175 protein-coding genes, 1 tRNA gene and 1 pseudogene (1 of these 177 cut by a window edge) are annotated in these 173,786 nt (G+C 66.9%); 108 read left to right on the plus strand and 69 right to left on the minus strand.

What is annotated here, in order from left to right:
- From ACGLHS_RS30240 to ACGLHS_RS30330, 19 genes are all read left to right on the plus strand, one after another.
- On the plus strand, positions 1-240 hold the 3' portion of the coding sequence (locus tag ACGLHS_RS30240) for a D-alanyl-D-alanine carboxypeptidase family protein (RefSeq protein ID WP_394485515.1). Its footprint begins 930 nt before the window's first position; only the last 240 of its 1,170 coding nucleotides appear in the window; the start codon falls outside the window, past its left edge; it ends in the stop codon at positions 238-240.
- A gap of 206 nt (positions 241-446) precedes the next feature.
- A complete protein-coding gene (gene rpsL / locus ACGLHS_RS30245) occupies positions 447-824 on the plus strand; it encodes a 30S ribosomal protein S12 (protein ID WP_013543948.1) in 378 nt (125 codons plus the stop codon).
- Between the two features lie 150 nt (positions 825-974).
- Positions 975-1,448: a 30S ribosomal protein S7 gene (rpsG, locus tag ACGLHS_RS30250; protein WP_007829591.1), complete on the plus strand. Its 474-nt coding sequence runs from the start codon at positions 975-977 to the stop codon at positions 1,446-1,448.
- A gap of 96 nt (positions 1,449-1,544) precedes the next feature.
- Complete coding sequence (gene fusA / locus ACGLHS_RS30255; RefSeq protein ID WP_093243370.1) at positions 1,545-3,644, plus strand: elongation factor G; 2,100 nt, start codon at positions 1,545-1,547, stop codon at positions 3,642-3,644.
- A gap of 143 nt (positions 3,645-3,787) precedes the next feature.
- Positions 3,788-4,981, plus strand: coding sequence for an elongation factor Tu (gene tuf / locus ACGLHS_RS30260; RefSeq protein ID WP_012745744.1), 1,194 nt, complete (start codon positions 3,788-3,790; stop codon positions 4,979-4,981).
- A 21-nt stretch (positions 4,982-5,002) separates the two neighbouring features.
- Positions 5,003-5,317, plus strand: a complete 315-nt coding sequence (rpsJ, locus tag ACGLHS_RS30265) for a 30S ribosomal protein S10 (RefSeq protein ID WP_007838118.1) — start codon at positions 5,003-5,005, stop codon at positions 5,315-5,317.
- A gap of 270 nt (positions 5,318-5,587) precedes the next feature.
- Positions 5,588-7,039: a hypothetical protein gene (locus tag ACGLHS_RS30270; RefSeq protein ID WP_394485516.1), complete on the plus strand. Its 1,452-nt coding sequence runs from the start codon at positions 5,588-5,590 to the stop codon at positions 7,037-7,039.
- 11 nt (positions 7,040-7,050) lie between these two features.
- On the plus strand, positions 7,051-7,593 hold the full coding sequence (locus tag ACGLHS_RS30275) for a hypothetical protein (protein ID WP_394485519.1): 543 nt from the start codon (positions 7,051-7,053) through the stop codon (positions 7,591-7,593).
- A gap of 225 nt (positions 7,594-7,818) precedes the next feature.
- Positions 7,819-8,499 (plus strand): 50S ribosomal protein L3, encoded by a 681-nt coding sequence (gene rplC, locus ACGLHS_RS30280; protein ID WP_007838124.1) that lies wholly within the window; start codon positions 7,819-7,821, stop codon positions 8,497-8,499.
- Complete coding sequence (gene rplD / locus ACGLHS_RS30285; RefSeq protein ID WP_028259871.1) at positions 8,499-9,119, plus strand: 50S ribosomal protein L4; 621 nt, start codon at positions 8,499-8,501, stop codon at positions 9,117-9,119. The genes rplC and rplD overlap by 1 nt, the downstream gene beginning before the upstream one ends.
- Positions 9,116-9,451 carry a 50S ribosomal protein L23 gene (gene rplW, locus ACGLHS_RS30290; RefSeq protein WP_007838129.1) on the plus strand — a complete coding sequence of 112 codons (336 nt, stop codon included), beginning with the start codon at positions 9,116-9,118 and terminating at the stop codon, positions 9,449-9,451. The genes rplD and rplW overlap by 4 nt, the downstream gene beginning before the upstream one ends.
- A 2-nt stretch (positions 9,452-9,453) precedes the next feature.
- Entirely contained in the window at positions 9,454-10,278 is an 825-nt protein-coding gene (gene rplB / locus ACGLHS_RS30295) for a 50S ribosomal protein L2 (RefSeq protein WP_093247294.1), read from the plus strand.
- Between the two features lie 10 nt (positions 10,279-10,288).
- Entirely contained in the window at positions 10,289-10,567 is a 279-nt protein-coding gene (gene rpsS / locus ACGLHS_RS30300; RefSeq protein WP_007838132.1) for a 30S ribosomal protein S19, read from the plus strand.
- Between the two features lie 9 nt (positions 10,568-10,576).
- A complete protein-coding gene (gene rplV, locus ACGLHS_RS30305; RefSeq protein ID WP_007838134.1) occupies positions 10,577-10,909 on the plus strand; it encodes a 50S ribosomal protein L22 in 333 nt (110 codons plus the stop codon).
- Positions 10,910-10,926: 17 nt separating this feature from the next.
- Complete coding sequence (gene rpsC / locus ACGLHS_RS30310) at positions 10,927-11,850, plus strand: 30S ribosomal protein S3 (protein ID WP_093247293.1); 924 nt, start codon at positions 10,927-10,929, stop codon at positions 11,848-11,850.
- A gap of 55 nt (positions 11,851-11,905) precedes the next feature.
- Positions 11,906-12,322 carry a 50S ribosomal protein L16 gene (gene rplP / locus ACGLHS_RS30315; protein WP_021012789.1) on the plus strand — a complete coding sequence of 139 codons (417 nt, stop codon included), beginning with the start codon at positions 11,906-11,908 and terminating at the stop codon, positions 12,320-12,322.
- 55 nt (positions 12,323-12,377) lie between these two features.
- The gene (gene rpmC / locus ACGLHS_RS30320) at positions 12,378-12,587 is read left to right on the plus strand and encodes a 50S ribosomal protein L29 (RefSeq protein WP_093247292.1); all 210 of its coding nucleotides are present in this window, start codon (positions 12,378-12,380) and stop codon (positions 12,585-12,587) included.
- Positions 12,588-12,596: 9 nt separating this feature from the next.
- A complete protein-coding gene (gene rpsQ, locus ACGLHS_RS30325) occupies positions 12,597-12,866 on the plus strand; it encodes a 30S ribosomal protein S17 (RefSeq protein ID WP_015867662.1) in 270 nt (89 codons plus the stop codon).
- Between the two features lie 72 nt (positions 12,867-12,938).
- Positions 12,939-13,445, plus strand: coding sequence for a peroxiredoxin (locus tag ACGLHS_RS30330; protein WP_093247291.1), 507 nt, complete (start codon positions 12,939-12,941; stop codon positions 13,443-13,445).
- 14 nt (positions 13,446-13,459) lie between these two features.
- Here the strand turns inward: ACGLHS_RS30330 and ACGLHS_RS30335 are convergent, their stop codons facing one another.
- Complete coding sequence (locus ACGLHS_RS30335; protein WP_394485520.1) at positions 13,460-14,047, minus strand: GNAT family N-acetyltransferase; 588 nt, start codon at positions 14,045-14,047, stop codon at positions 13,460-13,462.
- Entirely contained in the window at positions 14,044-14,754 is a 711-nt protein-coding gene (locus ACGLHS_RS30340) for a cytochrome b/b6 domain-containing protein (RefSeq protein ID WP_394485521.1), read from the minus strand. The genes ACGLHS_RS30335 and ACGLHS_RS30340 overlap by 4 nt, the downstream gene beginning before the upstream one ends.
- A gap of 171 nt (positions 14,755-14,925) precedes the next feature.
- Between ACGLHS_RS30340 and ACGLHS_RS30345 the strand changes: the two genes are divergently transcribed.
- Complete coding sequence (locus ACGLHS_RS30345; protein ID WP_093247288.1) at positions 14,926-15,372, plus strand: cytochrome c; 447 nt, start codon at positions 14,926-14,928, stop codon at positions 15,370-15,372.
- A 63-nt stretch (positions 15,373-15,435) separates the two neighbouring features.
- Here the strand turns inward: ACGLHS_RS30345 and ACGLHS_RS30350 are convergent, their stop codons facing one another.
- Positions 15,436-15,933, minus strand: coding sequence for a TlpA disulfide reductase family protein (locus tag ACGLHS_RS30350; RefSeq protein ID WP_394485523.1), 498 nt, complete (start codon positions 15,931-15,933; stop codon positions 15,436-15,438).
- A gap of 100 nt (positions 15,934-16,033) precedes the next feature.
- Here ACGLHS_RS30350 and ACGLHS_RS30355 point away from each other — a divergent pair, with 100 nt between their 5' ends.
- From ACGLHS_RS30355 to ACGLHS_RS30430, 16 genes are all read left to right on the plus strand, one after another.
- Entirely contained in the window at positions 16,034-16,570 is a 537-nt protein-coding gene (locus ACGLHS_RS30355) for a hypothetical protein (protein ID WP_394485524.1), read from the plus strand.
- A gap of 277 nt (positions 16,571-16,847) precedes the next feature.
- On the plus strand, positions 16,848-17,303 hold the full coding sequence (locus ACGLHS_RS30360) for a PTS sugar transporter subunit IIA (RefSeq protein WP_394485525.1): 456 nt from the start codon (positions 16,848-16,850) through the stop codon (positions 17,301-17,303).
- The gene (locus ACGLHS_RS30365) at positions 17,272-17,541 is read left to right on the plus strand and encodes an HPr family phosphocarrier protein (RefSeq protein ID WP_093247284.1); all 270 of its coding nucleotides are present in this window, start codon (positions 17,272-17,274) and stop codon (positions 17,539-17,541) included. The genes ACGLHS_RS30360 and ACGLHS_RS30365 overlap by 32 nt, the downstream gene beginning before the upstream one ends.
- Positions 17,542-17,551: 10 nt before the next feature.
- Complete coding sequence (ptsP, locus tag ACGLHS_RS30370; RefSeq protein ID WP_093247283.1) at positions 17,552-19,351, plus strand: phosphoenolpyruvate--protein phosphotransferase; 1,800 nt, start codon at positions 17,552-17,554, stop codon at positions 19,349-19,351.
- A gap of 69 nt (positions 19,352-19,420) precedes the next feature.
- Positions 19,421-20,152, plus strand: coding sequence for a YoaK family protein (locus ACGLHS_RS30375; protein ID WP_394485526.1), 732 nt, complete (start codon positions 19,421-19,423; stop codon positions 20,150-20,152).
- A 103-nt stretch (positions 20,153-20,255) separates the two neighbouring features.
- Positions 20,256-20,630 (plus strand): DUF4148 domain-containing protein, encoded by a 375-nt coding sequence (locus tag ACGLHS_RS30380; RefSeq protein ID WP_093247281.1) that lies wholly within the window; start codon positions 20,256-20,258, stop codon positions 20,628-20,630.
- A gap of 135 nt (positions 20,631-20,765) precedes the next feature.
- On the plus strand, positions 20,766-21,233 hold the full coding sequence (locus ACGLHS_RS30385; protein ID WP_394485527.1) for a Spy/CpxP family protein refolding chaperone: 468 nt from the start codon (positions 20,766-20,768) through the stop codon (positions 21,231-21,233).
- Positions 21,226-21,705 carry a DUF4260 domain-containing protein gene (locus tag ACGLHS_RS30390; RefSeq protein WP_394485528.1) on the plus strand — a complete coding sequence of 160 codons (480 nt, stop codon included), beginning with the start codon at positions 21,226-21,228 and terminating at the stop codon, positions 21,703-21,705. Before ACGLHS_RS30385 ends, ACGLHS_RS30390 begins: the two co-directional genes overlap by 8 nt.
- Before the next feature lie 5 nt (positions 21,706-21,710).
- The gene (locus tag ACGLHS_RS30395) at positions 21,711-22,082 is read left to right on the plus strand and encodes a hypothetical protein (protein WP_394485529.1); all 372 of its coding nucleotides are present in this window, start codon (positions 21,711-21,713) and stop codon (positions 22,080-22,082) included.
- A gap of 50 nt (positions 22,083-22,132) precedes the next feature.
- Positions 22,133-22,825 carry a response regulator transcription factor gene (locus ACGLHS_RS30400; RefSeq protein WP_176801283.1) on the plus strand — a complete coding sequence of 231 codons (693 nt, stop codon included), beginning with the start codon at positions 22,133-22,135 and terminating at the stop codon, positions 22,823-22,825.
- Positions 22,822-24,219, plus strand: a complete 1,398-nt coding sequence (locus ACGLHS_RS30405) for an ATP-binding protein (RefSeq protein WP_394485530.1) — start codon at positions 22,822-22,824, stop codon at positions 24,217-24,219. The genes ACGLHS_RS30400 and ACGLHS_RS30405 overlap by 4 nt, the downstream gene beginning before the upstream one ends.
- 108 nt (positions 24,220-24,327) lie before the next feature.
- Positions 24,328-25,368: an NADP-dependent oxidoreductase gene (locus tag ACGLHS_RS30410; RefSeq protein WP_394485531.1), complete on the plus strand. Its 1,041-nt coding sequence runs from the start codon at positions 24,328-24,330 to the stop codon at positions 25,366-25,368.
- Positions 25,369-25,540: 172 nt separating this feature from the next.
- A complete protein-coding gene (locus ACGLHS_RS30415) occupies positions 25,541-26,113 on the plus strand; it encodes a fimbrial protein (protein WP_093247274.1) in 573 nt (190 codons plus the stop codon).
- A gap of 205 nt (positions 26,114-26,318) precedes the next feature.
- The gene (locus ACGLHS_RS30420) at positions 26,319-27,095 is read left to right on the plus strand and encodes a molecular chaperone (protein ID WP_394485533.1); all 777 of its coding nucleotides are present in this window, start codon (positions 26,319-26,321) and stop codon (positions 27,093-27,095) included.
- 19 nt (positions 27,096-27,114) lie between these two features.
- Positions 27,115-29,796 (plus strand): fimbria/pilus outer membrane usher protein, encoded by a 2,682-nt coding sequence (locus tag ACGLHS_RS30425; protein ID WP_394485534.1) that lies wholly within the window; start codon positions 27,115-27,117, stop codon positions 29,794-29,796.
- A complete protein-coding gene (locus ACGLHS_RS30430; protein WP_394485535.1) occupies positions 29,793-30,809 on the plus strand; it encodes a fimbrial protein in 1,017 nt (338 codons plus the stop codon). The genes ACGLHS_RS30425 and ACGLHS_RS30430 overlap by 4 nt, the downstream gene beginning before the upstream one ends.
- A 30-nt stretch (positions 30,810-30,839) precedes the next feature.
- On the opposite strand, the gene ACGLHS_RS30435 is transcribed toward ACGLHS_RS30430, so the two are convergent.
- The 6 genes from ACGLHS_RS30435 to ACGLHS_RS30460 form a co-directional block, all read right to left on the minus strand.
- Positions 30,840-31,217 (minus strand): hypothetical protein, encoded by a 378-nt coding sequence (locus tag ACGLHS_RS30435; RefSeq protein ID WP_143012609.1) that lies wholly within the window; start codon positions 31,215-31,217, stop codon positions 30,840-30,842.
- A 153-nt stretch (positions 31,218-31,370) separates the two neighbouring features.
- Positions 31,371-31,694: a hypothetical protein gene (locus ACGLHS_RS30440; protein WP_093247269.1), complete on the minus strand. Its 324-nt coding sequence runs from the start codon at positions 31,692-31,694 to the stop codon at positions 31,371-31,373.
- Between the two features lie 75 nt (positions 31,695-31,769).
- Positions 31,770-32,624, minus strand: a complete 855-nt coding sequence (locus ACGLHS_RS30445) for a DMT family transporter (RefSeq protein WP_394485536.1) — start codon at positions 32,622-32,624, stop codon at positions 31,770-31,772.
- 194 nt (positions 32,625-32,818) lie between these two features.
- Positions 32,819-33,511 (minus strand): AraC family transcriptional regulator, encoded by a 693-nt coding sequence (locus tag ACGLHS_RS30450; RefSeq protein WP_394485537.1) that lies wholly within the window; start codon positions 33,509-33,511, stop codon positions 32,819-32,821.
- 56 nt (positions 33,512-33,567) lie between these two features.
- Positions 33,568-34,695: an SLC13 family permease gene (locus tag ACGLHS_RS30455; RefSeq protein ID WP_371126726.1), complete on the minus strand. Its 1,128-nt coding sequence runs from the start codon at positions 34,693-34,695 to the stop codon at positions 33,568-33,570.
- On the minus strand, positions 34,682-36,214 hold the full coding sequence (locus ACGLHS_RS30460) for an AMP-binding protein (RefSeq protein ID WP_394485664.1): 1,533 nt from the start codon (positions 36,212-36,214) through the stop codon (positions 34,682-34,684). Before ACGLHS_RS30460 ends, ACGLHS_RS30455 begins: the two co-directional genes overlap by 14 nt.
- A 218-nt stretch (positions 36,215-36,432) precedes the next feature.
- On the opposite strand from ACGLHS_RS30460, the gene ACGLHS_RS30465 reads away from it, so the two are divergent.
- Positions 36,433-36,675 (plus strand): GlsB/YeaQ/YmgE family stress response membrane protein, encoded by a 243-nt coding sequence (locus ACGLHS_RS30465; RefSeq protein WP_093247264.1) that lies wholly within the window; start codon positions 36,433-36,435, stop codon positions 36,673-36,675.
- A gap of 42 nt (positions 36,676-36,717) precedes the next feature.
- Positions 36,718-37,209: a hypothetical protein gene (locus ACGLHS_RS30470; RefSeq protein WP_093247263.1), complete on the plus strand. Its 492-nt coding sequence runs from the start codon at positions 36,718-36,720 to the stop codon at positions 37,207-37,209.
- Positions 37,210-37,258: 49 nt separating this feature from the next.
- Here the strand turns inward: ACGLHS_RS30470 and ACGLHS_RS30475 are convergent, their stop codons facing one another.
- The 6 genes from ACGLHS_RS30475 to ACGLHS_RS30500 are packed head-to-tail and all read right to left on the minus strand — an operon-like array spanning position 37,259 to position 42,787.
- A complete protein-coding gene (locus ACGLHS_RS30475; protein ID WP_394485539.1) occupies positions 37,259-38,650 on the minus strand; it encodes a hypothetical protein in 1,392 nt (463 codons plus the stop codon).
- A 56-nt stretch (positions 38,651-38,706) separates the two neighbouring features.
- Positions 38,707-39,690 carry a lipoyl synthase gene (gene lipA / locus ACGLHS_RS30480; protein ID WP_093247261.1) on the minus strand — a complete coding sequence of 328 codons (984 nt, stop codon included), beginning with the start codon at positions 39,688-39,690 and terminating at the stop codon, positions 38,707-38,709.
- A gap of 7 nt (positions 39,691-39,697) precedes the next feature.
- Positions 39,698-40,390 (minus strand): lipoyl(octanoyl) transferase LipB, encoded by a 693-nt coding sequence (gene lipB, locus ACGLHS_RS30485; protein ID WP_394485540.1) that lies wholly within the window; start codon positions 40,388-40,390, stop codon positions 39,698-39,700.
- A complete protein-coding gene (locus ACGLHS_RS30490) occupies positions 40,387-41,592 on the minus strand; it encodes an MBL fold metallo-hydrolase (protein WP_394485541.1) in 1,206 nt (401 codons plus the stop codon). The genes lipB and ACGLHS_RS30490 overlap by 4 nt, the downstream gene beginning before the upstream one ends.
- Complete coding sequence (locus ACGLHS_RS30495) at positions 41,589-41,897, minus strand: YbeD family protein (RefSeq protein WP_394485542.1); 309 nt, start codon at positions 41,895-41,897, stop codon at positions 41,589-41,591. Before ACGLHS_RS30495 ends, ACGLHS_RS30490 begins: the two co-directional genes overlap by 4 nt.
- Positions 41,894-42,787 carry a D-amino acid aminotransferase gene (locus ACGLHS_RS30500; protein ID WP_394485543.1) on the minus strand — a complete coding sequence of 298 codons (894 nt, stop codon included), beginning with the start codon at positions 42,785-42,787 and terminating at the stop codon, positions 41,894-41,896. Before ACGLHS_RS30500 ends, ACGLHS_RS30495 begins: the two co-directional genes overlap by 4 nt.
- A gap of 158 nt (positions 42,788-42,945) precedes the next feature.
- Between ACGLHS_RS30500 and ACGLHS_RS30505 the strand changes: the two genes are divergently transcribed.
- The 20 genes from ACGLHS_RS30505 to ACGLHS_RS30600 all read left to right on the plus strand — a co-directional run bounded on the left by ACGLHS_RS30505 (position 42,946) and on the right by ACGLHS_RS30600 (position 61,677).
- Entirely contained in the window at positions 42,946-43,434 is a 489-nt protein-coding gene (locus ACGLHS_RS30505) for an ATP synthase subunit I (protein WP_093247257.1), read from the plus strand.
- Positions 43,435-43,438: 4 nt separating this feature from the next.
- On the plus strand, positions 43,439-44,308 hold the full coding sequence (atpB, locus tag ACGLHS_RS30510) for a F0F1 ATP synthase subunit A (RefSeq protein WP_093247256.1): 870 nt from the start codon (positions 43,439-43,441) through the stop codon (positions 44,306-44,308).
- A gap of 81 nt (positions 44,309-44,389) precedes the next feature.
- On the plus strand, positions 44,390-44,653 hold the full coding sequence (gene atpE / locus ACGLHS_RS30515; protein WP_007830191.1) for a F0F1 ATP synthase subunit C: 264 nt from the start codon (positions 44,390-44,392) through the stop codon (positions 44,651-44,653).
- 77 nt (positions 44,654-44,730) lie between these two features.
- A complete protein-coding gene (locus tag ACGLHS_RS30520; RefSeq protein WP_007830193.1) occupies positions 44,731-45,201 on the plus strand; it encodes a F0F1 ATP synthase subunit B in 471 nt (156 codons plus the stop codon).
- 8 nt (positions 45,202-45,209) lie between these two features.
- Positions 45,210-45,740, plus strand: coding sequence for a F0F1 ATP synthase subunit delta (locus ACGLHS_RS30525; RefSeq protein WP_093247255.1), 531 nt, complete (start codon positions 45,210-45,212; stop codon positions 45,738-45,740).
- A gap of 49 nt (positions 45,741-45,789) precedes the next feature.
- Positions 45,790-47,403, plus strand: coding sequence for a F0F1 ATP synthase subunit alpha (gene atpA, locus ACGLHS_RS30530; RefSeq protein WP_093247254.1), 1,614 nt, complete (start codon positions 45,790-45,792; stop codon positions 47,401-47,403).
- 33 nt (positions 47,404-47,436) lie between these two features.
- Complete coding sequence (gene atpG / locus ACGLHS_RS30535) at positions 47,437-48,312, plus strand: F0F1 ATP synthase subunit gamma (RefSeq protein WP_093247253.1); 876 nt, start codon at positions 47,437-47,439, stop codon at positions 48,310-48,312.
- Between the two features lie 88 nt (positions 48,313-48,400).
- A complete protein-coding gene (locus tag ACGLHS_RS30540) occupies positions 48,401-48,790 on the plus strand; it encodes a hypothetical protein (protein ID WP_093247252.1) in 390 nt (129 codons plus the stop codon).
- Between the two features lie 123 nt (positions 48,791-48,913).
- Positions 48,914-50,314: a F0F1 ATP synthase subunit beta gene (gene atpD, locus ACGLHS_RS30545; RefSeq protein WP_394485544.1), complete on the plus strand. Its 1,401-nt coding sequence runs from the start codon at positions 48,914-48,916 to the stop codon at positions 50,312-50,314.
- Positions 50,315-50,332: 18 nt separating this feature from the next.
- Positions 50,333-50,752, plus strand: a complete 420-nt coding sequence (locus ACGLHS_RS30550) for a F0F1 ATP synthase subunit epsilon (RefSeq protein ID WP_093247250.1) — start codon at positions 50,333-50,335, stop codon at positions 50,750-50,752.
- A gap of 238 nt (positions 50,753-50,990) precedes the next feature.
- Positions 50,991-52,160 carry an ROK family protein gene (locus ACGLHS_RS30555; protein ID WP_394485665.1) on the plus strand — a complete coding sequence of 390 codons (1,170 nt, stop codon included), beginning with the start codon at positions 50,991-50,993 and terminating at the stop codon, positions 52,158-52,160.
- Positions 52,157-53,698, plus strand: coding sequence for a sugar ABC transporter ATP-binding protein (locus ACGLHS_RS30560; RefSeq protein WP_394485545.1), 1,542 nt, complete (start codon positions 52,157-52,159; stop codon positions 53,696-53,698). The genes ACGLHS_RS30555 and ACGLHS_RS30560 overlap by 4 nt, the downstream gene beginning before the upstream one ends.
- Positions 53,661-54,701, plus strand: a complete 1,041-nt coding sequence (locus ACGLHS_RS30565) for an ABC transporter permease (protein ID WP_394485546.1) — start codon at positions 53,661-53,663, stop codon at positions 54,699-54,701. Before ACGLHS_RS30560 ends, ACGLHS_RS30565 begins: the two co-directional genes overlap by 38 nt.
- Before the next feature lie 55 nt (positions 54,702-54,756).
- Positions 54,757-55,719 carry a substrate-binding domain-containing protein gene (locus ACGLHS_RS30570; protein ID WP_394485547.1) on the plus strand — a complete coding sequence of 321 codons (963 nt, stop codon included), beginning with the start codon at positions 54,757-54,759 and terminating at the stop codon, positions 55,717-55,719.
- A 64-nt stretch (positions 55,720-55,783) separates the two neighbouring features.
- Positions 55,784-56,218, plus strand: a complete 435-nt coding sequence (locus tag ACGLHS_RS30575) for a VOC family protein (RefSeq protein ID WP_394485548.1) — start codon at positions 55,784-55,786, stop codon at positions 56,216-56,218.
- A complete protein-coding gene (locus tag ACGLHS_RS30580) occupies positions 56,218-57,381 on the plus strand; it encodes a Gfo/Idh/MocA family protein (RefSeq protein ID WP_394485549.1) in 1,164 nt (387 codons plus the stop codon). The genes ACGLHS_RS30575 and ACGLHS_RS30580 overlap by 1 nt, the downstream gene beginning before the upstream one ends.
- 49 nt (positions 57,382-57,430) lie before the next feature.
- Complete coding sequence (locus ACGLHS_RS30585) at positions 57,431-58,132, plus strand: phosphatase PAP2 family protein (protein ID WP_394485550.1); 702 nt, start codon at positions 57,431-57,433, stop codon at positions 58,130-58,132.
- 79 nt (positions 58,133-58,211) lie between these two features.
- Positions 58,212-58,742, plus strand: coding sequence for a DUF3617 domain-containing protein (locus tag ACGLHS_RS30590; protein ID WP_394485551.1), 531 nt, complete (start codon positions 58,212-58,214; stop codon positions 58,740-58,742).
- A gap of 110 nt (positions 58,743-58,852) precedes the next feature.
- Positions 58,853-59,965, plus strand: a complete 1,113-nt coding sequence (locus tag ACGLHS_RS30595) for a ligase-associated DNA damage response exonuclease (protein WP_394485552.1) — start codon at positions 58,853-58,855, stop codon at positions 59,963-59,965.
- Entirely contained in the window at positions 59,962-61,677 is a 1,716-nt protein-coding gene (locus ACGLHS_RS30600; RefSeq protein WP_394485553.1) for an ATP-dependent DNA ligase, read from the plus strand. Before ACGLHS_RS30595 ends, ACGLHS_RS30600 begins: the two co-directional genes overlap by 4 nt.
- 52 nt (positions 61,678-61,729) lie before the next feature.
- Here ACGLHS_RS30600 and ACGLHS_RS30605 read toward each other — a convergent pair whose 3' ends face one another.
- On the minus strand, positions 61,730-62,893 hold the full coding sequence (locus ACGLHS_RS30605; protein WP_143012608.1) for a DUF4062 domain-containing protein: 1,164 nt from the start codon (positions 62,891-62,893) through the stop codon (positions 61,730-61,732).
- 108 nt (positions 62,894-63,001) lie between these two features.
- Between ACGLHS_RS30605 and ACGLHS_RS30610 the strand changes: the two genes are divergently transcribed.
- The gene (locus ACGLHS_RS30610; RefSeq protein ID WP_394485666.1) at positions 63,002-65,611 is read left to right on the plus strand and encodes a ligase-associated DNA damage response DEXH box helicase; all 2,610 of its coding nucleotides are present in this window, start codon (positions 63,002-63,004) and stop codon (positions 65,609-65,611) included.
- 132 nt (positions 65,612-65,743) lie between these two features.
- On the opposite strand, the gene trxC is transcribed toward ACGLHS_RS30610, so the two are convergent.
- Positions 65,744-66,193 carry a thioredoxin TrxC gene (gene trxC, locus ACGLHS_RS30615; RefSeq protein ID WP_394485554.1) on the minus strand — a complete coding sequence of 150 codons (450 nt, stop codon included), beginning with the start codon at positions 66,191-66,193 and terminating at the stop codon, positions 65,744-65,746.
- 104 nt (positions 66,194-66,297) lie between these two features.
- Between trxC and pdeM the strand changes: the two genes are divergently transcribed.
- Entirely contained in the window at positions 66,298-66,948 is a 651-nt protein-coding gene (pdeM, locus tag ACGLHS_RS30620) for a ligase-associated DNA damage response endonuclease PdeM (protein WP_394485667.1), read from the plus strand.
- A gap of 125 nt (positions 66,949-67,073) precedes the next feature.
- Here the strand turns inward: pdeM and ACGLHS_RS30625 are convergent, their stop codons facing one another.
- The 3 genes from ACGLHS_RS30625 to ACGLHS_RS30635 are packed head-to-tail and all read right to left on the minus strand — an operon-like array spanning position 67,074 to position 69,134.
- Positions 67,074-67,601 carry a TPM domain-containing protein gene (locus ACGLHS_RS30625; RefSeq protein WP_394485555.1) on the minus strand — a complete coding sequence of 176 codons (528 nt, stop codon included), beginning with the start codon at positions 67,599-67,601 and terminating at the stop codon, positions 67,074-67,076.
- A 2-nt stretch (positions 67,602-67,603) separates the two neighbouring features.
- Positions 67,604-68,524 carry a TPM domain-containing protein gene (locus tag ACGLHS_RS30630; protein ID WP_394485557.1) on the minus strand — a complete coding sequence of 307 codons (921 nt, stop codon included), beginning with the start codon at positions 68,522-68,524 and terminating at the stop codon, positions 67,604-67,606.
- Positions 68,525-68,534: 10 nt separating this feature from the next.
- Positions 68,535-69,134 carry a LemA family protein gene (locus ACGLHS_RS30635; RefSeq protein WP_394485558.1) on the minus strand — a complete coding sequence of 200 codons (600 nt, stop codon included), beginning with the start codon at positions 69,132-69,134 and terminating at the stop codon, positions 68,535-68,537.
- Positions 69,135-69,181: 47 nt separating this feature from the next.
- Between ACGLHS_RS30635 and ACGLHS_RS30640 the strand changes: the two genes are divergently transcribed.
- Entirely contained in the window at positions 69,182-69,943 is a 762-nt protein-coding gene (locus ACGLHS_RS30640; RefSeq protein WP_394485560.1) for a hypothetical protein, read from the plus strand.
- A 4-nt stretch (positions 69,944-69,947) separates the two neighbouring features.
- Here the strand turns inward: ACGLHS_RS30640 and ACGLHS_RS30645 are convergent, their stop codons facing one another.
- The 7 genes from ACGLHS_RS30645 to ACGLHS_RS30675 all read right to left on the minus strand — a co-directional run bounded on the left by ACGLHS_RS30645 (position 69,948) and on the right by ACGLHS_RS30675 (position 76,826).
- Positions 69,948-70,622, minus strand: a complete 675-nt coding sequence (locus tag ACGLHS_RS30645; RefSeq protein WP_394485563.1) for a cysteine hydrolase family protein — start codon at positions 70,620-70,622, stop codon at positions 69,948-69,950.
- Positions 70,619-71,551 (minus strand): ABC transporter permease, encoded by a 933-nt coding sequence (locus ACGLHS_RS30650; protein ID WP_394485565.1) that lies wholly within the window; start codon positions 71,549-71,551, stop codon positions 70,619-70,621. Before ACGLHS_RS30650 ends, ACGLHS_RS30645 begins: the two co-directional genes overlap by 4 nt.
- The gene (locus ACGLHS_RS30655) at positions 71,548-72,705 is read right to left on the minus strand and encodes an ABC transporter permease (RefSeq protein WP_394485567.1); all 1,158 of its coding nucleotides are present in this window, start codon (positions 72,703-72,705) and stop codon (positions 71,548-71,550) included. Before ACGLHS_RS30655 ends, ACGLHS_RS30650 begins: the two co-directional genes overlap by 4 nt.
- Positions 72,698-74,224 carry an ABC transporter ATP-binding protein gene (locus tag ACGLHS_RS30660; protein WP_394485569.1) on the minus strand — a complete coding sequence of 509 codons (1,527 nt, stop codon included), beginning with the start codon at positions 74,222-74,224 and terminating at the stop codon, positions 72,698-72,700. Before ACGLHS_RS30660 ends, ACGLHS_RS30655 begins: the two co-directional genes overlap by 8 nt.
- 19 nt (positions 74,225-74,243) lie before the next feature.
- Positions 74,244-75,350 (minus strand): BMP family ABC transporter substrate-binding protein, encoded by a 1,107-nt coding sequence (locus ACGLHS_RS30665; RefSeq protein ID WP_394485571.1) that lies wholly within the window; start codon positions 75,348-75,350, stop codon positions 74,244-74,246.
- A gap of 64 nt (positions 75,351-75,414) precedes the next feature.
- Positions 75,415-75,801 carry a VOC family protein gene (locus ACGLHS_RS30670; RefSeq protein ID WP_394485573.1) on the minus strand — a complete coding sequence of 129 codons (387 nt, stop codon included), beginning with the start codon at positions 75,799-75,801 and terminating at the stop codon, positions 75,415-75,417.
- Positions 75,802-75,824: 23 nt separating this feature from the next.
- Complete coding sequence (locus tag ACGLHS_RS30675; RefSeq protein ID WP_394485575.1) at positions 75,825-76,826, minus strand: isopenicillin N synthase family dioxygenase; 1,002 nt, start codon at positions 76,824-76,826, stop codon at positions 75,825-75,827.
- A 259-nt stretch (positions 76,827-77,085) separates the two neighbouring features.
- Between ACGLHS_RS30675 and rutR the strand changes: the two genes are divergently transcribed.
- Positions 77,086-77,799, plus strand: coding sequence for an HTH-type transcriptional regulator RutR (rutR, locus tag ACGLHS_RS30680; protein WP_394485577.1), 714 nt, complete (start codon positions 77,086-77,088; stop codon positions 77,797-77,799).
- A gap of 146 nt (positions 77,800-77,945) precedes the next feature.
- Here rutR and rutF read toward each other — a convergent pair whose 3' ends face one another.
- From rutF to rutA, 6 genes are read right to left on the minus strand one after another with little or no spacing between them, the layout of a single operon-like run.
- Positions 77,946-78,482 carry an NADH-dependent FMN reductase RutF gene (gene rutF, locus ACGLHS_RS30685; protein ID WP_394485578.1) on the minus strand — a complete coding sequence of 179 codons (537 nt, stop codon included), beginning with the start codon at positions 78,480-78,482 and terminating at the stop codon, positions 77,946-77,948.
- A 24-nt stretch (positions 78,483-78,506) separates the two neighbouring features.
- Entirely contained in the window at positions 78,507-79,103 is a 597-nt protein-coding gene (locus tag ACGLHS_RS30690) for a malonic semialdehyde reductase (RefSeq protein ID WP_394485580.1), read from the minus strand.
- On the minus strand, positions 79,100-79,915 hold the full coding sequence (gene rutD / locus ACGLHS_RS30695; RefSeq protein WP_394485582.1) for a pyrimidine utilization protein D: 816 nt from the start codon (positions 79,913-79,915) through the stop codon (positions 79,100-79,102). The genes ACGLHS_RS30690 and rutD overlap by 4 nt, the downstream gene beginning before the upstream one ends.
- A gap of 5 nt (positions 79,916-79,920) precedes the next feature.
- The gene (rutC, locus tag ACGLHS_RS30700; protein ID WP_394485584.1) at positions 79,921-80,313 is read right to left on the minus strand and encodes a pyrimidine utilization protein C; all 393 of its coding nucleotides are present in this window, start codon (positions 80,311-80,313) and stop codon (positions 79,921-79,923) included.
- Positions 80,314-80,334: 21 nt separating this feature from the next.
- Entirely contained in the window at positions 80,335-81,123 is a 789-nt protein-coding gene (gene rutB, locus ACGLHS_RS30705) for a pyrimidine utilization protein B (protein ID WP_394485586.1), read from the minus strand.
- Positions 81,124-81,136: 13 nt separating this feature from the next.
- On the minus strand, positions 81,137-82,249 hold the full coding sequence (gene rutA, locus ACGLHS_RS30710) for a pyrimidine utilization protein A (RefSeq protein WP_394485587.1): 1,113 nt from the start codon (positions 82,247-82,249) through the stop codon (positions 81,137-81,139).
- 216 nt (positions 82,250-82,465) lie between these two features.
- Here rutA and ACGLHS_RS30715 point away from each other — a divergent pair, with 216 nt between their 5' ends.
- From ACGLHS_RS30715 to ACGLHS_RS30725, 3 genes are read left to right on the plus strand one after another with little or no spacing between them, the layout of a single operon-like run.
- Positions 82,466-82,918 (plus strand): nuclear transport factor 2 family protein, encoded by a 453-nt coding sequence (locus tag ACGLHS_RS30715; RefSeq protein ID WP_081266065.1) that lies wholly within the window; start codon positions 82,466-82,468, stop codon positions 82,916-82,918.
- A 56-nt stretch (positions 82,919-82,974) separates the two neighbouring features.
- Positions 82,975-84,000 (plus strand): YheT family hydrolase, encoded by a 1,026-nt coding sequence (locus tag ACGLHS_RS30720; RefSeq protein WP_394485668.1) that lies wholly within the window; start codon positions 82,975-82,977, stop codon positions 83,998-84,000.
- Positions 84,001-84,004: 4 nt separating this feature from the next.
- On the plus strand, positions 84,005-84,562 hold the full coding sequence (locus tag ACGLHS_RS30725) for a DUF2946 family protein (RefSeq protein ID WP_394485589.1): 558 nt from the start codon (positions 84,005-84,007) through the stop codon (positions 84,560-84,562).
- A 67-nt stretch (positions 84,563-84,629) separates the two neighbouring features.
- On the opposite strand, the gene ACGLHS_RS30730 is transcribed toward ACGLHS_RS30725, so the two are convergent.
- The 4 genes from ACGLHS_RS30730 to ACGLHS_RS30745 form a co-directional block, all read right to left on the minus strand.
- Positions 84,630-85,271 (minus strand): c-type cytochrome, encoded by a 642-nt coding sequence (locus tag ACGLHS_RS30730; protein ID WP_394485591.1) that lies wholly within the window; start codon positions 85,269-85,271, stop codon positions 84,630-84,632.
- Between the two features lie 116 nt (positions 85,272-85,387).
- Complete coding sequence (locus ACGLHS_RS30735; RefSeq protein ID WP_394485593.1) at positions 85,388-86,806, minus strand: efflux transporter outer membrane subunit; 1,419 nt, start codon at positions 86,804-86,806, stop codon at positions 85,388-85,390.
- On the minus strand, positions 86,799-89,963 hold the full coding sequence (locus tag ACGLHS_RS30740) for an efflux RND transporter permease subunit (protein ID WP_394485595.1): 3,165 nt from the start codon (positions 89,961-89,963) through the stop codon (positions 86,799-86,801). The genes ACGLHS_RS30735 and ACGLHS_RS30740 overlap by 8 nt, the downstream gene beginning before the upstream one ends.
- A 16-nt stretch (positions 89,964-89,979) precedes the next feature.
- Positions 89,980-91,284 carry an efflux RND transporter periplasmic adaptor subunit gene (locus ACGLHS_RS30745; protein WP_093247231.1) on the minus strand — a complete coding sequence of 435 codons (1,305 nt, stop codon included), beginning with the start codon at positions 91,282-91,284 and terminating at the stop codon, positions 89,980-89,982.
- Between the two features lie 177 nt (positions 91,285-91,461).
- On the opposite strand from ACGLHS_RS30745, the pseudogene ACGLHS_RS30750 reads away from it, so the two are divergent.
- The 3 genes and pseudogenes from ACGLHS_RS30750 (at position 91,462) to ACGLHS_RS30760 (ending at position 92,541) form a co-directional block, all read left to right on the plus strand.
- Positions 91,462-92,145: pseudogene (locus ACGLHS_RS30750) on the plus strand (TetR family transcriptional regulator).
- A gap of 41 nt (positions 92,146-92,186) precedes the next feature.
- Positions 92,187-92,261: transfer RNA gene (locus ACGLHS_RS30755), tRNA-Arg, on the plus strand.
- A gap of 61 nt (positions 92,262-92,322) precedes the next feature.
- Positions 92,323-92,541 carry a hypothetical protein gene (locus ACGLHS_RS30760; protein ID WP_394485598.1) on the plus strand — a complete coding sequence of 73 codons (219 nt, stop codon included), beginning with the start codon at positions 92,323-92,325 and terminating at the stop codon, positions 92,539-92,541.
- A gap of 43 nt (positions 92,542-92,584) precedes the next feature.
- Here ACGLHS_RS30760 and ACGLHS_RS30765 read toward each other — a convergent pair whose 3' ends face one another.
- Positions 92,585-93,349, minus strand: coding sequence for an AraC family transcriptional regulator (locus tag ACGLHS_RS30765; RefSeq protein ID WP_394485601.1), 765 nt, complete (start codon positions 93,347-93,349; stop codon positions 92,585-92,587).
- 95 nt (positions 93,350-93,444) lie between these two features.
- On the opposite strand from ACGLHS_RS30765, the gene ACGLHS_RS30770 reads away from it, so the two are divergent.
- From ACGLHS_RS30770 to ACGLHS_RS30780, 3 genes are all read left to right on the plus strand, one after another.
- Positions 93,445-94,287, plus strand: a complete 843-nt coding sequence (locus ACGLHS_RS30770) for a sulfite exporter TauE/SafE family protein (RefSeq protein WP_394485602.1) — start codon at positions 93,445-93,447, stop codon at positions 94,285-94,287.
- A 132-nt stretch (positions 94,288-94,419) separates the two neighbouring features.
- Positions 94,420-94,773, plus strand: a complete 354-nt coding sequence (locus ACGLHS_RS30775) for an H-NS family nucleoid-associated regulatory protein (protein ID WP_394485603.1) — start codon at positions 94,420-94,422, stop codon at positions 94,771-94,773.
- 63 nt (positions 94,774-94,836) lie between these two features.
- Complete coding sequence (locus ACGLHS_RS30780; protein ID WP_394485604.1) at positions 94,837-95,565, plus strand: glutathione S-transferase; 729 nt, start codon at positions 94,837-94,839, stop codon at positions 95,563-95,565.
- Positions 95,566-95,582: 17 nt separating this feature from the next.
- Here the strand turns inward: ACGLHS_RS30780 and ACGLHS_RS30785 are convergent, their stop codons facing one another.
- Positions 95,583-96,080: a hypothetical protein gene (locus ACGLHS_RS30785; RefSeq protein WP_093247225.1), complete on the minus strand. Its 498-nt coding sequence runs from the start codon at positions 96,078-96,080 to the stop codon at positions 95,583-95,585.
- Positions 96,081-96,176: 96 nt separating this feature from the next.
- On the opposite strand from ACGLHS_RS30785, the gene ACGLHS_RS30790 reads away from it, so the two are divergent.
- On the plus strand, positions 96,177-97,097 hold the full coding sequence (locus tag ACGLHS_RS30790; protein WP_394485605.1) for a LysR family transcriptional regulator: 921 nt from the start codon (positions 96,177-96,179) through the stop codon (positions 97,095-97,097).
- Positions 97,094-97,645, plus strand: coding sequence for an RNA 2'-phosphotransferase (locus ACGLHS_RS30795; RefSeq protein ID WP_394485607.1), 552 nt, complete (start codon positions 97,094-97,096; stop codon positions 97,643-97,645). The genes ACGLHS_RS30790 and ACGLHS_RS30795 overlap by 4 nt, the downstream gene beginning before the upstream one ends.
- A 6-nt stretch (positions 97,646-97,651) precedes the next feature.
- Here ACGLHS_RS30795 and rsmI read toward each other — a convergent pair whose 3' ends face one another.
- Positions 97,652-98,611, minus strand: a complete 960-nt coding sequence (gene rsmI / locus ACGLHS_RS30800; RefSeq protein ID WP_394485608.1) for a 16S rRNA (cytidine(1402)-2'-O)-methyltransferase — start codon at positions 98,609-98,611, stop codon at positions 97,652-97,654.
- Here rsmI and ACGLHS_RS30805 point away from each other — a divergent pair.
- The 3 genes from ACGLHS_RS30805 to ACGLHS_RS30815 all read left to right on the plus strand — a co-directional run bounded on the left by ACGLHS_RS30805 (position 98,611) and on the right by ACGLHS_RS30815 (position 100,552).
- Positions 98,611-99,027: a YraN family protein gene (locus ACGLHS_RS30805; RefSeq protein WP_394485609.1), complete on the plus strand. Its 417-nt coding sequence runs from the start codon at positions 98,611-98,613 to the stop codon at positions 99,025-99,027. The genes rsmI and ACGLHS_RS30805 overlap by 1 nt on opposite strands.
- 86 nt (positions 99,028-99,113) lie before the next feature.
- Positions 99,114-99,758: an SIS domain-containing protein gene (locus ACGLHS_RS30810; RefSeq protein ID WP_093247220.1), complete on the plus strand. Its 645-nt coding sequence runs from the start codon at positions 99,114-99,116 to the stop codon at positions 99,756-99,758.
- Positions 99,755-100,552 carry a BON domain-containing protein gene (locus ACGLHS_RS30815; RefSeq protein ID WP_093247219.1) on the plus strand — a complete coding sequence of 266 codons (798 nt, stop codon included), beginning with the start codon at positions 99,755-99,757 and terminating at the stop codon, positions 100,550-100,552. Before ACGLHS_RS30810 ends, ACGLHS_RS30815 begins: the two co-directional genes overlap by 4 nt.
- A 140-nt stretch (positions 100,553-100,692) precedes the next feature.
- On the opposite strand, the gene ACGLHS_RS30820 is transcribed toward ACGLHS_RS30815, so the two are convergent.
- Positions 100,693-101,601: an NAD(P)-dependent oxidoreductase gene (locus tag ACGLHS_RS30820; RefSeq protein ID WP_093247218.1), complete on the minus strand. Its 909-nt coding sequence runs from the start codon at positions 101,599-101,601 to the stop codon at positions 100,693-100,695.
- An 87-nt stretch (positions 101,602-101,688) separates the two neighbouring features.
- On the opposite strand from ACGLHS_RS30820, the gene ACGLHS_RS30825 reads away from it, so the two are divergent.
- Positions 101,689-102,171 carry a MerR family transcriptional regulator gene (locus ACGLHS_RS30825; RefSeq protein WP_394485610.1) on the plus strand — a complete coding sequence of 161 codons (483 nt, stop codon included), beginning with the start codon at positions 101,689-101,691 and terminating at the stop codon, positions 102,169-102,171.
- Between the two features lie 58 nt (positions 102,172-102,229).
- Positions 102,230-103,783, plus strand: a complete 1,554-nt coding sequence (locus ACGLHS_RS30830) for an MFS transporter (protein WP_394485611.1) — start codon at positions 102,230-102,232, stop codon at positions 103,781-103,783.
- A gap of 33 nt (positions 103,784-103,816) precedes the next feature.
- Here the strand turns inward: ACGLHS_RS30830 and ACGLHS_RS30835 are convergent, their stop codons facing one another.
- Positions 103,817-104,953, minus strand: a complete 1,137-nt coding sequence (locus ACGLHS_RS30835; protein WP_093247215.1) for a PilT/PilU family type 4a pilus ATPase — start codon at positions 104,951-104,953, stop codon at positions 103,817-103,819.
- 24 nt (positions 104,954-104,977) lie between these two features.
- Positions 104,978-106,021 (minus strand): type IV pilus twitching motility protein PilT, encoded by a 1,044-nt coding sequence (locus tag ACGLHS_RS30840; RefSeq protein ID WP_093247214.1) that lies wholly within the window; start codon positions 106,019-106,021, stop codon positions 104,978-104,980.
- A 51-nt stretch (positions 106,022-106,072) separates the two neighbouring features.
- Between ACGLHS_RS30840 and ACGLHS_RS30845 the strand changes: the two genes are divergently transcribed.
- On the plus strand, positions 106,073-106,774 hold the full coding sequence (locus ACGLHS_RS30845) for a YggS family pyridoxal phosphate-dependent enzyme (RefSeq protein WP_394485613.1): 702 nt from the start codon (positions 106,073-106,075) through the stop codon (positions 106,772-106,774).
- A 37-nt stretch (positions 106,775-106,811) separates the two neighbouring features.
- On the opposite strand, the gene ACGLHS_RS30850 is transcribed toward ACGLHS_RS30845, so the two are convergent.
- The 3 genes from ACGLHS_RS30850 to ACGLHS_RS30860 all read right to left on the minus strand — a co-directional run bounded on the left by ACGLHS_RS30850 (position 106,812) and on the right by ACGLHS_RS30860 (position 108,350).
- Positions 106,812-107,279, minus strand: coding sequence for an Lrp/AsnC ligand binding domain-containing protein (locus tag ACGLHS_RS30850; protein ID WP_019657564.1), 468 nt, complete (start codon positions 107,277-107,279; stop codon positions 106,812-106,814).
- A 139-nt stretch (positions 107,280-107,418) separates the two neighbouring features.
- Positions 107,419-107,874, minus strand: a complete 456-nt coding sequence (locus ACGLHS_RS30855; protein WP_394485614.1) for a hypothetical protein — start codon at positions 107,872-107,874, stop codon at positions 107,419-107,421.
- Between the two features lie 143 nt (positions 107,875-108,017).
- Entirely contained in the window at positions 108,018-108,350 is a 333-nt protein-coding gene (locus tag ACGLHS_RS30860) for a DUF4148 domain-containing protein (RefSeq protein WP_093247210.1), read from the minus strand.
- A gap of 277 nt (positions 108,351-108,627) precedes the next feature.
- Between ACGLHS_RS30860 and ACGLHS_RS30865 the strand changes: the two genes are divergently transcribed.
- From ACGLHS_RS30865 to ACGLHS_RS30890, 6 genes are all read left to right on the plus strand, one after another.
- Complete coding sequence (locus ACGLHS_RS30865; RefSeq protein WP_394485615.1) at positions 108,628-109,902, plus strand: Glu/Leu/Phe/Val dehydrogenase; 1,275 nt, start codon at positions 108,628-108,630, stop codon at positions 109,900-109,902.
- Positions 109,903-109,936: 34 nt separating this feature from the next.
- Positions 109,937-110,458, plus strand: coding sequence for an alpha-ketoglutarate-dependent dioxygenase AlkB family protein (locus ACGLHS_RS30870; protein WP_394485616.1), 522 nt, complete (start codon positions 109,937-109,939; stop codon positions 110,456-110,458).
- 152 nt (positions 110,459-110,610) lie between these two features.
- Positions 110,611-111,264: a nucleoside/nucleotide kinase family protein gene (locus ACGLHS_RS30875; protein ID WP_093247207.1), complete on the plus strand. Its 654-nt coding sequence runs from the start codon at positions 110,611-110,613 to the stop codon at positions 111,262-111,264.
- 105 nt (positions 111,265-111,369) lie between these two features.
- On the plus strand, positions 111,370-112,035 hold the full coding sequence (locus tag ACGLHS_RS30880) for a DUF2242 domain-containing protein (RefSeq protein ID WP_394485617.1): 666 nt from the start codon (positions 111,370-111,372) through the stop codon (positions 112,033-112,035).
- Between the two features lie 43 nt (positions 112,036-112,078).
- Positions 112,079-112,552: a MarR family winged helix-turn-helix transcriptional regulator gene (locus ACGLHS_RS30885; protein WP_394485618.1), complete on the plus strand. Its 474-nt coding sequence runs from the start codon at positions 112,079-112,081 to the stop codon at positions 112,550-112,552.
- Positions 112,549-113,592 carry an aromatic acid exporter family protein gene (locus ACGLHS_RS30890; RefSeq protein ID WP_394485619.1) on the plus strand — a complete coding sequence of 348 codons (1,044 nt, stop codon included), beginning with the start codon at positions 112,549-112,551 and terminating at the stop codon, positions 113,590-113,592. Before ACGLHS_RS30885 ends, ACGLHS_RS30890 begins: the two co-directional genes overlap by 4 nt.
- A 4-nt stretch (positions 113,593-113,596) precedes the next feature.
- Here the strand turns inward: ACGLHS_RS30890 and rocF are convergent, their stop codons facing one another.
- The 4 genes from rocF to ACGLHS_RS30910 are packed head-to-tail and all read right to left on the minus strand — an operon-like array spanning position 113,597 to position 117,560.
- On the minus strand, positions 113,597-114,508 hold the full coding sequence (rocF, locus tag ACGLHS_RS30895; RefSeq protein ID WP_093247203.1) for an arginase: 912 nt from the start codon (positions 114,506-114,508) through the stop codon (positions 113,597-113,599).
- A gap of 10 nt (positions 114,509-114,518) precedes the next feature.
- On the minus strand, positions 114,519-115,502 hold the full coding sequence (locus ACGLHS_RS30900; protein WP_394485620.1) for a sterol desaturase family protein: 984 nt from the start codon (positions 115,500-115,502) through the stop codon (positions 114,519-114,521).
- A 10-nt stretch (positions 115,503-115,512) separates the two neighbouring features.
- Positions 115,513-116,889, minus strand: coding sequence for a sensor histidine kinase (locus tag ACGLHS_RS30905; RefSeq protein WP_394485622.1), 1,377 nt, complete (start codon positions 116,887-116,889; stop codon positions 115,513-115,515).
- Positions 116,886-117,560 (minus strand): response regulator transcription factor, encoded by a 675-nt coding sequence (locus ACGLHS_RS30910; protein ID WP_394485623.1) that lies wholly within the window; start codon positions 117,558-117,560, stop codon positions 116,886-116,888. The genes ACGLHS_RS30905 and ACGLHS_RS30910 overlap by 4 nt, the downstream gene beginning before the upstream one ends.
- A gap of 199 nt (positions 117,561-117,759) precedes the next feature.
- Between ACGLHS_RS30910 and ACGLHS_RS30915 the strand changes: the two genes are divergently transcribed.
- A complete protein-coding gene (locus tag ACGLHS_RS30915) occupies positions 117,760-118,167 on the plus strand; it encodes a hypothetical protein (protein ID WP_394485625.1) in 408 nt (135 codons plus the stop codon).
- 35 nt (positions 118,168-118,202) lie between these two features.
- Here the strand turns inward: ACGLHS_RS30915 and ACGLHS_RS30920 are convergent, their stop codons facing one another.
- Positions 118,203-120,275, minus strand: coding sequence for a prolyl oligopeptidase family protein (locus ACGLHS_RS30920; RefSeq protein WP_394485626.1), 2,073 nt, complete (start codon positions 120,273-120,275; stop codon positions 118,203-118,205).
- Positions 120,276-120,525: 250 nt separating this feature from the next.
- Between ACGLHS_RS30920 and ACGLHS_RS30925 the strand changes: the two genes are divergently transcribed.
- The 5 genes from ACGLHS_RS30925 (at position 120,526) to ACGLHS_RS30945 (ending at position 125,031) form a co-directional block, all read left to right on the plus strand.
- On the plus strand, positions 120,526-122,253 hold the full coding sequence (locus tag ACGLHS_RS30925) for a wax ester/triacylglycerol synthase family O-acyltransferase (protein WP_394485628.1): 1,728 nt from the start codon (positions 120,526-120,528) through the stop codon (positions 122,251-122,253).
- Between the two features lie 142 nt (positions 122,254-122,395).
- Positions 122,396-122,950 (plus strand): hypothetical protein, encoded by a 555-nt coding sequence (locus ACGLHS_RS30930; RefSeq protein WP_093247301.1) that lies wholly within the window; start codon positions 122,396-122,398, stop codon positions 122,948-122,950.
- A 54-nt stretch (positions 122,951-123,004) separates the two neighbouring features.
- A complete protein-coding gene (locus ACGLHS_RS30935) occupies positions 123,005-123,508 on the plus strand; it encodes a phasin family protein (protein ID WP_394485629.1) in 504 nt (167 codons plus the stop codon).
- 27 nt (positions 123,509-123,535) lie between these two features.
- Positions 123,536-124,171, plus strand: a complete 636-nt coding sequence (locus ACGLHS_RS30940) for a TetR/AcrR family transcriptional regulator (protein ID WP_093247195.1) — start codon at positions 123,536-123,538, stop codon at positions 124,169-124,171.
- Positions 124,172-124,257: 86 nt separating this feature from the next.
- Positions 124,258-125,031 carry a triacylglycerol lipase gene (locus tag ACGLHS_RS30945; RefSeq protein WP_093247194.1) on the plus strand — a complete coding sequence of 258 codons (774 nt, stop codon included), beginning with the start codon at positions 124,258-124,260 and terminating at the stop codon, positions 125,029-125,031.
- Between the two features lie 57 nt (positions 125,032-125,088).
- Here ACGLHS_RS30945 and ACGLHS_RS30950 read toward each other — a convergent pair whose 3' ends face one another.
- From ACGLHS_RS30950 to ACGLHS_RS30975, 6 genes are all read right to left on the minus strand, one after another.
- Positions 125,089-125,331, minus strand: coding sequence for a hypothetical protein (locus ACGLHS_RS30950; RefSeq protein ID WP_394485630.1), 243 nt, complete (start codon positions 125,329-125,331; stop codon positions 125,089-125,091).
- Positions 125,328-126,494 (minus strand): colicin D domain-containing protein, encoded by a 1,167-nt coding sequence (locus ACGLHS_RS30955; protein WP_394485631.1) that lies wholly within the window; start codon positions 126,492-126,494, stop codon positions 125,328-125,330. Before ACGLHS_RS30955 ends, ACGLHS_RS30950 begins: the two co-directional genes overlap by 4 nt.
- Positions 126,494-126,841 carry a PAAR-like domain-containing protein gene (locus ACGLHS_RS30960; RefSeq protein ID WP_394485632.1) on the minus strand — a complete coding sequence of 116 codons (348 nt, stop codon included), beginning with the start codon at positions 126,839-126,841 and terminating at the stop codon, positions 126,494-126,496. The genes ACGLHS_RS30955 and ACGLHS_RS30960 overlap by 1 nt, the downstream gene beginning before the upstream one ends.
- Positions 126,838-128,004, minus strand: a complete 1,167-nt coding sequence (locus ACGLHS_RS30965) for a DUF2169 domain-containing protein (RefSeq protein ID WP_394485633.1) — start codon at positions 128,002-128,004, stop codon at positions 126,838-126,840. The genes ACGLHS_RS30960 and ACGLHS_RS30965 overlap by 4 nt, the downstream gene beginning before the upstream one ends.
- Entirely contained in the window at positions 127,997-130,279 is a 2,283-nt protein-coding gene (locus ACGLHS_RS30970) for a type VI secretion system Vgr family protein (RefSeq protein ID WP_394485634.1), read from the minus strand. The genes ACGLHS_RS30965 and ACGLHS_RS30970 overlap by 8 nt, the downstream gene beginning before the upstream one ends.
- Before the next feature lie 241 nt (positions 130,280-130,520).
- Positions 130,521-133,745, minus strand: a complete 3,225-nt coding sequence (locus tag ACGLHS_RS30975; protein WP_394485635.1) for a bifunctional cytochrome P450/NADPH--P450 reductase — start codon at positions 133,743-133,745, stop codon at positions 130,521-130,523.
- Positions 133,746-133,945: 200 nt separating this feature from the next.
- Between ACGLHS_RS30975 and ACGLHS_RS30980 the strand changes: the two genes are divergently transcribed.
- Entirely contained in the window at positions 133,946-135,499 is a 1,554-nt protein-coding gene (locus tag ACGLHS_RS30980) for a class I adenylate-forming enzyme family protein (protein ID WP_394485636.1), read from the plus strand.
- A gap of 33 nt (positions 135,500-135,532) precedes the next feature.
- On the opposite strand, the gene ACGLHS_RS30985 is transcribed toward ACGLHS_RS30980, so the two are convergent.
- Both ACGLHS_RS30985 and ACGLHS_RS30990 read right to left on the minus strand, forming a co-directional pair.
- Entirely contained in the window at positions 135,533-136,792 is a 1,260-nt protein-coding gene (locus tag ACGLHS_RS30985; protein ID WP_093247190.1) for a branched-chain amino acid ABC transporter substrate-binding protein, read from the minus strand.
- Between the two features lie 26 nt (positions 136,793-136,818).
- Entirely contained in the window at positions 136,819-137,505 is a 687-nt protein-coding gene (locus ACGLHS_RS30990) for a TetR/AcrR family transcriptional regulator (protein ID WP_093247189.1), read from the minus strand.
- 85 nt (positions 137,506-137,590) lie between these two features.
- Between ACGLHS_RS30990 and ACGLHS_RS30995 the strand changes: the two genes are divergently transcribed.
- From ACGLHS_RS30995 to ACGLHS_RS31010, 4 genes are all read left to right on the plus strand, one after another.
- Positions 137,591-139,204: an AMP-binding protein gene (locus ACGLHS_RS30995; RefSeq protein ID WP_394485637.1), complete on the plus strand. Its 1,614-nt coding sequence runs from the start codon at positions 137,591-137,593 to the stop codon at positions 139,202-139,204.
- Positions 139,205-139,217: 13 nt separating this feature from the next.
- A complete protein-coding gene (locus ACGLHS_RS31000; protein ID WP_394485669.1) occupies positions 139,218-142,517 on the plus strand; it encodes a carboxyl transferase domain-containing protein in 3,300 nt (1,099 codons plus the stop codon).
- A 113-nt stretch (positions 142,518-142,630) separates the two neighbouring features.
- A complete protein-coding gene (locus ACGLHS_RS31005; RefSeq protein WP_394485638.1) occupies positions 142,631-143,935 on the plus strand; it encodes a GDSL-type esterase/lipase family protein in 1,305 nt (434 codons plus the stop codon).
- Between the two features lie 152 nt (positions 143,936-144,087).
- The gene (locus ACGLHS_RS31010) at positions 144,088-144,462 is read left to right on the plus strand and encodes a YXWGXW repeat-containing protein (protein WP_093247186.1); all 375 of its coding nucleotides are present in this window, start codon (positions 144,088-144,090) and stop codon (positions 144,460-144,462) included.
- Between the two features lie 6 nt (positions 144,463-144,468).
- On the opposite strand, the gene purU is transcribed toward ACGLHS_RS31010, so the two are convergent.
- Positions 144,469-145,326 (minus strand): formyltetrahydrofolate deformylase, encoded by an 858-nt coding sequence (gene purU / locus ACGLHS_RS31015; RefSeq protein WP_394485639.1) that lies wholly within the window; start codon positions 145,324-145,326, stop codon positions 144,469-144,471.
- 224 nt (positions 145,327-145,550) lie between these two features.
- Here purU and ACGLHS_RS31020 point away from each other — a divergent pair, with 224 nt between their 5' ends.
- The 4 genes from ACGLHS_RS31020 (at position 145,551) to ACGLHS_RS31035 (ending at position 154,544) form a co-directional block, all read left to right on the plus strand.
- Positions 145,551-146,885: an aminotransferase class III-fold pyridoxal phosphate-dependent enzyme gene (locus tag ACGLHS_RS31020; RefSeq protein ID WP_394485640.1), complete on the plus strand. Its 1,335-nt coding sequence runs from the start codon at positions 145,551-145,553 to the stop codon at positions 146,883-146,885.
- A gap of 240 nt (positions 146,886-147,125) precedes the next feature.
- Positions 147,126-147,704 (plus strand): hypothetical protein, encoded by a 579-nt coding sequence (locus ACGLHS_RS31025; protein ID WP_394485642.1) that lies wholly within the window; start codon positions 147,126-147,128, stop codon positions 147,702-147,704.
- A gap of 14 nt (positions 147,705-147,718) precedes the next feature.
- Positions 147,719-149,110, plus strand: coding sequence for a CsgG/HfaB family protein (locus ACGLHS_RS31030; protein WP_394485643.1), 1,392 nt, complete (start codon positions 147,719-147,721; stop codon positions 149,108-149,110).
- Between the two features lie 82 nt (positions 149,111-149,192).
- Positions 149,193-154,544 (plus strand): beta strand repeat-containing protein, encoded by a 5,352-nt coding sequence (locus ACGLHS_RS31035; protein WP_394485645.1) that lies wholly within the window; start codon positions 149,193-149,195, stop codon positions 154,542-154,544.
- Between the two features lie 96 nt (positions 154,545-154,640).
- Here ACGLHS_RS31035 and ACGLHS_RS31040 read toward each other — a convergent pair whose 3' ends face one another.
- The 3 genes from ACGLHS_RS31040 to ACGLHS_RS31050 all read right to left on the minus strand — a co-directional run bounded on the left by ACGLHS_RS31040 (position 154,641) and on the right by ACGLHS_RS31050 (position 157,253).
- Positions 154,641-155,456 carry a ChaN family lipoprotein gene (locus tag ACGLHS_RS31040; protein WP_394485646.1) on the minus strand — a complete coding sequence of 272 codons (816 nt, stop codon included), beginning with the start codon at positions 155,454-155,456 and terminating at the stop codon, positions 154,641-154,643.
- Positions 155,457-155,653: 197 nt separating this feature from the next.
- A complete protein-coding gene (locus ACGLHS_RS31045) occupies positions 155,654-155,932 on the minus strand; it encodes a DUF3567 domain-containing protein (protein WP_176801284.1) in 279 nt (92 codons plus the stop codon).
- Between the two features lie 118 nt (positions 155,933-156,050).
- Positions 156,051-157,253 carry a DUF3108 domain-containing protein gene (locus ACGLHS_RS31050; protein WP_394485647.1) on the minus strand — a complete coding sequence of 401 codons (1,203 nt, stop codon included), beginning with the start codon at positions 157,251-157,253 and terminating at the stop codon, positions 156,051-156,053.
- A gap of 145 nt (positions 157,254-157,398) precedes the next feature.
- Here ACGLHS_RS31050 and ACGLHS_RS31055 point away from each other — a divergent pair, with 145 nt between their 5' ends.
- Positions 157,399-158,478 carry a fumarylacetoacetate hydrolase family protein gene (locus ACGLHS_RS31055; protein ID WP_394485648.1) on the plus strand — a complete coding sequence of 360 codons (1,080 nt, stop codon included), beginning with the start codon at positions 157,399-157,401 and terminating at the stop codon, positions 158,476-158,478.
- 10 nt (positions 158,479-158,488) lie between these two features.
- Here ACGLHS_RS31055 and ACGLHS_RS31060 read toward each other — a convergent pair whose 3' ends face one another.
- The gene (locus tag ACGLHS_RS31060; RefSeq protein WP_394485649.1) at positions 158,489-159,271 is read right to left on the minus strand and encodes a LuxR C-terminal-related transcriptional regulator; all 783 of its coding nucleotides are present in this window, start codon (positions 159,269-159,271) and stop codon (positions 158,489-158,491) included.
- An 86-nt stretch (positions 159,272-159,357) separates the two neighbouring features.
- Here ACGLHS_RS31060 and ACGLHS_RS31065 point away from each other — a divergent pair, with 86 nt between their 5' ends.
- The 3 genes from ACGLHS_RS31065 to ACGLHS_RS31075 are packed head-to-tail and all read left to right on the plus strand — an operon-like array spanning position 159,358 to position 162,335.
- Positions 159,358-161,115 (plus strand): FAD-dependent monooxygenase, encoded by a 1,758-nt coding sequence (locus ACGLHS_RS31065; protein WP_394485650.1) that lies wholly within the window; start codon positions 159,358-159,360, stop codon positions 161,113-161,115.
- Positions 161,112-161,327: a hypothetical protein gene (locus ACGLHS_RS31070; protein ID WP_394485651.1), complete on the plus strand. Its 216-nt coding sequence runs from the start codon at positions 161,112-161,114 to the stop codon at positions 161,325-161,327. The genes ACGLHS_RS31065 and ACGLHS_RS31070 overlap by 4 nt, the downstream gene beginning before the upstream one ends.
- A gap of 33 nt (positions 161,328-161,360) precedes the next feature.
- On the plus strand, positions 161,361-162,335 hold the full coding sequence (locus tag ACGLHS_RS31075) for a Bug family tripartite tricarboxylate transporter substrate binding protein (RefSeq protein ID WP_394485652.1): 975 nt from the start codon (positions 161,361-161,363) through the stop codon (positions 162,333-162,335).
- 30 nt (positions 162,336-162,365) lie between these two features.
- On the opposite strand, the gene ACGLHS_RS31080 is transcribed toward ACGLHS_RS31075, so the two are convergent.
- From ACGLHS_RS31080 to ACGLHS_RS31090, 3 genes are all read right to left on the minus strand, one after another.
- Positions 162,366-163,544 carry a toxin-antitoxin system YwqK family antitoxin gene (locus tag ACGLHS_RS31080; protein ID WP_394485653.1) on the minus strand — a complete coding sequence of 393 codons (1,179 nt, stop codon included), beginning with the start codon at positions 163,542-163,544 and terminating at the stop codon, positions 162,366-162,368.
- 8 nt (positions 163,545-163,552) lie between these two features.
- Complete coding sequence (locus ACGLHS_RS31085; protein ID WP_394485654.1) at positions 163,553-164,158, minus strand: MarC family protein; 606 nt, start codon at positions 164,156-164,158, stop codon at positions 163,553-163,555.
- Positions 164,159-164,240: 82 nt separating this feature from the next.
- The gene (locus tag ACGLHS_RS31090) at positions 164,241-164,654 is read right to left on the minus strand and encodes a VOC family protein (RefSeq protein WP_093247172.1); all 414 of its coding nucleotides are present in this window, start codon (positions 164,652-164,654) and stop codon (positions 164,241-164,243) included.
- Between the two features lie 64 nt (positions 164,655-164,718).
- On the opposite strand from ACGLHS_RS31090, the gene ACGLHS_RS31095 reads away from it, so the two are divergent.
- The 4 genes from ACGLHS_RS31095 to ACGLHS_RS31110 all read left to right on the plus strand — a co-directional run bounded on the left by ACGLHS_RS31095 (position 164,719) and on the right by ACGLHS_RS31110 (position 169,802).
- Complete coding sequence (locus ACGLHS_RS31095; RefSeq protein ID WP_394485655.1) at positions 164,719-166,035, plus strand: TraB/GumN family protein; 1,317 nt, start codon at positions 164,719-164,721, stop codon at positions 166,033-166,035.
- An 11-nt stretch (positions 166,036-166,046) separates the two neighbouring features.
- The gene (locus tag ACGLHS_RS31100) at positions 166,047-166,418 is read left to right on the plus strand and encodes a DUF2946 family protein (RefSeq protein WP_093247170.1); all 372 of its coding nucleotides are present in this window, start codon (positions 166,047-166,049) and stop codon (positions 166,416-166,418) included.
- A 114-nt stretch (positions 166,419-166,532) separates the two neighbouring features.
- Entirely contained in the window at positions 166,533-168,824 is a 2,292-nt protein-coding gene (locus tag ACGLHS_RS31105; protein ID WP_394485656.1) for a TonB-dependent receptor, read from the plus strand.
- Positions 168,825-168,893: 69 nt separating this feature from the next.
- Positions 168,894-169,802 carry a copper chaperone PCu(A)C gene (locus ACGLHS_RS31110; protein WP_394485657.1) on the plus strand — a complete coding sequence of 303 codons (909 nt, stop codon included), beginning with the start codon at positions 168,894-168,896 and terminating at the stop codon, positions 169,800-169,802.
- Positions 169,803-169,808: 6 nt separating this feature from the next.
- On the opposite strand, the gene ACGLHS_RS31115 is transcribed toward ACGLHS_RS31110, so the two are convergent.
- Together ACGLHS_RS31115 and ACGLHS_RS31120 are read right to left on the minus strand one after the other, a co-directional pair.
- The gene (locus ACGLHS_RS31115) at positions 169,809-171,557 is read right to left on the minus strand and encodes a phospholipase D family protein (protein ID WP_394485659.1); all 1,749 of its coding nucleotides are present in this window, start codon (positions 171,555-171,557) and stop codon (positions 169,809-169,811) included.
- Positions 171,558-171,648: 91 nt separating this feature from the next.
- On the minus strand, positions 171,649-173,550 hold the full coding sequence (locus tag ACGLHS_RS31120; RefSeq protein WP_394485660.1) for an ATP-binding cassette domain-containing protein: 1,902 nt from the start codon (positions 173,548-173,550) through the stop codon (positions 171,649-171,651).
- Positions 173,551-173,786: the final 236 nt, after the last annotated feature.

Consider the following 173,786-nt stretch of genomic DNA (forward strand, 5'->3'; position numbering starts at 1 on the left):
GGCCGCCCCGAAGCGATCGTGGTGGCCGTGCCTGCCGGCAGCGGCAGCAAGATCAAGACGCAGGTGTCGCGCCCCGATCCGCTGGTGGCGCCGTTCACCAAGTACCAGCCCGTGGGCTCGCTCAAGGTCACCCTGGACGACCAGCCGGTGGCGGATGTGCCCTTGGTTGCGCTGGAAGCGGTCGAGCAGGCCGGCGTTCTGGGTCGCGCCTGGGACGCCGTCCGGCTCTGGATCAAATAACGCAGGCAGCGCGACAGGGCCCTCGAACCGGCCTTCGGCCCCTGCCGAAGGCCGCCGACTTTGCCATTTCAGGCTCGTTTGCTATACTCGTGGGCTTTTCGGAAATTTCCGAAGGGTTTCACGTTTTCGTCATCTCCCGGTTGCTCCTGCGTCACGACAGGGGCGGTTAATAGCCAAAGCCGGGCTGTTTTGGGACTTATTCATTCATGCCAACCATCAATCAACTGGTGCGTCAGGGTCGAACGGTCGAAAAGATCAATTCGAAGAGCCCTGCCATGCAGAACTCGCCGCAACGTCGCGGTGTCTGCACCCGCGTCTACACCACGACGCCCAAGAAGCCCAACTCGGCGCTTCGTAAAGTTGCCAAGGTCCGTCTGACCAATGGCTTCGAAGTCATTTCCTACATCGGCGGCGAAGGCCACAACCTGCAAGAACACAGCGTCGTGCTGGTTCGCGGCGGTCGTGTCAAGGACTTGCCCGGTGTTCGCTACCACATCGTGCGCGGTTCGCTCGACCTGCAAGGCGTGAAAGACCGCAAGCAGTCGCGTTCCAAGTACGGCGCGAAGCGTCCCAAGAAGGCTTAAGCCTTCCTGTCGTCAAGAAACAAACGGTGTTCGATGGCCTTGGCGGGCTTGTCGAACGAAGTGACCCAATATCGGGTCGAGTAAGTGAGAGTTCCAGCTGGCTCTCGCGGTACCGGAAACGGTGCCAACTGAAGCAAAGAGGTTAAAAAAATGCCACGTCGTCGCGAAGTCCCCAAACGTGAAATCCTGCCGGATCCCAAGTACGGCAATGTCGAGCTGTCGAAGTTCATGAACGTGATCATGGAAGGCGGCAAGAAGGCTGTTGCCGAGCGCATCATTTACGGTGCTCTCGACTTCATCGAAAAGAAGAACCCGGACAAGGACCCCCTCGAAGCGTTCACCGTTGCCATCAACAACGTGAAGCCGATGGTCGAAGTGAAGTCGCGCCGCGTTGGCGGTGCGAACTATCAAGTGCCGGTCGAAGTCCGTCCCGTCCGCCGCCTCGCCCTGTCGATGCGCTGGATCAAGGAAGCTGCCCGCAAGCGCGGTGAAAAGTCGATGGCCCTGCGTCTGGCCAACGAACTGATGGAAGCCACGGAAGGCCGTGGCGGTGCCATGAAGAAGCGCGACGAAGTGCACCGCATGGCAGAAGCCAACCGGGCGTTCAGCCACTTCCGCTTCTAAAAATCAAACTTCGCTTGGGCGTTGGGTGTCGAGTGTCGGGCGTTGTGCCCGTGCTCGGGGCCCAGCGCTCAACGCATTTCAACCCGAAAGTAAATCATGTCCCGCAAGACCCCCATCGAGCGCTACCGCAACATCGGCATCTCCGCGCACATCGACGCTGGTAAGACCACGACGACCGAACGTATCCTGTTCTACACCGGTGTGAACCACAAGATCGGTGAAGTGCACGACGGCGCCGCCACGATGGACTGGATGGAGCAAGAGCAAGAGCGCGGTATCACGATCACCTCCGCCGCCACGACCTGCTTCTGGAAGGGCATGGCCGGCAAGTTCGACGAACACCGCATCAACATCATCGACACCCCCGGCCACGTGGACTTCACCATTGAAGTCGAGCGCTCGATGCGCGTGCTGGACGGCGCCGTCATGGTGTACGACGCCGTCGGCGGCGTGCAGCCCCAGTCGGAAACCGTCTGGCGCCAGGCCAACAAGTACAAGGTGCCCCGCCTCGCGTTCGTCAACAAGATGGACCGTACCGGCGCTGACTTCCTGCGCGTGCGCCAGATGATGGTGGACCGCCTGAAGGCCAACCCCGTCGTGATCCAGATCCCGATCGGTGCCGAAGAGCACTTCCAGGGCATCGTCGACCTCGTGAAGATGAAGGCGATCATCTGGGACGAAGACAAGGGCGTCACCTTCCAGTACGGCGAGATCCCCGCCAACCTGACCGCCGTCTGCAACGAATACCGCGAAAAGCTCGTGGAAGCCGCTGCCGAAGCGAGCGAAGAGCTGATGAACAAGTACCTCGAAGGCGGCGAGCTGTCCGAGGAAGAAATCAAGAAGGCCATCCGCCAGCGCACCATCGCCGGCGAAATCCAGCCGATGCTGTGCGGCTCGGCCTTCAAGAACAAGGGCGTGCAGGCCATGCTCGACGCCGTCGTCGAATACATGCCGTCGCCGCTGGACATTCCTCCGGTTGCCGGCCTGGACGAAGACGAAGCGCCTGTCGTGCGCAAGGCTGACGACAACGAGAAGTTCTCGGCCCTGGCATTCAAGCTGATGACCGACCCGTTCGTGGGCCAGTTGACTTTCGTGCGCGTCTATTCGGGCGTGCTGACGAAGGGCGACAGCGTCTACAACCCGGTGCGCGGCAAGAAAGAGCGTATCGGCCGTATCGTGCAGATGCACGCCAACAACCGCGAAGAAGTGAACGAAATCCGCGCCGGCGACATCGCCGCCTGCGTGGGCCTGAAGGAAGTGACCACGGGCGAAACCCTGTGCGATCCGACGGCCATCGTGACGCTCGAGCGCATGGTGTTCCCGGAATCGGTGATCTCGCAGGCCGTCGAGCCCAAGACCAAGGCCGACCAGGAAAAGATGGGCATCGCCCTGCAACGCCTGGCTCAGGAAGATCCTTCGTTCCGCGTGAAGACCGACGAAGAATCGGGTCAGACCATCATCGCCGGCATGGGCGAGCTCCACCTTGAAATCATCGTGGACCGCATGAAGCGCGAATTCGGCGTGGAAGCGAACGTGGGCAAGCCGCAAGTGGCTTACCGCGAAACGATCCGCAAGACCGTCGAAGAGGCCGAAGGCAAGTTCGTTCGCCAGTCGGGCGGCAAGGGCCAGTACGGTCACGTCATCCTGAAGCTCGAGCCGCAGGAAGCCGGCAAGGGCTTCGAGTTCGTCGACGCCATCAAGGGCGGTGTGGTTCCTCGCGAATACATCCCCGCGGTGGAAAAGGGCGTTGTGGAAGCGCTGACGCAAGGCGTGCTGGCGGGCTACCCCGTCGTGGACGTCAAGGTCACGCTGCACTTCGGTTCGTATCACGACGTGGACTCGAACGAAATGGCGTTCAAGATGGCCGCGATCTTCGGCTTCAAGGAAGGTGCCCGCAAGGCCAACCCCGTGATCCTCGAGCCGATGATGGCCGTGGAAGTCGAAACGCCTGAAGACTACGCCGGCAACGTGATGGGCGACCTGTCCTCACGCCGTGGCATGGTGCAAGGCATGGACGACATGGTCGGTGGCGGCAAGGCCATCAAGGCCGAAGTGCCGCTGTCGGAAATGTTCGGCTACTCGACCACGCTGCGCTCGATGTCGCAAGGCCGCGCCACGTACACGATGGAGTTCAAGCACTACGCTGAAGCTCCGCGCAACGTTGCTGAAGCCATCGTGGCTGCTCGCGCCAAGTAAGTTTTTGAAGAATGCAGGGCCACGCGGTGCGTGGCCCTCGTTGTCTGCGATTCGGTGCCGCCACGTTCCCGTGCGAGGCGAACCAGCAATCGGGTGCAGACATAAAACCAATACACGGGACATGCTCTTTCAAGGATTGAAAAATGGCAAAAGGTAAATTCACCCGCACCAAGCCGCACGTGAACGTGGGCACGATCGGTCACGTTGACCACGGCAAGACGACGCTGACGGCTGCGATCGCAACCGTTCTGTCGGCCAAGTTCGGCGGCGAAGCCAAGGCTTACGACCAGATCGACGCAGCGCCCGAAGAAAAGGCTCGCGGCATCACGATCAACACCGCACACGTCGAGTACGAAACGGCCAACCGCCACTACGCTCACGTGGACTGCCCTGGCCACGCCGACTATGTGAAAAACATGATCACCGGCGCCGCCCAGATGGACGGCGCGATCCTGGTGTGCTCGGCTGCTGACGGCCCAATGCCCCAGACCCGTGAACACATCCTGCTGGCTCGCCAGGTGGGCGTGGGCTACATCATCGTTTTCCTGAACAAGTGCGACATGGTCGACGACGCCGAGCTGCTCGAGCTGGTCGAAATGGAAGTGCGCGAGCTGCTCGACAAGTACGAGTTCCCTGGCGACGACACCCCCATCATCCACGGCTCGGCCAAGCTCGCCCTGGAAGGCGACAAGGGCAAGCTGGGCGAAGAAGCCATCATGAAGCTGGCCGAAGCGCTGGACACGTACATCCCGACGCCTGAGCGCGCCGTGGACGGCACGTTCCTGATGCCCGTCGAAGACGTGTTCTCGATCTCGGGTCGCGGTACTGTGGTGACTGGCGCCGTCGAGCGTGGCGTGATCAAGGTCGGTGAAGAAATCGAGATCGTCGGCATCCGCCCGACCGTCAAGACCACCTGCACCGGCGTGGAAATGTTCCGCAAGCTGCTGGACCAAGGTCAGGCTGGCGACAACGTCGGCGTGCTGCTGCGCGGCACCAAGCGCGAAGAAGTCGAGCGCGGCCAAGTGCTGTGCAAGCCCGGCTCGATCAAGCCGCACACGCACTTCACCGCCGAGGTGTACGTGCTGTCCAAGGACGAAGGTGGCCGTCACACGCCGTTCTTCAACAACTACCGTCCGCAGTTCTACTTCCGCACGACGGACGTGACCGGCGCGATCGAGCTGCCCAAGGACAAGGAAATGGTCATGCCTGGCGACAACGTCAGCATCACCGTGAAGCTGATCAACCCGATCGCGATGGAAGAAGGCCTGCGCTTCGCCATCCGTGAAGGCGGCCGTACCGTGGGTTCGGGCGTCGTGGCCAAGATCCTCGACATCTAAGCCGGACGCAAAGGAATCACCATGGCAACCAAGCAAAAAATCCGCATCCGCCTGAAGGCCTTCGACTACAAGCTGATCGACCAGTCGGCAGCCGAAATCGTTGACACCGCCAAGCGTACCGGCGCGATCGTCAAGGGCCCCGTGCCCCTGCCGACCCGCATGAAGCGTTTCGACATCCTGCGTTCGCCGCACGTCAACAAGACGTCGCGCGACCAGCTGGAAATCCGCACGCACCAGCGCCTGATGGACATCGTCGACCCGACCGACAAGACCGTGGACGCGCTGATGAAGCTCGACCTGCCGGCTGGCGTGGACGTCGAGATCAAGCTGCAGTAATTCAGCTTCGCGTCGCGTTTTGACAAAGCCCGCCTGCAGAAATGCAGGCGGGCTTTGTTCTTTTGGGGGCGGCTGTGGCATCCTCGCGCACCGGCCTTTTTCAGCATCTCGGCCGGGGCTGAAACGAGGGCAGCACACACTATGAGTCACAAGTTTTCTTTTGCATTCGGAGTCGCATGTCTTGCGACGGCACTGCTTGCTGGCTGTGGTGGTGGAGGCGGGGGAGGCGGTGGCGGGTTTCCCATTCTTCCGCCCGTGGCGGCGGCTTCGGTGACCCTGAGCGGCACCGCCACCTATGAGTCCGTCCCGAATCCGAACGGGGCTCTGGTGTACGCCAACATTTCGGCCAAGCCGGTGCGTGGCGCGATGGTCGAAGCGGTCGATGCCACTTCTTCCGCGCAACTGGCCACGGCGACCACCGACGACAGCGGCGCCTACACCCTGACGGTGCCGGCGAACACAACCCTTTTCGTGCGCGTACGGGCTCAACTGACCCGTGCCGCCCCGGGGCCGAGCTGGGATGTGAGCGTGCGAGACAACACCCAGGCAAACGGCCTTTATTCCATGCAATCGTCGGCGTTCTCGTCGGGTGCGGTCGCCTTGACGCGCGATCTTCGCGCCAGCACCGGCTGGGATGGCTCGAAGTACGCAACACAGCGGGTGGCAGCGCCGTTCGCCATTCTCGACACGGTCTACACCGCCATGCAGAAGGTGCTGTCTGTCGCGCCGGCTTCGGCATTTCCGCCGCTGCGCGTGTTCTGGAGCCCCAACAATGCGCCGGCGGGCGGCAGCGTGGCGGCAGGCCAGATCGGTACCACTTTCTTTATCAATCGAAGCACCGGGCGCGAGATCTACGTGCTGGGCAAGGAAGACGTCGATACCGATGAATTCGATGCGCCGGTGATCGCACACGAATGGGGCCACTACTACCAGTCCTCCTTCAGCCGCGATGACTCGCCGGGCGGCGATCACTCGGGGGACGATCGTGTCGACCGGCGCCTGGCGTTTTCCGAGGGCTGGGGCAATGCCTGGTCGGGTATTGCGCTCAATCGGCGCAACTATGTGGATTCAAAGGGCCCCAAGCAGGCCAATGGCGGCAGCATGGATCTCACGACCGGACCTTCGAGCAATCCGGGCTGGTATCGGGAGGCCTCGATCCAGTCGATTTTCTGGAACCTCAACCAGCAGGTTGGTTTTGGGCCGATCCACAACACCATGACGAGCTTGCCCTTCCGAAGCGGGGCCGCCGTCACGTCGATTCACCCGTTCACTTCGGCATTCAGCGTCGTGGCGTCGGACAGCAGGTCGGCGCTGGCTGGTCTGCTGACGGCCCAGAGCATCAGTGCCGCAGCCAACGATCCTTACGGCGACCAGGAAGCGAACGCCGGTGGGCAACCGACAGTCCCGGGCGTGCTGCCGATGTACGGGGCGGCAATGACCGTGCCGGTGGTGACGAAGGCCTGCGTCTCGAACGTGGCGGGTACCGACAACAAGCTGGGAAGTTTTGCGTACCTTCGATTCACGGCGCCAGCGAATCGTGACTACCAGTTCGCTGTCGGCGGTGGGCCGACTGGCGCCGTCCCTCAGTTCGACATTTACCGCGGCGGATTGGTCCCCCGATCGGGCAGCAAGGTCAGCCTCGGGGTCGGTGATTACGTTCTGGCGGTGTCCGACTCCGCCAACTCGGGGCCTTCGGTGTGTTTCAACGTCACCATTCAATAAGGAAGGGTGCCATGACCATCCGCTCAAACTCGATACTCACTGTGGCGTGCCTGTCCCTGGGTGCGCTGTGCCTGCCCGCCCTGGCCGACGGCGTGCCGCCACCGGTCTCGCGTAGCGCCAAGCAGTCCGTGGCGGCGCATCGCGCAGCGCCCATGACGGTCGCAGCCCGCAAGCCCAATGACTCCGGTGTCACATTGCGATATCAGGTCGAAGGCACACCGCAGGTCGGCAAGGCGACATCTGTCGTTCTGCAGTTCGACGGCGTGAGCAACCCCGACGGTGCGACGGTTCGTCTTGCCGCCGACGCTGGTCTCACGCTCTCGGGCGCCAGCACCTTGACGCTGCCCGCGGGCAAGCGCACGAGTGCAACCGTCTCGGTGGTGAGCCAGGGTAACGGCCTTGCTTACCTGAATGTATTCATTCAGCAGGGCGACGCTACAAGCGCCATTTCCATCCCCATTCAGACCGGCGGTGTGACACCCGCCTTGAAGTCGAGCGGCGACCTCAAGTCGACACCGGACGGGGACAACATCATCTCGATGCCCGCCAAATAAGGGAAAAACCGGGTCCGGAAGCCCCGGAAATCTGGCCTGAGCACGCCCCTTGCGCCTTGCCCGCATGCCGGGCTATAATCTTTGGCTCTGCCCTTGTTGCGTCCGCATGGGTGTTGTTCGGGCAGAGATTTATCAACCTTCTTTCGCAGGCTGGGAAGCCAGCCAAACGCTGTCGCCAATTGAAGTGGCAGCGGCGAAGGGAGTTTCCATTTTTGGAGAAAACAAATGAGTCTGAGCAACTCCCTCGGGTTGCTGGGCCGCAAGGTGGGGATGATGCGTCTCTTCACCGATGACGGGGACGCAGTTCCTGTCACGGTGGTGGATGTGTCCAACAACCGTGTGACCCAGATCAAGTCCCAAGAGACCGATGGCTACGTCGCCCTGCAGGTGACGTTCGGTTCGCGCAAAGCATCGCGCGTGACCAAGCCCGAAGCCGGCCACCTTGCCAAGGCAGGTGTCGAAGCTGGCGAAATCATCCAGGAATTCCGCGTTACCGCAGAAACCGCAGGTCAGCACAAGGCTGGCGGCGTGATTGCTGCTGCGAGCGTGTTTTCCGTGGGCCAGAAGGTGGACGTGCAAGGCACTTCCATCGGTAAGGGCTACGCTGGCACGATCAAGCGTCACAACATGAGCTCGCAACGCGCGTCGCACGGTAACAGCCGTTCGCACAACGTTCCCGGCTCGATCGGTATGGCACAAGACCCCGGTCGCGTGTTCCCCGGCAAGCGCATGACGGGCCACCTCGGCGACGTCACCCGCACGACGCAAAACCTCGACGTCTTCCGCATCGACGAAGCACGTCAACTGTTGCTCATCAAGGGCGCGATCCCGGGTTCGAAGGGTGGCTTCGTCACCGTGCGTCCCGCCATCAAGGCCAAGCCGCAAGCGGCTGAAGGAGCGAAGTAATGCAACTCGAACTCCTGAACGAACAAGGCCAGGCCGCGTCGAAGTACGACGCCCCCGAGACCGTGTTCGGCCGTGACTACAACGAAGACCTGGTTCACCAGATCGTCGTTGCATTCCAGGCCAACGCCCGCCAAGGCACGCGCGCCCAGAAGGACCGCGAGCAGGTCAAGCACTCGACCAAGAAGCCTTTCAAGCAAAAGGGAACGGGCCGCGCCCGTGCCGGTATGACCTCGTCGCCGCTGTGGCGCGGGGGTGGCCGCATCTTCCCGAACATGCCTGACGAAAACTTCTCGCAGAAGATCAACAAGAAGATGTACCGCGCCGGCATGGCCGCCATCTTCTCGCAGCTCGCTCGCGAAGGCCGTCTGGCCGTGGTGGATTCGCTGACCGTGGATTCGCCCAAGACGAAGCCGCTGGCAGCCCGTTTCAAGGCAATGAATCTCGAGTCCGTGCTCGTGATCGCCGAAGAAGTCGACGAAAACCTGTACCTTGCCTCGCGCAATCTGGTGAACGTTCTCGTGGTCGAACCCCGTTACGCCGATCCGGTGTCGCTGGTTCACTACAAGAAGGTGCTGGTCACCAAGGGTGCCGTCGACAAGCTCAAGGAGATGTTCGCATGAGCCGCGTGAACCCTACCGCCGCTGAACGTACGTTCGAAGAAGGCCGCCTGATGGCGGTGCTGGTCGCCCCGATCGTGTCCGAAAAGGCCACGATGGTCGGCGAGAAGTCGAACGCTGTCACTTTCAAGGTGCTGCAAGACGCCACCAAGCCCGAGATCAAGGCCGCTGTCGAACTGATGTTCAAGGTCGAAGTCCAGGGCGTGTCGGTGCTCAACACCAAGGGCAAGACCAAGCGCTTTGGCAAGTCCATCGGCCGCCGCGACAACGTTCGCAAGGCCTATGTGACGCTCAAGCCCGGTCAAGAGCTCAACCTCGTCGGGGAAGGCGCTTAATCATGGCCGTCATCAAGATGAAACCCACTTCGCCGGGCCAACGCGGCGCGGTGAAGATTTCGCGTGACCACCTGCACAAGGGTGCTCCTCACGCAGCCCTGCTGGAACCCCAGTTCCAGAAGGCCGGCCGTAACAACAACGGTCACATCACGATCCGTCATCGTGGCGGTGGTTCTAAGCACCACTACCGCGTTGTCGACTTCGTGCGCAACAAGGACGGCATCCCGGCCAAGGTCGAGCGTATCGAATACGACCCGAACCGTACCGCCCACATCGCTCTGGTCTGCTACGCCGACGGCGAGCGCCGCTACATCATCGCCCCGCGCGGTCTTGAAGCTGGTGCAACGCTGCTGTCGGGCGCCGAAGCCCCGATCCGCGCCGGCAACACCCTGCCGATCCGCAACATCCCGGTCGGCTCGACGATCCACTGCATCGAACTGCAGCCCGGCAAGGGCGCGCAGATCGCACGTTCGGCCGGTACGTCGGCCACGCTGCTGGCTCGCGAAGGCGTCTACGCCCAGGTTCGCATGCGTTCGGGTGAGGTGCGTCGCATCCACATCGAATGCCGCGCAACCATCGGCGAAGTGGCCAACGAAGAGCACAGCCTGCGCCAACTCGGCAAGGCAGGCGCCAAGCGCTGGAAGGGCATCCGCCCGACCGTCCGCGGCGTTGTGATGAACCCGGTCGACCACCCGCACGGTGGCGGCGAAGGCAAGACTGGCGAAGGCCGCCATCCTGTCGACCCATGGGGCAATCTGACCAAGGGCTATCGCACCCGTAACAACAAGCGCACGCAGGTCTTCATCGTGTCGCGTCGCAAGAAGTAAGGGATAGCCAATGACTCGCTCTCTCAAAAAGGGTCCTTTCGTCGACCACCACCTCGTGGCCAAGGCCGACAAGGCCGTGACGACCAAGGACAAGAAGCCGATCAAGACCTGGTCGCGCCGCTCGATGGTTCTGCCCGAGTTCATCGGTCTGACCATCGCTGTGCACAACGGCAAGCAACACGTGCCTGTGTACATCACCGACCAGATGGTCGGCCACAAGCTCGGCGAATTTGCGCTCACGCGCACGTTCAAGGGGCACCCCGCGGACAAAAAAGTCCAGAAGAAGTAAGGAACGACCATGTCTGAAACACGTGCAGTCCTCCGCGGTGTCCGCCTGTCGGTCGACAAGGGCCGTCTGGTCGCGGACCTGATCCGCGGCAAGAAGGTCGATCAAGCGCTCAACGTTCTGCAGTTCACGCAGAAAAAGGCCGCTGTGATCATCAAGAAGGTGCTGGAGTCGGCAATCGCCAACGCCGAGCACAACGACGGTGCCGACATCGACGAGCTGAAGGTCAAGACCATCTACGTCGAGCAAGGTGCAACGCTCAAGCGCTTCACCGCGCGGGCCAAGGGTCGCGGCAATCGCATCAGCAAGCCCACGTGCCATGTGTACGTGACGGTTGGCAACTAAGAAGGCCTGGAAGAAATATGGGACAGAAAATCCACCCAACCGGGTTCCGCCTTGCGGTCACCCGTAACTGGTCCAGCCGTTGGTACGCAAGCGACCGCGATTTCGCGGGCATGCTGGCCGAAGACATCAAGGTTCGCGAATACCTGAAGAAGAAGCTGAAGAACGCTTCGGTGTCGCGCGTCATGATCGAGCGTCCCGCCAAGAACGCACGCATCACGATCTACTCGGCACGTCCGGGCGTCGTGATCGGCAAGAAGGGCGAAGACATCGAGAACCTCAAGCGCGAACTGGGCAAGCAGCTCGGCGTGCCGGTCGCTGTCAACATCGAAGAAGTGCGCAAGCCCGAAATCGATGCCCAGCTGATCGCCGACAGCATCACGCAGCAGCTCGAAAAGCGGATCATGTTCCGCCGCGCCATGAAGCGCGCGATGCAGAACGCCATGCGTCTGGGTGCCCTGGGCATCAAGATCATGTCGTCGGGCCGCCTGAACGGCATTGAAATCGCTCGTTGCGAGTGGTACCGCGAAGGTCGCGTGCCGCTTCACACCCTGCGCGCCGACATCGACTACGGCACCTCGGAAGCCAAGACTACGTACGGCGTCATCGGCGTCAAGGTCTGGGTCTACAAGGGCGACACGCTGGGTCGTAACGACCTGCCGGCCGTCGAAACGCCGCGTCCGGACGAAGAGCGCCGCCCGCGTGGTCCCCGCCGTGATGGTCGCCCTGGCGACCGTCCGGGTGGCGACCGTCGCGGTCCTGGCCCCCGTGCCGGTGGCCGTGGCCCGATCGGTGGCAACACCGCGCCGGCCGATGGCAGCGACAAGCCCGCAGAAGCCACTGGCGCAGCTCCCGCTGCACCGGGTGCAGACTCGAAACCCGCCGTTAAGCGCGTCCGCAAAGCCGCGCCAGCTGCAGCAGCTGACGGTGCCAAGACCGAGTAATCGGTCTTTCCCGGGCGCGCAAGCGCCTGGGGCAGTCCTCACGGAGTAACAAAACATGCTGCAACCTGCACGCAGAAAGTTCCGCAAGGAACAAAAGGGCCGCAACACCGGCATCGCAACCCGGGGTAACTCGGTTGCCTTCGGTGACTTCGGTCTCAAATGCACCGACCGCGGTCGCCTCACGGCGCGCCAGATCGAAGCCGCTCGTCGCGCAATTTCACGTCACGTGAAGCGCGGTGGCCGTATCTGGATCCGCGTGTTCCCGGACAAGCCAATCTCTACCAAGCCCGCTGAAGTGCGGATGGGTAACGGTAAGGGCAACCCCGAGTACTACGTCGCTGAAATCCAGCCTGGCAAGATCGTGTTCGAGATCGTCGGCGTGCCCGAAGAACTCGCCCGCGAAGCGTTCCGCCTGGCCGCCGCCAAGCTTCCGCTGCGCACGACGTTCGTCGCTCGCCAGCTCGGCGCCTGAGAGGAGAACATCCATGGCAACACGTAAGAAAAAAGAAACCGCGGCTCCGGCCAAGGTGACCAAGGCCGCAACCCTGCGCACGAAGGACGTCGCAGGCCTGCAAGCCGAAGTCAAGGAACTGCAGAAGGCCCATTTCGGTCTGCGCATGCAGAAAGCCACGCAACAGCTGTCGAACACCTCGACGCTGCGCGTGACGCGTCGCGACATCGCGCGCGCCAAGACCATTCTTGCTCAGAAGCAGCAAGAAACCCAAGCCGCCAAGTAAGGAGTGAACATGACGGAAGCTAAAAAATCCCTCAAGCGCACCTTGATCGGCAAGGTGGTCAGCGACAAGCGTGCCAAGACCGTGACCGTGCTGGTCGAGCGCCGTGTGAAGCACGAGCTCTACGGCAAGATCGTGGCCAAGACGAGCAAGTACCACGCCCATGACGAAAAGGGCGAGTACAAGCTGGGCGACACCATCGAGATCACGGAAAGCCGTCCGATCTCGAAGACCAAGAACTGGGTTGTGACCCGCTTGGTCGAGAAGGCCGTGCTGGTCTGATCTTCGAGTCACACGACTCAACCGGAAACGGCCCACAATGTGGGCCGTTTTTCTTTTTCTGGAGCTTATTCAATGATCAAAGTCGGCGACACCCTTCCTTCGGCCACGCTGCAGGAATATTCAGAAGTCGAGGGCGAAGGCTGTAGCATTGGCCCGAACGCCGTGGACGTGACCAAGGCTTCGGCCGGCAAGACGATCGCGCTGTTCGCACTGCCGGGCGCCTTCACCCCCACCTGCTCGGCCAAGCACGTGCCGGGCTATGTGCAGCACTTCGATGACTTCAAGGCTGCCGGCGTGGACGAGATCTGGTGCGTGAGCGTGAACGACGCCTTCGTGATGGGCGCCTGGGCACGTGACCAGAAGACCGGCGCCAAGGTCCGCATGCTGGCAGACGGCAGTGCCGATTTCGCCAAGGCCACGGGCCTCACGCTGGACCTGACGGGCCGCGGCATGGGCCTTCGCAGCAACCGCTATTCGATGCTCGTGAAGGACGGCAAGGTCGCGACGCTCAACGTCGAGGCGCCGGGCAAGTTCGAAGTCAGCGACGCCGACACGCTGCTGGCGCAAGCCCGCGGCTGAGCGGCGGCAATCACTCAAAGATCCACTTTGAGGTAGTGGGCCCCGGCAACGGGGTTGTGATAGTAGGGCGGCACTTCCGCGAAGCCCAGGTCTTCGTAGAGTGCCCGCGCCGATTCCATGTCGTCGAGCGTGTCGAGCAGCACACAGGCGTAGCCCGCACTGCGCGCGGCATCGAGCGTGGCCTCGGCCAATTGGCGGCCCAGGCCCAGTCCGCGAAAGCCGGGGCGCACGTACAGGCGCTTCATCTCGGCTGCGTTCGCGTAGTCCACGTTGTCGAGGGGGCGCAGCGCGCAGCAGCCGGCGATGTGGGCCAGCGTGCCGTTGGCGCGCTGCAGCGTCGGAGCCTGGCGCCCGGCGTCTTCCTTGACGTTGGCCGGATCGACGAGCGCCAGCAGAAGATTTCCGCGGGGTTCGGCATATTCGCCAGGCAGCTCGGCGAGCTCGCCGTCGAAATCCTGGAAGTCGAGGTCGATGTTCAACGATGCCGCGTAGTCGCGAAAGATGGCGCGCACGGCGTCGATCTCGTTCGCCGCTTCGGGTACGAGCAGGACGACGGCCGGCATGTCCGCCAGCGGCAAGGGGCGTGAAACAGAAGAGCTCATACGCGCAACGACGCCACCCAGAATGCCACGCCCGCACACAGCGCGAACAGCACCAGCGCCAGGCAACGCGATGCCGCATCGTCGCGACTGGCCGCGACGTTGCCGTTCGCGGCGGAAACCTGCTTGTCGCCCGTCACCATCGGCCGCACCAGCCGATGCCGCTTGAACAGCACATAGAACAGCACGGCCAGCACATGCAGGCTGACGAGCGCAATCACGATCCACTTGCCCTGCGCCTTGTGCCAGCTCGTCGCCAGGCTCACCACGCCGCCCGATACGAAGCGCGTGAGCGGGCCCGAAGCTGAAATCTCATCATCGGCCATCAGCCCGGTCGCGACCTGCAGCATGAGGATGGCCAGCACGGCGAACACCGAAAGCGCCCCCAGCGGCGTGTGCCCGATCAGGTGGTCCGGATGCGCCCGCCCGCGCAGGTAGGCGACGACGGACCCCGGCCCGTAGAAGAACGAGGCAAAGCGCGACCAGCGCCCGCCCACGAAGCCCCAGAGCAGGCGGAACAACAGCAGGGCAAGCACCGTGTAGCCTAGGCGGAAGTGCCATTCCATGACGCCGCTCAGCCCCGTGCCGATCAGGCCGATCACGGCCACGGCCAGTGCCCAGTGAAACAGGCGCGTGGGCAAGTCCCAGACACGTGTGCGGGCTTCGCTGGGGGCGCGCGCGTGGAGGGCGGCCACGGAAGAATCGGTCATCGAAAAAGGCGCGGGGCGCGATGCTGCGGAAGGCGCAGATTAGCAAAGTCCGGGCCCCGCTTCGCTTCGGGTTGTTGCTATGCGTGCGACATGGGCTGCCTCTACACTCCGCAGCAGCGCCGCGTTCGACGGCGTTTCCCCCACACACATATGAATGAGGAAGGCTCCACGATGAATCGATTCGCTTCGCTTGCCCTGGCCGCTGCCTGCGCTGCGACGGCTCTGCCCGCCGCGGCACAGTTCGCCAAACCCGAGGACGCCATCAAGTACCGCCAGAGCGCGCTGTTCGTGATGAGCCAGCACTTCGGTCGCCTGGGCGCCATGGCCAACGGCCGCGTGCCTTATGACGCCGCGGCTGCCGCCGCCAATGCCGAGGTGGTGGCCGACATGGCCAAGTTGCCTTGGGCAGGTTTCGGCCCCGGTACCGAGGGCGGCAAGGCCAAGCCCGAAGTCTGGAAGGAAGACGCGAAGTTCAAGGAACGCCAGCAGAAGCTGATCGAGGAAACCGGCAAGCTGGTGGTTGCCGCCAAGGCCGGCAACATCGACGCGCTCAAGGCCCAGTTCGGTCCGACCGGCGCAAGCTGCAAGGCATGCCACGACAGCTTCCGCAACCAGTAAGGCACTGCGGCAGAAAAGCAAAAGGCGCTCCCTGGAGCGCCTTTTTGTTGGGGAACGAAGCGATCAGGCTTCGGCCAGCAATTTCTCGATCAGCTTGTGCAGCTCGACAAAGTCGGGCTCGCCCACATAGCGCTTCACGATCTCGCCGCGCTTGTTGACCAGGTAAGTGGTGGGCGTGAGCTTCACGTCGCCCCAGGCCTGGGCCACGCTGCCGGTGTTGTCGATGGCCACCTTGAACGGCAGCTTGCGCGTTTCGGCGAAGTTGACGACATAGCTCGGCGGGTCGTAGCTCATGGCCACCGCCAGCGTGTCGTAGCCCTGCGACTTGTACTTGTCGTAGGTGGCAATGACCTTCGGCATCTCGCCGACACAGGTCACGCAGCTGGTGGCCCAGAAGTTAACCAGCGTGACCTTGCCCTTCAGGTCGGCGGTGCTCTTCTGGGTGCCGTCGAGCAGCACGAAGGTCGAGGCCGGGGCCGCCGTGCTGCCGGAGCCCAGGTACACGCCCACGCCGACGGCCAATGCAAGAGCGACGGCGGCAGCAGCAATGTATTTTTTCATGGCAGCGAAGAGAGAAGGGCGGCGCGATTTTAGTTCCGCTCGCCGGATCGTGCTGGCGGGCGCCCCGGCGGCCCCCGGGCGGCTCGATAATCGCTGCCCCATGCCCTCGCCCGTTCTTCCTTCCTGGCTTGCGCTGAGCGCAGCGGCCCTGCTTGCCGCCTGCAGCCCGACCTTCAACTGGCGCGAGGTGCCGGTCGCCGAATCCGGCCTCGTCGCGCTGCTGCCCTGCAAGGCCGATCGCGCGAACCGCGCCCTGCCGCTGGGCGCCGAATCCGTGCAGGTCGACATGACTGGTTGCGAAGCCGGCGGCGTGACCTTCGCCATCGCCCATGCGGCCGCCAACAGCCCCGTGCAGGCCGAGGCCTGGCTCAACGCCTGGCGCACCGCGACGCGCAGCCAGTTGGCCGAAGCGCAGGTGGCCGAGGCGCCTGCGACCGTGCAGCGCGCGACGGCCGTGCCCGCGCCACTGCGCCTTGACGCCCAACCGTCGCAGCAAGGGGCCGCGCCGGTCCAGGTGCTCTGGTTCGCCCAGTCGCAGAAAGACGGCACCGTGGCGCTCTACCAGGCCACCGTGCTGGGCAAGCCGTCTTCGCCGGAAACGGCCAAGACCTTCTTCGAGGGCCTGCACCTCCCATGAGCGTTGGCCTGCTTGCCGGCCAGCGAAAGAGGCGCCGACTACAAGTGGCGGGTATCGGCTCGCTTGCGTACCGGGGTGGTCGGTCTTGCTTTGATTTTGATAGCAAGTCCCGCGGCAGGGGCGTGCACCCGCAGACCGGTCTTTTCAGCGGCTCCCGACCCCTCACCGCAGCCACGTTTCGTGCCGCAGTGTCCATTTTTCGGGGCTGCTGCGTTGTGTCCTGTATCTACTTCCATGGGGCGCCCCCGCATAATCGACGCGTCGTCCCTCGCTCCGCATGAACAGCATCCTCATCATCGCCCACTCACCGTTCGCGCAGGCGCTGCGGCAGTGCGCGCTGCATGTGTTTCCCGACTGCGAGCAGGCCGTCATCGCGCTCGACGTGCTGCCCAACGTGTCGCCCGAAGAAACCCTGGCCGCCGCGCGCATCACGCTCGCGCAGCAACTGCATGCGCCGCGCTCGCAGGTGCTGGTGCTGGCCGACGTGTTCGGTGCCACGCCTTGCAACGTCGCGCAGAAACTGGTGGACGGCGTGCGTTCGCGGCTGGTGGCGGGTGTCAACCTGCCGATGCTGCTGCGCGCCGTCACCTACCGGCACGAGCCGCTCGACACGCTCGTGCAGCGCGCCATCGCCGGCGGCACCGCGGGTGTCATGCAGGTCGCCGTGGCGGCTCCCCAGAACCAGGCAAAAAGAAAGCACTGTGATCAAGAAATCCGTGACCATCAGCAATAAGCTGGGCCTGCACGCACGCGCATCGGCCAAGCTGACCAAGCTCGCAGGCAGCTTTCCCTGCGAGGTGTGGCTCTCTCGCGGTGACCGCCGCATCAACGCCAAGAGCATCATGGGCGTCATGATGCTGGCCGCCGGGCTCGGCTCCACCGTCGAGCTCGAGACCAATGGCCCGCAGGAAGAAGAAGCGATGAGCGCCATCGTCCAGCTCATGGACGACAAGTTCGGCGAAGGCGAATAAGGGCCACCCCATGACATTCGCAGTCCACGGCCTCCCTGTTGCCCGTGGCATTGCCATCGGGCGTGCGGTGCTGGTGGTGTCCAGCCGCATCGATGTGGCGCACTACTTCATCAAGCCCGAAGAGATCGACACCGAAATCGACCGTGTGCGCACCGCGCGCAACGCCGTCGCCGACGAGCTCATCAAGCTGCAGAGCAGCGTCGCGCAGATGGGCCCGAACGACGCGCCGCACGAGCTGGCCGCCTTGCTCGAAGTGCACCAGATGCTGCTGCAGGACGAGGCCCTGAGCGGCGGCGTCAAGCACTGGATCAGCGAGCGGCTCTACAACGCCGAATGGGCGCTGACCACGCAGCTCGAGATCATCGCGCGGCAGTTCGATGAGATGGAAGACGCGTACCTGCGCGAGCGCAAGGCCGACCTCGAACAGGTGGTCGAGCGCATCCTGCACCGCATGAAGGGCACGGCCGCCGTGCTCGCGCCGAGCCCGCCGCGCCGCAAGCGCGCCGCCGCCACCGACGAAGACGACGACCCCACCGCGGGCGACGGCATCGACGTGCCGCTGGTGCTGATCGCGCATGACCTGTCGCCGGCCGACATGCTGCAGTTCAAGAAGAGCGTGTTCGCTGGTTTCGTGACCGACGTGGGCGGGCGCACCTCGCACACCGCCATCGTGGCGCGCAGCATGGACATCCCGGCCATCGTCGGCGCGCGCACCGCGAGCCAGTTGGTACGCCAGGACGACTGGGTCATCATCGACGGCGACGCCGGCGTGATGATCATCGACCCCTCGCCGATCATCCTCGCCGAGTACGGTTTCAAGCAGCGCCAGGGCGACCTCGAACGCGGCCGCCTCGCGCGCCTGCGCCACAAGCCGGCTGTCACGCTCGACGGCCAGCGTGTCGAGCTGCTCGCCAACATCGAGATGCCCGAAGACACCGTGGGCGCCGTCAAGGCCGGCGCGGTGGGCGTGGGCCTGTTCCGCAGCGAATTCCTTTTCATGGGCCGCGAGTCGTCGGCGCGCCAGACCCGCCTGCCCGACGAAGAAGAGCAGTACCAGGCCTACAAGCGCGCGGTCGAGGGCATGCAGGGCATGCCCGTCACCATCCGCACCATCGACGTGGGTGCCGACAAGCCGCTGGACAGCAAGTCGGCCAACAAGCAGGAACACCTGAACCCCGCGCTCGGCCTGCGCGCCATCCGCTGGAGTCTGGCCGACCCCGCCATGTTCCTCACGCAGTTGCGCGCCATCCTGCGTGCGGCGGCGCACGGCGAGATCCACCTGCTGATCCCGATGCTCGCGCACGCGAGCGAGATCCGCCAGACCCTCTCGCTGATCGACTTCGCGCGTGCCGAACTCGACAACCGCGGCGCGGTGTACGGCCACGTGAAGCTCGGCGCCATGATCGAGATTCCGGCCGCCGCGCTCACGCTGCGCATCTTCCTCAAGCACTTCGACTTTCTTTCCATCGGCACCAACGACCTGATCCAGTACACGCTGGCGATCGACCGGGCCGACGAGTCGGTGGCGCACCTGTACGACCCTGCGCACCCCGCCGTGCTGAAGCTGGTGGCCGACACCATTGCCGAGTGCCGGCGCCAGGGCAAGGGCGTGTCGGTGTGCGGCGAGATGGCGGGCGACGTGGCCTTCACGCGCCTGCTGCTGGGCCTGGGGCTGCGCAGCTTCTCGATGCACCCCTCGCGCATCCTCGCGGTCAAGCAGGAGGTGCTGCGGGCCGATACCGGCAAGCTCGAAGCCTGGGCGAAGAGCGTGCTCGACTCCGACGACCCCGGCGTCGCGCTCGCGGGCTGACCGGGTCGGCGGCGCGCCATCGGCAACGCGGCTGCACCGGCCGACACACTGCAGAAGGACACCGCGCCAATGACCCAGGCCACACCTGCCGCTACTACCGCTACCAGCACCGCAGCACCCGCCGCCGGCACCGCGCCCGAGAGCGCATGGCACGGCATGCTGCTGGCGTTCACCGCCGGCTTTGTCGACACGCTCGGCTTCGTCGCATTGTTCGGGCTGTTCACCGCGCACGTCACGGGCAACTTCGTCTTGATTGGTGCAGCCATGGCCGGCAGCGGGCATTCGGGCGTGGTCGGCAAGTTGCTGGCGTTGCCGGCCTTCGTGCTGGGCGTGGCGGCCACGCGGCTGTTCCAGCTGTCGCGCGAACGGCGAGGGCTCGACACCACAGTGCCGCTGCTGGGCACGCAGTTGATCTGCCTGCTGGCCTTCATGGGCGCTGGTGTGTGGGCCGGCCCCTTCGTCAGCGGCAACGGCGTGCCGGCCATCGCGGTCGGGCTGATGGGTGTGCTGGCGATGTCGATCCAGAACACCGCCGCGCGCAGCGTGTTCTCGAAGCTGACGCCCAGCACCGTGATGACGGGCAACGTCACGCAACTCGTGATGGACCTCGTCGACATCGCGACGCGTGCACCTGGCATGGCCGGCGCATCGGCGCGCGTGCACAAGGCATGGCCACCGGTGGCTGCCTTCGCGGTGGGTTCGCTCGGCGGCGGACTGGGCTATGCGCATGCCGGCTTCTGGGCATTGCTCGTGCCCTGCGTGGCGCTGGCCGCGTTGCTGCAACTACTGCGAAAGCAATAGCGCTGCAATAAAACGAAACACGCCGAAACTGCGACGAAAGGACTTGCGGTGGCCCCGCAAGCACGATCAGGCCTTCCTCTTCAACCCCTGAAAGGCCTGTGTCATGAAATCTCTTTCCTTCACCCAGATCGTTGCCGTCGGCTCGTTCGCCATGCTCGCCGCTGCCGGCGCCAAGGCCGAGAACTACGAGGGCGTGCAGCCGCTCGTGTCGGCCAAGAGCCGTGTCGAAGTCAGCGCCGAAGCCGTGCGCACTGCCTCGGCACCGGACCAGAACGTCGTGCGCGGCTCGCGCGGCGCTGAAACCATGGCCGTGTCGACCGACCGCGCACGCGTCGTCGCCGAAGCCGTGCGCACCGCCGCCGCGCCCGACCAGAACGTGTCGGCCAGTTCGCGCGTGAACAGCCAGGTCATCTCGACCATGCAGAACCCCGTCGACGCACGCGCGGCAGCCGCCAACGCCAAGAGCAGCCGCATGTAAGCGGCACCGGCTTGTTGCTCGCACCGCATCCGTCGCAATCAAACGAAACACGCCGATACGCCGGCGAGAGGACTTGGCCCGGTGCCCAAAGCACTATCGAGCTTCCTCCTCACAAGACAACACCAAGGACTTGATATGAAGCACTGGATCAAACGCACTCTCTTCGGTTTCGCCGGCGCCGCGATGGTGGCTGGCAGCATCGCCGGCTGTGCCGGCCAACGCCACGGTTGGGGCGGCGGCGACAGCGCCGACTTCCGCGCGAAGATGGTCGAACGCGTGGGCAGCAAGCTCGAACTCGATGCGTCGCAAAAGCAGAAGCTCACCGTGCTGGCCGAGAAGCTGCAGGCGCAGCGCGAGGCTCTGCGCGGCGCGGGCGGCTCGGGCGACCCGCGTTCGCAGTTCAAGGCGCTGTTCGCCGGCAACAAGCTCGACCAGGCCGGCGCCTCGCGGCTCATCGACGAGAAGACCGCCGTCGTGCGCACGGGCAGTCCCGAGGTCATTGCCGCCGCCGCCGACTTCTTCGACAACCTGAACGCCGCGCAACAACAGAAGGTGCGCGACTTCATGGAGCGCGGCGGCCGACGCTGGAGCCGTCATGGCTGAGGCCATGTCGGCCTTCGGGCTCGCGGTACGGCGCGCTGCCGCATCGCCGGCGCCCTGGGTGTCCCACGCCGCGGCGTCCAATGACGCGGCGGGTGTGACGGCCGGCGGCGTTCGCACGCTGTTGCGGCTCGAAGGGGCCGTCGTGCTGGGCGTGGCGCTGGCCGCCTATGCGCAGTTCGGCGCGGGCTGGGGTGCGTTCGCGCTCTGGCTGTTCGTGCCCGACCTGTCGATGCTGGGCTATCTCGCGGGGCCGCGCGTGGGCGCGGCGCTCTACAACGCCGCGCACTCATACGTCGGCCCGGTGCTTCTGCTGGCGCTCGGCGTGCTCGCGGCGATGCCGTGGGCCGTGGCCGGCGGACTGATCTGGTGCGCCCACATCGGGCTCGACCGCACGCTCGGCTACGGGCTCAAGTACGCCGCGGGCTTCAACCTCACGCACCTCGGCCGCATCGGCCGGGCCGATCCATGGTGAGCGGCGTGGCACACGCCATGCGCCCGTCGGTCGCGCGCGCATGGATGCTGACCGAGGCGCTCACGCTCGGCATTGCATCGACGGTGCACGCCGGCCGGCTCGTGCCGGGCTTTGCGCACGCGCACGCCCGCACGGCCGAGGCGGTGATCGCGGTCGTGCTGGTGCTCGCCTCGGTCGAGACCTGGCTGCGCCCCTCGCACGCGCGCCCGGCCGCGATCATCGGCCAGGGCTTTGCATTGCTGGGCACACTCGTCGGCCTGGTCACCATCGTCGTGGGCATCGGTCCGCGCACGGTGCCCGATGTGATCTATCACGCGCTGTTGCTCGCGCTGCTGGCGACGGGCCTGACCCTGGCGGTGCGATGCCGGCAGGTCTGATGGTCAGCGAAGTCATCCGCCAATTCTTGGCCAGAAGGCACAATCCCGCCATGCCGCGCATCCTGCTGATCGACGACGACGAACACCTCGCCGCGCCGCTGACCACCTACTTCGCACGCTTCGGCTGCACGCTCGAAAGCGCAGTGCGGCCCAGCGATGGCCTTGCCAAGCTGCGCGCGGGCCACTACGACGCCGCGATCCTCGACGTGATGCTGCCCGAGATGGACGGCTTCGAGCTGTGCCGCGAGATCCGCAAGGAAAGCGACATTCCCATCGTGATGCTCACCGCGCGCGGCGAAGTGATGGACCGCGTGGTCGGCCTCGAGCTCGGTGCCGACGACTACGTGCCCAAGCCCTTCGAGCCGCGCGAACTGGTGGCGCGCGTGCAGACCATCCTGCGGCGGCAACGCAGCACGCCGCCTGCGGCCAACGGCACGCAGCACCGTGTGTTCGACGGCCTGTCGATCGACCTCGACCGGCGCCAGGTGCTGCGCCACGGCGAGCGCGTCGAGCTCACCGGCACCGAGTTCGAGCTGCTCGCGCTGCTGGCGGCCGAGCCCGGCAAGGTGTTCAGCCGCGACGACATCCTGAACCGCCTGCGCGGCCACGAGGCCGAGCTGTACACGCGCGCGGTCGACATCGTGGTGAGCCGCCTGCGCAAGAAGCTGGAGCCGCTGGATTGCATCAAGACGCTGCGCAATGCCGGCTATGCGCTGGCCGTGGCACGCAGCGAACCCGCATGAACTTTCGTCGCCGGGACCACCGCCAGGCATGGCGCGAGCTGGCATGCCGCCGCGAAGAGATGCGCAAGCAATGGCACGCGCAGTGGCACGAGAAGGTGCAGGGCAAGCGCCGCTGGCGCCGCTCGCTGCGCATGCGGCTGGTGATGATGTTCGTGATGCTGGCGCTGGTGATGGCGGCGGTGTTCGTGGGGGGCATGAAGAAGTCTTTCTCCACCGGTTGGGCCGAGGCCGCGCAGCCGATGCTGGTGGACTACACCGACCGACTCGTCGCCGAGCTCGGCACGCCGCCCGACGTGGCGCGCGCGCAGGCGCTGGTGAACCGGTTGCCGATCACCATCCGCATCGTCGGCCCCGTGGTCAACTGGGACTCGAACCCGGAAGGGCTGCACAGCCCCGGTGGCTGGATGCGCGACCCCGACGAGGACACGAGAAGCGACAAGTGGTTCATCCGCCCCACGGCCGATGGCCATCGCGTCATCTTCGGCTGGGCGCCGAGGCTCTGGCAATTCGCGCCGCGCACCGCGGGCTGGGCCACGCTCTGCGTGCTGTTGCTGCTGGTGGTGTTGGCCTATGCCTTCGTGAGCCGCCTGCTGCGGCCGCTGATCGACATCCGCGAAGGCGCGCAGCGCTTCGGCCGCGGCGAGTTCACGCAGCCCATTCCGATCCGCCGCAACGACGACCTTGGCGATCTTGCGCAGCGCATCAACACCATGGCCGATGACATCCAGGCCATGCTCGATGCCAAGCGCGGGTTGCTGCTGGCGCTGAGCCACGAGCTGCGCTCGCCGCTCACGCGCGCCCGGCTCAACGCCGAGCTGCTGCCCGCCACGCCCGAAGGCGAGGCCGAGCGCGAGGCGCTGCTGCGCGACCTGAACGAGATGCGCGACCTGATCAGCGACCTGCTCGAGAGCGAGCGCCTCGCGAGCCCGCACGTGGCGTTGCAGCGCGAGCCGGTCGACCTGGCGGTGCTGATTCGCGAAGCGGTGGCCGAGATGCCGGATGCACAGGACGTGCACCTCGACCTGGCCGAAGGCCTGCCGCCGCACGCCGTCGACCGCATGCGCGTGCGGCTGCTGGTGCGCAACCTGCTGGACAACGCCCTGCGCTACAGCGCCGGCGCGCCCCGGCCGCCCTGCGTGTCGCTGCGCGCCGTGGTCGATGGCAACAAGCAGGGCGTCGAGATCGAGGTGCGCGACCACGGCCCCGGCGTCGACGAGGCGCAGCTCGAACGCCTGACCGAGCCCTTCTACCGGACCGACGGCGCCCGTGCGCGCGCCACCGGTGGCGTCGGCCTCGGCATGTACCTGTGCCGGCTGATCGCCGAAGCGCATGGCGGCGAGCTGACGGTGCGCAATGCGCATCCAGGGCTGCAGATCACCATCCGGTTGCCTTAGGTCGGGCGAGGGGTTGCCCGGTTGGGCGCGCTGTCGCCTGCGCTACCAGCCGGCGTGGAGCGCACGGCTACGATGCGCCTCCGTGCCAGCGTCAACCAAGGAGACACCATGAGCAGCCCCCTCACCAACCATCAGGTCCGCCTCGCCAAACGCCCCGAGGGCACTGCCACGCGCGAGCACTGGCGCTTCACCACCGAGCCCGTCGGCCAGCCGGACGAGGGCGGCGTGCTGGTCCAGACGCTGTCGCTGTCGCTCGACCCCGCCATGCGTGGTTGGCTCAACGACGCCAAGAGCTACATCCCGCCCGTGGGCATCGACGAAGTGATGCGCGCCGGCGGCATCGGCCGCGTCATCGCGTCGAAGAACCCGCAGTTCGCGGTTGGCGACACGGTCTACGGCACGCTCGGCGTGCAGGAATACGTTCTCATCCCGCAGGACCAGGTCAAGCGCAACGGGCTGGTGAAGGTCGACCTGACCGTCGGCACCATCGGCCAGTGGCTCAACGTGCTGGGCATGCCGGGCATGACCGGCTACTTCGGCCTGATGGACGTGGGCCAGCCCAAGCCGGGTGAAACGGTGGTGGTGTCGGGCGCGGCCGGCGCGGTCGGCCAGACGGTGGGCCAGCTTGCCAAGATCAAGGGCTGCCGCGTGATCGGCATCGCGGGCGGCGCGGCCAAGTGCGAATGGGTGGTCAAGGAGCTGGGCTTCGACGCCTGCATCGACTACAAGGCCGGCGAAGGCGCGGTGCGCGCGGGCCTGAAGGAACATTGCCCCAAGGGCGTGGACATCTATTTCGACAACGTCGGCGGCGAGATCCTCGACCACGTGCTGGCCAAGCTGGCGCGCAAGGCCCGCATCATCATCTGCGGCGCCATCAGCCAGTACAACAACGCCAACAGCATGCCGGCCGCCGGTCCGCGCAACTACCTGAGCCTCTTGGTGAACCGTGCGCGCATGGAAGGCATCGTGGTGTTCGACTACGCCGACCGCTACCCCGTGGCCATCGCCGAGCTGGCCGGCTACCTGAAAGATGGGCGCATGAAGAGCAAGGAAGACGTCGTTCAGGGCCTGGAGACCTTCCCCGAATCGCTCAACAAGCTGTTTGCCGGGCAGAACTTCGGAAAGCTGGTGTTGCAGGTCGCAGACTAATGGTGTCAGTTTGTTAGTAGGCGTGCCTATTTCACAAACAATGTGATTGCAATGTTAACCATGGTGAACTGACGCCAACTGCACTTCTTCTCCCGTCTTTAGATAACTAGACTGCGGCCTGCCTTGCATAAGCGGGTAGCAATTTGGTTATATCAATCATCAGGGAATGTAAATGCAGAAAGCAGTTTTCTTCAAGCTGGCCGCGGTGGTCGCGGCCGGTGTCCTGTCGCAAGGCGCCTTCGCCGCCGACGGCACGATCAACTTCACCGGTGAGATCGTCGATGCGCCTTGCTCGATCTCGCCCAACAGCCAGAACATGACCGTGCCGCTCGGCAAGGTTTCGCGCAACGTCTTCGGCACCCTCAGCACCGCCACGCCGCCCGTGTTCACCGGAACCGTCGGCAAGAAGGCCACGCCCGCCAAGTTCACCATCGACCTGCTGGGCTGCGGCGCCACCGCCAAGGGCGCGACCGTGACCTTCTCGGGCACGGCCGATGGCGACGACGCCACGGTCCTGCGCGTGGCCAATGCCGGCCAGGTCGGTGTGGGCGCGGCTTCGGGCGTGGGCATCGAACTCGGCGACTCCGCCGGCACCAAGATTCCGCTGGGTTCGGAGTCGAGCCAGTACGTTCTGGGTCTGGGCGACAACTCGCTGAAGTTCCAGGCGACGTACGTGTCGACCAAGACCGCCGTCACGGTCGGTCCGGCCAACGCGGTCGCGCAGTTCACGGTCGCCTACAAGTAAGCGGCGCCCGAGGTCTGCACGGTCCGCCGAAGCGCCCGCCGCTTCGGGGCGGACCGTGAGGCCATTCCCGGCGCTCGCCCGGACCTCGGGTCCCGGCCGGCGCCGGCTCTTCTTTTTTCGCCTCTTTTTTCGACGATGCCTCGACAGGCGTCGCCGTGCCGGCCCGCGCTTCATGCGCCGTGCCGGCCCCAAGGACTTCCTTTCCATGTGCAGCAACCATCGCTTCCGCTGGGCCTTCGCCATCCTGCTGATGCTGGGCCTCCAGTGGCCGGCCGGCGCGGGCGTGATGCTCGGCGGCACCCGCGTGATCCTCGGCGAGAAGGACCGCGAAGCTTCCATTCCGGTGAAGAACACCGGCACCTCGCCCTACGTGGTCCAGACCTGGATCGACGCGGGCGAAGGCAAGAACAAGACCCCGTTGCTCGTCACGCCGCCGCTGTCGCGGCTCGACCCCGGCATGGAGAACATCCTGCGCATCATGCGCGTGGCCGGCGAGCTGCCGGCCGACCGCGAGTCGGTGTTCTGGCTCAACGTCAAGGAGATTCCCGAGAAGTCGAACGAAGAGAACGTGCTGCAGATCGCGGTGCGCAGCCGCATCAAGCTGTTCTACCGGCCTTCGAAACTCGTGGGCAAGTCCGACGAATCGCGCGCGCAGCTCAAGTGGGCGGTGAGCGCCGGTGCCGACGGGCTGGGTGTCGTGCTCAGGGTCGCCAATCCCACGGCCTACCACGTGACCTTCACGGCCCTGAACATCAACGGCGGCCAGCAACTGATCAATGCCGACATGGTGCCGCCGCTCGGCGAGACGACCTATCCGTTGAGCGCGGTGAAGACGCCGCAGGCGATCCAGGTCAACTTCACGACCCTCAATGACTACGGCGGCGAGACGCCCGAAGAGCGCGTGCAGGTGCCGGCGGGTGCCGAGCCCGTGGCCGTGAAGCCCGAGCTGGTCCCGGCGCCCGCGGATGCGGCAAAGCGCTGAGGCGCAATCGGCGGACTCCATGCACAGCAGTCGTTCACCTGTCCTGCGCGCGCCGTTCCGGTTGACGCTGGGCGCGGCGCTGCTGTGCGCACTCGGCGCGCCCGGCCATGCGCAGCCGCAGCCGCAACCGCAGCAGAAGCAGCAGGTGGCCGGCTCCAGCTTCAACGAGGAATTCCTCAACATCGGCGGCGACCAGCCGCTGGCGGATCTTTCGCTTTTTGCCTTCGGCAACCGCGTGCTCGCGGGCCAGTACACGGTGGACGTTTCGCTCAACGAGCGCGGCGCGGGGCAGGCGCAGATCCGCTTCGTCGAGAAGGACGGCAAGAACGATGCGCAGCCATGCCTCACGCGCGGCATGCTCGACGACTGGGGCGTCAACGTGGCGGTGTTTCCCGCGCTGGCGAGTGCCGCAGACGATGCCTGCATCGATCTGGGTGCGACCATCCCCGAGGCCACCTACAGCTACGACGCCGGCAAGCAGCGCCTGTTCGTCAGCATCCCGCAGGCCGCGCTCAAGCGCTCGGCGCGCGGCGCCGTGGGGCCCGAGAAATGGGACCGGGGCATCACCGCCGGCATGCTCGACTACCAGCTCAACTTCGCGCGCTACAGCGGCGACAAGTACCGCAACGACGTGAATCCCTTCGCGCCGCCGCAGAACGTGTTCGACGGCAACCCCTTCGCCGATCGCAGCAAGACGCCGCAGCGCAACACCTTGTTCGCCGGCCTGCGCGCGGGCTTCAACTACGGCGATTGGCGCTTTCGCCATTTCTCGACCTACAACCGCGGCATCGACGGAGAGAGCCGCTGGCAGGCCGTCAACAGCTATGCGCAGCGCGACATCGCCTCAATCAATGGCCAATTGCTGATCGGCGACGGCAGCACGCCGGGCAACTTCTTCGACAGCGTGCCCTTCCGCGGCGTGCAGCTGTCGTCCGACGATGCGATGCTGCCCGACAGCCAGCAGGGCTACGCGCCCACGATCCGCGGCATCGCGCGGACCAACGCGCGCGTCACGGTGCGCCAGAACGGCTACGTGATCTACAGCACCTTCGTGGCACCGGGCGCGTTCGTGCTCGACGACCTCTATCCCACCGCGTCGAGCGGCGATATCGAGGTCACCATCACCGAGGCCGACGGCCGCGAGACCAAATACACGCAGGCCTTCTCGGCCGTGCCCACGCTGCTGCGCGAAGGCACCTGGCGCTATTCGGCCACCGCGGGCAAGTACCGCAACAACTACCTCGACGTCGCCACGACTGGCGAATGGCGCCGGCAGTCCCAGCCCGCCTTCCTGCAGGCGACCCTGGCGCGTGGCCTGGGCGGCGAGATCTCGGCCTATGGCGGCCTGCTGCTGTCGAGCATCTACCAGTCGATGCTGATCGGCGTGGGCAAGAACATGAAGGACTTCGGCGCGGTGTCGATCGACCTGTCGACCGCGCGCACCACCGACCGCACCCCGCTGCAGGGCGCGAAGACCTACGACGGCCAGTCGGTGCGCTTTCTCTACTCGAAGGCCTTCATGGACTCGGGCACCAACTTCCGTGTGGCCGGCTACCGCTATTCGACCAGCGGCTACCGCACCTTCGCGGAAGCGGTGCAGATGCAGGACCTGCAGCCCTTCGAGTCTTTCAACAGCCGCCGCAACGAAGTGCGCTTCGAGCTGTCGCAGCAGATCAAGGACTGGGGCAGCGTGTTCGCGTCGGCGCGCCAGCAGAGCTATTGGGGCACGAGCGCCAAGGACCGGCTGGTGCAGGTGGGCTATTCGGGCAACTACAAGCAGTTCGGCTACAGCATCAACTACAACTACACCACCAGCCTGAACCGGCCGCCGGTGCGCCAGCTCATGTTCACGTTGAGCATCCCGCTGGGCGACACACGCGCGAGCGCGCAATACGCGCTCAATCGCGACAGCACCGGCCGCATGAGCCAGCAGGCCAGCGTTTACGGTTCGGCCCTCGAGGACAGCCGCCTGACCTACAACGTGACGGCCAGCGACACCAACCAGGGCGGCGGCAGCAGCGGCAGCGCGAGCGCCAGCTACCTGGGGTCGGTGGGCCGCCTGGATCTGGGGCATTCGCAGGGCCGCGGCTATGGCCAGAGCACTGTGGGCATGGCCGGTGGCCTGTTGTTCCATGGCGGCGGCATCACGATGTCGCAGCCGCTCGGCGAGACCCTGACGCTGGTGCAGGCGCCGAAGGCCCAGGGCGTGGGCATCGAGTCGCGGCCCGGCGTGGCGACCGACGCGGCGGGCAACGCGGTCATTCCCAGCATGACGCCCTACCGGCTGAACCGCGTCGCGATCCGCACCGGCGATCTCGGCGACACCGTGGAAGTGAAGAACGCGGCCCTGGACGTGGTGCCCACGCGCGGCGCCGTGGTGGTCGCGAAGTTCGAGACCTCGGTCGGTTTCCGACTGCTGATGGCGTTGACCGACGCGAAGGGCCGGGCGCTGCCGCTGGGTTCGAAGATCGAGAACGAGGCGGGCCAGGAGGTCGGCATCGTCGGTCCCGATGGACAGGCCTTCGTCACCGGCGCGGCCAGCAGCGGCCGCCTGACCGTGCGATGGGGCCGGGGCGCGGCCGACCAGTGCGTCGTGCCCTACAGCCTGCCCGACGAAAAGAACCCGCCGCCGATCCGCGAGTTGTCCGGGCAGTGCGCCTCGGATGTCGTGGTCGGCTTGAAATCCAAAGGATCCGAATGAAGCAGAGCAACGCGTCGGCGGGCAGGAGGCTCGCGCGCTTCGCGGTCCCGGCCGCCGTGCTGTGGTTTGGGGCACAGGGTGCCTGGGCGGCGGATACCGGCTGCAAGATGAACCCGAACTACAAGGAGAAGGTCATCGACATGGTCATGGGGACGATCCTCGTGCCCAATGACGCCGTCGTGGGCCAGAAACTCGGCGAGAGGGATTTCCCGCTCACCAACAGCGGCGGAAGCAACCAGCCGTGGATCTGCGCGACTTCGGACACGGTGCATGGCGTCATGCTGCAAGGGCAGGACATGAACTTCCCTGGCCTGCCAAAGATGTACTCCACCAATGTTCAAGGAATCGGCATCCGGCTCTTGCGCACCATTTCCTCGACCAGCAAGAACTACTACCCGCACGATCTGACGGGGAGCTTCGGTCCATTCGATCCGGCCGCGGCCTTCAGGGTCGAGGTGTACAAGACCGCGGCTACCACTGGCAGCGGACCGCTGGCCCAAGGCACTTACACGCAGTACTACAGCAACAGCGATCCGAGGTCGGTGCTGACCACGTTCCTGAGCGCCAATGCGATCACCATCATCACGCCATCCTGCACGGTGGATGTGGGCTCGCGCAACATCTCCGTGCAGTTCGGCAAGGTTCCGCAAAGCGCCTTCAAGGGCAAGGGCAGCACGGCGGCCGAGCGCAACTTCAATATCAAGCTCAACTGCAAGGCGGGCGTGGGCATGGCGAATCAGGTGTATCTGCGCATGGATGCGACCAAGGATCCGGGCGGCGACGATGGTGTCCTGCGCCTCACGCAGGACGGTCAGGGTGTCGCCACCGGTGTGGGCATCCAGGTGATCGACGACAAGAAGGTGCCGGTCAAGTATGGCGAGGCCGCGTTCGTGGGGCCGTCGAAGGACGGCGACTACGTGCTGCCGTTCACCGCGCGTTATTTCCAGACCGGCAATGCCGTGACGCCGGGGCGCGCCAACGGCACTGCGAACTTCACGATCGACTACAAGTAGCAGTCGCTGCCCGGCGCAATGGCCGTGGGGTCAAGGTGTCGACCAGCGATAGCAGATCGGGACGGTCGCGCTGGCCTTCGGGTATTCGGAGTTGTCCGTCGGACCGAGCACGCGCACCGTCAAGGAGCCTCCCTTGAAGCCGTCCATCTTGCTGATCTTTTCATCGCCGAAGCACGCGACCTTGACGCGTCCTCCGACCAGCGGTGTCATGGCGATGTTCCTGCCTTCCCATTCGAAACGCGCGTCGCGCCCGAAGTTGTAGGCGGTCGTGTCGTAGGCGAAGCTGGCATAGCACTCGCCGCCCTGGTCGGACGCGCAGACGATCTGCAGCGAGTTGGCGGCCCAGGCCCCCGGAATCATGCAAAGGCTGGAACCAATGGCCAAGGCCATGGCTTTCAATGTACGCATTGGATTTTCTCCCTGTGATGTGAACGAGAACGCAGGCCCTGGCGGCGTGCCGTGGCCCGCGTTGGTGTTGTACATCCCGAGGGAAAAACGACAGCGTGCGGTTCTTGGCGTGGCGCTGTTTTTTTGAGGCGCCACGCCGGCTGGAGGGCGTGCTCAGCCTAGGTCCGGCCGCATCGGAATGTCGCCCATGGCCTCGTCTTCACGCAGGCCCCGGGCCGCCTTCAGCAGTTCGATCGACAGGCCGTCGCTCTGGCCGGCGAAGCCCTTGGCGACGCCTTCCAGCACCGTCGACAGGCCGGCTTCGCCGTCGGCGCGCGCGTCCATGCTGATGTTGAGCACCCGGGCGGCCATCTGGCGGTAGGTGATGGCGCCAGCGCCCTCGAGTGCGGCCACCAGGTCGAGATACAGCGCCAGGTTCAGGTCGAACACCAGCTTGGGCGTGATCTCGAAGTCATCGTTCTTGTTCTTGTGATCCATGGGTGGAGGCTCCTTTTTTTCCTGAGCCTCCACTCTAGCCACAAAAACGGGCGCAGCCCGTCGGACACGGGCGATTCAGCGGGCGCGCGTGCCCATGACCGCGGCCGAGATGATGAGCGCCGCGGCCAGCACGATGGTCCCCGTCAGCGGGCGCCCGGTCACTGTGAGCAGCAGCGCGGTCGAGGCCAGCGGCGTGATGTAGCTCAGGATGCCGATCTGCCGCGCGTCGCCGCGCTTGAGCGCCATGTCCCAGACGAAGAAGGCTGCGCCCAGCGGGCCGAGGCCGCACAGTGCGATCAGCAGCCAGTCTTTCGCGGACAGCGCGATGGACTGTTCGAGCAGTGCGTGGCAGCCCAGCGACAGCGCGCCCGAGACCAGCCCGAAGAGCCCGATGGCCGAGGTCGGGAACGCCGGCACGCGCTGTGTCCACAGCGAATAGCTGGCCCAGATGAAGGCCGAGCCCAGCGCCGGCAGGAAGCCCCAGTACCCGGCGGCTGTATCCGACAGCGCCGAGGCCGCGCCGCCGCGCGCACCCAGGATCGCGATGGCCGCGCCCGCGAACCCCAGCAGCGCTGCCACCACATGCAGCGGCCGCAGCGACACGCCTGGCAGCAGCACGGGCGCCAGCACCACCATGAGCAGCGGCCACAGGTAGTTGACGAGATTGGCCTCGACCGGCGGCGCGTGCCGCAGTGCGATGAACAGCAGGAAGTGAAAGCCGAAGAGCCCGTAGATGCCCAGCGCCAGCGTGCGTGGCGGCACCTTCCACGCGGCGCGGTCGCGCAGCGCCAGCGGCCAGCTCGGCACGCTGCCGATGATCAGGGCGAGCCCGGTCAGCAGAAACGGCGGCAGGTGCGAGAGCGCGGTGCCGAGCGAGGCGAGCGTGGCCCAGAGCGCGATGGCGAGCAGGGCGTAGAGCGTGGACGACATGACGGGCGAGGCTACGCCGAGCGGTCGTCGCGCAACGCCGGTTCGTCGTCGCGCATCGATGGTCTTGCTCCTTCCCCTTCCGGGGGAAGGCTGGGATGGGGGCAGGCCTTCGATCAGGCGCCGCGTTTCAGTGGACGCCGCCGTGCCCCCACCCCGGCCCTCCCCGGAAGGGGAGGGAGAAACACGGGGGATCTTCAGCGGCGCAATGCGGCGGTGAGCGCCGAAGGCGAGCGATAACCCGTACGGCGCGCCGTCTCGGCCACGCCCATGCCTTCCAGCCGAAGCTCGCGCGCATGCGCCAGCCGCAGCGTGCGCAACCAATGCATCGCGCTCATACCCTGCTCGTCGCGGCAGCGCTGTGCGAACTGGCTGGGGCTCAGGCAGGCCACATCGGCCAGGTCGGCAACGGTCAGCGGTTCATGCCATCGCACACGGGCCCATGCCGCAAGCGCGGGCCAGTCGATGCGACGGCGGCGTGTGTCCGAGGGCGGTGGCGCAGGCCCCCAGGCCTCGAGCAACAGCGCGGGGCCGTGCTGCAGCGCCAGGGCGGCGTGCGCTGGCTGTTTCATGCAATGCGCAAGGTAGCGAGCAAGCGCGTGCAACTGAGGGGCATGGTCGGGCGCCCGCTCGACACACCGGGCCCACAGCGGATGCGGCGTGTCGAGCACGAGGCACACGCTGCCGTGGCCGCGCGCCTCGAAGTCGTGCCGGTCGCCGGGGGCGACCACCTGCGCTTCGCCGGCACCGATACCGGCCCCGCGGCCTTCGACCTCGATCTCCAGCACGCCGTCGATGCCGATCAGCACCTGGAAGTGATCGTGCGCGTGGCTGCCGCGCGAACTGCCGTAGTCGCGCAGCGCAAGGGTGTGGGTGGCGGGCGTGTGCATGGAGGCAAGCAAGGCGCGTGGGCAGGAGCGATTGTCTTCCCGCGCACCCCGGCTTGTCATCCGAGCCGCAACAGGAGTGCCGAGGCCGCGCACACGATCAGAAAAGGAATGCTGATGCGGTGGAATTCGCGCAGGCCGTTCGGCAGCTTCGCGAGCCGCAGGGCGATCAGGTTGGCCAGCGAGCCCAGCACGCAGCCGAAGCCCCCCACGCTCACGCCCGCCGCGAGCGCGGGCAAATCGTGCACATAGCGGTCCAGCAGGATCGCCGCCGGCACGTTGCTGATGAACTGCGAGGTGACGATGGCCGCCAGGTAGGCACGCCAGCCTTCGGCAATGGGCCACTGGCCCAGCAGCGCGGCAATGGCGGGCAGCTCGGCCAGCTGCCGCAGGTCGACGAACATCAGCGCGATGATCGCGAGCAGCGCCCAGTCGATGCCGCGCAGCACGCGCGGGTACGACACCAGGAACACGCCGAACACCACGCCCAGGCCGGCCAGCAGCCAATGCCTGTCGAGCGCGATCACGAAGCCGATGAACAGCACGCCCGCCAGCGCCAGCATGCGCGGCTGCACCGGCGCGGCTTCGGTCTCGGGCTTAAGCGCGATCGGCGTGCGCGGCACCAGCAGCCATGTCGCGACGAACAGCCAGAACAGCATGACGGCCACGGTCGGCCCCATCATGCCCATGAAGGCGAAGAAGCCTTCGCCCGAGCGGTGCCACAGGTAAAGGTTTTGCGGATTGCCGATGGGCGTGAGCGCCGACCCCGCATTGACGGCCAGCGCCTCCAGCACCACGAGCCGCGCGAGCGGCAGGTGCGCCTGGCTGGCGAGCACGCGCGTGAGCGGCACCAGCAGGAACAGGCTCACGTCGTTGGTCACCAGCGCGGAGAGCAGCGCCGCGCTGGCGGTTAGAAGCAGCGCCAGGCTGCGCTGGTTGGTGGTGCGTGCCAGCAGGCGCTGCGCGGTGGCCTGCAGCATGCCGCTCTTTTCCACGCCCTGCGTGATGGCGAGCAGCCCTGCGAGCGCGCCCACGGTCTGCCAGTCGACCAGCTTGAGCCAGTCCATCGGCGCACGCGGGCGCAGGAAGGCGAACAGCACGGCGACCGCGACCAGCACCCACAGCAGGCCGTTGCCGCCACCGCCCTGTTCGGAGGGCGGCGATGCCGACGTCTCAGCGGCCGACAAGGTCACGCAGCTCGCGCTTGAGCACCTTGCCGATCGCGCTGCGCGGCAGCTCGTCGATGAAGTGCAGGCGCGCCAGCCGCTGCGTCTTGCCGAGCTGGGCGTTGGTCCATTGCAGCAGGGCGTCTTCGGTGGTGGCGTCACCGGCGCGGCGCACCACGAAGGCCATCGGCGTCTCGCCCCATTGCTCGGACGGCACGCCGACCACGGCCACGTCGGCCACGGCCGCATGGCCGCGCAGCACGGCTTCGAGGTCGCTCGGGTAGATATTGAAGCCGCCGCTGATGATCATGTCCTTCTTGCGGTCGAACAGCGTGAGGAAGCCGTCGGCATCGAAGCGGCCCACGTCGCCGGTGCGGATGAAGCGCTTGCCGGTGGCGTCGAACCATTCGGCCTCGCGCGTCTTTTCGGGCTGGCGGTGGTAGCCGGTCATCATGCCGGCCGAATGGCCCACGACCTCGCCGGCCGCTTCGGTGTTGTTGCGGGGGAGCTCGTTGCCTTCTTCGTCGATCAGGCGGATGTCGCTGCCCTCGGCCGCCTGGCCCACGGTGTGCAGCTTGGTCGGGTGCAGGTGCGCCTCGAGGATGCAGGTGCCGCCGCCTTCGGTCATGCCGTAGAACTCGATCAGCCCGCCGGGCCAGCGCTTGAGCACGTCGGCCTTGAGCGCGGCGTTGAAGGGCGCGCTGGTGCTGAACTTGTAGCGGTACGACGAGAGATCGTGCGCGTCGAAGTCAGGGTGCGCCATCAGGCGCTGGTACTGCACCGGCACGAGCATGGTGTGCGTCACGCGGCGCTGCTCGGCCAGCTTGAGGTAACCAAGTGCGTCGAACTTGGACATCAGCAGCACGCAGCCGCCGAAGGCAATGGTCGGGAAGAACACCACCAGCGTGGTGTTGGAGTACAGCGGCGTCGACAGCAGCGTGACGGTGTCGGGGCTGTATTCGTACTTCGCGCCGCGCTGGACGTGGGCCCAGCGCATGCCGTGGCCCTGCACGATGCCCTTGGGCTCGCCGGTGGTGCCCGACGAATAGATGATGTTGAAGGCCCACGAGGGTTGCACCTCGACCGCTGCCGGCTGCGCGCCGGCCGGTGCGAGCCAGGCATCGAGGCCGCGCCCCGCGGCGGAATTGTCGAGCGCCACGCGCGGAATGCCGCCTTCCTTCGCGGGGCCGACCACGTCGGCCGCCGATGCGTCGGTGAAGAGGATGCGCGCGTCGGCATCCTCGATCATGCGGGCCAGGCTCGAAGGCGTGGAGCCGGGGGCCAGCGGTGCCACCGCGACGCCCGCGCGCAGTGCGCCCAGGAACACGGCCGCGTAGTTCACGGACGAGGCCGCGCAGATCGCGATGGCGTCGCCGGCCTTGAGCCCGTCGCGCTGCAGGCTGGCGGCAACGCGGTCCATCAGGGCGTCGAGCGCGCGGTAGTCCAGGGTGTGGGCCGTGTCCGCGAGCGCGGGGCGGTCGGGGGTTTGCTGGGCGTGGAGGCGAACCAGGTCGGCGATGGCGCCGAACGGGCGCTCCATCGCCGCTTGAATGGCGGGGTGCGTTTGCAAAATCAATCCTTCCGTTTGACCAGCCGGCAGGATAGCGAACAACCCGCCGGCTGCCAGCACTTTGGCGACGGGGACAGGCAGGGCGCCGTCAGTTGGCGCTCAGGATGGCAGGTCCACGATCGCGACGCGCCGGGATATGGCGTGGCGCCGGAGAGCCCTTCGGTGCCGAACAAACGGGGAGTTTTTCTGTGCACATCATCTGGACGATTCTGATCGGCTTCATTGCGGGGCTGCTGGCCCGCGCCATCCTGCCGGGCAACAACTCGATGGGCTTCATCCTGACCGTGGTGCTCGGCATTGCCGGCTCGCTGGTTGCAACCTATGCTGGACAGGCGCTGGGGCTTTATGCCGCCGGCGGGGGCGCCGGCTTCATTGCCTCTGTGATCGGCGCCGCCGTGCTGCTCGGGGTCTGGCACCTGGTGACCAAGTAAATCCGGGCCGGGCCACTTCGACACTCACGCAAGGAGCTTCACATGGGTCTACTCGACATCCTCCAGCAGGCCATCGGCGGCAACAACGCCGATGCGCACATCGACCAGGTCACGCAACACGCATCCACCGACGAGATCGGTGCGGGGCTCGCCGCGGCCATGCGGTCCGACCAGACGCCGCCGTTCGGTGACATGGTCGGCAAGCTCTTCGGCCAGTCTTCGCCCACGCAACAAGCGGGCGTGCTCAACCAGATCCTGGCCACGCTCGGGCCAGCCGCTGCATCGGGGCTGGCGGGCGGCGTGCTCGGACGCATGCTGCAGCCGGGGCAGACGCAGATCACGCCCGACCAGGCATCGCAGCTGTCGCCCGCGCAAGTGACCGAAATCGCCGCGCATGCCGAAGAGCAGCACGCGGGCGTGATCGACGGAGTCAGCCAGTTCTATGCGCAGCACTCGGGGCTGATCAAGACGCTGGGCGGTGCGGCCATCGCCATCGCGCTGGCGAAGATGAAAGAGAACGCCACCCGCGGGTGAGCGACGAGGCGCGCACGGCAGCCGCCTGCCGTGGGCGGGGCTTGCTTCGTCAGGGCGCGGCGTCCTGACGGGCGTCGCGTTCCAGGCTCTGCTGGTTCCAGAAATGCATCGACGCCGCGCGCTGCGCCGTCTGTTGCGTGGGGAAATGCACGAAATGGCTGTGGTCGGCGCTCGCGTAGATCGCGGGCGCGTCCAGCGACAGCGTGTCCACCACCTGGGCCTCGGTGATCAGGCCCCGGGCCCTGAATACATTCGCGAAGTAGGTCTGGTCGCCGCCATTGACGTGGACCGACGAGCGATCGGGCGCGGCCTCGATCTGCTGGCAGACCTCTTCCACCAGCGCATGCCCCTCGGCGGTGTTGCGCACGCCGACAACGCTCGAATTCATGTTCCATGCCGTGTGGTCGTTGGCCACCAGCGCCTGGCGGTCCGCGACCAGCGGCTCCATCGGGCGGGACGGGTCGAACACCAGGATGTCGGCATCGACCCAGAGCAGGAACTCATGCGCCGCGAGGTGGCGGCGCATCAGGTGCGGCTTGGCCCATGAGCCGGTCAGCTCGCCGGCGAAATCGGGCACCTTGCGGTAGAGGTGATAACCGTAGCCATGCCGCAGGCAATAGCGCACAAAGCTCTCTTCGTGGATGCGGCCGTAGCTTGCGATGTTCGCGGTGTAGATGCTGACGAAGGCGATGCGCGCATCGGGGTTCAGGTGCAGTTCGTCTTGGGGTGGAAGAGCGGTTTCGGACAGTGCAAGAAAAGGCGGGCGCTCGCCGCGCGCCAGTGCAGCGGCTTCCTCGACCAGGTTCTGCACACCCCTGAAGTCGTAGTCGGCCGGAGGCATCCAGCGGCCTTCGACGCGCCGCCACGCGGGGGCGTCGTTGGCCACCAGCGGCCGTACCGTGTGGATCGATTCGTAGTAGCTGCCCCCGGGCCAGTTGGCCTGCACGTTCGGGTAGAGCCCGTTGGGCAGGGGAATGCTGCAGGGGCGGGGCGCGAAAAGAGGCACGACCAGCGCGTTCTCGGGCTGTTCGCTGTCTTCCAGGATGTGCATCGTCCAATGGGAGAAGCGATCGACAAGCTGGCGCATCTGCTCGCGCATCGCCGGCGTGTTGCGCAGCAGCAGCATGCTCGTGTTGCAGAGCGTGTCGTCGCCAGCCTGCGCGCAGGCCAGCACGTCCGTGCCGTCGAAGTTGGGCTCCAGCAGATGCGGCCAATAGACGACCGCGAACTGGTCGAGCACCAGCAGCAGGCCGCCTTCTTCGGTCTGCGCGAGGTGTTGGTAGATGGCGTGATAGCGGTGAAAGACCGGTTGGCGCGGGCCCCACACGTGGGTGCTGTCGACCACGTGGTGTGCGTAGCCATGCTGGCGAGCATAGGCCGCGTGGTTCTCGACCAGGCCCTTCACGGGCCTTGTTGCGAGCGTCGTCAGGACGGTGGGCATCTGTTTCTTCCCCCGGATGAAAAAAAGGCCCTCGACGGGGCCTTTCTTCGATGCGGTCAGACGCCGGCGGCGTGTGCCTGCTGGTCGGCGTGGTAGCTCGAACGCACCATCGCGCCCACGGCCGCGTGGCTGAAGCCCATCTTGTAGGCCTCTTCCTCGAACATCTTGAAGGTGTCGGGATGCACGTAGCGGCGCACCGGCAGGTGCGAGCCCGACGGCGACAGGTACTGGCCGATGGTCAGCATGTCGATGTCGTGGGCGCGCATGTCGCGCATGACCTGCAGGATCTCTTCGTCGGTTTCGCCCAGGCCGACCATGATGCCGCTCTTGGTCGGCACGTTCGGGTGCAGCGCCTTGAACTTCTTGAGCAGGTTCAGGCTGAACTGGTAGTCGCTGCCGGGGCGCGCTTCTTTGTAAAGACGTGGCGCGGTTTCCAGGTTGTGGTTCATCACGTCCGGCGGCGCAGCCTTCAGGATTTCCAGCGCGCGGTCGTCGCGGCCGCGGAAGTCGGGCACGAGGATCTCGATCTGCGTCATCGGCGACAGCTCGCGGATGTTGGCAATGCAATCGACGAAATGCTGGCTGCCGCCATCGCGCAGGTCGTCGCGGTCGACGCTGGTGATCACCACGTACTTCAGGCGCAGCTTGGCGATGGTCTTGGCAAGATTCAGCGGCTCGTCCTTGTCGAGCGGGTCGGGGCGGCCGTGGCCCACGTCGCAGAACGGGCAGCGGCGCGTGCACTTGTCGCCCATGATCATGAAGGTGGCCGTGCCGTTGCCGAAGCATTCACCGATGTTCGGGCACGAGGCTTCTTCGCAAACCGTGTGCAGGTTGCTTTCGCGCAGGATCTGCTTGATCTCGTAGAAGCGCGTGGTGGGGCTGCCGGCCTTCACGCGGATCCAGTCGGGCTTCTTGAGTACTTCGCCGGTCTGGACCACCTTGACGGGGATGCGCGAAAGCTTGGCCGCCGCTTTTTGCTTGGCCAGGGGGTTGTAGGTTTCGGCGCTCTGGGCGTCGCGGACGACTTCGGTGGTGCTCATTGGAGTGTCAGGGCGCCAGGTAGGTGGTGAGCTTCTGGCTCAGGACCCGGGCGGCTTCTTCCCATGTGGTTTGGATGCCGATTGTAGAAAGGTCGACCGTCTGCAGCCCCGCATAGCCGCAAGGGTTGATGCGCGAGAAGGGTTCGAGGTCCATGCCGACATTGAGCGCCACGCCGTGGTAGGTGGCATGGCGGCTCACCTTGATGCCCAGTGCGGCGATCTTGCCGAGGCCGCGAAACGGGTCGCCCGCAGGCAGCGGGCCGGTGAGGGCGGCGTGCGAGAACGGGTCGTCGAGCCGTACGTAGATGCCCGGCGCGCTCGCCACGCGGTGGCCGGTCACGCCGAAGTGGGCCAGCGTGCGCAGCACCGATTCTTCGATGCGAAAGACGTATTCCTTGACGTAGTAGCCCGCGCGCCGCAGGTCGATCAGCGGGTAGGCCACCACTTGGCCGGGGCCATGGAAGGTGACCTGGCCGCCGCGGTCGGTCTGCACCACGGGGATGTCGCCGGGGTTCAGGATGTGGTCCTGCTTGCCTGCAATACCTTGCGTGAATACGGGTGCATGCTCGCAAATCCATAGCGCATCGGGGGTGTCGGGCGTGCGCTCCAGCGTGAATTGCTTCATCGCTGCGAAGGTCTCGGCGTAGTCGACGCGACCGCTCCAGCGGACCTCGATGTCGACGGCGGTGGTGCTGTTCATGGCGTGGCCTGCCGCGCGGGCAGTTGGCGTGTCTCGCCGATGGCGAGGGTGAAGAAGGCATCGTCCGCCACGCCTTGTGCCTTGCGCGCGATAGCGAGGTCTTTGGGCGGCTGGTCGAGCGCCTCGTCGGTCAGCGAAAAGGTGGCCCAGTGCACGCCGAGGCTGCGCTTGGCCTGCAGGTCGCGGTGGATGCGCACGCTTTCCTCGGGGTTGACGTGCTGGTCCTTCATGAACCAGCGCGGCTCATAAGCACCGACGGGCAGCAGCGCAAGGTCGAAGCCGCCGCCTTGTGCGGGCCCCTGGCGCGGCGCAAGGCGGGCCTGGATGTCGGCGAAATCCTTGGAGTAGCCGGTGTCGCCGGAGAAGAAGACGTGCATCTTCGGCGACAGCAGCGCAAAGCCGCCCCACAGCGTCTTCATCCGGTCGCCGAGGCCGCGTGCGCTCCAGTGCTGCGCCGGCGTGAGAAACACCTGCACCGCATCGGGCGTGTCGGTCGCGATGCCCGCGCCGTTGCGCTGGACGCGCACCTGCGCGGCTTGCGGCGAGGGCGCGGCCGGCAGCGTGATGCTGTCCCACCAATCGAGCTCGACCGCGTTGGAAATGCCGCGCTCCGCGAGCCAAGGCGCGATGCCCAGCGGCACCACGAAGAGCGGCAGCCCGCCAGCCTGCGCGTTGAGCGCCCTCACGCTACCTTCGTCGAGGTGGTCGTAGTGGTTGTGGCTGATCAGCACGACGTCGATGCGGGGCAGGTCTTTCAAGGCCACCCCGGGCGGCTGGAAGCGCTTCGGGCCGGCGAAGGACACGGGAGAGGCGCGCTCGCCGAACACCGGGTCGGTCAGAACGTTGAGGCCACCTGTTGCCGTCGGCACCTGAATCAGCACGGTGGCGTGGCCGATGAAGGTGGCGGCGGGGCGGGTCTGCGCGCCGGTGTTGGCCTGCAGGAAGGCGAGGTCGGGTGCCACCACCGGCGGCGGTGCGCTGGGTGCGGGCGGCAGGCCCTTGAACCACGACGGCAATTGCCAGCCCAGCAACACGTCGGTGAAGAAATTCTTCGGCTGGAATTCGATGTAGTTGTCCTGGAAGCCATCGGGCCGATGGTGCTTGCGGCTCGCGTCGTAGTAGGGGTTCGACGCGGTCGAGCAGGCGGCCACGAAGCTGCTGGCGCACAGCGCCGTCGCCACGCGTCGCCAGCGCAGGGTCAAAGCACGACCTTGACCGCGGGGTGCGACGACAGTGCGCGATACAGGTCGTCGAGCTGCTCGCGGCTGGTGGCCGTCACGGTGATGGTCACGCCGAGGTAGTTGCCCGCCTTGCTGTCGCGCAACTCGACCGTGGTGGCGTCGAAGGTCGGGTCGAAGCGCTCGGCGATCTGCGTGATCGCGTGCACAAGGCCGTCGGTCTTGGCGCCCATGACCTTGATCGGGAACTGCGACGGGTACTCGATCAGCGACTCCTTGCGCGGGTCGGGGATCGAGGTGGTCTCGGTGGTGGTCGTGCTGTCGGTCATGCCGGGGCTCCTTGCTTCTGTGCGTTGCGCTGCTTGGCCTGTTGATAGGCCGCATACAAGCTGTCATAGATAGGGCCGGGATGGCCATTGCCAATAGCCTTGCCGTCGAGCGTCACGACGGGCAAGACCTCTTTGGTGGCCGAGGAGATCAGCAGCTCGTCGGCCGCGAACACTTCCTCGCGCGAGACGCGCCGCAACGTGAAGGGAATGCCGTGCTCCTGGCACAGGCGCTCGAGCAGGCCGTAGCGGATGCCGGTCAGCACGAGGTTGTCTTTCGGCGGGCCGATGAGGATGCCGTCCTTCACGATCCAGACATTGCTCGACGAGGCCTCGCTGAGCCATTCGTCGCGGAACATGATGGTCTCGGTCGCGCCGGCTTCGACGCTGATCTGCCGCGCAAGCACGGCGCCCAGCAGGCTGGTGCTCTTGATGTGGGCCTTCTGCCAGCGGAAGTCGTCGGCGGTGACGCAGGCCACGCCCTTGGCGCGCACCGCATCGGAGATGGGCGGCAGCGGGTTGACCATCACGAACACGGTCGGGCGCAGGCCGCGAACCATCGAATGATCGCGCGGTGCAACACCTCGGGTAATCTGAAAGTACACGGACTGCGGCGCGTCGCCGCCCGGTGCGGTCAGGCGCATCGCGATCTCGCGCCATTGCTCGAGCGAGAGCGGGTTGGTGATCTGAAGCTCGGCCAGCGAGCGATCGAGACGGGCCATGTGCTCCTCGAAGCAGAAGGGCTGGCCGCCGTAGACGGGGACCACTTCGTAGACGCCATCGCCGAAAATGAAGCCTCGGTCGAGCACGCTGATCTTTGCGTCGCGCAGGGCGGTGTATTTGCCATCGAGGTAACAAAGCGTGGCGGGCAGGGCGTCGGTGATAGGGTGCATGGCGGAATTATGGTTGTGCGCGTCGGGTCGGGCTCGCGTCAGGGAATGCGGCGACTGATTTGCATGCGCGCCACGTCAGGTGTCGGGATGGGTTGGGTTTTTACTTATAATCAATGGCTTTGTAGAAATTCTGGGTCGTCATCCGGGCTTCATTCGAAATGAAAACAATCGCCCGACAAGAAGACACGGGGGTCGCTGAAGACCTCGACGCAGAATTCAAGCCGTTGACCGCCGATGAGGCGCGTGAACTGCGAGCGAAGAATCCTTCGATCTCCCCGTGGCGGGTGGTCGCGGGTCAGTTGGTTGTCGGTCTGGTGGTGGCTTTGGCTATCTGGGGGCTGACGGGGAGGCAAAATCTGGGTTGGTCCGCCGCTTACGGTGCGATCGCGGTGGTCATTCCATCGGCGGTATTCGCGCGCGGTCTGACCGGTCGGTTTTCTTCCCTGAATCCGGGCACTGCGGTGTTTGGCTTCTTCCTCTGGGAAATGGTCAAGATGGCCTTGTCCGTGGCGATGCTCATCGCTGCGCCAAGGCTGATAACGGCGCTGAGCTGGCCTGCAATGCTGGTCGGCTTGGTGGTGACAATGAAGGCGGCTTGGTTGGCGGTGATGCTCACGCCCAAGCGCCGGAAACATAGAGACGAGTAACGGAATGGCTGCTGAAAACGCTGCGGAACAAGGTCAGACCGCTGGTGAATACATCGTTCACCACTTGACGCATCTGCAAAGCTCCAAGCCTGCAGGTGTGGCCGATCTTTCGGTCTTCAACTTCGATTCGCTGTTTTTCTCCATCTCCCTGGGCATCCTGGGTTGCTGGCTCCTCTGGCTTGCTGCGCGCAAGGCCACGTCGGGCGTTCCAGGTCGCTTCCAGGCCGCCGTCGAGCTGCTGGTTGAAATGGTCGACCAGCAAGCCAAGGGCATCGTCCACAACGCCACAAGCCGCAAGTTTGTCGCTCCGTTGGCACTCACCATCTTCGTCTGGATCTTCCTGCTGAACGCAATGGACCTGTTTCCGGTCGATTTGTTCCCGGCGATCTGGGCCAAGATCTTCCACATCGCAGGCGAAGACCCGCACCACGCCTATCTGCGTGTCGTGCCTACCGCCGACCTCTCGGTGACGATGGGCATGTCGGTGGCCGTGCTGCTGATCTGCATCTACTACAACATCAAGATCAAGGGCGCTGGCGGCTGGATCCACGAGCTGTTCACCGCACCCTTCGGCAACCACTGGGCGCTGTACCCGTTCAACTTCGCCATGCAGATGATCGAATTCATCGCAAAGACCGTTTCGCACGGCATGCGGTTGTTCGGCAACATGTACGCTGGCGAACTGATCTTCCTGCTGATCGCCTTGATGGGCGGTGCCTGGTCCATGTCGGCCACCGGCATCGGCCTGGCCATCGGCCACATCATCGCGGGCACGGCCTGGGCCATCTTCCACATCCTGATCATCACGCTGCAAGCCTTCGTGTTCATGATGCTGACGCTGGTCTACATCGGCCAGGCTCACGATCACCACTGATCGCGCTGATCGATCGATCACCCACCCAGTTTCGTTTTTGTTTCTCGTTTTCTCTTCAACCAAAGTCCTCTAGGAGTCATCATGGAAGTTATTAGCTTTGTTGCACTGGCCGCCGGCCTGATCATCGGTCTGGGCGCTGTGGGCGCATGTATCGGCATCGGCATCATGGGCAGCAAGTACCTCGAGTCGGCCGCACGTCAGCCTGAACTCATGGGCGAACTCCAAACCAAGATGTTCCTGCTGGCTGGTCTGATCGACGCCGCTTTCATTATCGGCACCGGTATCGCACTGTGGTTCGCAACGGCCAACCCGTTCCTGGCTCAAATCGCCAACCTGCCGAAGTAAGTCTTTCTCGTCGGACCCGTGTCGTCGTTCCCTTCTGCGGAATGGCTTCGCATTCAATCCCAAAGAGAGGGTGAAAAGTGAGCATTACCGGTACCCTGATCGTTCAGATGATCGTGTTCCTGATCCTGGTCGGGTTCACGATGAAGTTCGTGTGGCCGCCGATCGCGAAGGCGCTGGACGACCGCGCTGCGAAGATCGCCGAAGGCCTCGCTGCCGCCGACAAGGCCAAGTCCGAGCTGTCCGCCGCCAACAAGCGCGTGGAAGCCGAACTCGGCCAGGCACGCAACGAGTCCGCACAACGTCTTGCCGACGCCGAACGTCGCGCCCAGGCCATCGTTGAAGAGGCCAAGGCCCGCGCGACCGAAGAAGGCAACAAGATCGTTGCAGCTGCCCGCGTCGAAGCCGACCAGCAGGCACTGAAGGCCCGTGAAGCCCTGCGCGAGCAGGTTGCCGCACTGGCCGTCAAGGGCGCAGAGCAGATTCTGCGCAAGGAAGTGAATGCAGGCGTCCACGCCGATTTGCTCGCCCGTCTGCAGACCGAACTCTGATCGAAGCCATGGCAGAACTCGCCACCATTGCACGCCCCTACGCCGAGGCGCTTTTCAAGGCTTCGTCGTCTGACGTCGCCGGTACCAGCGCCTGGCTCGAAAAGGTTGCCGCCATCGCGGCCAATCCAGAGCTCCAGCAGTTCGCCGACAACCCCAAGGCCACGGCCGAACAGGTTCTCGGCGTGGTCGCCGGTGCATTCGGTGCGCCGCTGGCTGCTCCCGCTCAGAACTTCCTGAGTGCGCTGCTCGAAAACGGGCGTTTTTCGGTGCTGCCGGAAATTGCGAAGCAGTTCCGGGCACTGGCCAACGCGAAGAGCGGCTCGTCCGACGCCGTGGTCTACAGCGCCTTCCCGATCGACGCCGCAGCCCTGGCCAACGTGGCCGCTGCGCTCGAAAAGCGTTTCGGTCGCAAGCTCCAGGTCACGGTCCAGCAAGAGCCGGAACTGATCGGTGGCATCCGCGTGGTGGTCGGCGACGAGGTGCTCGACACCTCCGTCAAAGCGCGCCTTGAACAAATGAAAGTTGCGCTGGCGGCCTGATCGGTTTCCAGCCCTCTACTTGTAGCCTCAAAGAAAGAAGGAAAGAGTCATGCAACTCAATCCCGCAGAAATTTCCGAACTGATCAAGAGCCGCATCGAGGGCCTTGGGGTCAGCGCCAACATCCGCAACGAGGGCACCGTGGTCTCGGTGACCGACGGCATCGTGCGCGTGCACGGCCTGTCCGACGCGATGCAGGGCGAAATGCTCGAGTTCCCGCCGAGCGCTGACGGCACGCCGTCGTTCGGCCTGGCGCTGAACCTCGAGCGCGACTCGGTCGGCGCCGTGATTCTGGGCGAGTACGAGCACATCTCCGAAGGCGACACCGTCAAGTGCACGGGCCGCATTCTGGAAGTGCCGGTCGGCCCCGAACTCATCGGCCGCGTGGTGAATGCGCTGGGCCAGCCGATCGACGGCAAGGGTCCGATCAACGCCAAGATGACCGACGTGATCGAAAAGGTCGCTCCGGGCGTGATTGCACGGAAGTCCGTTGACCAGCCGATGCAGACCGGCCTGAAGTCCGTCGACTCGATGGTGCCCGTCGGCCGTGGCCAGCGCGAGCTGATCATCGGCGACCGCCAGACCGGCAAGACGGCAGTGGCGATCGACGCGATCATCAACCAGAAGGGTCAGAACATGACCTGCGTCTACGTTGCGATCGGCCAGAAGGCTTCGTCGATCAAGAACGTGGTGCGCGCTCTCGAACAAGCCGGCGCGATGGACTACACCATCGTGGTGGCAGCATCGGCCTCCGAATCGGCGGCCATGCAGTACGTGTCGGCCTACTCGGGGTGCACGATGGGCGAATACTTCCGCGATCGCGGCCAGGACGCGCTGATCGTCTATGACGACCTGTCCAAGCAAGCCGTGGCTTACCGCCAGGTCTCGCTGCTGCTGCGTCGCCCGCCAGGCCGCGAAGCCTACCCCGGCGACGTGTTCTATCTCCACAGCCGCCTGCTCGAACGCGCAGCCCGCGTGAACGCCGACTACGTCGAAGCCTTCACCAAGGGTGAAGTCAAGGGCAAGACCGGTTCGCTGACCGCGCTGCCGATCATCGAAACGCAAGCCGGCGACGTGTCCGCCTTCGTTCCGACCAACGTGATCTCGATCACCGACGGCCAGATCTTCCTGGAAACCAACCTGTTCAACGCCGGTATCCGTCCCGCCATCAACGCCGGTATCTCGGTGTCGCGAGTGGGTTCGTCGGCCCAGACCAACCTGGTGAAGAACCAGTCGGGCGGTATCCGTACCGACCTGGCCCAGTACCGCGAACTCGCGGCCTTCGCCCAGTTCGCCTCGGACCTCGACGAAGCCACCCGCAAGCAGCTCGACCGCGGTGCCCGCGTGACCGAACTGCTCAAGCAGACCCAGTACAGCCCGCTGCCCATCTCGCTGATGAGCGCCACGCTGTTCGCGGTGAACAAGGGCTTCATGGACGACATCGACGTCAAGAAGGTTCTCTCGTTCGAACACGGCTTCCACCAGTTCCTCAAGTCGAGCCACGCACCTCTGCTGGCCACGATGGAAAAGAACGGCGCCAAGTGGGACGTCAAGCCTGCCAAGGCCGACGACAGCGACGAGAAGAAGGCTTTCAAGAAGGTCTGCCAGGACGCGGAAGCCGAACTGCTGGCCGCCGCCACTTCGTTCAAGAAGTCGTTCGCCTGATCGACGCCTTGATCGACGCAAGAAGGAGCTCTCATGGCAGCTGGTAAGGAAATCCGCGGCAAGATCAAATCGGTGGAAAACACCAAGAAGATCACCAAGGCCATGGAAATGGTCTCGGTTTCCAAGATGCGCAAGGCGCAGGAACGCATGCGCGCCGCTCGCCCCTACAGCGAAAAGATCCGCAACATCGCGGCGAATCTCGGCAAGGCGAATCCGGAGTACACCCACGCGTTCATGAAGACGACCGATGCCAAGGGCGTCGGTTTCATCATCGTGACCAGCGACAAGGGCCTGTGCGGCGGCTTGAACACCAACCTGCTGCGTGCCGTCACCGGCAAGCTGCGCGAAGCGCAGGCAGCGGGCAATGTGGTCGAGTCGGTGGCCATCGGCAGCAAGGGCCTGGGTTTCCTGAACCGCATCGGCGCCCGCGTGGTGGCCCATGTGACGCACCTGGGCGACACGCCGCATCTCGACAAGCTCATCGGGCCCGTCAAGACGCTGCTCGACGCTTATGCCGAGGGCAAGCTGTCGGCGGTGTACCTGTGCTACACGAAGTTCATCAACACCATCAAGCAAGAGCCGATGGTGGAACAACTGTTGCCGCTGAAGGCCGAGACGCTGCAGGTCGAGTCGGGTCATCACTCGTGGGACTACATCTACGAGCCCGACGCGCAAAGCGTGATCGACGAACTGCTGGTGCGCTACGTGGAATCGCTGGTGTACCAGGCCGTGGCCGAGAACATGGCTTCCGAGCATTCCGCGCGCATGGTGGCCATGAAGGCCGCCACCGACAACGCGGGCAACGTGATCGACGAACTGAAGCTGGTCTACAACAAGACCCGCCAGGCCGGCATCACGAAGGAACTGTCCGAAATCGTGTCCGGCGCGGCTGCGGCTGCCGGCGTCTGATTGAGGCAATGCAACGGGCCACATTGCTGATCGGGCACGCTCTGCGTGCCTGGTAATCCAAGGCCTTCTTTTAGGGGACTCTGCGCAAATGAAGAAAATTCTTGCTCTGGTGGCCATTGCCGCCGCTCTGACTGCCTGCTCCAAAAAGGAAGACGCGCCAGCGCCTGCTCCAGCTCCCGCCGCAGCACCTGCGCCGGCTCCTGCACCCGCAGCACCGGAACCCGCAGCGGCAGCACCCGCAGCAGCAGCCCCGACGGCATCGGCCGCCGACCTGCCGCAAGAGTGCAACGACTACCTGGCGAAGGTCACGGCCTGCGTGGCTGCGCAAAGCGGTGCAGCCGCCGACGCGATGAAGTCGAGCCTCGATCAGACCAAGGCCAGCTGGGCTGCAATGGGCACCAACAAGGATGCCCTGGGCCAAGCCTGCAAGGCCGCCTCGGACGCCTTCGCCGCGCAAGCCACGGCAATGAAGTGCTGATCTGAACCATTCCAAGGGTGCCGGCCCGTCCGGCATTCTTGCAAAAGCGGCCCGTACTGGCACCAGGACGCTTCTGCAAGAACCTGTCGCAATTATTTAGAGATCCATCCAGAAGGAAACGTCATGGCTGAAGGAAAAATTGTCCAATGTATCGGCGCCGTGGTCGACGTGGAGTTCCCGCGTGACCAGATGCCGAAGGTTTACGACGCACTGAAGTTCGAAGGCAGCGCGCTGACCCTCGAAGTCCAGCAGCAGCTCGGCGACGGCGTGGTGCGCACGATTGCACTCGGCTCGTCCGACGGCCTGCGCCGCGGCATCATCGTCAAGAACACCGGCGCCCCCATCACCGTGCCGGTCGGCAAGGCCACGCTGGGCCGCATCATGGACGTGCTGGGTTCGCCCATCGACGAACGCGGCCCCGTCGGCCAGGAAGTCACCGCTTCGATCCACCGCAAGGCGCCCGCCTACGACGAACTGTCGCCGTCGCAAGACCTGCTCGAAACCGGCATCAAGGTGATCGACCTGGTGTGCCCGTTCGCCAAGGGCGGCAAGGTGGGCCTGTTCGGTGGCGCCGGCGTGGGCAAGACCGTGAACATGATGGAACTCATCAACAACATCGCCAAGGCTCACTCGGGTCTGTCGGTGTTCGCCGGTGTGGGTGAACGTACCCGCGAAGGCAACGACTTCTATCACGAGATGGCCGACTCCGGCGTCGTGAACCTCGAGAAGCTCGAGGACTCGAAGGTCGCCATGGTCTACGGCCAGATGAACGAACCCCCGGGCAACCGTCTGCGCGTGGCGCTGACCGGCCTGACCATCGCCGAGTCGTTCCGCGACGAAGGCCGTGACGTTCTGTTCTTCGTGGACAACATCTACCGCTACACGCTGGCCGGTACCGAAGTGTCGGCTCTGCTGGGCCGTATGCCTTCCGCCGTGGGCTACCAGCCGACGCTGGCCGAAGAAATGGGCCGTCTGCAAGAGCGGATCACGTCGACCAAGGTCGGCTCGATCACCTCGATCCAGGCCGTGTACGTCCCTGCCGACGACTTGACCGACCCGTCGCCCGCAACCACCTTCGCCCACTTGGACTCGACCGTGGTGCTGTCGCGTGACATCGCTTCGCTCGGTATCTACCCCGCCGTGGACCCGCTGGACTCGACCTCGCGCCAGCTCGACCCGAACGTGGTCGGCGAAGAGCACTACAACGTGGCCCGCGCCGTGCAAGGCACGCTGCAGCGCTACAAGGAACTGCGCGACATCATCGCGATTCTGGGCATGGACGAACTGGCTCCCGACGACAAGCTCGCCGTGGCCCGCGCCCGCAAGATCCAGCGTTTCCTGTCGCAGCCGTTCCACGTGGCTGAAGTGTTCACGGGCTCGCCCGGCAAGTACGTGCCGCTGGCCGAAACCATCCGTGGTTTCAAGATGATCGTGAACGGCGAAGCCGACCACCTGCCGGAACAAGCGTTCTACATGGTGGGCACCATCGACGAAGCGTTCGAAAAAGCCAAGAAGGTCGCTTAAGGCGGCATGGGAACTCAGATGGCAAACACCATTCACGTCGACGTGGTCAGCGCGGAAGAGTCGATCTTCTCGGGCGAGGCCAAGTTCGTCGCGCTGCCCGGTGAAGCTGGTGAGCTCGGCATCTATCCGCGCCACACCCCGCTGATCACGCGCATCCGCCCGGGTGCCGTGCGCATCGAAACGGCCGACGGCGGCGAAGAATTCGTCTTCGTGGCCGGTGGCATTCTCGAAGTGCAGCCCAACGCCGTCACCGTGCTGTCCGACACCGCGATCCGTGGCAAGGACCTCGACGACGAAAAGGCCAACCAGGCCAAGGCTGCCGCCGAGGAAGCGCTGAAGAACGCGAAAAGCGACATCGACATCGCGATGGCGCAATCGGAACTGGCCGTGATGGCCGCCCAGATCGCGGCACTGCGCAAGTACCGCCAGAAGAAGTAAGAGCTCATCGGCTCTTGCTATCAAAAAGCCGCCTCCGGGCGGCTTTTTTGCGTCTGCCTTCAGGCCACATCGAGTACGCCATCTTCGATCTGAATTTGGTCGAAGTTCAGCCTTGCCCGGCTGAAGCCCGGCCCCTAGTATTCGCCTTCGCCCAAGGCCGCAGGCCGAGGCGGCAAAAGAAGGCAAGAACACCGGAGACAAACGCGTGGCACCCTGGAGCGGCATCACGACCGACGAAATGCGGTTGCTGGAAACGACCTTCTGGTCGGCCGGCGGTTCGCGCCATGCCATGGCCGAGCAGCTCGGCTTTTCCAAGAGCAAGGCCAACGGGCTGATCGCCGGGCTCGTCGAGCAGGGCCTGCTGGCTGAAGCGGGCCTGCAACGTTCCTCCGGCGGGCGCCGCCCCGAAAACCTGCAGCTCCACGCCGGCCTTGGCGTGCTCGTCGGCATCGACATCGGTGCCACCAGCCTCGACGTGGCCGTGCTGCGCCCCGACCTCACCGTGCTCGCGCAACACGACGAACCCGCCGACGTGCGCGAAGGCCCGACCGTCGTGCTGGCGCGCGTGCGCGTCCTCATGCGCGAACTGCTGGCCCGCTGCGGCTGCAGTGCCAAGAACGTTCTGGGCATCGGCATCGGCGTGCCCGGCCCGGTCAACTTCGAGATCGGCCAGCTCGTGAACCCGCCGCTGATGCCGGCCTGGGATGGCTTCTCGATCCGCGACTACCTGCGCGAAGACTATGCGGCGCCGGTCTTCGTCGACAACGACGTGAACCTCATGGCGCTGGGCGAGCTCTGGCGCCTCAAGCGCTCGCTCAACAACTTCCTCGTCATCAAGATCGGCACTGGCATCGGCTGCGGCATCGTCTGCCACGGCGAGGTGTACCGCGGTGCCGCCGGCTCGGCCGGCGACGTCGGTCACATCTGTGTCGACCAGGAAGGCCCGCGCTGTCATTGCGGCAACCTCGGTTGTGTCGAGGCGATGGCGGCCGGCCCCGCGATCACGCGCATGGCCGTGCAGGCTGCCGAGGCCGGCGAAAGCGCGACGCTGGCCGAATGCTTGCGCGTGCACGGGCGCATCGACGCGATCGACGTGGGCCAGGCCAGCCGTGGCGGCGACACGGCCGCCAACGGCATCATCCAGCACGCCGGCAGCCTCATCGGCCAGATGCTCGCGTCGGTGGTGAACTTCTTCAATCCGTCGCATGTGTTCATCGGCGGCGGCATCACGCGCATCGGGCCGCTGTTTCTCGCGGCGGTGCGCCAGAGCGTGTACCAGCGCTCGCTTGCGCTGTCGACGCGGCACCTCGAGATCCAGTACACGCCGCTGGGCATGCAGGGCGGATTCGTCGGCGCCGGCGTGCTCGCGATGCACGAAACCCTCAAGGTGCGCGGAGTGGCGCCATGAGTGTGGATAACAACAACACCAAGGGCAGCGTCGCCGTCGAGTTCGACGCGGTGGTGAAGGCCTTCGGCCCGGTGCAGGTGCTGCACGGCGTGAGCTTTGCACTCGCGCCCGGCCGTGTGTACGGCCTGCTCGGCGAGAACGGCGCGGGCAAGTCCACGCTGATGAAGATCCTCGCGGGCTACGAACAACTGACCGGCGGCACGCTGCGCATCAACGGCCAGCCCCAGCGGTTCACGAGTTCGCGCGATGCGGAGGCGCTGGGCATCGTGTTGATCCACCAGGAGTTCAACCTCGCCGAAGACCTGAGCGTGGCGCAGAACATCTTTCTCGGCCACGAAAAGAAGAAGGGCTGGCTGCTCGACGACGCCTCGATGGAGCGCGACGCCGCCACGGCCCTTGCCGCCGTCGGCCTGCAGGTCGACCCGCGCACCAAGGTGCGCAAGCTCATCGTCGCGGAGAAGCAGCTCGTCGAGATCGCGAAGGCCATCGCACGTCGTGCGCGTTTGCTCATCATGGACGAGCCCACCGCGACGCTCACGCCCGGCGAGACCGAACGCCTGTTCAAGCTCATCGCCCAGTTGCGCGCCGATGGCGTGACCATCGTCTACATCTCGCACAAGCTCGACGAAGTGGAGCAGGTGACCGACGAAGTGATCGTGATGCGCGACGGCCGCTTCGTCGCGCGCGCGCCCACGCCCGACGTCACGCGCCAGCAGATGGCGAACCTCATGGTGGGCCGTGAATTGGCCGACCTTTATCCGCCGCGCGATGTAGTGATCGCGGCCGATGCACCCGCAATGCGCGTGCGCAATTTCAACGTGCCCGGCTGGGCACAGGACACGAGCTTCGAGGTGCGCCCCGGCGAAATCCTCGGCTTCGCGGGCCTTGTCGGCGCGGGCCGCACCGAACTCTTCGAAGGCCTGCTCGGCCTGCGTCCCGCGAGCGGCAGCGTCGAAATGCTCGGCCAGCCCGTGCCGAACGGCAAAGGCTGGCGCAACCCGCGCGATGCAGCGAAACATGGCCTTACCTACCTCAGCGAAGACCGCAAGGGCAAGGGCCTGCACGTCAACTTCGGCTTGCGCCAGAACCTCACGCTGATGGCGCTCGAACGCTACGCGCAGCCCTGGCTGAAGCCCGATGCCGAGCGCGGCGCGCTGGCCGAGGCGGTGAAGGACTACGGCATCCGCACCGGCTCGCTCGACGTCAGGGCTTCGTCGCTCTCGGGTGGCAACCAGCAGAAGCTCGCACTCGCCAAGGTGCTGCAGCCACGGCCGAAGGTGGTGGTGCTCGACGAGCCCACGCGCGGTGTCGACGTGGGCGCCAAGCGCGACATCTATTTCCTGATCCAGCGACTGGCCCGCGAAGGGCTCGCGGTGATCGTCGTCTCGTCCGAGCTGATGGAACTGATCGGCCTGTGCCACCGCGTCGCGGTGATGCGCGCCGGCAAGCTCGTCGCCACGCTCGATGCGGACCATCTCACAGAAGAGGAGCTCATCGCTCATGCCACCGGAACAGCAGACACCCACGCCGCCGCCTGAAGCCGCGCAGCAGCAACAGCAGCAGCACCGCAGCGAGGCCGGGCCGCGCTGGACCGAGCGCCTGCATGGCCTCGGCCCGGTCATCGGCCTCGTGCTGCTGTGCATCGCGGGCACGCTGCTCAACAGCGACTTCGCCACGCTCGACAACGCGATGAACGTGCTCACGCGCACCGCCTTCATCGGCATCATCGCGGTGGGCATGTGCTTCGTGATCATCTCGGGCGGCATCGACCTGTCGGTGGGCTCGATGGCTGCGCTCATCGCGGGCAGCGTCATCATGTTCATCAACTGGGCCGGCCCGGCTTCGGGCTCGCCGCTGCTGGCGGTGGTGATGGGCGCGGTGCTGGCCATCGTGCTCGGCGCGGTGTTCGGGCTGGCGCACGGCCTGCTCATTACCAAGGGCCGCATCGAGCCTTTCATCGTGACGCTGGGCACGCTCGGCATCTTTCGCGCGTACCTCACGTACTTCGCCGATGGTGGCGCGCTCACGCTCGACAACGACCTGTCGGACCTCTATGCCCCGGTGTACTACGCAAGCCTTGCGGGCATTCCGGTGCCGGTGTGGGTGTTCGTGATCGTCGCGATCATCGGCGGCGTCATCTTGAACCGCACGGCCTACGGGCGCTATGTACAGGCCATCGGCTCGAACGAGCAGGTGGCGCGCTATGCGGCGGTGGACGTCGACCGCGTGAAGATCATGACCTACGTGCTGCTCGGCGTGTGCGTGGGCATCGCGACGCTGCTGTACGTGCCGCGCCTGGGCTCCGCATCGCCGACCACCGGCCTGCTGTGGGAGCTGGAAGCCATCGCGGCGGTGATCGTCGGCGGCACCGCACTCAAGGGCGGCGCGGGCAGCATCACCGGCACGGTGGTGGGGGCGATCCTGCTTTCGGTCATCAGCAACATCCTGAACCTCACCAGCATCATCAGCGTGTACCTGAACGCCGCGGTGCAGGGCTTCGTGATCATCATCGTCGCGTTCCTCCAGCGTGGACGCCGATAGAGTTTTTCCCGCTCGTACGTTCGTTCGTTCCATCAACCACAAGGAGACATCCAGCATGACAAGCTTCACACGTTGTATCGCACTCACGGCCGTTGCCGCCGCAGCGTTCGCCAGCCTGCCGGCGCTTGCCGCGGACAAGGTCAACCTCGGCGTTTCGATTCCCGCGGCCACGCACAGCTTCATGGGCGGCATCAACTACTGGGCCAACCAGGCGAAGAAGGACCTGGAGAAAGAACACAAGGACCTGAAGATCACGATCAAGACCGCAGCCAATGCGCCCGAGCAGGCCAACCAGCTGCAAGACCTGTCGACGGTCACCAAGATCAACGCACTGGTCGTGTTCCCGTTTGAATCCGCCGCGCTGACCAAGCCGGTCGCGCAGGTCAAGGCCAAGGGCGCGTACGTCACCGTGGTCGACCGGGGCCTGACCGACACCAGCGCACAAGATGCGTACGTGGCCGGCGACAACACCGCCTTCGGCAAGATCCCCGCCGAGTACATCGTGAAGACGCTGGGCGGCAAGGGCAACGTGGTGGCGCTGCGCGGCATTGCGACCACGCTGGACAACGAACGCATGGACGCCTTCAACGCCGTGCTCAAGGGCAGCCCCGACATCAAGCTGCTCGATGCCAAGTACGCCAACTGGAACCGCGACGACGCCTTCAAGGTCACGCAGGACTACCTCACGCGCTTCAAGCAGATCGATGCCATCTGGGCCGCCGACGACGACATGGCCGTGGGCGTGCTCAAGGCCATCGCGCAGGCCAAGCGCGACGACATCAAGATCGTGTTCGGCGGCGCCGGCGCGAAGGACATGGTCAAGACCATCATGGACGGCAAGGACCCGCGCATCGGCGCCGACGTGAGCTACTCGCCCAAGTTCATCTACGACGCGATCAAGCTCACGGCTGAAGCGCGCCTGAAGGGCGAGAAGCTGCCGGCGACGACGATCATTCCCTCGGTGCTCATCACCAAGGAAAACGCGAAAGACTTCTACCACCCCAACTCGCCGTTCTGAGGGCGTGTTGCTTCCTCTCCCCCGGGAGAGGGAGCAGTTACCAGGAACACCCGAGGAGATTGAAATGCCTGTGCACCACGCGTTGATTCCCTGCCTGCGCTACAAGAATGCGCCGGCCGCCATCGAATTCCTCTGCAAGGCCTTCGGCTTCGAGCGCAAGGCTGTGTACGCCGACGAGAGCGATCCCTCGGTCATTCACCACGCGGAACTGGTGATGAACGGCCAGATGGTCATGCTCGGCTCCGACCGCCCTGGCCCTGTGACGGACAAGTACCGCTGGAAGACGGCCGCCGATGCGGGCTGCATCACCATGTGCGTCTGCGCCGTCATCGACGACCCCGACGCGCACTGCGCGCAGGCCCGTGCGGCAGGCGCGGAAATACTCACCGACCCCAAGGACAACGATGGCTACCCGGGCCGTGGCTACGATGCCCGCGACCCCGAGGGCAACGTCTGGAGCTTCGGCAGCTACGACCCGTTCGCAGCGGCCGCACATTGATGACCGACACACCTCTTCGCAAGCTGCGCTACGCCATGGTCGGCGGTGGCCGCGATGCCTTCATCGGCGCCGTGCACCGCAAGGCCATGGCACTCGACGGCCAGATCGAACTCGTGGCCGGCGCGCTGTCGTCGAGCCCCGACAAGGCGCGCGCCTCGGGCCGCGACCTGGGCCTGGCCGACGACCGCAACCATGCAGACTGGCCTTCGCTGCTGGCCGACGAACTCAAGCGCCCCGCCAGCGAACGCATCGACTTCGTCTCGATCGTCACGCCCAACCACGTGCACTTTCCGGTGGCGCAGGCCTTTGCCGAAGCCGGCTTCCACGTGGTGTGCGACAAGCCGCTGGTGCACACGCGCGAGCAGGCCGATGCGCTGGTCGCCACCGTGGCGAAGCAGGGCACGGTGTTCGGCGTCACCTACAACTACACCGGCTACCCGATGGTGCGGCAGGCGCGCGAGATGGTGCGCTCGGGCCAGATCGGCGAGGTCCGCAAGGTCGTCGTCGAATACAACCAGGGGTGGCTCGCCAGCCATGTCGAAGGCGGCACCAACAAGCAGGCCGACTGGCGCACCGACCCCGCGCGCAGCGGCGCGGCCGGCGCCATCGGCGACATCGGCTCGCATGCCGAGAACCTCGTGGCCAGCGTCACCGGCCTGCAGATCGAAAGCCTGTGCGCCGACCTCAGCTCGCTCGTGCCCGGCCGCATGCTCGACGACGACGGCAGCCTGCTGCTGCGCTTCAAGGGCGGCGCACGCGGTGTGCTGGTCGCCTCGCAGATCAGCACCGGCCTGGAGAACGACCTGCGCCTGCGCGTCTCGGGCACGCTGGGCACGCTCGAATGGCACCAGGAGCAGCCGAGCCAGCTGGTGCACCTGCCGCACGATGGGCCCAAGCGCATCCTGACGCGCGGCGCGCCCTGGCTGTGCGAAGCCGCGCAGCGCGCCAGCCGCCTGCCCGCCGGCCACCCCGAGGGTTTCATCGAGGCTTTTGCGAATGTCTATGCGGGCGTGGCGGCCGACATTCGCGCGCGGCTTGCGGGCCATGCGGCCGATCCGCTGGCGGCGGACTATCCGCGCGTGGAAGACGGCGCGCGCGGCGTGCGCTTCATCGAGCGCACGGTGGCCTCGTCGAAAAGCGAATTAAAGTGGACGCCCTGGTAGCGTGCCGGCCTCGCACCCGCGAGGCCGCTTCGCATGACCGCAGGCATCCATGACCCTTCCTTCTTCCAGCGGGCCTTTTTCTTCCCCTTCCTCGGCGCGATGGCTGCGGGCCCTGTGGCTGCGCTGCATCACGCTGTTTCCGCTGAAGCTGGTCGGCTATACCGTCTCCACGCTCGGTTTCTTCCCGCTGTACTTCTGGATCATGAAGAACGCGGGCCAGGCCTGGGTGTTGCCGCTCACGGGCTTCGACCGGCTGATCGCATTCTGGCCGGCGGCATTGCCGGTTTACCTCTCGCTCTGGGGCTACATCGCATTGCCCGTGCTGCTGGCAAAGAACATGCGCGAGCTGCTGGGCTTTTCGTTCGGCTGCGCGGCGATGACGGTCTTTGCGCTGGCCGTGTTCTGGTTCATGCCCACGGCGATCCCGAACTTCACCATCGACGCTACGCCGGGCAGCTCGCTGCACTTCCTCAAGACCGTCGACGCGGCTGGCAATGCCTTTCCGTCGCTGCACGTGTCGTTCGCGGTGTTCACCTGCATCGCGCTGGCGCGGCAGCTGCGCGATGCCGGCGCGCCGGCATGGCTGCACCTGTTCAATGCTGCGTGGGCCGTGGGTATCGTGTATTCGACGATGGCCGTTCGCCAGCACGTGCTGATCGACGTGCTCGGTGGACTGGCGCTGGGTGTGGCACTCGGTATTACATCGCGGCAGGGCGCGGCCACGCGCTCGCATGCGGGCCAGGCGGCGTAGGCCGATCGCGATATTCCGCCGCTGCGGCAAGCCCTGTACAAAGCCGGCTTCGCAGCCATCCCGATGGGGAGAGTCCACCATGAAGATTCGTTTGCCTGCCCTCGCGTTGTGCGCCGCCATCGGTGGTGCCCTTGCAGGCCCCGCGTTCGCGCTCGACATGCCCGCCCGCAAGCCCGGCCTGTGGGAGATCCATTCGGGCGATGCCAGCGGCAAGACCCTTGCCGCCACCATGCAGCAGTGCATCGATGCGGCCAGCGACAAGGCCATGCAGGAGCGCGGCCAGGGCATGGCGCAGGCGCTCGGCAAGGACGCCTGCTCGCAAGACGTGCGCGCCCAGAGCGGCAACCAGATCACCATCGATTCGGTCTGCAAGATCGGCGCCACCACCGCCACCACGCACACCGTGATCAGCGGCGACTTCAATTCCGCCTACCGCATGGACCGCAAGGCCAGCTACAACCCGCCGCTGATGGGCCGCTCGGAAAGCAGCACCACCATGGAAGCGAAATGGATCGGCCCCTGCAAGGCCGACCAGCGGCCCGGCGACATGGTGATGCCCAATGGCACCAAGATGAACATGCTCGACGCCATGGCGGCCCGCAAGAAGTAAGCGAGCCCGCACAGGCCGTTGCGGTTAGGCACAGGTAGGCGCTGGCCCACAGCGCTTTGCGGCCGGCGTTCGGCGGCGAGAAAAGACGGCACCGCCTACGATGGCGTGCCATGTCCGCCAAGGAAGACCTCGTCATTGCACGGCCCGAGGGCCTGTACTGCCCGCCCGGCGATTTCTATATCGACCCGTGGCGGCCGGTGGCGCGCGCCGTCATCACGCATGCGCATTCCGACCACGCCCGCGCCGGCCACACGCACTACCTGGCCCATACCGACAGCGCCGGCACCTTGCGCACGCGGCTCGGTGCCGACATCAACCTGCAGACGCTGCCTTACGGCGAAACCATCGAGCACCACGGCGTGCGCGTGTCGCTGCATCCGGCCGGCCATGTGCTGGGCTCGGCGCAGGTGCGGCTCGAGCACGGCGGCCGCGTGTGGGTGGCCTCGGGCGACTACAAGACCGAGCCCGACGGCACCTGCACGCCCTTCGAGCCCGTGCCTTGCGACACCTTCATCACCGAGTCGACCTTCGGCCTGCCGATCTACCGCTGGCCCACGCAGGCCGTGCTGTTCGCCGAGATCGATGGCTGGTGGCGCGCGAATGCCGAGGCGGGCCGTGCGTCGGTGCTGTTCTGCTATGCCTTCGGCAAGGCGCAGCGCATCCTGCATGGCGTGGACGCCAGCATCGGGCCCATCGTCGTGCATGGTGCTGTGGAGCCGCTCAATGCGGTCTACCGCGCGGCCGGCGTGGCATTGCCCGGGACCTTGCGCGTGACCGATCCGGGTGTCGATGCGGCGCGGCTCAAGCGCGCGCTGGTGCTCGCACCGCCTTCCGCGCAAGGCACGCCGTGGATGAAGCGCTTCGGCAACTACGCCGATGCCTTCGCGAGCGGCTGGATGCAGCTGCGCGGCACGCGCCGCCGACGCGGCGTGGACCGCGGCTTCGTGATGTCCGACCATGCCGACTGGCCCGGCCTTCAGCAAGCCATTGCAGGCACTGGTGCCGAGCGCGTGTTCGTCACGCATGGCAGCGTGCAGGTGATGGTGCGATGGCTCACTGAGAACGGGCTCGATGCACAGGGCTTCAAGACCGAGTACGGCGATGAAGACGACCAGGAAACTCCCGCCCCCGGAGGGTTGGGGAGGGGGCCGGCGGCGCTCGATGGAGATGCCGAGAGCCCCCATCCCAGCCTTCCCCCGGAGGGGGAAGGAGCGAAGCCATGAAGGACTTCGCCGCGCTTTATCGCGATCTCGACGCGAGCACGTCGAGCCTTGCCAAGCAGGCGGCGCTGCAGCGCTACCTGCGCGATGCCACGCCGGCCGATGCCGCGTGGGCCGTCTATTTCCTGGCCGGCGGCAAGCCGCGCCAGCTCGTGCCCACCAAGCTGCTGCGCCTGCTCGCGCAGGAGGCGGCTGGCCTGCCCGAATGGCTGTTCGACGAAAGCTACGACGCCGTCGGCGACCTTGCCGAGACCATCGCATTGCTGTTGCCGCCACCGAGTGAAACGCACGATCTCGGGCTTGCCGGTTGGGTCGAGCAGCACTTGCTGCCCCTGCGCGATGCCGCGAAGACATCGCCCGACCTGCTTGCCGAACGGCTGCGCGTGCAGTGGCAACAGCTCGCGGCCGAAGAGCGGCTGGTGTACTTCAAGCTCATCACCGGCGCTTTTCGCGTGGGCGTGTCGAAGCTGCAGGTGACGCAGGCGCTCGCGGCCATCGGCGGCGTTGACGCCAAGCGTGTCGCGCAACGGCTCATGGGCTACACGCACATCGGTGCGCGGCCGCGGCCCGATGACTACAGCGCGCTCATCGCGCCGGAGTCGGGCGCCGAGCAGGTGCAGAAGACCAGCGGGCAGCCCTATCCGTTCTTTCTCGCGCACCCCTTCAACATTCCGCTCGAACAGTTCGATGCGGTGCTGGGGTCGTCGGCCGACTGGATCGTCGAGTGGAAGTGGGACGGCATCCGCGCGCAACTGGTCAAGCGCGCAGGTGTCGTGTGGGTGTGGTCGCGTGGCGAAGAGCTGGTGACCGAGCGCTTCCCCGAACTCGCCGTGCTCGGCGAGGCGCTGCCCGACGGCACGGTGCTCGACGGCGAGATCGTCGTGTGGCGCAGCGACGAGAACTCGCCGGAGGACGCAAGCGAAGGCAAGGTGCAGCCCTTCGCCGAGCTGCAGAAGCGCATCGGCCGCAAGACGCTCGGCGCCAAGTTGCTGCGCGACATCCCGGTGGTGCTGCTGGCCTACGACATCCTCGAATGGGAAGGGCGCGACCTGCGCGCGCAGCCGCAGTCGCAGCGGCGCGTGCTGCTCGATGAACTGGTCACGCGCATGCGGCACCCTTCGTTGTTGCCGAGCCCGATGCTCACCGGCACCGGCTGGGCAGACCTCGCACATCAGCGCGAAGCCGCGCGCACGATGGGCGTCGAAGGGATGATGCTCAAGCGCCGCGACGCGCAGTACGGCGTGGGCCGCACCAAGGACGTGGGCGTGTGGTGGAAGTGGAAGATCGATCCGCTGAGCATCGACGCGGTGCTGATCTACGCCCAGCGCGGCCATGGCCGCAGGGCGAGCCTTTTCAGCGACTACACCTTCGCTGTGTGGGACGGCCCGCCCGGGCAGGAAGATCGCAAGCTCGTTCCCTTCGCCAAGGCCTACTCGGGCCTGACCGATTCCGAGATGGCACGCGTGGACGCGATCATCCGCAAGACCACCATCGAGAGCTTCGGGCCGGTGAAAAGCGTGAAACCGACGCTGGTGTTCGAGCTGGGTTTCGAAGGCATCGCGCGCAGCACGCGGCACAAGAGCGGCATCGCGGTGCGCTTTCCGCGCATGCTGCGGTGGCGGGAGGACAAGCCGGTGGATGAGGCGGATGCCTTGGAGACATTGGTCGCGCTATTGCCTGCAGAGCCTTTCACTGACCGGACGCAGTTGAGTTAATTTATAACTGCTTTGAAAAGAATTTGATTTTTATAACCAAAGGATGAGCGCCCTATTCTTTTGCTCCAGTGCCTAAAATTCGATCAATCGCATCCACGATGTTGATGACGGTGGACTGTATGCTTTCTATTTCAAGCATAAATAAATCCAACTTTGAGACCATGGAACGCTTTGCTAGATTTATATCTTTGCTAATGCGCGGGAGGGCGTCTGCGGATTCTCTCATGCCTCGCATACCTGATTTTGCAAAATTTGAAGTCTCAACTAAAGATTGCAATGTTTGCCTTAACGCCGAAAGATCATTGACGTCGGACTCGGATTTTTCGAAGTCAGCCCTTAAGGCAAGTGCGTTGGTTAATGCGTCAAACGCAATTTTGCGCGACGCTGAAATTACACTAATTCGACTGTTGAGTGTGTCGGCATAACTACTCATGTCATCTGCCGATCGCTTAATAAAGCGCCGAGCAGATCCGGCATTTACGATCTGCGTTTTTAATTCGTCAGTCCGTTGGCTTAGTTGTTCTCCTACACGCTCTGTTGCTTCATTTATCGTGTCGAGCGCTTGGGTCATTTCCGATAGTTTGCTATCGTAAATCTCCAAATAGTCAATGTATCCAAAGTCATCTTCGGGAAGAAGGCTCGAAATGGGCAATGATGAATCGATTGAAAGTGAATTGCTTAATTGCGTTTGCGTCGAAAATTTCTGAGCAATCGCTGAAAGATGGCCTCTCAAGGAAGATTCGAAACCAGCCTCATCCTCGAATTCGAAGTACAGACCACCTTTATCAGAGAGCGATTTCTTGAACTGCTGAACTCGCAGAAGTTGTTGCGTGTCAATTTTCGAAGGTGCTATTGGCGCATCTTTGAAATAGAGCATGATTTCTGGTGATTTTGTTTGCTTCCATCGCGCGTATGCTTGATCGAACTCTTCGATGGTCCCGGAGTCTGCCCGCGGGGTTGGCGTACCTAAGCGTCCCCAGAAAATTCCAATGAAGACATCATAAGCGCCAATTTGTTCATTTATGGCGGCTTGTGGGTCGCTTGAAAACGAGGGGTGAACATTGGTTTCCCATTTGACGAGTTCAAATGTGATTCCGAGACTTTGACTCCAAATTAAATTTAATTGAGTAATAACGGATTCAAGAATATCTCGCTCATTAGCCACGTCGCCCGGTGAAGCTACAAATATTTGAATGGCGGTGGTTTGACGTGGCATTTGCTTTCCTTGAGTGTGGTGATTTAACTCTTTGGCCGTGCGAAAAATCAAGCGGCCGTGAAGTGAATTGCGCTGAGTAGTAAACAGCAAACTTTACAGTGCTTGACCATGCCGTTCTCAGTTTCTGCTTGGTTTCGATCGCGACACTGGAAGCCCTTTCACTTTCAACGTGAAGTATGGAAGGCCATCGGTGAAGGTAAATCTGGCCTACTGCATGCCACCACCGGCGCGGGCAAAACCTATGCGGTGTGGTTGGGCGCATTGCTGACTTTCTCCAGAGCCCGCAAGCCGAGTGCTCCCAGCCTGACACCGATGCCGCTCACAGTGCTCTGGCTCACGCCCATGCGCGCCCTGGCTGCCGACACCTTGCGCGCACTGCAGCAGCCACTCGAAGCCCTCGGCGCCGACGTGCACCCGTGGAGCGCCGGCGCCCGCAGCGGCGACACCTCATCAGCCGAACGCAGCGCACAGAACACGCGGCTGCCCACAGTGCTCGTCACCACCCCCGAAAGCCTCTCGCTGCTGCTCGCCCGCGCCGATGCACGCGAGGTGCTCGGCCATGTGCAGATGGCCGTAGTCGATGAATGGCATGAGCTGCTCGGCAACAAGCGCGGCGTGCAGGTGCAGCTCGCGCTGGCGCGGCTCAAGCGCTGGAATGCCGATCTCGCGATCTGGGGCATGTCGGCCACGCTCGGCAACCTGCAGGAGGCGATGCACGCACTGCTGGGCCATGAAGATGGCGTGCTCGTGCAGGGCCAGGTGCCCAAGAAACTGGTCATCGATTCGTTGCTCCCGGGCCTTGCCGAGCGCTTTCCGTGGGGCGGCCACTTGGGTCTCACGATGCTGCCGCAGGTGCTCGGGGAGATCGCCGCGAGCAAGACCACGCTGGTCTTCACCAACACGCGCTCGCAAGCCGAGATCTGGTATCAGGCCATGCTGGAGGCGCGGCCCGAGTGGGCGGGCCTTATCGCGCTGCACCATGGCTCGCTCGACCGCGAGGTGCGCGAATGGGTCGAGCTGGGTCTGAAGAGTGGCGAACTCAAGGCAGTGGTCTGCACATCGAGCCTGGACCTCGGCGTCGACTTTTTGCCGGTCGAGCGCGTGCTGCAGATCGGCTCGCCCAAGGGCGTGGCGCGGCTGCTGCAGCGCGCGGGCCGTTCGGGCCATGCGCCGGGGCGGCCGTCGCGCATCACGCTCGTGCCCACGCACAGCATCGAGATGGTCGAAGGCTCGGCCGCGCGCACGGCCATCGCGGCGGGCCACATCGAGGCGCGCCATTCGCCTGATCAGCCGCTCGACGTGCTGGTGCAGCACCTCGTGACGGTGGCGCTTGGCGGCGGTTTCGTGCCCGACGCGCTGTACGACGAAGTGCGCGGCACGGCGGCCTATGAAGGCCTTTCGCGCGAGAGCTGGCAGTGGTGCCTCGACTTCGTGTCGCAGGGCGGCCCGTCGCTTGCGGCCTACCCCGACTACAAGCGCGCCGTGCCCGACGCGGACGGCGCGTGGCGCGTGCCCGATGCGCGGCTCGCGCGGCGGCATCGCATGAACATCGGCACCATCGTGAGCGATGCCAGCATGTCGGTGCAGTACCTCGGCGGCTCGAAGATCGGCAATGTCGAAGAGAGCTTTGTCGCGCGCATGAAGCCCGGCGACTGCTTTCTGTTCGGCGGCCGGCTGCTCGAACTCGTGCGCATCCACGACATGACGGCCTGGGTGCGGCGCACCTCCGGCAAGCGGCCGGCGGTGCCGCGCTGGGGCGGCGGGCGCATGCCGCTGTCGAACACGCTGGCCGATGCGGTGGTGCAGCAGCTCGCGCTGGCCGGCGAAGGCCGGTACGACTCGCCCGAGCTGCAATGCGTGCGGCCGTTGCTTGAAATCCAGCAGCAGTGGTCGGCGCTGCCGACGCCGCAGACGCTACTGGCCGAAACGCTGAGCACGCGCGAGGGCTCGCACCTGTTCCTGTATCCGTTCGCGGGTCGGCATGTGCATCTGGGTCTGGCGAGCTTGCTGGCCTGGCGCATCGCGCAGCACGAGGCGCGCACCTTCTCGATCGCGGTCAATGACTATGGCTTCGAGCTGCTGAGCGCGACCGAGGTCGACTGGCCCACGCTGCTGCCGCAGGTGCTGCGTTTGCCAGAAGGCGAGGGCGACGAAGCCCATGCGGTGTTGCTGCACGAAGTGCTGGCCTCGCTCAATGCGGGCGAACTCGCGCAGCGGCGCTTTCGCGAGATCGCCCGCGTGTCGGGGCTGATCTTCCAGGGCTATCCGGGCGAGAAGCGAAGCAGCAAGCAGCTGCAGGCGTCGTCTTCGCTGTTCTGGGAGGTGTTTCGCAAGTACGACCCGGACAACAGGCTGCTGCAGCAGGCCGAGCAGGAGCTGCTGGCGCAGGAGCTGGAGATCGGGCGCCTGCGCGCGAGCCTTTCGCGCATGGCCACGCAGCAACTGGTGCTGAAGCCGCTCGCGCGGCCGACGCCGTTTTCGTTTCCGCTGATGGTCGAGCTGTTCCGCGAGAAGCTGTCGAACGAGAACGTGGCCGACCGCATCGCGCGCATGGTCGAGCAACTGGAGAAGGCGGCGGGCGGCGTGGTCACTGCCGGAGGGGTGGAGCGCGTGAAAGGCACGCTGGCCTTCGGGCAGGAAGGGCCGGGAAAGCCGGCGAAGTCATCGGGCACCCGGCGCGAGCGGCGGCGGCCTTCGAGGCCGCTGCCGCCGCTATGAAGCGTGGCCGACAAGGCGTGAAGAAACCGTAGCGAGCGCGCCGAGCTTGCATCGAGGACCGGAGCCGTACTTCTGTACGGTGAGGACCGCAGGTGCGAGATCGGGGCGCGCAGCAGGTTGATTCGCGCCTTGTCAGCCGGCGCCGTGCGCCTTCACCCACCGCACGATGTCCGCCGCGCCCATCGCGCCGGCTTGCCGTGCCACCTCGCGGCCACCACGGAACAGCGCCAGCGTCGGGATGCTGCGGATGTCGAAGCGCGCGCCGAGCGCCGGCACGGCCTCGGTGTCGACCTTGGCCAGCCGCACATGCGGTTCGAGCTGGGCCGCGGCCTGTTCGTAGCCCGACGCCATCTGGCGGCAGGGGCCGCACCAGGGTGCCCAGAAATCGACCAGCACCGGGATCTCGTTGCGCGCGATGTGGCGGTCGAAGGTGGCTTCGTCCGGCAGCGCGGTCGAGTGGCCGACGAACAGCGGGCGGTGGCAACTGCCGCAGTCGGGCGCGCTGCCCAGTTGCGCCGCGCGCACGCGGTTGGTCGTGTGGCAGTGCGGGCAGACGATGTGCAGCGGGGGCGATTCGGTCATGCGCAAGAACTGGGGGCCACCGGGGCCAATTGCAAGCCGGTCGCCAGCACCTGCGCCTTTTGCGACACTGCCAGCCCGTGACTTCCCCGCAATCTTCCGCGTCGCTGCTCCCGGTCCATTGGGCTGGCGAGCTGCTGCAGCTGCTGCCCGAGCGCGCGCTCTGGTGGCCCGGCGCGCGCGTGCTGTTCGTGGCCGACCTGCATCTGGGCAAGGCAGCCACCTACCGGGCGCTGGGCCAGCCGGTGCCGGGCGGCACCACGCTGGAGAACCTGTCTCGGCTCGACGCGCTGATCGCGCGGCATGTGCCGCAGCGCCTCGTGTTCCTGGGCGACTTCCTGCACGCGGCGCAGGCGCGCACCGTGCTCGCCACCGTGGAAGACTGGCGCGCGCGGCATGCGGGCATCGCGATGACGCTGGTGCGCGGCAACCACGACAGCCGCGCGGGCGATCCGCCGGAGACGCTGGACATCAACGTGGTCGACGAGCCTTTTCTGCTGGGGCCCTTTGCCTGTTGCCACCATCCGCAATCGCATGCGACGCATTTCGTGCTCGCGGGGCATCTGCATCCGGCTTGCAAGCTCTACGGGCGCGGGCATGACAGCATGCGCCTGCCTTGCTTCGTGAGCGATGCGCGGCAGGCCGTGCTGCCGGCCTTTGGCGAATTCACGGGGGGATTGGTGATGGCGTCGGCGCCGGGACGGCGTTTCTATGCGGTGGGTGGTTCGACCGTGTGGGCGCTGCCGGTGGCCGATTGACTCTTGCCCCTTCCCCCTCTGGGGGAAGGCTGGGATGGGGGCAGGCAGAACGCCCGATGGCTACGCCGCTTGCCCCCACCCCGACCCTCCCCCGGAAGGGGAGGGAGAAAGACACAAGACAAGGCTCAGAGCACCACGGGCTCGTCGGGCAATTCGTTCACGTTGACGTCGTTCTCGCCCAGCGGAAAGTGCTCGACCAGCAGGGCTGAAATCTCTTCCAGCGCCTGCGTGAGCCCATCCTCGAAGCGCCCCTCGCGAAACGCCGCGCCCATGCGCTGCGTCATCGCGGCCCATTCGGCCTCACCCACGCGCGCGTGGATGCCACGGTCCGCCACGATCTCGATCGCGTGTTCGGCCAGCAGCAGGTAGATCAGCACGCCGTTGTTGTGTGCCGTGTCCCACACGCGCAGCTTGCCGAACAGCATCACGGCGCGTTCCCGCGCGGGTGCATGGCGCCACAGGTACGACATCGGCAGGCCGGCTTCGATGCACAGGCGGATCTCGCCGCTGTGCCGGCGCTCGCTCGCGGCCACGCGGCCCCCGAGGCGTTGCAGCGCATCGGCCGGCAGCGCATGGCGAACGGCGGCCTCGTCGATCCAGCGATGGCGCCAGATGCGGCCGAGCTTTGAAAACAGCGTTGCGTCGCTTGCCATGTTCACCAACCTCCGGAGGCACCGCCGCCGCCGAAATTGCCACCGCCGCCGGAGCTGAAACCGCCCCCGCCGCCACCTCGGCCGCCGCCCCAACCTCCGCCGCCGCCACCGCCCCAGCCACCACCACCGCCACCAAGCCTGCCGGTGCCGACGACGAAAGAGGCCACCAGCGCGATCAGCCCGGCAATCGCCGCGATGACCAGGCTGGTCGTGAGAAAGAAGGCCACCACGCCGATGCCGCCGCCCATGACGAGCGCGCCCAGTTTCTGGCCCAGCACCGCGCGCACGATGGGCGCGCCGACGAAGACGCCGACGAACAGGAAGATGGCGAGGTTTTCCCAGTCGAAGCCGCCGTTGCCGCTGCCGGCATTGCCCGTGTCGCGCGAAGGCTCTGGCAGCGGCTCGCCATCGACGAGTCCGATGAGCCGGTCCACCGCCGCATTCAGCCCGCCCGCAAAGTCGTTGTTGCGAAAGCGCGGCTTCATCTCTTCATCGATGATGCGCACCGCCGCCAGGTCGGGCACCGCGCCTTCGAGGGTCTTGGCGGTTGCGATGCGCATCTGGCGGTCGTTCTTCGCCACCACCACCAGCAGGCCGTCGCCCACGCCCTTGCGGCCGATCTTCCAGGCGTCGCCCACGCGCTGGGTGAAGCTGGCGATGTCTTCGGGCTGCGTCGTCGGCACCATCAGCACCACGATCTGCGAACCCTTGCGCTGCTCGAACGCGGCGAGCTTGGTTTCGAGGCCGTTGCGCTGTGCGCCGTCGAGCGTGCCGGTCTGGTCGATCACCCGCGCCGTGAGCGCGGGCACCGGCACCAGGCCCTGTTGTTGCGCCAGCGCCGGCAGGCTGGCCCAGGCGATGACTGTCAGGAAGACCGCGGCCAGCGCGCGACGGAGCATCAGCAGTGCAGCAGCCATGGCCATCGGGCGCGGCTTACTTCTTCGGTGCGCTGAAATCGACCGTGGGCGGCGTGGAAATCTGCGCCTCGTTCTGCACCGAGAAGTTGGGCTTCGGTGCGTAGCTGAAGATCTTGGCCGTGATGTTGGTCGGGAAGCTGCGCGCGAGCACGTTGTACTCCTGCACGCTTTCGATGTAGCGGTTGCGCGCCACGGTGATGCGGTTCTCGGTGCCTTCGAGCGTCACGCGCAGATCGCGGAAGGCCTGGTTGGCCTTCAGGTCGGGGTAGCGTTCCGACACCGCCATCAGCCGCGACAGTGCCGACGAGAGCTCGCCCTGCGCCTGCTGGAATTTCTGAAAAGCCTCGGGGTTGTTGAGCGTCTCGGGCGTCACCTGGATCGAGGTGGCCTTGGCACGCGCCTCGATCACCTTGGTGAGCGTGTCCTGCTCGAAGCTGGCCTCGCCCTTCACGGTGGCGACGATGTTGGGCACGAGGTCGGCGCGCCGCTGGTACTGGTTGAGCACCTCGCTCCAGGCCGATTTGCTGGCCTCGTCAAGTGCCTGGAACTGGTTGTAGCCGCAGCCGCTCAGGGACACGACCGCCACGAGAATCAAGAGCCAGCGCTTCATCATCATTTGCATTACCTCCGCTAGAAGAGCCGGAAGTTAGCATAGATGGCTCTATGTCCCTCGATCCTCTACAGGCCCTGCAGGCAGCGAACCGCGCGCCGCCGCCCGTCGCCGCAACCACCGACGGCACGCTGCTCATTGCCGGTGCGACCGGCGCCCTGGGCCAGGAGTTGCTGCGCCGGCTGGCGGGCAGCCACCGCTTCGCCCATGCCCGCGTGCTGGCACGCGAGCCGATCCGCGACGGGCTGCGTGGCGTCGAGACCTACCTGAGCCCCGGCCTGCCGATCGCGCAATGGCCGCTGACCTCGGCCGACACGGCGGTCATCGCCTTCGACCCGCCGCGCATGTACCACGAGCGCGAGCGCGCGCTGTGGGTGCCCGCGCCGTCCGACCTGCCGGAACTCTCGCGCTGGCTGCGTGCCTGCGGCGTGCGCACGCTGGCCATCGTGCAGCCGCACGACCAGGGCCGGCTGCCCGAGGCGCTCAAGCGCGGGCTCGCGAGCCTGGACGAACAGGCGGTGGTGGCGAACGGCTTCGAACGCGTGATCCTCGTGCGCTCGGCGCGCAAGCCGGCGAATGCGAAGTTCGCGAACCCGGCCGAGCGGCTGGCCGCGTGGATGCTGTCCGTCGTGCGCTTCATGGTGCCGAGCAGCGAGCAGCCGGTGCGCGCGTCGAAGGTGGCCGAGCTGCTCGACTTGGCCTTGCGCATCGCGCCCGAAGGCGTGCACGTGGCGGCGCCCGAACTGGTGTGGCAGGCCTCGCAGGGCGGCGAGATGCAAGCGGTCGCGCAGCGCTGGCTGGGTTTGCCGGGTTAGTTTCTCAGCCGCGCCACTGGCGCAGCAACTCCGCCGAATCGAGCACCAGCCCGAGGTGCAGCGACACCATCGCCAGCGCCGCGCCTTCCAGATGCGCATCGGTGCCGCGCACCAGGTCGCGCAACACGATCACGCGGTAGTTGTGGTTGTTGGCATCGAAGGCGGTGTTGAGCACGCAGCAGTCGGTAAAGCCGCCATCGAGCACCACGGTCTGGATGCGCTGGTTGCGCAGCAGAAAGTCGAGGTCGGTCGGGTAGAAGGCCGACAGCCGGCGCTTGTTTTCCACGCGCATGTCGCCGGGCTCCACGCGCGTGACCCATTCGGTCCAGCGCGAGCCTTCGAGGGCGTGCGCATCGGCGTTCGGGATCGCGCCCACATGCAGCGGGAAGGTGCGGCGCCAGGCGGCCGGAATGCCTTGGGTGTCGTCCACGCCACCGGGCCGCAGCACCGACTTGATGTGCACGATGCGCACGCCCAGTGCGCGTGCTTCGTCATGGAAGCTGTCGATGGGCGCCACCACGTCCCGTGCGCGCGGCGCGGGGCAGGGGCAATCGGGGTCGTCGTCCAGATGGCCGCGATGCATGTCGATCGACAGCACTGCGGTGGTGGCCGGATCGAGGTAGTCGGCAAACTGCGCGTCGTCGAGCGCGCGTTCTTCGCCATAGACCCAGGCCTTCATCGCCGCTCCTCCCGCACATAAGGTTGGCCCAGCGCGCCGGGCTCTTCGTCGGCACCGCGCCGCGAGAGCGCGACCCAGACCATCACGCCCAGCGTCACAACGTAGGGCGTCATCATCACGAAGTACTGCGGCAACTGCACGCCGGCCGCCGCCAGTTGCGGAATGAGCGCCTCGATGCAACCGAACAGCAATGCACCGACCAGTGCTTTCCACGGCGACCAGCGCGCGAAGATCACGAGGCCCACCGCGATCCAGCCGCGCCCGCCGGTCATGCCTGCGATCCACAGCTTGGTGCTGACCACCGAGATGTACGCACCCGCCAGCCCCACCAATGCCGAGCCCGCGAGCACGGCCGCAAAACGCCATGCCGCGACGCGGATGCCGGCCGCGTCGGCCGCCTGCGGGTTCTCGCCCACGGCGCGCAGCCGCAGGCCGGTGGAGGTGCGCGTGAAGAACCACGCCACCGCGCCGAAGATCGGCAGCGTGAGCCACACCATCGCGTTCTGCTCGAACAACCTGCCCACGCCCGGCAGCAGCGACAACGGCCACAGCGCCATCGTGCCGATGCCTTCGGTGGTGTGGTTGGTCCAGTCGGCCATCGAGCCGACCAGCGCAGTGAGCCCCTGGCAGAAGAACACCAGCGCGAGCCCGGCGATCACCTGGTTCACGCGCAGCCAGATCACCATGATCGCGAACAGCACCGAGACGAGGCTGGCCGCGAGCATCGCCAGCACCAGCGACACCGCCGGCTGGCCGAGCGCCAGTTGCGCGCCGATGCCGGCCAGTGCGCCGACCAGCATCAACCCTTCGGCGCCGAGCGAGAGCACGCCCGCGCGCTCGCAGATGATGAGACCGAGCGCCGCCAGTGCATAAGGCACCGCGAAGTCGGGCGTGCTCGCGAGCCAGTTGAGGATGACACCGCCGCTCATGCCGCTGCCTCCCCGCCCACGCGGCGCAGCCGGTGGCGCATGAAGAAGTCGCTCGATGCCACGCACACCACGATCACGGCCTGTATCAGCTGCACCATCGAGAACGGCACCTGGTAGAACACCTGCAGGCTGCGCCCGGTGACGAACAGCGCCGCCACCAGCAGTGCCACCACGGTGGCCGCCAATGGGTTGTTGCGCGCAAGGAAGGCAATGAGGATGCCCGAGAAGCCATAGCCCTGGTAGAAGGCCTGCGTGAGCCGCCCTTCCTGCCCCGCCGCCACCGCGAAGCCCGCGAGACCAGCCATTGCACCCGACAGCAGCACCGCGCCATAGATGGTGCGGCGCACTGGCACGCCGTTGGCATGCGCCACGCGCGGGTTGGCATCGACAAAGCGCAGGTACAGCCCCGCGCGGCTCACGCCCACCAGCCACCACGCCAGCAGCGCCACGATGCCCGCGAGCAGGATCGCGCTGCCCACGCCGGCGCCCAGTTCGGGCAGCCGCTCGAAGGCGCGGAACTGCGGCGAGTACGGAAAGTTGTCCTTCGGGTCCTTCCAGCTGCCATAGACCAGATGCAGCAGGAAGTTGGCCGCCATGTAGTTGAGCATCAGCGTCGAGATGATCTCGTTCACGCCCAGCTTCAGCTTGAGCCACGCGGGCCCCAGCACCCAAAGCAGGCCGCAGCCCACGGCCGCCACGAACATCAGCGGAAGGCGCAGGTTCTCGGGGCCGATCTGCCACATCGAGATGGCGGTCGCGCCGATGGCGCCCCAGACCATCTGGCCTTCCAGGCCCAGGTTCCAGAAGCGCGCGCGGAACGCGATGGAGCCCGCCAAGCCGACCAGGATCATCGGCGCGGCCTGGAACAGCACGGCGCGAAAGTTCTGGCCGTCGAGAAAGGTCTGCACCACGAACTCGTTGGCGAGTTCATCGGCCGGCACACCGGCGGCCACGAGGATCGCGGCGGAGATCACGAAGCCGACTCCCAGCGCCGCCGCGAGGATCAGCGCCTGCCAGCGCCATGCCATGTGCTGGCGGATTTCCAGCGCGTAGCGGCGGCCGGCGAGCGGTTGTGCCGTTCGTGCGCCTTGATGCGTTGCCGGCTTTGATGGGGAAGGGTGTGCCATGTCGGCGGCCAGCGATGCGTCAGCCATGGTCCACCATCGCCTGTCCGATGGCCTGGCGGTCGGCCGGTTGCGCGAACTCGCCTGCGATGCGGCCACGCGTCATCACGCCCACGCGATCGGCCAGCTGCAGCACTTCGTCGAGGTCTTCGCTGATGAGCAGCACCGCAGCGCCACCGTCGCGCGCGGCGCGCAGCCGCGCATGCACCTCGGCGCTCGCGCGCACGTCGAGCCCGCGGCTGGGGCTGTGCGCCAGTACCAGCGTCGGCGACTTGCCGAACTCGCGCGCCAGCACCAGCTTCTGCGCATTGCCACCCGACAGCAGCGCGGCCTTCTGCGCCACCGAGCGCACGCCTTGCACGTCGAAGGCGCGCACGGCCTCTTGCGTGTCGCTCTGGATGCGGCCACGGCGCAGATGCCACACCGGGCCATAGCGCCCGCTGTGCACGCGGCCGATAGCGTAGTTCTCGGCCACCGAGAGGCCGCCCGCGAGCGCGAGCCCGTAGCGGTCGGCCGGAATCGCGGCAATGCCGAGCCCGCGCCGCGCTGATGCGGGCATCGCCTTGAGATCGCCATGCCCTTCGAGCCGGATCTCCCCCTCGGTCGCTTCGCTCGGCAGTCCCATGATGGCGCCGGCCAGTTCGCCCTGGCCATTGCCGCCCACACCGGCAAGGCCATAGATTTCGCCCGCGTGCAGTTCGAGGTCGACACCGTCGAGCACGCGCCGTCCTTGCGGCGAAGCGGGCGAGCGCAGCCCGCGCACCGTGAGGCGCACCGGGCCGCGTGCCACCTTCGCGGGCTGATAGCCCGATGCCGAAATGGACTCGCCCACGGTCAGCTTCACGAGTTCGGTCACTGACGTCGCACCCGGCTCCAGCGTGGCCACCGTGCGTCCACCGCGCATCACCGTCACGCGGTCGGCATAGGTCTTCACGTCGGCCATCTTGTGCGTGACCAGGACCACGGCAGCACCCGCGCGCGCCAGCCCCTGCACGGTCTGCAGCAGGCGCGCGGCTTCCTGGTCGGTCAGCACGGCCGTGGGCTCGTCGAGGATCAGGATGCGCGCGCCCGCCAGCAGCACCTTGAGGATTTCCACGCGCTGCTGTTCGGCGATGGAGAGGGCGTCGATGCGCTTGGCCGGATCGATCTCGAAGCCCAGCTCCGAGGCCTTGTTGCGGATGTCGCGTTCGATCTCGCGCAGCCGCTCGCCGTGGCTCTGGAACTCGGCCGGCGGCGGCGCGGTGAGCAGGATGTTCTGCGCCACCGTGAACGGCCGAACCAGCTTGAAATGCTGGTGGACCATGCCGATGCGATGCCGCGCCGCATCGCGCGGCCCGGTGAAGCGCACCGCGTTGTCGTCCACCAGCAGTTGCCCCGCCTCCGGCGCATAGAGCCCGGCCGCGATGTTCATCAGCGACGACTTGCCCGCGCCGTTCTCGCCGAGCAGGGCGTGCACCTCGCCCCAGCGCGCGGCGAAGTGGGCGTCGGTCAATGCCGCGAAGCCGTCGAAGGACTTGCGGATGCCGGTGAGTTCGAGCGCGTTGGGCATGGTGCTTTCGGCTGGCTGCTTACTTCTGCGTGACCACGCCCTTGACGAACCAGTCCATCTTCCAGAGGTCGGCGTCCGACAGCACCGCGCCCTTGGCCACGCGCTCCTTGCCGTCGCGGTCGGCCAGCGGGCCGGCGTAGATCTGCTTGCCCTTGAGGATCGCCTCGCGCTCCGCCGTGATCTGTGCGGCCTTGTCCTTGGGCACGGCGGGGCCGAAGCCCGCGATGTCGGTGCCGCCGTCCTTCATCTCGATGAAGGCGCCGTAGGGGGCGGGCTTCCAGTTGCCGGCCATGACCTTCTTCAGTTCGGGCGTGAGAAAGCGGTCCCACACCCACACCGACGAGCACAGCGTGGCCTTGGGCGCGAACTGGCGCAGGTCGCGGTGGTGGCCGGTGCCGTACACGCCGCGCTCCTGCGCCACGATCTGCGGCGTCGGGCTGTCGACGTGCTGGCCGATCACGTCGGCGCCCTGGTCGATCAGCGCGGCGGCTGCTGCGCGTTCCTTGATGGGGTCGTTCCACGCGCCGGTGTAGATCACGTTGACGGTGGCGTTGGGGTTCATCTTCTGCGCACCGAGCGCGAAGGCATTGATGGTCCAGTTCACCACGCCGAAGGGGTTGGCCGCGACGAAGCCGAGCTTGCCCGTCTTCGATGCCGCGCCGGCCGCCATGCCGCACAGGTACTGGCTCTCGTAGGTGCGGCCGTAGAACGATTCGAGGTTGCTGCCGTTGGTGGTGCCCGAGCCGTTGAGGAAGGCCACGTCGGGGTACTTGGCGGCCAGGTCCTTGAAGCTGTCGGAATAACCGAAGGCCGTGCCGATCACGATGTTGGCGCCGCGCTGGATGAACTTCTCGGCCGCTGGCTTGATAGCCGATGCGTCTTCGGGCACGTTCTCGACGAACTGGATCTTCTGGCCGATTTCCTTTTCGATCTTCACGCGGGCTTCGTCGAAAGCCTGCGTCCAGCCGCCGTCGTTCTTCGGGCCGAAATAGAGCATCGCGATCTTGGGCTTGTCCTTGAGGGTGAAGCCGTCGGCCGCCATCGCGGGCGGCGTGATGAAGCACGCGCCGCCGGCTGCGAGCGTCAGTGCAAGGCCAAGAAAGCCGGTGGGGTGTGTGCGCAGCATGGAGCAACCTTTCATGGGAAGCAGGGGAAGGACAGACGAAGAGAAGTGGGAGTCGCCGCGCGCGTCACATCATGAAGTTGATGCGGAACACATTGCCTTCGGGGTCGAGCAGCACGGACTGGTACCAGTTGTAGTAAGTGACGTAAGGCGGCTTGATGAGCGTGGCGCCTGCTTCGAGCGCAACGGGGACCATGCGGTCGACGTGGGCCTGGCTGTCGACGTCGATGTTCAGAAGGAACTTCACGCCGCGTGTGTCGGAGAACTCGGAAAGGTGCAGCAGCTCGTAGGCGTCGAGTGCGTTGAAGCCCAGGCTCGACTTGCCGGTGTCGAGCCCTCGAAAGATGGGCGAGCGGATCGCCTCGATCTCGGGGAAGCCGAAGACGCGCTGGTAGAAGCCGCTGAGCGCGACCACGTCTTTGGCGAAGACGTTGACGTAGGAGAGGTGGGCCATGCCGGTCTTGACAGTCCTGAGGGCTAAGCCGCGACCTTGGTGCCGCCGAAGGTCGTCTGCTTGACGAACTTCGAGGTGAGGTGATCGCCGGAAGAAATGGGCGCGTACTTGGGCTGCTCGCCGGGTGCGAGACAACTTGGAAGGCACTCGACCATCGCGTCGTAGTTGGGCTGGTGAAAGAACACCAGCGACTGCCTGCGGTTGGTGCTCGCCACCTCGAACGGCGGGTTGATCACGCGGTGCAGCGTCGACACCCACTGGTCGTTGGTCCACTGCATCATCAGGTCGGCGATGTTGACGACCAGGCCGCCTTCGACCTGCGGCACATCGACCCATTGGCCGGCCTTGTTGAACACCTGCAGGCCCTTGTCGTCGGGCAGCACGATGGTGAGGCTGCCGTAGTCGCTGTGCGCGCCTGCGCGCAGCTGGCCGGGCAGCGGTTGCTCGCGCTGCGGCGGATAGCTCAGCACGCGGAACATGCTGATGTGCCTGTCGATCTTGTCGTCGAAGAAGGTCTCGGGCAGCGAAAGGCCGAGCGCGAAGATGCGCATCAGCGAGCGCGAGAGATCGCTCATGGCCTCGAAGTAGCCTTCGTAGGCTTCGCGGAACCCGTCGATGGGCGGCCAGCTGTTGGGCTCGAAGTGCGGACCCGCTGCAGGGCCGCGGTGGTAGTCGTCGTCGGGCACGTTCGACGGGCCGACGGAGAACGACTCTTTCAGGTCGCCCGGTGCGGCTTCTTCGAGGCTGTACGACAGGCCCTCTTCGCCGACCGCGCTGTAGCCGCGCACCGCGTCTTCGCGCGGACGATCGACCTTGCGCTTCTCGCCCAGCGGCATGTCGAAGAACCGGCGCGACAGTGTCGACACGCGCGAGATCAGCTCCGTGGAAATGCCGTGATTGGTGATGACCAGGAAGCCGATGCTGCGGCAGGCTTCGTCGACCTTTCTCGCAACCTCCGACTTGCCTTCGGGGCTGCCGGAGAAGTAGGGCGCGAGATCGATGATGGGGACAGACAGAAGGGTCATGGGACGTTCCTTGTGCGTGGCGTGTGTACCCGTGCTCCATGCAACGTCTGTGCCAGTTGGACCAAATGGACAAATCGCTTTTGCCGCGTCAGCATGGTGCGCGGCGCAAGGCCTGCAGGCCGTTGCGGCGCAGGGCGATGCACCGTGGCCTTACAGTGGTGCGCCGTCGCGATGGGGGCTTGCAGGTATGGCCCGTGCAAGCCCGCTCTTCGCAGGCGAGTGAACGAACGAATCCGGAATCCAGAAGAAGCGAGGGAAGATGCCGAAGACCAAGGCGCTGGCCGCAGCCAGCAGCAAGACCACCACCGACAAGCCGGCGCGCAAGCGTGCGAAGCCCGCCGTGCGCAGCGCGTCGGCCGTGAACCGGCGGCTGCGCCAGATCGAGGACAAGCGCAGTGCGATCCTCGGTGCTGCGCTGGGGCTGTTCTCGCGCTTCGGATTGCATGGCACCTCGATCGACCAGGTGGCGGCGCGCGCCGACGTGTCGAAGAGCAACCTGCTTTATTACTTCGCGAACAAGGAAGAGCTGTACGTCAACGTGCTGCGCGATCTGCTCGCGCTGTGGCTCGAACCGCTGCGTGGCTTCAGCGCGGAGCAAGACCCGGCCGAGGCCATCGGCGACTACATCCGGCGCAAGCTGGTGGTATCGCGCGACCGGCCGGATGCGTCACGCTTGTTCTGTCTTGAAATGATCCAGGGTGCGCCGCTGTTGCGGGATGAACTCGATCGCGAACTGCACACGCTGGTCGAGCGAAAGTCGGAAGTCATCAAGGCGTGGATCGAAGCCGGCAAGCTGGCGCCGGTCGATCCGCATCACCTGATCTTCGCGCTGTGGGCGGTCACGCAGCACTACGCGGATTTCGGTGTGCAGGTTCAGGCGCTGACGGGGCACACGCTGGACGATGCGGCGTTCTTCGAGCAGACGGTAGAGAACGTTCAGCGCATCGTTCTTCAGGGCATCGCGCCACGCTAGGTCTTGCTCCCTCCCCTTCCGGGGGAGGGTTGGGGTGAGGGCAAGCGGCGTACCTATTGGGCGCTCTGCCTGCCCCCATCCCAGCCTTCCCCCAGAGGGGGAAGGAGCAATGCAAAAGACATCGCTTGCGGATGACCCAGGAAGGATCAGTGCTGCGGCGGCACCGCGATCTCGTGATAGCGGCGATCGAAATAGATCAACCCCTGCGCTGCCCCACCGATGGCAATGGCCACCGCTTCGCAGAACAGCACATCGTGCGTGCCCGCATGCGTGGCATGCAGCACGCGGCAGTCGAAGGACACGGCCGCATCGTCGAGCATCGGCGAGCCGGTGGTCTTGCTGCTCCAGTTGCCGGCCGCGAAGCGTTCGTCCATCGGCGTCTTGCCGCCGAACAGCGCTGACAGCGTCTGGTGCCCGGCGGACAGCACGTTCACGCACAGCACGCCATTGGCCTTGAAGGCGGGGTACACCGAGGCCGAGCGGTTCAGGCACACCAGCAGCATCGGCGGCTCGTCGGTCACGCTGCACACGGCCGAGGCCGTGAAGCCGGCGCGGCCCGCGGGGCCGTCGGTGGTGATGATGTTGACCGCCGCGCCCAGCCGCGCCATCGCATTGCGGTAGTCGGCCTTGGGCAAGCCGGGCGGCAGTCCGGTCAGGTTCGATGCGGGGGAGTGGGAGGCCATCGCGTTGAGCATGGGGTGACTTTTTCAGGCCAGCAGGCAGGCTTCGTCGAAGGGCAGCCGCGGCAGGCGGCCGAACACCTTCGACACGTCGCCGTGGCCGAGGTTGATGAGGAAGTTGGCGCTCCAGTCGGTGCCCTCGAAGAAGGCGGCATCGACCTTCGCCTTGTCGAAGCCCGACATCGGGCCGGCGTCGAGGCCCACGGCGCGCGCTGCGAGCAGCAGGTAGCCGGCCTGCAGGCTGGCATTGCGAAAGGCCGTCTCGTGCGCGGCCTCGGGGCTGCCGGTGAACCAGCTGCGCGCGTCGGCATGCGGGAACAGCGTGGGCAGCTTGTCGTAGAACTTGCGGTCCCATGCGGCGATCACCGTGACCGGCGCGTTCATGGTCTTGTCGAGGTTGCCCTTCGACAGCGCGGGCGCCAGGCGCTGCTTGCCTTCGGGCGTTCGCACGAAGACGAAGCGCGCGGGCGAGCAGTTGGCCGAGGTCGGGCCGAGGCTGGCGAGTGCGTAGACCTGCTGCAGTTGTGCGTCGGACACCGGTTCATCGGTCCAGCCGTTGTGGCTGCGCGCGCCGGTGAAAAGAAGCGACAGGGCCGCGTCGTCGAGTGTGGATGTGGTGGTCATGCGGGGACTGTGGATTGAGTGGGTGCGCTCACCCGCGAGAGAAAGTCGAGCAGGCTGCGGTTGAAGGCATCGGCCTCGGTCACGCTGTGCGCATGGCCGCCGTGTGGCATGAAGTCGAGCGTCACGTCGCGCAGGCCATCGGCCAGGCGCTGCGAGCAGGTCCAGGGCACGAGCACGTCGTCCTTGGCGGCGGCGACCAGCGTGGGGGCGGCGATGTCGGCAAGGCGTGCGTCGATGTCGAAGGCGCGCAATGCGGCGATGCGCGCGCGCATGTTGGCCTCGCCGGGGAAATGCGCGAAGGCGTGATCGACTTCATCGGCCACGCGCTGTGCATGCTCGGCGCACCATGCGGCGGGGTAGAGAAAGATCGGCTGCGCTTCCACGTAGGCACGCGGGCCGCTGGTACCCAGCAGCGTGAGCCGCGCATCGAAGCAGCGCGCCGAATGCGGGTTGGGCTTCGACCATGCGTTGATGAGCACCAGGCTGGCAATGCGCTCGGGCGCGTCGAGCGCAAGCTGCAGGCCGACGAGTCCACCGAGCGCATGGCCGGCGAAGTGGCACTGCGCGGTGTTCGTGGCGTCGAGCATGTCGATCACGTCGCGCGCCATGTCGGCAATCGCATAGGCCTCGGGCAATGCGGCGGGGCTGCGGCCCGTGCCGCGCTGGTCGTACGCAACCACGCGGTAGCCCGCGTCGACCAGCGCTCCGAGCTGCGGCTGCCAGAACCCGGCCGAGCCGCCGAGGCCGGACGACAGCAGCACGGTGGCCGCCGCATCGGACGGCCCGTGCACCTCGCAGTGCAGCGCGCTCATCGCGTTCAGGCCTTGTTTCCGATGTGGGCGATCGAGGCGATCTCGATCAGCGCATCGGGCTTCACGAGGCCGCACTGGATGCAGTAGCGCGCGGGCTTGGTGCCGGAAAAGAAGTCGGCGTACACCGCATTGATCTTCGCGTAGTCGGCCCAGTCCTTGAGCATGATCTGGTTGAAGGTCACGTCGTCCATGGTGCCGCCGGCGGCTTCGACCACGCCCTGGATGGTGGTGAGCACGTGGCGCGCCTGCGCGGCGGCATCGCCGACATGGACCACGTTGTTGTCCTTGTCGAAGGGCAGGGTGCCCGATACATAGAGCACGCCGTCGGCGAGCGTGCCGGGGACGTAAGGGGCGAGCGGCACGCCGGTGCCGGGCGGGATGATGGCTTGCTTGGGCATTCGGAAACTCCTTGAAGTGAATCAGGCGATGGCCGCTTCGGCCGCTGCGGGTTGGGGTACGGCTTCGGGCGCGAAAGTGGCGCAGAACTGGTCCACCGTGGAGACCCATCCGAAAAAGGTCTCGACGTTGTAGACCGAGGCCTTCTGGATCGCGGGGCCGCCGAGTTCGTGCGTCGCGTCTTCGAGCATCACGGCGAAATATTCGAGGTGAAAGGCATCGCGCAATGTGGATTCGACGCACACGTTGGTCGCGATGCCGGTGAACACGAGGTGGCGGATGCCGCGCGCGCGCAGCGTGCTGTCGAGCGTGCTGTTGAAGAAGCCGCTGTAGCGCGTCTTGGGCACGACGATGTCGCCGGGCTGCGGCTTCATCGGGTCGATGAGTTCGTAGTCCCAGCCGCCCTTGGCGAGGAACTTGCCCTGCAACTCGGGCTTGGCGCGCATGGTCTTGAGCGCGTTCGACTTGTGCCAGTTGGGCGAGCCGGGGCCGCCCGCTTCGACATACGCCGCGTCCCAGCCGTTCTGCAGGAACACGATGAGCATGCCGGCCGCGCGTGCCGCCGCGATGCTGCGCGCGATGTTGGCGATGGTGCCTTGCGCACCCGAGATGTCGAAGCCGGCCGAATCGACATAGCCGCCGATCGATGCGTAGGCGTTCTGCATGTCGACCACGATGAGCGCGGAATCGGTGGCGTGCAGCGCGAGCGGCTCGGGCCGCGCGGGCAGCACCAGCGGGGCGGGGGCGCCGGGCACGCGCGGTGCGCCGACGGGCGTGGTCGAGGTGAGGGTGGTGTTCTTGGGCGTGGTCATGCGCGTCTCCTCTTCAGGCTGCAAGGCGCTCGGGCTCGGCCTGCGACGGCACGGGGCTTTGCACGTGTGCACGGCTCTTCATCAGCGGCTGGATGCGCTCGCCGAAGGCTTCGACGCCTTGCACGAAGTCGTCGAAGGTCAGCAACACGCCTTCGGTGCCGGGCACCTCGGCCACTTCGTCGAGCAGGCGCGCAACGGTTTCATAGGAGCCGACGAGCGTGCCCATGTTGATGTTCACGGCCGAGGTCGGGTCGGCCATCTGGCGCACGTTGGTGTCCGCACCCGACTTGGTGTCGGCCGCGCCTTGCTGGCCCAGCCATGCGATGGCCTCGTGGTCGGCGCCGGCCTTGTAGTGCTCCCACTTGGCGCGCGCGGCCTCGTCGGTTTCGTCGGCGATCACCATCATCAGCACGTAGGTCGTGACGTGGCGACCGGTCTTGCGCGTGGCTTCGATGAGCTTTTCGGCGGCGGGCGCAAAGGCCTTCGGCGTGTTCACGCCCTTGCCGAAGCAGAAGTTGTAGTCGGCGTACTTCGCGGAGAAGTCCATGCCCGCGTCGCTTTGGCCGGCGCAGATCACCTTCATGTCGGCCTGTGGCTGCGGGCTCAGGCGGCAGTCGTCCATCTGGAAGTGCTCGCCCTTGAAGTCCGACTGGCCGGTGCCCCAGAGGTCGCGCAGCACCTGGATGTATTCGGACAGGTACTGGTAGCGCGTGCTGAAGAACTGGTCGCCGGGCCACATGCCCATCTGCGAGTACTCGGGCCGCTGCCAGCCGGTGACGAGGTTCAGGCCGAAGCGGCCGTTGGAGATCGAGTCGATGGTCGAGCCCATGCGCGCGACGATGGCCGGCGGCATCACCAGCGAGGCGGCCGTGGCGAAGAGCTTGATCCTGCTGGTGACGGCGGCCAGGCCGGCCATGAGCGTGAAGGACTCGAGGTTGTGGTCCCAGAACTCTGTTTTTCCGCCGAAGCCGCGCAGCTTGATCATCGACAGCGCGAAGTCGACGCCGTAGCGCTCGGCCTTCAGCGTGATCTCTTTGTTGAGCTCGAAACTGGGCTTGTACTGCGGTGCGTTTTCGGAAAGCAGCCAGCCGTTGTTGCCGATGGGAATGAAGATGCCGACGTTCATGAAAGGGCTCCTGTTGCGGGTTGCGAAGCTCCTTGCATGTGCCGTGCCAATTCAATAAGTCATTTCAAATCAATGGGTTAACTCGATTTCTCCATTTTGTTTTGACCAAATGGTCCAAAACGGAGCGAGCGAATCGAAAGCGCTGCGACGGCGCGGTGCGGACCGGACCAAAGCGGTGCAGTGCCGGCGTCACGGACGGCGCGGCAAAATCACGCCATGCCCAAGACACCACTCCGCGCCGCCGCGGCCATCGGCGGCACTGCCGATGACGTCGAAGCCGCCTTCTACGAAGCGCTGCAACGCGGCGACATCGATGCGTTGATGGCCTGCTGGGCCGACGAAGACGAGGTGTTCTGCGTGCACCCCGGCGGTCCGCGCCTCGTGGGGGCCGTGGCGATCCGCGCGGCCTTCGAGCAGATGTTCGGCAATGGCGCGATCCACGCCACGCCGGCGCGGGTGCGCAAGATCGAGTCTTTGGCGAGCGCGGTGCACAACGTGCTGGAGCGCATCGAGGTGCTCACGGCCGAAGGCCCGCGCCACGCCTTCGTGCTGGCCACCAACGTCTATCACAAGACCGCGCAGGGCTGGCGGCTGGTGGCGCACCATGCAAGCCCCGGCAGCGCGCGCGAGCCCGACGACGCGAACGATCCGCCCCAGACCCTGCATTGATGTCTTCCGCCGTTCTTTCTTCTTCCCCCTCCACTTCCTCGTCGCCCCAGTCGGCGATGGATTACATGGCGCCGCGCTGGCTGCCCGGCGGCAACCTGCAGACCATCTGGCCGGCGCTGTATGCAAGGCGCTTCGACGGGCCGGCGCCGGTCTATCGCCGCGAGCGCTGGACCGCGCCCGATGGCGATTTCGTCGACGTCGATTTCGTCGATGCGCCCGCATCGGCATCGAAGGCGCCGCTGCTGGTGCTGTTCCATGGCCTCGAAGGTTCTTCGCGCAGCCACTACGCCGAGGCTTTTGCAGACTTCGCCGCGTCGCGCGGCATGGCATTCGCGGTGCCGCACTTCCGCGGCTGCAGCGGCGAGATGAACCTGGCACCGCGCGCTTACCACTCGGGTGATTTCGAAGAAATCGGCTGGATCCTGGCGCGCATGCGCGAACGGCACGCGCAGCGCGGCGGCGGCCCGGTGCTGGCGGCGGGCGTGTCGCTCGGCGGCAATGCGCTGATGCGCTGGGCCTGCGAAGCCGGCGACACGGCGGCCGGCGTGGTGAGCGCGGTGGCCTCGGTGTGCGCGCCGCTCGACCTCGCGGCGGGTGGCGATGCCATCGGGCGGGGTTTCAACCGGCTGGTCTACACGCGGATGTTCCTTGCGACGATGAAGCCCAAGGCGCTGGCCAAGCTGGCGCAGTTTCCGGGGCTGTTCGATCGCGACCGGCTGCTCGCCGCACGCGACCTCTACGCCTTCGACGATGTCTTCACCGCGCCGTTGCATGGCTTTCGCGATGCCGACGACTACTGGGCCCGGGGCTCGGCCAAGCCGCACCTGAATCGCATCCGCGTGCCCGCGCTGGTGGTGAACGCCCGCAACGATCCGTTCATTCCCGCAAGCAGCCTGCCGCGCCCCGGCGAGGTCGGTGCGCATGTCACGCTGTGGCAGCCCGCGCATGGCGGGCACGTGGGCTTTCCGATGGGGCTGCCGCCAGGACATGTGCGCGGCATGCCGGAGCGGGTCGGTTCCTGGCTGCAGGTGCATGGCGGCGCATTGGCTGACGGCCCGAGCGCGCAACCGGCGGGAGAATGACGCCATGGACGACATCGTCAAACAAGCACTCGCCAAATGGCCCAACGTGCCCGACTGCTACGGCTGGCTCGGCCTCGATGCGCGCGGCAACTGGTACATGCGCGACGACCGCACCCAGGCCCAGGGCCCGTTCCGCGTGGCCAAGGGCTCGATGCTGCGGCACGACAAGCTGATCGACTTCATTCACCGCAACTACGAGCACGACGACGAAGGGCAGTGGTTCTTCCAGAACGGGCCGCAGCGTGTCTATGTGGAGTTGGAGGCCGCACCGCTGGTGTGGCGCGTGGCCGAGGAGGGCGGTGGCTTCACGGTCACGGCCCATTCGGGCCAGGTGGCCGAGGTGTCCGCCTGCCTGCTCGACGAGGAAGGCCTGCTCTATCTGGTTGCGCCGATCGGTCTCGGGCTGGTTCACACGCAGGACGTGGGCATCGCGGCCGAAGCCATCGAGCGGGGCCTCTGGACGCCGGAAGCGGTGCAGGCCAGCGAACTGCCCGGCCGCTTCGGGCATGTGCTGAGTCCGGCGGCGCATCATGCTGCCGCCGTGTCGCTATCAAAACAATAGCTCGCGGTTCGACGTGACCAATAAAAAAGCCGGCGCTGGGCCGGCTTTTTGATTGGAGCGATCGCGCTCAGTTGGCTGCGGGCGCGCTGGCGGCAGGCGCCGCTGCGGCGGTCGGGGTCGCGGGCGCTGCATCCGACGCACCTTCGGCGGGTGTCGCGGCAGCCGGGCGATCCGGCACCGGGAACTTGGCGCCGCCGGCGTTCGCCATGTAGACCACGGCACGGCCCACTTCGAGGTCTTCGAAGTCGCCGCCGCCCTGGGCGGGCATGGCGCCCTTGCCCTTCAGGGCGTGTTCGAGGAGGGTGGCGTAGCCCTGGCCGATGCGTGGGCCCCAGGCCGCGGCATCGCTCAGGTGCGGTGCGCCGGGAATGCCGGGCGCGCCGTGGCAGGTGACGCACTGGGCCTTGAAGACGGCCTCGCCGGTCGCGAGCGGGCGGTTGGCGTCGCGGATCTCGATGGCGCCGACCTTCTTGAGGCGCTCGGCCACTTCGCGGTCGCGTGCTTCCTTGGTCACCCCGTAGAGCGCCATGTTGTCACCTTCCGCGGTGCCGGCGGGCTTGGTGCCCGAGACCACGTAGGAGACAAGACCCACGATGATCAGGATCGGGGCAATGAAGGAGAAAAATACCGCCAGCAGCAGCTGCTTCGGGTTCTTGATCGGCCCGGTATGGGCTTCTTCTGTGGCCTGGTTATGCGGGTCTGCGCTCATGGCGTCCTCAAAATCGGGGGCTCGTCGGGGGGCTTGTCTCTAACCAACCGGCGATTATAGAGAGGCCCCTTGCCCCAGCGGGCAATTGGCCTCCCGATATCGGATGCCGAGGCGTCTCAACCCTTGTCGCGTGTGGCCCAGCCGCCACCCAGCGTCTTGTACAGCGTGACCTGGTTCTGCAGCTGCAGCAGGCGCACGTTGACCGCCGATTGCTGCGCCGTGAACAGCGAGCGCTGTGCGTCGAGCAGGTCGAGCGCGCTGGCGATGCCGTTGCGATAGCGCAGGTCGGAGAGCTTGAAGCGCACGGCTTCGGCATCGGCCTGCGCACGCTGCGCGCGCACCTGCTCGCCCAGCGTGGCGCGGCCCGCGAGCGCATCGGCCACTTCACGGAAGGCGGTCTGTACCGACTTCTCGTACTGCGCCACGGCGATCTCGCGTCCGGCCTTCGCCGAGTTGAGCGTGGCGAAGTTGCGGCCCGCATCGAAGATCGGCAGCGTGACCGTCGGCGCGAAGGACCAGGCCTTGGAGCCACGGTCGAACAGGCCCGAGAACTCGGTGCTGGCGGTGCCGATGCCGCTGGTCAGCGAGACGCGCGGGAAGAAGTTCGCGCGCGCCGCGCCAATGTTGGCGTTGGCCGCAATCAGCTGCTGCTCTGCCGCGCGGATGTCCGGCCGCTCGGCCAGCAGGTCCGAAGGCAGGCCGGCGGGCACGTCGGGCATCGGCTTGATGCCGTCCAGGCCCTTGGCGCCGCCTGCCGTGGCTTCGGGCGGCACCGGTGCGCCCAGCAGCAGTGCCAGCGCGTTCTCGTCCTGCAGGCGGGCGCGCTGTTGCTGCGCATAGGCTGCGCGTGCCGTTTCAGCGAGCGAGTTCGCGGCCTGGAAGTCGAGTTCCGACGACACGCCGTTGTCGAAGCGCATCTTGGTCAGGCGCACCGACTCGTCGCGCGTGACCATCGTCTGGCGCGTGAGCTCGAGCAACTCGTCGTCGGCCAGCAGCGTGAGCCAGCCATTGGCGACCGATGCGATCAGGCTGATCTGCACGGCCTTGCGCGTTTCTTCGGTGGCCAGGTATTGCGACAGCGCCTGGTCTTTCAGCGCGCGGATGCGGCCGAAGAAGTCCAGCTCCCAGGCCGTGAAGCCGAAGTTGACGCTGTACTGCGATGCCACGCTGCCCATGCCGTCGACGCCTTGCAGCGAGTTGGGGCTCGACCGCGAGCCGTTGCCCGTCAGGCCCAGGGCCGGGAAGAGGTTGGAGCGCTCGATCTGGAACTGCGCGCGCGCCTGCTCGATGTTGAGCACCGACACGCGCAGGTCGCGGTTGTTGGCGAGCGCGGTCTGGATCAGGCCCGCCAGCCGCGGGTCGGCAAAGAAGTCCTGCCAGGGCAGCGAGGCCGAAGCCTGGCCGGCCGGTTGCGCCGGGTCACCCGGGTAGGTGGTCGGCACCGGCGCGGCGGGGCGCTCGTAGGTCGGAATCAGCGAGCAGCCGGCCAGCAGCATCGCGGCGGCCAGGGCTGTGGGAATCAGTTTCTTAGTCATGTGCTTTCTCTTCCGTGATGCCGGCGGCTTCCGCATGCCGCTTGTCGGCTTCGTGCTGGCGCGCGCTGCCCTTGAACAAGGTACGCACGACCACGAAGAACACCGGCACGAAGATCACCGCGAGCGCCGTGCCCGTCACCATGCCGCCCAACACGCCGGTGCCGATGGCACGCTGGCTGGCCGAGCCGGCACCCGAGGCGATCACCAGCGGCACCACGCCCAGGCCGAAGGCCAGCGAGGTCATGATGATCGGGCGGAAACGCAGGTGGGCGGCGGCCAGGGCCGATTCGATGATGCCCTTGCCTTGCGCCTGCAGGTCCTTCGCGAACTCGATGATCAGAATCGCGTTCTTCGCGGAGAGGCCGATGATGGTGATCAGCCCCACCTGGAAGTACACGTCGTTCGAATAGGCGCGCAGCATCGTCGCCACCAGCACGCCCAGCACGCCGAGCGGCACCACCAGAATCACCGACAGCGGGATCGACCAGCTCTCGTACAGCGCGGCCAGGCAGAGGAACACCGCCAGGATCGCGAAGCCGTACAGCACGATGGCCTGCGAGCCCGCGAGCTTTTCTTCACGCGACTGGCCGGTCCACTCGAAGCCGAAGCCTTGCGGCAGCTGCGCGGCGAGCTTTTCCATCTCGGCCATCGCGGCACCCGTGCTGAAGCCCGGGGCTGCGTCGCCGCTGATGCGGATCGCGGGGTAGCCGTTGTAGCGCACGGTCTGCGTCGCGCCCGTCACCCACTTGGTGGTGGCAAAGGCCGACAGCGGCACCGGCTGGCCCTGCGTGTTGCTGGCGTTCAGCTTGAGCAGGTCGTCGGGCTGCATGCGGGCCGGCGCATCGGCCTGCACCACCACGCGCTGCAGGCGGCCGCGGTTCGGGAAGTCGTTGATGTAGCTCGAACCCAGGCCGGTCGACAGCGTGGCATTGATCGCGTCGAAGCTCACGCCCAGGGCGTTGGCCTTGTCGCGGTCGATGTCGATCTGCAGCTGCGGCGCGTCTTCCAGGCCGTCGGGGCGAACCTGCGCGAGCACCTTGCTCTGCGAAGCCATGCCCAGCAGCTGGTTGCGTGCGTTGATCAGTGCCTCGTGGCCCGCGCCCGAGCGGTCTTGCAGGCGGAAGCTGAAGCCGCTGGCATTGCCCAGTTCAGGAATGGGCGGCGGGCTCAGCGGGTAGATGAAGGCGTCGCGGATGCCCGAGAGCGCACCGAAGGCACGGCCGGCGAGCGCGCTGGCCGAGTGGGCCGGGTCCTTGCGCTCCGACCAGTCCTTCAGCGTCACGAAGGCGAGGCCGGCGTTCTGGCCCTGGCCCGAGAAGCTGAAGCCCATCACGCCCACGATGCTCTGCACTTCAGGCTGCTTCATGATGAAGCCTTCGACCTGCTGCATGACCGACAGCGCGCGCTCTTGCGTCGCACCCGGCGGCAACTGCACGTTGACGATGATGTTGCCCTGGTCTTCTTCCGGCAGGAACGAACTCGGCAGGCGGGTGTAGGTGAACACCACCGCGCCGATGATCGCGACGTAGATCACCAGGTAGCGTGCGGCGCGGCGCAGGATGCGCGCGACCATGCCTTCATAGCCCTTGGCCGTGCGCGCGAAACCGCGGTTGAACCAGCCGAAGAAGCCGGTCTTCTCGTGGTGGTGGCCGGCTTCAACGGGCTTGAGCAGCGTGGCGCACAGCGCCGGCGTGAGCGACAGCGCCATGAAGGCCGAGAAGGCGATCGAGGCCACCATCACCGCCGAGAACTGGCGGTAGATGTTGCCGGTCGAACCCGCGAAGAACGCGAGCGGCACGAACACCGAGATCAGCACCACCGTCACGCCGATGATGGCGCCGGAAATCTGCCGCATGGCCTTGCGCGTGGCTTCGAGCGGCGACAGCCCCTCTTCGCTCATGATGCGCTCGACGTTCTCGACCACCACGATGGCATCGTCCACCACGATACCGATCACCAGCACCATGCCGAACATGGTCAGCACGTTGATCGAGAAGCCCAATGCAAGCAGGGTGGCAAAGGTACCGAGCAGCGCGATCGGCACCACGATGGTCGGGATGATCGTGTAGCGCCAGTTCTGCAGGAACAGGAACATCACCACGAACACCAGCGCCACGGCTTCCAGCAGCGTCTTGACCACTTCGGAGATCGAGATCTGCACGAAGCGCGAGCTGTCGTACGGAATGGCCCATTTCACGCCTTGCGGGAAGTAGCGCTCGAGTTCGGCCATCTTGGCGCGGATCGCCTTGGCCGACTGCAGCGCGTTGCCGTTGGGCGTGGGCTGGATACCGACACCGACCGCCGGCACGCCGTTCAGGCGCGCCGAGGTGGCATACGACTGGCCGCCGAGTTCGACGCGCGCGACGTCTTTCAGCCGCACGGTCGAGCCGTCGGTGTTGGCGCGCAGGACGATGTCCTTGAACTGGTCGACGTTGGCGAGCTGGCCGTTCACGACCACGGTGGCCGCGATGGCCTGGCCGGGAATGTTCGGCAGGTCGCCGATGGTGCCGGACGACACCTGCGCGTTCTGGGCGCGGATCGCGTTGTTGACGTCGGTCGGCGACAGGTTGAAGCCCTGCAGCTTGGCCGGGTCGATCCAGATGCGCATCGCGTTTTCGGAGCCGAACAGCTGGGCCTGGCCCACGCCGACGACGCGCTGCAACTCGGGCACGACGTTGCGTGCCGCGTAGTCGCCGAGCGCCACCGGGTCGAAATTCGGGTTGTCCGAAGACAGCATCACGAACATCAGGAAGTTGTTGCGCGACTTGTCCACGCGCACACCCTGCTGCGTCACGGCGGCCGGCAGGCGCGGCGTTGCGCGCGACAGCCGGTTCTGCACGTCCACCTGTGCGAGGTCGTCGTTGGTGCCGGCCTCGAAGCTGATCGTGATGGAGCCGGTGCCGTCGGCCTGGGCCACCGATTCCATGTAGATCAGGCCCGGCGAGCCGTTCATTTCACGCTCGATGACGGACAGCACGCTGTCCTCGAGCGTCTGGGCCGAGGCGCCGGGGTAGGCGACGTTGATCACGATGGCGGGCGGTGCCACCGGCGGGTACTGCGAGATCGGCAGCTGGGTGATTGCCACACCGCCCATCACCAGGATGAACAGTGCGATCACCCACGCAAAGATCGGGCGGTCGATAAAAAATTTGGCCATGCGGGCGCGCTCCTGATTACTTCTTCTCGGCCGTGGCCGGTGCCGGCTCAGCAGCCGGCTTCGCGGCGGCGGCTGCCGCCGGGGCTGCCGGAGCAGCCGATGTCGTGGGTTGGGCCGCGGCAGCCGGGTTCGGCTTGGTCCACGGCACGGCCTTCACGGGCGTTCCGGGCGGCATCATCTGCAGCTTCTGGAAGCCGTCGACCATCACCTGTTCGCCGGCCTTCAGGCCATCGAGCACCACCCACTGGTTGTCCTTGGCGGCGCTGATCTTCACGGTGCGCTTGCTGATCTTGCCGTCCTTGTCGACCACCGACACGGTGTCGCCCTGCTGGGTGCGCGTGACGGCTTGCTGCGGCAGCGTGATCGCATTGGTGGCCTGCGCCTGTTCGAGCTTCACGCGAACGTAGAGGCCCGGCAGCAGCTCGCCCTTGGGGTTGGGCACTTCGGCGCGCAGCGTGACCTGGCCAGTGGTGGAGTCGACCGTGAGGTCGGAGAACAGCAGCTTGCCTTCGAGCGGGTAGTCGGTGCCGTCTTCCAGCACCACGCGGATGGTGGCGGCCTCTTCGCCGCTCGCGCGCTTGTACTGGCCGGCGGCCACTGCGCGGCGCAGCTTCATGGCGTCGGAGGCCGACTGCGTGAAGTTCACGTACAGCGGGTTGATCTGCTGCACCACGGCCAGCTCGGTGGCGTCGCTCTGGCCGACCAGCGCGCCTTCGGTCACGAGGGCGCGGCCGATGCGGCCCGCGATGGGCGAGGTCACGTCGGCGTAGCCGAGGTTGATCTTGGCGGTCTGCACGGCAGCGCGGCCGGCGGCCACGTCGGCTTCGGCCGTCTTGTAGGAAGCCACGGCGGTGGCGTATTCCTGCTTGCTCACGGCATTGGCTTCGACCAGCGGCTTGTAGCGATCGGCCAGGGCCTTGGCCTGCACGGCGTTGGCTTCGGCGCGGGCCAGCGTGGCCTGGGCGTTCTGCGAAGCGGCCACCAGCGGTGCCGGGTCGATGCGGAACAGCAGCTGGCCGGCCTTCACGTCGCTGCCTTCGCGGAATTCGCGCTTGAGCAGGATGCCCGAGGCGCGGGCGCGAACCTGGGCGATGCGCGAAGCCTCGAGGCGGCCCGGCAGTTCGGTCACGAGGCCGACATCGGTCGGCGCAGCCACCACCACGCCCACCTCGGGCGCTGGATGAGCGCCACCGCCACCACCGCCGGGGCCGGCTGGCGCGTCGCTCTTGCCGCAGCCCGCGAGGACCAGCAGAACGACGGCGGCCACGGTCGCGAGACGCGGCGAAAAGGACGATTGACGCGAAACATGCAGGAGAGGCATGCGATTCCTTTGAAGCGAAGACGGGAGATGGCGCGTTCGCGGTGCGAACGGGAAGCCAGCATAAGTAGCCGGGCCATCGGGGAAGCCCGGTAGTCTACATACATTCATGGATGTATAGTGACAACGCTCAATGGCCCCACGATGCGGAAGGGGCGTTGTCTTTACAAAACAGGAGACTTGGTGGCACGTCGTACGAAGGAAGAAGCATTGGCCACGCGGCATCGATTGCTCGATGCCGCGGAGCTGCTGTTTCAGGCGCAAGGTGTTTCGCAGACCTCGCTGCAGCAGATCGCGCAGCAGGCGGGCGCGACGCGTGGTGCCATTTACTGGCACTTCAAGGACAAGGCCGACCTGTTCAACGCGATGATGGAGCGGGTCATCCTGCCGCTCGAAGCAGGGCCGAAGGCCATCTGCGCATCCACCGCGGCCGCCACCGCCGACGACCCGCTGGCCGAGATCGAGGAGGGCATGATCCACGCCCTGACCCTCATGACCACCGACCCGCAGGTGCGCCGCGTGTTCGACGTGGCGACCCACAAGGTCGAGTACACGCACGACATGGCCTCGGTGCAGCAGCGCCATCTCGATGCGCGCAATGCCTGCGTGGCCGACTTCGAAAAAGCCCTGTAGCTGGCCGCGCGCCGCAATCGCATCCGCCTGCCCGTGCCCAGCTATGCGGCCGCGCAGGGCCTGCATGCACTCATCAGCGGGCTCATCCAGAACTGGCTGCTCGACCCCGAGGCCTTCGACCTCGTGCCGATGGGAAGGCACTCGCTGCGCGTCTATTTCGAAGGGTTGGGCTTCGTCCGGACGTCGCTCCACATCGCGGTCGCGGACGACGCCGAAACGACCGTCGCCTGATAGGCGATAATGCGTGGCTCCGGTGCTTGCCGGACCCCTCTCTCGCTGTATTTCAACGGATAGAATTCGGCCCTCCGAAGGCTGAGATCCAGGTTCGATTCCTGGCGGCGGGACCACATACCAAACCGGAAGCTCTCAAAGGCTTCCGGTTTTTTTCTTTCCCCACCCATGACGGAGTTGACTGATCTGGACGAGGCCAGCCTCGCAGCGCATGCCGCCGAATGGCGTCGCCGGGCCTTGCGCGGCGAGAAGCAGGCGCGCGGCATTGCACATGCCTTTGAAACCGAATTGCGGCGGCGCACGGGGGACTCGATCATCCCCACCCAGGCCGCCGACCTCGACACCCGCCCGCTCGCGTTGCGCGAGGCCAAGCGCGCCTGGTGGAAATTCTGGTGAGCGGGCCCGCCGGCTCGCCGCGCTCTTGCTTTCCTCAAGCGTCTCAGGACATGACGAAGTGCGAGGGTGACCGGCCCAGCGTCTTGCGAAACATCGTCGAGAACGCACCCGGACTGTCGTAGCCCAGGTCCAGCGCGACCACGGTCACCGCCTGTCCTTCGGCAAGCCGCGATAGCGCGACCAGCACGCAGGCGCGCTGGCGCCACTTGCCGAAGGCCATGCCGGTCTCAAGGCTGAAGCGGCGGCTGAAGGTGCGTTCGCTCACGTTCAACTGCCCGGCCCACATCGCCGGCGTGGCGTGGATGTCGGGCTGGTGAAGAAACGCAACGCAGAGCCTGGCCAGGGCCGGGTCGCGGGGCAGCGGCACATGCAACGGCAGGGCTTGCGCGCGCGCCACCTCGTGCAGCACGAGCCGCATCAAGGTGCCGTCGCGCCCCTGTCGCTCGTAGGCGGCCGGCAGTTCGATCGCCTCCATCAGCAACTGCCGCAGCAGGGGCGACACGCTCAGCACCTCGCACTGGTCGCCCTTGCGCGGCACCGCGCGCGGTTCGATGTAGAGGCTGCGCGTGCTCACGCCCATCATGCGCACACGGTGCGGCTTGCCGGCCGGAATCCACACGCCCCGCTGCGGCGGCACGACCCACGCACCGTCGTCGGTGCCGACTTCCATCACGCCCGTCGCGCCATACAGGAACTGCGCGCGCCGGTGGCTGTGCGTGTGCAGCAGCGTGTTCGGCGGGTAGTCGGTGCCGATGGCCAGCACCGGCCGGTCGATGGCGTCCACGGAGTCGAGCGGAATGTTGCGCATGGCGGGCAGGAATCGGTTGGCCGAAATGAAAACATTATTGGCCCAGCTGCGCAAGCAAGCCACGCGGTACGAATCTATCGTAAAGGCCTTCTTCAATGTCTGTCTTCAGGAGGCGCTTCGTGCTGATCTATCTCGTGCTCGCCGGCTTTGGTTGCCTGGCGGGCGTCACCACCGTGCTGTTCGGTTTCGGTGGCGGCTTCGTGGTGGTTCCCTTGCTTTATCGGGCACTGATCGCGGCCCATGGCGCGGACAGCGACATTGGCCGGTCGGCCATGCACATCGCGGTCGCGACCTCGACCTGCGTGATGATCGTTGGCGCGCTGCTCGCGACCCGGCGGCACCAGCGTGCCGGCACGCTCGACTGGACGCAGGTCCGGCCGCTGCTGGGCTTCATCGGCCTCGGCGCCGTCGTGGGGGCAGCGGCTGCTGTCTCGGCCGATGGCGAGTTCGTGCGCTGGGCGTTCGTCGCCTACCTGGGCGCGACGATCCTCGACTGCCTGCTGCGCCCCGGCTTTCTCACGCGCGCCGCGCCGGATGCGATACGTCCGCCGTCGCGCGCCGGTACCGCGTTCGGCAGCGTCGTCATCGGCCTCATCGCCGCGTTCCTCGGGGTGGGCGGCAGCGTCATGACCGTGCCGCTGATGCGCCGGCGCGGTATCGACATGACGCGCGCGACAGCCATGGCGAACCCGCTGTCGCTGCCGATCGCGCTGGCCGGCACCGCGACCTACATGGCGTTGGCATGGCGCTCGACTTCATCGCTGCAAGGGTGGCATGTCGGCTATGTGGACGTGCCCGCGTTCGGCGCCCTGGTCGTGGGCTCGCTGGTGGGCATTCGCGTCGCCGCGCCGCTGATCGGTCGTATTCCGGACCGCGTGCACACATGGGTCTATCTGGCGTTGCTGCTCGCGGTGTTGGCCGGCATGGCGCTGCGTTGAAGGGTTGCTGGGCGCCGCTTGCCGCCGCATCGTCAGGTTGGTAACAATGTGAACACGATTGCCAAAGATGACCGGCTGTGTGTCCGATCTGTGTATAAGCACCGCTGGCTTCCCCCAACAACGACGCAAGCAATGACCAAGACCTATCTTCAGGTGCAAAAGCAGATCGCCCAACTCCAAAAAGAAGCAGACACGCTGAGAAAGAAAGAAGCAGCCGGTGTGCTGGCCCGCATCAAGGAAGCCATCGCGGTGTACGGCTTCACGGCCGAAGAGCTGGGCGTGAGCACGCGCAAGGCCCGGGCCTCCAAGGCATCGGCCGCGCCCGTGGCCAGGCGCAAGGGTGCGAAGAAGGCTGCCGCAAAATCCGCCGCCGCGCCCCGCTTCAAGGATGACCAGGGCAACGTCTGGGGCGGCCGTGGCCCGCGTCCCGCATGGTTCAAGGCGGCGCTCGAAAGCGGCAAGACGCCTGCGGATCTCGCCGCGTAGTCGAAAGTCGACGCTGCGGCCAGACGGGTTGCGGGGGCTTGCCGACCCTGACACCATGGCCGCATGCCATACCAACTCCATTACTGGCCCACCATCCAGGGCCGCGGTGAATTCGTGCGTCTCGCGCTCGAAGCGGCCGGTGCCGACTATGTCGATGTCGCGCGCCTGCCCGCGTCCGGCGGCGGAGGCGAATCGGCATTGGGCCGCCGTCTCGGCGATCCCAACAACGCGCGTCCCGCTTTCGCGCCGCCGTTCCTCGTCGATGGCGACATCGTGGTGGGACAGACCGCCGCGATCCTGCTGTACCTCGGGCCGCGGCTCGGCCTGTCGGGCGTCGGCGAGTCCGACGGGCTGTGGACCCATCAACTGCAGCTCACCATCGCCGATGCTGTGGCCGAGGCGCACGATACGCACCACCCCATCTCGACCGGTGCCTATTACGAAGACCAGCGCGATGCCGCCGTGCAGCGCGCGCGGGCCTTTCGCGAAGAGCGCATTCCAAAGTTCCTGAACTGGTTCGAGCAGGTGCTGCAGCGCAATCCCGCGGGCGACCTGCATCTGGTCGGCGACACGCTGACCTATGCCGATCTTTCGCTGTTCCAACTGGTGGACGGGCTGCACTACGCATTTCCGAAGGCCACGGCAAGGGCGTTGATCGCGACGCCGACGGTCGAAAAATTGCACGCCAACATCAAGCGCCGCCAGCGGGTACACGACTATCTGCAAAGCCCGCGCCGCATCGCGTTCAATGAAGACGGGATCTTCAGGCGGTATGCGGAGCTGGATGGCTAGCACCACGGCCTCGGCCCTCAGTTGACGAGTGCCGCCGCGTCCTTCCAGGCCGGCAGCAGCACGAGGTTCGTGTCCATCACCGGCTTGCGTTGCGGGCCGAACAGATAGCGGTTCGGCACGATGCCCTTCAGGTGATGCAGCACGTCGGCGCGGTCGTCGATGAAATGCGTGATGCCCAGCTCGCGGCAATGGTCGGCCTTCTGGGGCCGTTGGAGGCAGAAGCGCAGGTTGCCCGGTGCCATGCCCGTCCGCTCGAAGAAGCGATGGTGCAGCAGCCACGCACGGCTCTTGGCCTGCACGCTCGGTCCGCATTTCGAGACCAGCCAGACGCGGCCTTCGAACTTCTTCACCAGCGGGGCCACGGCGTCGAACATGCCTTCGTAGGGTGGCGTATTCAGTGCGTCGTTCAGCGAGCCTCCGATGAAAGCGGTGTCCGCGCCGTTGGCACCTTCGGCGGCGATCAGCACACGGCCGATGTCGATGCCGAGGCGGGGAATGTGTGGGGTGTTCTTCATTTCTTGTTCCTTGTGTGTTTGAGCAGGCGGATCGTAGAAATGAAGCCCATCACCAGGAACTACTGATATTGGAAGTGCTATCCATAAAATGGATAGATGGACATCCCCCGCACCAACCTCGATGCGCTGCAGTCGTTTGCCGTGTTTGCCGACACGCTGAACTTCAGCGAGTCGGCGCGCCTGCTGCACATCAGCCAGCCTGCGCTGCATGCCAAGGTGCGCAAGCTCTCGGAGCAGCTCGATGCCCGGCTTTACCTGCGGGTGGGCAGTGCGCTCGAACTCACGCCCACGGGCGAGCAGGTTGCCCGGCACGCGCGGGAGCTGCTCGCGCTGAACCGCAGCTTCGTCAAGGGAATCGCCGCGGGCAGCGACAGCCCGGCCGTCACGCTGGCGGCGGGCGAGGGCGCCTACCTCTACCTGCTGGGCAAGGCGCTGTCGCAGTTCTCGGGCCCCGGTGCATCGCCGCACCTGCAACTGCTCACGCGCAACCGGGACGAGTCGATCCAGGCGGTGCGCGCCGGTCAGGCGCAACTGGGCATCGCGCCGCTCGGCACGGTGCCTGCCGATCTGCATGCCGTGCGGTTGACGGTCGTGGGGCAGGTGCTGGTCGTGCCGCGTGCGCATGCACTGGCTTCGCGCAAGTCGGTGCGCCTGCGGGATCTGAAAGGGGCGCAACTGATCGTGCCGCCGGCCGGCAAGCCGCACCGCGAGCTGCTCGGACGGCTGCTGCAGGCCGAGTCGGTGCCCTGGCAGCCTTCGCTCGAGGCCAACGGCTGGGAGCTGATGCTGCGCTTCGCCCAACTGGGCTTCGGTCTGACGGTGGTCAACGCATGTTGCCGCATGCCCAAGGGGCTGGTGGCAATTCCGTTGCATGGCTATCCGCCGCTTGAGTACCACGTGTTCCACGCGGCCGACAGGGCGCCGACACCGCATGTGCAACGGCTCATGGACGCCCTGATCGCGGAAGGCGACCATTGGCAGGCCGCTCTTCGACCGGCCGGAAGAAAAGCGCCATGACCCCCGAGGACGCCAGCAAGTTCATCGCCTATGTGCTGCGGCATGCACCCGAATCCATCGGCCTGCGGCTCGATGCGGAAGGCTGGGCCGACATCGATGCGCTGGTTGCGGGCGCCGTCGCCAACGGGCGCGGCCTGACGCGGCCGGCGGTTGCGCTTGCGGCAATCTCAGGCGCGAAGAAGCGCTACGAGCTGTCGGCGGATGGGCTGCGCATTCGCGCCCTGCAAGGCCATTCCACGCCGCAGGTCAGGCGCGGCTTCGAGTCGGTGGCGCCTCCGGCATGGCTCTTTCATGGCACGGCGACGCGCTTTCTCGCGTCCATCCGCGCACACGGTTTGCTGCCGGGCACGCGCCAGCACGTGCACCTGTCGGCCGACGAGGCCACCGCCGTGCAGGTGGGGCAGCGCCATGGCAAGGCGCATGTGCTGCGGGTCGACGCGGGCCGCATGCATGCGCTGGGCCATGCGTTTCATTGTGCGGAGAACGGGGTGTGGCTGACGGAGTCCGTGCCGCCGGGGTTCCTGTCGGAATCCGATGGAACGTCGTAGCGCGGGTTATTCACCGTCCGCGTCCTGCGCATCGTTGCGGATGCGCAGTGCGGTTTCGTAGAGCGCATTGCGCGGCGATCCGCTGATCTCCGCTGCGAGCCGCACCGCGGTCTTCACAGGCAGCTCGGCCAGCAACAGACGCAGCACGCGTTCGCCCTCCGCACCGCCATCGCCCGACACCGCCACCGGATGCAGCACCAGCGCGAATTCGCCGCGCGTGCGGTCGCGGTCGGCCGCGAACCAGTCGGGCAGGGCGCTGGCCGCCACGGTCGCGATCTCCTCGAACTGCTTGGTGAGTTCGCGGCCCACGGTGATGCGGCGCTCGCCCAGCGTGGCGAGCGCGCGTGCCAGGCTTTCGATGCGGTGCGGGGCTTCCAGCAACACGACGGCGCGCGGTTCCTGCGACAGCGACTGCATGGCCGTGTCGCGTTCGCCTGCCTTGCTCGGCAGGAAGCCGGCGAAGACGAAGGCGCTGCTTGCGTTGCCGCCGTCGCCGCCATCGGCCACGAGACCGGCGGCGCTGATCAGCGTGGTGACGCTGCTCGCGCCCGGCAGCGGCAGCACGCGCTGCCCCGCCGCGCGCACGGCAGCAGCCAGCCGGGCGCCGGGGTCGCTCACGCCGGGTGTGCCGGCGTCGCTGACGTAGGCGATGCGCTCGCCCTGCGCGAGCCGCGCGACCACGGTCTGCGCCGCCTCGGCCTCGTTGTGCTGGTGCACGGCCAGCAGCCGGGCGCCCGGCCGGTCGATGCCGTAGGCGCGCAGCAGGCTCTGCGTGTGGCGCGTGTCCTCGCAGGCGATCACGTCCACCAGTTGCAGCACATGCAGCGCGCGCAGCGTGATGTCGGCCAGGTTGCCGATGGGCGTGGCGACCACGTAGAGCGTGGCCTGCGGATAATGCTGCGCACCCGCGGCGTCATGCGCGGCCGCGAGGGCGGCGCCGAAAGAGGCGGGTGCGAGTGAAGCCAATGGGTTTCTCCGGAAATACAAACAAGAAGACGGCAGGGAGCATGAAGACCATCACAACGAAGCATCGCGGCGATGCGGCGGAAGACGCTGCGCTCGACCATCTGAACAACGCCGGCCTGGTGCTGGTTGCGCGCAATTATCGAACGCCCGGACGAGGCGGCGGCGAGATCGACCTGATCATGCGCGATCCGCGTGGCCCCAGTGGTGGCACGCTGGTGTTCGTCGAGGTCCGCCAGCGCAGCACGGGCGCGCATGGCGGCGCGGGCGGCAGCATCACCGGGCTGAAGCAGCGGCGCATCGTGTTCGCCGCGCGGCACTACCTGAACCAGTTGCGCACGGTGCCACCGTGCCGTTTCGACGTGGTGCTGGTCGAGGAGAAAATCATCTGGTTGCAGGCCGCGTTCGACGCCGGCTGACCCGCATCGCGCGGGAACTGAAGCCTTGCTGAAGGCTCCACAACTCACACGTCTTGTTTCACAACCCCCAGTTATCATCCCGCCACATGCTCGAGCAACGTATTCAGCAGCACTTCATCGACAGTGCCGACCTCAAATACCAGACCGGACCGGTCCTCAGCAAACCCATCTCCCAGGCCATGCAGGCCATCCTGGCCTGCGTGACCAGCGGTGGCAAGGTGCTGGCCTGCGGTGCGGGTGTGTCGGGTCTGCTGGCGGCGCAGTTCGCCGCGCAGTTCGTCGGTCGCTTCGAACGCGAGCGCCCCGAGCTGGGCGCCATCGCGCTGCCCGGCGACACGACCGACCCCAATGCCGACAGCGCCAATGCCATCGATGCCGACCGCTTCGCCCGCCAGGTGCGCGCGCTCGGCCAGGCCGGCGACGTGCTGCTGGCACTGAGCGCGAGCGGCCAATCCGCCGCGGTGCTCGCCGCCGTGATGGCCGCGCACGAACGCGACATGACCGTGGTCGCCCTGCTGGGCAACGCGGTCTCGGGCCCACCTTCGGCACCGGGCGCGGGCAGCAGCGGCACCGGCGGCGTCATCGGCCGCGCGCTGCGCGAAACCGATGTCCAGATCAGCGTCCCGCACGAGCGTGCGGCGCGCATCCACGAAGTCCACCTGCTCGCGCTGCATTGCCTGTGCGACGGTGTGGACGCCCAGTTACTCGGAGAACAGGAAATTTCCTCATGACCATGACGACGACACCGATCCAGCGTTTCGCCATTGCACTCACCATGGGTGCCGCACTGGTCGCCGGTCTTTCCGCCTGCGTTCCGCTCGTGGTGGGCGGTGCCGCGGTGGGCGTGGGCCTGCTGGCGACCGATCGCCGCAGCTCGGGTGCCCAGCTCGACGACCAGGGCATCGAGCTGCGCGCCGCTGCCCGCGTGCGCGACATGGCCAACGACCAGATGTACGTGAGCGTCACCAGCTACAACCGCCAGGTGCTGCTGACCGGCGCGGTGGGCAATGACGCCGACCGGCGCAAGGTCGAAGAGGCGGTGCTGCGCGTGGACAACGTGCGCTCGGTGGTCAACGAACTCACCATCGGCACCCCGAGCACCTTCCAGGACCGCTCGAACGACCTCTACGTCACCGGCAAGGTCAAGGCCTCGCTGCTCGATGCCAAGGACATCTTCGCCAACTCGTTCAAGGTCGTGACCGAACGCGGCGTGGTCTACCTGATGGGCATCGCCACCCGCCGCGAGACCGATCGCGCGACCGAAATCACGCGTGGCGTGGCCGGTGTCGTGAAGGTGGTGCGCGTCGTCGAGATCGTGAGCGAGGCAGACCTTGCCAGCCAGTCCCAGGCAGGTGGCACCGGCGCACCGGTGACATCGTCGGTCCCGGCCACGCCCGCGCCGCCGCAGACCATTCCGGCCTCGTCGTCATCGTCGCGCGTTCCGCTCCCGCCGATGGCGCCGCTGCCGTCGGGCGGAACTTCGACGCAGCCCGCAGGCGGTGCGACAACCACGCCCGTGCGCTGATCCAGCAGCAATGAAGCAACGGCCGGCGCAGCCCGGCCCCTTCGTGAGACACCGAGGAACCGGCTTCGCCGGGCCTCAGGTGTTGCCCCCGGCAGGAGGAAGGCTCAGCGACACGAAGTGCGCGAAGCCTGGGAACGAGCCTATTTCAATCGGGTGATGAGGCTGGAGGTGTCCCAGCGCTGGCCGCCGGCCTGCTGCACGTCGGCATAGAACTGGTCGACCAGCGCCGTCACCGGCACGCGCGCACCGTTGCGCTTGGCTTCGTCCAGCACCAGGCCCAGGTCCTTGCGCATCCAGTCGACCGCAAAGCCATAGTCGAACTTGCCTTCGATCATCGTCTTGCCGCGGTTTTCCATCTGCCAGCTCTGTGCGGCGCCCTTGCTGATGACGCCCAGCACCGCTTCCATGTCGAGCCCGGCGCGCTGGCCGAAGGCGATGGCTTCCGACAGGCCCTGCACCAGCCCCGCGATGGCGATCTGGTTCACCATCTTTGCGAGCTGGCCGGCGCCGCTCTCGCCCAGCAGCGTGACCGCGCGCGAGAACGCCATGGCCACTGGCTTGATGCGCTCGAACACGGCGGCTTCACCGCCGCACATCACGGTCAGTGCGCCGTTCTGCGCACCGGCCTGTCCGCCCGACACTGGCGCATCGATGAAGTGCAGGCCCAGCGCCTGCGCTGCCTTCGACAGTTCGCGCGCCACGTCGGCCGATGCCGTCGTGTGGTCGACGAACACCGCGCCCTTCGCCATGCCGGCGAAGGCGCCGTCGTCGCCCAGCACCACCGAGCGCAGGTCGTCGTCGTTGCCGACGCAGCAGAACACGATGCTGGCGCCGGCGGCCGCTTCGCGCGGCGTCGGGGCATGGCGGCCGGGCGCACCGAATTCGGCAGCCCAGGCCTGCGCCTTGGCGGGCGTGCGGTTGTAGACCGTCACGCTGTGGCCGGCCTTGGCCAGGTGGCCGGCCATGGGCCCGCCCATGACGCCGAGGCCGAGAAAGGCCACTGTCTGCGCGGGGATGGATTCGTAGGTTCGGGTGTTGATGCTGCTCATGGGGCAGGAGCTTAAAGCCATTCCGCGAGCGATGGGATGCGCCAAACATGTACGTGAACGTGCAGGTTTGGGTAGAATCACCCCGTCATGACCGAGCCGAACCCCGCCAAGACCATCACCGTGCGCGATGCCGCCGCGCGGCTCGACGTCACGCCGCGCACGCTCAAGTACTACGAAGAACTGGGCATCGTGGTGCCGGTGCGCAGCGAGGGCGGTTACCGCCTGTACGAGCAGGCCGATCTCGACAAGCTGGCGCGCGTGCTGCGCATGCGTTCGCTGGGTTTCTCGCTCACCGCCATCACCGCGATGCTGCAGCAGCCGATGGAGGCGCCGGCCGAGGGCGGCCGGCCACGGTTGTCCAACGCTTCGCTCAAGACACTGCGCGAAACGCTGACCGGGCAACTGGAAACGCTCGACGCGCGCGTGGCCCAGGTGCGCCGCGAGCTCAAGGAGGCGGGCGCGCTGCAGGCGCAGTTGCGGCGCGACCTCGACTACGTCGAGCGCCGCCTGGCCGGCGAGCCGGTCGAAGAGGCGCTCGAAAGCCGGCGCCAGGAGCGGCCGGCGCCATGAGCACCGCAAGGCCGCCCGAAAACGATCGTGCCGCCGTACAGGGCGCGAAGGCTTTCGAATGACCTCCCCGGCCCTGGCATGGCCTTCGCGCGGCAGCGGCGTCGCGATCGCGCTGCTGCCCTGGGCCATCGGCCTCGTCACGGCCATCGACTATTTCGACAACGCCCTGTTCGCCTTCTTCGCGAGCTACATCGCCGGCGGCGTCAACGCCTCGCCCGACGAACTGGTGTGGGCCTCGAGCGCGTACGCGCTGGGCGCCGTGCTCGGCATCCTGCACCAGCATGCGTGGGTCGAGCGGCTGGGCTACCGGCGCTACCTGGCGATCTGCATGTTCGCCTTTGCGGCCGGTGGCGTGGGTGCGGCGCTGTGCGACAGCTCCACGCAGCTGACCTTGGCGCGCGCGGTGCAGGGCTACTTCGTCGGGCCGATGCTGGGTGCCTGCCGCATCCTGATCCAGATCGGCATTCCACCGGCGCGCCGTGCCAAGGCGCTGAAGGCCTTCATGGTGCTGATCGTCTTCGGCGGTGCGCTGGCGCCGATCGTGGGCGCCTTTCTCGTGACCAACTTCGACTGGCGCTGGCTGTTCGCGAGCACCGCGCCGGCCGCGGCGCTGATCGGCCTGCTGGTGCTCTGGACGCTGCCCGACATCGGCGACGTCGAGCCGCACGAGCGCACCGAGCCGCACTACGTCGCCTACCTCGTGTTCGCGCTCGCGCAGGCCGCGCTGCAAGTGGTGCTGACGCGCTCGCACTTCGAGCTTTTCACCGGCTCGCCCGCGCTGATCGGCCTGACGATCGTGGGCGTGGTGGGGCTCGCGTGGTTCGGCTACCAGCAGTGGCAGCACCCGGCGCCGCTGGTGCGGCTGCATGCGTTGCGCAACGCGTCCTTCCGGGTCGGGCTGGCGCTGTACGTCGTCTACTACTACCTGTCGACGGGCTTCAGCTACCTGCTGCCCCGGCTGATGGAAGGCGGCCTTGGTTTCACCGTCGGCAACACCGGCTACTTCACGGGCGCGGCATCGCTGGCGACGGGGCTGCTGGTGTTCGTCTACCTGCGCTATTCGGCGCTGCTCACGCGCAAGAAGTGGCTCATCGTCACGGGCTTCGGCATTGCGGCGCTGGCGGCGTGGTGGCTGTCGCGGGTCACGCCGCAGGTGGGCCGTGAAGCCTTGCTGGGGCCGCTGCTGCTGCGCGGGCTGCTGATGCTGTTCGTCGTGCTGCCGGTGGCCAACCTCACGTTTCGCCCCTTCGCGGCCGAAGAGTTCGCGCACGGCTACCGGCTCAAGAATCTGGTGCGGCAGCTCGCGATTTCATTCGCGACATCGAGCGTGATCGCATTGCAGCAGCACCGGTTGGCGTTGCACGAGGTGCGGCTGAGCGAATCGGCCAACCCTGCGAATGCCAGCTTCATGCAGGCGCTGGAATCGCTCACCCATGGCTTTGCGGCAGCGGGGCATTCGGCGGGCGAGGCGCATGCGATGGCGCTGGGCACGCTGTGGCGCACGCTCGAACAGCAGGCCACCTTCATGGCCTCGCTCGACGGGTTCACCGCGATGGCGGTGATTGCGCTGGTGGCCGGCGTCTTCGCCGCGTGGCAGCGGCAGATCGACTAGCGCGGCGCAATCAACCGCGCCGGCCCGGTCCGGTCAGACGATCGCGAAGTGCTCCGTGCCCGCCGCCAGGTCGGTGCTGCGCGCGCGCTGGCTGTTGAGCTTGATCTGCAGCCGCAGGTCGTTGGCCGAGTCGGCATTGCGCAGCGCGTCCTCGAAGGTGATCGAGTGGCTCTCGAACAGGTCGAACAGCGCCTGGTCGAAGGTCTGCATGCCCAGGTTGCGGCTCTTCTTCATGATCTCCTTGATCTCGCCCACTTCGCCCTTGAAGATCAGGTCCGAGATCAGCGGCGTGTTCAGCAGCACCTCGACCGCCGCCACGCGGCCCTGGCCGTCTTCGGTGGGCACCAGCCGTTGCGAGATCAGCGAGCGCAGGTTCAGCGACAGGTCCATCAGCAGCTGTGCGCGGCGCTCTTCGGGGAAGAAGTTGATGATCCGGTCGAGTGCCTGGTTGGCGCTGTTGGCGTGCAGCGTGGCCATGCACAGGTGGCCGGTTTCGGCAAAGGCCACCGCGTGCTCCATCGTTTCGCGGTCGCGGATTTCGCCCATCAGGATCACGTCGGGCGCCTGGCGCAGCGTGTTCTTGAGCGCCGCCTCCCAGCTGTCGGTGTCGATGCCCACTTCGCGCTGCGTCACCACGCAGTTCTTGTGCGGGTGCACGAACTCGACCGGGTCTTCCACCGTGACGATGTGGCCGAAGGAGTTTTCGTTGCGCCAGTCGATCATCGCGGCCAGCGTGGTCGACTTGCCCGAGCCCGTGGCACCCACCAGGATGCACAGGCCGCGCTTGGTCATCGACACGTCTTTCAGCACCTGCGGCATGCCCAGGCCGTCGATGGTCGGCAGCTTCGCGGGAATGGTCCGCAGCACCATGCCGACCTTGCCTTGCTGCACGAACGCATTCACGCGGAAGCGGCCGATGCCGGTCGGCGAGATCGCGAAGTTGCACTCCTTGGTGCGCTCGAACTCGGCCGTCTGGCGATCGTTCATGACCGAGCGCGTCAGCGCCAGCGTGTGCTGCGAGCCCAGTGCCTGCTGCGACACCTTGGTGACCTTTCCGTCGACCTTGATGGCCGGCGGGAAGTCGGCGGTGATGAACAGGTCGCTGCCATTGCGGCTCACCATGAGCTTGAGCAGGTCGTTGATGAACTGGCTGGCTTGATCGCGTTCCATGATGTCGTGCTCCGGGTGGCTGGATCAGCCGGGGAAATTCTCGGGGATCTTGGCCTTGCCGCGTGCTTCGGCGGCAGAGATCGTATTGCGGCGCACCAGGTCCGTCAGGTTCTGGTCGAGCGTCTGCATGCCCGAGCCCTGGCCGGTCTGGATGGTGGAGTACATCTGCGCCACCTTGGCCTCGCGGATCAAATTGCGGATGGCCGGCGTGCCCAGCATGATCTCGTGCGCCGCCACGCGACCCTGGCCGTCCTTGGTCTTGCACAGCGTCTGCGAGATCACCGCCTGCAGCGACTCGGAAAGCATCGCGCGGATCATTTCCTTTTCTTCACCGGGGAACACGTCGATGATCCGGTCGATGGTCTTGGCAGCAGACGAGGTGTGCAGCGTGCCGAACACCAGGTGGCCCGTTTCGGCCGCGGTCATCGCGAGGCGAATGGTTTCGAGGTCGCGCAGCTCGCCCACAAGAATGGCGTCGGGGTCTTCGCGCAGGGCAGAGCGCAGCGCGTTCGAGAACGACAGCGTCATCGGGCCCACTTCGCGCTGGTTGATCAGGCACTTCTTCGACTCGTGCACGAACTCGATCGGGTCTTCCACCGTGAGGATGTGGCCGTACTCGTTTTCGTTGAGGTAGTTGACCATCGCCGCCAGCGTGGTCGACTTGCCCGAACCCGTGGGGCCCGTCACCAGCACCAGGCCGCGCGGCTTGAGCGCCAGTTCGCCGAAAATCTTCGGCGCGTTCAGCTGCTCGAGCGTGAGGATCTTCGAAGGAATGGTCCGGAACACCGCGGCCGCACCGCGCGCCTGGTTGAAGGCGTTCACGCGGAAGCGTGCGAGGCCGTCGATCTCGAACGAGAAGTCGACCTCCAGGAACTCTTCGTAGTGCTTGCGGTGCGTGTCGCTCATGATGTCGTACACCATCGCGTGCACGCCCTTGTGGTCGAGCGCATCGACGTTGATGCGGCGCACGTCGCCGTTGACGCGGATCATGGGGGGCAAGCCGGCCGACAGGTGGAGGTCGGAGGCTTTGTTCTTGACGCTGAACGCCAGCAATTGGGTAATGTCCACGGGGTTCCTCGGCTCGGATCTGGTGACGTTTTGATACGATTTTGGACGATTATGACGATGATTGGCGACGACCTCCAGCAAGTAAAGAACCGGATCACGCAGGCGTGCAACACCGTTGGCCGCGACCCGGCCGGGGTCCGGCTGCTGGCGGTGTCCAAGACCTTCGGGCCGGACGCGGTGCGCGAAGCCCACGCGGCGGGCCAGTCGGCCTTCGGCGAGAACTATGTACAGGAAGGGCTCGACAAGATCGAGGCCCTCGCCGATCTGCGCGCCTCCCTCGAGTGGCACTGCATCGGCCCTCTGCAAAGCAACAAGACGCGGCCCGTGGCGGAGCACTTCGACTGGGTGCACAGCATCGATCGGCTCAAGATTGCCGAGCGTTTGTCGGCGCAGCGGCCGGCGCATCTGCCGCCGCTCAATGTATGCCTTCAGGTTAATGTGGACGGCGGTGCCAACAAGTCCGGCGTGACGCCCGACGAGGCATTGGCGCTTGCACGCGCTGTGGCTGCTTTGCCACAGCTGCGGCTGCGCGGGCTCATGGCGATCCCCGAACCGGCCGACGGCTTCGAAGCACAGCGCGCGTTGTGCCTGCGCGCGCATGCGGTGTACCAGTCGATCCGCGACGCGGGCATCGAACTCGACACACTTTCTCTTGGCATGAGCGCCGACCTCGAAGCCGCGATCAGCGCGGGCAGCACGATGGTGCGCGTGGGCACCGCGATCTTCGGGGGCAGGGCGCGCAAGCCTGCCTAGGTTGCCCGGGCCGCTCGGGTTTTGCGCGCGGTCGCGCTCACACGCCCAGCGGCAGGCGCGCGCTGTTCTTCACTTCTTCCATCACCGCATAGGTCCGCGTCTCGCGCACACCGGGCAGTTGCCACAGCACCGTGCCCGCGAACTCGCGGTAGGCGGCCATGTCGGCCATGCGGGTCTTGAGCAGGTAGTCGAAGCCGCCGGCAACCATGTGGCATTCCATGATCTCGTCGCGCACCTGCACCGCGGCCTTGAACTGGTCGAACACATTGGGCGTGGTGCGGTCGAGCAGCACCTCGACGAACACGGTGAAGCCGCGGCCCAGCTTGTGCGGATCGAGGCGTGCCTCGTAGCCCTGGATGAACCCGTCGCGCGTCAGCCGCTGCACGCGCGCCAGCACGGCGGTGGGCGAAAGCGCCACCGCTTCGGCCAGCTTCAGGTTGGTGATGCGGCCATCCTCCTGAAGAATCTTCAGCAGGCGGAGATCGATGCGGTCCAGGTCGAGCATCGGAGGATTATCCGGCTCGCGCATCGATTCATTGCAGAAGATGCGGCCTATGGGCTCAAGCCATAGGAGATAGAACCAAGGAAATGCCGTCGGCCTACCCTTTGCCGGCTGGCCGGCGCATTTCCTTCGCGTGGCGCACTCAGCGAACCGTGTTCTGCGCGGCGGCCGCTGCCTGCTGGTTCTTCAACTGGTCGACCAGCGCGCCGTAGGCCGGGCTGGCACGCAGGCGCGCGTACTCGGCGGCGGCCTGGCGGTAGCCCGGCCGCGATGCATCGGTGCCCGATTCGGTGTTCTGCTTGGCCGCAAGGCCCGACTGCATCCACAGGCGCGTGTCGGCCGCCACGGCGGCGCGGGTGTTGGCCGACACCACAGCGGCTTGCTGCGAGATGCCGTCGGTGTAGCCCTGCGTGGGCGCGGTCTTCAGCCACTGTTGTGCGTCGGATGCCACGGCGGCGCGCGTCGTCGATGAGTTCATCGACACGGGACGCGGATCGCCTTCGGCGTAGTTGCCTGCAAAGCTCGGTGCCGCCATCAGGCCCAGCAGGGCTGCGACGGTGGCGGTGCTCAGGAGGCGGGTGGTGGACAGCTGCTTCATTCCTAGATCCTTGGTAGTGGTGGTTGGTGAGACCAACTCTAAAAAACGCATCCACCCGATCGATAACCCGTTGATGACAGTTTCGTCATCTGCGCATGTCCGGCGCGTGCCCGGAAAACAGGGCCCGCCGGACATGCCCTTGCCTACCGTTCGCCCGATGGGATCGTTCCCGCGCGCATGGCCTTGAGGGTCTCCGCCTCCACGGCCTCGCGCGTGGCGGGCTGGCCGGTGCGCGGCGTGGGCCAGGGCGCGCCGCGGCTCACGATGTTCCAGGCGGGTTGCTTCTGTGCCGTCTCCAGCTCGGCAACCACCTTGTCGCGCGACGGCTCCTGGCGCAGATGGTCGGGGTGGCGCGTCACGCCGGCCTCGGTCGGGGCGAAGTGGTATTCGCCGGCCGCCGAAGCGGCCAGGGGCGCCAGCGCGGCAGCGGAAGCCGCCACGGCGGCGAGCGATGCAAAAAGTTTGCGTTGCAGCATGTCGAAGATCTCCTTGGGTTGGTTGCCCGCGCCCGATGGCGCCGGCCATGCCGGCTCGGGCCGTCATGCCGGACCAATCTAGGAAGCCAGGGCGTCAACAGCCGAACGGCGCGATTACATCGGCGCAATGCTGGCGTCATGAAGGCGTGCTGCACCGCCGCATCCGTGCCCGTCCAACCTCTCTTGCATAACCGTCAGCGCGACGCGCATAAGCCATGGCGCGACGGGCGCGAGAGGTCTATCGTTGCGGCCACCTTTCCAAACCAAGGGATCTCTCATGAGTGAAAAACTCTCCTTCGTCTCCCCCACCGCCAACAGCCCGTGGGGAACGTACCTCTCCCAGGTCGACCGTGTCGTGCCGTACCTCGGCCCGCTGGCCCGCTGGGTCGAAACCCTGAAGCGCCCCAAGCGCGCACTGATCGTCGACGTGCCCATCGAAATGGACGACGGCACCATCGCCCACTTCGAGGGCTACCGCGTGCAGCACAACATGAGCCGCGGCCCGGGCAAGGGCGGCGTGCGCTTCCACCCCGACGTCACGCTCGAAGAAGTGATGGCCCTGTCGGCCTGGATGACCATCAAGACCGCCGCCGTCAACCTGCCCTACGGTGGCGCCAAGGGCGGCATCCGCGTCGACCCCAAGAAGCTCTCGCTGCAGGAGCTTGAAAAGATCACCCGCCGCTACACCAGCGAGATCGGCATCATCATCGGCCCGCACACCGACATCCCCGCGCCCGACGTCAACACCAACGGCCAGATCATGGCGTGGATGATGGACACCTACTCGATGAACGTCGGCGGCACCGCCACCGGCGTCGTCACCGGCAAGCCGCTGCACCTGGGTGGCTCGCTGGGCCGCGTCAAGGCCACCGGCCGCGGCGTGTTCGTCACCGGCCGCGAAGCCGCGCGTCGCCTGGGCATGGACCTGCGCGGTGCGCGCATCGCCGTGCAGGGCTTCGGCAACGTGGGCTCGGTCGCGGCCGAACTGTTCGCCGAGGCGGGCGCCAAGATCGTCGCCGTGCAAGACCACACCGGCACCATCGTCAACACCAACGGCCTCGACCTGGCCAAGCTGATCCCGGTGGCCAACAAGGAAGGCGTGGTCGCCTTCAAGTCCGGCGGCGACATCGTGCCGAACGAAGACTTCTGGAACGTCGCCTGCGACATCCTGATCCCGGCCGCCCTCGAAGGCCAGATCACCGCCGAGCGCGCGCAAAAAACCACCGCCAAGCTGGTGCTCGAAGGTGCCAACGGCCCCACCGTGCCGCAGGCCGACGACATCCTCGCCGAGCGCGGCGTGCTGGTCGTGCCCGACGTGATCTGCAACGCCGGCGGCGTGACGGTGAGCTACTTCGAATGGGTCCAGGACTTCTCGTCCTTCTTCTGGGACGAGGACGAGATCAACGTGCGCCTGGACCGCATCATGATGAACGCGCTCAACCAGATCTGGGACACGGCGGACAAGCACAAGATCACGCTGCGCACGGCGACGTATGCGGTGGCTTGCGAGCGCATCCTGATGGCGCGCCAGGAACGCGGCCTGTACCCCTGATCGCAAGGCGCCGGTCCTTGTATCCTGCGGGCCCATGAGTGGCCCGCCGATTCACCTCGATCCCGCGTTCGTCGCGTCGCCCGATGCCCTTCTCGAATGGCTCGGCGCCGCGGTGACGTGGGACGAGCGCATGCGTGCACGCAAGACCGCCAGCTTCGGCGTGCCCTACGACTATTCGCAGATTGCCTACAAAGCAGTGCCGATGCCGGCCGAGCTGGAAATCCTGTGCGTCAGGATCGAAGCCGAGCTTGGTTTTCGTCCGGACAATTGCCTTCTGAATCTCTATCCCGACGGGGCATCGTCGATGGGTTTCCACTCCGACGACATCGCGGCACTGGTGCCCGGCACCGGTGTCGCCATCGTGTCGGTCGGAGCCACGCGGTCCATTGCGTATCGCCGCAAGACCGACAGCAGCCTGCGCTTCGAATACCCGCTGCCCCATGGTTCGTTGCTCTACATGTCGGACGCTGTCCAGCAGGACTGGTTGCACGCAATTCCCAAGGCTGAAGGCGTGGGGGAACGCATCAGCCTGACGTTCCGCGCGATCCGGAAATAGCGGCGAAGCCCCGGCCGCCGCACGCGTTGACGATGCTCGGCGGATTCCTCGTCGACGATGCCTTTGGCCAATGTTCCAGTCGCCTTTCTGGCTCGGCAAGGAGTCGGACGGGCTGATGTTTTTTTGACGCGCGGGGACGCTACGCTCGAGGGATGAGTTCCATCCCCTTGCAGAAGCTTCCTCCCGTTCCTGCCGACGGCCTTGCCCGTCTGCAGGCCCTCATGGCCAGCGGGCAGCGCAAGCTGCTGGGGCTGGTCGGTGCGCCGGGCGCCGGCAAGTCCACGCTGGCGCTTGCGCTGCTGCATGCAGTGGGCGCCGACCGCGCGCAGGTCGTGCCCATGGACGGCTTCCACCTGGCCAATGTCGAGCTGCAACGGCTCGGCCGCGCCGACCGCAAGGGCGCTCCCGACACTTTCGACAGTGCCGGCTACGTGGCGCTGCTGCAGCGTCTGCGCGAGCAGCGCCCCGACGGCGACATCGTCTACGCCCCCGAATTCCGCCGCGAGATCGAGGAGCCGATTGCCGGCGCCATCGCCGTGCTGCCGTCGACCCAGCTCGTCATCACCGAAGGCAACTACCTGCTGCACGACGTCGGCCCGTGGGCCGGCGCGGCGGCGATGCTCGACGAGGTCTGGTACGTGGACATCGACGACGCCGTGCGCGAGCAGCGCCTGGTGCAGCGCCACCAGCAGTTCGGCCGCAGCGCCGAGGCCGCGCGCGACTGGGTCGCCAGCACCGACGCGCCCAATGCGCGGCTGATCGCGGCGACCCGGGCACGGGCCCATCACGTGCTGCTCTGGTCCTGAGAATTTCGGGCGGCAGGGAACGCCGGCATCTGGCCGCGCTCGAAGCCTGTGCCGGCACAGGCGCCGGTTAGCATTCGCCGCCGCTCCATGCCGACCATGCAACCCATGACTTTTTCTTCCCTTCGCGCCCCGGCACTCCTGCTGGGGCTGGTGTCCGCCCTCGTGCTTGCCGGTTGCGGCAGCAGTTCGCGCCGCGTGAACTACGAGCCGGAGGAGTTCGGCTCCACCACCACCCACACGCGCAACTACGAAGCGACCGAGGCCCAGACCTGCGAGGCCGCGCGCCGCGCGTTGCTGAGCCAGGGCTACATGATCACGGCTGCCAACGCCGACCTCGTGACCGGGCGCAAGAGCTTCCAGCCGGCGGCCGAGGTGCATGTCGAGGTCGAGTTCCGCGTGGTCTGCGCGCGCGAAGGCGGCAAGGCCAGCAAGCAGCAAAGCACCGTGGCCTTCGCGACCGCGCTGCAAGACCGCTACGGCATCAAGAAGGTCAACAACTCGGCGAGCCTGGGCGTCGGCGCCATCGGATCGCTCTCGCTGCCGTTCTCGGGCAGCGACGACGCGATGGTGAAGGTGGCCAGCGAAACCCTGACCGACGAGCGCTTCTACGACCGCTTCTTCGCGCTGCTCGACCGGTTCCTCGAAGGCCCGGAGGGCGAGGCCGAAGCGCCCGTCGAAGCGGAAACGCCGGCCGCGTCATCGCCGGCCACCGCGCCCGCCGCGGCACCCGCCACCACCTTCCCCGTGAACTCATCGCCGAACCGCGGCTGAAAATCCGGTCACCAGATACCAAGACACGTCTTATGATCTGGGCGTGGCTTCAACATCACCCAACCCGGCGCAATGCGCCTCGCGCCTTCGCAATTCGGTCGCGGAACTGGCGCGCCAGCTGCGCAGTGGCAGCGCCACGCCCGAGGGCCCGAGCATTGCCAAGCTCAGCGTGCTCGGCCAGTTGTACCGGCGCGGGCCTTGCTCGCCCACCACGCTGGCGGCGCATGAGCGGGTCAAGCTCCAGTCGCTGACACGCCTGCTGGCCGAGCTGGAGACCGAGGGCTGGATCGAACGCGCGCCGCATCCCACCGACGGGCGCCAATGGATGCTGTCGCTCACGGCCGACGGCACGCGGCGGCTCAAGGCGTTGATGCGTTCGCGCGAGGCGGCCTTGGCCGATGCGATCGGCGCCACGCTGGACGCCGACCAGCGCGCCTTGCTGCTGCAAGCTTGCGAACTGCTCGACGGCCTTACCGCCGCGCTCGGCGACCGAGCGTCCACCGCTTCGTCCTCATGAGCACCACCGGCACCACCGCACCCGCTCTGCAACGCATGACCGGTTTCTGGCGCCATGGCCGATGGCGCCCCGGCGTGCAGCTGGCCATCGCCGTGGCTGTCGCATGGCTGGTGTCCATGGCCCTGCATCTGCCCGAAAGCTTCTGGGCGGTGATGAGCGTGCTGATCGTCATGCGCCCCAGCGCCGGCTCGACGCTGGACGCCGGCTGGGACCGCGTGCGCGGCACCGCCATCGGCGCACTGTGCGGCATCGCGGGCGTTTATCTGCAGCACCACGGTGCGCCGGTGCTGCCGACCACGCTGGGCGTCGTCATTCTTCTGGCTTTCGCCAGTGCCGCCGCGCCGGGCTTGCGCAGCGCGCCCGTGGCGGCGTTGATCATCCTGTCGGCCGGCGGCATTCCGGGCCATTCGGCATTGCAGGTGGCGTTGCTGCGCATGGTGCAGATCGGCATTGGCGTCGGTGTGGCGCTGGCGATCTCGACCGTGGCGTCCGAGTACCACGCGGGCCCGCGCTTCGACGAAGGCTGCGCGGCGTTGCTGCATGGCATTGCACGGCGCACCGCCGCGCTGGCAGGTGCGGCCCGGCCCGCCGAAGCCGAGACCGAGCGCGCCAACGCCGCCATCCGTGCGGCACTGGTGCGGCTGACGATCCTGGCCGGCAGCGCGGACCTGGAGGCGCGATGGTGGCGACGCGCTGCCACGGCCGGCGAATCGCGTGCCTACCGCAACAAGGCGCGGCTCGCGGCGCGGATCTTCCAGGATGCGGTCGTGCTGGACCGTCTGTTCCGCCGCGTGCCGGACCCAGGCGCCGATCCGGTCTGGCACGAAGCCTCGGAGGCCGCGAGCGCCGCGGTGGCCAGCATGGCGAATGCCTTGCAGGGCAAGGGCACGGCAGACCTCTCGGTACTCGACCGCGTGGCCACGCGGCACCAGGGCCATCTGCAACGGGCGGGCGCCACCGCCTCGAATGCACTGCTGGCCGCGCCCCTGTGCCTCCTGCACGACGACCTGCAGCGCATGCAACGCTGCATCGCTGCCTGAGCCTTCAGCGCACCAGCGTCGATTTGCCGAACAGGCTTTCGATCAGCTCGACCGCCACTTCGGCCGTCTGGTTGCGCACATCCAGCGCCGGGTTGAGCTCGACCACGTCGAGCGAGCAGAGCCGCCCGGTGTCGGAAATCATCTCCATGCACAGCTGCATCTCGCGATAGGTCGGGCCGCCGCGCACGCCGGTGCCCACGCCGGGCGCGATGCCGGGGTCGAGGCAATCCAGGTCGAAGCTCACGTGCAGGTGCGTGTCTTCGTCCACGTCCTGCAGCGCCTCGATCATGGTGGTGCGCATGCCGTGCTCGTCGATGTGGCGCATGTCGAACACGCTCAGGCCCAGCGTGCGAATGGCTTCCTTCTCGTCGCTGTCCACGCTGCGGATGCCGATGAAGCGGATGGCATCGTGCTCCAGCGCCGCGCGCTCGCCGCTCCAGCCCGTGAGCACGGCGGGCCCGTGGCCCAGCAGGCACGACACCGGCATGCCGTGCAGGTTGCCGCTGGGGCTGGTGGTTTCGGTGTTGACATCGGAGTGCGCATCGAGCCACAGCACGCGCAGCTTCTTGCCGCGCTTGCGTGCGTGCCATGCCACCGCGCTGATGGAGCCGATGGCCAGGCAGTGGTCGCCGCCCATCATCAGCGGCACGTTGCCGGCGCCCAGCGCCGCATCGACCGCCGCATAGACCGAGCGGTTCCAGGCGATCACTTCGTCGAGGTGGCGCAGCCCGTTCGCCGGCGGGGCCCACGGCGTGGCCGGGCCCGCGAGGTTGCCGCGGTCGATGATCTCGAAGCCCTGCCGGGCCAACGCTTCCGGCAGGCCCGCCACGCGCAGGGCGTCGGGCCCCATGCCGGCGCCGCGCACGCTGGCGCCGATGTCGGTCGGCGCGCCAATCAGTTCGAGGGTGGTGTTCATGGGCGGGCTCTCAGGTGCTGCCGGTGGAGTCCCCCGCCTGCGGGGAACGGGATGGCCGATTGTGCCGATGAACCGGCGGCATGCCCATGATCTGCCGCACGCCCGTGGCCGTCAGCGGCTGCAGCAGCTGCGCCCAAAAGCGCGTCGCGACATGGCCGTCGATGCCGATGTCCGCCGGCGGCCGGCGCTCGGGCCGCAGGTAGGTGCCGAACAGCAGGTCCCACAGCACGATGTTCTCGCCGTAGTTGCGGTTGCCTTCCGCCAGCACCTTCGAGTGGTGCCAGCGATGCAGCGCGGGCGTGCTGAAGACGCGGTCGAGCCAGCCGGTGCGCAGCTCGATGTTGCAATGGGTCAACAGGCCGGTCACGGCGGTCACCGCGCCGACCCACGCGAACACCGTGAATGGCGCGCCGAGCAGGTACAGCGGTATCTGGCCGAGCGCGGCCTTGAAGGCGCTGTCGATCACGTGAAAGCGCCCGGTGTTCAGCACCCACAGCCGTCGCACGCTGTGATGCAGCGCATGAAAGCGCCACAGCAGCGGCAACTCGTGTGCCGACCGGTGCGCCACATAGAGGCCAAGCTCGGCGATCACCAGCGCCAGCACCACCTGCGCCACCAGCGGCCAGTGCGTGGGCCACACACCGAGCGAGACGCGCAGCGCGGGCTGCGCGACCGCCGCCACGGCCATCGGAAAGCTCGCCGCCAGCGCCGCCGCGATCTGTGCCGAGCCCTTGGTGAGCAGGGTGTGGGCCAGGTTGCAGGGCGTCTCACCGTCGTCCGCGAGCCAGCGCGGCTCGTGCGGCATCCAGCGCTCGAACACCGCGATCACCAGCGCCAGCGACAGGTACACGAGGTTGAACCACAGCAGCGGCGCATGGCTTGCGAAGGCCATCCCCGCGCCGAACAGGCCCAGCCCGTACAGGGCGGGCCACAGCATCCATGACAGCGCGGCGCGCAGCCGCGGCCGCCGGTCGTTGCCAGCCGGTGTTTTCATTCGGGTGCTCTCAGGGGTGAAGAGAAGTGGGGCGGCCTGCACCAGCCAGCGGCAGGCGCATGCGGAACAGTGCACCGCCCTGGGGGCCGTCGTGCAGAGAGACATCGCCGCCGTGCTGGCGCACGATCTCCCGCACCAGGCTCAGCCCGAGTCCGGCACCGGGCCCGGTGGCATGCGCACGGTAGAAGGGCTTGAAGACATCCGCGCGCTGCGCCTGCGGAATGCCCGGCCCGTCGTCGATCACGTCGACATGGCCTGCGGCATCGACCCGCACCACCACGCTGCCATGGCCGCCCGCGTGGTCGATGGCGTTTTGCACGAGGTTGGTCAGCGCGCGCGCCAGCGCATCGCGGTCGCCTTCCGCTTCGACGGATGCCGCCTGTGCTTCAAGCGAAATCTCGTAGCCCGCGGCCAGCGCCAGCGGCGCCATCTCGGCAACCACGTCGCGTGCCATCTCCACCAGGTCGATGCGCTGCAGCCGGCCGGCATGGCCCTTCATGCGCTGCAGGTCCAGCAGTTGGCCCGCGAGCACCGACAGGCGCGCGGCATCGGCCAGCAGGCGGTGCTTCTCGGCGCTGTCCGGCAGGTTCTCGAGCCGGGTGTTCAGGATGGCCAGCGGCGTGCGCAGCTCGTGCGCGGCGTCGGCCAGAAAACGCTCGTGGCGTGCGTGCCCGTCGTCGAGCCGCTGCAGCGCATCGTTGAAGGCGCCCACCAGCGTGGCCACCTCGCCCGGCACATCGGACAGCGGCAGGCGCACGCCGCGCTGGTCGGCGTCGATCTGGCCCGCGCGTGCCGCTGCCGCGTTCAGCCCGGTCAAGGTCCGCTTCACCACGAAGTGCGTGGCCAGCAGCGTTGCCGTGACGGTGATCGCCATGATCGGCAACACCAGCTCGACCACCAGCAGCAACAGCGCAAGGCCCAGGTTGCGCCAGGTGACGGGGCTGTCCGGCCCGGTCAGGATCTGAACGTCGCCCGCCGCGGAGTCGACCCAGCGCATGCGCGCGGCCTGCCGTGGCGGGTCGCCCGCGTTCCAGCCCAGCCGTGCCTGGCGCACCGCGTCCAGCGTGTCGCCGATGCGCGCGAACTCGGGCGGTATCTGGCCTTCCACCACCTGGCGGCCCTGGTGGTCGCGGATCGAGAACCAGAGATGCGGCACGGTCTTGCGCAGCGCAATCAGGCGTTGCGTCGGCCGCATGGAAAGCGTGCCGCCCGCATCGCGCGCCACGGCCTCCTGCAGGATCTCGATGGTGTTCTCGGGCGAGCTGAAGTTGACCAGATGCCCCGATGCCACCAGCGCGCCGATCACCACCAATTGAATGGCCACCTGCAGGAGCACCAGCTGGCGGATCAGCCGGCGCTTGAGCGTGGGCGGTGCCGGTGGCGTCATGGCAGCGGCCGCAACAGGTAGCCGACGCCGCGGATGCTGCAGATCTCGATGCCGGCGCTGCTGTCCGCGAGCTTCTTGCGCAGGCGCGACACGTGCGTTTCGAGGGCGTTCGACTGGATCTCCGCGTCGAAGCCGAACACCGCGCGCTCCAGTGCAGCGCGCAGCACGGTGCGGCCGGCGCGCCGCACCAGCGCTTCGAGCGCCAGCAGTTCGCGGCGCGGCAGTTCCATCCGCTGCCCGGCGACGCTGGCTTCGCAATGCGTGAAGTCGAAAGACAACGCCGCGATCTGCAGCGCGTCAGCCTGCGTGGCGGCCGGCCTTCGGAGCAGGGCGCGGATGCGGGCCAGCAGCTCTTCGACCGCGAAGGGCTTGCCGAGGTAGTCGTCGGCGCCCGCATCGAGCCCGGCCACGCGGTCGTCCAGCGCATCGCGGGCCGTGAGCATGAGCACCGGCACGGGGTTGCCCGCGGCGCGCAGCTCCGACACCAGTGCCAGGCCGTCGCCGTCGGGCAGCCGGCGGTCGAGCACCAGCGCGTTGTAGGGCGTGGCGTCGACATGGCGCGCGCCGCTGGCCAGCGTGTCGGCATGGTCCACGAGGATGCCGCGCTTGTGCAGCGCAATGCGCAGCACCGACGCCATTTCGGGTTCGTCTTCCACCAGCAGGATGCGCACCGTGCATGTCCTTCCAAACAAAAGAGCTGCGTCGCCGGAGCCCCGGCGTGCCGCACTTTAGGCAGGCCGCATTGCATCAGTATTGCGTCCATCGACCCCTGCCGACCGGATGCCGACGTCATGTTCACACCATGTTCGTGGAACAAGATCCGCCGCATTGCCAACGAACGACGCCCGCCGGGCGCGGAGAACAGACAGCATGCGCAGCTTCTATACGGTCGAGCTTCTGGAGGTCATCGTCCTGGCGGCGGCGTTGTGGTTCGCCTCCGCGGCGATGGCCGAAGTGGTGTCGGTCTTCGACCGCGAGCCCCCCACCTACGACCCTTGCCGCGATGGCCGCTACAGCCAGGGCCGGCCCATGGATTGCGCCGAAGTCCTTCGGCAGCTGGACCGCGACGAAGCGTGGGCGCGCCGCCATCGCTTCGACGACCCCGGGCGCCGGCCCGTCGACCCCTGCCAGGACGGCCGCTACAGCACCGGCCGCCCCATGACCTGCGGGGAGCTGCGCGAGCGGCTGGACCGGCAGGAGCGCCGCCGCTACCAGCGCTATGAAGACGACGACGGCTACGGCAGCGGGCAGGTCGTGGAGCCGGTCTTCATGAAGTAGGCCGGGCCACTCTATCGCTTTGCCGCCTTAAGGGTCTACCGGATGTGATGCCACAGGTACGCGTAGCCCAGCGCATCCATGAAGGCCGACTCCTTGTTGTCCGCCGCCGCGCTGTGGCCGCCTTCCATGTTTTCGTAGAAGCTGCTGTCGTGGCCGAGCCCGACCATCTTCGCGTGCATCTTGCGCGCGTGCACCGGGCCCACGCGGTCGTCGCGCGTCGAGGTGGTGAAGAGGGCGGGCGGATACGCCTGGCCCGGCTTCGCGTTCTCGTAGGGCGAGAAGGCCTTGATCCAGGCCCACTCTTCGGGCTGGTCCGGGTCGCCGTACTCGGCGATCCATGAAGCGCCGGCCGACAGGTGCGTGTAGCGCTTCATGTCGAGCAGCGCCACCTCGCTCACGATGGCGCCGTAGAGCTGCGGGTACAGCGTGAGCATGTTGCCCATCAGCAGGCCGCCGTTGCTGCCGCCCATCGCGCCCAGGTGCGCAGGCGAGGTGATGTGGCGCGCGAACAGGTCTTCGGACACGGCCGCGAAGTCTTCGCAGGTGCGCAGCCGGTTCTCTTGCAGTGCCGCCTGGTGCCAGCGCGGGCCGTATTCGCCGCCGCCACGGATGTTGGCGATGACGTACACGCCGCCCTGGTCGAGCCATGCGCGGCCGATGCTGCCGCTGTAGCTGGGTTGCAGCGAAATCTCGAAGCCGCCGTAGGCGTATTGCAGCGTCGGGTTCTTGCCGTTGGCGACCAGGTCTTTGGCGGCGATCTCGAAGTAGGGCACGCGCGTGCCGTCTTTCGAGGCCGTGAAATGCTGGCTCACCCGGTAGCGCGAGGCATCGAAGAAGGCGGGGCTGTCTTTCAGCACCTGGGGCTCGCCCTGGCCGATGGTGCCGATGTAGAGCGTGGTCGGCTGCAGGAAGCCGCTCACCGTCAGGAAGTAGTCGTCGTTCTCGTCCTCGTCGATGCCGCCGGCGTCGATGGTCGAGAGCGCGGGCGCGCCGCCCAGGCTTTCGCGCGTCCACGCGCCGGTGCCGCCGGCGGGGGGCGTGAGCACTTCGAGGCGGTTCACCACGTCGTGCATCACGTTCAGGATCAGGTGGTGGCGCGTCCACGAATGGCCGTCGAGCGCGGTGGTGTCGTCGGGCTCGAACAGCACCGTGATCTCGCGCTTGCCCGCCATGAAGTCGTCGAACTTCGTGGCCAGCAGCGAGCCCGAGACGTAGGTCGTGCCGCCCACGGCCCAGTCTTCGCGCGGCTCGATCAGCATCCACTCGCGCGTGACCTCCATGTTGGAGTCGTCGGGCACGTCGATCTTGACGAGTTGCCCGTCGGCGTGGCGCAGCCAGGTCTCGCTTTCATAGAAGTCGATCTGGCGCGACACGAAGTCGCGCTCGAAGCCGGGCGTGTTGTCGCGGTAGGCACTGACCGACATGTCCTCGTGCGCGCCTTCGTACACCGTGACGGCGCTGGCCAGCGGCGTGCCGCGCTTCCATTCCTTCACGATGCGCGGGTAGCTGGAGCTGGTCATCGAGCCGGGGCCGAAGTCGGTGGCCACGTAGAGGTGGTCGATGTCTTTCCAGCCCACGTGGTTCTTGGCCTCGGGCAGCGTGAAGCCGCCTTCGACGAACTGCTTGGCCTCAAGATCGAACTCGCGCACCACGTCGGCATCGGCGCCGCCGCGCGACAGCGAGATCAGGCAGCGCTTGTAGTCGGGGTCGAGGCAGTCGGCGCCGTGCCACACCCAGTTCTCGCCGTCGGCCGCGGCCAGCGCGTCGAGGTCGAGCACGGTCTCCCATGCGGGCTGCGGCTTGCGGTACTCGGCCAGCGTGGTGCGGCGCCAGAGGCCCTTCGGATGGGCCTTGTCGCGCCAGAAGTTGTAGTAGCCCGGGCCGATCTTGCGGACCATGGGAATGCGCTCGTCGGAGTCGAGCACCTCGAGGATGCCCTGCTCGAGCGCCTTGAACGCGGGCGACTGCGCGTGGGCCTGCACGGTCTTCGCGTTCTCCTGCCGGGCCCAGGCCAGTTGCGCATCGCCGTCGATGTCTTCGAGCCAGAGGTGTGCGTCGTCTTGCGGCTGTGGTTGCGGTTGCTGCTGCGGAGGAAGGCTTTGTGTCATGGGGCCAGTGTACGAAGCCCCCGTGAAAGAAAGGTCTGTGAGCCTTTGTTCGGGCCCATGCCGCAGACCGGTTTGTTGGCACCCTTTGTTTGTGCCAACGCACCACGGGCACTTTGGCATTACTTGGGGCAAACCCCTGTCCCGCCGGTGCCTTCCCCCCGGTGGAAACACTGAAGAAGGCGAGGCCCCTAAACGCGATGTGCACGGTATCCTGCCAATCGGCGCATGCCCCACCAAGGAGACACAACACATGAAACACCTGAGCGGTCTTGATGCCACCTTCCTGCACCTGGAGACCCCCGAGATGCCGATGCACGTGGGCTCGCTCAACGTGCTGGACTTGCCCAAGGGCTACAAGGGCGACTTCTACGAAGACGCCAAGAAGTTCATGGCCAGCCGCATCCACCTGGCCGACGTGTTCACGCGCAAGCTCGCGCTGATGCCCTTCGACATGACCAACCCGGTGTGGGTGGAGGACGACGACATCGACCTCGACTACCACGTGCGCCACATCACGCTGCCCAAGCCCGGAACCAACCGGCAGTTGCAGCAGTACGTGGCGCGGCTGCATTCCACGCTCATCGACCGCAGCCGGCCGATGTGGGAGTTCTTCATCATCGATGGCCTGAAGAGCGGGCAGGTGGCGCTCTATACCAAGGTGCACCACGCGGGCATCGACGGGCAGGCCGGCGTGGAAGTCGGCAAGGCCATCTTCGACCTGGAGCCCACGGGCCGCGTGGTGAAGCCGCCGCGCTCGCGCCCACGTGCGAGCGGCTACCAGCTGGGCATGGCCGAGCTTGCCACCGCCGCGCTGCGCAACACCGCGCAGCAGTACGTGAAGCTCTTCAAGATGGCGCCCGCCATTGCGCGCGCGCTCGGCGGCCTGGCCAGGCCCGACGAGAAGGCGGCCGAGAAAGACGCCGCCGCCGCGCCGAAGAAGTTCAACCTCTTCGCGCCGCGCACCTCGCTCAATGTGTCGATCACCAACCAGCGCACCTTTGCCGGCCGCACCATCTCGCTGGCCGAGACCAAGTACATCGCCAAGCATTTCGGCGTGTCGCTCAACGACGTGGTCATGGCCACCGTGGCCGGTGCGCTGCGCCACTACCTGGCCGACAACAACGAGCTGCCTGCCAAGCCGCTGGTGGCCGGCGTGCCGGTGAGCCTGCGCGAAGCGGGCGACCAGACGGCCAACAACCAGGCCAGCATGATCCTCGTGAGCCTGGCGACCGACATCACCGACCCGATCCAGCGGCTGAAGGCCATCAACGCCTCGTCGACCAGTTCGAAGTCGACGATGAACCGCTTCAAGGCCGTGATCCTCGACGACTTCCCGACCTTCGCCGCGCCCTGGCTGGTGTCGGGCATCGCCTCGATGGTGGGGCGCTCGGGCATCGTCAACCTGCTGCCGCCGGCGGCCAACGTGGCCATCTCCAACGTGGCGGGCGCGCCGTTTCCGATGTACTTCGCGGGGGCGCTGGTCACCTGCTACTACCCGGTGTCGATCGCCAGCCACGGCACGGCCCTGAACGTGACGGTGCAGAGCTACAACGGCCGCATGGACTACGGCCTGATCGCCTGCCGCCGCGCCGTGCCCGACATCACCGAGATCGGCGACTACATGCTGGCCGAGCACAAGCTGCTGATGGACCTCACGCACAAGCATCCGGCCGCCGCGGGGGCCACTGCCGCGCCAGCGAAGGCGGCAGCCCTAGCGCCCGCCGACGAACCCGCGCCAGCCGCAGCTGCCAAGGCCGCGCCCGCTGCAAAGAAGCCCGCCGCGCGCAAGAAGGCTCCCGTGAGCGCCAGCCGCAAGGCCGCCGCGCCGGTCAAGGCCGTGGCCCGGAAGGCGCCCGCAAAGACCGCGGCCAAGACAGCCATCAAGACCGTGGCGAAGAAGGCCGCGCCCAAGCCCGTGGCCCGCAAGGCTGCCGCACCGGCCAAGCGCGCCGGGGCGCCCAGGGCTGCTGCGGCATGATCGGCTGGCCCGGCCTGGCAAAAATTGGGGCAGTTGGACTAGATTTCCAACCGTTCTAGTTTTCCAGGCCTAGGCCCCGCGGAAGAAGATGGGCCCATCGCGATTCACCGCGAACGAGCCCATCAACTTCAAGGAAATCACCATGTCCACGCAAACCACCATCGCTTCCGCAGCCATCCACGTCGTCGGCCAGTACAACGACGCGGGCAAGACCCTCGTCGGCGCCTACCGCACCGGCGTGCATCGCCTGCTCGGCGGCGCCGCTTCGCGCTACAGCAACTTCCTGGGCAACCGCCAGATTCCGCTGGTGAGCGAGCAGGTCAAGGCCAACCTGATCGGCGCGCAGGAAAAGATCAATGGTTTCCTGGCCAACCGCCTGGACATCGACACCAGCCGCATCGTGAACGTGATGGACCGCGTTGCCGCCGGCACCACCAGCGGCATCGAAACCGTGGCCGGCCGCGTGGCCCGCGTCGAATCGCCGGTGGCCACCTCGGTCATCAACACCCTGAGCGCCATTCACCAGCCGATCGCCACCGTCTCGGTGCAGATCGCCGACCGCATCGTCGCCGGCACCAAGCAGATCGAAGCCCGCGTGAGCGGCACCGAAGAAGCCAAGCCGGTGCGCACCGTCAAGGCCAAGGCCGCCGTGGCCAAGAAGCCGGTTCGCCGCGCTGCTGCCCGCAAGGCAGCCTGACCCCGGGGCGCCTGATGGCGCCCTTTTCCTTTTTTCCGGTATCTGGAGCACTGCATGGCGACCCTTCCTGACGAAACTGCAAAGTTGAAGAAGAAGGCGGCGCCTGCCAGGAAGACCCCTGCCGCGAAGAAGAAAGCAGCGCCCCGCAAGGCGGCGCCCGCTGCCAAAAAAGCCGAAGCGCCCGGCAAGGCCGAAGGCCTGCTGCGGGCCGGCCTCAAGGCACTGGACAACGTGCGCAACGACGTCGCCAAGCGACAGGCCAACGTGATCGAAGGCCTGCTCGGCATCGGGCATGGCAAGGTCGACGCCACCCTCGGCGCCGGCGCCAAGGCGGCGCTCACGCGGGGCTTTCCCGGTCTCGACAGTTTCGGCATCCGCAAGTTCGAGGACGTGTTCGACCAGCGCGTCGCCACCGCCATGCAGCGCCTGGGCATGCCCAGCGTGCAGGAGGTGCAAGCGCTGCGCGACGAGGTCGCGCAACTGCGCGAACGCCTCGCAAAGCTGGAGAAGCCCGCCGCCGGCCCGCGTGGCCGCAGCAGCAACAGCGGCAAGCGCTGAACCGCCCGCAGCACAAGCCCGCCGGTTGTGGCCAGTTCCAACACCACGCGCGATCGCATCCTGCAGACCAGCCTTGCGCTGTTCAATGCGGAAGGCCTCGCCGCCGTGTCGACCCACAAGATCGCAGCCGAGCTCGGCATGAGCCCGGGCAATCTGCACTACCACTTCAAGGCCAAGCAGCTCATCGTCGAATGGCTGTTCCGGCGCTTCGAGCAGCGCATGGAAGCGCTCAATGGCTCGTCGGCCTCCATCGCCGCCATCGACGACCTCTGGCTCGCGCTGCATCTGCGCTTCGAGGCCATCGACGAATACCGCTTCATCTACCGCGACATGGCCTTCCTGGCCAGCGAATACCCGGCGCTCGGGCAGCGCGCGCAGGCGCTCACCGCGCAAAACCTGCTCGCGGCCCAGGCGCTGTGCGAAGGGCTGGTGGCCTCGGGCGTGATCGAGACCAGCGCCGAGCAGGCCCGCATCCTGGCGCTGCAGATGGTCTTCACCACCACCTGCTGGCTGTCGTTCGAGCGGCTCGTGCCGGGGCGCGATGCGCTGGCGCAGGCCGACCCCGGATTGGCGGCTTTCTACACACTCACGCTGGTTTCTCCGTATGTTTCGAGCGAATCGAGGGCTTACCTTGATTACCTGAGGGGCAAATACCTCGGATAAATGTCGCTGTTGTCCGACGGGGCATTGGCTCCAGCAGCCTCAAGTTCGTCTTGAAGAAGATAAAAACCAAAAAGGAAACATCCATCATGACCACCGCCACCCACGACCACATCGCGCCGCCCTCGCGCCTGCTCCTGCTGGCCGAGGCCCGCGCCCTCTGGGAAACCGGCGCCGGCATCGCCATGTGGCCGCTGCTGCAGCTCACGCCGCGCGGCGACGGACACCCCGTGCTCGTGCTGCCCGGCCTGGTGGCCGGCGATGGATCGACCCTGCTGCTGCGCCGCTACCTGAGCAGCCGTGGCTACGACGCGCACGGCTGGGGCCAGGGCCGCAACTTCGGCCCGCGCGAGGGCGTCGAGGACGGCATGGTCGAGCTGCTGAAGACCTTGTACGAGCAGAGCGGCCAGAAGGTCAGCGTGATCGGCTGGAGCCTGGGCGGTGTCTATGCGCGGCTGCTGGCGTCGTCCTATGCGCCGATGATCCGCAACGTCATCACGCTGGGCAGCCCGTTCTCGGGCAGCCCGCGCGCCACCAATGCCTGGCGCGTGTACGAAGGCGTGAGCGGCCAGAGCTCGCACGACCCGCGCCGCATGAAGTTCGTGCAGCCCACGCCGCCGGTGCCGACCACGTCGATCTTCAGCCGCACCGATGGCGTTGTCGCCTGGCGCTGCAGCATCGAGAAGACCGGGCCGCAGTCGGAGAACATCGAAGTGCTGGCCAGCCACCTGGGGCTGGGTGGGCATCCTGCCGTGCTGTATGCGGTGGCCGATCGGCTGGCACAGCCCGAAGGGCAGTGGAAGCCCTTCAATCGCGGGTTGCTGGGGCCGCTGGTCTATCCGGACCCGGATCGCGAGGGCTGAAGAAGGTTGCCTCTCGGTCCTCGTCAGATCTGGAAGGCGCAACCGAGTGACTATGCCCTAAAGGTCAAGCTCGGCTCTGAGCTTCCTCCTGATGCTCTCCATCATCGATTTGTAGTCCGGGTCGAAGATGAAATCGATTTCTGACTCGGCTGCGGATTCGATCTCTCTCAAGACATGCTCTTCTTCCGGGGCGAGGCCAAACTGGGCAATCTTTGTACAAATTTCCATCAGGATGGCCATCTTGGCTTGAGACAGAGTGATGTTCACTTCCTTGTCGAAGTCGTACTTGTCGTTCGTCACAGGCTGCCTCGTGTTTGGACGTTGTTGATCTGGGCCGGGTTGAGCCGCCACCCGGAAAGAAAGTTGTGAGAAGTATCCGTCATGACATTCAAGCCCGTGGAGGGATTGAGGTAGTGGATGACAGTGTCGCCACGATACGTTCCGTTGATCATCTGTGTTCCCGGATCCTGCACGTGCGCTTCCAAGGCTGACTGATAGTTTGCGGCTGCATTCTTGCCCCAAGGATCGTTCACGCCGAAGTCTTTGGCATGTTTGTATTTGGCCTGTAGTTGCTTCTTGTCGTACTGAATCGCAGGCTTTGGCGGTGGTGGAGGGGGCGGCGGGAGGCGTCGAACTACAGTGCCCTGTGCCGGGGGCTCCGGTGGCGGATTCTGTGTCGAAGACTTTCCTCCAACGGGCCGGCCGACCGGTTCGAGAGGGGCGCCGCGAGCGTTCTCCACGGGTCTTGGCAGAGGCTCGGGGGCACTCTTCTTTCCACCGAGAGCCATGTGCGCAGTGAACATGTCGAATGCGGTTGCACCGACTTGATTGGCCATTGCCACGTGCTCCTCGCTTCCTCCGAGTACACGCGTCGCTGCGCCAGGGGCACCGAAGATCGGACCCAGCAAGGCGATACCCAGCGAGTTGCCGAAGCGCAGATTCTGGGCGCTCAACCAGGCACTTTCGCTGCCGGAGAGCCCGCTCTCCCAGCGTGGCCCCGGTGTATAGACGTCCTGCAGGAAGGAAACCCTTCTCTTGAGTTCCAGGGATTGTTCGGGCGGTAAGGGGTTCTTGCCGGTGTCGTGGTCGTTCAGTTGCTGGAGCTTGTCGTCCAGCGCCGACTTGGGTATTTCATCCGGCATCTTTTCGCATGCCTGCTGAAATGTCTTCGCAGCCTGCAGTGCATCCGTAGGCTCCAGACGCACGTCGCGATCGGTGCCGATCCACATCCGCTCGTACCACGGTATCTTTTCGAAGTCGGCCTTTTCCCGCTCGTACCGCTCGCTGCAGATGCCGGGCCGACGCCGCACCATCGGTCCCTTGGGCACCTCGAAGGTCAGCACCCTGCCGAGCGTGCCGTTGCTGTTGAAGGAAGACGGCGAGAAGGAGAAAGAGGGCGACGACGAGGAAGATGTGGACAGCGCTTGTCCCAGCGTTTTTTTGTCGTCGGGGGTCGAGCTCATCAAGCCGCTCCGTTCATCTCGCACAAGTCGCCATGGCGGGCCACGGCGCGGCTCTCGACGAAGACCGTCTGCGAGCCAGAGATGATCTTCACGTTGCCCGCGCCGAGCGAGACCCCCGAGCGCACACCGCTGCCCGCGTTGCCCGCCACGCCCTGAACGATGCTGTCGACCATCAGCACCTTCTCGCTGCGCGCGAACACCGTGTGCGAGTAGGCCGCCTTCTCGGGCGGAAGGATCGACACGATGTCGAAGGGAACGATCTGGTTGCCGACAATGCAGAAGTCCGGCGCCACGTTGACCACCATGAAGCGGGACTCCGCGTCCGCGATGTGTTTCTCGGCGCTCATGCAGGCACTCCCTGGGGTATGCGACTCCCTGCGGGAGCCTCTGCAATCGGACGGTCGAAAAGGTCCACCGCTATTGTGTCCAGCGCCTGGTCGAGTGTGAGCCGCCAGGTCAGGTGCACCAGCATCTCGTCGAGGTCGATGTGCACGGTGTCAAGCTTCATGGCTTCGCTGCGCTCGGCTCCGTCGCCGTTCCTACACAGCGCCTCGATCCACAAGTTCGGAAGCTGAACCTCGATGTGCGGCGCCGAAGCGAAGAAGCCGCTCATGCGCAGGGATTCGTCTCCCCGCAGGCCACCGGCCACGACTTGGTCAGCGGGGGCGTACTGGAAGAAACGCTCGTCGAAATCGTCGGCGTAGTCCATGTAGGGCTGTCCTGCGTAGCGTTCGCGCCAGGCGTCGTCGTAAGTTCCCGCCAGCGCGACGCGCGGCTGCCAGAAGCGCGCGACGGGCCCGAAGCCAGCTGGCTGCGCGTCCTCGTGGTTTGCGTGCTGCAGCGGTGCGTCGGCGCGTTCGATCTGCGGCCCGGAAAACGGCTGTCCGGCCGCATGGCGTGCTCCGGGATGATCCTCGCGGGCTGCACTGCCGAACCATCCAGTTCCACAGGGGTTGGCCGGATGGGTGCGAGGGGGGGCCGACGGGGCGTCACCCCGGTCGAATCCCCACCCGCCGTAGGCGAGCTCGTAGCGCAGCGGCACAGCAAGCGTGGGCTCTGGATCGGACAGGCTGCGCTGTGCCGCAGCCGGTTGCCAGTCCCAGTGGCGCGGCCCGGTCAGGCGCAGCACCTTGTGCAGCAGCGGCGCGTGCTGCCGGTGCACCTGCAGTTCCGCGTGCCATTCGCGCAGCGGTGTCCAGTCGAGGGCGTGTGCGGTGCCCGTCACATAGACATCGGTGCCGGGCTTGAGCAGCAGCACGTCGGTTGCCATGCGCAAGCTCGACAGCGCGGCGCGCGCGGCGTCCCAGGGCTCGTCGGCGAAGACCGGACCACGGTGAAGCACCGCCGGTTCGAGCCCGCCGGGCGCGAGCACGAAGCTCGCGCACACCACCACGACGTCGTGGAAGCGCCGCCCTTTACCCATCTTGTCGAACTGGAAGTGTGGAAAGGGGGTGTCGTTGCGCAGTTGCCCAAGGCGCGGTGCGGGGATCGGCGGCGCGGGCTCAGCCATGGGCGTTGCCCTTGTCCGCTGCCAGCATCCCGACTCCGGCGGAGACTGCGGCTGAGACAGTGCCGAGGACTTGTGTCGCATGGCCTGCAGCTTCGCCTACCCCGGTCACCTGCTGCGCGATCGAGGCGAGCTGTCCCGCCTTGCCAAGCAGGTCGGCGGGGTTGCCATCCATCAGTGCACCCAGGCTCGCCAGCGGACTGCCCGGCGGTTCAGCCGGCGGTGGGGTCGGAACCGCGTTGGGTTGCAGAGCGGCGCCACCGCCCTTGGGGTTGAGCCAGATGTGCTCGCCGTTGACGGTCACGTCGTCGCCCTGGGCCGTGATGTTGATCTTCTTGCCTGTGACAGCGATCGAGCCGTCGGCCTTGAGCTGCACCACCGATGCGCCCACCCGCAAAGAGATGGTCTTGCCGTCCATCTCGATGTGGCTGCCCTTGTCTCCGCCCACGGACAGCAGGTACTTCTCGCCGACCTTGGTGGTCTGGGTCTTGCCGACCATGGTGTTGTCCATCATTCCGACGACGGTGTTGCGCAGCATGCCGACGTTGAAGGAGTAGGCCAGCCCGATGTTCACCATCTTGGCCAGGCCCACGTTGTGCATGTAGGTCATGCCGATCGTGGCTATCTGGTTGCGGCCCACCTTCTTGTTGCGGTCGCGGCCCACCGAATGGGTCTCGTCATGCTCGACCTCTATGTCCTGGTTTCGCTCGGCATGCAGCCATATCTGTTCCTGGCCCTTCCTGTCCTCAAAGCGCAAGGCGTTGGCGTTGGTGTCGTTGCCTCCTTCGGAGCTACGGGTAAGCAGGCCGCTTTGCGTTGCGTTGGTCGGCAACGTCCATGGGGGCATGTTGTCGGCGTTGTAGACCCGGCCAGTCACGATAGGACGATCGGGGTCGCCGTTCTCGAAGTCGACGATCACCTCCTGGCCGATGCGCGGAATCTGGATGCCGCCGAAATTGGTGCCAGCCCAAGGCGAAGAAACGCGAATCCAGCACGAGCTGTTTTCGTCCTTGGTGCAATAGCGGTTCCAATGAAAGCTGAGTTTCACACGGCCGTATTCGTCGGTCCAGATCTCGCGGCCCGCCGGGCCGGTGACGATGGCAGTTTGAGGCCCTGTGGTGCGCGGTCTGGGCACCGGTGGCACTGGCGCACGAAAAACCTTGCTCGTCGGGATGACCTCGAAGTCCACCCGGCATTCGAACTCCTGCTGCGAGCTCGCATCGCCCACGTCCTGCAGTCGCAGGTGCGTGTGCGTCACGAGGTACTGCCGATTCGCTTCGTTCTGGGGATGGCGCTCCAGCGTGAGCAGACAGCCAGGAACCACTGCACGCAGGTTGCCGGAGCCGACGGCGCGTTCGCCCTGGCTGCCGGTCTCTTCCATGCGCGTGCGCACCAATTGCTCGCCTTCGGATTCGACGATGTAGTCGCCTGGCCACCTGTAGTGTTCCCACGTGTTTTGCGCGGTCTTGCGCGGCATGGCACTGACCTGCTGCAACTCGGCCTTCGGACGCTTGAAGTCGAAGTCGTCGGTGACCCAGCGGCCGCTTTGCAATTCCTCATGCGCATTGAAGCGGTCACAGCGTTCCTCGCGCACGGTTGCGTCGGCGGCATGGAAAGGAATGGTTTGATAGCCCGCATGCGCGAAGGGCTCGTGAGAAGCCATATCGTCCACGATGACCAGCTTGTGGCTGCTCTCTTCGTGCACGAAGTAGTAGTACAGGCCCCACTCGTGCAGCAGCCGCGCAATGAAGTCGTAATCGGTCTCCCCGTACTGGACCTGGAACTCACGGGCCGGATAGTTCCGTGTGGCCCGGATCTCGTAGGGCAACCCGTATTTGCCGAGAACCGTCTTGGTAATGCCCAACACGTCCTCGTTCTGGAAGATGCGGTAGTCGCTCGTGCGTGTTGCCAGGGTGAGCCAAGGCTCGACGACAGCTTCGTACAACGCGCGGCGATTTTCCAAGCGCAGGAAGCGCACGCGTGTGACCAGCCCCGAGATGTGGCGCTGCTGTGGGCCTTCGCCGGGCCTGCCATCGAGAACAACGTGCGTGGTGAGAGCCTCGCCGATCAACTGCTTGACGGCGACATTGGCCGCCTGACGCTCGTTGTAGCCCTGCTGCTCGGGGGTGGCGAGGGTCAGGGTATAGCGAAAAAGGCTGCTCAGGCTTTCATCGCCTTCAATCGCGATGGGCTCCAGTGCCGGTTCGTTGCCGAACACAGGCATCGCAGACGAGGAAGCGGTGAGAACACGCGCAAGCTGCGTGGTGCCTATTGGCATGAGATCTCCCAGATGTTCTGACTGACGAAGCAAATCGTAGCAATCCGAGCCTGAAACGCCAGTAACACGATAGGTTGCTGTCGCTCAAATCATCCGATGGGACCGCGTGACTATGAGTTACATCACTTGTGGCGTAGTGGGCTCATTGCAACCGCGAGGCGCAGATGCCCGTGGTCGACTCCTTGGCGCCCTCGAGGGTCATATGTCAGCACTGGAGGCCTGAGGCCCCACGGGCTTCCTGTCAGCTTCCGGCCCACACGTCCAGCACATAGCGCTGGTCCGCAATCATCTTGTCCATCCATGCCGTGCTGTCGTGCCCGTGCTCGCGCGCCAGGTCGCTCAGCGTGCGCCGCACGTCGGGTTCCATGCGCGAACCGTCGCCGCACACGTAGACCACGGCACCCGCTTCGAGCAGCTTCCAGACATGCGCCGCTTGCTCGCGGATCAGGTCCTGCACGTAGACCTTGCGCTCGCCCGAACGCGAGAACGCGGTGTGCAGCTTCATCACGCCGCGATGGGCCCAGGCCTTCAGCTCTTCGGCGTAGATGAAGTCCTGCGCCGGATGCCTGCAGCCAAAGAAGAGCAGGGCATCGCCCAGCGCTTCGCCCGCCTCGACCTGCGCGGCCCGCTCCTGCAGGAAGCCGCGAAACGGCGCGAGGCCCGTGCCGGGCCCGACCATGATGAGCGGGCGGCCCTTGTCCTCCGGCAGCCGGAAGCCTTCGGCCGTGGTCTCGCGGATCACGCCGTGCACCGTGTCTCCCGCCTCGGCGCGCGCCAGGTAGTTGGAACACACGCCCTCGAAGGTGCCGTTGCCCGACAGCGCCGGCGCGCTCACCACGCCCACCGTGACGCTGCAGCGGCCGGGCGTCATCGTCGGCGACGACGAGATCGAGTAGTAGCGCGGCGAGAGCGGCGACAGCATTTCGAGGAACACCGCGAACGGCACCTGGCAGGCGCGGTGTTCTTCCAGCAGTTCGAGCAGCGACTTGCGCTTGTGCAGCACCTCGGCCTTGTACGCGGCCTGCGAGGCTTCGTCGCTGCCCGACAGCGCCACCAGCTTCGGCTTGGTGAAGGGGCACTCGGTGTAGGCCGCGAGCGTGGCGATCTGCTTGCGCGTGGCCACGTCCTGCAGCTCGACGTAGTCGCCCAGCAGGCGGTCGACGGCAATCACCTGGTCCACCGGCAGCGCCGCCTTGCGCCCCGCACCGGCATGCAGCCGCACATGGGCCGAGCGGTCGAAACCAAAGCGCGCCATCGCGCGTTCGACCTGCGCGGGGCTGTTGCGCGGCACCACGCTCAGGTGGTCGCCGGCGCGGTAGATCACGCCTTCGGGCAACGTCAGCTCGACGTGGCGCGTGGAGCGCCCGGCCTCGCCGTTGCCACCGCCGCCGCTTTGCAGCTCGCGGTTCTCGATGACGCGCAACGCCACCGCGCCGAGCGCATCGACCAGCGCGTTCTTCTGCGGTGGCGGCAGTTCTTCGAGCGTGTAGAGCGGCTCGCTCTGCACGGGTGTGTCGGCACCGGTCTTGATGCCGAAGGCCTTCACCAGCTCGGGCCAGAGCGCGTCGCTCCAGTCTTGAAAAGCGCCGTCCATGTCCTCGCGCGCATCGCCTTCGCCGCGTGGATGCACGCGGTCGGCGCCCAATGCCTCGAGCCGTTCGTCGATGCGGCGCGGCACGGCCTGGTAGGTGGCGACCCAGTCGGTGTTGCCGCAGCCGAAGACGCTGAAGCGCACGCCGTTGAGCGAATCGTCGGCCTTGTCGAGCCAGCGGTGGAACTCGGCCGCGTTGTCGGGCGCCACGCCGTTGTACGAGGCGCAGACGATCGCCACCGCGCCGTTGGCCGGCAGGCGCTCGGCGTAGTCGTCGAGCGATGCCAATTGGGTCGAGAAGCCGCGCATCTCGCCGGCCTCGGCCAGTTGCCGCGCCAGGTCTTCGGCCGTGCCGAGATTGGAGCCCTGCAGCACCAGCAGCGAGGTGCCGTGGCGTGCCGCCTGCGGCTTGCGCGCGGCCGGCTGCGTGGGCTGGGCGGGCGCGGCCACCGCATCGGCCATGTGGCCGCGCGGGCGCGTGGCCGGGTCGCGCAGCAGCGCCTTGATCTTGAAGCCCTCGGGCTTGATCGTCAGCGCTTCCTTGATCTTCAGCTTGTAGTTCGTGTGGTCCACGAGGTTGAAGCGCTGCAGGATCATGCCCAGCGTGAGCACTGCCTCCTGCAGTGCGAACTGCCGCCCGATGCACGCGCGCTGCCCGTTGCCGAAGGGCTTGAAGGCATTCACCGGCCGCTCGCGCTCGGCCTCGCGGCTGAAGTGGTCGGGGTTGAATTCGTCGGCGTCCTCGCCCCAGATGCCCTTGTCACGGTGCAGCGCCAGCGCATGCATGATGACCATGTTCTTCTTCTTGATCGTGTACTGGCCACCGATGGTCGTGTCTTCCTTCGCGCGCATCGCAATGGCCGGCGCCGTCGGGTACAGGCGCAGCGCCTCCTTCAGCACCTGCATCACGTACTGCAGTCGATTGACCTGCGCATAGGTGGGCTTCTGCGTGGTGTCGGGGCCGAACACGCTGTCGACCTCGGCCTGCGCCTTGGCCAGCGCCTCGGGGTTCTTCAGCAGGAAGTAGGTGGCAAAGGACAGCAGGCCGCTGGTGGTCTCGTGCCCCGCGATGAGGAATTCGATGCACTCGTCGCGGATCATCTTGTCGTCGAGCTTCTCGCCGCTCTTCTTGTCCACGCCCGCGATCATGTAGCTCAGCAGGTCGGGCTTGGTGGCGATGTCGGCGCCGCTGGCACGCCGCTCCTCGATGATGTCTTCCACCATCTTGTGCATGAAGCGGATGTCCTTGCGCTGCTGCGCCAGCTCCTTCTTCAGCATCAGCTCTTCGAGCGGCAGGCCACGCCGGTTCTGCACCGTCTCCAGCGTGCGCACCATCGCATCGACAAAAGGATGGAAGCCCTCGCGGTAGAACGAGTTGAAGCGGTAGCCGAAGCCGCACAGGCCGATGGTGTCGAGCGTGAGCGCGGTCATGTCGCGCACCACGTCCACCTCTTCGTCGAAGTTCAGGCGCTCCCACTTGGTGACCAGCTGGCTCGCGATGTCCAGCATCATCGGGTGGTAGGCCTGCATCGCACGCTGGCTGAAGTTGGCCAGCAGGATGTTGTGCGGCTTCGACCAGGTCTCTTCATGCGTGTCTGAAGTGAAGAGCCCGTGCGACGCGGCACGCAGCCGCCGCAATGCACCGCGTGTACTTTTGTCGAAGCGTGCTTCTTCGCAGAGTTCGTCGACCAGCGCGGGCGACGACACCACGATCACCGGCATGCCCGGCATGTCGAGCCAGTAGATGCCACCGAGGTCTTGCGCGATCTTCCACATGTCGAGCACGGGAGAGTCGGAGCCGATCGACAGCAGGTTCCCGACGAAGGGTTTCTTCGCCGGATGCGGGATCGGGTGGAGCGAGTTTTTGCCTGCCATGGGTTGTTGTGCCTTTGGAATGGACCCGCTTCGGATGTCCGTGGTGTAACAACCGGAGTATCCCGATGGCACGGGGGGCGGGCAGGGCGGGGATTCCCTTAGCTCCTGCGGTCCTTCGGCACCGCCAGCCTGTTGACGCAAGCCAACGCCGGGGCCACGGCCTACGCTGCGCCCACCCCTTGCTTTCATCCCGCCACGCCATGTCTTTTGCCGGACCCGAGAACGACCTGAAACTCTTCGAAGCGCTGGATCGCGCCGCGCGGCGGCATCCCCAGGTCACGGCCTACATCGACGGCGAACGCGGGTTCAGCTTCGGCCAGGCCGCGCAGGCCAGCGAACACCTCGCCGTTGCCCTGCTGGACATGGGCCTGCGCCGGGGCGGGCGCATCGCGCTGCTGTCGCCGAACCGGATCGAATGGCTGCAGCTGTTCTTTGCGGCGGCACGCATCGGCGTGGCCGTGGTGGCGCTGAGCCCACGCTACCGCGACAGCGAACTCGCGTTCATGCTGGCCGACAGTGCCTGCCAGGCGGTGTTCACGGTCGAGCAGGTGGACGACTTCGATTGCGCGGCGATGTTCGAACGCCTGGCGCCGCAATTGCCGGCGCTGCGCCAGGTGGTGACATTCGATGGCGCGCGCTTCGCCGAAATGGCGGCCATGCCGGTGCAGCGTCCGCTGCTCGACGATGCGTCCGCCCAGGTGCAGGCGGACGACCTCGCGATGGTGATCTACACCTCCGGCACCACGGGTCGGCCCAAGGGCTGCGCGCTCACGCACGCCAGCATGCTGGCCTCGGCATGGGGACAGTCGCAGCACACGGGCGTGCGGCCCGGCGAGCTGCTGCAGCTGGGCAATCCGCTCAACCATGTGGGCGGCATCACCTGCGGCGTGCTGGCGCAGCTGCTGGCCGGGGGCAGTTGCGAACTGGTCGGCACCTTCAAGGCGCAGACCGTGCTCGACATGATCCGGCGCCATCCGCCCGCCTTGCTGGTGGGCGTGCCGACCATGCTGACGCTGCTGCTGATGCATCCGTCGTCGGCATCGGTCGACCTGGACAGCGTGCGGCTCATCGTCACCGGCGGCTCGAACGCCGACGCCACCTTGCTCGGGCAACTGAAGGCGCGCATGCCGGCGGCGACGGTCATGAACCTCTACGGGCTGTCCGAGTCGTCGGGCGCGCTGGTGATGTCGCCCGCGGACTGCGCCGACGACGACCTCATGCAGGCCATCGGCCAGCCCTTGCAGGGCGTGGAGGTAAAGGTGCTTGCCCCCGGCGGTGCCGTGCTGCCGCATGGCGAGATCGGCGAGCTGTGCTTTCGCGGCCTGGGCGTGGTGCGCGGCTACATCGGCGCGGCCGAGGCGAGCGGTGCCTTCGCCGACGGATGGCTGCACACGGGCGATCTCGGGATGGTGGACGCCCGGGGCTTCATCACGCTCAAGGGCCGCATGAAGGACATGTACATCCAGGGCGGCTTCAACGTCTACCCGGCCGAGGTCGAGGCATTGATCGCGAGCCATCCGGGCGTTCTGATGGTGGCCGGCATCGGCGTGCCCGACCCGGTGCTGGGCGAGGTCGGCCGCTACTTCGTCGTGCCCAGGGAGGGCATCAGCCTCTCGGTGGACGCGCTGCTCGCGCATTGCGACGGGCGCATCGCCGACTACAAGATGCCCCGGCAGATCGTGCTGCGCGAGCAATTGCCGCTGACGCCGGCCGGCAAGATCCATAAGGCGAAGCTGCGCGACGAGGCCGTGTGACTTGTCACGCCCGCCCCGTGCGGTCGCCTGGCCTCAGGGCCGGACCATCTTGCAGTCGGTGCCCTGTGCCAGTTCGTTGCCCGTGTAGACCGCATCGGTGCGAAAGCCGTAGTTCGTGCCTTCCCAGCCCGTCTTCACCGTCTTGCCGTCCACCGGCGCGATGGTGTTGACCACCTGCGGCAACAGCAGTTGATGGTCTTCGGCGCGCATGCGCACCGGCCCGACCACCGAGTCGAAGCTCAGGTCTTCGAGCGCGTGCGCCACCTTCACCGTATCGGTCGAACCCGCCTTGTTGATGGCAGCGGCCAGCAGGCGCGGCGTCATGTCGATGCGCGGTGCCAGGAAGTCCTTGCCGGTCTTGGCCTTGTAGGCCTTGGCCAGCGCGTCCACCTTCGGTGTGTCGGCCTCGCCCGGGTGCCATTCGGCCACCCACGTGAGCTGCCCCGTCTTCGCCTGCGACACCGCCGTGACCGTGCCCGGCACCGAGCCCGCGCTGTGGTTGAAGTAGCGCAGGTTGTAGCCCGCGTCGCCTGCGGCCTTCAGCAGCAGCGTCATGTCCTGCCCCCAGTTGCCGGTGATGACCGAGTCGGCCCCGCTCTGGCGGATGTTCGCCACGTAGGGCGCGAAGTCTTTCACGCGGCCGATGGGGTGCAGCGCCTCGCCAACGAACTGGATGTCGGGCCGCGCCAGGCCCACCAGCTGCTTGCCGTAGCTGGCCCACTGCTTGCCGTGTGCGTAGTCCTGGTTGAGCAGGTAGACCTTCTTCACGTCCGGCGTCTTCTTGATGTAGTTGGCCAGCGCCTTCATCTTCATCGCCGTGTTGGCCTCGGTCTGGAAGTGCCAGAAGCTGCAGGCCTTGCCGGTCATCTCGGGGTCGATGGAGGAGTGGTTCAGCACGATCAGCTCCTTGCCCGGGTTGCGCTGGTTCCAGCGCGCGACCGATTGCACCAGTGCCGTGACCACCGACGAGCCCGAGCCGCCCGTCACGATGGCCTTGGCGCCCTGGTCGATGGCCGCCTGCAATGCGCTCTGGCTTTCCTGCGCCGAGAGCTTGCTGTCGAACTGCAGCAGCTGCAGCTTGGTGCCGCCGAGCACGCCGCCCTTGGCGTTGATGTCGTCGACGGCGTACTGCGTGTGCATCAGCATCAGCTCGCCGACGTTGGCAAAGGGGCCGGAGAGCGGATCGATGTAGGCGATCTTGTAGGTCTGTTGCTGCTGCGCGTGGGCGGCGCCGGCGGTGGCCAGCAGGCAGGCAAGGGCGATCCGCGCCAAGGGCGCACGGTTGAACTTCATGGTTTGTCTCCGGGGATGGTTGTCGGTCAGTTCTTCGCTTGCAGCCCGATCACGCGGCCGGCCAGCTTCGTGAGTTCGGCCACCACCTCGTCGATCGAGAGGCGCCCGCCCGGGCGATACCAGCTGTACAGGAAGCCCGGCAGGCTGCAGGCCGCAAGTGCGGTGATCTTGGTTTCGGCAAAGTCGAGGTCGCCATCGCGCCGTGCTTCTTCGAGCAGCGGGCACAGCAGGTCGTAGAAGTGATGCGCGAGCTTCTTTTGCGCCGCAATGTATTCGGGGCGGTACACCTGCGGCTCGCGGTACGGAAAGAAGGCCACCGGGTGGTGCGTGATGGTCGCGCGGATCAGCCGCTCGATGCCGTCGATCACCTTCTCGCTGGCGCGGCGCGGATCGGTGGCCGCGAAGTCGAGCGCGGTGAAGCAGTCGACCGCGGGGCGCCAGGAGAGCGTCTCGAAGATCTCCTGCTTGTCGCGGAAGTAGTAGTACACGAAGGGCTTGGTCACGCCCAGCGCGCGCACGATCTGCGCCATCGTGGTGTTGGCGTAGCCCTGCGCCGCGAAGAGCTGCGCTGCCGCCTGCAGGATGCGCTCGCGCTGCAGGTCGGTGCCCTGCGTGGCCGCGCGCTGGCGCCCCGTGCCCTGGGGCAGGTGCGGCTGCGTCGTGGTTTCGTCGTCCCCAGAGGGTTTGTGCCGTGTCGCGGAAGTTATACCCATGGGTAGGATTGTTCGTGCACCATGCGGCATTGGCAAGCGCCCGCCATGCGCAGGCGGCTATCGATAACCCTGAGAAAGTGACGCCATGGAGACATTGCCCGACCGCCCCCAGCAGCCCCTGCACGAGTACCTGCGCACCCATGCGCGCGAGCGTGGCGACAGCCCCACCTGCATCTGGTACGGCCATGCGATGAGCTGGGCCGAACTCGACCGCGCCAGCGACGCCTTCGCGGCCCGCCTGCAGGTCATCGGCGTGAAGAAGGGCGAGCCGGTGGTGCTCTTTCTCAACAACTGCCCGCAGTACCTGGTCGCGCACTTCGGCATCCAGAAGATCGGCGCGATCGTGTGCCCGAGCGGTCCGCTCAACAAGGAGCACGAGCTCTCGTACCAGGTCAACGACCTGAAGGCGCGCGTGATCGTCGCGGCCGCACCGCTGCTGCCGGTGGTGCGCAAGGTGCAGGCCGAAAGCGCCCTGGCGCATGTGTTCGTGGTGCACTACGCCGACCTGTTGCCCACGCCAGCCTCGCTCGACCTGCCGGCCGAACTGGCCGCCGAGCAGAAAGCCACGCGCAGCGTGCCTGAAGGCTGCGAAGACTTCCTGGCCGTCATGCGCACCGACGCCAAGCCGCAGCCCGTGGCCATCGACCTGGACGACGTGGCGCTCATGACCTACACCTCGGGCACCACCGGCCTGCCCAAGGGCGCGATGCTGAGCTATGGCAACGCGCTCTTCAAGACGCGCGCCGCCGCCGACTGCAACGGCGTGGGGCCGGGCGACGTGCTGCTGTCCATCGCGCCGCTGTATCACATCGCCGGCATGCTGATGGGCGTCAACGTGCCGGTGCTCAGCGGCGCCGCCTCGGTGCTGCTGCACCGCTTCGATCCGCGCGCCGTGCTGCAGGCCATCGCGGCCTACAAGGTGAGCTGGTGGTACAGCATCGCGCCGATGAACGTCGCGTGCATGCAGGTGCCCGACATCGCAAGCTTCGACCTGGACAGCCTGAAGATGAACCCGGTGACCAGCTTCGGCATCACCTTCACCGAGCCGCTGGCCGCGCAATGGCGTTCGCACGCGCGCAACTGCACGTCCTTCGAGGCCGCCTACGGCCTGAGCGAAACCCACACCTGCGACACCTACACGCCGCACCACGCGCCGCGCTGGGGCACGCAGGGCATTCCGGTGCCGGGCGTGACGATCCGCATCGTCGATGCCGACACGGGCGCAGACATGCCCACCGGCGAAGTCGGCGAGATCGTGCTCACCAGCCCCGGCACCTTCAAGGGCTACTGGAACAAGCCCGAAGCCACGGCCGCCACGTTGCGCAATGGCTGGGTGCACACCGGCGACATGGGCAAGATCGATGCCGACGGGTATCTCACCTTCATCGGCCGCTTCAAGGAAATGATCAAGGTCTCGGGCTACAGCGTGTTCCCTGAAGAGGTCGAGACCATCCTCATCAAGCACCCCGCCGTGGCGCAGGCGGCGGTGATCGCGCAGCCCGATGCGGAAAAAGGCGAGGTCGTGAAGGCCTTCATCGTGCGCAAGCCCGGCGCCGCGCTCGACGCCGATGCGCTCGTGGCCTGGGCCCGCGACAACATGGCCAGCTACAAGGCGCCGCGCGCCGTGAGTTTCATCGATGCATTGCCGACCACCGGCGCCGGCAAGGTGCTGCGTCGCCTGCTCAAAGACCCCACCTGAGAGGTTTCGTTTGCTGTTCTCCAAAGTTCTGATTGCCAACCGCGGCGAGATCGCGGTCCGGCTGGTGCGCGCACTGCGCGACCTCGGCATCGCCAGCGTGGCGGTGCATGCGCGCGACGATGCGGCGGCACTGCATGTGCAACTGGCCGACGTGGCCGTGGCGCTCGATGCGACCGGGCCTTCGGCCTACCTCGACATCGCCGCGCTGATCGCCGTGGCACGCGCGCAGGGTTGCGATGCGGTGCACCCCGGCTACGGCTTCCTGAGCGAGCGCGCCGATTTCGCACAGGCCTGCGCCGATGCGGGGCTGGTCTTCATCGGCCCGACGCCTGAGCAACTCGGCCTGTTCGGCGACAAGGCGCGTGCACGCGCACTGGCCACGCAATGCGACGTGCCGGTGATGCCCGGCAGCACCGGCGCGGTCACGCTCGCGCAGGCGCAGGCCTTCTTTACCGAACAGCATGCGCAGGGCGCGGGCGTGATGGTGAAGGCCATCGGCGGCGGCGGCGGGCGCGGCATGCGCGCGGTGCTCAAGGCCGAGGAGTTGCCCGAAGCGCATGCACGCTGCATGTCCGAAGCCAAGGCCGCCTTCGGCATCGACGGCGTGTATGTCGAGCGCCTGATGCGCAACGCGCGGCACATCGAGGTGCAGGTGCTGGGCGACGGCCAGTCCGTGGCCAGCCTCGGCGAGCGCGAATGCACCCTGCAGCGGCGCTTTCAGAAGCTGGTGGAAATCGCACCGAGCCCGTCGCTGCCCGAGGCCTTGCGCGCGCAGGTGACGCAGGCCGCGCTGCGCATGGCAAAAACGGTGGGCTATCGCGGCCTGGGCACGTTTGAATTTCTGGTCGATGCGGAATCTTCGAGCTTGCCCTTTGTCTTCATCGAGGCCAATCCGCGCCTGCAGGTGGAGCACACGGTGACCGAGGCCGTCACGGGGCTGGACCTGGTGCAACTGCAGATCGCGGTGGCGGCGGGCGAGCGTTTGGGCGCATTGGGTGTGGAAGCCGATCGCACGGCACCGCAACGCGGCTTTGCGATCCAGTGGCGCATCAACGCCGAGACGCTCGACGCGCAGGGCAATGCGCGGCCTTCGAGTGGCACGCTTGCGCGCTTCGACCTGCCTGCGGGCCCCGGCGTGCGCGTCGATACGCACGGCTATGCGGGCCTGGCGCCTTCGCCGCACTACGACACGCTGCTGGCCAAGCTCATCGTGCAATCGCCTTCGCCGCGTTTCGCGGATGCGCTGCGGCGCTCGTTGCGCGCGCTGGACGAATGCCACATCGGCGGCATCGCCACCAACCTGTCGCTGCTGCGTGCGATTGCGGCGCGGCCCGAGTTCGCCACGCAGGCGGTGCACACGCGCTTCGTGGAGGCGCACCTGGGCGATCTGCTCGCGGCTGCGGCTTCGCTGGAAAAGCATGCGAAGAAGGGCGTGCCCGTGGTTGCTGCGGAAGGCGCTTCGGCCGTCGTGGACGACGACGCCGACGAGCTCACGGTCAAGGCCCCGATGCCTGCGAAGCTCGTGCAGTTCGAAGTCGCCGTGGGCGACGTGCTGCCCGCCGGTGCGCAGCTCGGCGTGCTCGAAGCCATGAAGATGGAACACCTGCTGCACGCACCGGTGGCCGGCCGCGTGGTCGCGCTGCTGGCCGCGCCCGGCGACTACCTCGTCGAAGGCCAGTCGCTGGTGCGGCTGGAGGCCGTCGATGCGCAGGCCGTCGAGGCCGAGGCGCGCGCCGAGCACGATCTCGATGCGGTTCGCCCCGACCTGCAGAAGGTGATCGACCGCCACGCGCCCACGCTCGACATCAACCGCAAGGCGGCCGTCGACAAGCGCCATGCGCAGGGCGGCCGCACCGCGCGCGAGAACATCGCCGACCTGTGCGACACCGACGGCGACCCCGGCAACTTCATCGAATACGGCGCGCTCGCCATTGCCGCGCAGACACGCCGCCGCACGCTCGAAGACCTGATCGCCAACACGCCGGCCGACGGCATGGTCACGGGCCTGGGCAGCGTCAACGCAAAACAGTTCGGCCCCGAGGCATCGCGCTGCGCCGTGCTGGCCTACGACTACACCGTGCTGGCCGGCACGCAGGGCATGCGCAACCACCACAAGACCGATCGCCTGCTGGCGGTGGCGCATCAACTGAAGCTGCCGGTGGTGCTGTTCGCCGAAGGCGGCGGCGGCCGGCCGGGCGACACCGACATGCCGATCGTGGCGGGCCTGAACAACCACACCTTCAGCCAGTTCGCGGCGCTGTCGGGCAAGGTGCCGGTGGTCGGCATCGTGCATGGCCGCTGCTTCGCGGGCAATGCGGCGCTGCTGGGCTGCGCCGACGTGATCATCGCGACCAAGGGCAGCAACATCGGCATGAGCGGCCCCGCGATGATCGAAGGCGGTGGCCTGGGCACCTTCGCGCCCGAGCAGATCGGGCCGAGCAGCGTGCAGTCGCGCAATGGCGTGATCGACATCCTGGTGGACGACGAGGCCGCGGCCGTTGCGGCCGCCAAGCAGTATCTGTCGTACTTCCAGGGCGCGACCACCGACTGGCAATGCGCCGACCAGCGCACGTTGCGCCACGTGGTGCCCGAGAACCGCCTGCGCGTGTACGACGTGCGCGCGGCCATGCGCGGCGTGGTCGATACCGGCTCGCTGCTCGAGTTGCGCGCGGGCTTCGGCGCCGGCATCGTTACCGCGCTCGCGCGCATCGAGGGCAAGCCGGTCGGCCTGATGGCGAACAACCCGCACCACCTGGGCGGTGCGATCGACGTGGAGGCGGCCGACAAGTCCGCGCGCTTCATGCAGCTGTGCAACGCGCACGGGCTGCCGCTGGTGTCGCTGTGCGACACGCCGGGCTTCATGGTCGGCCCCGAGGTCGAGGCACAGGCGCAGGTGCGCCACGTGTGCCGCATGTTCATGGTGGCGTCGCACCTGCGCGTGCCTTTCTTCGCGGTGGTGCTGCGCAAGGGCTACGGCCTGGGCGCGCAGGCGATGACGGCGGGCGGCTTCGACGCGCCGGTGTTCACGGTGGCATGGCCCACCGGCGAGTTCGGTGCGATGGGCCTCGAAGGCGCGGTGCGGCTGGGCTTTCGCAAGGAGCTGGCGGCGGTGCCCGAAGGCGCCGAGCGCGATGCGCTGTTCAAGAAGCTCGTGGCGCAGCAGTACGCCAACGGCGAGGCGATCCACATGGCGCAGACGCTGGAGATCGACGCGGTGATCGACCCCGCCGAGACGCGCGCGTGGCTGGTGCGCGGGCTGAATTCGGCCACGCGCGTGGCGCAGCCCGTCTCGCCCTACGTGGACACCTGGTAACCCTGCGCTAGACCTCGTAACCCACGGGGGCAAGGGGGCTCCTTAAACTGGACCGCTTTGCGCGCATGGAACAGATTTCACGCTGGCTGGCTCGCGTTCGCGGGATGACCGCGATGCAAGGGGTACTCGGGATTCTTCTCGTGGCGTTCGTGGTGGGTGCGCAAGCGCAGGCACAGGTGCAGCCGGTTGCCGGCAAGCCGCGTCCACCCGCTGAAGCCCAGGCCCGGACCCAGGCCCACTGGGTGGGGAGCTGGGCGGTGGCGCCCTACGACTTCCAGGAAGTGGCGGTCAACGCTGCCGCCGCCGCGTCGCTCGGCGTGGCCGGCATGCAGGCCTTTCGCGGCCAGACACTGCGCCAGCTGGTGCGGCCCACGCTGGATGGCGAGCGCGTGCGCATCCGCTTTTCGAACGTCTTCGGCAAGGCGCCGATGCACATCGCGGCCGCGAGCGTGGGGCTCGGCACCGGTGCGAGTTCGGCTTCGCCGGCCTCGTTGCGCGAGCTGCGCTTCAGCGGCCGTGTCGACGTCACCGTGCCACCCGGTGCCGAGGCCTGGAGCGATGGCATCGATCTGAAGGTCGAGGCCGGGCAGGACGTGGTGGTGAGCACCTTCCTGGACCAGCTCACGCCCTTCGCGACCATCAGCGTGCAAGACCTGCGGACGAGCTGGGTGGTGGCGGGCAACAGCGTGCTGAAGCCCAAGCTGGAAGCCGCGACACCGATGGCGATCAATCACATCGTGACGGGCCTGGACGTGTGGAGCCGCGAGCCGGCGCTGACCGTGGTCGCCTTCGGCGACTCGATCACGGCCGGCGGTGGCGAGGCCGGCGAGGGCGCCTACCCCGACCTGCTGGCCACGCGGCTGCGCGACAGCCCCCGGGCGCCCAAGGCGGTGTCGGTGCTCAACGCGGGCATCGGCGGCAACCGGTTGCTGCTCGATGGCTCGGGGCCCAGCGGCCTGTCGCGCTTTGCGCGCGACGCGTTGGGGCAAAGTGGCGTGACGCACGTGATCGTGCTGCTCGGCACCAACGACATCGGCCGCAAGGCGCTCATCAGCAAGGCCGGCCTCGTCATGCCGCCCGGCGAGATGCCGACGGCCCAGCGCATCACCGCCGGGCTCGCGCAGCTCATCGCGCAGGCCCGCGCCAAGGGCGTGAAGGTGCTGATCGGCACCGTGCCGCCCTTCAAGAACGGCGTGTACTGGGCCAAGGACACCGAGGCCATGCGCGACGAGGTCAACCGCTGGATTCGCGGGCGGCTGGATGTGGATGGCGTGGTCGATTTCGATGCCGCCCTGCGCAGCCCCACGGACCCGCAAGCCATGGACCCGAAGTACGACAGCGGCGACCATCTGCATCCGGGCAAGGCCGGCCGCGCCGCGATGGCTGCGGCGATCGATGTGCAAAGGTTGGGTGAGTGAGCGCTTGCCGAAGCGGCAGGTCGCGCGATTTGGTGCGATCCGACGGTTGAGGCGCGACACAGCTCTACACAAGATTTCGCGCGCCGCTTACAGCCGCTTCACACGGCCCCGTCAGCATGAAGGCTCCTCCAACAGCTCATGGGGCGTACTTCATGAAAAAACTCGCATTGGCTCTTTCCGTCGGCGCTGCCTCGCTGCTGTCCGTGGGCGCATTGACCGTTCCCACGGCCGCGCAGGCGCAGCCCATCATCAACATCCAGGTGGCGCCGCCACCGCCGCGCTTCGAGCGCGTGCCGCCGCCGCGGCGCGGCTTCGTGTGGGCGCCGGGCCACTACGAGTGGCGCGGTGGGCGCCATGTGTGGGTCGGCGGTGTCTGGGTGCGTGCGCGTCCGGGCTATGCCTACCGTCCGCCGGTGTGGCGCCAGGATGGCGGCCGCTGGGTGTACAGCGCGGGCCGTTGGGACCGTGACGGCGACGGCGTGCCCGACCGCTACGACCGCCGCCCCAACAACCCCTATCGGAACTGAGCAGGATTAACGGAAGACGACGGTGCGGTGGCCGTTCAGCAGCACGCGGTGCTCGCTGTGCCACTTCACCGCGCGGGCCAGCACCTGGCTCTCGGTGTCGCGGCCGCGGGCCGTGAGGTCTTCGACGGTGTCGGTGTGGTCGGCGCGGGCCACGTCCTGCTCGATGATCGGGCCTTCGTCGAGGTCGGCCGTCACGTAGTGGGCGGTGGCGCCGATCAGCTTCACGCCGCGGTCATGCGCCTGGTAGTAGGGCTTGGCGCCCTTGAAGCTGGGCAGGAACGAGTGGTGGATGTTGATCGCGCGGCCGGCCAGGTTGCGGCACAGGTCGTTGCTCAGGATCTGCATGTAGCGCGCGAGCACCACCAGCTCGGCGCCTTCGGCCTCGATGATTTCCAGCTGCCTGGCCTCGACCTGCGGCTTGGTCGCGGCGGTCATCGGCAGGTGGTGGAAGGGCACGTTGTAGCTCGCCGCCAGCTGGTAGAAGTCGCGGTGGTTCGAGATGATGGCGCGCACGTCGATCGACAGCAGGCCGCTCTTCCAGCGGAACAGCAGGTCGTTCAGGCAGTGGCCTTCCTTGCTGACCAGGATCACCGTCTTCATCGGCTCGGCAGCGGCGTGCAGCTGCAGGTTCATGCCGAACCCGGCGGCAAAGCCCTTCAGTTCCTCGCGCAGCGCGGTCTCGCTGTGGTCGCCGCAGGCAAAGCGCACCCGCATGAAGAAAAGACCCGTGTCGTGGTCGTTGTACTGGGCCGCCTCCTCGATGTTGGCGCCCCGCTCGAGCAGGAAGCCCGAGACGGCGTGCACGATGCCCGTACGGTCGGGGCAGGAGAGGTTCAGGATGTAGGCCGGCGTGTTTGTCGTCATATCAGTTCAGTTACTCGGTCACTCGACAGGCGGCAATGCCGCATGTCTTTTCCAGGGATACCGCGGAACCGGCTTTGCCGGGCCGCTGGTATCGCCCCCGGCGAGGGGGTGGGAGGCCACACGCAGTGGGCAAGCCTGGGGGTGATCCATGTCCAGGGGCGTAATTGTGGCAGGGGTGCCAGAATCGCGATTTTCCCTCGTTGATATAACCGCAGGAGACGCACATGGCCTTCCAGGACTTCAACATGGACAACCAGTGGTTGCCCTTCACCCCCAACCGCCATTTCAGGAAAGACCCGCGCGTCTTCGTGGCGGCCGACGGCATGGAGTTCACCACCCATGACGGCAAGAAGGTGATCGACGGCATCTCGTCGCTGTGGTGCGTCGGCGCGGGCCACAACCGCAAGCCCATCAACGAGGCGATCAAGAAGCAGCTCGACACGCTCGACTACGCCACCGCCTTCCAGGTCAGCAACGACCGCGCCTTCAAGGCGGCCGAGATGATCGCCTCGCTCGCGCCCGGCGACCTCAACAAGGTGCTGTTCTGCAACTCCGGCAGCGAGGCCGCCGACACCTCGATGAAGGTGGCGCTGGCCTACCACCGCGCGCGCGGCGAAGGCCATCGCAATGTGTTCATCGGCCGCGAGAAGGGCTACCACGGCGTGGGCTTCGGCGGCATGTCGGTGGGCGGCATTCCGGGCAACCGCAAGGTGTTCGGCTCGGCCTTCCTGCCGCGCGTGGACCACATGCGCTTCATCCACGATCCGGTGAACCATGCCTACATCCACAACGAGGAACCGGTGTGGGCCGAAGACCCGCTGGTCGAGCTCGAAACGCGCATCCTGCCGCTGCACGATCCGAGCAACGTGGCCGCGATCATCGTGGAGCCGGTGGCCGGTTCGGCCGGCTGGTACCTGCCGCCCAAGGGCTACCTCAAGCGCTTGCGCGAAATTTGCGACAAGCACGGCATCCTCTTGATCTTCGACGAGGTCATCACCGGCTTCGGCCGCATGGGCACCAACTTCGCGTCGGACTATTTCGGCGTGGTGCCCGACATGCTGAACTTCGCCAAGTGCGTGACCAACGGCGTGATTCCGCTGGGCGGCGTGATCTGCCGCGACAAGCTCTATGACGCGATGATGAAGACCGACGCGCCCGAGCACGTGGTCGAGTTCTTCCACGGCTACACCTACTCGGGCCATCCGGTGGCCTGCGCGGCGGCCATCGCCACGCTCGACCTCTTCAAGCAAGAGAACCTGTTCACCCGCGCGGGCGAAATGGGCAAGGTGCTCGGCGATGCCTTCCACAGCACCTTCAAGGGCCTGCCCAACGTGGTCAGCATCCGCAGCCTCGGCCTGGCCGCGGCGGTCGAGCTGGCACCCATCGCCGGCACGCCGGGCAAGCGCGCCTACGACATCTTCCTGGACTGCTTCCACAAGGGCGCGCTGGTGCGGCCCGCGGGTGACGTGCTGGTGATCGCACCGCCGTACATCGTGGAGAAGTCGCACATCGACACGCTGGTCAACACGCTGGCGGATTCGATCAAGAAGCACGCCTGAGCCAGGCGAGCGACATGCGCGGCGGCTGAAACGCCGCTGCGCACAAGTCGCTCGCGACCCGTGCCTCCTTCATCTGCGTGGACCGCGCATCGCCGGTCCGCGCACCGCATCGCGCTCCTTCAGGCACCGGAAATTTCTACCGGTTCTCGGGATACCTGCGCATGCATGCAATGCCTAGCATCGCCTCGCGAAACGTAGCACTCATGAATTCTGCGAGTGCGCTTTCCGAGAGGAGCTGTCATGCAACGCGTACTTCATCCCACCGGCACCGGCGTGCCCGGTCGCCTCCGCCTGCGCCATGCGCGGCCGATGGTCTTCCTGTTGCTGGCGGCCGCATGCGCCGCGCCGCCGGCGCTGGCCAACAACGTCGGCGAAAACGCCGCATGGCAGTTCCAGTCGAGCACCGACAAGGTCAACCAGGCGGCCATTCAGGACATGATCCGCAAGCAGAAGAGCGGCTACTACGCGGCGCCGGTCTACAACACGACCATCGGCCGCCAGTACAACTGCAGCGTCTCGGCCAGCTCCACCGGCAATGACGGCAACAACAGCACGGTCGCCAATTCGCCATCGAATGCCGGTGCCCGTTCGGATGCCTCGGGCAACGACAGCCGCACGGCGGTGGGCACGCTCGGCGGCGCCACGGTGGGCACGTCGCAGGCCAACGCCGGCGCGGTGGGCTCGGCCATCGTGGGCGGCACCAGCACGCAGGTGCAGGGCGCGGCCACGCAGGCACTGAACTCGAACCAGGGCAACACCGGCGCGCAGACCGCCAGTGTGGGCGGCAGCTCGGCGTGCGCATTCGGCGTGCTCAATTGAACGGGGCACGCGCCATGCACATCACACAAACCCTCTCGCTCGTTGCCGCTGCAACGCTCGCGCTGGCCGGTTGCGTTTCGGCGCCGCAGCAGCGCTTTGCACCCAGCGAGGCACCGGTCGTGCTCGGCCCCTCGGTGCGCGACAACGTGACGCCGATGGAGGCGGTGCTCGCCTGCTACGCCGACCACATCGCGGCCACGCGGCGCCCGCCCATCGTCATCGGCGTGGGCGACGTGAAGGACTACACCGGCAAGTACAGCATCAACGAAGGTAACGCCATCACGCAGGGCGGCGCGCTGATGGTCTATTCGGCGCTCGGCAAGCTGGGCGGCGCGGTGAGCATTGCCGAACGCTTCGACCCGGTGATCGCCGAGCGCGAGCTGGCCTATGCCGACCGCCGCCAGCTCGGCGACGGCCGCACGCACCAGCTCGGTGGCCCCAACGGCGGACAGACCGTGCCGTGGATGCCGTACTTCGGCGGCACCATCAACAAGTCCGACTACTTCATCGTCGGCGGCATCACCGAGCTGAACTACAACATCAACTCCGGCGGCGCCGAGTTCGCGGTGAACCAGGTCGGTGTGAAGGCGCGCACCTTCAGCCAGTCGGTGAGCGTGGACCTGCGCATCGTCGACACCAAGTCGCTGATGGTGGTGCGCACGGTGAGCCTGACCAAGCAGTTCAACGGCTACGAGGTCGGGCTGAACGTGTTCCGCTTCTTCGGCAGCAAGCTGTACGACGTGGACATCGGCGCGAAGGGCCAGGAGCCGGTGCAGATGGGCGTGCGCGCCGCGCTCGAAGAAGGCGTGGTGCGGCTCATGGCCGCCGTCACGCAGGTCGACCACCGGCCTTGCATGACGATGCGCCCCGGCGGCGGCGAGCAGATCCCGCTGGTGCCCGCCGCCGACCTGCGCAAGGTCGACAACCCGGGCGGTGCCGCGGTGGGCGGCGGGGCCGTCGCCTCGCCGGTGGTGCAGGGCGGCGTGGCCGTCAACGCCGCGGGCCCCGGCGGTGCGCGCCTGACCGGCACGGCCACGCAGGTGCCTTTCGACTTCGGCGCGACCACGCTCGGCGGCAGCACGCTCGCGCTGATCGACCAGATCGCGGGCGCCGCGAAGAAGGGCGCGACCGACATCGTGCTGGTGGCGCGCGACACCGAGAACTGGGACGCCCGCAAGCGCGACGAACTGACCGACCAGCGCATCGCTGCCGTCACCTCGGCACTGGCCAACCGCGGCGTGGCTCCGGGCGCCATCAGCCTCACGTGGCGGCCCGATGCGGCCGACACGTCGATCCATCGCGACGGCCCCGGCCTGCAGGAGATCGCCAAGCTGCGCATCGGCAGCCCGGTGGTCAGCGGGGCCGCGCCGGCCTCTTCTTCCGACAGCGCCGTGAAGGGCGACTGAGCCCCCTGTTCCGCGCACATCGCGCATTCGTTTTCCGACCCAGACCCGACCCGACCGTTTCCAACATCCGAGGAGTCACGCCATGAAAGCACGCAAGATCCAAAGCCGGGCCGCAAGCGCGCCCATGTTCAGCCTCAGCAGCATCGGCGCGGCCGTGGCGATGGCATTGATCGCCACCGGTGGGGCGCACGCGGCCGAGACCTCGGTCACGGCGGTCGGCCCGGCCTACAACGGCACGGCCAACGGCGCCGCGGTGCAGAACACGGGCCAGCCGAATTCCGGCAACGTCACCGCGACGATCAACAACGTCACCGGCGGCACCACGGCCACCGGTACGCCGATCAATCCGAACCCGGTGAGCGTCGGCACCACCGGCAACCTGATCGGGGCCTCCGCCACCGGCGACGCCTTCTCGAACACCATCGGCACGCTGCCGGCCACGCCCGTGAGCGACGCGGCCTCGCTCGGCGTGTCGACCAACACCGGCGTGATCTCCAGCACGGTCTCCAACAGCAAGCTGGTGCTCGAATCCAGCACTTTGCAGACCGGCAGCGTGGTCAATGCGGACAACACGATCTCGGCCGCGACCACGCTCAACAGCGGCAGCTCGAAGGTGTCGGGCACGGCCTCGGCCAGCGCGGCACCGGTCACCGGCACCTCGGTGCTGACCTACCCGGCGGGCGCACCGCTGTTCGACGCGAAGGGCAACCTGGTGGTGACGACGCTGCAGTCGGCCACCGGCAAGAGTTCGAGCGCGCTGGTGCAGGGCAACATGATCGACCTGCAGCTGACGACGAACACGGGCATCGCGCTGACCACGGCGGCAGCCCTGGAGCGCAACTCGATCTCCGCGGTGCTGAAGGGAAACAGCGCATCGAACGCGGCCGAGATCCTGGCGGGCGGCGCGCCGTCGTTCGCGGGCTCGGCGGTGGTGTCGAACCTGCAGGTGAACGGCAACGGCATTCTTGCGGCGACGCACAGCGCGACCAACACCGGCTCGACGATCTCGGGCGTCGTCAGCGCCGCGCCGGGCGGCTCCAACGTGCTGCGGGGCTCGCTGTCGGTGCAGGGCAATTCGATCGCCAGCGCGGCCACCGGCAACGAGGCGCTCGGCGCCGCGGCCGGCACGGCGGGCAACCGCATCGCGATCGACGGCGTGAGCGTGGCCGGCAACGGCACCCCCGCGACGGCCGCCAACAACAGCACCCACGCCGGCGGCGGCGTGACCAGCAACGTCAACGCCGACCTGGTCATCACCAACAGCCAGGGCAACCTGGGCGTCGATACCCTCAGCGAGACGACGGGTGCGCAGATCCGGGCGGGCGTGCAGTCGATCAACGGCGGCAGCGTCACGCTCGCGGGCAACAGCATCACGGCGGCGGCCACGGGCAACACGGCGTCGAGCGCCATCGCCAGCAGTCAGAACGCGGCGTCGTTCAGCGGCACCAGCGCGGTGGCCAACCAGCAGGCGAACGTGGGGGCGAACGCCACGGCCTTCCTGAATCCGTCCGTCATCGCGGCGCAGACCGGCGAGGCGCTGCCGGGCGCGGGCCAGACCAACGGCAGTTCGGTCTCGGTCTCGAACAACCGTGCGGCCGCCACCGCGCAGGGCAACCAGATCAGCCAGAGCCTGTTGCTCGATGCGAACACGCTGGCACTGGGCAACGCGGGCGTCGTGCTGACCGGCGGCACCAGTTCCGACGGGCGTGTCTCGGCCGCCGGCGGGGCCACGCTGACCAACCTGCAGGGCAACTACGGCGGCTCGGTCGGCGCCATCAACGGCACCTTCGGCCTCACGCCCGGCTCGCAGATCCTGCTGACGGCCAACGGTGGCGGCGCGCCCGTTGCCAACAGCACCCTGGCGCTGGCCAGCAACCGGCAGGAGGCCGTGGCACTCGGCAACGGCGCCACCAACACGCTCACGCTGAACGGCAACTCGGTGGGCACCGGCGCGGGCATCGCGAGCGTGCAGATGGGCGACAACGCCTCCTTCGTGGGCGCGGGCCTGTTCAATCCGGAAGCGCGGGTCACGGTGAACGGCGACGTGTCGGGCGGCTCGGTGGCGCTCACCGACAACCTGCAGCGCGCCATCGGCTACGGCAACTCGGCCTCGAACACGCTGGGCGTGAACGCCGGCAACCTGGCCGCGGCACCCGGCGCTGGCGCCGCCTCGACCGTCACGGTGAATGTCGCGAGCGGCCTGCCGTTCGACAACGCGGCGGCAACGCAGCCGACCGTGCGCGCGGCCTACGGCATCCTGAACGACCAGTCGGTGCAGGCCGGCGTCAATGCCTCCGCGACCGGCCCCAACACGCTGTCGGTCAACGTCAACGGTGGCCTCACGTCGGGCAGCGTGGCGAACGACCGCAACGCCTTCGTTGCGGCCGCCTACGGCAACGACGCGGCCAGCGGCCTGGCGCTGGCCGTGAACAACGTGAACGGTGCGGGCGCCTCGGTGGCCAACGTCACCAGCACGCAGGCCGTGGCGGGCAAGAACACGGTCATCTCGGCGATTGCCGCCGGCGGCACGGCGGTGCGGACCGCGATCACGGGGGTGGTGGACAAGGCCTCGGTGTCGAGTTCGGACAACACGGCGGAAGCGCTCGCGTACGGCAGCCGCGCCACCGGCAACACGGTGAAGGTGACGGGCAACAACATCGACACCGCCGGCCCCACGATTGCCGGCGCGACGCTGGTGGGCGGGGTGCTGAGCACCAATGCCGCATTCAGCGTGCAGAACGCGCAGTCGGGCCAGGGCACGGTGTCGGCGCAGCGCAGTGGCGGGGCCACGGTGCGCACCAGCATCGACGGCGCCGTCAGCGGCTCCAAGGTGGTGGCCAGCGACAACACGAGCATGGCCGGCGCGACCAGCAACAGCGCGGTCAACGGCGTGAGCATCGACGCGGTCGGCGTCTCGACCACGACCGCGGTGCAGAACCTGCAGCTTTCCAGTGCGTCGGTCACTTCGCTGACCGGACAGGAAGGCCCGTCGCTCGGCCTCAAGGACGGCGTGCAGGTGGTGCTGGGCGGCAACGTCACGAACTCGCAGGTTGCCGTCGACGGCAACGCGGTGGGTGGCTCGGCCACGGGCAACGCGGCCACCAACGGCATTGCCGTCAAGGGCAACGTCATCGCGGTGGGCGACGGCCTGCCGGTGGGCGGCGCGGGCAGCGTCCCGGGCACGGCCCTCACGGTGGCCGACCATGCGCTGTCAAACATCCAGCTGGTGACGGGCACGGCGCCGATCTCTTCCAAGGTGGCGGCGGCCTTCGGCGTGGACACGGCGCCCGGCGCGGTGATCTCGGGCGCGACGCTGAGCGTGTCGGGCAACACGCAGAGCGCCAAGGCGGTGGCCAACACGGCCACCAACAGCATCGCGCTGACGGCCACCGATGTGTCGGCGCGCTCCGCGCTGCAGTCGGGGCAGGCGAGCCTTGCGGCGGTGGAGTCGCGCTCGTTCACGCAGGCCTTTGCGCCCGCGTCGGTGTCGGATTCGTCGGTGCGCATCGCCAACAACAGCAACTCGGCGCTGAGCGTCGTCAACGACGTGGCCAACAAGGTCGCCGTGGTCGGCGGCACGAGCGGGGGCTCGGCGATTCCGGCGGTTGCGGTGCAGGGGCTGGTGCCCGGCCTTTCCGGCGCCGTGGGCGACCAGGTGATCGTGAATCGCCAGTCGGCCACGACCTCGGCCACCAGCACCGCCGACACCGCGCTCTACAACGAAGACCGCGCGGTGGCGCCGGTCAACAGCACGGGCGTGGTCAACAGCGCGTTCGCGATCACGGGCAATACCACCGCCGCCGAAGCGACGGCCAACCGCGCGACCAATGCGGTGTCGCTGTCGGGCGGTGCCACGCAGGCGGCCAAGACGGCGGTGCTGAACGCACAGGACAGCAGCGCAGCGGTGACCGGCAATGCCAAGAGCGTGGCCGAGCTCACGCTGACGGGCAGCACCGCGCTGAAGAACAGCAGCGTCACGCTGGACAACAACAGCGTCGGCGGCGCGGCCACCGGCAACGCGGCAACGAACAGCATCGACGTCAAGGGCAGCACGGCCAGCAGCGGCATCCCCGCACCGGCGACGGTGGCCACCGGACCGGCCTCGGCCGTGCTCGTGACGGCCGACCATGCGCTGGCGAACGTGCAGACGGGCACCGGCGCGGTGTCGTCCACCGTGACGGGCAGCGTGGGCATCCACACGGCAGCGCTGTCGACCATCGAGAACGCGACCCTGAGCGTCTCGAACAACAGCCAGAGCGCACGGGCCGTGGGCAACACCGCGCTCAACAGCGTGAGCGTGGCGGGCGCCAATGTGCCGGCACGCACGGCGCTGCAATCGACGCAGTCGGGCACGGCCGCGGTGACGGCCTCGTCGGCATCGACGCTGTTCGCGCCGGTGGCCTCCAGCGGATCGTCGATCCGGCTCTCGGGCAACAGCAACACGGCGCTCGGCGTGATGAACGACGTGACCAACACGCTGGCCGTCGGCGCGACCAACACCACGCCGCCGGGTGCGACGGGCGCGGTCTCGCTGAGCGAAACCGGCAGTGCCGACAACGTGGTGGCCACCGGCGACCACCTGCTGTCGAACCGCCAGAGCGCCGCGTCGACGGTCAGCAGCACGGCCAGCACCTCGCTGTCCAATGACGACCGCCTCGTGCCGGGCACCGCGGGCCTGGCCAGCGGCGCGCTCACGATCTCGGGCAACAGCACCGTGGCCGAGGCTGCGGCCAACCGCGCCACCAACACGGCGTCGGTGGCCAGCGATGCGGTGCAGGGCGCCAGCGTGGGCATCGTCAACACGCAGGGCAGCACGGCCGGCGTGACGGCAACGGCCAGCACGGTCGCGACCGTGGGGCTGTCGGGCGCGGCGCCGCTCAACGGCAGCAGCGTGAGCCTGGACGGCAACACCACCTCCGCGCTGGCACGCGGCAATGCGGCCACCAACGTGCTGACGTCGAGCGCCGGCAGTGGCTACGGCCCGGCCGCCGCCACCGGCTCGGCCAGCCTGGTCGCATCGCCGCTGGCGCTCAACGCGGGGGCCAGCGCCGCCATCCTGAACAGCCAGAACAACGCGGGCGCGGTGACGGCTTCGAGCGTCGGCACGAGCTACCAGGTGGCGCTGAACGCGACCAGCCTGCCGGGCACCACCGGCAGCACGGTCGGGGTGACGGGCAACACGCTGGCCGCGCAGGCCTACGGCAACAGCGCGACCAACCGCGTGACCCAGACGGCGCTGAACACCGGTGCGCCGAGCGCGGCGGTCGGCAACTACCAGGTCAACACCGGCGCGGTCACCGCGAGCGTGACCAACGTGACCTTCGGCGTGGGTGTGTCGGGTGGCGTGGGCAACAGCACGCTGCGCACGACGGGCAACCAGATCACCGCGTCGGCGACGGGCAACTCGGCGGTCTCGTCGATCGCCAGCCGCTGAGGAAAGAAAGCGCAAGGGCCGGCTGCCGGGCGTGGGCCCGCAGCCGGCTTGTTTTTTTCTTGTGTTCCTGTCTGCTTGCTTCTCTGCTGCGCCAGCTCAGCTCGGTCGATTCGGCCGCTTGAGCTCGGCGCAGTAGTCTTTTTCAGGCAGCGGCGGCGTCTGCCAGATGCTGTCGTATTCGCCCGCCACCACGTTGGCAAGGGAAGGCGCGGCCAGCATGCGCACCGTGACGGTCTTGACGTCGTCCGGCAGGTGCTGCGGCACGCCGAGCGTGCGCACCACGTGGCCGGCACCGGCGATCAGCAGCACCGTCTTGCCCGGCTGCCGGGCCTTGACGATGGCCTGCGCCATCGCGCGGTCGCGGCCGACCTGGATGCGCGTCATCGGGACGATCTGCGATTCGGGGAGCATCTTGCAGTGGCCCTCGCGCACGGCGCTCTGCTGGGCGGCGTAGGCCTCGCGGCTGAGTTGCGCATCGAGCGACACGTCGGCCATCGCGTCCTTCATGTGCGCGCGCTGCAGGTTGGCGCCGATCACGGGCACGCCGGCGCGCACGGCGGCCATCACGGCGGGGCCGTAGCTGGCCCAGGGCCAGGCCTTGTCGTTCCAGTCGAGGGCGGCCTGCACCTGGGCCTCGCTCGCGCTGGCGGCCACGTGGGCGGTGCCGCGACCTTCCTCGGCCATCTCCAGCGCCAGCGCGGCGAGCTGGCCGCGCTCGGCCAGCGCCTGCACGGCTTCGCGTTCCATCGCATGGTGCTCTGGGGCATCGTGCTGCTCGCCCAGCAGGAGGGCGTCGGCCGGCAGCAGGGCGGCGATGCGGCGCGCGACGGGTGCATCGGCGCCGGGTGTGGGTGTCGCGGTCGAGCCGCTGGAAAGCGCCGCGCAACCCGTGAAGGCGGTGGCGGCAAGCATCGGGAACAGGAGTCGGGAGGCCCGCGCGGGCCAGTGTCGAAGGAAAGGCATCGCGCCATCCTATGCCCTCGGCGCCTGCTCGTCGTGCCATCCAATCGCGCTTTTCGGTGTCCGTGCCCTGGCGTTTTCCGGCGCCCAAAGAAAAAGCGCCCCGTGGGGCGCTTTGCTGCTTGCCTGATCGAGCGGCCGGGGCCGGCTCAGTGCACCAGCACCGGCGTGTGGGCCAGCTCGGCATAGCCTTCGAGCGTGTCCTCGACTTCTTCCTGCGTGGGCGTGTTGAGCTGCCAGGCGGCGATCTGCTGCTGGAACAGTTCGGCCCAGGAGCCGTCGAGGTAGACCTCTTTGCCCGAGCGCTTGTCCACGATCTCGAAGCCGTGGCGCTCCAAGGCCGGCACATTGGGCTTCGCGGGCTCGTCGCCTTCATTTGGCTGCACGTGCACGACGACGAAGGACTCCGAGTCGTAAAGCATGTTCATGGCGGGCCCTGTGAGGATGTCGATGGCGTTCATGAGGGTTAGATAGCAATCAACGCGCCAGTTTCAAGAACAGTTGTCGTAAGGCCTCTTCCGGGAACTGGTTTATGAGCTTTTTGCCTCAATTCGCCAGCCCTTCGGGTAGGGATTTGCGCAATTGGGCGTCAGCGAAGTTGCCGTTGGGCTCGGTCTGCTTGATCCGCACCGGCAGGTAGCCGTACCCCGGGGCCAGCCAAAGCTCCAGCTTGCTGTCGAATTCCTGCCGGGGGCTGCGGGTGAGCTTGCGGGCCGTGTATTCGCCGGCCGGCAGGCTGAGCTTTTCTTCTTCGCCGACCACGAAGACCCACACGCCGGCATCGCGCGGCCCCACCGTCTGGACCGAAATCTTGCTGCCCGCCGGGTAGCGGCCCGGGTCGCCGGCCAGCAGGCCGCCCAGCTGCATCATCACGCTGAGCCGGTCTTGCGCGCCCGCCAGCAGCGGCACGGGGGGCGCGTTGTTGCTGAAGATCACCTGCCCCTGGTCGCGCACGAAATGCGAGGCCACCTCGGCCTTGCGGCTCTCGGAGTAGCGCTCCGGCTCGATGCCCGAGGGGCCGATCCGGCCGGTGCTGTGCTGGCTACGGATGGTGCTGAACAGCAGCTTGAGCGTCAGCCGCGCGTCGTAGCGGCTGCCGTCCTGCAGCCAGACCAACTCGCCGAACACGCCTTGCATCGGCGAGGCGCCGTCCTGCCCGGTGGCCGTGAAATCGAGCGTGACCGAACCCGGTATGCGCAGCGACTGGGTGCCGACGATGTTGCCGGACGCAGGGTTGGCGGCACCGGCCGTGGCGCCCGGGGGACTGTCCCCGGTGCCGCCCGCAGCCGCTGCTGCTGCACCAGCGGGGGCGCTGGCGGCGGCTTCCGGCGGTTTTGCTCCTGAATCGGTAGCGGCTTGTGCAGTCAGGTCGGGCGTTTCCGGGGGCGGAGTCGTCGGAATGTCCGGTTCCGACGTGGTCGCCTCGGGCGGCGGCACCGGCTTCGGCCGGGGCACCGACGGCGCGCGGGGCCGCCTCGGCTTCACTGCCGCCGGCGGCTTGGCTTCGACCGGCGCGGTGGCGGCCGGCGCCGCGGGCTTGTCCGAGGCCGGCGGCGCAATCACGATGGTGCGGGTGATGAACTTGTTCGCCAGCGGCGACGGCTCCGGACCCATGGCCGTCGTCGGCGCCAGCCCGAGCACCAGCACGTGGACCAGCGCCACCGCCAGCGTCAGCCCGGCCAGCACCCGCCAGGACGGACGACCAGGCAGGCCAGGAGGCAGCGAAGTGGGGGCGACGAGCGTCGACATCAGTGTGTGGAGTGGGGGCCGGGTGCCGAGGTTCACGAAGACCATCTCGGTACACTGCCGCCCGTTCAACCAGTTTAAGTGGGAGCGGCATCGCGATCTGCCTTCGCGCCGCTTCCGCGCCACGCACCGCTTCACGCTCCGCATCATGAAACTCGCCACCCTGAAGGACGGCTCGCGCGACGGCCAGCTCGTCGTTGTCTCGCGCGACCTCACGCTCGCCCACTACGCCACCGGCATCGCGAGCCGCATGCAGCAGGTGCTGGACGACTGGGGCTTCATGAGCCCGCAGCTGCAGGACCTGTACGACGCCGTCAACACCGGCCGCGCGCGCCACGCCTTCCCCTTCGACCCTTCGCTGTGCATGGCCCCGCTGCCGCGCGCCTACCAGTGGGCCGATGGATCGGCCTACATCAACCACGTCGAGCTGGTGCGCAAGGCGCGCAACGCCGAAGTGCCCGAGAGCTTCTACACCGACCCGCTGATGTACCAGGGCGGCAGCGACGACTTCCTCGGCCCGACCGACGACGTGATCGTGCCCAGCGAAGCCATGGGCATCGACTTCGAGGCCGAGATCGCCGTCATCACCGGCGACGTGAAGATGGGCGCCACGCCCGACCAGGCGCTGGACGGCATCCGCCTCGTGATGCTGGCCAACGACGTGAGCCTGCGCAACCTGATCCCGGCCGAGCTGGCCAAGGGCTTCGGCTTCTTCCAGAGCAAGCCCGCCACCGCCTTCAGCCCCGTGGCCGTCACGCTCGACGAGATCGGCGAGGCCTGGCAGGACGGCCGCGTGCACCTGGCGCTGCAAAGCAGCTGGAACGGCCGCAAGGTCGGCCTGTGCGACGCCGGCCCCGAAATGACCTTCCACTTCGGCCAGCTCATCGCCCACATCGCCAAGACGCGCAACGTGCGCGCCGGCAGCATCGTCGGCAGCGGTACCGTGAGCAACAAGGGCGTCGAGAAGAAAGACGGCCAGATGGACTGGCCCAAGGGCTACTCGTGCATTGCCGAAAAGCGCTGCATCGAGACCATCCAGACCGGCCAGCCCTACACCGACTTCATGAAGTTCGGCGACACCATCCGCATCGAGATGAAGGGCCTGGACGGCCGCTCGCTGTTCGGTGCAATCGACCAGGAGATCGTGTCCACCGGCGGCCGCCCGAAAGAGGCGCCCGTGTCGCTGGTCAAGCCGGCCGCCGAGGCGGAGGAAGCCGCCGAAGACTGAGCCCGGCGTTTCAGCCCGGCTGGGCGCCGCGCAGCAGCTCTTTCTGCGTGCGTATGCCGAGCCGCCTGAACGCGCGGTACTGGTGGGTGCGCACGGTGGTCAGCTCGACGCCGATCTCGCGCGCCGCTTCTTTCGCCGTCTTGCCGGCCATCAGGTGGCCGATGACTTCGCGTTCGCGCAGGCTCAGCGTCAAAAGGCGCGAGGCCAGGGCCGGCGCTTTCGCTTCCCGCGCGACGACCGCGCTGCGGCCGTGGGCCATCGTGGCGTCGGCCAGCAGCGTGGCGTGCGCCTCGATCAGCGTGAAGTCGCTCTCGCCGAACTCGGGCTGCGCCAGGCTGCGGTAGAAGCTCACCGCCACGCGCTGGCCGGTGGGCGTGAGCAGCAGCACCGAGGCACGTTCGCGGATGCCGACGTCGCCATAGCAGGCGGCGCGGTAGGCCGGGTCGGCCACCTCGTCGGCGCGCTGGTGGCCCAGCCACAGCTGCGCGCGCCGGGGCAGCTTGCGGGCCGCCAGCCAGATCATGTTGGGGTCGAGCAGGTCGAAGCGCTGCGCCACGTAGCGCTCGGTGGTGCGCTCGGCCGTGCTGCCGTAGCTGCTGGCGGCCGACACCGCCTCGATGCGGCCGGTGGCGTCGACCACGAACACGGTGCAGAACGTTGCGGCCATCACGCGGTGCATGGCCGCCAGGTAGCTCGTGGCCAGGTGCGGCGTGCCGATGCCGGCCAGCACATCGCCGACCACGGCAGCGGCCAGCGCGGCGTCGGTGGTGGGGTGGATGCGCCAGCGTCTCATGCGTCAAGAAAGCGAAGGGTCAGGGTAAGTACCTCGTACGAAGTTATGACGATGAAGACCGTGGCGCATCGGGACAATCCCGTTGCATGACGAACCCCACCGTTGCCGCTGTCGCCGATGCCGCGAGCGGCCCCGTGCCACCGCCAGCGCACACCACCGAACTGCCGCCCTCGGTCGGCGCCTTCCACTACACGCGCTACAAGCCCTGGACACCGCCGCTCGAAGAAGGCGGCATCGAGCCCGGCCGCCATCCGGTCGTGATCGCCGGCGGCGGGCCGGTCGGCATGGCGCTCGCGCTGGGGCTGGCCAACCACGGCGTGCGCTGCGTGATCCTCGAGGCCGACGATACGGTGTGCGTGGGCAGCCGCGCGGCCTGCATCTCGCGGCGCAGCCTTGAAATCATGTCGCGGCTCGGCGTGCTGCCGGCCTTCATGGCCAAGGGCCTGCCGTGGACCGGCGGGCGCAGCTTCTACAAGACGGCCGAGGTGTTCCGCTTCGAGATGCCGCACGACGCGCAGCAAAAACTGCCGCCGATGATCAACCTGGAGCAGTACTACGCCGAGCACTACCTGCTCGAAGAAATCTTTCGCCGCAACGAGGCGACGCCGGGCCTCATCGATATCCGCTGGGGCACCGAGCTCACCGGCCTGGCGCAAGGCGACGACGGCGTGACGCTCGACGTGCGCAATGCCGAAGGCAGCTACCGCCTGCACGGCCAATGGCTCGCGGCCTGCGACGGCGGCCAGAGCTTCGTGCGCAAGGCGCTGGGGCTCGCGCTCGAAGGCACGGGCTACGAAGGCCGCTACGTGATCATCGACATCGAGCTGCACAGCGACCATCCGACCGAGCGCCGCGCGTGGTTCGACCCGCCGTGGAACCCCGGCTCCACCGTGCTGATGCACCGCCAGCCCGACGACATCTGGCGCATCGACTACCAGCTGCGCCCCGGCCAGAGCACCGAAGAGGCGCTGCAGCCGCCGGCCGTGGCCGAGTTCGTGCAACGCCACCTCGACGCCATCGGCGAAGGCCATCTGCCGTGGAAGACGGTGTGGACCTCGGTCTACCGCGCCGGCGCGATGACGCTCGACAGCTACCGCCACGGCCGTGTCGTGTTCGCGGGCAATGCGGCGCATGCGATGCCGATCTTCGGCGTGCGCGGGCTCAACTCGGGCTTCGACGATGCGGACAACCTCGCATGGAAGCTGGCGCTGGTGGCGCGCGGCGTGTCGGATGCGGCACTGCTCGATTCGTACTCGCAGGAGCGCATCGCGGCCTTCCATGTGAACGCCGAGAACGCGATGCGCAGCACCGAGTTCATGTCGCCGCCGTCGCGCGGCTTCGACCTGCTGCGCGAGGCGGCGCTGTCGTTGTCCGAAGCGCACCGCGGCATTGCGCAACTGATCAACCCGCGCCAGACGCAGGCGGTGCGCTATGCGGAGTCCGCCCTGTCGAGCGAAGGCGACGCGTTGCCGGCCGGCCCGCTGCCGGGCGAGGTGATGGCGGAGCAGCAGCTTGCGCAAGGCCATCTCACCGACTGGATCGCGCCGGTCTTCACGCTGCTGGTGCTGCGGCCCGAGCTGGCCTCGCCGCCCGCCGCCGACATCACGCGGGCGAAGCAGGGCGCGTTGCCCTTCGCGGTTCGCACCATCGCGGGCCTGGGCGTCGATGGCGCCGATGCGCAGGCGTCGCCCGCCGTCTTCGATGCGCTGGGCGCGGGCGATGGCGCGGTGTACCTGCTGCGCCCCGATGGCCACGTGGCCGCGCGCTGGCACCGCCTGCCGGCCGGAGCCTTGCAACCTGCGCTGGCACGCGCCGCCACCGCTTCACAGGAGCTTTCCGCATGACGACCCCCACATCGCTCAATCCCGACGCCCGCGACCGGCTGTACGCCGAATGCGCACGCGCCATCAGCGAGGCGGGTGCCGAGCGCGAATCGCTCTTTCTTGCGCGGCTCGCGCTGCTGCTGTTCGAGCAGGTCGGCGACGAGGCGCGCTGCCGCGATGCGCTGGCCGACGCACTGCGCGCACTGCCCGTACCATCGCTGTCCGCTTTCTGATTTTCCGAACTACAAACGACTGGAGACTGATCCATGGATCGCCGTACCCTTCTCGCCACGCTCGCATCCGGCGCCGCCGTGGCCGCCACGCCCTTCGCCCAGGCACAGGACTACCCCGCGCAGCTCATCCGCTGGGTCGTGCCGTACCCCGCGGGCGGCGGCACCGACGTGATCGCGCGCGTGCTGGCCGAATCCATGCGCCAGACGCTGGGCCAGCAGATCGTGGTCGACAACCGCCCCGGCGCCTCGACCAACATCGGCGCCGACATCGTGGCCAAGAGCAAGCCCGACGGCTACACGATTCTTTCGGCCGACAACGCGGTGCTGGCCTTCAACGAGTACCTGTTCAGCAAGCTGCCCTTCAACCCCGAAAAGGACTTCACCTACATCGGCACCATCGGCAAGTTCCCGCTCGCGCTGGTGGTGCATCCGGAGTTTCCGGCGAAGAACTTCAAGGAGTTCCTGGCCTACGTGAAGGCCAATCCGGGCAAGGTCAACTACGCCTCGCCGGGCAACGGTTCGCCGCATCACCTGGCGATGGAAATGTTCAAGGTCCGCACCGGCACCTTCATCACCCACATTCCGTACCGTGGCGCGGCGCCCGCCATGGCCGACGTGATGGGCGGCCAGGTGCCCTGCATGTTCCTGGACCTGGCTTCGGGCCTGTCGATCATGCAGAGCAACAAGGTGCGCGTGCTGGCCATCGGCTCGGGCGCGCGCAGCAAGCTGCTGCCCAACGTGCCGACGCTGGCCGAAGTGGGCGTGCCCAACACCGAGGTGTTCGCGTTCCAGGGGCTGCTGGGCCCGGCCGGCCTGTCGCCCGCCGTGGTCAACAAGCTCAACGGCGACCTGAACAAGGCCTTCGGCACGCCGACCGTGCAAAAGCGCTTCGAAGACTTCGGCATGGAAGCGATGCCCGGCACGCCGGCGCAGTTCGCCGCGCTGTCGCGCGCCGAGTCGAAGCGCTGGGGCCCGATCATCAAGCAGGCCGGCATCAAGCTGGACTGATGCGCCCGGCGGCCCGGCGTGGCGTTCACCCTACCGGGTGAACGCTTTTCGGGAGCCGTCCTCGAAGACTTCGTCGTCGCGCTGCAGGTCGCCGTTGTCGTCCCAGGCGCGCTCGCGCGTCACGCGGCCCTTGGCGTCGAAGCTCGACTCGGCCAGCAGCGTGCCCTTTTCGCTGAAGCGCTGGTGGGTGCCGATAGGGATCTGCCGGCCGCGGCTGGTGACCTGGTAGCTGCCCTGCGCGGCGCGCTGGCCGTTGTCGTGGAACTCCGTGACCTCGACCGTGCGCGTGTCGCCGTTGCCGCTGTACACCGCCTTGCTGCTCGGCTGGCCGTTCAGGTAGTAGCTGTCGTCGGCCATCGGCTCGCCCGAGGTGTTCCAGCGCTGGTCGCGCATCAGCGTGCCTCTTTCGGAGAAGGCCTGTTCGCGCTGGCGGATCGTGGCGCGCTCGACCAGCAGGTACACCGTCTCGCGGCGCTTGATGCCTTCGGACGAGAAGTTCTGTTCGGTGCGCTGGCTGCCGGTGGTTTCGTCGAGCAGCGCGGTCTTGCCGTTGTCGTAGAGGTTCTGCGTGCGCACCCGCTTGCCCGCCAGGAACGACAGCCGCGAGCGCAGCGTGCCGCGCGTGTCGAACAACTCGACCTGCGACGGGGTGCCCATGAAGCCGCACAGCTTGGCGTCGTCGGCCACGGGTGCCAGCGTTGGCGCGTCGGCGCAGCGCAGGGCCGACATCTGGCCGCGCTCGGTGAACTCGACCGAGGCGCGCTCGCTGCCGGTGTCCGGGTAGAAGATCGCGCGCCGCAACTGGCCGGTGGGGTAGTAGCTGCGCACCAGCCCGCGCTCCTGGCCGTCGTCGTAGGTGGCGTCGCGCAGCACGCGGCCGGTGGGCGAGAACTCGCGGGCGCGGCCCTGCATGTTGCCCTTGGCGTTGAGCGTGTGCTCCTTCGCAAGCCGGCCCTTTTCGTAGATGCGCACGAGGCCCATGGTCACGCCGTTCTGCACCTGCGCTTCGCGCTGCAGTTCGCCGCTTGCGCGGTCCTTGCAGCGCAGCAGGCCGGTCTTGCCCGCGAGGCTGGCGCCGTTGTCGGGGTTGACGCTGCGGCCGTTGAACTCGCAGTCCTGCTGCGCATGGACCGCCGTGGCGCAGAGCAGGGGGACGAGTGCGGCAAGGCCGATCCGGAGCAGGCGCGGAAAAGCAGCAAGGACGGGCATGGCGCGAACTACCTTCCCATTTCGGCGGCCAGCAGCTTGACGCCGCGGATCATCATCTCGACCGACACGGCCACCAGGATCAGGCCCATGAGCCGCTCGAAGGCCTGCACCAGCCGTTCGCCGACCAGCCGCTGGATGCGTTCGGCCAGCACCAGCACCACGGCGCACACCGCCATGGTGACGCTGAGCGCGGCGATCCATTCGAGCCGCCGCTCGGGCGCCTGCGACACCAGCAGCATCACGGTGGCCAGCGCCGAGGGGCCGGCCAGCGCGGGCACGGCGAGCGGCACGATCAGCGGTTCTTCGGCCGGCGTGGCGGAAGGCGCGGCGCCGTGCTCGGGCGGAAAGATCATGCGCAACGCGATCAGGAACATCACCACGCCGCCGGCGATCTGCAGCGACAGGCCCGACAGCCCCATCACCCGCAGGAAGCCGTCGCCCACGAACATGAAGCCCAGCAGCAGCGCGAAGGCGATCAGCACTTCGCGCACGATCACGCGGGTGCGGCGCTCGGGCGCCACGCCTTTCAGGGCATTGGCAAAGATGGGGATGTTGCCCAGCGGATCGGTGATGAGCAGCAGCAAGACCGTGGCCGATGCGAAGGTGTAGCTCATGCGCGCCTCCATGCCCGGCATGTCGGGCCATCGCGGCGCCTCGAGGGGGCCGCGAGCCTGATTGGGGCGGCCCGGCGCTGGCTCACTTATCGTAGAGCGTGTCGAGCGACCGGAAGCCCTTGACCTCGATCGGATTGCCGAAGGGGTCGCAGAAGAACATCGTCCACTGCTCACCGGGCTGGCCTTCGAAGCGCACCTGGGGCTTCAGCACGAAGTCGGTGTGGGCGGCTTCGAGGCGTCCGGCCAGCGCCTGCCAGTCGGGCAGGGCCAGCGCGAGGCCGAAGTGCGGCATCGGCACCATCACGTCGCCGACGCGGCCGGTGCGCGCGGTGGCGAAGGGCTCGCCGAGGTGAAGGGAGATCTGGTGGCCGAAAAAGTCGAAATCGACCCAGGTGTCGGTGCTGCGGCCCTCGGCGCAACCGAGGACGCCGCCATAGAACCGGCGGGCGCCGTCCAGATCGCGAACGTGGAAGGCAAGATGGAAGATGCTCTGCATGGTTTCGGATTATGGGCAGCGGTGCTGTGAGAATGCCGGACTTTCTTTCATCTTGGAGCAAGCCTTGCGGATACTCCGAAGCCTCGCCGCGCGGATGCGCGGCATCGACATGCAGGCGTGGTTGCGCGGCCTTGATTTCACGGCGCCGACGCGCCTCGTGCAGAACGCGCCGCGCCTGTCCCGCCTGCCACGCCAGTTGCTGGCCGGCGCCTGCTGCGTCTTTACATTCGCGGCCCACGCCGCCTGCCCGCCCTCGGCCATCGCCAGCCTCGAAAAGCCCGGCATGGGCCTGCGCAACGGCATCGACCGCGGCATGCTGTGGCGCATCGAAAAAGACGGCCGCATCTCCTGGCTGTACGGAACCATCCATATCGGCCGTGGCGACTGGGTGCGCCCCGGCCCGACCATCCAGAAGGCGCTGGCGCAGAGCGACACGCTCGCGCTGGAGCTGGACTCGCGCGACGAGGCCACGGCAAAGACCATGTCGCAGCCGGCCGACCCCGACCTGCTCGCGCGCGTGCTCAGCGGCGAGCGCGCACGCCGGCTGGAGCGCCAGACGAGCGAGGCCTGCGTGCCACCGGGCACGTTGTCGAAGTTGCCGCCGATCCTGCAGGTGACGGCGCTGGCCGGGCTGGTGGCGCGCGCCGACGGGCTGTATCCGGAGTTCGGCGTCGACGAGACGCTGGCGGTTTCCGCGCGCAACAGCAACAAGCCCATCGTCGCGCTCGAAAGTGCGGCGGAGCAGTTGAAGGTGCTGACCGGCGGGACCGAAGCAGAAGAGGCCGAGCAGGTCGATGCGGCGCTCGACGAGCTCGAATCGGGCAAGCTGCGCGGGCAGATGAAGGAGCTGGCCGACGTCTGGGCGCGCAGCGACGCGGCCAGGCTCACCCGCTACGCCGAGTGGTGCGACTGCCTGAACACGCCGGCCGAGCAGCGCCTCATGAAGCGCCTGCTGGACGACCGCAACCCCGGCCTGGCCGACGGCATCGAGCGGCTGCATGCGGGTGGCAAGAGCGTGTTCGCCGCCGTCGGTGCGCTGCACATGATCGGCCCGCAGGGCCTGCCCACGCTGATGGCCGCGCGCGGCTTCACCGTGACGCCGGTGCTGACCGACGCGCAGGCGCAGACGGCGCAGCCGATGCCGGCGCTGGCGGCGCCGTCGCCGGGCCCGAGGTCCGCGCGCGGCGGCAAGGCCGTCAAGGGCCAGCGGGGCCAGAAGGGTGCAGCCGTTGCCAAGGGCGGCAAGGGCGCCAAGTCGACGAAGGCCGCCCCGGCCCAGAAGGGCGGGGCCAAAGCACCGGCCAAGGCCGCGCCACGCGGTGCGGCCAGCGCCCGCCCGGCCGCGCACACAACGGCCGCCAAGGTCAAAGTGCGCAGATAATCGCGACCGCCATGCACGCGCTGCGCCACCCCACCCGCCTCCTCGGCCAGATCGGCCGCTGGGTGCTGTTGTGGTTCGTGCTGTCGCTGGGCGTGGCGGTGGCGTCTCCGTTGGTGCACCCGCAGGCCATGGAGCTGGTGTGCGCCGGCGCAGGCTCCATCAAGGTGGTGGTGCATACCGACGACGGCGCGCGCGAGATGGGCGCCTCGCACATGGACTGCCCGTTGTGCGCGTTGACCGGCGCACCGCCGCCGGTCGTGGCGGTCGCTTCTTTCGATCTTCCCTTGCCGCTGGGCCGCGTGGTCCAGCCGATTCCCGCCGCGCGCCTTGCCGCGGCCACTGCCGCACCGCTGCCGGCGCGCGGGCCCCCGACCTTCTCCTGACTTTCAAAACCATCGCTGCATGCGGTCGGCCAACGGTCGCTTGCGGCCCGTTTGGCTTGAAGTTCGTGGAGCAGGTTTCCAGTGAAAAAACATTCCCGCGCCCTGGCGATCGCCTTGGCATTTCCCCTGGGCGCGCCCGCGTTGGCACAGCAGCAGCAGGCGGCCGACCCGCCTGAAGCCGGCGGCAGCGGCCGCGCCCTGAGCACCGTGACCGTGAGCGGCGGCCGTCCGACCTCGCTGCCGGCGCAGATACCGACCACCATCGAAGGCGTGACGCACGACCAGATCGTGGAAACCGTCAACGCCACCGACAGCGAAGACGCGCTCAAGTACCTGCCGAGCCTGGTCGTGCGCAAGCGCTACATCGGCGACTTCAACCATGCGGTGCTCGCCACCCGCGCCTCGGGCACGGGCAATAGCGCGCGCTCGATGGTCTATGCCGACGGCATCATGCTGTCGAACCCGCTGGGCAACGGTGCCACCTACGCGCCGCGCTGGGGCATGGTGTCGCCGGAAGAAATCGAACGGGTCGACGTGCTCTACGGGCCGTTCTCGGCCGCGTACCCGGGCAACTCGGTGGGCGCGGTGGTCGACTACGTGACGCGCATGCCCACGCAGTTCGAGGCGCACGTCAAGCTCAGCGGCTTTGCGTCGAACTTCGACCTGTACAACAGCCATTCGTCGCCCGCCGGCCAGCAGCTCGACCTGTCGCTGGGCAGCCGCAGCGGCGACTGGTCGTGGTGGCTCAGTGCCTCGCGCACCCAGAGCAAGGGGCAGGCGCTGGTGTTCGGCAACCGCCTCGTGAGCGCCGGCACGGTTGGCAGTGCCGGCACGCCGGTGACAGGCGCGGTGCTCGGGCTGAATCCGTCGAACCAGCCGTGGTGGCTGGTGGGCGGCGCCACTATCTACGACACCACGCAGGAGCAGGCCAAGCTCAAGGTGGCGTACGACTTCTCGCCGACCGTGCGCGCCACCTACACGCTGGGCGCCTGGAACAACACCACGCACGGCAGCGTCGACACCTACCTGCGCAACGCCCTCGGGCAGCCGGTGTACGGCGGGTTGGTGAACATCGGCGGGCGCAGCTACAACCTCGACACGCCGAGCGCCGCGCTGGCGCCGACCGAGACCGCGCTCACGCACTACATGCATGGCCTCTCGGTGAAGAGCCACACGGGCGGCGTGTTCGACTGGGAAGTGGCCGCGAGCCTGTTCGACTACTCGAGCGACACCTCGCGCACGCCGACCACGCCGCTGCCCGGCGCCTTCAACGGCGGTCCGGGCCGCACCACCGACATGGGCGGCTCAGGCTGGAACACCTTCAAGGCGGCCGGCACCTGGCGGCCCACCGGTTCGGCCGAAGGCGTGGGCGCGCACGTGGTCGACTTCGGCTTCCAGCAGGACACGGCGCGGTTGCGCACCAGCGTCGGCAACACGCTCGACTGGATCGGCGGCCCGATGGTGTCGCCGTTCTCGGCGTTCAACGGCAACACGCGGCTGCAGTCGCTCTATGTGCAGGACACCTGGCGCTTCGCCCCCGACTGGAAGACCACGCTGGGCCTGCGCCACGAGCGCTGGGAGGCCTACGGCGGCCAGCTCGGCAATGCGACATCGCTGCTGAACTTCACGCCGCGCAAGAACAGCTACGACTCGCCCAAGGCCGCCATCGCGTGGCAGGCCACGCCGGCCTGGCTCTTCAAGGCATCGACCGGCCGCGCGGTGCGCATGCCGACGGTGAGCGAGCTGTACCAGGGCTCGATCAGCGGCAACCAGATCGTCAACACCAACCCGAACCTGCGCCCCGAGCGCTCGTGGACCACCGAGCTGAGCGCCGAGCGCGACCTCAAGGGCTGGGGGCTCGACGGCGTGCTGCGCACCACGCTGTTCTTCGAAAACACGAAGGACGCGCTCTACACCCAGGCGCTGACCAACCTGGTGAGCACGGTGCAGAACGTCGACGCCATCCGCACGCGCGGGCTCGAGGTGGCGCTGAACGCGGTCGATGTCGGCATCCAGGGGCTCGACCTGAGCGGCAGCCTCACGCTGGCCAACTCGAAGATCACCGCCAACAGCGGCTTTCCGGCCAGCGTCGGCCAGCAGCAGCCGCGCGTGCCCAAGGTGCGCGCCGCGCTGCTCGCCACCTACCGGCCCGACGCCAACTGGAGCTACACCGTCGGCGCGCGCTACAGCGGCAAGCAGTACGGCACGCTCGACAACAGCGACCCCAATGGCGCCGCGTACATGGGCTTCTCGAAGTTCTTCGTGGTCGACGCGCGCATACGCTACCGGATCGACCGGCAGTGGAGCGCGGCCGTGGGCATCGACAACCTGAACAACAACAAGTACTGGGCCTTCCACCCGTACCCGCAGCGCACCTACGTGGCCGAACTCAAGTTCGACCTTTGAGCTTTTCTCGTCTTCCTGCTTTTCCTGTTTTTTTCTTCTTCACTCACCCGATTCTTCAAGGAGCTTTCCATGATCCATCCGCGCATCGCTCTCAGAACCGCCGCGGCATACGCCATGCTGGCAGGCGTCACGGCCGCATCCGCTCACGTCACCTTGCCGCCGGGCGGTGCCACGGTCGGCAGCGACTACAACGCGGCCTTCCGCGTCGGCCACGCCTGCGAAGGCGCCAAGGCCACCACCGGGCTGGCCGTGCGCCTGCCCAAGGGCTTCGTGCTGAGCGACGCCCAGGAACGCAAGGGCTGGAAGCTCGACGTGCAAAAAGGCAAGGGCGACGGCGAGGTGCGCTGGACTGCCGAGACGGCGCAGAACGCGCTGCCCGGCAGCGAGCGCGCCGAGTTCGTGCTGCGCGGCAAGGTGCCAGGCACGCCGGGCCCGCTGTGGTTCAAGGTGCTGCAGACCTGCGACGTGGGCAGCGTCGACTGGGCCGAGGTGCCCGCATCGGGCAACTCGACCGCCGGCTTGAAGAGCCCGGCCGCCAAGGTCGAGGTGGTGGCGCAGGGCGTGGCCACGGTCGACGTGCGCGACGGCTGGGTGCGCCAGTCGGTGCCGGGCCAGAGCGGCACCGGCGCCTTCATGAAGCTGACCGCGCCCACCGGCACGAAGCTGGTGAGCATTTCCACCCCGGCCGCCGGCATCGCCGAAGTGCACGAGATGAAGATGGAAGGCGACACCATGAAGATGCGCGAGCTGACCGGCGGCCTCGACCTGCCCGCGGGCCAGACCGTCGAGCTCAAGCCGGGTGGCTATCACGTGATGATGATGGACCTGAAGGGCGCGCTGGCGAAGGGCGCGACCGTGCCGATGACGCTCAAATTCGAAGACGCCAAGGGCGTGAAGACCGCGCTCGACGTGACGCTGCCGGTGGGTGCGCCCGAAGGCGCCGATGCGGCCGGCTCAATGCATCAGCACAAGCACTGAGCACGGTCAAAGCAACTGGTCTGGTGCCAGCGGCCCGAAGAGCTTGAGCATCAGCCGCAGCCCGGCGCCGGTGTCGGGCTCGGTGGTCGTGTCCTTCAGGCCGCTGCCTTGGGGCGCGCGCCAGATCAGCGAGCCGTTCACCAGCTCGACGTGCCAGGTCCGCTCGCGCAGGCCGCGTTCGATCTGCGCCGAGGCCAGTTGCGAGAGTTCGTCGCTGCGGATGAGCAGCGCGATCTCGGTGTTCTGCAGTTGCGAGCGCAGATCGAGGTTCATCGAGCCGACCACCAGCAACCGGTTGTCGAGCACGAGCACCTTGGAGTGCAGCATCGCGCGCGATTCGCCCGTGGCGTTGCTGCCGCCACCGCTCGATCCGCCGAAGACGGTGCCGAAGCTGGCCTGCTCGCTGCGCAGTTCGTAGAGTTCGAGGCCCATCTTCAGCAGTTCCTCGCGGTGGCGCGCGTAGCCGACGTGGGCGGCCGGCGCGTCGTTCGAGGCCAGCGAGTTGGTCAGCACCCGGATGCGCACGCCCTTGGCGCGGGCGGCGGCGAAGGCCTGCGTCATGTCCCGGCCCGGCACGAAGTAGGGCGAGATGATCAAGAGGTCGGAGCGCGCCTGGCCGATGAGCTGCAGCAGGCCTTCGACCACGGTGTCGCCGTTGGCCGCGAGGGTCGATGCCGCCGTGAGCGCCGCAGCCCCGCGTGAGGCGGCGGCCTTGTCGTCCGGGCGGCTGACCACGAGGCCGGGGGCCTTTGCTGCCTCGGGGCCCGAGTCGGCCGCGATCTTGCCGGGCTTGTCGGCCAGCATCACGGCGGGCGCCCAGACGAACTGGGCGGTGCGCAGGTCGAGCGCCTTTTCGTCCCAGGCGCGCGAGCGCTGCGCCGCGGTGGGCGGCACGTCGGGCGGAGGCTCGCCGCCGGGCTGCGCGGGCGTTCCTTCCGAGGCTTGCAGCCGGGCGGCTTCGTCGGCCAGTTCCTGGTCGGCCTTCTTCGCGTCTTCGCGAATTTCTTGCAGCTCCTCGCGCGTGACCAGCGACTGCACGGGGTAGGCGCGTTCGTTGTTCCAGTAGCTGTCGAAGCTGCGCGAGAGGTCCTGCACGATCGGGCCGGCCGCCAGCACGTCCACGTCGATGAAGTTGCCGGTGGTCGCGTTGCCGAAGTAGGCGTCGCCCAGGTTGCGGCCGCCGGCGACGCCGAGCACGTTGTCGGCCAGGAACAGCTTGTTGTGCATGCGCTGCTGGATGCGCGAGGCGTCGCCGATCGAATTGAAGAGGCGGCTGAAGGTGGAGTCGCGCGAACCCGCCAGCGGATTGAACAGCCGCATCTCGATGTTCGGGATGAAGGCCAGGCCGAGCACCAGCGCGTCGCGGCCGGTGCTGTGGAAGTCGTCGAGCAGCACACGCACGCGCACGCCGCGCTCGGCGGCGGTCCGCAGGCTGCGCACCAGCCGGCCGGTGCTGGCGTCGGCGTGGATGGCGTAGTACTGCAGGTCGAGCGTTTTCTGCGCGTTCTCGATCAGTGCGAGCCGGCTGCCGTAGGCGGCTTGCGGTCCGCCGAGCAGCAGGAAGCCGGATTCGTAGCGCGCCTTGTCGGCCTGCCGGCGCTCCTGGACCAGCGTGGCCAGGGCGGTGCCGTCGGGCGAGGCCAGCGCGGTGGAAACCGGGCGGTCGACGTTCTGCGGCAGTTGCGCGCAGGCGCCCAGGATCGCGATCGCGAGAAGGGCGGCGGTGCGGCGAAAGAACGCGTGGAATGAGGGCATGCAGCTTTCCCGGAGCTTGGAGGGATGAGCCGCATGTATAGCCTAGTCGGCGCCCGCCGCGCGTCGGACGGGCGGACGACCGGGGCGGGCGTTAACGCGCGGTGCTCAGTTCTTCCTGCCGTTCGAGGGCGGCGAGCAGTTCGTCGTCGATCTTGGCGTGGCGCTCGGCCAGCTCGGTGGCGCGCGAGGCGTCGCTGGCGTAGATGGCGCCGCCGTCGAGTTCGAGCATCTCGGTGATGCGCTTCTGCTCGGTTTCGAGGGCTTCGATCTGGGCGGGGAGGCCGTCCAGTTCGCGCTGCTCTTTATATGAGAGCTTCTTGCGGGGCGCGTTTGCGCGGGCGGCGGGTTCGGCGCTGGGCGCTGCAGGCGCGGGGGCTGGTGCTGCGGCGGGCGCGGCGGCCTGGCGCTGCTCGGCGATCTCGCGGGCCCGCTTGGACTGGGTCAGCCAGTCCTGCACGCTGCCTTCGTACTCGCGCCAGTGGCCGTTGCCCTCGAAGGCGATGGTGCTGGTGACCACGTTGTCGAGGAAAGTCCGGTCGTGGCTCACGAGGAACACGGTGCCGTCGTAGTCCTGCAGCAGGTTTTCGAGCAGTTCCAGGGTGTCGATATCCAGGTCGTTGGTCGGCTCGTCGAGCACCAGCACGTTGGCGGGGCGGGCGAACAGGCGGGCGAGCAGCAGGCGGTTGCGCTCGCCGCCGCTGAGCGAGCGCACGGGGGAGTTGGCGCGCGCGGGGGAGAACAGGAAGTCGGACAGGTAGCTCTTGACGTGCTTGCGCTGGCTGCCGATCTCGATCCACTCGCTGCCGGGGCTGATGAAGTCTTCGAGCGTGGCGTCGAGGTCGAGCTTGTCGCGCATCTGGTCGAAATACGCCACCTGCAGGTTGGTGCCGCGGCGGATCTTGCCGCTGTCGGGTTCGAGCTCGCCCAGGATCAGCTTGAGCAGGGTGGTCTTGCCAGCGCCGTTGGGGCCGAGCAGGCCGACCTTGTCGCCGCGCAGGATGGTGCCGGTGAAGTTGCGGATGACGGTCTTCTCGCCGAAGGACTTGGTGGCCTCGGTGAGTTCAGCCACGATCTTGCCGCTGGACTGGCCGGAGGCCACGTCCATATTGACGCTGCCTTGCACTTCCCGACGGGAGGCGCGGCTGGCGCGCAGTTCCTGCAGGCGGGTGATGCGGCTCTGGCTGCGGGTGCGGCGGGCCTCGACGCCCTTGCGGATCCAGATTTCTTCCTGGGCCAGCAGCTTGTCGGCCTTGGCACTGATCACGGCTTCCTGGGCGAGCTGCTCTTCCTTCTGTACAAGGTACTGCTCGAAATTGCCGGGGTAGGAACTCAGCTTGCCCCGGTCCAGCTCCACGATGCGGGTGGCGACGCGGTTCAGGAAGCTGCGGTCATGGGTGATGGTGACGACGCTGCCCTTGAAGTCGATCAGCAGTTGTTCGAGCCACTCGATGGAGTCCAGGTCCAGGTGGTTGGTGGGCTCGTCCAATAGAAGGACGTCCGGGGCGGCCACCAGGGCTTGGGCCAGGGCGACACGCTTGCGGGTACCGCCAGAGAGGGAGCCGACGCGGGCGTTGCGGTCGAGGTGGAGGCGATGCAGCGTTTCTTCGACGCGCTGCTCCCAGTTCCAGGCGTCGAAGGCTTCGATCTGGGACTGGAGGGCGTCGAGGTCCAGGCCATCCGCACCAGACAGATAGAGATCGCGAATGGCAATGACGGGCCCCAGGCCCTGGCTGGCTGCTGTGAAGACGTCCGCATCCATATCCAGTGCCGGCTCCTGGGCCACGTAGGCCACCCGGAGGTTCTGCTGGAGCTGAAGGGTGCCATCGTCCGTCTTTTCAAGACCGCCCAGGATCTTGAGCATGGACGACTTGCCAGCGCCGTTGCGGCCGATCAGGCCGATGCGTTCCGATTCGAGAAGAGAGAAGTCCGCATGATCGAGCAGCGGGACGTGACCGAACGCGAGTTGTGCGTCGAGGAGTGTGATGAGTGCCATGTGGCACGGATTATCGGAGGGGGCACAAGACAGGGATAAGCAAGGGCTAGGCGCGCGCTTCTATATAAGGAGGCCTTGAAGACGATTCTGTTGAGAGAAGTCTTGCGCGGCCCGAAAAGTGGCATATACTCGTGGGCTCGACAGATATTGCAGCGATGTGATGTGCAGGTGGTGAGGTCCTTAGGGATTGATCTGCATGCGGGTTGAGAAAAAAGTCCTCGAAAGTTGACGGTGCT

This window comes from Variovorax sp. VaC1 (assembly GCF_043658315.1).
Taxonomy (GTDB): domain Bacteria; phylum Pseudomonadota; class Gammaproteobacteria; order Burkholderiales; family Burkholderiaceae_C; genus Variovorax.

Coding starts and splice junctions, on each gene's coding strand:
- ACGLHS_RS30640 (WP_394485560.1), top strand. CDS start 69,182: ATGTCCCTCGATCCTCTACAGGCCCTGCAGGCAGCGAACCGCGCGCCG.
- ACGLHS_RS31040 (WP_394485646.1), bottom strand. CDS start 155,456: ATGCTTGCCGCCACCGCCTTCACGGGTTGCGCGGCGCTTTCCAGCGGC.
- ACGLHS_RS30985 (WP_093247190.1), bottom strand. CDS start 136,792: ATGAAGTTCAACCGTGCGCCCTTGGCGCGGATCGCCCTTGCCTGCCTG.
- ACGLHS_RS30600 (WP_394485553.1), top strand. CDS start 59,962: ATGAAGGACTTCGCCGCGCTTTATCGCGATCTCGACGCGAGCACGTCG.
- ACGLHS_RS30935 (WP_394485629.1), top strand. CDS start 123,005: ATGGCGACCCTTCCTGACGAAACTGCAAAGTTGAAGAAGAAGGCGGCG.
- ACGLHS_RS30610 (WP_394485666.1), top strand. CDS start 63,002: ATGCCGTTCTCAGTTTCTGCTTGGTTTCGATCGCGACACTGGAAGCCC.
- ACGLHS_RS31075 (WP_394485652.1), top strand. CDS start 161,361: ATGGATCGCCGTACCCTTCTCGCCACGCTCGCATCCGGCGCCGCCGTG.
- ACGLHS_RS30355 (WP_394485524.1), top strand. CDS start 16,034: ATGCCCTCGCCCGTTCTTCCTTCCTGGCTTGCGCTGAGCGCAGCGGCC.
- rpsJ (WP_007838118.1), top strand. CDS start 5,003: ATGGCAACCAAGCAAAAAATCCGCATCCGCCTGAAGGCCTTCGACTAC.
- ACGLHS_RS30930 (WP_093247301.1), top strand. CDS start 122,396: ATGTCCACGCAAACCACCATCGCTTCCGCAGCCATCCACGTCGTCGGC.
- rplP (WP_021012789.1), top strand. CDS start 11,906: ATGCTGCAACCTGCACGCAGAAAGTTCCGCAAGGAACAAAAGGGCCGC.
- ACGLHS_RS30635 (WP_394485558.1), bottom strand. CDS start 69,134: ATGATGATGAAGCGCTGGCTCTTGATTCTCGTGGCGGTCGTGTCCCTG.
- atpG (WP_093247253.1), top strand. CDS start 47,437: ATGGCAGCTGGTAAGGAAATCCGCGGCAAGATCAAATCGGTGGAAAAC.
- ACGLHS_RS31085 (WP_394485654.1), bottom strand. CDS start 164,158: ATGAGCTACACCTTCGCATCGGCCACGGTCTTGCTGCTGCTCATCACC.
- ACGLHS_RS30775 (WP_394485603.1), top strand. CDS start 94,420: ATGACCAAGACCTATCTTCAGGTGCAAAAGCAGATCGCCCAACTCCAA.
- rpsS (WP_007838132.1), top strand. CDS start 10,289: ATGACTCGCTCTCTCAAAAAGGGTCCTTTCGTCGACCACCACCTCGTG.
- ACGLHS_RS30350 (WP_394485523.1), bottom strand. CDS start 15,933: ATGAAAAAATACATTGCTGCTGCCGCCGTCGCTCTTGCATTGGCCGTC.
- ACGLHS_RS30655 (WP_394485567.1), bottom strand. CDS start 72,705: ATGGCTGACGCATCGCTGGCCGCCGACATGGCACACCCTTCCCCATCA.
- ACGLHS_RS30375 (WP_394485526.1), top strand. CDS start 19,421: ATGACCCAGGCCACACCTGCCGCTACTACCGCTACCAGCACCGCAGCA.
- ACGLHS_RS31080 (WP_394485653.1), bottom strand. CDS start 163,544: ATGCCCGTCCTTGCTGCTTTTCCGCGCCTGCTCCGGATCGGCCTTGCC.
- rplC (WP_007838124.1), top strand. CDS start 7,819: ATGAGTCTGAGCAACTCCCTCGGGTTGCTGGGCCGCAAGGTGGGGATG.
- ACGLHS_RS30980 (WP_394485636.1), top strand. CDS start 133,946: ATGTCTTTTGCCGGACCCGAGAACGACCTGAAACTCTTCGAAGCGCTG.
- ACGLHS_RS30650 (WP_394485565.1), bottom strand. CDS start 71,551: ATGAGCGGCGGTGTCATCCTCAACTGGCTCGCGAGCACGCCCGACTTC.
- lipA (WP_093247261.1), bottom strand. CDS start 39,690: ATGAGCACCACCGAAGTCGTCCGCGACGCCCAGAGCGCCGAAACCTAC.
- ACGLHS_RS30590 (WP_394485551.1), top strand. CDS start 58,212: ATGAAGATTCGTTTGCCTGCCCTCGCGTTGTGCGCCGCCATCGGTGGT.
- ACGLHS_RS30585 (WP_394485550.1), top strand. CDS start 57,431: ATGACCCTTCCTTCTTCCAGCGGGCCTTTTTCTTCCCCTTCCTCGGCG.
- ACGLHS_RS30575 (WP_394485548.1), top strand. CDS start 55,784: ATGCCTGTGCACCACGCGTTGATTCCCTGCCTGCGCTACAAGAATGCG.
- rocF (WP_093247203.1), bottom strand. CDS start 114,508: ATGAACACCACCCTCGAACTGATTGGCGCGCCGACCGACATCGGCGCC.
- ACGLHS_RS30735 (WP_394485593.1), bottom strand. CDS start 86,806: ATGACTAAGAAACTGATTCCCACAGCCCTGGCCGCCGCGATGCTGCTG.
- ACGLHS_RS30870 (WP_394485616.1), top strand. CDS start 109,937: ATGAGTGGCCCGCCGATTCACCTCGATCCCGCGTTCGTCGCGTCGCCC.
- ACGLHS_RS30785 (WP_093247225.1), bottom strand. CDS start 96,080: ATGAAGAACACCCCACACATTCCCCGCCTCGGCATCGACATCGGCCGT.
- ACGLHS_RS31050 (WP_394485647.1), bottom strand. CDS start 157,253: ATGTCGACGCTCGTCGCCCCCACTTCGCTGCCTCCTGGCCTGCCTGGT.
- ACGLHS_RS30385 (WP_394485527.1), top strand. CDS start 20,766: ATGAAGCACTGGATCAAACGCACTCTCTTCGGTTTCGCCGGCGCCGCG.
- rplB (WP_093247294.1), top strand. CDS start 9,454: ATGGCCGTCATCAAGATGAAACCCACTTCGCCGGGCCAACGCGGCGCG.
- ACGLHS_RS31090 (WP_093247172.1), bottom strand. CDS start 164,654: ATGCAGAGCATCTTCCATCTTGCCTTCCACGTTCGCGATCTGGACGGC.
- ACGLHS_RS30690 (WP_394485580.1), bottom strand. CDS start 79,103: ATGACCACCACATCCACACTCGACGACGCGGCCCTGTCGCTTCTTTTC.
- ACGLHS_RS30865 (WP_394485615.1), top strand. CDS start 108,628: ATGAGTGAAAAACTCTCCTTCGTCTCCCCCACCGCCAACAGCCCGTGG.
- ACGLHS_RS30470 (WP_093247263.1), top strand. CDS start 36,718: ATGGGTCTACTCGACATCCTCCAGCAGGCCATCGGCGGCAACAACGCC.
- rplD (WP_028259871.1), top strand. CDS start 8,499: ATGCAACTCGAACTCCTGAACGAACAAGGCCAGGCCGCGTCGAAGTAC.
- ACGLHS_RS30720 (WP_394485668.1), top strand. CDS start 82,975: ATGGATTACATGGCGCCGCGCTGGCTGCCCGGCGGCAACCTGCAGACC.
- ACGLHS_RS30665 (WP_394485571.1), bottom strand. CDS start 75,350: ATGCTGCGCACACACCCCACCGGCTTTCTTGGCCTTGCACTGACGCTC.
- ACGLHS_RS30990 (WP_093247189.1), bottom strand. CDS start 137,505: ATGGGTATAACTTCCGCGACACGGCACAAACCCTCTGGGGACGACGAA.
- ACGLHS_RS30900 (WP_394485620.1), bottom strand. CDS start 115,502: ATGAAAACACCGGCTGGCAACGACCGGCGGCCGCGGCTGCGCGCCGCG.
- ACGLHS_RS30460 (WP_394485664.1), bottom strand. CDS start 36,214: ATGGAGCGCCCGTTCGGCGCCATCGCCGACCTGGTTCGCCTCCACGCC.
- rutR (WP_394485577.1), top strand. CDS start 77,086: ATGCCGAAGACCAAGGCGCTGGCCGCAGCCAGCAGCAAGACCACCACC.
- atpA (WP_093247254.1), top strand. CDS start 45,790: ATGCAACTCAATCCCGCAGAAATTTCCGAACTGATCAAGAGCCGCATC.
- ACGLHS_RS30360 (WP_394485525.1), top strand. CDS start 16,848: ATGAACAGCATCCTCATCATCGCCCACTCACCGTTCGCGCAGGCGCTG.
- ACGLHS_RS30560 (WP_394485545.1), top strand. CDS start 52,157: ATGAGTGTGGATAACAACAACACCAAGGGCAGCGTCGCCGTCGAGTTC.
- ACGLHS_RS30550 (WP_093247250.1), top strand. CDS start 50,333: ATGGCAAACACCATTCACGTCGACGTGGTCAGCGCGGAAGAGTCGATC.
- ACGLHS_RS30975 (WP_394485635.1), bottom strand. CDS start 133,745: ATGGCAGGCAAAAACTCGCTCCACCCGATCCCGCATCCGGCGAAGAAA.
- ACGLHS_RS30670 (WP_394485573.1), bottom strand. CDS start 75,801: ATGGCCCACCTCTCCTACGTCAACGTCTTCGCCAAAGACGTGGTCGCG.
- ACGLHS_RS30660 (WP_394485569.1), bottom strand. CDS start 74,224: ATGCCCAACGCGCTCGAACTCACCGGCATCCGCAAGTCCTTCGACGGC.
- ACGLHS_RS30475 (WP_394485539.1), bottom strand. CDS start 38,650: ATGCCCACCGTCCTGACGACGCTCGCAACAAGGCCCGTGAAGGGCCTG.
- ACGLHS_RS31020 (WP_394485640.1), top strand. CDS start 145,551: ATGGCCTTCCAGGACTTCAACATGGACAACCAGTGGTTGCCCTTCACC.
- ACGLHS_RS31035 (WP_394485645.1), top strand. CDS start 149,193: ATGAAAGCACGCAAGATCCAAAGCCGGGCCGCAAGCGCGCCCATGTTC.
- ACGLHS_RS30380 (WP_093247281.1), top strand. CDS start 20,256: ATGAAATCTCTTTCCTTCACCCAGATCGTTGCCGTCGGCTCGTTCGCC.
- ACGLHS_RS30945 (WP_093247194.1), top strand. CDS start 124,258: ATGACCACCGCCACCCACGACCACATCGCGCCGCCCTCGCGCCTGCTC.
- fusA (WP_093243370.1), top strand. CDS start 1,545: ATGTCCCGCAAGACCCCCATCGAGCGCTACCGCAACATCGGCATCTCC.
- ACGLHS_RS30830 (WP_394485611.1), top strand. CDS start 102,230: ATGACCTCCCCGGCCCTGGCATGGCCTTCGCGCGGCAGCGGCGTCGCG.
- lipB (WP_394485540.1), bottom strand. CDS start 40,390: ATGAACAGCACCACCGCCGTCGACATCGAGGTCCGCTGGAGCGGTCGC.
- ACGLHS_RS30605 (WP_143012608.1), bottom strand. CDS start 62,893: ATGCCACGTCAAACCACCGCCATTCAAATATTTGTAGCTTCACCGGGC.
- ACGLHS_RS30875 (WP_093247207.1), top strand. CDS start 110,611: ATGAGTTCCATCCCCTTGCAGAAGCTTCCTCCCGTTCCTGCCGACGGC.
- ACGLHS_RS31110 (WP_394485657.1), top strand. CDS start 168,894: ATGATCCATCCGCGCATCGCTCTCAGAACCGCCGCGGCATACGCCATG.
- ACGLHS_RS31115 (WP_394485659.1), bottom strand. CDS start 171,557: ATGCCCTCATTCCACGCGTTCTTTCGCCGCACCGCCGCCCTTCTCGCG.
- ACGLHS_RS31030 (WP_394485643.1), top strand. CDS start 147,719: ATGCACATCACACAAACCCTCTCGCTCGTTGCCGCTGCAACGCTCGCG.
- ACGLHS_RS30435 (WP_143012609.1), bottom strand. CDS start 31,217: ATGCGTACATTGAAAGCCATGGCCTTGGCCATTGGTTCCAGCCTTTGC.
- ACGLHS_RS30995 (WP_394485637.1), top strand. CDS start 137,591: ATGGAGACATTGCCCGACCGCCCCCAGCAGCCCCTGCACGAGTACCTG.
- ACGLHS_RS30625 (WP_394485555.1), bottom strand. CDS start 67,601: ATGGCAAGCGACGCAACGCTGTTTTCAAAGCTCGGCCGCATCTGGCGC.
- rpsC (WP_093247293.1), top strand. CDS start 10,927: ATGGGACAGAAAATCCACCCAACCGGGTTCCGCCTTGCGGTCACCCGT.
- atpD (WP_394485544.1), top strand. CDS start 48,914: ATGGCTGAAGGAAAAATTGTCCAATGTATCGGCGCCGTGGTCGACGTG.
- ACGLHS_RS30880 (WP_394485617.1), top strand. CDS start 111,370: ATGACTTTTTCTTCCCTTCGCGCCCCGGCACTCCTGCTGGGGCTGGTG.
- ACGLHS_RS30525 (WP_093247255.1), top strand. CDS start 45,210: ATGGCAGAACTCGCCACCATTGCACGCCCCTACGCCGAGGCGCTTTTC.
- ACGLHS_RS30815 (WP_093247219.1), top strand. CDS start 99,755: ATGACCATGACGACGACACCGATCCAGCGTTTCGCCATTGCACTCACC.
- rpsG (WP_007829591.1), top strand. CDS start 975: ATGCCACGTCGTCGCGAAGTCCCCAAACGTGAAATCCTGCCGGATCCC.
- ACGLHS_RS30855 (WP_394485614.1), bottom strand. CDS start 107,874: ATGAAGCAGCTGTCCACCACCCGCCTCCTGAGCACCGCCACCGTCGCA.
- ACGLHS_RS30495 (WP_394485542.1), bottom strand. CDS start 41,897: ATGACCGACAGCACGACCACCACCGAGACCACCTCGATCCCCGACCCG.
- ACGLHS_RS30445 (WP_394485536.1), bottom strand. CDS start 32,624: ATGTCGTCCACGCTCTACGCCCTGCTCGCCATCGCGCTCTGGGCCACG.
- ACGLHS_RS30415 (WP_093247274.1), top strand. CDS start 25,541: ATGCAGAAAGCAGTTTTCTTCAAGCTGGCCGCGGTGGTCGCGGCCGGT.
- ACGLHS_RS30845 (WP_394485613.1), top strand. CDS start 106,073: ATGACGATGATTGGCGACGACCTCCAGCAAGTAAAGAACCGGATCACG.
- rpsQ (WP_015867662.1), top strand. CDS start 12,597: ATGACGGAAGCTAAAAAATCCCTCAAGCGCACCTTGATCGGCAAGGTG.
- ACGLHS_RS30780 (WP_394485604.1), top strand. CDS start 94,837: ATGCCATACCAACTCCATTACTGGCCCACCATCCAGGGCCGCGGTGAA.
- ACGLHS_RS30920 (WP_394485626.1), bottom strand. CDS start 120,275: ATGACACAAAGCCTTCCTCCGCAGCAGCAACCGCAACCACAGCCGCAA.
- ACGLHS_RS31025 (WP_394485642.1), top strand. CDS start 147,126: ATGCAACGCGTACTTCATCCCACCGGCACCGGCGTGCCCGGTCGCCTC.
- ACGLHS_RS30335 (WP_394485520.1), bottom strand. CDS start 14,047: ATGAGCTCTTCTGTTTCACGCCCCTTGCCGCTGGCGGACATGCCGGCC.
- rutB (WP_394485586.1), bottom strand. CDS start 81,123: ATGACCACGCCCAAGAACACCACCCTCACCTCGACCACGCCCGTCGGC.
- ACGLHS_RS30345 (WP_093247288.1), top strand. CDS start 14,926: ATGAATCGATTCGCTTCGCTTGCCCTGGCCGCTGCCTGCGCTGCGACG.
- ptsP (WP_093247283.1), top strand. CDS start 17,552: ATGACATTCGCAGTCCACGGCCTCCCTGTTGCCCGTGGCATTGCCATC.
- ACGLHS_RS31045 (WP_176801284.1), bottom strand. CDS start 155,932: ATGAACATGCTTTACGACTCGGAGTCCTTCGTCGTCGTGCACGTGCAG.
- ACGLHS_RS30675 (WP_394485575.1), bottom strand. CDS start 76,826: ATGACCCTTCTGTCTGTCCCCATCATCGATCTCGCGCCCTACTTCTCC.
- ACGLHS_RS30410 (WP_394485531.1), top strand. CDS start 24,328: ATGAGCAGCCCCCTCACCAACCATCAGGTCCGCCTCGCCAAACGCCCC.
- rutD (WP_394485582.1), bottom strand. CDS start 79,915: ATGAGCGCGCTGCACTGCGAGGTGCACGGGCCGTCCGATGCGGCGGCC.
- ACGLHS_RS31065 (WP_394485650.1), top strand. CDS start 159,358: ATGACGAACCCCACCGTTGCCGCTGTCGCCGATGCCGCGAGCGGCCCC.
- ACGLHS_RS30820 (WP_093247218.1), bottom strand. CDS start 101,601: ATGAGCAGCATCAACACCCGAACCTACGAATCCATCCCCGCGCAGACA.
- ACGLHS_RS30740 (WP_394485595.1), bottom strand. CDS start 89,963: ATGGCCAAATTTTTTATCGACCGCCCGATCTTTGCGTGGGTGATCGCA.
- ACGLHS_RS30955 (WP_394485631.1), bottom strand. CDS start 126,494: ATGAGCTCGACCCCCGACGACAAAAAAACGCTGGGACAAGCGCTGTCC.
- ACGLHS_RS30330 (WP_093247291.1), top strand. CDS start 12,939: ATGATCAAAGTCGGCGACACCCTTCCTTCGGCCACGCTGCAGGAATAT.
- ACGLHS_RS30275 (WP_394485519.1), top strand. CDS start 7,051: ATGACCATCCGCTCAAACTCGATACTCACTGTGGCGTGCCTGTCCCTG.
- ACGLHS_RS31070 (WP_394485651.1), top strand. CDS start 161,112: ATGACGACCCCCACATCGCTCAATCCCGACGCCCGCGACCGGCTGTAC.
- rutC (WP_394485584.1), bottom strand. CDS start 80,313: ATGCCCAAGCAAGCCATCATCCCGCCCGGCACCGGCGTGCCGCTCGCC.
- ACGLHS_RS30715 (WP_081266065.1), top strand. CDS start 82,466: ATGCCCAAGACACCACTCCGCGCCGCCGCGGCCATCGGCGGCACTGCC.
- ACGLHS_RS30790 (WP_394485605.1), top strand. CDS start 96,177: ATGGACATCCCCCGCACCAACCTCGATGCGCTGCAGTCGTTTGCCGTG.
- ACGLHS_RS30965 (WP_394485633.1), bottom strand. CDS start 128,004: ATGGCTGAGCCCGCGCCGCCGATCCCCGCACCGCGCCTTGGGCAACTG.
- ACGLHS_RS30810 (WP_093247220.1), top strand. CDS start 99,114: ATGCTCGAGCAACGTATTCAGCAGCACTTCATCGACAGTGCCGACCTC.
- ACGLHS_RS30645 (WP_394485563.1), bottom strand. CDS start 70,622: ATGAAGGCCTGGGTCTATGGCGAAGAACGCGCGCTCGACGACGCGCAG.
- rutA (WP_394485587.1), bottom strand. CDS start 82,249: ATGAACGTCGGCATCTTCATTCCCATCGGCAACAACGGCTGGCTGCTT.
- rpsL (WP_013543948.1), top strand. CDS start 447: ATGCCAACCATCAATCAACTGGTGCGTCAGGGTCGAACGGTCGAAAAG.
- ACGLHS_RS30420 (WP_394485533.1), top strand. CDS start 26,319: ATGTGCAGCAACCATCGCTTCCGCTGGGCCTTCGCCATCCTGCTGATG.
- atpE (WP_007830191.1), top strand. CDS start 44,390: ATGGAAGTTATTAGCTTTGTTGCACTGGCCGCCGGCCTGATCATCGGT.
- rutF (WP_394485578.1), bottom strand. CDS start 78,482: ATGGCCTCCCACTCCCCCGCATCGAACCTGACCGGACTGCCGCCCGGC.
- ACGLHS_RS30765 (WP_394485601.1), bottom strand. CDS start 93,349: ATGCGCAACATTCCGCTCGACTCCGTGGACGCCATCGACCGGCCGGTG.
- ACGLHS_RS30425 (WP_394485534.1), top strand. CDS start 27,115: ATGCACAGCAGTCGTTCACCTGTCCTGCGCGCGCCGTTCCGGTTGACG.
- ACGLHS_RS30825 (WP_394485610.1), top strand. CDS start 101,689: ATGACCGAGCCGAACCCCGCCAAGACCATCACCGTGCGCGATGCCGCC.
- ACGLHS_RS30580 (WP_394485549.1), top strand. CDS start 56,218: ATGACCGACACACCTCTTCGCAAGCTGCGCTACGCCATGGTCGGCGGT.
- ACGLHS_RS30730 (WP_394485591.1), bottom strand. CDS start 85,271: ATGAGCGCAGACCCGCATAACCAGGCCACAGAAGAAGCCCATACCGGG.
- ACGLHS_RS30960 (WP_394485632.1), bottom strand. CDS start 126,841: ATGAGCGCCGAGAAACACATCGCGGACGCGGAGTCCCGCTTCATGGTG.
- ACGLHS_RS30570 (WP_394485547.1), top strand. CDS start 54,757: ATGACAAGCTTCACACGTTGTATCGCACTCACGGCCGTTGCCGCCGCA.
- ACGLHS_RS30860 (WP_093247210.1), bottom strand. CDS start 108,350: ATGCTGCAACGCAAACTTTTTGCATCGCTCGCCGCCGTGGCGGCTTCC.
- ACGLHS_RS31100 (WP_093247170.1), top strand. CDS start 166,047: ATGCACGCGCTGCGCCACCCCACCCGCCTCCTCGGCCAGATCGGCCGC.
- ACGLHS_RS30595 (WP_394485552.1), top strand. CDS start 58,853: ATGTCCGCCAAGGAAGACCTCGTCATTGCACGGCCCGAGGGCCTGTAC.
- rplW (WP_007838129.1), top strand. CDS start 9,116: ATGAGCCGCGTGAACCCTACCGCCGCTGAACGTACGTTCGAAGAAGGC.
- ACGLHS_RS30770 (WP_394485602.1), top strand. CDS start 93,445: ATGTCTGTCTTCAGGAGGCGCTTCGTGCTGATCTATCTCGTGCTCGCC.
- ACGLHS_RS30540 (WP_093247252.1), top strand. CDS start 48,401: ATGAAGAAAATTCTTGCTCTGGTGGCCATTGCCGCCGCTCTGACTGCC.
- ACGLHS_RS30725 (WP_394485589.1), top strand. CDS start 84,005: ATGGACGACATCGTCAAACAAGCACTCGCCAAATGGCCCAACGTGCCC.
- rplV (WP_007838134.1), top strand. CDS start 10,577: ATGTCTGAAACACGTGCAGTCCTCCGCGGTGTCCGCCTGTCGGTCGAC.
- purU (WP_394485639.1), bottom strand. CDS start 145,326: ATGACGACAAACACGCCGGCCTACATCCTGAACCTCTCCTGCCCCGAC.
- tuf (WP_012745744.1), top strand. CDS start 3,788: ATGGCAAAAGGTAAATTCACCCGCACCAAGCCGCACGTGAACGTGGGC.
- ACGLHS_RS30925 (WP_394485628.1), top strand. CDS start 120,526: ATGAAACACCTGAGCGGTCTTGATGCCACCTTCCTGCACCTGGAGACC.
- ACGLHS_RS30905 (WP_394485622.1), bottom strand. CDS start 116,889: ATGACGCCACCGGCACCGCCCACGCTCAAGCGCCGGCTGATCCGCCAG.
- ACGLHS_RS31055 (WP_394485648.1), top strand. CDS start 157,399: ATGAAACTCGCCACCCTGAAGGACGGCTCGCGCGACGGCCAGCTCGTC.
- trxC (WP_394485554.1), bottom strand. CDS start 66,193: ATGACCGAATCGCCCCCGCTGCACATCGTCTGCCCGCACTGCCACACG.
- ACGLHS_RS30430 (WP_394485535.1), top strand. CDS start 29,793: ATGAAGCAGAGCAACGCGTCGGCGGGCAGGAGGCTCGCGCGCTTCGCG.
- ACGLHS_RS30565 (WP_394485546.1), top strand. CDS start 53,661: ATGCCACCGGAACAGCAGACACCCACGCCGCCGCCTGAAGCCGCGCAG.
- ACGLHS_RS30440 (WP_093247269.1), bottom strand. CDS start 31,694: ATGGATCACAAGAACAAGAACGATGACTTCGAGATCACGCCCAAGCTG.
- atpB (WP_093247256.1), top strand. CDS start 43,439: ATGGCTGCTGAAAACGCTGCGGAACAAGGTCAGACCGCTGGTGAATAC.
- ACGLHS_RS30805 (WP_394485609.1), top strand. CDS start 98,611: ATGGGTTTCTCCGGAAATACAAACAAGAAGACGGCAGGGAGCATGAAG.
- ACGLHS_RS31060 (WP_394485649.1), bottom strand. CDS start 159,271: ATGAGACGCTGGCGCATCCACCCCACCACCGACGCCGCGCTGGCCGCT.
- ACGLHS_RS30340 (WP_394485521.1), bottom strand. CDS start 14,754: ATGACCGATTCTTCCGTGGCCGCCCTCCACGCGCGCGCCCCCAGCGAA.
- ACGLHS_RS30630 (WP_394485557.1), bottom strand. CDS start 68,524: ATGGCCATGGCTGCTGCACTGCTGATGCTCCGTCGCGCGCTGGCCGCG.
- ACGLHS_RS31010 (WP_093247186.1), top strand. CDS start 144,088: ATGAAAAAACTCGCATTGGCTCTTTCCGTCGGCGCTGCCTCGCTGCTG.
- ACGLHS_RS30835 (WP_093247215.1), bottom strand. CDS start 104,953: ATGGAACGCGATCAAGCCAGCCAGTTCATCAACGACCTGCTCAAGCTC.
- ACGLHS_RS30915 (WP_394485625.1), top strand. CDS start 117,760: ATGCGCAGCTTCTATACGGTCGAGCTTCTGGAGGTCATCGTCCTGGCG.
- ACGLHS_RS30745 (WP_093247231.1), bottom strand. CDS start 91,284: ATGCCTCTCCTGCATGTTTCGCGTCAATCGTCCTTTTCGCCGCGTCTC.
- ACGLHS_RS31120 (WP_394485660.1), bottom strand. CDS start 173,550: ATGGCACTCATCACACTCCTCGACGCACAACTCGCGTTCGGTCACGTC.
- ACGLHS_RS30890 (WP_394485619.1), top strand. CDS start 112,549: ATGAGCACCACCGGCACCACCGCACCCGCTCTGCAACGCATGACCGGT.
- ACGLHS_RS30970 (WP_394485634.1), bottom strand. CDS start 130,279: ATGCCAATAGGCACCACGCAGCTTGCGCGTGTTCTCACCGCTTCCTCG.
- ACGLHS_RS30400 (WP_176801283.1), top strand. CDS start 22,133: ATGCCGCGCATCCTGCTGATCGACGACGACGAACACCTCGCCGCGCCG.
- ACGLHS_RS30555 (WP_394485665.1), top strand. CDS start 50,991: ATGCGGTTGCTGGAAACGACCTTCTGGTCGGCCGGCGGTTCGCGCCAT.
- ACGLHS_RS30505 (WP_093247257.1), top strand. CDS start 42,946: ATGAAAACAATCGCCCGACAAGAAGACACGGGGGTCGCTGAAGACCTC.
- ACGLHS_RS30390 (WP_394485528.1), top strand. CDS start 21,226: ATGGCTGAGGCCATGTCGGCCTTCGGGCTCGCGGTACGGCGCGCTGCC.
- ACGLHS_RS30450 (WP_394485537.1), bottom strand. CDS start 33,511: ATGCACACGCCCGCCACCCACACCCTTGCGCTGCGCGACTACGGCAGT.
- ACGLHS_RS30405 (WP_394485530.1), top strand. CDS start 22,822: ATGAACTTTCGTCGCCGGGACCACCGCCAGGCATGGCGCGAGCTGGCA.
- ACGLHS_RS30500 (WP_394485543.1), bottom strand. CDS start 42,787: ATGCACCCTATCACCGACGCCCTGCCCGCCACGCTTTGTTACCTCGAT.
- ACGLHS_RS30795 (WP_394485607.1), top strand. CDS start 97,094: ATGACCCCCGAGGACGCCAGCAAGTTCATCGCCTATGTGCTGCGGCAT.
- ACGLHS_RS31005 (WP_394485638.1), top strand. CDS start 142,631: ATGCAAGGGGTACTCGGGATTCTTCTCGTGGCGTTCGTGGTGGGTGCG.
- ACGLHS_RS30850 (WP_019657564.1), bottom strand. CDS start 107,279: ATGCTCGACCTGGACCGCATCGATCTCCGCCTGCTGAAGATTCTTCAG.